General features: G+C 45.7%; 165 protein-coding genes (2 of these 165 cut by a window edge). 37 read left to right on the top strand and 128 right to left on the bottom strand.

Translation table 11 applies throughout. The annotated features are described in order from the left end of the window. The 24 genes from AC58QM_RS12055 to AC58QM_RS11940 form a co-directional block, all read right to left on the bottom strand. On the bottom strand, positions 1–1,370 hold the 5' portion of the coding sequence (locus AC58QM_RS12055; protein ID WP_497284172.1) for an MATE family efflux transporter. It extends 37 nt beyond the left edge of the window; the window shows 1,370 of its 1,407 coding nt (coding positions 1–1,370); the start codon lies at positions 1,368–1,370; its stop codon lies off the left edge, out of view. 186 nt (positions 1,371–1,556) lie between these two features. Then, a complete protein-coding gene (gene hisD / locus AC58QM_RS12050; RefSeq protein WP_497284170.1) occupies positions 1,557–2,843 on the bottom strand; it encodes a histidinol dehydrogenase in 1,287 nt (428 codons plus the stop codon). Between the two features lie 45 nt (positions 2,844–2,888). After that, positions 2,889–3,836: an aldo/keto reductase gene (locus tag AC58QM_RS12045; RefSeq protein WP_497284168.1), complete on the bottom strand. Its 948-nt coding sequence runs from the start codon at positions 3,834–3,836 to the stop codon at positions 2,889–2,891. Between the two features lie 33 nt (positions 3,837–3,869). Next, complete coding sequence (locus AC58QM_RS12040) at positions 3,870–4,661, bottom strand: phytanoyl-CoA dioxygenase family protein (protein ID WP_497284166.1); 792 nt, start codon at positions 4,659–4,661, stop codon at positions 3,870–3,872. 42 nt (positions 4,662–4,703) lie between these two features. Further along, positions 4,704–5,723: a Gfo/Idh/MocA family protein gene (locus AC58QM_RS12035; RefSeq protein WP_497284164.1), complete on the bottom strand. Its 1,020-nt coding sequence runs from the start codon at positions 5,721–5,723 to the stop codon at positions 4,704–4,706. A 30-nt stretch (positions 5,724–5,753) separates the two neighbouring features. After that, a complete protein-coding gene (locus tag AC58QM_RS12030) occupies positions 5,754–6,584 on the bottom strand; it encodes a carbohydrate ABC transporter permease (RefSeq protein ID WP_497284162.1) in 831 nt (276 codons plus the stop codon). Between the two features lie 16 nt (positions 6,585–6,600). Further along, positions 6,601–7,488, bottom strand: coding sequence for a carbohydrate ABC transporter permease (locus AC58QM_RS12025; RefSeq protein ID WP_497284160.1), 888 nt, complete (start codon positions 7,486–7,488; stop codon positions 6,601–6,603). Positions 7,489–7,568: 80 nt separating this feature from the next. Beyond that, positions 7,569–9,008, bottom strand: coding sequence for an extracellular solute-binding protein (locus tag AC58QM_RS12020; RefSeq protein ID WP_497284158.1), 1,440 nt, complete (start codon positions 9,006–9,008; stop codon positions 7,569–7,571). Between the two features lie 173 nt (positions 9,009–9,181). Beyond that, positions 9,182–10,027 (bottom strand): PIG-L deacetylase family protein, encoded by an 846-nt coding sequence (locus AC58QM_RS12015; RefSeq protein ID WP_497284156.1) that lies wholly within the window; start codon positions 10,025–10,027, stop codon positions 9,182–9,184. Positions 10,028–10,193: 166 nt separating this feature from the next. Then, positions 10,194–12,437 carry a helix-turn-helix domain-containing protein gene (locus AC58QM_RS12010; RefSeq protein ID WP_497284154.1) on the bottom strand — a complete coding sequence of 748 codons (2,244 nt, stop codon included), beginning with the start codon at positions 12,435–12,437 and terminating at the stop codon, positions 10,194–10,196. Between the two features lie 71 nt (positions 12,438–12,508). After that, positions 12,509–13,300, bottom strand: a complete 792-nt coding sequence (locus AC58QM_RS12005) for an SDR family NAD(P)-dependent oxidoreductase (protein WP_497284153.1) — start codon at positions 13,298–13,300, stop codon at positions 12,509–12,511. A gap of 37 nt (positions 13,301–13,337) precedes the next feature. Then, on the bottom strand, positions 13,338–14,129 hold the full coding sequence (locus tag AC58QM_RS12000; protein WP_497284151.1) for an SDR family oxidoreductase: 792 nt from the start codon (positions 14,127–14,129) through the stop codon (positions 13,338–13,340). A 12-nt stretch (positions 14,130–14,141) separates the two neighbouring features. Continuing rightward, on the bottom strand, positions 14,142–14,969 hold the full coding sequence (locus AC58QM_RS11995) for an HpcH/HpaI aldolase family protein (protein ID WP_497284149.1): 828 nt from the start codon (positions 14,967–14,969) through the stop codon (positions 14,142–14,144). 49 nt (positions 14,970–15,018) lie between these two features. After that, positions 15,019–15,960, bottom strand: a complete 942-nt coding sequence (locus AC58QM_RS11990) for a Gfo/Idh/MocA family oxidoreductase (RefSeq protein ID WP_497284148.1) — start codon at positions 15,958–15,960, stop codon at positions 15,019–15,021. Between the two features lie 18 nt (positions 15,961–15,978). Further along, a complete protein-coding gene (locus AC58QM_RS11985; protein WP_497284146.1) occupies positions 15,979–16,767 on the bottom strand; it encodes an IclR family transcriptional regulator in 789 nt (262 codons plus the stop codon). 21 nt (positions 16,768–16,788) lie between these two features. Further along, positions 16,789–17,547, bottom strand: a complete 759-nt coding sequence (locus tag AC58QM_RS11980) for an SDR family NAD(P)-dependent oxidoreductase (RefSeq protein ID WP_497284144.1) — start codon at positions 17,545–17,547, stop codon at positions 16,789–16,791. Positions 17,548–17,560: 13 nt separating this feature from the next. After that, the gene (locus AC58QM_RS11975) at positions 17,561–18,874 is read right to left on the bottom strand and encodes an aspartate aminotransferase family protein (protein WP_497284142.1); all 1,314 of its coding nucleotides are present in this window, start codon (positions 18,872–18,874) and stop codon (positions 17,561–17,563) included. A gap of 73 nt (positions 18,875–18,947) precedes the next feature. After that, a complete protein-coding gene (locus tag AC58QM_RS11970; protein WP_497284140.1) occupies positions 18,948–20,444 on the bottom strand; it encodes a M81 family metallopeptidase in 1,497 nt (498 codons plus the stop codon). 1 nt (position 20,445) lies between these two features. Further along, positions 20,446–20,841: a RidA family protein gene (locus AC58QM_RS11965; protein WP_497284139.1), complete on the bottom strand. Its 396-nt coding sequence runs from the start codon at positions 20,839–20,841 to the stop codon at positions 20,446–20,448. 40 nt (positions 20,842–20,881) lie between these two features. Continuing rightward, positions 20,882–21,991 carry an alanine racemase gene (locus tag AC58QM_RS11960; protein ID WP_497284137.1) on the bottom strand — a complete coding sequence of 370 codons (1,110 nt, stop codon included), beginning with the start codon at positions 21,989–21,991 and terminating at the stop codon, positions 20,882–20,884. Between the two features lie 23 nt (positions 21,992–22,014). Further along, positions 22,015–23,169 (bottom strand): N-acetylglucosamine-6-phosphate deacetylase, encoded by a 1,155-nt coding sequence (gene nagA, locus AC58QM_RS11955; RefSeq protein WP_497284135.1) that lies wholly within the window; start codon positions 23,167–23,169, stop codon positions 22,015–22,017. A 639-nt stretch (positions 23,170–23,808) separates the two neighbouring features. Further along, entirely contained in the window at positions 23,809–25,638 is a 1,830-nt protein-coding gene (locus tag AC58QM_RS11950) for a cache domain-containing sensor histidine kinase (protein WP_497284133.1), read from the bottom strand. Between the two features lie 58 nt (positions 25,639–25,696). Next, entirely contained in the window at positions 25,697–27,202 is a 1,506-nt protein-coding gene (locus AC58QM_RS11945; RefSeq protein ID WP_497284131.1) for an extracellular solute-binding protein, read from the bottom strand. Positions 27,203–27,239: 37 nt separating this feature from the next. After that, on the bottom strand, positions 27,240–28,343 hold the full coding sequence (locus tag AC58QM_RS11940; protein WP_497284129.1) for an SGNH/GDSL hydrolase family protein: 1,104 nt from the start codon (positions 28,341–28,343) through the stop codon (positions 27,240–27,242). 249 nt (positions 28,344–28,592) lie between these two features. On the opposite strand from AC58QM_RS11940, the gene AC58QM_RS11935 reads away from it, so the two are divergent. Genes AC58QM_RS11935 through AC58QM_RS11925 form a run of 3 tightly spaced genes read left to right on the top strand, consistent with a single transcriptional unit; the run spans position 28,593 to position 34,447 of the window. Beyond that, entirely contained in the window at positions 28,593–30,164 is a 1,572-nt protein-coding gene (locus tag AC58QM_RS11935; protein ID WP_497284467.1) for an FAD-dependent oxidoreductase, read from the top strand. Positions 30,165–30,196: 32 nt separating this feature from the next. Next, positions 30,197–31,255, top strand: coding sequence for a Gfo/Idh/MocA family protein (locus AC58QM_RS11930; protein ID WP_497284127.1), 1,059 nt, complete (start codon positions 30,197–30,199; stop codon positions 31,253–31,255). Positions 31,256–31,264: 9 nt separating this feature from the next. After that, on the top strand, positions 31,265–34,447 hold the full coding sequence (locus tag AC58QM_RS11925) for an Ig-like domain-containing protein (RefSeq protein ID WP_497284125.1): 3,183 nt from the start codon (positions 31,265–31,267) through the stop codon (positions 34,445–34,447). An 883-nt stretch (positions 34,448–35,330) separates the two neighbouring features. Here the strand turns inward: AC58QM_RS11925 and AC58QM_RS11920 are convergent. The 6 genes from AC58QM_RS11920 to AC58QM_RS11895 all read right to left on the bottom strand — a co-directional run bounded on the left by AC58QM_RS11920 (position 35,331) and on the right by AC58QM_RS11895 (position 43,237). Next, a complete protein-coding gene (locus tag AC58QM_RS11920; protein ID WP_497284123.1) occupies positions 35,331–36,167 on the bottom strand; it encodes a Gfo/Idh/MocA family oxidoreductase in 837 nt (278 codons plus the stop codon). A gap of 60 nt (positions 36,168–36,227) precedes the next feature. Then, positions 36,228–37,763, bottom strand: a complete 1,536-nt coding sequence (locus AC58QM_RS11915; RefSeq protein WP_497284121.1) for a type 2 periplasmic-binding domain-containing protein — start codon at positions 37,761–37,763, stop codon at positions 36,228–36,230. Between the two features lie 111 nt (positions 37,764–37,874). Then, complete coding sequence (locus AC58QM_RS11910; protein WP_497284465.1) at positions 37,875–38,789, bottom strand: carbohydrate ABC transporter permease; 915 nt, start codon at positions 38,787–38,789, stop codon at positions 37,875–37,877. 63 nt (positions 38,790–38,852) lie between these two features. Continuing rightward, positions 38,853–39,758: an ABC transporter permease gene (locus AC58QM_RS11905; protein ID WP_497284463.1), complete on the bottom strand. Its 906-nt coding sequence runs from the start codon at positions 39,756–39,758 to the stop codon at positions 38,853–38,855. A 236-nt stretch (positions 39,759–39,994) separates the two neighbouring features. Then, entirely contained in the window at positions 39,995–41,593 is a 1,599-nt protein-coding gene (locus AC58QM_RS11900; protein WP_497284120.1) for a response regulator, read from the bottom strand. Positions 41,594–41,614: 21 nt separating this feature from the next. Beyond that, positions 41,615–43,237, bottom strand: a complete 1,623-nt coding sequence (locus AC58QM_RS11895; protein WP_497284119.1) for a glycoside hydrolase family 10-like protein — start codon at positions 43,235–43,237, stop codon at positions 41,615–41,617. A gap of 212 nt (positions 43,238–43,449) precedes the next feature. Here AC58QM_RS11895 and mgrA point away from each other — a divergent pair, with 212 nt between their 5' ends. Continuing rightward, the gene (gene mgrA / locus AC58QM_RS11890) at positions 43,450–44,442 is read left to right on the top strand and encodes an L-glyceraldehyde 3-phosphate reductase (RefSeq protein WP_497284117.1); all 993 of its coding nucleotides are present in this window, start codon (positions 43,450–43,452) and stop codon (positions 44,440–44,442) included. Positions 44,443–44,458: 16 nt separating this feature from the next. On the opposite strand, the gene AC58QM_RS11885 is transcribed toward mgrA, so the two are convergent. From AC58QM_RS11885 to AC58QM_RS11835, 11 genes are all read right to left on the bottom strand, one after another. Next, positions 44,459–45,301: an AraC family ligand binding domain-containing protein gene (locus AC58QM_RS11885; protein WP_497284116.1), complete on the bottom strand. Its 843-nt coding sequence runs from the start codon at positions 45,299–45,301 to the stop codon at positions 44,459–44,461. Between the two features lie 51 nt (positions 45,302–45,352). Next, positions 45,353–45,958, bottom strand: coding sequence for a pentapeptide repeat-containing protein (locus tag AC58QM_RS11880; protein WP_497284114.1), 606 nt, complete (start codon positions 45,956–45,958; stop codon positions 45,353–45,355). Between the two features lie 169 nt (positions 45,959–46,127). Then, positions 46,128–48,557, bottom strand: a complete 2,430-nt coding sequence (helD, locus tag AC58QM_RS11875) for an RNA polymerase recycling motor HelD (protein WP_497284112.1) — start codon at positions 48,555–48,557, stop codon at positions 46,128–46,130. Between the two features lie 238 nt (positions 48,558–48,795). Beyond that, on the bottom strand, positions 48,796–50,043 hold the full coding sequence (locus tag AC58QM_RS11870; RefSeq protein WP_497284111.1) for a DUF4153 domain-containing protein: 1,248 nt from the start codon (positions 50,041–50,043) through the stop codon (positions 48,796–48,798). A gap of 184 nt (positions 50,044–50,227) precedes the next feature. Further along, complete coding sequence (locus AC58QM_RS11865; RefSeq protein ID WP_497284109.1) at positions 50,228–50,755, bottom strand: DinB family protein; 528 nt, start codon at positions 50,753–50,755, stop codon at positions 50,228–50,230. A gap of 90 nt (positions 50,756–50,845) precedes the next feature. Then, positions 50,846–51,304: a hypothetical protein gene (locus AC58QM_RS11860; RefSeq protein ID WP_497284108.1), complete on the bottom strand. Its 459-nt coding sequence runs from the start codon at positions 51,302–51,304 to the stop codon at positions 50,846–50,848. Positions 51,305–51,395: 91 nt separating this feature from the next. Then, positions 51,396–53,270, bottom strand: coding sequence for a hypothetical protein (locus AC58QM_RS11855; protein WP_497284106.1), 1,875 nt, complete (start codon positions 53,268–53,270; stop codon positions 51,396–51,398). 122 nt (positions 53,271–53,392) lie between these two features. After that, positions 53,393–54,298, bottom strand: a complete 906-nt coding sequence (locus AC58QM_RS11850) for a zinc metalloprotease (RefSeq protein WP_497284104.1) — start codon at positions 54,296–54,298, stop codon at positions 53,393–53,395. 132 nt (positions 54,299–54,430) lie between these two features. Then, entirely contained in the window at positions 54,431–55,528 is a 1,098-nt protein-coding gene (locus AC58QM_RS11845; protein ID WP_497284102.1) for a mandelate racemase/muconate lactonizing enzyme family protein, read from the bottom strand. A gap of 33 nt (positions 55,529–55,561) precedes the next feature. After that, complete coding sequence (locus tag AC58QM_RS11840; RefSeq protein WP_497284100.1) at positions 55,562–56,227, bottom strand: GntR family transcriptional regulator; 666 nt, start codon at positions 56,225–56,227, stop codon at positions 55,562–55,564. An 87-nt stretch (positions 56,228–56,314) separates the two neighbouring features. Continuing rightward, a complete protein-coding gene (locus tag AC58QM_RS11835; RefSeq protein ID WP_497284098.1) occupies positions 56,315–57,178 on the bottom strand; it encodes an AraC family transcriptional regulator in 864 nt (287 codons plus the stop codon). 139 nt (positions 57,179–57,317) lie between these two features. Between AC58QM_RS11835 and AC58QM_RS11830 the strand changes: the two genes are divergently transcribed. Continuing rightward, complete coding sequence (locus AC58QM_RS11830; RefSeq protein WP_497284096.1) at positions 57,318–58,889, top strand: HEAT repeat domain-containing protein; 1,572 nt, start codon at positions 57,318–57,320, stop codon at positions 58,887–58,889. 81 nt (positions 58,890–58,970) lie between these two features. On the opposite strand, the gene AC58QM_RS11825 is transcribed toward AC58QM_RS11830, so the two are convergent. Further along, positions 58,971–60,104 carry a glycoside hydrolase family 88 protein gene (locus tag AC58QM_RS11825; RefSeq protein ID WP_497284094.1) on the bottom strand — a complete coding sequence of 378 codons (1,134 nt, stop codon included), beginning with the start codon at positions 60,102–60,104 and terminating at the stop codon, positions 58,971–58,973. A gap of 164 nt (positions 60,105–60,268) precedes the next feature. On the opposite strand from AC58QM_RS11825, the gene AC58QM_RS11820 reads away from it, so the two are divergent. Next, positions 60,269–61,105 (top strand): helix-turn-helix domain-containing protein, encoded by an 837-nt coding sequence (locus AC58QM_RS11820; RefSeq protein WP_497284092.1) that lies wholly within the window; start codon positions 60,269–60,271, stop codon positions 61,103–61,105. Positions 61,106–61,450: 345 nt separating this feature from the next. Here AC58QM_RS11820 and AC58QM_RS11815 read toward each other — a convergent pair whose 3' ends face one another. The 9 genes from AC58QM_RS11815 to AC58QM_RS11775 form a co-directional block, all read right to left on the bottom strand. Continuing rightward, positions 61,451–62,044 carry an ankyrin repeat domain-containing protein gene (locus AC58QM_RS11815; protein ID WP_497284090.1) on the bottom strand — a complete coding sequence of 198 codons (594 nt, stop codon included), beginning with the start codon at positions 62,042–62,044 and terminating at the stop codon, positions 61,451–61,453. Between the two features lie 88 nt (positions 62,045–62,132). Beyond that, positions 62,133–64,334: an alpha-galactosidase gene (locus AC58QM_RS11810; RefSeq protein ID WP_497284088.1), complete on the bottom strand. Its 2,202-nt coding sequence runs from the start codon at positions 64,332–64,334 to the stop codon at positions 62,133–62,135. A gap of 74 nt (positions 64,335–64,408) precedes the next feature. Beyond that, positions 64,409–66,130, bottom strand: coding sequence for an extracellular solute-binding protein (locus tag AC58QM_RS11805; RefSeq protein ID WP_497284086.1), 1,722 nt, complete (start codon positions 66,128–66,130; stop codon positions 64,409–64,411). Between the two features lie 52 nt (positions 66,131–66,182). After that, the gene (locus AC58QM_RS11800; protein WP_497284085.1) at positions 66,183–67,073 is read right to left on the bottom strand and encodes a carbohydrate ABC transporter permease; all 891 of its coding nucleotides are present in this window, start codon (positions 67,071–67,073) and stop codon (positions 66,183–66,185) included. A 22-nt stretch (positions 67,074–67,095) separates the two neighbouring features. After that, positions 67,096–68,058, bottom strand: a complete 963-nt coding sequence (locus AC58QM_RS11795; protein WP_497284083.1) for an ABC transporter permease — start codon at positions 68,056–68,058, stop codon at positions 67,096–67,098. 137 nt (positions 68,059–68,195) lie between these two features. Next, positions 68,196–69,776 carry a response regulator gene (locus AC58QM_RS11790; protein WP_497284081.1) on the bottom strand — a complete coding sequence of 527 codons (1,581 nt, stop codon included), beginning with the start codon at positions 69,774–69,776 and terminating at the stop codon, positions 68,196–68,198. Between the two features lie 6 nt (positions 69,777–69,782). After that, positions 69,783–71,561, bottom strand: a complete 1,779-nt coding sequence (locus AC58QM_RS11785; RefSeq protein WP_497284080.1) for a sensor histidine kinase — start codon at positions 71,559–71,561, stop codon at positions 69,783–69,785. Positions 71,562–71,608: 47 nt separating this feature from the next. Continuing rightward, on the bottom strand, positions 71,609–73,834 hold the full coding sequence (locus AC58QM_RS11780) for an alpha-galactosidase (RefSeq protein WP_497284079.1): 2,226 nt from the start codon (positions 73,832–73,834) through the stop codon (positions 71,609–71,611). Between the two features lie 219 nt (positions 73,835–74,053). After that, complete coding sequence (locus AC58QM_RS11775) at positions 74,054–74,890, bottom strand: phytanoyl-CoA dioxygenase family protein (RefSeq protein ID WP_497284078.1); 837 nt, start codon at positions 74,888–74,890, stop codon at positions 74,054–74,056. 121 nt (positions 74,891–75,011) lie between these two features. On the opposite strand from AC58QM_RS11775, the gene AC58QM_RS11770 reads away from it, so the two are divergent. Then, entirely contained in the window at positions 75,012–75,887 is an 876-nt protein-coding gene (locus AC58QM_RS11770) for an AraC family transcriptional regulator (RefSeq protein ID WP_497284077.1), read from the top strand. Positions 75,888–76,232: 345 nt separating this feature from the next. Here the strand turns inward: AC58QM_RS11770 and AC58QM_RS11765 are convergent, their stop codons facing one another. The 9 genes from AC58QM_RS11765 to AC58QM_RS11725 all read right to left on the bottom strand — a co-directional run bounded on the left by AC58QM_RS11765 (position 76,233) and on the right by AC58QM_RS11725 (position 92,932). Next, the gene (locus AC58QM_RS11765) at positions 76,233–77,822 is read right to left on the bottom strand and encodes a discoidin domain-containing protein (RefSeq protein WP_497284076.1); all 1,590 of its coding nucleotides are present in this window, start codon (positions 77,820–77,822) and stop codon (positions 76,233–76,235) included. Between the two features lie 151 nt (positions 77,823–77,973). Next, positions 77,974–81,795 (bottom strand): CBM96 family carbohydrate-binding protein, encoded by a 3,822-nt coding sequence (locus AC58QM_RS11760; protein WP_497284074.1) that lies wholly within the window; start codon positions 81,793–81,795, stop codon positions 77,974–77,976. Positions 81,796–81,885: 90 nt separating this feature from the next. Continuing rightward, positions 81,886–83,502 carry a type 2 periplasmic-binding domain-containing protein gene (locus AC58QM_RS11755; RefSeq protein WP_497284072.1) on the bottom strand — a complete coding sequence of 539 codons (1,617 nt, stop codon included), beginning with the start codon at positions 83,500–83,502 and terminating at the stop codon, positions 81,886–81,888. A gap of 100 nt (positions 83,503–83,602) precedes the next feature. Continuing rightward, complete coding sequence (locus AC58QM_RS11750) at positions 83,603–84,478, bottom strand: carbohydrate ABC transporter permease (protein WP_497284070.1); 876 nt, start codon at positions 84,476–84,478, stop codon at positions 83,603–83,605. Between the two features lie 10 nt (positions 84,479–84,488). After that, a complete protein-coding gene (locus AC58QM_RS11745; RefSeq protein ID WP_497284068.1) occupies positions 84,489–85,448 on the bottom strand; it encodes an ABC transporter permease in 960 nt (319 codons plus the stop codon). Positions 85,449–85,703: 255 nt separating this feature from the next. Next, positions 85,704–88,001 carry a helix-turn-helix domain-containing protein gene (locus AC58QM_RS11740; protein WP_497284066.1) on the bottom strand — a complete coding sequence of 766 codons (2,298 nt, stop codon included), beginning with the start codon at positions 87,999–88,001 and terminating at the stop codon, positions 85,704–85,706. Between the two features lie 207 nt (positions 88,002–88,208). Beyond that, entirely contained in the window at positions 88,209–89,375 is a 1,167-nt protein-coding gene (locus AC58QM_RS11735; RefSeq protein ID WP_497284064.1) for a serine hydrolase domain-containing protein, read from the bottom strand. 106 nt (positions 89,376–89,481) lie between these two features. Continuing rightward, a complete protein-coding gene (locus tag AC58QM_RS11730; protein WP_497284063.1) occupies positions 89,482–91,104 on the bottom strand; it encodes a response regulator in 1,623 nt (540 codons plus the stop codon). Next, positions 91,076–92,932, bottom strand: a complete 1,857-nt coding sequence (locus AC58QM_RS11725) for a cache domain-containing sensor histidine kinase (RefSeq protein WP_497284061.1) — start codon at positions 92,930–92,932, stop codon at positions 91,076–91,078. Before AC58QM_RS11725 ends, AC58QM_RS11730 begins: the two co-directional genes overlap by 29 nt. 68 nt (positions 92,933–93,000) lie before the next feature. Here AC58QM_RS11725 and AC58QM_RS11720 point away from each other — a divergent pair, with 68 nt between their 5' ends. The 8 genes from AC58QM_RS11720 (at position 93,001) to AC58QM_RS11685 (ending at position 108,562) form a co-directional block, all read left to right on the top strand. After that, positions 93,001–94,410 (top strand): ABC transporter substrate-binding protein, encoded by a 1,410-nt coding sequence (locus AC58QM_RS11720; RefSeq protein ID WP_497284059.1) that lies wholly within the window; start codon positions 93,001–93,003, stop codon positions 94,408–94,410. A 122-nt stretch (positions 94,411–94,532) separates the two neighbouring features. Further along, positions 94,533–96,053, top strand: coding sequence for an ABC transporter substrate-binding protein (locus AC58QM_RS11715; RefSeq protein ID WP_497284057.1), 1,521 nt, complete (start codon positions 94,533–94,535; stop codon positions 96,051–96,053). A gap of 38 nt (positions 96,054–96,091) precedes the next feature. Then, positions 96,092–97,078, top strand: coding sequence for an ABC transporter permease (locus AC58QM_RS11710; RefSeq protein ID WP_497284056.1), 987 nt, complete (start codon positions 96,092–96,094; stop codon positions 97,076–97,078). Between the two features lie 12 nt (positions 97,079–97,090). Further along, entirely contained in the window at positions 97,091–98,047 is a 957-nt protein-coding gene (locus tag AC58QM_RS11705) for a carbohydrate ABC transporter permease (protein ID WP_497284055.1), read from the top strand. 58 nt (positions 98,048–98,105) lie between these two features. Then, positions 98,106–101,018 carry an FAD-dependent oxidoreductase gene (locus tag AC58QM_RS11700; protein ID WP_497284053.1) on the top strand — a complete coding sequence of 971 codons (2,913 nt, stop codon included), beginning with the start codon at positions 98,106–98,108 and terminating at the stop codon, positions 101,016–101,018. Between the two features lie 46 nt (positions 101,019–101,064). Then, entirely contained in the window at positions 101,065–102,951 is a 1,887-nt protein-coding gene (locus AC58QM_RS11695) for a glycoside hydrolase family 97 protein (protein ID WP_497284051.1), read from the top strand. 65 nt (positions 102,952–103,016) lie between these two features. Next, positions 103,017–103,844 (top strand): sugar phosphate isomerase/epimerase family protein, encoded by an 828-nt coding sequence (locus AC58QM_RS11690; RefSeq protein WP_497284050.1) that lies wholly within the window; start codon positions 103,017–103,019, stop codon positions 103,842–103,844. Positions 103,845–104,065: 221 nt separating this feature from the next. Further along, positions 104,066–108,562 (top strand): golvesin C-terminal-like domain-containing protein, encoded by a 4,497-nt coding sequence (locus AC58QM_RS11685; protein WP_497284048.1) that lies wholly within the window; start codon positions 104,066–104,068, stop codon positions 108,560–108,562. A 261-nt stretch (positions 108,563–108,823) separates the two neighbouring features. Here AC58QM_RS11685 and AC58QM_RS11680 read toward each other — a convergent pair whose 3' ends face one another. From AC58QM_RS11680 to AC58QM_RS11660, 5 genes are all read right to left on the bottom strand, one after another. After that, a complete protein-coding gene (locus tag AC58QM_RS11680; RefSeq protein WP_497284047.1) occupies positions 108,824–110,710 on the bottom strand; it encodes an FAD-dependent oxidoreductase in 1,887 nt (628 codons plus the stop codon). After that, positions 110,707–111,417, bottom strand: coding sequence for a hypothetical protein (locus AC58QM_RS11675; RefSeq protein ID WP_497284045.1), 711 nt, complete (start codon positions 111,415–111,417; stop codon positions 110,707–110,709). Before AC58QM_RS11675 ends, AC58QM_RS11680 begins: the two co-directional genes overlap by 4 nt. Positions 111,418–111,649: 232 nt before the next feature. Continuing rightward, positions 111,650–117,514, bottom strand: a complete 5,865-nt coding sequence (locus AC58QM_RS11670; protein ID WP_497284043.1) for a cadherin-like beta sandwich domain-containing protein — start codon at positions 117,512–117,514, stop codon at positions 111,650–111,652. Positions 117,515–117,690: 176 nt separating this feature from the next. Then, on the bottom strand, positions 117,691–118,437 hold the full coding sequence (locus AC58QM_RS11665) for a LamG domain-containing protein (protein WP_497284041.1): 747 nt from the start codon (positions 118,435–118,437) through the stop codon (positions 117,691–117,693). A 136-nt stretch (positions 118,438–118,573) separates the two neighbouring features. Beyond that, complete coding sequence (locus AC58QM_RS11660) at positions 118,574–120,349, bottom strand: hypothetical protein (protein ID WP_497284039.1); 1,776 nt, start codon at positions 120,347–120,349, stop codon at positions 118,574–118,576. 364 nt (positions 120,350–120,713) lie between these two features. Between AC58QM_RS11660 and AC58QM_RS11655 the strand changes: the two genes are divergently transcribed. The 7 genes from AC58QM_RS11655 to AC58QM_RS11625 all read left to right on the top strand — a co-directional run bounded on the left by AC58QM_RS11655 (position 120,714) and on the right by AC58QM_RS11625 (position 130,839). Next, positions 120,714–122,495: a sensor histidine kinase gene (locus AC58QM_RS11655; protein WP_497284037.1), complete on the top strand. Its 1,782-nt coding sequence runs from the start codon at positions 120,714–120,716 to the stop codon at positions 122,493–122,495. Next, a complete protein-coding gene (locus AC58QM_RS11650) occupies positions 122,467–124,080 on the top strand; it encodes a response regulator (RefSeq protein ID WP_497284035.1) in 1,614 nt (537 codons plus the stop codon). Before AC58QM_RS11655 ends, AC58QM_RS11650 begins: the two co-directional genes overlap by 29 nt. Positions 124,081–124,240: 160 nt before the next feature. Next, positions 124,241–125,641 carry an ABC transporter substrate-binding protein gene (locus AC58QM_RS11645; RefSeq protein WP_497284034.1) on the top strand — a complete coding sequence of 467 codons (1,401 nt, stop codon included), beginning with the start codon at positions 124,241–124,243 and terminating at the stop codon, positions 125,639–125,641. A gap of 231 nt (positions 125,642–125,872) precedes the next feature. After that, positions 125,873–126,754 carry a carbohydrate ABC transporter permease gene (locus AC58QM_RS11640; protein WP_497284032.1) on the top strand — a complete coding sequence of 294 codons (882 nt, stop codon included), beginning with the start codon at positions 125,873–125,875 and terminating at the stop codon, positions 126,752–126,754. A gap of 18 nt (positions 126,755–126,772) precedes the next feature. Continuing rightward, positions 126,773–127,651 carry a carbohydrate ABC transporter permease gene (locus tag AC58QM_RS11635; protein WP_497284031.1) on the top strand — a complete coding sequence of 293 codons (879 nt, stop codon included), beginning with the start codon at positions 126,773–126,775 and terminating at the stop codon, positions 127,649–127,651. A gap of 52 nt (positions 127,652–127,703) precedes the next feature. Next, positions 127,704–128,624 carry a dihydrodipicolinate synthase family protein gene (locus AC58QM_RS11630; RefSeq protein WP_497284030.1) on the top strand — a complete coding sequence of 307 codons (921 nt, stop codon included), beginning with the start codon at positions 127,704–127,706 and terminating at the stop codon, positions 128,622–128,624. A 214-nt stretch (positions 128,625–128,838) separates the two neighbouring features. Continuing rightward, positions 128,839–130,839, top strand: a complete 2,001-nt coding sequence (locus AC58QM_RS11625) for an exo-alpha-sialidase (protein ID WP_497284028.1) — start codon at positions 128,839–128,841, stop codon at positions 130,837–130,839. A 213-nt stretch (positions 130,840–131,052) separates the two neighbouring features. Here the strand turns inward: AC58QM_RS11625 and AC58QM_RS11620 are convergent, their stop codons facing one another. From AC58QM_RS11620 to AC58QM_RS11545, 16 genes are all read right to left on the bottom strand, one after another. Next, positions 131,053–132,717 (bottom strand): MGH1-like glycoside hydrolase domain-containing protein, encoded by a 1,665-nt coding sequence (locus AC58QM_RS11620; RefSeq protein WP_497284027.1) that lies wholly within the window; start codon positions 132,715–132,717, stop codon positions 131,053–131,055. 29 nt (positions 132,718–132,746) lie between these two features. Continuing rightward, complete coding sequence (locus tag AC58QM_RS11615) at positions 132,747–133,424, bottom strand: SGNH/GDSL hydrolase family protein (protein WP_497284026.1); 678 nt, start codon at positions 133,422–133,424, stop codon at positions 132,747–132,749. A gap of 15 nt (positions 133,425–133,439) precedes the next feature. Next, positions 133,440–134,258, bottom strand: coding sequence for a carbohydrate ABC transporter permease (locus tag AC58QM_RS11610; protein WP_497284025.1), 819 nt, complete (start codon positions 134,256–134,258; stop codon positions 133,440–133,442). Between the two features lie 12 nt (positions 134,259–134,270). After that, positions 134,271–135,173 carry a carbohydrate ABC transporter permease gene (locus AC58QM_RS11605; RefSeq protein ID WP_497284023.1) on the bottom strand — a complete coding sequence of 301 codons (903 nt, stop codon included), beginning with the start codon at positions 135,171–135,173 and terminating at the stop codon, positions 134,271–134,273. A gap of 57 nt (positions 135,174–135,230) precedes the next feature. Then, entirely contained in the window at positions 135,231–136,586 is a 1,356-nt protein-coding gene (locus AC58QM_RS11600) for an ABC transporter substrate-binding protein (RefSeq protein WP_497284021.1), read from the bottom strand. Then, positions 136,583–137,941, bottom strand: a complete 1,359-nt coding sequence (locus tag AC58QM_RS11595; RefSeq protein ID WP_497284020.1) for a glycosyltransferase family 4 protein — start codon at positions 137,939–137,941, stop codon at positions 136,583–136,585. The genes AC58QM_RS11600 and AC58QM_RS11595 overlap by 4 nt, the downstream gene beginning before the upstream one ends. Continuing rightward, positions 137,938–139,101: a glycerate kinase gene (locus AC58QM_RS11590; protein ID WP_497284018.1), complete on the bottom strand. Its 1,164-nt coding sequence runs from the start codon at positions 139,099–139,101 to the stop codon at positions 137,938–137,940. The genes AC58QM_RS11595 and AC58QM_RS11590 overlap by 4 nt, the downstream gene beginning before the upstream one ends. Next, the gene (locus AC58QM_RS11585; protein WP_497284016.1) at positions 139,098–140,840 is read right to left on the bottom strand and encodes an alpha-amylase family glycosyl hydrolase; all 1,743 of its coding nucleotides are present in this window, start codon (positions 140,838–140,840) and stop codon (positions 139,098–139,100) included. Before AC58QM_RS11585 ends, AC58QM_RS11590 begins: the two co-directional genes overlap by 4 nt. Before the next feature lie 101 nt (positions 140,841–140,941). After that, positions 140,942–142,144, bottom strand: coding sequence for a CdaR family transcriptional regulator (locus tag AC58QM_RS11580; RefSeq protein ID WP_497284014.1), 1,203 nt, complete (start codon positions 142,142–142,144; stop codon positions 140,942–140,944). Positions 142,145–142,156: 12 nt separating this feature from the next. After that, a complete protein-coding gene (locus tag AC58QM_RS11575; protein ID WP_497284012.1) occupies positions 142,157–143,092 on the bottom strand; it encodes an ROK family protein in 936 nt (311 codons plus the stop codon). A 28-nt stretch (positions 143,093–143,120) separates the two neighbouring features. Beyond that, positions 143,121–144,863 carry a class I mannose-6-phosphate isomerase gene (locus AC58QM_RS11570; protein WP_497284010.1) on the bottom strand — a complete coding sequence of 581 codons (1,743 nt, stop codon included), beginning with the start codon at positions 144,861–144,863 and terminating at the stop codon, positions 143,121–143,123. Between the two features lie 119 nt (positions 144,864–144,982). Beyond that, complete coding sequence (locus tag AC58QM_RS11565) at positions 144,983–145,747, bottom strand: DeoR/GlpR family DNA-binding transcription regulator (RefSeq protein WP_497284008.1); 765 nt, start codon at positions 145,745–145,747, stop codon at positions 144,983–144,985. Between the two features lie 421 nt (positions 145,748–146,168). Next, a complete protein-coding gene (locus AC58QM_RS11560) occupies positions 146,169–147,488 on the bottom strand; it encodes an LLM class flavin-dependent oxidoreductase (protein ID WP_497284007.1) in 1,320 nt (439 codons plus the stop codon). After that, positions 147,485–148,486, bottom strand: a complete 1,002-nt coding sequence (locus AC58QM_RS11555; RefSeq protein WP_497284006.1) for an aldo/keto reductase — start codon at positions 148,484–148,486, stop codon at positions 147,485–147,487. The genes AC58QM_RS11560 and AC58QM_RS11555 overlap by 4 nt, the downstream gene beginning before the upstream one ends. Positions 148,487–148,545: 59 nt before the next feature. After that, positions 148,546–149,424, bottom strand: a complete 879-nt coding sequence (locus tag AC58QM_RS11550; RefSeq protein WP_497284004.1) for an ABC transporter permease — start codon at positions 149,422–149,424, stop codon at positions 148,546–148,548. Positions 149,425–149,452: 28 nt separating this feature from the next. Next, complete coding sequence (locus AC58QM_RS11545) at positions 149,453–150,232, bottom strand: ABC transporter ATP-binding protein (RefSeq protein ID WP_497284003.1); 780 nt, start codon at positions 150,230–150,232, stop codon at positions 149,453–149,455. A 404-nt stretch (positions 150,233–150,636) separates the two neighbouring features. On the opposite strand from AC58QM_RS11545, the gene AC58QM_RS11540 reads away from it, so the two are divergent. Genes AC58QM_RS11540 through AC58QM_RS11525 form a run of 4 tightly spaced genes read left to right on the top strand, consistent with a single transcriptional unit; the run spans position 150,637 to position 155,860 of the window. Then, the gene (locus AC58QM_RS11540; RefSeq protein WP_497284002.1) at positions 150,637–151,992 is read left to right on the top strand and encodes an LLM class flavin-dependent oxidoreductase; all 1,356 of its coding nucleotides are present in this window, start codon (positions 150,637–150,639) and stop codon (positions 151,990–151,992) included. 18 nt (positions 151,993–152,010) lie between these two features. Further along, positions 152,011–153,363, top strand: coding sequence for an LLM class flavin-dependent oxidoreductase (locus tag AC58QM_RS11535; protein ID WP_497284001.1), 1,353 nt, complete (start codon positions 152,011–152,013; stop codon positions 153,361–153,363). A 48-nt stretch (positions 153,364–153,411) separates the two neighbouring features. Beyond that, complete coding sequence (locus AC58QM_RS11530; protein ID WP_497283999.1) at positions 153,412–154,500, top strand: aliphatic sulfonate ABC transporter substrate-binding protein; 1,089 nt, start codon at positions 153,412–153,414, stop codon at positions 154,498–154,500. A gap of 13 nt (positions 154,501–154,513) precedes the next feature. Beyond that, the gene (locus AC58QM_RS11525) at positions 154,514–155,860 is read left to right on the top strand and encodes an LLM class flavin-dependent oxidoreductase (protein ID WP_497283997.1); all 1,347 of its coding nucleotides are present in this window, start codon (positions 154,514–154,516) and stop codon (positions 155,858–155,860) included. Between the two features lie 41 nt (positions 155,861–155,901). Here the strand turns inward: AC58QM_RS11525 and AC58QM_RS11520 are convergent, their stop codons facing one another. Both AC58QM_RS11520 and AC58QM_RS11515 read right to left on the bottom strand, forming a co-directional pair. Then, positions 155,902–156,681, bottom strand: coding sequence for a class I SAM-dependent methyltransferase (locus tag AC58QM_RS11520; protein WP_497283996.1), 780 nt, complete (start codon positions 156,679–156,681; stop codon positions 155,902–155,904). A gap of 445 nt (positions 156,682–157,126) precedes the next feature. Next, complete coding sequence (locus AC58QM_RS11515) at positions 157,127–157,780, bottom strand: lysoplasmalogenase (RefSeq protein ID WP_497283994.1); 654 nt, start codon at positions 157,778–157,780, stop codon at positions 157,127–157,129. A gap of 197 nt (positions 157,781–157,977) precedes the next feature. On the opposite strand from AC58QM_RS11515, the gene AC58QM_RS11510 reads away from it, so the two are divergent. Further along, entirely contained in the window at positions 157,978–158,946 is a 969-nt protein-coding gene (locus tag AC58QM_RS11510) for a glycosyltransferase (protein WP_497283992.1), read from the top strand. 75 nt (positions 158,947–159,021) lie between these two features. Here AC58QM_RS11510 and AC58QM_RS11505 read toward each other — a convergent pair whose 3' ends face one another. After that, on the bottom strand, positions 159,022–161,172 hold the full coding sequence (locus AC58QM_RS11505) for a glycosyltransferase (RefSeq protein WP_497283990.1): 2,151 nt from the start codon (positions 161,170–161,172) through the stop codon (positions 159,022–159,024). Between the two features lie 206 nt (positions 161,173–161,378). Here AC58QM_RS11505 and AC58QM_RS11500 point away from each other — a divergent pair, with 206 nt between their 5' ends. The 4 genes from AC58QM_RS11500 to AC58QM_RS11485 are packed head-to-tail and all read left to right on the top strand — an operon-like array spanning position 161,379 to position 164,248. Further along, complete coding sequence (locus AC58QM_RS11500; RefSeq protein WP_497283988.1) at positions 161,379–162,404, top strand: GHMP family kinase ATP-binding protein; 1,026 nt, start codon at positions 161,379–161,381, stop codon at positions 162,402–162,404. A 2-nt stretch (positions 162,405–162,406) separates the two neighbouring features. Beyond that, positions 162,407–162,991 carry a D-sedoheptulose-7-phosphate isomerase gene (locus AC58QM_RS11495; protein WP_497283986.1) on the top strand — a complete coding sequence of 195 codons (585 nt, stop codon included), beginning with the start codon at positions 162,407–162,409 and terminating at the stop codon, positions 162,989–162,991. 4 nt (positions 162,992–162,995) lie between these two features. Further along, positions 162,996–163,700, top strand: a complete 705-nt coding sequence (locus AC58QM_RS11490) for a nucleotidyltransferase family protein (protein WP_497283984.1) — start codon at positions 162,996–162,998, stop codon at positions 163,698–163,700. Then, positions 163,697–164,248, top strand: coding sequence for a D-glycero-alpha-D-manno-heptose-1,7-bisphosphate 7-phosphatase (locus AC58QM_RS11485; RefSeq protein ID WP_497283982.1), 552 nt, complete (start codon positions 163,697–163,699; stop codon positions 164,246–164,248). Before AC58QM_RS11490 ends, AC58QM_RS11485 begins: the two co-directional genes overlap by 4 nt. Before the next feature lie 81 nt (positions 164,249–164,329). Here AC58QM_RS11485 and AC58QM_RS11480 read toward each other — a convergent pair whose 3' ends face one another. The 32 genes from AC58QM_RS11480 to AC58QM_RS11325 all read right to left on the bottom strand — a co-directional run bounded on the left by AC58QM_RS11480 (position 164,330) and on the right by AC58QM_RS11325 (position 202,429). Then, positions 164,330–165,004 (bottom strand): MBL fold metallo-hydrolase, encoded by a 675-nt coding sequence (locus AC58QM_RS11480; RefSeq protein ID WP_497283980.1) that lies wholly within the window; start codon positions 165,002–165,004, stop codon positions 164,330–164,332. Between the two features lie 517 nt (positions 165,005–165,521). Next, a complete protein-coding gene (gene mdh / locus AC58QM_RS11475) occupies positions 165,522–166,463 on the bottom strand; it encodes a malate dehydrogenase (RefSeq protein ID WP_497283978.1) in 942 nt (313 codons plus the stop codon). A gap of 18 nt (positions 166,464–166,481) precedes the next feature. After that, complete coding sequence (locus AC58QM_RS11470; RefSeq protein ID WP_497283976.1) at positions 166,482–166,766, bottom strand: BMC domain-containing protein; 285 nt, start codon at positions 166,764–166,766, stop codon at positions 166,482–166,484. Positions 166,767–166,770: 4 nt separating this feature from the next. Further along, complete coding sequence (locus tag AC58QM_RS11465; protein WP_497283974.1) at positions 166,771–167,043, bottom strand: EutN/CcmL family microcompartment protein; 273 nt, start codon at positions 167,041–167,043, stop codon at positions 166,771–166,773. A 12-nt stretch (positions 167,044–167,055) separates the two neighbouring features. Continuing rightward, positions 167,056–167,733: a hypothetical protein gene (locus AC58QM_RS11460; RefSeq protein WP_497283972.1), complete on the bottom strand. Its 678-nt coding sequence runs from the start codon at positions 167,731–167,733 to the stop codon at positions 167,056–167,058. 2 nt (positions 167,734–167,735) lie between these two features. Beyond that, positions 167,736–168,392: a phosphate propanoyltransferase gene (gene pduL, locus AC58QM_RS11455; protein WP_497283971.1), complete on the bottom strand. Its 657-nt coding sequence runs from the start codon at positions 168,390–168,392 to the stop codon at positions 167,736–167,738. 42 nt (positions 168,393–168,434) lie between these two features. Continuing rightward, positions 168,435–168,728 carry a BMC domain-containing protein gene (locus tag AC58QM_RS11450; protein ID WP_430089281.1) on the bottom strand — a complete coding sequence of 98 codons (294 nt, stop codon included), beginning with the start codon at positions 168,726–168,728 and terminating at the stop codon, positions 168,435–168,437. A gap of 27 nt (positions 168,729–168,755) precedes the next feature. Then, positions 168,756–170,285, bottom strand: coding sequence for an acetaldehyde dehydrogenase (acetylating) (locus AC58QM_RS11445; protein WP_497283969.1), 1,530 nt, complete (start codon positions 170,283–170,285; stop codon positions 168,756–168,758). A gap of 42 nt (positions 170,286–170,327) precedes the next feature. Then, complete coding sequence (eutL, locus tag AC58QM_RS11440; protein ID WP_497283967.1) at positions 170,328–170,978, bottom strand: ethanolamine utilization microcompartment protein EutL; 651 nt, start codon at positions 170,976–170,978, stop codon at positions 170,328–170,330. Further along, on the bottom strand, positions 170,962–171,936 hold the full coding sequence (gene eutC / locus AC58QM_RS11435) for an ethanolamine ammonia-lyase subunit EutC (RefSeq protein ID WP_497283965.1): 975 nt from the start codon (positions 171,934–171,936) through the stop codon (positions 170,962–170,964). Before eutC ends, eutL begins: the two co-directional genes overlap by 17 nt. A 52-nt stretch (positions 171,937–171,988) precedes the next feature. Then, on the bottom strand, positions 171,989–173,353 hold the full coding sequence (locus AC58QM_RS11430) for an ethanolamine ammonia-lyase subunit EutB (RefSeq protein ID WP_497283963.1): 1,365 nt from the start codon (positions 173,351–173,353) through the stop codon (positions 171,989–171,991). A gap of 17 nt (positions 173,354–173,370) precedes the next feature. Then, a complete protein-coding gene (locus AC58QM_RS11425; RefSeq protein WP_497283961.1) occupies positions 173,371–173,877 on the bottom strand; it encodes a EutP/PduV family microcompartment system protein in 507 nt (168 codons plus the stop codon). Between the two features lie 15 nt (positions 173,878–173,892). Continuing rightward, positions 173,893–174,234, bottom strand: coding sequence for an ethanolamine utilization microcompartment protein EutS (gene eutS, locus AC58QM_RS11420; RefSeq protein ID WP_497283960.1), 342 nt, complete (start codon positions 174,232–174,234; stop codon positions 173,893–173,895). 232 nt (positions 174,235–174,466) lie between these two features. Continuing rightward, a complete protein-coding gene (locus tag AC58QM_RS11415) occupies positions 174,467–176,095 on the bottom strand; it encodes an extracellular solute-binding protein (RefSeq protein WP_497283958.1) in 1,629 nt (542 codons plus the stop codon). 27 nt (positions 176,096–176,122) lie between these two features. Then, positions 176,123–176,998 (bottom strand): carbohydrate ABC transporter permease, encoded by an 876-nt coding sequence (locus tag AC58QM_RS11410; RefSeq protein WP_497283956.1) that lies wholly within the window; start codon positions 176,996–176,998, stop codon positions 176,123–176,125. 27 nt (positions 176,999–177,025) lie between these two features. Next, positions 177,026–177,994 carry an ABC transporter permease gene (locus AC58QM_RS11405; protein WP_497283954.1) on the bottom strand — a complete coding sequence of 323 codons (969 nt, stop codon included), beginning with the start codon at positions 177,992–177,994 and terminating at the stop codon, positions 177,026–177,028. A 99-nt stretch (positions 177,995–178,093) separates the two neighbouring features. Further along, positions 178,094–179,872 (bottom strand): sensor histidine kinase, encoded by a 1,779-nt coding sequence (locus AC58QM_RS11400; protein WP_497283952.1) that lies wholly within the window; start codon positions 179,870–179,872, stop codon positions 178,094–178,096. After that, entirely contained in the window at positions 179,869–180,963 is a 1,095-nt protein-coding gene (locus tag AC58QM_RS11395) for a response regulator transcription factor (protein ID WP_497283950.1), read from the bottom strand. The genes AC58QM_RS11400 and AC58QM_RS11395 overlap by 4 nt, the downstream gene beginning before the upstream one ends. A gap of 144 nt (positions 180,964–181,107) precedes the next feature. Next, entirely contained in the window at positions 181,108–181,992 is an 885-nt protein-coding gene (locus tag AC58QM_RS11390; protein ID WP_497283948.1) for a helix-turn-helix domain-containing protein, read from the bottom strand. A gap of 36 nt (positions 181,993–182,028) precedes the next feature. After that, positions 182,029–182,166 (bottom strand): hypothetical protein, encoded by a 138-nt coding sequence (locus AC58QM_RS11385; RefSeq protein ID WP_497283946.1) that lies wholly within the window; start codon positions 182,164–182,166, stop codon positions 182,029–182,031. 96 nt (positions 182,167–182,262) lie between these two features. Beyond that, positions 182,263–183,273 carry a zinc-dependent alcohol dehydrogenase gene (locus AC58QM_RS11380; protein WP_497283944.1) on the bottom strand — a complete coding sequence of 337 codons (1,011 nt, stop codon included), beginning with the start codon at positions 183,271–183,273 and terminating at the stop codon, positions 182,263–182,265. 200 nt (positions 183,274–183,473) lie between these two features. Further along, complete coding sequence (locus tag AC58QM_RS11375; protein ID WP_497283942.1) at positions 183,474–185,189, bottom strand: sialate O-acetylesterase; 1,716 nt, start codon at positions 185,187–185,189, stop codon at positions 183,474–183,476. A 44-nt stretch (positions 185,190–185,233) separates the two neighbouring features. Continuing rightward, positions 185,234–186,283 (bottom strand): hypothetical protein, encoded by a 1,050-nt coding sequence (locus AC58QM_RS11370; protein ID WP_497283940.1) that lies wholly within the window; start codon positions 186,281–186,283, stop codon positions 185,234–185,236. 45 nt (positions 186,284–186,328) lie between these two features. Further along, on the bottom strand, positions 186,329–188,317 hold the full coding sequence (locus AC58QM_RS11365) for a DUF7594 domain-containing protein (protein ID WP_497283939.1): 1,989 nt from the start codon (positions 188,315–188,317) through the stop codon (positions 186,329–186,331). A gap of 647 nt (positions 188,318–188,964) precedes the next feature. Beyond that, positions 188,965–189,747 (bottom strand): alpha/beta hydrolase, encoded by a 783-nt coding sequence (locus AC58QM_RS11360; protein WP_497283937.1) that lies wholly within the window; start codon positions 189,745–189,747, stop codon positions 188,965–188,967. Between the two features lie 51 nt (positions 189,748–189,798). After that, a complete protein-coding gene (locus tag AC58QM_RS11355) occupies positions 189,799–192,123 on the bottom strand; it encodes a helix-turn-helix transcriptional regulator (RefSeq protein ID WP_497283935.1) in 2,325 nt (774 codons plus the stop codon). 40 nt (positions 192,124–192,163) lie between these two features. Beyond that, a complete protein-coding gene (locus tag AC58QM_RS11350; protein ID WP_497283933.1) occupies positions 192,164–193,798 on the bottom strand; it encodes an extracellular solute-binding protein in 1,635 nt (544 codons plus the stop codon). A gap of 59 nt (positions 193,799–193,857) precedes the next feature. Next, positions 193,858–194,733: a carbohydrate ABC transporter permease gene (locus tag AC58QM_RS11345; RefSeq protein ID WP_497283931.1), complete on the bottom strand. Its 876-nt coding sequence runs from the start codon at positions 194,731–194,733 to the stop codon at positions 193,858–193,860. Positions 194,734–194,748: 15 nt separating this feature from the next. Further along, positions 194,749–195,654, bottom strand: coding sequence for an ABC transporter permease (locus AC58QM_RS11340; protein ID WP_497283929.1), 906 nt, complete (start codon positions 195,652–195,654; stop codon positions 194,749–194,751). 239 nt (positions 195,655–195,893) lie between these two features. Further along, positions 195,894–196,949 (bottom strand): SGNH/GDSL hydrolase family protein, encoded by a 1,056-nt coding sequence (locus tag AC58QM_RS11335; protein WP_497283927.1) that lies wholly within the window; start codon positions 196,947–196,949, stop codon positions 195,894–195,896. A 27-nt stretch (positions 196,950–196,976) separates the two neighbouring features. Continuing rightward, positions 196,977–199,955, bottom strand: coding sequence for a polysaccharide lyase 8 family protein (locus AC58QM_RS11330; protein WP_497283925.1), 2,979 nt, complete (start codon positions 199,953–199,955; stop codon positions 196,977–196,979). Positions 199,956–200,128: 173 nt separating this feature from the next. Further along, positions 200,129–202,429, bottom strand: coding sequence for an AraC family transcriptional regulator (locus AC58QM_RS11325; protein WP_497284461.1), 2,301 nt, complete (start codon positions 202,427–202,429; stop codon positions 200,129–200,131). Between the two features lie 289 nt (positions 202,430–202,718). On the opposite strand from AC58QM_RS11325, the gene AC58QM_RS11320 reads away from it, so the two are divergent. From AC58QM_RS11320 to AC58QM_RS11305, 4 genes are all read left to right on the top strand, one after another. Next, positions 202,719–204,284, top strand: a complete 1,566-nt coding sequence (locus AC58QM_RS11320) for an extracellular solute-binding protein (RefSeq protein ID WP_497283923.1) — start codon at positions 202,719–202,721, stop codon at positions 204,282–204,284. An 80-nt stretch (positions 204,285–204,364) separates the two neighbouring features. Further along, complete coding sequence (locus AC58QM_RS11315) at positions 204,365–205,315, top strand: ABC transporter permease (RefSeq protein WP_497283921.1); 951 nt, start codon at positions 204,365–204,367, stop codon at positions 205,313–205,315. A gap of 1 nt (position 205,316) precedes the next feature. After that, the gene (locus tag AC58QM_RS11310) at positions 205,317–206,174 is read left to right on the top strand and encodes a carbohydrate ABC transporter permease (protein WP_497283919.1); all 858 of its coding nucleotides are present in this window, start codon (positions 205,317–205,319) and stop codon (positions 206,172–206,174) included. Positions 206,175–206,714: 540 nt separating this feature from the next. Continuing rightward, complete coding sequence (locus tag AC58QM_RS11305; RefSeq protein ID WP_497283918.1) at positions 206,715–208,163, top strand: PAS domain S-box protein; 1,449 nt, start codon at positions 206,715–206,717, stop codon at positions 208,161–208,163. A 324-nt stretch (positions 208,164–208,487) separates the two neighbouring features. On the opposite strand, the gene AC58QM_RS11300 is transcribed toward AC58QM_RS11305, so the two are convergent. Beyond that, positions 208,488–209,876: an aminotransferase-like domain-containing protein gene (locus AC58QM_RS11300; RefSeq protein ID WP_497284459.1), complete on the bottom strand. Its 1,389-nt coding sequence runs from the start codon at positions 209,874–209,876 to the stop codon at positions 208,488–208,490. A gap of 148 nt (positions 209,877–210,024) precedes the next feature. Between AC58QM_RS11300 and blaOXA the strand changes: the two genes are divergently transcribed. After that, the gene (blaOXA, locus tag AC58QM_RS11295) at positions 210,025–210,828 is read left to right on the top strand and encodes a class D beta-lactamase (RefSeq protein ID WP_497283916.1); all 804 of its coding nucleotides are present in this window, start codon (positions 210,025–210,027) and stop codon (positions 210,826–210,828) included. A gap of 87 nt (positions 210,829–210,915) precedes the next feature. Here the strand turns inward: blaOXA and AC58QM_RS11290 are convergent, their stop codons facing one another. The 9 genes from AC58QM_RS11290 to AC58QM_RS11250 form a co-directional block, all read right to left on the bottom strand. Next, positions 210,916–212,028, bottom strand: coding sequence for a glycoside hydrolase family 88 protein (locus AC58QM_RS11290; protein WP_497283914.1), 1,113 nt, complete (start codon positions 212,026–212,028; stop codon positions 210,916–210,918). 21 nt (positions 212,029–212,049) lie between these two features. Next, entirely contained in the window at positions 212,050–213,657 is a 1,608-nt protein-coding gene (locus AC58QM_RS11285) for a response regulator (RefSeq protein WP_497283912.1), read from the bottom strand. Positions 213,658–213,665: 8 nt separating this feature from the next. Next, complete coding sequence (locus AC58QM_RS11280; protein WP_497283910.1) at positions 213,666–215,393, bottom strand: sensor histidine kinase; 1,728 nt, start codon at positions 215,391–215,393, stop codon at positions 213,666–213,668. A gap of 117 nt (positions 215,394–215,510) precedes the next feature. Further along, positions 215,511–216,389, bottom strand: coding sequence for a carbohydrate ABC transporter permease (locus AC58QM_RS11275; RefSeq protein WP_497283908.1), 879 nt, complete (start codon positions 216,387–216,389; stop codon positions 215,511–215,513). Positions 216,390–216,401: 12 nt separating this feature from the next. Then, entirely contained in the window at positions 216,402–217,358 is a 957-nt protein-coding gene (locus AC58QM_RS11270) for an ABC transporter permease (protein WP_497283907.1), read from the bottom strand. Positions 217,359–217,461: 103 nt separating this feature from the next. Further along, on the bottom strand, positions 217,462–219,171 hold the full coding sequence (locus AC58QM_RS11265; protein WP_497283905.1) for an extracellular solute-binding protein: 1,710 nt from the start codon (positions 219,169–219,171) through the stop codon (positions 217,462–217,464). 101 nt (positions 219,172–219,272) lie between these two features. Beyond that, complete coding sequence (locus tag AC58QM_RS11260; protein WP_497283904.1) at positions 219,273–223,907, bottom strand: polysaccharide lyase family 8 super-sandwich domain-containing protein; 4,635 nt, start codon at positions 223,905–223,907, stop codon at positions 219,273–219,275. Between the two features lie 263 nt (positions 223,908–224,170). Continuing rightward, the gene (locus tag AC58QM_RS11255; protein ID WP_497283902.1) at positions 224,171–224,875 is read right to left on the bottom strand and encodes a GDSL-type esterase/lipase family protein; all 705 of its coding nucleotides are present in this window, start codon (positions 224,873–224,875) and stop codon (positions 224,171–224,173) included. A gap of 3 nt (positions 224,876–224,878) precedes the next feature. Beyond that, entirely contained in the window at positions 224,879–227,161 is a 2,283-nt protein-coding gene (locus tag AC58QM_RS11250) for a GH92 family glycosyl hydrolase (protein ID WP_497283901.1), read from the bottom strand. A 95-nt stretch (positions 227,162–227,256) separates the two neighbouring features. On the opposite strand from AC58QM_RS11250, the gene AC58QM_RS11245 reads away from it, so the two are divergent. Continuing rightward, complete coding sequence (locus AC58QM_RS11245; RefSeq protein ID WP_497283899.1) at positions 227,257–228,126, top strand: AraC family transcriptional regulator; 870 nt, start codon at positions 227,257–227,259, stop codon at positions 228,124–228,126. A 373-nt stretch (positions 228,127–228,499) separates the two neighbouring features. Here AC58QM_RS11245 and AC58QM_RS11240 read toward each other — a convergent pair whose 3' ends face one another. Further along, complete coding sequence (locus AC58QM_RS11240; protein ID WP_497283898.1) at positions 228,500–229,696, bottom strand: S-layer homology domain-containing protein; 1,197 nt, start codon at positions 229,694–229,696, stop codon at positions 228,500–228,502. Positions 229,697–229,854: 158 nt separating this feature from the next. Beyond that, a protein-coding gene (locus AC58QM_RS11235) for a glucosidase family protein (protein ID WP_497283897.1) crosses the window boundary here: on the bottom strand, positions 229,855–230,686 show its end. The gene runs 1,055 nt beyond the window's last position; the window shows 832 of its 1,887 coding nt (coding positions 1,056–1,887); its start codon lies off the right edge, out of view; its stop codon occupies positions 229,855–229,857.

Raw genomic sequence — 230,686 nt, 5'->3', positions numbered from 1 at the left:
CGATACCACTGATCCCCTTTGAAGCGTAATAGGAAGATAAGCCCACGAACACCCCATTCAATATTCATCGCTAACCATACACCAATAATCCCCATGTGAAACATGATGCCAAGCACATACCCCAGAACGATTCGGAACAACCACATGGACAGCATCGATGTCACGGATGTGAATTTGGAATCACCCGCAGCTCGAAGCGCTGCTGGCAAGAGAAAGCTGATTGGCCAGAGAGGCACTTGTGCAATCGCATTGATTAACACGATAATGAAAAGCTCCCTAATGATATCATCCGGTGGGTGAAATATGCTGATCAGCGGCTTGAACAACGGAATGAGGATCAATGCCATCACGAAGAGTGTAAATGACGCCAGCCAGAGAAACGATTTGGCAAATTTGCGGGCGTCTTTCACATTTTGTGCCCCCATACATTGCCCAATTACTGTTACCGTAGTCAGAGATAACGCGGCTGCCGGTATCTGCAACACACCTGCCAGTGTGCCGCCAATTGCATTCGTCGCCATGGCATGCGTGCCGAGACTAACGATAAATATTTGCGTTACAATTTTTCCGCCATTAAAGAACATCTGCTCCGCCGCAAAGGGAAGCCCGATAAACAATATTCTCTTCATCATCGCCATATTGACATGCAGTAAATCGTACAATCGCATTTTAAAATTCGTATCTAATTTTACGACATACAATACGGCTATGAATGCCGCCAGAAATCTAGACACATTCACAGCGATGATCAAGCCATGTACCCCCATATGTAAGAAATGGATACATATCACATTCAAAAGTACATACGATAGATTCATAATCAAAGAGAGTTTCAAGGAAGTTCGGGACTTTCCAATCCCTCTAAGTGCACCGCAGACAGCTTCTACAATGGCAATCCCCACATAAGATACACTGCTCCCTATCAGATAGGTCTTGGCATAAGCGAACACCTCGGGAGAAGCTGTGCCAAACAGGAGCGTTAAGACTGGACTATGAAACAGAATCATTAACAAGCTAATGCCAAGCGCAAAAGCCGAAACCAAGGAAACGGAGCTAGCTGCAGCTTTGGCTACCATCCCGTCATTTCCGCTTCCTTTATACTGGGCGACCACTACGGTTCCACCTGTTGAGACGGCTACGAACACGCTGATCAGAAATATATGGAGCGAATCAATCATACTTACTGCGCTCACTGCGGCAACACCTGACGAACTAATCATGGCAATGTTCACCAAGTTAAGGCCGACAAGGAAAGACTGATCAATCAGAATCGGTATGTATAAGCCAATAATCTGTTGATAATCCATCACTTTTCCGGAGAAATACTTATGCATAAAAGCTTTTCGTTTCAAGCTAAATGCAGTTCCCATCACATCATCTTCTTTTTCGTTATATTTATTTGTTAGGTAATCATTCTTCGACCTCGCTTGTACAATTCCTTTTTTTTCACTGGTGACTTCCTGACTTCCTTTAGACATTTGATGTAGATGAACAGGAAAAAAGCAAGTCTCCACCATCATGAATGGAAGAGCTTGCTTTGCTTGCGAAGCATTTTATTAAACAGATGACTTACTGCCATACCGCCGCACGCGCAGATCAGCTTGTTCCTTATGACCCATGAAATTCTCAATTTCACAGAGACGTGAAACATACTCTCCGACGATTGCGCTAGCGTCTTTCGTACATCGCTGATAGGTACAAGTTTTCAAAAATTTACCAACCCAGAGACCGCCCGTATACCTCGCAGCACCTTTGGTCGGAAGCGTATGATTCGTGCCAATTGCTTTATCTCCATAGGCCACATTCGTTTCAGGACCGAGAAACAATGCTCCGTAGTTCGACATGTTCGCCAAGAAGTAATTCGGATCCTCCGTCAGTACTTCGACATGCTCGTAAGCAAGTTTATCCGCTTCAATGAGGGCTTCCTCCAAGCTATCCACCACCAAAATAGTGCCATAATCACGCCAGGCGACGCCAGCAATATCAGCTGTCGGGAGAACCTTCAGCTGTTTTTCAATTTCAAGCAGCGTCTCCCTTGCCAATGCCTCGGAGGTTGTAATCAAGGCTGCCGGAGAAGTCGGCCCATGCTCGGCCTGACCTAACAAGTCAACAGCCACCATTTCAGCATCCGCTGTATGATCGGCAATGACCAACACTTCAGTCGGCCCGGCAATCAGGTCGATGCCCACCTTGCCGAATAGCTGCCGTTTGGCCTCAGCCACGTAGGCATTGCCAGGTCCGACCAGCATATCAACGGACTCGATCGTTTCCGTCCCGTGCGCCATCGCAGCCATCGCTTGAATACCGCCAAGCAAATAGATTTCATCCGCGCCTGCGAAGGCCATCGCACATACGGTCGCGGCTGGTATCTCCCCTTTAATCGGTGGCGTGCAGGCAATAACTTTTGGAACACCAGCCACTTTGGCTGTTAGGATGCTCATATGAGCCGAAGCTACCATAGGATAGCGCCCTCCAGGTATATAGCAGCCTACTCGCCCAACGGGAATATGTTTATGTCCCAGAAAAACACCCGGAAGGGTTTCAACTTCGAGGTCATGGATCGTTGCCAATTGCTTTTCGGCGAAATGGCGAATTTGCTGCTGAGCAAAACGAATGTCATCCTTCACACGATCGGGTACGCTGGCAATAATTTCTTGAATTTGAGCTTCGCTCAATCGGAAGCTTTCCGGCGACCAGTTATCGAATTTCTCCGAAATCTGACGGACCGCTGCATCCCCACGGCTAGCAATGGCTTGAATGACATCCTTAACGGTGTGATAGACCGTCTCTTCGCTAAGTGCAGATGATGATTGCGCATTACCTTGTTTGAGATAGGTGACCATGGTAATCTCCTCATTTTTCCGAATATTTGGATTGTCTGGCAATAATCAGACTGCCCACATGGAAGGCGAAATCACGAGTTCAGGTACTTCAGAGAATGCTGATTCCAATACTTGCAATGTCTTTTCGCTGATAGCAGGTGTGGCTAGAAGCGCTATATTATCTTGTACTTGCTTCGGCGTTTCAGCACCAAACACGATGCTTGCAATACCTGGCATATGGTGGATATAAGAAAAGGCTAATTCAGGTACAGACATCCCTTCTTGATCCGCACAAGAGCGTAATAAGGTAAGCCAATGATCAGCGACCTGCAGATTGCCCTTTAACTCGGTTGGCTGAAGGAAGAACAGGCCTTGGAGATAGATGCTTCTGGCAAACAGCTTCTTATTTGCGTTTCTAAGCATATCAAAGGTCCCATTCGCAAACATCCGACGATCCATGACGTTGATCGGTAATTGGATAATTTCGTAAAAATCATCCTGAAGTTCCTGCCAATTTGCCGCAAATTCCTGGGCTTCATAGGAAAGGAGCGACACCCCCATCGTGCCGATATTCCCTCTTTTCACCTGCTTACGCAGCAATTCAGTCACTTTGTCACCGAACACGCCTAATACATTCGGTCGATGCAGCAGCACGGCGGGAATACATGAGGTCTGCAAGCGTTCCAACGACCTTTGAACACTTGCTTCTATTTGTTCCTCCAAATGGGTAATCGTTGTTTCATGATCCACAGTCAAGTGGATTTTGGTTATGACATGGGCTGAGCGCTCTTGCTGTCCAAAATAAGTGCCTAGAACCTGCTCTGAGCTTCCATACACGCTAGCCGTATCTAGACAGGTAATGCCCCCCTCCATGGCAGCATCCAAGATACGTCCTGCCACACTCTCATCGGGCTGACCTAACTGATTCGCAATACCATAGGGCATCCCCAACTGCACAGTGCCGAGCGTTAAAGGGGAGATCGTAGATGTCCATAGTTTGTCGTAGCTTAACATAAAGAATCATCTCACTTTCTCTGACACATGCCATTATTCTCGCTTGCGAATACGCTTGGTATAAGGTGGGCGCCCAAACGGCTCTACAGGCACTTCACCCTGAGGATGGTAACCGAACTCATCTTTTCCTTTCATCATGAAAAGTTTGAAATCAGGGTAGATTTGCGGATCCCATCTCACCATCGTCTTGGAATAGCGAATCACAAATCCGATGCGCCAGCGCTCAGAGGTATTTGGACCGGAACCATGAATGAGGGAATCGACATGCATAGAAATGCCGCCTGATGGGATAATCATCGACACGGCATCCTTTTCGCTGAAAGTTCCTTGGTCCAGTTCGAAAGATAGAATGGCGTCCTCGCCTGCGATTTTATGTTGAATAAGACCCGCTTTATGTGTACCCGGAATAACCTTCATGGCACCGTTCGCTTCATCCACATCCGTGATAGCCAGCCAGACGGTAACCGTGTTATTCAGCGCAGTAGACCAATAATAGGAATCTTGATGCCAAGGGACAATCTTGTCTGAATGCGGCGATTTAGTAATAAACTCAGTAGCTGCCAAATAAAAATCATTGCCCAATACGCCTTCAACACAGCTGAGAATCTGCGGATGCGCGCAAATGTCATATAGAAAGCGGCTCGTCTTATGCCAGCCCATCATGTCAGATGGATTCTCATCCTGCTGCAACAAAGATATGAGCTGCTCATAGCCCCTTTGCATTTGCTTCGCTTCTTCACCTGGGAAAATAGCAGGTAGATCCAATAAATACCCCTGATCTTCAAAAAATTGTTGCTGCGCTGTCGTTAATTTGATCAATTCCATCATCAATCTCCCTTAGTCAAGATCGAATTGAGTGTCCTGCTTTCATTCAACAAGCACCTGCTCAGTGGTACCACCTCTTGCATAGGATTGGTTCAACACCTCCGCTACATATAGCGGGTAAATGCCATCTGCCAACGTACAAAGCGGTTCCACGCCCTCATCCAGGATGTGCACCAGGTGAGCGATCGCATTAACCATTGGGCTGGATTTGCCAAGATCATCTTTCTCTACTCGATCGAGCACAAGCTGACGCATGCCAGCTTGCACCGGATGAGGCTCGGTCCCATAGTATCGAATCTCAGTTCCACCTTGAACCATTTCGATCATGCCGCCTTCCAAGTACAGCACGAGTTCAAACAGATTGTAATTGCGGTCATCAAACGCCTCCGCGTACCCCGTAACCTGATTGTTTGCTACTGTAAACAAAAAGGAATAGGTCCAATCCTCTCTCTCATCCAAGTTGGTAGGCACACGCTCTACGACCTTTACCTGCTCGATGGTTCCTGCCACGTATCGCACCATATCGAATAGATGGGAACCGGTGTTAGAAATTCCACGACTATACCTTAAATGTATTTTCTTCAGCTTCCCATAGGTCTCGTTCTGGACTGCCCTACGGACCTGCATGGCTCCTTCACTCCATCTTCGTGATAAGTTAACGACGACGGTTCGTTCGCTATGCAGCTTGCATAAAGCGGTAATACGCTTCGCTTCTTCAAGCCCATTCGCTACAGGCTTTTCTAGAAAGATGAGCCTGGCCTTCGACTGCTCAAGCACGGTTTGAAGCAAGTCATACCTCACGGCAGGCGGCGTGCAAATACTGATGATATCCAGATGATGATCCCTTAGCATAGATGACAATTTCTGATCCCCATAGAATTGCGCCTCTGGTGCAATCACTGCCAGCTGTTCCGCCTGCTCTTGCCTTCTTCCGACGGCTGCAACCAACGCCACCTCTGGATGCAAATGATAGGCCATTGCATGGCTGTTTACTCTTCCTTTATAGGGAATATCAAAGGTTAAGCCGATCTTGCCAAGTCCGATTATCGCTGCGTGATACATGAAAGTCCCTTCTTTCATCGCACTGAAGAATTAACCTTTCAATGCACCTAAAGTAATGCCTTCCGTAAAGTATTTCTGAAAGTAGAGAAAAATAACTAATACAGGAAGCGTTGCGAACATTGCACCTGCCATGGCGATTCCATAGTTCGTTTCCAGTTCTGATATTTTTTGGGCAACTTTAATACCCACTGGTAAGGTATACGTCTTCTCTCCGCTTAACACGATGACTTGCCACACATAGTCATTCCACGTGTTAACAAATGTGAAGATCGCTAAGACGCCAAGACCCGGTTTGGCAAGCGGCAGGATGATGCGCCAGAAGGTTTGCCATTCTCCGCATCCATCGATTTTGGAGGCTTCTACCAGTTCACTTGGAAGCGTGCTCATGAACTGTTTTAACAGGAAAACACCGAAAGGCCAACCCACGACGGGCAATAGTACCCCCCATTTGGTATTAATGAGACCTAGCTCATTTAACAATTGAAAAAGAGGGATGAACAGCACCGTATGCGGAATCGTCATCGCTGCAATCATGAACGAGAACAGCCATTTAGAGCCTTTGAATGGAATTTTCGCTAAGGCATACGCGGACAACGAACTAACCGTGATCACCAGCACGGTGGCTATCAACGAGATAAACATGCTGTTATAAAACCAGGTGAACACAGGGCTATTTTTTATTAAGGACGTATAGTTATGAAATGTTGGGTGAATCGGTATCCATTCAGGTGGAATTTGCAGCGCAACCTTGAGGTTCTTGAGGGAACCGCTAACCATCCAGTAGAAGGGCCAGAGGAAGAACAAGGTTAATACCCATAGAAATAAATGGCCCCCCCATAGCGGTGACTTTTTATTCGGCATCCTCGTCCCACCTTCCTTAATATTCGTTATCTGATTTAAGCAGCTTAAATTGCACAAAGGCGATTAGGCTGATGATGACACATAAAACAATCCCCATCGCATTCGCAATTCCGAAGTTCATATTAACGAACGCCTGCTGGTAAATAAGCATCATGATTGTAGTGGTGCGATACGCCGGCCCGCCTCCCGTCATAATCATGATGATGGCGAATACTTGAAAAGCGCCGATCGTCCCCGTTACAACGACATATAATAGCGTCGGTTTTAACATCGGAAGTGTGATTCGAGCGAACATATGCCACGGTTTTGCTCCGTCCAGCGAGGCAGATTCGTAGAAATCCTTGGGTATTCCTCCAAGTGCCGCTGAAAAAACAACGACCGCAGAACCTACGGAAATGGTTAGCACAATAACCGACAAAGCCAGCGTGGCCGAGTTGACCCCCAACCAGTTAACGGCATTCATGCCCAATCGATCCAACACATAATTGCCAAGGCCGAACTGTCCGTTATAGATGTATTGCCAAACTAACGTTAGAGAAACAATCGATGTCACGCCTGGTATATAAAAGGCAGCTTTGAAAAAGGATTGCATTTTTTTCGGGTACGTATGAATCGTTACGGCGATCATCAAAGCAATAACCGTAATGGACGGCACTAGATATAAGACAAACTCCAGCGTATTACGAATCGACTTCCAGAACAGCGGGTCCGTGAAAATGGTGCGATAATTGTCAAGCCCTGACCAGTAGTACTTCGTATAATCAAAGCCATAGAAACTGCTTTTGATTGCTTTAAGAATGGGATACACGACGAACAGCACAAAAAACAACAACATCGGCAGGACGAATAACCAACCGCTGATTTCTCTACGTAAACGGATGCTGCTGATTTTCCCCTGTTTCATGGATTGCTCCTTCCTCTACCCGCTAATCTGTTATGGAAATGACGGCAGGAGACCACGGTCATCCTGCCGCCCAGTACCGATTATTTATTGTATTTGGCTATCGTGTCATTAAACTTTTTGGATATCGTATCAATCGTTTGCTTCGGCGTTGACATCCCGATGAACAACTTTTGAATCTCAGGGAACATCGCAGCTCTCATCTCAGGATAGCCTTTAATTCCCCAACCTGGGTCAATAACCGGCCATTCTTTCGTTTTCGTTGCTAACTTAGCAAGGAATTGAAGCTCTGGGTCACTTTCGGTCCAAGCAGGCGCTTTCCCAAGCGGATTAAAGGATTTCATAGCTGTTTGGAAAATCGTGTTATCTCTCATCGTCCAGTAAAGGAATTTCTTCGCCCATTCTTCTTTCACAGCATCCGAGTTCTTAAACACAACACCAAAGCCAACTTCAGACTTTAATGCCGCTTGACCAGGCGTTGTTGAAGGGAAGTTGACATACATATACTCATGCGGTCCACTTACACTTCCATCTTTCAAGCCGTTCTTGATAATATCGGAGTGAGATGCTGAAGCAACGACCATCCCGTTCTTCCGCTGCTTCCAGTAATCGAGTGCGTTCGTGGATGTCAATGTTTCAGGATGCGGCGTGACGAGCCCTTCATCGACGAGTGATTTGAAGAAGGTTAACGCCTTTTCCGATTCAGGGCTGTCACCTGCTGTATATTTCGTGTAATCAGCATTGAACAACTTCGCACCGTATCCGGAAATAATATTGTTATAGATTTGATCCCCTTGTTCATTCAATGCGAATAGTGTTAGTCCATAAACGCCTTTTTCTTTATTAGCTACAGCCTTCAAAGCTGCTTTGAACTGATCAGGCGTCCATGTCCGGAATTCATCCTGTGGAAGCAATTTCTCAGCTCCCGCTTCTTTCCATAAGGATTTATCAAGTATCAATCCGAGTTGGGTCGAATAATACGGCATCGTCACGACATTGCCGCCTACCGAGACCATTTTCATCATATCCGCACTTTTCTTCACTTGGGCCAAATCTTCAGCTGGAATAATATCCTCAAGCGAAGCCAGTGCTCCCATTTGTCCATACGCCAAAGTGCGCCCTGGATAGTCCAAAAATACGTTTGGAGCTGACTTGGAGGCGATGGCTGTTGTGACTTTCTCATTAATCCCATCAAAGGGGATAAGCTCAATGTTGACTTTGACATTCGGATGGAGCTTCGTCCATTCCGGCAGCAAATCTTCTTTAAACCAGTCACCAGCTTTTTGACCTGGTTTGTATGTGCCGTTCGGAGCCGCCCATACCGTCAGCTCGATCTTAGGATCTTCTTTTGGCGCTTGCGAGGCTGCCGCTGTCGGACTGGCGCTGCCCGCAGGTGCTGTACTAGGTGTAGGCTTACTAGCACCGTCGTCTGTGCTGCACCCTACCGTTGTCGCCATTAAGAGCGAAACACTAGTTGCCACAAAAAGTGATTTGAATGAACGTTTTTTCAAGTAAGAAATCATGCTCGTCTTCCTCCCTTTTCCTAATAAATATGAATGAGATGTGCAGAGTCTCTTCGCCTTGTTGGACTGCTCGAAAACGTTAACATTGTGAAGGTTGTATGCTCTTGCTGGAGAAGGGTAGGTAACATCATGTGAGTGGATTGGAAGATCGTAAAGAAGGGGAGGCCTACCAGTTACTCCGGCAGGGGAAACATCTCTCTTATACTCATTGTCGAGTAACTGAGGTGTCTCATGAGAAGATCACTTTCTTGCGCAGCTGCTGTCAGCGGCAGATGTTCATGGGTTTCGTTATAGACTCTGAAAAAGCCTTCGGCAAAATTAACACCAGCCGCTCGGCCATACTCGCCGTTATAGGATTCAAGCAGCTTACGGGCGAATAAGCCGCTGTAGCCTTGGCTTTTGAATTCGTCCATCGCTTTGATCTTCTCACCTACAACTGAACTGATATCAATAAATACATCATTACGAATGCCGTACAGACTTAATCCATCGATCGGACTTACCGGAAGGGAGGTTAAAAAGATTTGTTTGACTTGATACTCAGGCTGACCATCTAGATTTTTCAAATAAAGGGATACCTTGCTCAAGCCAGCAAAGGCCATTTGTGTTGCGATGGTATGGGGGTTGTGAAAGGCGGTATTCATGGGGTAATCACAGATGACGATGTCAGGCCGCTCCTTCGATACCTCTTCTGCAATTCGATTCACGATTTCTTCATTGACCGTTGAATAGTTGTCGTCGTAATCGAGCATGATCAGCTTGGCAATACCTATCGTCTGAGCTGCACGTTCCAATTCGCGTTTCTTATTCAACGCAATTTCTTCCAAGCCCGCCTGGAGGAGACTCGCATCGGGGTTTTCTTTGCGCCACTCCTCCGCATACTTGTTTGGATGAAGTCGTCCGCCGTGTGTCAAAATGAGCGCGACAACTTCATCCCCTCGTTTGGCATGAAGCGCGAGCGTCCCGCCGCAATTCGTAATTGTATTCGCGGGATGCGCGTAAATCGTCATAACTTTCATAGAACCCTCCTCGTTATCTCCGATTAATTGCGTAACCTACTTACAAGTTAGCATGTGCTCCTCGTTCTTGCGTAGGTGAAATTAATTAGATACACGTGGATTTCATTAGTCCTACAAGCAAATATAAAGAAATTGACCTATTTCTGATAATAACAAAGCTTCCTAATTAACTAATTTGCCCTAGAAGCTGCTTGCGAAATTGCGAAGGAGACAGTCCTGTATTCTCTTTGAACCAAATGCTAAAGTAATGCGGGTTCGTGAAGCCGATCTGCAATGCCACATCTTTGATTTTATTGGCAGGGTCCTCCAACAGACGTTTGGCATGTTCCATTCGCACTTGACCCACATAGTCTGTAAACCCAACGCCGACTTCTTTCTTAAATAATTGGCTGAAATAGTTCGCATTTAATCCAACCTGCTCAACAACGGAATCGATCCCAAGCCCAATATCGCTGTATTGCTCGTTAATAATCTGCAAGGATTTGAGAATATTCCGGCTATGCTTTTTCTCTTTCTGTTCATTCGCTCCTAAATGTTCCCTCAGAAGTGTAATGAATTGTCTGCCGTTCTTCTCAAGCGGTTGTGATAATAATTTCTCTTGCACATCACCGAACCATTTTTTGTCCATGACAGTGGACTGACCCGACTTGATTAACAACTTATACAAATGATTATAAAGTGCCGCCATGAAGGCATATAGAACATGCGGAACGAGATGACTAGCCCTCGCGTAAACGATTAGTTCTTCCATTACATCCGCACAATTGTCTATATCCCGTTCGTCCATATAATAGAGGAGCTTATTTTCAAAAGCTTCCGGATATTGTGACTTCCAAGAATCTCCGACAAAATAGATATTCGTTTGATCATCCATCTGCTCTCCGACGAGGTAATTGAGTAGCGCCTTCGCTTCTTCGAATGAGGTCTTAATCAGGTTAAAATGCTCGTAATGATTGCCAACAAACGCATAAATTTGTAGATCCTGCCGTTCTTTAAGTTCGCTGATCAACGCATGGATGTTCGGCAATTCCTCATCGTTCTCACCGTTAAATATCAGGCAATACTGTTCATTGGATAAATAGATGCTAATCATCTCATGCCTGTCTTCGAATTCGTGCATGATCGATTCCAACTTATCTAACTCTTCTTTCTCATAACTACTGTGCAAATGAAGCAGTACAACCCGAAAAGATGCCGCATCGAGCTGAAAGTTCAGTCGTTCTGTGAAATAGCTAGCTTCTGTTTCGGTCATTCTCCCTTCCAAAAGAGAGCGAACCAGCTTCTCCCTCATGAGTGGTTCACCTTCACGCACCTTATCGATCATATGATTGAAAGCCCGACCAAGATCTCCAAGCTCATCTTTAAACAAAGGCTGAAATTTCATATTCAGATTGCCATGCTCAACATTTCGGAGCATACGAATCATTTTACGGAGCGGCATAGAAATGGTTTTGGAAATATACACGGAGACAACGACCATCAGGATGAGAGATACGCCAAGAAAGGCTACCCATAAATTGTTGATATGTTTAAGATCCTTTAGCAATAAGCTCTGAGGGATCGTATGAACGAATGTCCATTGGGTCAAAGGGTGCTTCGAATAGGCTACGACATAGTCGTCAGATTCATTCGTATAATGACCTTTCGTCCCGGTTAATTGATCAATGTGAATAGGCGGAATACTTTCGCCGCTCCCTGCTGAGAAGATATAGCCGTTCGAATCAACGATGCTATTCGTGCCTTCATCCAGATTCGATGAAGCTAAGTAGTTGTTAAGTATCGTAGGGGAAATGGAAATGATGAGATATCCGAGGACTTGCAAATTATTTTTATCATAAATGGTCTTGAACATCACGATTGATGTTTGCTTATCACGCCACTTGATGAAGGACCATAACGAATTACTGCTTTTATTGTTTGCCATTTTGTCATACCAGCCCTGGCTGGTGAATTCATCACTGACCAAATAGCTAGGCGTGAAATTCATGCCAACTCCGCTGTCGTACACATTTTGAAACTTATCCACCAAATAAATGGCTTCGATCCCAATAAACCGAGCTGATAATTGCCTTAATTGATCATAGATGTAGTTGTAGGAAAGAATCCGTTCCATCCCATTCAAACTTGCGGCGTTCGCACTTAAAGGTTCTTGCACATTCTCATTGTAGACAAGCAATTGAGATGATTTCTCAATACTTTGGAAATAGCTGTCCATACTGCCTGTGAAATACTCAATCTTTTGCAGCATGGCATTGCCTTCTTGATCGGTCATCATTCGTTTGATGTACGTTGACGACAATAAGGCAAAGATGACGAGTGCTAGAAGTGTGACAAGCGAGAACGATAACCATAGCTTCTTCACCAATTTTAAATCGTGAAAAATTCTGAAACCATTCGAAAACATTCTCATACCCTTTCACCACCCCTTTTTCTTTCTTGTATAAAAAGAAAGCGGCATCACGCGTTGATGCCGCTTTCCCCTTACTTGGCTGTATAGCCGCCATCCACAGGCAAGTTAGTGCCCGTTACATACTGGGAGGCGTCCGATGCAAGAAATACAACCGGACCCCAAATATCATCCGCTTTGGCCATGCGGCCTAACATCGTTCTGTCATTGTAACGTTGGATAAATTCAGGGAGATTCTTCTCCGTCTGAAAACCGCCTGGTGAGATGCAGTTGCACCGAACCTGACTCGCACCATAATAACTGGCGATAAATCGGGTAAAGTTGATCATCCCGCCCTTATGGAAGAAATAGTCAGGGATCAGTCCATTTAACGGCAACCCCTCATACAGTGTAGGATCGGGTCCGACCATGCCTTGAATCGAACCGATGTTAATAATAGATCCGCCGCTCCCTTTCTCGGCCATCCAATCGCCAATCACCCGCGTTAACTCGAACAATCCTGTTGCGTTAACCGCCATGCTGCGCGCGAAGGTTTCCAGCGAATCGTTATAATGAGACATCGTACGGGCGACAGCATTGTTGATGAGGACATCACATTTGCCTTCTCGCGTTTCTAACTTCTCTCGAATGGAAGAGATCGATCCGAGATCTTCTTGGTCGAAAGGAATGGCGCGGACCGTAAATCCGTCTTTTCTAAAATTCTCTTCGATCTCCTCTAAACGAGCTTCATCACGAGATGTCACGTATATGTTGCCTCCTGCTTGCGCGCAGGCCCTTGCGATTTGTGTCCCATAAAGTCCGGCGCCTCCCGTAATGAGCACCGTCTTATCCCTTAGCGAGAAGCTATTCATTACATTCGTACTCACATCGATTTCCTCCTATCGAATGACACAACTACCCGCGTTACCATGCTGTCCATCCACCGTCCACCATGAGATTCGATCCGGTCATATAGCTGGAGGCATCGGATGCCAGCATAATGACAGCGCCTACCATTTCCTCGGGTTTGCCTACTCGGCCGAGCATGGTTTTGGCTTGCAGCTGCTGTAAGAAAGCTTCGTTTTGACCGATTGCCGCATTGGGGAAAGGTCCTGGCGATACACTGTTGCAACGAATCCCATACTTGGCCAAATGTGCCGCACAGTATCGGGTTAGTTGAACAACACCAGCCTTCCCAACGCCATAATTCGGCGGATTATTTGCACCGCTATCACCATAAATCGAAGGATCAGGCGAGACGACTCCGTACATCGAAGCGAAGTTAACGATCGACCCGCCGCCGCTTTCTCTCAGATAGGGGATGGCTTCTCGAATGCAACGGAAAGTTGTACCGAGAGCCCCATCTACACCTTTATGCCACACTTCATCTGTCATGAATTCAAGCTCGGCCTCTTGGCCATAACCAGCACCATATGTCGCACAGTTAACAACAACGTTTAATCGCCCGCTAGCTGTGTCATGTGACGCAAACATGTCTTTAATCGATGTTGTTTGGGAGACATCACAGACCACCTGCCGTAATCGGCCCTCTTGCAGGGCAGTTGCCAAGTTCGGGTTCGTTCGGAAAGTTAGGTCTGCTACGGTAACATCAGCGCCAAATGCGAGTAACGCTTCTGTAATTGCGGTTCCGAGATACCCAGAACCCCCTGTAAGAATGACACTTTTATCCCGCAATGAGAAAAGCTCCGTATACATGTCGTGGCCTCCCTAGCTTTTGGTTGAGCCGTAGACGGAATCCGTACCTGTTCCGGAGCTGCGGTTAATGCTAGATGCGATACCACTTAAATACTGACCAAAACCAACCACATCGGCTCCAACACTTACAAATTGGTAGCCCATCGCCGTTAAATCATCCAAATTACTCGGACTGCCAACGGTTCCTGCGTATTTCCCATGCTTTCTTGCCAGTCTAGCCACTGATTCCCTGGTTTCAATTAGCAGCGGATGATCCCACTTGCCTGGAGCTCCAATCCCTTGACTGAAGTCTCCGGGTCCGAAAAAAATCATGTCCAGACCAGGCAGCGCGATGATATCTTCCAGCTCACCAAGCGGCTCTGGATCTTCGATTTGCAGGACGTTAAAACGTTGATCATTCGCTTGCGATATATAGTCCTCCAACTCCAAATTGCAGAAAGCACCGTCCGAATTTCCGCCATCAAGCGGCCGTCGACCGATCGGGTAGAATTTGGTGTGATGAATAATTTGCTTTGCATCCGCTAAGCTCATTACGTGTGGAACCATGATCCCTGCCGCATCCATCTCTAACGGCCGAATCAGCTCACTGTAGCTTCCTCTTGCTACACGGACAAGCACATCCACATCATACGCTTTTGCCGCCCAAATCTGTCGTTCAATGACAGCCAAATCATTCGGGACATGCTCCATGTCCGTCCATAGGCAGTCTACGCCAGAAATTCTGGCGGCCATTTCTGTTATGCGTGGATCTGCAAGATTCAGCTTCAACGCGATTGCTGTTTCCCCTGCCCGCAGCTTACGTAAGACTCGACTTTGACGCATATGAAAGTTAGTAGCCATCCGTTTTCGTCCTCCTTAAGGTTATGTACGAAAAGCGTGCTTCACTGTGTTAGTTCGCAGTGATTTCCTCTAGCCTTACAACTCTTCCACCTTCGTCTCGGCTGCGAATGCCGGCAATGATCATGCGCATTAATTCTTCCGTTTCACTGAACGGGAAGGGTCTTTCTCCTGTTTTCAAAAAGTGTATGAAAGCTTCAAGCTGTGATTTGAAGGAATAGAACGTATCTTGAGCGGTAACCGTGACATTGGCTTGTGTCCCACATAGCTGTAGAATACCGTGCGAACCATACATGTCATCCATCGCAAGCACCATCACATCGCCATGCAGGCGATGCTTGAAGTGAACGATGTTACGATCTTGCGTTCCTACGTTTTGAGCGGAAATAAAACCGGGGCCTAGAATGGGGTAAATCGACTCCAATGCATGGATACCGTAACGTTCCCAGCTTTTGCAAGTCGTGATGCTTGTGTAACGAAGTTCTCCTAAGGAGTGAATTGACGTGCGATAAGGCATATATTCTTTACAATAGCGCATGCAGCTAGATGACATAATCGAGGCACCATCGCGCACCCACCTTCGGAACTGCGCAAGATCGGGCTCATTATCGACCAGAGGCTTATCGACGAATATGGGGAGACCAGCCTCAACAAACGGCCGACAGCGTTCCACATGCTCATGGCCTTTATCCGTTGTAATCATGACGGCATCTACGTGTCCGATAACATCCTCTGGTCTGGATACGACGTGCGGGATAAGCGAAGCCTTAGCCACATGTGCGGCATCTAGAGGATCATCCGTCCAAATATGGGTGACAGATGCTCCAGGTATTTGCAGCTTTTCTACGGGCTCTTTGGCTAAATAATTTGGTATTGCGGGATAAGGACACTCGGCCATCGTGTGCTTGTCATAGTTGTTGAACATTGCACTCCAGGAATATGGGTGCCCATTGCCTTCCACCATGCCTAGAACTGCTATTCGTAATGGTTGCATGAGGAACTCCCCTCTCCATTATGTAAACTGATAGCCTAGTTTCCGCGAGATCTGATTCGCAGCAAATTTGATACTTTCGGCCATATCGGGAAATAAATCAGGAGCAAACCGATGCATAGCCCCCGAAATGCTAACCGCACCCTCGATGTTCCCATACATGTTGAAGATCGGAGCAGCTACACAACGTGCACCCTCTACAATTTCTTGATCATCCATGGAAAATCCTTGTTGGTGTACAAGTTTTAATTCAGCAAAAAGTTGCTCGACCGAAGTAATCGTGTTAGGTGTGATAGCCGGCAAGCCGTGAAGTGTGATATAGGCTTTAACTTTATCCTCTGGCAGATAAGCGGACATGGCTTTGCCCATAGCAGTCGCGTGAAAGGGTGCTTTGGATCCTACGGTATCCGTCATTCGCAGTGGCTGTGTGCTCTCTATGATCTCAACATATAACACCTCACCTTCTAACATGACACCTAAGTTAATTGTGTCGCCGTAGAGCTCAGAGAGCCTCTTCATCTCATGCATCGCCGCGGTTCTTAGCTTATTTCGCTCTAACAATCCGCGTGTCAGCATCAACTGCTTATAGCCTAAGCAATATTTGCCATTGTCATCGTCTCTGCTGATGAATCCCCTATTTTCCAAGGTTAAAATGATTCGGTACGTCGACGATTTAGGCTGATCCAGCATCTCTGTCAATTCCAAAAGATTCAAGGAATCGTGCTCCGCCAAAAGTTCCAGTAAATCCAATGCTTTATCGATGGCTTGTATGGTGTAACGCTCTTGTTTCTCTCCTACATCCTTGCTCATTGTATAGTGGTTTCTCCTTTGTCAAGATAACTTAATAAGCTGCCCGCCATCTACGACTAAGCAATGCCCTGTCATATAACGTGAATCACTAGTTGCCATAAATAGTGCAGCGTCTGCAATTTCCTCCGGTACACCAGCTCGGCCCATAGGGATGGTTTCGAGGTAGGGGGCAAATGCGGCAGGATTATCAATCAAGGGTTTCGTCAGCCTCGTCTCAATAAAGCCCGGGCAAAGTGCGTTGACACGGATGCCTAGTGGCGCAAGCTCCAAAGCCATAGACATAGTGAGAAGATTAATACCGCCCTTCGTCGCATTATAATGCGCTTGATCTTTCTCCGCAGCTAAGCCATTCACACTGGACATATTGATGATAGATCCACTCTTGGCTTGCTGCACCATGCTTCTTGCCACCGCTTGCCCGACGAGAAACGTTCCTTTCAAATTAATCGCCATATGCCGGTCCCACTCTGATTCCTCGATCTCCAAAAAGGGGGCAGGGCTGCAGATACCGGCATTGTTCACTAACACATCAATCGTTCCCCAATTTCCCAGAACTGTATCCACCATGCGATTAACATCTGATTTCAGCTGTACATCCCCATCGATCCAGATGACTTCACCGCCTTGAGCTGCAATCTCCTCAGCAGTCACTTGCAGCGCAGCCTTCTCTCTGCCGGTAATAGCCACCTTTGCTCCTTCAGCAGCAAATCTTACAGCCGTTGCTTTACCTATGCCGGTTGAACCGCCCGTTATGAGCACGACCACATCTTTCATTCTCATCCGGAATGCCTCCTTATAAGTTGACTAGCGCTCGATCGACAGCCTTCAATGTTTCTTCAATTTCTTGAGCGCCATGCGTCGCTGACAAATACCATAATCCGTTGGAACGGATGAGCACGCCCTCTTCTAGCATCTTACCAGCAAAATCTGCATACTTTGCTCCGTCCCGCTTCGTAAAGGAAGCGAAATCTTCAACCACAGGCTCGTGAGTAAACATCATATGGAAGACAGGACCGACATGATTGACGATGCCTGGAATGCTGTGTTTGACGAGTAAGCTACGAATCCCTTTAACGAGCTGGGTTGTGTTCGTTTCCATTTCACGGTAAACTCTCCCATCCTCTTGGGACAGTTCCGCTATTGTTGCTAAGGCTGCTGATGTCGCAACGCAATTCCCGTTCAAAGTACCCAAATGGCTAACGGTTCCATTCTCAATCAGCGCCATAATGTCCTTGCGGCCAGCTACAGCACTTATGGCAACGCCTCCGCCTAATGCTTTGCCAATGGTAATTAGATCTGGCTTTAATCCAAATTTCCCATGCGCGCCGCTTAAGCCAAGCCGGAATCCGGTGATGACTTCATCCAAAATCATAACGATGTTGAGCTCACTAGTTAGATTCTGTATGAGCTCAAGATAGCCTGGTCTGGGCAGCACGCAACCGGAATTGCACATCACCGGCTCTGAAATCACAGCGGCGATGTCATCCTTATATTCCCGTAAGGTTGCCTCCAAGACATCGAAATCGTTCCACGGAAGCAAAATGATATCTTCCAAGGCTAGCTCACTCTGACCGCTCGTGCCTGGCAAAAGCCGTTGCTCCTGCGTAGCAGCAGTGGAACTGGACTGACGCATGTCTGAGCTAGGGAAGGCGGTAAATATCGCATCCGACCACCCATGGTAATGCCCATGAAACCGAACGATCTTCCGCTTGCCCGTAAAAGCGCGAGCTAATCGCAGAGCCAGCATCACTGCTTCTGTACCAGAACCGCTTAAGGCCACTTTATCCGCACAAGGTAATATCTCAGTCAAGCGCCGTGCCAGCTCAATTTCCCCTTCATGCTGCAACCCGAAAGTAACGCCACGCTTCATCGCTGCATGGACACTCTCCGTCGTTGCCTCATGCGCATGGCCCAATATTAAGGGTCCATAGGCAAGCAAATAATCTATATAGGTGTTACCATCCACATCTGTTATTCTTGGACCGGAACCCGATGCAGCGAATAAGGGCGTCGGCTTCATGGCGCTTCTTAACGAGCTCGCCACCCCGCCTGCCAAATAGGCTTGTGATTCCGTATATTTCTGTCTCGATTTCTCAACATGCTTCATGCATACATCCTCCCTAATTCGTACTTCCTTGGAGAGTGATTTCGTTATGCAGGCTCATAGATGATATAGAAGTTCAATCATAGGTTCCAAATCTCGGTTGCGGCAACGAATCCATGGGATACGTTGGACGAATAACGTGTTGATATTGAAAATGAGCAAGATTGGCATTACAGCATCCTGGTGAATCCACATTAATGACATGCTTGGCAAACGATCCGAAAGCTGTCTGCCAAGCCAGCGCTGATTTGGCCACGATCATGTGATAATCCCCGGGCCATAAACCGACGGATCGCACATGCCCGACATCCCATGGGGCCACCCGCTTCTCTGTCAGTACGAGCGTAAGCAGTCCGCATTCAACAACAGCTGTTAAGCCCATCTCCGCATGCTGGCCGGTCATATACGGACCCGCATGTCGGTAATGTCCGTCAAACAGTAACCGAATCTTCCCCTTCACCGCTACAGGCTTTCCGTGCAAGGAGTCGCTTTTACCTCCTACCATGCCTTCGAATAGGCCTCCGATTCCGTTCCGGTAAGCCGCTTCCACGGCTTCAGGATCGCGAATTACAATCAATGCTTTCTTCGGCACAGTAATTAATTCAGCAAGTAGATGCGTTGCATCAGCCGGAGCGCCTCCCCCTACATTGTCGGAACCTTCCGCCAAAATAATAGGTCCTTCCGGCTGCGCCAATGCCTCGGCTACGGCTTCACGCGGTGTCGCATAGCTGACATTGAACGTCTCCTTCCGGTCGATCGCCATCTGTGCGAGTTCTGCCGCACAACGTTCAGCTAAATCGGTGTCACCGTCTGTCGTGACTACAACGGACATTCCCGCATCGGGAACGTCACTGTAGGGAAAACCGCCGGCTACCGTCACGTTCAGCACACCCGGCATACGCTCCATATGGAAGGCATGATCCATTAGCAGTTTCATACTGCCTACACTCGTCAGCATACCTTGAGGAACAACCAGCATGCCCGTATGAACCATTGCCCGAACGGGGCGAATCTCACCGCGAATTGTACTAACGAGCAGGTCAAAAGCTTCAACCGCCCGCTCATACATATCCACATGCGGGTAGGTATCGTAACCAACGATCAGATCCGCATGGCGAACCATCGCTTGGCTGATATTGCCATGCAGATCAATTGTCATGGCAATAGGGAAATCGGGTCCTAGCTTCGCGCGAAGACGTCGGAGGCATTCCCCTTCGTAGTCGGCGTAATGCTCCGATACCATAGCGCCATGCATGATCAAAACTAGGCCATCTGACCTGCTGTCGATGGCCTCCACGAGGGCATCGATCAGCGTGTCGCCCGTTGCTGCCTCCACCATCCCGCTTGGTGTCGCTGCCACATACAAGCCTGGCAACAAGCTAACGCCTTGTGCAGCTGCAGCGGCGATCACGCCCCCCATCGTAGTGCGCGTCCCTGCGTAGCGCGCTGCAAAAGCATCACCGCCCATCGTCCACTGTTCCCGAAAATGCGCGATGTCTGTAATGCCAGGAGCGAACGTATTCGTTTCATGCAAAATACCGGCTACAGCAATCTGAAGCTGGTTATTCCTCATCTTAAAGGCTCTCTCCACGACGAGTAACTACATAAGCAATCGCATCAATCTCTACTAAATAGCTGCCGATGGAACAACCAATTGAAGTCCTCGTTGGAAAAGGTTGCTTCATCAAACTTTGATAAGCTTTATTGTAGCCAGGAAAATCCTCTTGTCTGGAGAGGAATGCGTTGATTTTTACAATATGATCGAGCGTGAGTCCAGCCTCTCCAAGAATGGTCTCGATGTTGCGCAAGCATTGGAGCGTCTGTTCTTCAATCGTTTCTCCAACAACTTCACGCGTTATAGGATCTACGCCGACTTGGCCAGACACATAAACGAAATCACCTGCGCGAAGGGCTTGCGAGAAAGGAAGTGGGAATTCAGGTGCCGCTGTAGAATGAATGGGCTGTGACATAAGTAATCGTCTCCTTTGTATGTACAATTTAGATTGCCTATTAAGTAACTTTGCCTCTGGCATCGACCGTAAGGATACGCTCGAGTTGCCCGCCACGTACGCCAAGGAGTCGATCATGGAGGTTGGTCACGGCGCAGCAATGATTAGGTATGATCTCCACGATGTCACCGATATGAAGTTCGGTGCCGTCAGGCACGGAGAGAATGCCATGCTCTTCGCTAAGCCGCTCAACGAAGATAGAAGGAAACTCCGGTATGAATCCGTATCCTTTGCGATGCGCGCTGCTATCGTTGGACAGCGTCTTTGAGCCTGCATCGATGATGACGGTTCCCTGCCTAGGCGTGCTGACGACCGTGGCATAGATGCGCATGGCACAGGCTTCTTCGCCGATTAGGCCTGTATACAGCTGGGAGCCATCACCGAAAACATAAGCCCCAGGCCGCATCTCCGTTACTCCTAAGCCGGCGAGAGCACCAATGAACTTAGATGTCGGTGTCGAGCCCACACTAATGTCCGGCACATCCACACCTAATCGCCGCAGCACACGTTGTGATTCCAGCAAAGCTTCTGCTTCAGCAAGGGCAACTTCCAGACAGTCGTCGGCACGACTCTTGCTGTAAGCCTGCCCCGCATGGGTCATCAACGCGGTCAGACGAATTCCTGGCAGCTTGGCAATTTCTACAGCCAATGCGGCTGTCTCCTCGCCTGGTTCTTTTCCACAGCGGTTCAACCCGCTATTCACATCTAAGTAGAGCGGTACGCGAAGTTTCAAATGCTCACCAAGATCGGACAATCCTTTGGCCACTTCATAACTGTCCACACTGACTGAGACTTGCGTCTGTTGTAACAGTCGTCCCAAACGCTCCAGCTTCAATCGGCCCACAAGCGGATAAGCGATTAGAATATCATCTATACCGCCAGCCGCCATGACTTCAGCCTCGCCAAGCTTTGCCACCGTAATGCCTGAAGCGCCATGTCGCAGCTGCTCTTGCGCGATCCAAATGCTCTTATGCGTCTTCGTATGTGGCCGTAATCGTACGTCTGCTTTCGCAGCCAATTCAGCGGTACTCTGCAGATTGGCATCCAATCGATCCAGATCGATGACGATCGCTGGTGTATCCATATCCGCTTGCCACGCTGCATCATTCATCTCATCACCCACCATCCTGCGTATTAGAAACTGACGCTTTGTCCTTGTAGAATCACATGTTTCACATGAATTTCTTCATCAATGAGTAGGAGATTGGCTAACTTCCCAGGCTCGATACTCCCCATCTGATCGTCCATATGTATGACTTTTGCTGGATTCAGCGAAGCCATACGGAATGCATCCACGAGCCCGATTGATGCATGGTTCATCATATTGTGAACAGCTCTGTCCATCGTTAAACAGCTGCCGGCCAAATGACCAAGATGATTCCAATTCACATCGGAACTGCTGCCATTATGAACACCTGCATCAGGCATAGCATCCGTAATAATGATGACACGGTCAGTACCCTTGGTCTTGTGAATAAGCTTCAGCATCAAGGGACGTACATGAATCCCCTCTGCATCAGGAATGACTTCGGCATAAATATCGTCATGAACGAGTACCGCCTCATCGACACCAACCTCACGAGTTCCCCCGTATCTGGACGGTGAAGGTGTTATGCCTGATGCATTCGTACAATGGCAGCCGATACGCAGTCCTTGCGGGACAAAGCGGAATATTTGCTCCGCAGTCGCTTCGGAATGTCCAACAGAGAATGAAATCTCATATTTCGCAGCTTCATTCACAAAGGCTTCCTGACCATCCAGCTCAGGTGCGAGTGTCCAAACTTTAATGTGCTTCCCAGCAGCTTGTAAAATTTCTTGGTATTCCATAGGGTCAACAGGACGAATAGGTGAAGTGATTGCGCCATATTTCTTATTAATGTAGGGGCCTTCCATATGAATGCCTACAATGGCCTGTGCGAAGGGTTTTTCGGAGTTCATGCTGGATAAAATGGTTTGAATGCCTGTCTTTACCTGCTCTCTGCTCTCGTTGTAGGTAAAGGTTGGAAGAATAGCTGTCGTCCCATGTTTCAAATGGGCAATTGCGAACTCATACGGATGCTCCCATGACCATACACCGCCACCGCCATGACAGTGGATATCAATGAAGCCTGGAGCTATGTAGGCGCCTTGTGCATCTAACACGGGATAACCCTGTGGTATTTGCACTTGTTCTGCTTCACCGACACTCACGATGAGACCGTTCTCGATAAGAACAACCCCATTAGGAATTAAGCGATCGGCTGCAATGATCGTGCCGTTTTGAATGACTAACGTACGCGTTGCCGGCATTCATTCACCTCTTTCACAAAAATGAAACCTTGGTTTTATTTTCAGTATAGCATGCCTTTCAGCACTGTAAAGATCCATTTACAAATTTTCTCAACCGACGTGGGTTGGGTTGGGTTGGGTTGGGTTGGGTTGGAGAAGGTCATGCTGGAAATTTTGGATTAACTGGAAAATGTACAGCTATTTATGTGTAATTTCCTCGAAAACTCAGTTTAACTGTAAAAAATGTAGTTAAAAATGCTGGTTTTATTCATTTATATAAAAATGTAATAAATTAACTGTATGTTATCCATCTATTCTTCAAATAATCGATATTCCCTAGAATTTAACTGGAAAAAATCCATCTATTTGCCTCGCCTTCCTCCATCCTTTGGCCAATTTCCTCAGAAAACAACGCTTTTAGAACACCGCCTGAAGTGATATACATCAATTACTCTCACTCCACTTCCACTATCCCTTTCACTCAGGATATACTTCCCTAACTAGCCCTCCACAACTGTTCTTCTGAGCCAAAGGGATAGTGAGGAGATAAATGGGGTGAACAATTAAGCGACTACGCTGGCTTACTAAGGCGGGAGTGTCACTATATAGAAAACCTCCGGAGCAGCTGCTTCCGGAGGTCTCTATCAGTGGGATGTTATTTTACCCTGCCCGCTCCTCTAAAGACGATTCACACATAGCTAGAGGAAGGCGTAGCGTAATTCGGGTTCCCATGTGAGAACCGCTCTCGAATAGGAACTGTGATTCATTGCCATAGTACATTTTCATTCGGGCAACGACGTTACGCAGGCCGAATAGATCCTTCTCCTTTTTCAAATCCGTAGATATGCCTTCCCCAGCTTGCTTAGAAGCCTCCTCCAATTTACCGCAAATATAGGTGAGTCGATCTGGACTGACACCTACTCCGTTGTCGCACACTTCAAGAACGAGATAGCTTCCATCCAGATAGGAGGAAATGGCGAGTTCACCGCCCCCACTCTGTTTCTCCAAACCATGCAGAACCGCATTTTCCACCAAAGGCTGCAGGAGAAGCTTCAGCACATGATAGTGCGCACTTTCCTCATCAATCTCGAAGCGAACCGTGAAATGATCAAGGAATCGTAACTGCTGCACTTTAATGTAGTATTTCAAATGCTCGATCGTTTCTTTTACCGGAAATGTCTCATTCCCCTTGTTAAGGCTTAGTCGGAAAAATTTCGACAGATTCAACACCATTTCACTGATTTCATCAGCCTCATAGTTTTTAGCTGTCCAATAAATCGAATCCAGCGTGTTGTAGAGGAAATGAGGATTAATTTGTGACTGCAAAAATTTCAATTCCATTTTGGACAATAACAATTGCTTCTCGTAGTGATCCCGGATTAGCGTTTTCTGATTCTCCGCCATCCGATTGAAAGATTCGATCACATAGCCCAATTCATCAATCCGTGTATCTTCAAGCTGAATGGTAAAATTACCGGTTCGGAGCTGCTTCATCCCATAGGCCAGCTTCCGCAATGGCGCGGAAATACCTCGATAAATGATCCAGGACGTCCAGATGGCAAGTACCAAGCTGACAACTAGAATGCCATAGGAGAAAATTTTTAACGAGTCGGTATGACTCCGAATTTCCCACAAAGGCTGCTCCATCATCAGCGTCCATCCGGATAGTTTCGACTTCACGCTGATCGTTACCATCTCCGTACCGGTCTGTGGTGATTTACGAATCGTCCTTACTTTATCCACCTTGCCCCACACTTGGGAATTCACACTTCCGCCCGTGCCGGTTATCGATCTTCCGTCATTATCAAATAGATAGATATTCGCATTTTTCGAAGGCAGCAGCGGTTTTGCAAGCTCGATTAGCGCACTCTTTTTTACCGAAAGGATAAGCAAGTTCGGATTCATCAACGTACGATTATAGGGGTCCATGGTCCGAATCAGATGCACACTATCGGCATCAAAATACGACTCACCTTGTTGCGGAGTAAAGAAAATCGTCCCCCCATTAGCTTCCATTAAATTTCGATACCATTCCTGATTCTCTGCCCCGCTAGGCAGCTTGCCTCCACCGAATTTCGTGGAAATGACGGTGCGTGATGGCATATGGATAATTGTAATTTGGTCGATTATGAGATTAACCGTCGTCATACTCGTGATCTGATCCATCACTTGAGCAAAATGAACGAATGACTGTTTCTCTGGTTCTTGACCGACAGACTGCAGCGTGGTATTGACATTCGTATCGAAAGCGATCAAAGAGGACAACTGCTCGATATTTTGCAAGGTCAGATCAATATAATCCGTCATGGTGTGCAGCGCGCCTTGTGTCCGCTCTCCCGTCTGTACCTCTACGATCGACTGCGATTTGGCAATGGCAAAAAGACTGAACCCTGCTAACGGAAGTAGAATAAGTAAAAAATACCAAGTTAACCGAACTTGGATGTAACCGGCAAGCAATTTTCGAATTTTGGGAAGTATTTCTTTGGTCATTTCGGCAACCTCCATTCATGACCGCTCACACTCCGACAGATTGCCGGAAACGCACTCCTTATTTGGTGGTTTCGCGCCACCACTCGTTTACTTCCCCGGTAATTTCATCACCGCCGGATTCCTTCCACTTTTTCACAAACGCATCAAATTCTTCTATCGGACTCAATCCCGCAATGATTCGTGTAAATGTCTCCTCTTGCAGCTTAGACAGCTTAACTTGGTGTTTACCCATAGCCGGTGTTGGCGGTCCATTGAACTGATCTTCCATTAAATTGTTCTCAATCCGCTGAATGTTGTCGTATAAATGAAACTGCTCACCGAGTGCCTCCAGTCGATCTTTCGTTACGATCGGATCTGCCATATCCGCTAATGCGCCATAAATGCCACGATAACCGTGCTTCGCATGTTCATCAAAACGAATAGATAATTTCCCGTTCACTCGGGTCCAAATTTCATTCTCAAAACCTAGCTTGAGGCTGGTTTGACCTGGGCCAGCGACGAAATCCAAAAATTTAACGACCGCTTCTGGCTTCTCACTTTTGATAGGAACCACATTGTAGGATCGGACGATTGAGGTGCTGTATACGCCATGCTTCCCGCCAGGACCGACCGGAAATTCTAGCGGAATCCATACGGCATTCGGATCTTTTTTACGATTGGCTGCAATATGGGCGCGCGTATCCGACCAAGCTGCCGAGAATAGGCCGACTCGTCCATTCGCAATCTTTTCACCCAGGACGTCAATTTTATTCAGCGGGAATTCCGGATCTAGTATACCCTCGTCGTACAAGCCACGAAGATACATCAGCGCCTCTTTCATTTCCGGAAGAATACCCGAGTATACCAGCTTTCCGTCCCGTTTGTACCACGCTTTCATTTGTACGCCAAAAGCGCCAAGAAAAGGCGACGTTCTGCGAAGACGCTCTAGAATCGATACGCCATAGGTATCATTTTTTCCATTACCATCTGGATCTCTTTGAGCAAAAGCCCTCATCACCGTCGTATATTCTTCAATCGTCTTCGGGGGCTGTAGACCGAGCTTATCGAGCCAGTCTTTGCGGGCATACATGATTTCGGTTCCCTTTACTTCGTTCAAGCTTGGTATGGCATAGATCTTGCCGTTCACAGTGACATTATCCCAAGCTTCTTTTGGAATTTTGGCTTTTAAATTAGCCCCATATTTATCAATGTAATCATTTAATGGGGTAAGCGCCTTTTGATTAACAAAATGAATAAACCACGATGGATCACTGGTATTCAACAAATCAGGCGGCTCGCCGGATGCCATGATAACGTTTAACTTTTCATCATAACCATTCAGTGGAGGAAGCGTGACATTGACCTGAACGCCAATATTCTTTTCAATATAGCTTAGATAGGGATTATGATTCTCATCCATGTTTTCTGGAAAGTTCATACCTAGGCTATTCGCCACGATTCGTATCGTGGGTTCGTTAGCGGTATCCCCTCTATTTTCTTCATTCATATCCAATTTCGGAATGCCACAGCCAGCTGTTAAACAGCCTAAGAGAATGACCAGCAAGGTTGTTTGCAATCTTTTCATCGAACCATCACCCCTTCAGACTTAGCCAAACAAGCAATCAAGAAGTTAGTATCTTCTTCAGTAACGGTGTCAGTCCATCTGCCATCCGCATAAACCCGAGATCCGTCGGATGAACACCATCGACTGTACATTCGTGAGCATTTTCACCAAGCAATTGAGCGCCCTCGTAATAATAAATGTTAGCGTCACCATTTTCTTGCAGCTGTTCAACCGTTCGCATCTGGACTTGCTTGCGCTTCTCTTTCTCCTGCCGCAACTGTGTTTGAAAGCGTTCCTTTGCGTATGAAATGCTTGAGATCACGAGTATTGGCGTCAGCGCATGTTGGTTGCGGTAAATACGAATAAATTCAGGCAATGTCTGTTGTAGTCTTTCTGACGAAACGCAATTTGCCTCATAGTCCAACACGAGACACGCTGGGTCTGGTATTTCTGCTACAAGATGCGCAAGCTCTGGCTCTCCTTTGCCATTCCCTGAGAAACCTAAGTTCAGGAATTCTCTATTAATACGCCTTGATAATATATTGGTATACGCCATGCCAGGTCGTGAAGCACAACCTCCCTGCGTGATAGATGTACCATAAAAAATGATTTTCTCCTTGTTATCATAGGCAACAGGAGGTGTGATTTGAGCAGCTTGGTCTACACCGACCCAAACTTCTACTACGCCTTGATAGAGTGGAAAATTCAACGTAATACTTCGATATTCTGGCTCCATATCCGCAAACAATACACTTTCGAATTCCGTAAGCTTGGCATCATAAAGGGTTGTGCTGTAATAAAACTGTTCCCCCGGAGCGCCTATGTAGCAGTCGAAACCGCACTGTCCCGTTGCTGGCATATGGTACATATTCGCAGCCCCTGCCAGTTTCACTTGGATAGCTAACGAAGTTGCATTCGTCGTGAAGCGAATTTGTCCGCCAGCCGTGCAATTTGCCAAGCTATTCACTGCTTCCGGGAGTTCCCACGCTGGGTGTGTTGGCAACCTGCGATAAAGCCTCTCCTCGTTCAGCCAGCCAAAGCCTGCTACGTGAAATGGCTGCTCGAGTGGTGAAAACCAATGATACGTATCGTCCACCAATTGTTGAATCCGCATATTCGAATCCAAGTGCAAGGGGTTACTTGGTTGTTGTTGATTCGCCATCTTGCATATCCTCCTCTACTTTCGCTTACCGTCTATTCCTCTACTTGCTTGTTATGAAACTTCGCCTTCTAGAAGGCAATCCCTTTTTTTTCATAGCCAATGGGTTATTAAAGTACCAAAAGAAGTCATGGTCCTCCGCTGTGGCTCTTTACCAGCTGTAATACAATAGGGATAACCTGTGAATGACTACAGGCGAATTGGTAAAAGGAGGGACTATCTGCATTGGTGACCACAAACAACACACCTATTATGCATGAATACCATGCTGATATCGTCGTAATCGGCGGTGGTACCGGCGGCTGCACTGCAGCTCTCGCCGCTGCCAAGTCAGGGAAACAAGTCATCATGACCGAGGAAACGGACTGGATTGGCGGCCAATTAACGAGTCAGGCTGTTCCGCCAGATGAACATCCGTGGATCGAACAATTTGGCTGCACACGCACCTATCGGCAGTTTCGGGAAGGGGTGCGTGACTATTATCGCCGCCATTTCCCGCTTACTGCAGAGGCACGTACACGAGCGCTGCTTAATCCCGGTAATGGCGGCGTTTCACGCCTATGTCACGAGCCGCGTGCTGCTTTAGCCGTCTTGCAGGATATGCTTGCTCCCTACGTAAATAGTGGGAGGCTGCAAATTCTAACTCGCCATCGCATCGAATCCGTCTCTGTCGAGGGCGATGATGTCCGCTCTATCACGGTTCGCAATTTGATGAGTGGCGATCAGGTGTTGTTAACTGCCGCCTATTTCCTTGACGCCACAGAGTGTGGCGATGTGCTGCCGCTAGCTGGCGCGGAATACGTGACAGGAGCCGAGTCCAAAAGCGAGACTGGCGAGCCCCATGCGGTAGATGGCGAAGCATTGCCACAGGACATGCAGGGCTTTACTTACTGCTTCGCCATGGATTATATCGAAGGTGAAGATCACACCATTGCACGTCCTGAGCGCTACGATTTCTGGAAGGAATACAAAGCGGAATTCTGGCCTGATCGTTTGCTCAGCTGGTCCGGTGTTCGCCCTCAAACGCTAGAGCCTGTTTCCTATGAACTATTTGAAGGCACTGAAAAGTACTCCCTATTTTTCTACCGACGCATTATTGATAGCAAGAACTTTCAGGATGGCTTTTATCCTGGCGACATCACCCTCGTCAACTGGCCGCAGAATGACTACTGGTTAGGTTCGATTATCGATGTCAACGAGGAGGACAGAGAGCGAAGCCTCTGGGATGCCAAACAGCTTAGTCTATCGCTGCTTTATTGGCTTCAAACAGAAGCGCCACGACCTGACGGTGGGCAAGGCTACCCCGGCCTTCGACTGCGCAAAGATATCGTCGGGACCGAGGACGGACTGGCTATGTATCCCTACATACGAGAGTCGCGCAGAATTAAAGCGGAATTCACCGTCTTGGAGCAGCATGTAAGCACTGCTTGCCGGCCTGATGGGAAAGCGGAGATTTTCCCTGATTCCGTGGGTATCGGCTGTTATCGCATAGACCTTCACCCGAGCACGGGCAATCGTCATTATATAGATATTTCTTCCTTACCGTTCCAGATTCCACTGGGCAGCTTGATTCCCATTCGTATGAACAATTTACTTCCAGCATGTAAGAATCTAGGCGTTACCCACATTACGAACGGCTGCTATCGTCTACATCCTGTCGAATGGAACATTGGCGAAGCCGCTGGATTTCTAGCAAGTCACTCCATCGATCGCGGAATGATCCCCCGTGAGGTACGTAATACGGAATCTGAGCTTCACATTTTCCAACGTAAGCTTGAAAGCTACGGCATCGAGCTGTCTTGGCCCACGATTCGTCCCGTTTAAGCTTGACTATTCTAATGAAGAGGTGTTCGTAGATGAGTAAAATACGTATTGGCGTTATTGGCGCAGGCTCCATTTCTGAAATGCATTTGAAATCCTATCACAATAATCCGGATGCAGAGCTTTATGCGATTTGTGATTTGAATGAGGAGCGCGCAAAAGCAAAAGCTGAGAAATACGGAATTCCACACATTTACACAGACTATAAGGAGCTGCTCGCCAATGAGGCTGTAGATGCAATTAGCATCTGTACGTGGAACAATAGTCATGCTCAAATCTCCATTGCTGCCTTAGAGGCTGGTAAAAACGTACTCACCGAAAAACCGCTCTGTACCTCGGTAAACGAAGCGCTTGCTGTAGAGGATGCTGTTCGACGTACGGGTAAAACGCTTCAGGTCGGCTTCGTGCGCCGATATGCTTCGAATACCCGCATCATCAAATCGTTCCTCGATAACAATGAGCTCGGCGAAATATACTATGCAAAAGCTTCTTGTATTCGTCGTCTCGGCAATCCAGGTGGCTGGTTTTCCGATGTTGAACGTTCTGGCGGCGGCCCATTGATTGATGTTGGGGTACATGTCATTGACCTTTGTTGGTATTTGATGGGTCGACCTAAAGTGAAATCCATCTCTGGCAATACGTACAAGAAACTTGGCAACCGTGCCAACGTGAAAAATCTCGCTTTTTACAAAGCAGCTGATTATGACCCTACGCATAATACGGTCGAAGACTTGGCGAATGCCTTAATTCGCTTTGAAAACGGTGCTTCCATTCTTGTAGATGTCAGCTTTACACTTCATGCTAAGGAAGATGAATTGACAGTGAAGCTCTATGGGGAAAAAGGCGGAGCCGAGTTGGAGCCGCAGCTATCCATCATTACGGAGAAGTACGATACGATTTTGAACCTCACACCACAGATCAATAACTTGAGCTTTGATTTTGTTGCCGGTTTTCAGGATGAAATCAATTACTTTATTGAAGTGTGTCAAGGTAAAAAGGAAACCCTTTCTCCTGTACAGGATGGGGTCGAAATGATGAAAATACTTTGCGGTGTCTATGAATCTAGCGAAAAAGGTGAAGAAATCCGCTTCTAGGGAAGGAACGTGAAACCAGTGAAACAATCGAAATGGCTAATCATGACCTTATTGATTACATTACTCGCTTCTTCTTGGTCCATAACCGCATCTGCGGCAATCAGTCCCACCGATTTTATTGAAGTTGAAGCTGCGCCTGTCGATATCACCATTGATATTGAAGGTCCGCGCAAGCAAATTAATGCCGTTGACACCGATATGAGTCGAATCACCGATTATGTTGCTTTGTACACGACGGAATTTGCAACATCCGTTACCGTTGGCACCACTTCTGTCGGTGTTGTCGTCGATGCGACGAATCACGTGACACGGGTTGTTAACCCTTCCATCAACGGAGCTGTGCCCGTCTGGACAGGACCTACAACCCTTGTGATCCCGCAAGGCGGCTACATCCTCGTAGCCAACGATGACAGTTGGGCGAATAAAACCTTTAAACAGTACCTCGCCAAAAATTTCAAGGTCGGCGACCTCATTAAGCTGCGCAAAAATGGTGAAGTCGTTCCCGTCACTGCACTCATGACAGGCCAAGGACCACAAGCACGTCTTAAACTGGACAATGACGATTGGTTTACAGTAACCACACCGAAAACGACGGTTTCCGGCAAGCTTGAAAACGTAGAATCCGGCGTCACTTATGGGCTCCGCATCAACCAACAAACAGTTACTTTACAGACTAACGGCACCTTCCAAGGTGAAATTAACCTTACTGAGGGGGTTAATTATTTAGATGTCGTCGCCTCCAAGAACGGCGTAGAAAACGATCGTAAGACGTTAGTCGCGTTTTATAAGAAACAAACGAGCACGGCTAAGGAAGTCGTCCTCTGGGTTGACCAAGGTACTAATATTTTCAAATTGCAGACCCCCGAGAACATTCGCGATATGCTAACCAAAGCGAATGATGCTGGCGTAACAGCCGTTGCGCTTGATGTCAAAGGCGTCGAAGGCTTCGCCAACTATAAGAAGAACGATTTGACTGGCCGTCCGCATATCTCAAAGATGACCGCACCGACGCGTGCGGGTGCGAATCCGAATCTGGATATGCTGGAGGAGTTTATCAAGTACGGGCATCAGCTAGGGATTAAAATCCACGCAGCCTTCAACGTTTTTGCCGAAGGTTCGCCTGCGCACAACGAGTATGCACTGCTGAACCAGCATCTAGATTGGGAAGAGCAAGTGTATCGCCCTGAGGATAATGGACAAATTTTGCGGCTGCGTGAAAGCAAATACTATACATCGGGCAAATCTCTCGTTGCTTTTGTAAACCCAGCCAATGATGATGTTCGAGCGTTTGAGTTAAAGAACATGGAAGAAGTAATCAAGAACTATGATGTAGATGGCGTTGTTCTCGATCGCACCCGTTATGACAATGAGACAGCCGACTTTAGCCCGTTGACACGAGCTAAGTTTGAGACGTTCCTCGCTGCACGGGGCAAATCGTTAACGAATTGGCCTGCCGATGTGTTTAGCTATGTGAACAACGTGCGCCAAGCGGGGCCACTCATCAATGACTGGTGGGAGTTCCGCTCACAAACGATCAAGACATTTACGGATGATGTCCGTTTACTCACCGATCGTTACACCGCTTTGAAAGGTCATAAGGTCTATTCCTCTGCTTATGTGGGTTCCTGGTTCGAGTCCTACTACTTGAACGGCGTCCACTGGGGCAGCCCGAATTTCAAATATGACCGCCGTTTGCAATTACCGGACGATAGCCTTTATACAGATTCGTATGCACAGACTGGCTATGCAGGTAACATCGATTTCCTTATGATTGGTACGTATCAAACAACACAAAAAGAAATCGAACATCATATTACCTTGGGCAATATCGTAACAAACGGTGAAGTTCCCATGTACGCGAGTATCGCTCTGGCGAACATCCAGGATCCTCCACTGCAGCGTTCGGTGTTCCAAGCTGGCCTATCGCAATCGAACGGACTTATGCTCTTTGATCTTTCACAAGTCAACTGGTCCGTAGTGAAGGCATCGCTCCATGATGTGCCATATGTAAAGGATTATCAAATCGGCTCCAGCATCCCAGGCAGCCCTGAGTCTTTCCTTGAAGCGGATCTATTTAATGTGAGTCGAAACGAGAATAATCTTAACATTTATTCGAATGACTTCGGTCAAACAACAGCTACCAGTACATTCGGCGTGGAGGCCATTGTAGACAGCGCAGGTAAAGTCACGAAGGTTGTAAACCAACAACAGGCCCTTAACTGGAACTGGGCTACCATGTCTCCGAATAACAGCGTGATCCCACAAGGCGGCTTCGTTATCTCTGCTCTTGATGCTTCTGGCGTAAGAACGAGAAGGCAGCTAGTCGCTAGAACCTACAAGGTCGGTGATGACGTACGCTCGGCTGTGCTTCAGGGGTATCTAGATGATGCGAACACGAGTACAGCACTGCCTAATCTGGAGATGAAAGGCGAGGTTGACGTCATTGGACCAGGGACAGCACGTGTTCTTTTGAATGGTGTACCTGCAACAGTCGCAAGTAATGGCGAATTTGTTGGCACTGTCCCGCTTGCTATAGGTAACAATGCCGTACAAATCTCCGTTTATGTTGACGGTCGCAAAACGAATGAAAAAACAATTAACGTCACACGCACAGCTCCCATCCTCACCGGTATCGAGCTTGATTCAACTGCCTATCGACTTGTTGCTGGTGACAAACATGCATCGGTTACGACCGCTGTCTACTCAGATCAAACTAAAGCCGTTGTAGCTGGGGCTTCTTACACATCTAGTAATCCGTCGGTAGCCTCCGTTTCAGCTGATGGAATCGTAACTGCCTTGAAAGCTGGTACAGCTGAAATCACGGCTACGTTTGAGGGCAAAACCGCTACATCCACAGTAACTGTCGTAGCGGTGACAAAACTTAGTTTTGACGAAAACAAACACAGCCTTGTCAAAGGTGAAACCTACCAAGCACCACTCAAAGTAACTTATTCCGATGGCGTAGAGAGCTATCTCACTCAAGATGTAACCTACGGTTCCTCGCACGATAAAGTGGCATCCATTGCGGCTGACGGCACGATCACAGCTGTAAAACCTGGATCTGCCACCATCACAGCCACCTATCTTGGCATGCAGGCGGACATCAAGATTAAAGTGTTCAATAGCCACAAGGAAAAGAGTGAAGCAAGCGTGACGGATGCTGATCAGGATCTTAGTGAAGAGCTTGAGTAACTAGGCGACTCCGCACTCATTACCGCTGATGCGCAGGAGATAGTCGGTTAAACCGGCTATCTCTTTTCTATTTGCCGCTTCCACCCATACATTCCCCATTCCCCCATTAGTTCGAAATTACCGAACTAATTCCACCACTCGCATCCCAAATCCTCAATTAGTCCGAATTAATACACCTCAATGCCCCAAACAACCCACACACGCGAAAACGGGCACTGAGTGCCGAGACTGCCACTTTCGACCGCTCAGAGTGCTTTCGGTGCTGATAGGTTACTGAGACTGCATTTATCGACCGCTCAAGAAGCGATTCACATCATTTCACACTAGTTGGAGTGCCGAGAGTGCCACTTTCGACGGCTCAGAGTGCGGTCGGTGCTGGAAGGCTGCTGAGACTGCAATTATCGACCGCTCAAGAAGCGATTCACGTCATTTCAGACTAGTTGGAGTGCCGAGAGTGCCACTTTCGACGGCTCAGAGTACTGTCGGTGCTGAACGGCTACTGAGACTGCAATTATCGACCGCTCAAGAAGCGATTCACGTCATTTCAGACTAGTTGGAGTGCCGAGAGTGCCACTTTCGACCGCTCAGAGTGCGGTCGGTGCTGGAAGGCTGCTGAGACTGCAATTATCGACCGTTCAAGAAGCGATTCACGTCATTTCAGACTAGTTGGAGTGCCGAGAGTGCCACTTTCGACCGCTCAGAGTACAATCGGTGATGTTAGGCAGCTGAGACTGCATTTATCGACCGCTCAAGAAGGGATTCACGTCTTTTCAGACTAGTTTGAGCGATGAGACTGCCACTTCCGACATCCCCACCCACCCATGCCGTTCCTAACGCAAAAAAAGATCCGGCCACTCCCACCAGGAGAAGCCAGATCTTTCATTTACTTTAACGTCAGCCACTGATACGGCGTCTTCGCAGCTTGCATACCCACATCTAGAATCGTAGCAATAGTAATTGTCTCCTCTGAGGAGACAGGTGGTTTACCTGACTCGAAAAACCCCACTAATTTCTTAATAAAAGACCCAAAGAAATCCGACTCAATTGTCATAAACTTCGACGTTCCCGCTTCATAACTGAGTGCCATGTTGAATGGACATTCCCAGCCATAAAGGTTGATTGTCGCTTGGCGTTCGTCTGCATAACCGATAAGAAGAGAAGGCGTCTTGTCGGTTCCCGTCCACATCACCCGTCTGACATCCGTTCCCATTAAGGAAACGATCGGCTCCACTTGATGGATGGCATAATTTTCAAACTTTCCAGGCCCTAAACTGTTAATAGATTCAATTCCCGCATTATCGATCCCTGCATACTCCGCTGCAAATCTTAACGCCGAGGTTGAAAACATAGGGGTTCCGTGCTTCTCAGCTAGCTCAAACATTCGTAACGCCGCAGCTCGATCAGGAGCAAACGTTTTGTCAATATAGGTAGGCTTCCCCGATTGCAATGCCAGACTGGATAGCTCCTCGTGAAACTCGGGATGATCCGGTGATAGAACGACCAAATAGTCACTCTTCTCTACGACCTCTTCAATGGAGTGAAGCAGCTGGATCCCCTTCTTCTCACTCCACGCATCATTACTAAGCTTCCCTTCCATGTTGGTCTTCCCATAAGCATACGCAACCTGCATACGGCCATCCGTCGCTTTGTCGATCCAACCTGGGTATTTCTCCGCGTGCCATTCATCTAGAAAATAATCGATAAATCCGATCTTAGGCATCTCAAACTCCACTCCCTCTAGGAAATAACCCCCCACGGCATAACCGCAGGGGGCACATGACTATTTTTTATTTGCTGCGTACCATTCGTTAGCTGCTTTGGTCATTTCGTCGCCGCCTTCTGTTTTCCATTGAGCAACGAACTTGTCATAGTTTTCAATCGGTTCTGCACCCGTGATGTACTTCAAGAACGTATCTTCCATCAGCTTTTGCAACTTCAAGTTGTATTTACCGATCGCTTCGAGCGGTGGTGCAAAAGCAAGTGGATCAAGAACAATGTTCCCTTTAGCCGCTTCTTGAATTTTTGTAAAAGACTCCGTTAAGATCGGATCTTTCCGTACGCGAGCTTGCCAGTAGATCGGATAATTTTTCTCATCCACACCTGTTAAGAAGGTTGAAGCATTGTTGTATTCATCATTGAATTTCGGCAGAATTGGGAAGTAATTGCCGTTTTCCATCTTATAATGAACGCCTTCTTTACCAATCGCCGCTTCTTTGAAAATATCTTTATCCAGCTTCAGATCTAGATATTTAATAATATCTTCTTTGTTATCTGCCCATTTCGGTATGCCCACATAGAAGCTGATTCCTGCGCTGCCCATAACTTGAACTTTGCCATCATCCCCTTTGAGGTAAGGGAAACTGCCGATTTTCGCGTTTGGAGAGTTTTTCAATAAGGCATTTTGTACAGTTGGTGCGTTAAAATAAGCATTTGAAATGATCGCCGCTTTACCACTTGTGAAATTCTCGATTACTTTATTCGCTTGGTTCAGCGACCATTCCTGATCGATCAATTTCTCCGTGTACAGCTTTTTCATAAATTCCACATATTTTTTCATATTCGGATTCTCAATCGCATTCACTAGCTTGCCATTAACATCTTGCCAGCCAGTTGTTGCGTTTGATTGCACCATCGGTATGCCGAATGTCGGAAGAACCTCAGGGAGAAGCGGACTTTTCCCTCCAGATAACCCCATCACATTTTTCTTTTCTTTCAGCGTTTTCAAAACGGTATACAATTCATCACGCGTCGTAGGTGCTTTTAATCCAAGTTCATCCATCCAATCCTGACGAACGATAAGCTGTGTATTAACAATGGTTCCAGATCCCGTTTGCGGAATGCCGAAAATTTTACCGTTCAGCTTCGCGCCGTTCCAGGAAGTTTGTGAGATCACATTTTTCATATTCGTGCCATATTTATTTACCAACTCATCAATCGGCTCAAGCGCCCCAGAGGCAGCAAGCTTCGAATATTGCGGGCCGCTAAGAAGCATGTAGGCATACTTTTCTTTGTTAGCCATGAGCAAATTAAGCTTATCATCCGGATTTTCGACTGGCAGCATATCGTAGGTAACCTTGTAGCCCGTTTTTTCATTCAGGAACTTGGCCACAACTTCTGTATTCGGATCAAATCGTGCATATTGCAGCAATGCTTTGAATTCTGGTTTCGGCTTATTTGCTTCTACGGTCGCTACAGGAGCTGTTGAAACTGCTGGCGTAGTGGAACTGCTAGTCGTTGTTTGAGTACTTCCGCCACAAGCCGTAATCGCCGCTGCCATCGTTGTGATGGACATGAGAACTAACATCTTTTTAACCATGTAAGAGCCTCCCTATTTTTCCCTTTGAGTATGGATAGCGCAATATACCAAATATCATGGAACCATTGTAGAGCCGGCCCACCACCACCCTTCAAAAAATTGTTTCCAGATTCAACCCTTTACAGAGCCTACAAGAACACCTTTAACAAAATATTTTTGTAGAAATGGATACACACAAATAATGGGAAGTGTAGCTAAAATGATCGATGCCGCCTGAATGGACTGCGGTGAAACATTGAGTGACGCGTCAACATTAGTGCGCATAAACGTGTCCGTTGATGATACGAACAATTCTTTCAAATATAACTGCAGAGGTTTCAACTCTGCCGAGTTAATATAGATTAGTGAAGTAAAGTAATCGTTCCAGAACGTAACCGCATAAAACAAGGCGATAGTCGCTAGTACCGGCATGGAAAGGGGTAAAATAATACGAGCAAGAATCGTCATGTTGCTGGCCCCATCCATTTTCGCCGATTCCTCAAGGCTGTCTGGCAGACTTTCGAAATAGTTTTTGACAATGAGCATGTTGTACACATTGATCATATATGGCAGGAATAGCACAGGCAGCTTATTAATTAGATGAAGCTTGTGCATGAGCAGATACGTCGGGATCAACCCACCGCTAAACAACATCGTAAATAAAAACAGCAGGATGAAAAACTTGCGTCCTCTCAGTCTAGGCTTAGAGAGCGGGTAAGCGGCAAGCGTGGTCATACTTAGCGAGATGATGGATCCAACCAAGGTGACTGTAATCGAAATCATGAACGCACTTAGAAACATCGAATTACTAGCTACATACGTATAAGTTCCTATTTGAAAGTCGATTGGAATGAGATTAACCATTCCCGCTACGACTGCCGCCTCACTGCTCAGCGATTTCGCGATGAGATTAATAAATGGAAAAATCGTCGATAAGCCAAGAAGTATAAAGAATAGGTGGTTAAGGACTGTAAAAATCTTCTCGCCGAGCGATGATGGGATGCCTGAAGACCTTCTGGCTGATTTGGGTTTCAGCATGCTTTGCATATTCATCTTCCATGCCTCCTAAAAGCTTTGCTAGTGCAAACCTCGCATTGTAAGCAGAAGCACTTACCAAATGCCTCGTCCAAAAAACTTTCGAGCCAGACCATTGCCCGATAGAATCAAAATAAACGCGACGACGGATTCGAATACTCCTACAGCAGTTGAAAAGCTATAATCTTGTTCGCCGAGACCAATTCGATACACATACGTACCAATTACGTCTGCGACGTTGTATACACTAGGATTGTACATGACGAGAATTTGTTCCGTTCCAGCCTCCAGCACGTAGCCGAGCCGCAGAATGAACATAAGTAAAATGATCGGAATTAAACCTGGCAAAGTGATATGTACGATTTGTTTCCATTTATTCGCACCATCTATCTTCGCTGCTTCATACAGGCCGGGATCAATACTTGCTAAGGCAGCTAGATAAATAATCGTATTCCATCCCGTTTCCTTCCAGCCTGCCGACCCTATGAGTACAGAGCGGAAAATTTGACTGTCTAGGAAAAATCGGATAGGTTCACCGCCCATAGCAACGATGATTTTGTTGACCATTCCCCCGTTCGTGGAGAGCAGATCGATGAATAGTCCGCTGACGATAACCCACGATAAGAAGTGAGGCAAGTAGACGACGGTTTGCACGCTTCGCTTAAACGCGATGTTTTTTAATTCATTAAGTAAAATAGCAATTACGATGGGGAGTGGAAAGAGAAACAAGATTTTATAAACGGAAATCAACAACGTATTCTGAAATACTTGCAAGAAGCTTGCAGAGGAAATCAGTTTATCGAAATGCTTCATGCCGACCCATGGACTTGCTGCCATCCCATCGAAAATATTAAAATCCTTGAACGCAATAATAATTCCGTACATCGGCGTGTACTTGAACAGCAAGAGGAATGCGATGCCAGGAATAAGTGCAAGGTATAAATCCCAATCTTTCCTAACATCGATCCACAATTGCTGCATATATCTCTTATTAACATTTTTTTTCAAAGATAGGACAGTTTCCTTTGTAGTGTTCGTTTCTCTCAAGGTGCCTCCTCCTTCGTACTGTCTTTCTAAACTTAGTGTATCATCCTCCGTTTTTTTGCGAATTAGAGGAATATTACTTGTTTTGGTACTTTGATAACTTCTCGACTGTAAAAATGAAAAAACCTTCCCGATGATGATCGAGAAGGCTGATAAAACGGTATCTATACGATTTAATTACGAATCTCCCCAGGCGTGACACCCCAGTATTTACGAAATACTCTTGTAAAATAACTCACATCCCTGTACCCAACGCCAGATGCGGCATCGTACACACGTGAGCCCTCCTGCAGAATAGCTTTGGCCCGCTCCATTTTTCTTTCCAGTACATAGGTCGAAAAGGCTTTCCCTGTTTCTTGCTTGAAAAGGCGGCTCAGATAGGACGAATTGACATACATTCTATCTGCGACAGCATGTAACGTCATTTCTTGGTCAATCTCATTTTCCACTAGGCTTAAAATGGTCTTGATCATGCCATGACTCGTCGATTTCCGCCTATGGCCGGCATAATCCAAATACGCTCTTATCATACGCTGCAGCCAAAAAAGGATTTGTTCCTTCGATGCGAGCTCTGAATGGTTATGAAAATACACATAATCCTCGCCAGCTACTTCCCTCACCGGCCAACCCTGCTTTTGGATCATGCTGATAAATAGACAGGTGAAATAGAGAATATGCTCACGAATATCATCAACGGTTTCCGCTTTGGCCATCCCGCTGTTCCAAAGTCCCGTTAACGTTTCCATTGCCTTCTCACAATCCCCTGTTTCGAGCGCAATTTCCAGTGTTTTTTCAAGGTTAGGCTGAAACGTCAGCTCTGGCTCTCTCCCCTGTTCAGCACGATACGGGATTGCCAAATCATGGCCAAGCACAATTCGATCCTGCAACGCGCGTACCGCTTGAACATATAGCTTATTCATATCTGCTATGCTGCCGGTCATACCGCTGATCCCTGCACTCGCACTTAGCTTGAGGCAGCTTTTCACTGTGAATAGCAGCTTTTCAGTTAAAGCATTAATTTTCTGCAGAGCAATTCTAGGCTCCTCTTCACTTGCAAGTTGAAAAATGATAACCGTACAGCCCGCAAAATTGGTGGACACCCAGCTCTGTGTATTCGAAAGTGCTTCCTTCACGATACTGCCGAGTGAAAATTGAAGCAGTGACATATCTTTTCTGCTAAATCGTTGTTCAGTCTCCGAAATCGGATCCATATCGACGATAGCTATAGCGTATGAAGCTTCTTTTGGCAAATCCAATTGTAAATCCTTGCACTTCTGCTCAATCTCCCAAGCTTCGAATTTCCCATTAAACAACCCTTGAAAGAATTCATTAACCAATTGCGGAAGGTGCAGCTTCCACTTCATTTTTAGCTCATCTTCGTTATGACGCTGCTCAAGCTCGCTCTGCAACCTCTCCGCTGCTTCTAGCACCGTCTCCAAAATCTCCTCATCGCCGGCTGGCTTCAACAAATATTTCATAACGCCAAGACCCAGCGCCTGTTGGGCATACGTGAAATCATCATGTCCACTAAGCACAATGATCTTTAACAAAGGATCGACTTGACGCAGGTGCCTTGCTAAGGTTAACCCATCCATTTCTGGCATTTGCAAATCCAACAGGATAATATCAGGCTTTTTGCGATCGATGATTCGAAGTGCTTCCGCTCCGTTACCAGCTTGACCTACGACCTCAATCCCATGTTTATCCCACGGAATATTGTTGGCTAGTGCGTTTCTGAGACGGATTTCATCTTCCACAATTAATAAATTCATAATGGGGACCCCCGCTCGATTTTACTTCACTTGCTTGATCTCGGAGTAACATAGAATCTCTTGCACTTCTGTTAACGTGTTCATCAACTGTTGCACGACAGAGGCGTGAATCGTCTCCTCTTCGCTCGCTTTCAACAGCAATTGCTTGCACGCTTCAATCTTCTCATCTAGCAGGGCATACAATTCTTCTACTTCATGCCTTTGCAAAATAGAAAGGAGGGAGTCCACTCTGCCTACAAGATCATTCGCCATTTTCTCATGAACCGCTTGGCGTGGAAGGTAAACTTGCTCTACGTCTGTTTTCACCGCGTTTAATGCCGCTTGAACAGCACCCAGCGGATACATGCCTGTCGATATGGCATCGATTCGCCAAGGTCCTTGTCGCAAAGCGCGTATCGTTTCATCCGTCGCTTGCCCGAAAGCAAATATGACGGTTCCGCAGTCAATCTCACGTGCAGCAAGCAGCTGCTCTACCGTTTCATGCGCTCCCAATTTGGCGTACATCGGATAGATCCCGCTATATACAAGATTGCCTGGGAGCAGCTCGTTTTTGTGCAGCTGAACAGATGCACGAACTAGTGTTGCTTTTTCATAGTAAGCCTGAGGAATAACGACATCAACATGCTGCGACCAATTGCCAATTTTATCAGACTCCGCACCTGGTTCTGGCGCAGCCGATACTATTATTTTCGGGCTGATCTGCTTAATCTCCTTGTACAGCTCCTCTACAAAATCATCCTCGATCTGCTCGACCCACTTCGTCCATGTTGCCCAGAGTTCCGTCTGCTCGTCTGCATGAATCTCAAGTGGATTCCTGCCATATTCCCGTTGAAAAGTTTCACGGGCATGTGGGCTGAAGCAGTAGCCGTCCTGCCAGTCGTCATTCACATGCGGAAACCGCATGAAATCTAGGTTAATACCCGCAACGCCATATCTCGTAATGATCTCTTTCACAATGGCCAGTAAATACTGACGCACAGCAGGATTCGTTATATCGAGCCAAAAGTAACCAGTCCCCCGCTGTGGCATTGGCTTCTCGGCATCCGCTTGTCTTCGTGAGCGCGCAGACCATTCGGGATAGGCACGCAGTACAGGGCCACCCGTTGGGTCGATACCGACCATGAACCCATCCAACCAAGCGTGTACCGCGATCCCTCGTTTTTCACCTTCATGAACGAAAGCCTCCAGTGGATCCCACCCGCGAAAAGCAGGATGCTGCTCTTCAATCTGTTTCTCCACTGCAATTCGGCTTGGATAAATCGTATAGCCCCAGAGCCAAGTCTCGAGATACAACTCATTAAAGCCTGCCGCTTTCATCCGATCTAACGTGAGGATTACTTCCTCAAAGCTATGCTCGGTAGGGCGATACCAGACGCCACGAGCTTCCGCTGCTCTACTTGGCAAAGCACACAAATAGCCTTCCATAGCTACCATGGATGCAAGATTAGCTTTGCTCAAGCTTTCTTCTGCATCCCCAGCCTGACGTGCCTCTTCCAGCAGCCGTTCTGCTTTTTTCACATGTTCTCTTGCCGAATCAAAAGGAGCGTTGATGTAACTTTCCCAATTCTCCTCTAGTATTTTTTTCGCATAGGTTATCTTCTTTTCAGCCTCTTCCAAACAATGGGCGATTGCCTGTTCTGCCATAGGTAACACCCCTTCATGTGTTTGGTATAGAAAATATCATATCCATGATGAGCTTCATAGGGGAGAGTGATTACTTTCTTTGGTAGATTGATGCGGAATAATCGAGACTTTCAAATCTGACATTAGGACATAAACAACATCCTTATGAACATTGTCTTCTGGTTCAAATCTCTCTAGAATGTAACTTATTCACATGATTAGGAGGTTCAAAAATGACTTATTCAGCTAGTTCATCCAGATATGAAGCCATGACTTATAACCGGAGTGGTCGTAGCGGCCTGAAGCTGCCAGCCATTTCATTAGGCCTGTGGCATAATTTTGGCGGTATTGACACGTTCGAGAACGGCAGAACAATGCTCAAGAGAGCTTTCGATTTAGGGATCACGCATTTCGATTTAGCGAACAATTATGGGCCGCCGCCTGGTTCTGCGGAAGAAATGTTCGGGAAGATGCTCAAAGGAGATTTCGCTGCTTATCGAGACGAGATGATCATTTCGACGAAAGCAGGTTACTATATGTGGCCAGGTCCTTATGGGGAGTGGGGTTCTAAGAAGAATCTAATTGCCAGCTTGGATCAAAGCTTGAAACGTATGCAAGTAGACTATGTCGACATCTTCTATCATCACCGTCCAGATCCGAATACGCCACTGGAAGAAACAATGGCTGCCTTGCACCAAATCGTTCAACAAGGTAAAGCGCTCTACGTTGGTCTTTCCAACTATAAGCCTGAGGAGACGAAAGAAGCCTCCCGCATTCTGAAACAATTAGGGACGCCTTGTGTCATTCATCAACCAAGTTATTCCATGATGAACCGCTGGATTGAAGACGGTCTTCAGGATGTATTGGATGAAGAAGGTATCGGCTCAATTGCTTTTTCACCGCTATTTAAGGGAATTCTTACGGATCGTTATCTGAACGGCATTGCCCCGGATTCCAGAGCTGCTAGTTCAAGCGTCTTCCTCAAAGAAGAAGATATTAATGAAGAGCGAATTTCGAAGGTGAGACAATTAAATGCACTTGCGAATGAGCGTGGTCAAAAAATGTCTCAAATGGCGCTAGCTTGGGTGCTGCGAGGCGGTCGTGTGACTTCAGCCTTAATCGGCGCGAGTAAAGTCAGCCAAATTGAAGATGCCGTTGAAGCATTAAAAGCTCCTGCGTTTACGAAAGAGGAGCTATCCACAATTGATGGGATTTTAAATGCCTAACAGCTCTGCTATTTGATCATCCTGCGCTAATGTAGTTCATATTCCGATATTGTTTAGGTGATACACCCTTTACACGTTTGAACATTTTGGAGAAAATCAGTTGATCCTGGTAGCCGACGGAGTTGGCAATTTCTCCTATGGCATAGTTGCTCTTCTCCAGCAATTCACTTGCTTTATTCATCCGATATTGCAGGAGATATTGTTGGGGAGGCAGCCCTGTCGCTTCTTTGAAAATAGCCGAAAAGTATTTACGATCCAGCTTAAGAAACGCTGCAATCCCTTCAATAGAAATCGGCTCATTATAGTGAGCATGTATGAATTCCATACTTTGAATGATATAACTATCCCATTTCGTAGGCAGTACATCTCCACTTGAAGAGGCAGGAGCCACATCAAGAAGCGCCGTCATAAACGCAAATAAGTGAGCTTTGAGCTGTAAATCGGCACTATTTGGATGGGTATTCGCCTCTGTTAATTGCTCATACATCGTCGGCATTACCTTGAGATCCATCGGAAAAACCGCATATTCTGGTGATAATCGTGTACGTGATACGATCGATTCCACCTGCGCCCCTTGAAAACCAATCCACGAATACGTCCATGGCTCCAACTGGTCCGCTTCATAATAGCTAATCACATGAGGAAAGATAAGAAATCCTTGACCCGGATTGAGTTGATGCGTCACATTTCCGATACGAACAAGCCCTTTCCCTTTATGGATAAGGTGTATCTTGTACATATCACGAACACCAGGCCCAACAGCATGGCCAGGCTTACAATCCTCTTTGCCCCAATGCAGCAAATGTAAATCCGGATCCTTGCGAAATAATCGTTCCTGATTGTAATGAAAGATTGCCATCCGTACCTCTCTCCTCCTCTTTTGCACAGACATTATACCATAAACAAGACATCAATCTACCTTGGCACCATGTGAAAGTGAAAATAAGACCGTTTGCTCTCGATCCATTCGCATACCTGCTATGGTGAACGTTTTGAAATCTATGCCTGCCATTTTGGCCCCTCTTACATCTACTCCTTGTAACTTAGCTTTTGCTAGAATCGCCATTGTCAAATCACTATCTCTTAAATCAGCCCTTTCCAAATCTGCTCCTGAGAAGTCTGCTTCATGAAATTTAACGCCTCGCAAGTCCTGTCGTCCTAATCTGCTATGTCTTAAATTGGTATATGACCAATCCCCACGATAAATCGTCAAGCCATCCAAACTCGCACTCGAAAAGTCCGATCCCATCATTTTACAATGTTCAAATTTCGAAACAAACAGATTGGCTCCGTTAAACGTACAATTTTCAAAAGCAGATTCTTTATGAATGGATCCGTTTAGCGAAGCTCCACGAAAATCACACGCAATAAATCGGCAGTTCGTTGTCGTGATTTCCTCTAGGGATCCGTTTGCAAACAAACAACTATCAAAGGTGCAGCTTATTAGCTCACCATATCTTAAATCTTGCGTACCAAAGTTTACGCCGGTATATGTCTGATTCATTTGCTGGAACATGAGTAGCCTCCTAAGGTTAGTTATTTTAATATAGCACACGGCTGTCAAGTACCTGCATAAACGCAATTGCAAATCAAGCACTTTTTTTATTAGACTTAAAAAAGCGTGAACAAGGAGCCACGCTACAGTAAGCAGCCGGCTCCATTTTCTTCATCGAGCAATGCTCGATTTATTGCTCTAGTTCATATAAGGAAGGATCCATCGCTTGGATAAATGGCGTCCACTCCCCTGTCGCGTAAAGCACAAGCCGGTGCATCGCACGCGTACATGCGGTATAGAAGAGCTTGCGTTCACTTTCCCTATCATAGGTTTGCGAAGAGGCATCGTAGATCAGAACTGCGTCGAACTCGACCCCCTTCGCCAGATAAGAAGGAATCACCATAGCTCCCTTCTCGAACGTGAGCGTCTCCTTCGTAATAAGTCGCAGAGCTTCGCAGCCCTGCGATTTCAAGGCTTCATGCGCCTGACGGCTTTCGTCTGCCGTTTTCGTAATAACGGCGATCGAGTCGAAGCCTTCCGCCTGAAGCGCCGCGATGTCGGCTATCATGCGTTCGGCCCTCTTCTCGCTACTGCTAACGTTGACGAGGTAGGGCTTCCGGCCACTCCTCTCAAAAGGCACAATCTCTTCGTTCGGCAATAGCGACTTCGTAAACGTCACAATCTCGCGGGTGGAGCGATAGCTTCGGACAAGCCGTATTAGGTTAGTTTCGCCTTCACCGTAAAGCTTGGTCAATGGCGAATCCAGCTCGTGCAAATTCGTCGCCTGCGGGAAGATCGCTTGACTGAAATCTCCCAGCACCGTCATGCGAGCGCGAGGAAAAAGCTTCTTAAGGAAGTAGAATTGGAACGGCGAATAATCCTGACCCTCATCCACGAATAGATGCCGCACCTCCGTATTCGTCCGATTGCCTTCGACAAGCTCTTTCAAGAAGAGGAAGGGAGCCGCATCCTCGTAAAACAACTCAGACTGACTCAACTTCTCCTTCGTTTGCTTGCCTATCTCCGGCCAATGCATAGGCATATCCATCTCGTTGGTCATTTCCTGATAAGCAGCCGCGTCACCGAACAAACGAGCATATAGTCCGGTCATATCGATGAACTTTAGCCGTTTTACCTGCTGCCTCAGTGGTTTAAACCATGCTTTCACGATCATCTGGCGCAGCAGCTCTTCTTCCTGCATCGCATAATCAAAGTCAAAGTCTTCTGCCTCACCCAGCCCTTCTTCCGCATCACCATAAATACCCACATATTCTTCGTTAAAATGAATGACAGTCCCCTCTTGCTTATATCTCCGGACTAGCTCCTTGTAGGCATCTGCGTATTGTTCGTTGTCGAGATAGTTGAGTTCATCTTGAACCCATTGAGCCCTGCGCTCCTTACGTTCAAGTACGGATAGTTTTTTCAGCAGCCATTCCTGTAAAAGAGCGACCCGATTAGCTAAGCGAATAGAGCTGTCATAGCTGTAAAATTGGGCTTCCATCTGCTCCGCGGATACCAACTCGCCATCACGGAAAGGGATGCTTCGGAATAACATTCCTTCCTTACGCAACCATAGCGCATACTGCTGAAGCGCCTGTAGATAAGCTTCTGATGCTTTATAATGAATGCCGCTCAGCCGTGCTTCATACCCATCTGAATTCGTTGCAGAAAGTACGTATTCAATCTGATCAAAAGGGTTTTCGAGTTGGAACGTGGAGGCTAGCCAATATGCCAGATACTCCTGCATCGTCGTTTGCTGCAAGTTCTCCTCACCGAGCTCTGGCAGAACCGTAGATACATAACTATTAAACATCGGATTCGGTGAAAAGAGCACAATTTGATCCGCTTTTAGCTTATCGCGGTGCTTATACAGCAGGTAGGCTGCGCGTTGCAATGCCGCGGAAGTTTTTCCACTGCCCGCTGCTCCCTGCACGATGAGCATAGCACTTGTATCATCCCGAATAATCGCATTCTGCTCCCTTTGGATGGTTGCCACAATGCTCTTCATTTGTGTATCCGCACCTTTGCCAAGCACCTGCTGAAGCAATTCATCGCCAATCGTTACACTGGTGTCGAACACCGTGTGAAGCTGACCGCCGCTAATTTGATACTGACGCTTCAATCTCATGTCCCCCGCAACACGTCCTCCTGGCGTATCGTAAGTCGCCGCCCCCGGCGAGTAGTCATAGTACATGCTTGCGATAGGAGTTCGCCAGTCGTAGACAAGAAAGTCTATACCATCTCGATCAACGAAAGATGACACACCGATATATATGTGCTCGCTGCGGCTGCTTCCCTCCTCTTGAAAATCGATGCGCCCGAAATAAGGAGACGTAAGTAGCCGTTTCATACTTTTCAAACGCTGCATCCGCTGTCTGTGACTGCGCTCCCGTTCAGTCAATAATGCTTCTTGCTGCTTCATACTGTAAAATGTTTCTTCGAAATCTTCGGCGTTGCTTGTATTGATTGTTACTTCCTCCCAGAACCGCTTGCGAATGTCCGTCACCTGATCACGCAGCCCGGATACCTCTGGTTCCAATTCGGTAATGGTTGCACACAATTTATCCATAACCATAGTTAACCGCTCTTGTTCTTGCTGCCAATCCTTCGCGTGTATCATCTTTACGAACACTCTCCTTCGTGGACTTATGGGAAAAACAAAAAATGTTTGACAAACGGTAAGTCATCATGCTAAAATTTAAGTATAGATAAGATGCATTAACTTTATATTTTTTACATTTAAAAACGGAAATGACTTTTCGATTTTACCATATAGCTCACCCACATGTAAATGATTTATTCACAAAGAAGAACCGGCATTTTTTGCCGGTTCTTCTTTGTGTTTCCTTATACTTCCGCTACTTAAAAATGATAGGAAAAGTAAACGCAACGACTGCCGCCCACACCCCATACACGGGCAAGTACTTCGTAACAGCATCTTGGATCGCTGAAGGACCTGTTTGATTTCGTAGAAACCGTAGATAAGCAATCATAATCCAAATGAGATTAGCCCAGATTAGCAAGTTTACACCAAGAACTGCAAGTCTGTTCGGTGAAATCCCGTAAGAGGAAAGCCTGAACACGATGGCGGATAAAGCTACACTATCAACGATTAGCGCAAGAACAATGAGGCCTAAATTAATATAATCAGATAGGTTCTTTCTCTCGTCTGTGCCGCTTTCCGTAATAGAAAAAATAGTGACAGCCAAAACACTAAGGAGCACACCGTTGAAGGATAGCAAGAAATCTCGGTCCATGAATGGATTTTTCCCGACCCAGATAACGGTGATCAGATAAACCAATAAGGTTGCCAATACGAGTGGACTAAAAATTTTCGCTATATAGGGTGCAATATTCTTAGCAATTTTAAGATTCCGTGCTACGAGATGAGTACCAACAATGGAAAGCGCGGCTGCACCAAATAATACGACATTCTTGAAGTAGAAATCGCCAATATCCATACCAACAAAGCGAAATAGCTGCATCGTTAGCCCTGTTAATAGCATGCCGCTAATGGCCATGATCGCATAGAGTATGCCGAATTCCCCATTAAACTTCAGATAAGCTAGCCTAGTACTGCCTTTACGATAGTCATTTCCTGTAAAAGCTAACCCCACGACTACCCATAAGAATATGGGAAGATGAATATAGGCTAAGATCATACTGTCCGTTTGCTCTAGAGGCAGTATATTCAGATAGACGCAAGAGATTAGGAATAATGCACCAAGCGTGTATAGCACATTTCGGTTAGGACGATTATTCGTTACAAAATAGATCGCCATGATGGGAAGAATACCAAATGCCAAGTTAATTGGGGCAATTGTTTCTTGTTCCACAAATTGAAAAATGATTCTTGTGACGATCCCCGCCAATATGGCTAAGATGCCCATGAAGATAAAATTTTTCTGAAACAAGGAAGCTTTCTCTGCATGTACACTCTCCTTGTAATGCAATCTTTCGTGCCAAACGGCAAGCACCTCCGAATGAGGGTTTTGTTGCCAAGCGGCTGTGAAAGATTGTTTAAAAGCATCGGGATCATGTCTAAACATTCTCTCTAGCTCATGCGGATTCGTCATATGTTCGATTATTCGATTGTTGTTGTCCATGATTTTACCTCCCTCTCATCTTTGTCATCGTAACAATGGAATGTTCATCTCACTTTCGTCAATTTGATATTAACCCACAATTTATCGTTTTGCAATATATAATTGCCGAATATAACTATATAATTGTTGTTATGTAAATAGAAAAGGCAGCAGACCCACTTGGGTCAACTGCCTTCTGATGTTATTATCCTTGTGTTCGTTTCTTAATCAAGCTGATCTGTCCTCTATGGTTGATTTCATCTTCCATGACGTGAAACCACATAAAATAATGATTAGCTTGCTTTTTATACCAGAACTCTTCTTCTTGATATAGCCACTCATCATCCACTGTCTTAAACAACTCAAACGTACGATTCCTGATCTCATGTAAGGTATTCACGTAATAATCGATCGCATTCCCTTTAATCTTCTCCCGACCTTCCTCACCCAGATGGATCGCGGCTCCCCAGATGAGCATCTCTTCTTCATTTAAATCTCGTTTTTCAAACGTTTCAACTTGATAGGCGTATTCGACTGCTGCACAATGTGATAATAAGGCACCGATGGAATTGCTCTTCGCATCTAACAAAAAATCCAGTTGCTGCACAGTTAAATTTTTCGTCATTTCTAAGGTTACATATCTGGCGTAGTTCATCATCGATAGCAACCGACTAATTTGAGGCGTATAACCAGGTATATCTGTAATGAGATAAATATTGTTCATGTTGATCATGATTTCCTCCGGCATAGTAGTTTATCAGAAAGGTAGTATCGCCCGTCTTTGAGTAATTCGCGAACGGATTCTACGATCCTGCTTTCTATCTTACCGAGGTTCGTCTAGATTTAATTCAGGACGAAATAGCTTATTTTTCTTTAAAAAACTCTTTAATTTGTCGTCTCTCACATGAACAGCAAAGAAGCCATTTTCTCTCGTAAATGCGAGTAACGTTGGGGAATACGTTTGGGATGAACTAATAAACATCACGACTTCGGTCACAGTTCCGGTTATCCACTCCGTATGAACCTTGTACGGTGGCATCATAGGGATCTTGATAGCTATGCCATCACTTGGTTCAATTTTAAAGGAACTTACCGTTCCCTGCGCAGAGGACAACCACGCTTTCACCTGATCCTGCAAAGAATTAGAGTTCTCCAATGTAAGGATGATCTCCCCTTTTTTTATATCAAACACTTCTGCTCCATCGGCTGCTCCAACTGCTGAGGCTATCCCTACACTTATTGCACACGCAAGCGCTACTAGACTAACTATGAATTTGATCAACTTTTTCAACCTCCATTTGAAGGTATATTCCCCCATTTAAAAGAAAATATGAACCTCGCTTTGGGCAGGAAGAATCGGATGAACATCCACGTTAATTTTCTATCTTTCCTTCCTCGAAGACTTGAATAGACAGTAATTTCCCATCTGTCTTATTTTCCTCAAACGTTATTGGCACTACGCTGTTCGGAAAAGGCACCTCTAACCGCTGAACACGAATCTTTTCACTGCTTTGGTCAGAGAGTTCCTTGCTTTCAAAACCTCCCTGAATGCCAGCTTTAGACAGCAGTTCCAGGGTCTTCTGAACATCGGTACCTTGATATCGGTTACGCAAGTTGTCGGTCCAAGTCTCGTCATTCCAAGCTGGCGCTTTCACATTCATGCCAGATCTCCGCATCGTGTCTAGCACCATGTTGACCATGTGACCGTCACCTTCCTGCATCGCACAAGCAAGCATGAGGTAAGCGCGATTCATAGTACCTATAACATTAAACTCGTTTTTGGCGGTTAGTAATTTGAATAGATTCTCTTCACTTCGATCTGCCGTGAACCAATACGCATGAAAATCCATAGGATTTACTGGACTTGTTGCCGGGATCAAATAGTTCCCATCCTTCGATACGCGGAATACCTTGGAGACATCAAATCGTGTCGGGTATTGCAAGACAAATACATGCTCTCCGTTCTCACTTGCCATGATTTGTACGGACAATGGATCCCGAGGCCGCGCCTCACCTGGAAGGATCGCGGAAGAACCATGTAAACTAGAATAGTAGTTGCTGCCGTCAGCAGCGGTCTCCCTAACAAGGCGATACATCAAACGACTCTTCTTAACATTCGACTGAGCAGTTTCATATACCGAGTTTCCATTCTTGATACGGACTTCCTCATTGATTTGCCACGTGATGTCGGCTATCCCTCGCAGTTCATCAGGCTTCGATTTCGATAAGTCCGGCAGTTTTATTTCCATATGGTAACCGTTGTTCTGCCACTCATAAGCGGTATATTGTTGTTGGGATGCGTAGAAGACGTCGGAGAAGCTATTCATATAAGAGACACCTTCTAGCCGCTCTTTACTCCCCCAATCAAACGCACTTATATGCCTGCCAACAGCAGTCAAGCTACCTGCTGCAAGAAGTACCGGCACGAGCAGTACAACGATAATATTTACAATTTTACGTGTTTGGACCTCTTCAAATGGCAGTTCTGAAGCCGCTTGGCGGTCTAGACTCAGTTTGACAGACAGTTGACTCATAAACGAGCCAATCAACCAAGTTCCTATGCATGCGTACGCTATTAAGGGTACCACGAATCCCCAAGGGGCAGCCCATGTCTGCAAGGAGCTGATTAATAACGTGCACAGCATCGCTAACAACGCTAGCGGCAGCAAGGAGGTAAAATAGCGCCTAAATATCCGAGGTGCTTTCCCTAATGCCTCATGAAAAGGAATATCTTGAAGAACAATCAGATACGGGGTAAGCGAGTACAACATGCTTATAATTATCAAGACGAGACCCACAGGAAAGAATGCTGTAGCAAGAACCAAAGTCAACACGCTAATTACGCCTTGAAATATTGACCAAGTGATCATATCGCCGAAGTACCTGCGTCCACAAGCAAACAGTGGGACTTTTGTATGGTTCAGAACCCATCCTTTCAAACCACCAAGGTACATCCCTCGGACAAAACTTTGTACTCCCATGACAGCCAATGAAACCAGAATGGCTGTAATTCCCCATACGTTTGTCCCTGCCTGAAGATACGTATATGGGATTTTCAGGTCCTTAAGCGAGGGCATATATAAGGGAATCGTTGCGTTAAATCCGACGGCTCCCATTGCAGCCGTTGTCGATACCGGTGACGGAGAATAGGGAAACACAGAAAATCCCCAATAGATGCCAAGACCAACGAGTGCCGAGATCAGTACTTCAAACACTATCACCACAACAATCAAACGTGTGTAGGCCATCGTTACCTCCTCATTGTATGATCAAAGCTGTGTACTACTAATCAAATCATATAGGAAATTAATGGGAAATCAAGTGCCTATTTACATAGAAAAGGCTGCCCCTCCCTGGGCAGCCTCTCCTATTAATGATGGTCATTACATTTACATTTGCAATGCTTAAATGGATCATACGGAGGTTTAAACTTAGGATTAATCTTATCTGGACCAATTTCTTTAATCAGCTTGTTTATGGCTTTATTGATCCTTCTCTCTCTCTCAGATTCATGTGGAGGATGAGGTCGGTCACAACACGGACAAGCAGGTACCTTCTCCATGTTATGAGTAGGAGAATGACTGATGCTTGCTGTTTGCCCGGAAGCACTTAAACTTACGGTAGCCATTTGGATCAACGAGTTCTCCAGCAGTAATCGGCTCTGACCTGCCACCGTACACTGTGCTTCATTAATGAAAGGAGCGCTTGCTGGGACAAAGCCGTTCATCAGATTTTGCGGATTATCATTATGATCATTCCCTGGGTTCGATGGATCGTTGATTGTAAAGCTGTTGGAGCTATTGCTTGTAAACCGACCGAAAAGCACGTGTCCTGCTTCATGCGCTAATAAATACGAATCGGCTGCATTGTCCGATAAGACTGCCTGTCCATAAACGCCATAATTATTTGTGTTATTAAAATTTATTATCTGAGGTCCACCATTTCCTACCGCACCAGAGCTTAAATTCCCCCCGCTTACGTAAACAACATAAAGCGCTGTCGCATTGTTGTTTACCGTCCTTGCTTGCATAATCAGCGATTGAACCCTTTCATCATTCACGTTTGCAACCGTATTCGATGGGATCGTCACATCTGAAATATAATACTCTCTCAAGGATACAAAGTTTATATTACAACGAACGCCTGGAAAAAATCCGCTCCCCCAAGCCTCAGTCGCACGAGTGAGATCGCTTTGTACTCTAGCACGGCGCAATTCAGGCGTATCGCTAGATCTTGCTCCCCTAGTAAAAATGCTAACAACAGAAACAGTTGCCATTATCTATCTCCTCCTAGTATCTAGTAGCTCTATCTACTATAGGAGATGCATAACAATAGATAATCGTGTGGACAAATTAAACGGGAGATTCGCTTATTTTTGCCCTCTACTCTAGCAGTTGGCGAAATAAAGTTATCTTACTCGATATTGCTCAAAATAGGTTGGAAGAATCGTAGTCGAAGCTCCTGGCATTTGCGGCAACACATAGTGTCCATCTATCACCGTAGCAGGTTCCTCAAAGATATGTCGAATCCATGGAATGTACTCCAACATGATGGCACTCGGTGTCGCAGCTACAAGATGCTGATGAATTTGTCCCATATCGCCTACGTGCGGACAGATCGGCACATCATAGGATGCTGCTAAGCCCGCTACCTGTAACCACTCCGTAATCCCACCTACGCGGGTAACGTCAACTTGACAATATTCGATCGCACCTTGATGAATGTAATCACGGAACGCATATTTATTATACACATGCTCGCCAAGTGCAATGGGAACATTGAGCTCGTCTGCGAGCTTCTTATGCCCCATAATATCATCCGGATTCAATGGCTCTTCTAGCCAGAAGAGATCGAATTCTTCTAGTTTTTTGCCCCAAGTCATCGCCGTATTGATATCCCATTGTTGATTCACATCGATCATGAAAATAACCTCTTCACCGATCGCTTTTCTGACCGCTTTACAGCGAAGATAATCCTCGCGCGGATCGGGCTTACCGACCTTGATTTTGACACCCGTAAAACCTGATTCTACGATCTCCGTTACATCCTTGAGCAATCGATCTTGCGACCAGTTTAACCAGCCGCCATTGGTATTATAGGCTTTAATCGGTTTCGTCTTCGCTCCCCCAAGATACTGCCAAAGCGGTTTATTGGAGGCTTTCGCCATGATGTCCCACAGGGCAATATCCACAGCAGCAAGCGCCATGTGTGTCACGCCTGCTCGACCGATCCAGTGCATCTTGCCAAAACGCATCTCCTCCCATAGTGCTCTGACCATGAAAGGATCTTTGCCAATCAAAAGAGGGGCATAGTAGTTATCAATTGTATCCACGATCATCCCATCACCATGGGCACAAGTCCCTGTATAACCATAGCCAACAAAGCCTTCATCTGTATAAATCCGAACGCCTGCTAATCCCCAATGAGTAGCTATGTTAATTGCATCTGTTATCGGGGGTGTTATCGGTACATGCAAAACAAAACTCTCAACTTTCGTAATTTTCATGGCATCCATCTCCTTTGTTGTAACTATCCTACCTTAGCGAATAAAACCTCGGGTTCGTTGATGTGAATGGGTTAAGTGCTGTAGTAAAGCATCTTCTGCCATCACAGTATCCCTTGCCATTAAGCCTTGAACGACGAGCATGTGTTCATTCCACTCATCCTGCAATAGTTGCTGTTCCATTCCCTTCTGGAAGAGTGATGAATAACGTTGGATGCGATCAATATACACATGAATTAGGTTTCTTAATGCCAAGTTGTCACAATATTCAAGTATCAAACCGTGCAAGCTCTGGTTCATCTCTGCAATTAAGGCAACTTTGTCCTCATCCTCAGCAGGATGACTTTTTGACCATATTTTCATTTGCTGATCTAAATTAGCAATCTTCTCATCCGGAATTTGCGGCAGCGCTTTGCGAATCGCTAATGATTCCAGCTCCTTACGGATTTCATACATATCATCCAACTCTTGCATTGAAATCTGAGCTACATACATCCCCTTGAAAGGCACCGTATACACCAATTCTTCCGCCATTAACCGTGAGAGTGCTTCACGAATCGGAATATTGCTCACTTCAAGATCACGGGCCAACTGATCAATATTAATCTTTTCACCGGATGGGATGTCATGCTGAAGGATTTGTGCCTTTAATAACGTATAGATTTCATCGGTCAAAACATAACGGTTTAAGCCTTTTTTCATCGTAGCCACCTTTTCTTTTACCTCATATCATAAATCATACACGATTTATGATTCGAAATAAACAGTTAATTTCAACACCAATTCCAATTATCGATTCTGATCTCGGAATGCCCTTGGTGATTGACCGTGCAACTTGTCGAATAATTTTGAAAAGTAATGCAGGGATGAAAATCCGTGCTTCTCTGCAATTTCCGTAACCGTCAAACTTGAAAAAAGGAGATCTTCCTTAGCCCGATTAACTCGGTACTGTGTAACATATTGTGTCGGTGTCATTCCCGTAGCCTGTTTAAATAGGTCAAAAAAATAACCGCGACTTATACTTAACTCTCTATAGTAATTTTCAAAAGGTTGCAGTTTCCCTTGTACCAGATCCTGATCCAATCGCTCGAGCAATTTAGACATGTAAAGATTCGGGATGTGTTCCTTTTTCAAGGCAAACGTCAAATAAAACTCGATAAACTGTTGGAAATTACTCTGTATTTGCAAATTACGCATGTATGTCCGATCATTGGCATACTGATTGTCCGTGTAAAACTTCTCGAAGAAATCCACCCACACCCGAAGCTTTTCCACGTTCAAATGGACGGGCAAAACATAAGGAAATTCTGGTCCAATTAAATGAGAAATTAACGTCTCCGAATGAAAACAAATTTTGGCTGGATAAGAGAAGTCCGTTTGTCGATCTATATAGGCCCAATCAAAATAACAGCAGACGTGGACCATGGGGTCATCCCGATCAGCAATCCAATGGTGAAGCTGCCCCGCCGGTACGTATACGAGAGAACCCACTCCCGTTTCATAGGTTCGGCCGCCTGTGTGAAGGGTCCCCTTCCCTTCACTTATCAGGTAAAGTGAAGCCACATAACTAACCCGATTGTTACTTGACTGAGCCTTGGAGAACGGATACCGAGTAGCATAGTAGACGTATGGATGGATATCTGCAAAGTTCAAGCTTGATCACCGTCCCATCCTTCATGTAAATGAATTTCATATGACGATTGTACAAATATTTGACGATCTTGCAAATACAAAACACACCGAACCTTGTAATGTTTATCGTATAAAGAACGATTTACAAGGAGGATGTACGATGATAGACAGCAACTACTTATTGACTGATGAACAAATGCTCCAGTTTATTACCAAGGGCTATTTAGTCCTGCAAAACGACTTACCCGATCAACTTCATCCTAACATCATGAAGCAGATTCATTATGTTTTGCATAATGAGGGGAATCCAGGAAATAACATACTCCCGCGTGTGCCAGATATTCAGAAGCTATTTGAGACACCAATTGTTAAAGGGGCCTTGAGCAGCGTTCTCGGTCCTGACTACTACATGCATCCTCATCGCCACTGTCATTACAACCGACCGGGGAGTGAAATGCCTGGTGGTGGACAATGGCATAAAGATGGGTATTGGTCCGCCATGCGCAGCCATCGACCTTGGTGGGCTATGGTCTTCTATTACACGCAAGACGTTACGGAGGAGCTTGGACCGACTGCCATCATGCCTGGCAGCCAATACTACGAGAAATTCCTTGGTGAACGAGGCGAGACCTACTTGCCCACAGGTAAGGCAGGTACGATGGTTTTAGTCCATTTTGACTTGTGGCATAAAGCATCCCTAAATATCTCGAACTTAGATCGTTACATGCTCAAATTCCAATTCCTCAGACTGCAGGCACCTACGTCGCCAAGCTGGAATCATCAACAGAAAGAGCTGCTTATTCCGGAGGGCTTACCCGCTGTCCATAAGACGTTGTGGCAGGATGTGTGGCAATGGCTGCGTGGAAAAGATGCGTCTAAGCAAGTTCATCTAGTAGCTTCTGAGGAGCGACTAGTTGCCTTACAACAACAGCTCGAAGACGCAGACCCCTTAGATCGTGGGCGTGCAGCCGATGAATTAGGGCTTCTGGGTGTGGAGGCCGCTTCCAGCGCATCATCCCTAACCAAGCTAGTAAACGATCATATGGAAACGACAGCTCTGAATGCAGCTTATGCGCTCGGACAACTTGGCACTCCAGGTGTGGAAGCATTAATACAGCAGATGACAGTGGGCTCGAACCTAGCAGCGGAACGTGCCGCATACGGGCTGCAAGGAGCAGGCGCGCAAGCAATTCCGATGCTGCTCCGCATGTTGCATCATGAAGATCAACATCGTAGAGCATTGGCGGTTTTCGTGCTCGGCATGATTGGTTCATCAGAAGGCGAATTGGTATCTTCGTTGATCTCTAGCCTCCAGGATGAGAGTGAATCGGTACGTCGACATGCCATTGAAGCATTAGGATTACTCAAACATCCTGGTGAACATGCCGTCTCCGCTATTGCAAAAGTATTGCTGGCTTCTTTACGAGATGAGCTAAATGCTGACACGCTTCATAAGGAGTCCACTAAGCCTAACGCCAACTTCCAACCTTACATTACGAATAAAATCGGCTATGCCGCAGCACTTTCCCTCCTGCGCATTGGCCAAACTGGGCAAGTGGATGAGACTGTTCACGCTCTTGAACAAGCACTGCGCAGTAAGGATCGCTATGTTAGAGCCTATGCCATGGAAGCACTATCGCATCTGCGAACGGAGGAAGCGGTCGATATCTTAATTCGATCTATCCGCTCTGCTCGCTGGTGTCCAGATACAAGCAAAGCGAGTACGTTCTAGGTCGTCCAAACACAAAGAAGATCTCTGTACAAGACAGAGATCTTCTTTGTTAGCTGTAAGATGACTAACACAACGAAAGACTTATAAGAGTTCCTTCAGCTTACTTATCGCTTCGATATAATAATAATCACCATAGATGAGCGCACCATTCTCAACCGCTGTACGCTTGTTGTTACCGGGATGGAAGGCTGCTGTCGCGTTGGTCAGGATACACTCATCCGAAAGATCCCAGATCGCACATTTTTCATCGAGTGCTTTAAGAATTAATATGGCTGATTGAAGATACAGCGCCTTTTCTGCTTCTGGCACAGCCTTGGCAATTTCAATTAAGCCGCAAGCGGTAATGGCTCCTGCACTGCTATCTAGCAGCGGAGATTCTACTGGCTGTCTATAATCACACAATGGCACGTACCCTGTGAGTGGTAGGCACGCTAACACATAATGTGCAATTCGTTTGGCTGCGTGCAGATACTCAGGTTTCTGTGTCCAATTGAACGTTTGAGCGAAGCCGTATATTGCCCAGCTCTGACCTCGCGACCAAGACGAACCGCTCTCATAGCCTTGTCCTCTTGGGTTATCCAGGACTTCGCCTGTCTCCTTGTCAAAGCTAACAATATGATTCACCGAGCCATCTTCTCGGATAAAGTCCTTTATTGTCTTGTCTGCATGTTGAATACCAATATGCTTAAACCGATCATCCTTGCTTTGTTCACTAGCCCAGAACAACAGCGGAATATTCATCATGCAATCGATAATAGCCCAGCCTTCTGTGCCTTCTCCATTCCAAGCACGGATGTAGCCGCCTGCTAGATTGTACCTGGCCGAAAGTACATTGGCTGCAAGCATAGCGCGTTGTCTCGCTTGTTGATCACCAGTAAGATCGTAGTTCAGTACGGAGGTTAGCAACCACATAAAGCCTACATCATGATGCAACTCATCATAACTGTGGAGAACCTGATCTAATTTCTTCTCAATACTTTGCGCATATTGCTTGTACACGTCGGTATTCGAGTCTTTGTACAGCTGCCATAGAATGCCAGCCCAGAATGAATTCGTCCACCAAGAAAGTTCATCATGCCAATCATCATAGACCCCGTCATTCGTCGTGTGCGGGAACCCGTCTTGAATGCGTGTTGAGGTCTTGGCTATTTTGGCTGTAATTCGATCCCATGTCCCTTGAATGTACGCTTTATTCTCTTGTAAAATCGCTTTCATCTTCTCTTGCCTCCCTGAACAAATCTGTTTGAATATCCTAAGTATAGCGAGAATTGAAGTTCCTACCTATGGTAGACCTTGCGCGATACATTGCAAAAGTTGCTTTTTCATTTTGCCTTTTATGATATAGTTAAAATATTAACTCTTAGCCAACGAGGGCCGCTATGAATGAAATTCTTACCACCATCAGCTTGCTAAATAACGCATTTAGCTACATCCATTCCATTACGCAAAGTCCTCATGACAACCAACACCACACGTATACGTTGGATTGCTACGAAATTTATTATTTAATCTCTGGTAATGTCGATTATCAAGTTGAAGAGATGACGTACTCCCTTAATCCAGGAGATCTATTAATTATTAATAATAGGGAAATGCATCGTCCTTATTTCACGAGTGATGCTAGCTATGAACGCATTATCATTTTTTTCACGCCGGAATTCTGCCAACATTATCAGCAGATGAACTATCCGATTTTGCAATATTTTGAACGCAAAAAGCCCGGAAGCTTTAACCGCATCCCGAGCAAGCTAATAGAACAACTAAGCGGCTATTTCACGGAGATTGAAGAACATATTCGTAATCAGCAACCAGCGAGTCAAGTGCTCATTGAATTAACGTTTATCCGACTCCTCATTCATCTCAATGAGCTGATCGCCACACATCTGCATACGTTTGAGCTTGAGGGCAACTACAATGCCAAAATCGAACATATCGTCACTTACATTCATCACCACCTTTATCGGCAACTGACACTCCAGCACATCGAGGATGTCTTCTATATTAATCGCTATTACTTCTCTCATCTCTTCAAAAAAGTAACAGGGTATAGCTTCAAACAATACATTATTCATAAACGCATTGCGAAGGCTATTGAATTACTAAAACTATCCATTCCACCAGCAGAAGTATGTAAAATGACAGGCTTCGAGGACTACTCCAATTTCTATAAGGCGTTCAAGAAAATTACAGGTGTTTCGCCAGCGGGATATACATAAAAAGAGAGGATGTCCCGAAAGTCAATTTCGACTTTTGGAAACAGCCTCTTCTTTCGTTAATGATCTAGGAGTAATGAATGTACTTCCTCTGCTTCTTCTGCTTCCCGTAATCTAACTGGATTTTCTCCATCTATTTGAAGCGGATTTCTCGATTCCGAAAGGATAACTGTATTTCCTGTAGTTAAATTCCTTCGATTTGCTCGTATCTTCAAATTTTATATAAAATAGATGTGTTTTTTCCATCTAATCATGAAAACAGGTCAAGTTCGAGCAAATTAGATGTAATTTATACATCTAAACACGAATTGGTAGTCACCCTCGTATCAAAAGAGAACGTAGCTGCGCCTACTTCGCTCCTGCAAGTCTTAGTATCTGTTCAATTTCAGTAAATCTATTTCGTTTCGCATGCTGAAGTGCGGTAACGCCGTCCCTATCGGCTATATGTACGTTTGCACCATGTTCAATGAGAAGTCGGGTGATGTCTTGATACTTGGGTCCGCCATTGGTGAGAATAGCAACTTCAAGCAACGCGGTCCAACCCAAATTGTTAATATGGTTGACATCCACATCTGTCGTTGTAAGCAGTACTCTCACATTTTCCAAATGTCCTTTTTCTGCAGCAGGGATGAGCGCATTCCCCCCGTAACGGTTCGTCAGCTTCGTATCGGCCCCAGCTTCGATTAGGAGCTTTAAAATAGAAAGAAGTCCTTCTGCTCCTGCGTATAGGAAAGGATTATCCTGCATGGCATCCTTGATATGGATATCGGCCCCAGCTTCAATTAATAGCTTTACAATCGCAGGATTGTTGGCATGGGTTGCTGCCATAATGGCCGTTCTGCCTCTGCTATCCTGCTCATTCAAGTTAACACCCTTGCTCAGGAGTTGCTCTACTTGCTCAATGTCACCACGCTCAACAGCAACAATCAATGATTGACTCATCTACTTATCTACCTCCCTTTCAAAAATGTCCAGCCATTCTATTATGCCATAACTAGAAGTGTTCGACATACACCAAAAAGCCCGCGATTTACGCGGACTTCATCCCTTTCCGTTGCAGCTTCCAGGAACAACTGGCATAGTCCCCTGTTAAAACAGGAACATTTAATCCAGCATACATCAGCATTTCTCCAGAATAACTAGCATCGCTGCCTATGATTTCATAATCCATTCCAGGCTCAAGCCCCTTCAGATAAATGCGAGAAAGAGGTTCATTATACCGGGCTAATACTTTGGTATACACGATAAATGCCTCTTGTTTATCCTCAGAAACGAACATCCAAGCTGAATCATTGTGTTCAAAAGGACTTCTTAGCCGGTACATATCGCCGAACTGAACCAGTTTCCTTATTTCTTTATATTCGGCAATCTGACTTGTGGCTGTTTCCTGTTCTTGCTCTGTCAGCTTTGTCAAATCAAGCTGGTAGCCGAAATTACCAGACATCGCGACATGTCCTCTTGTTTCAAAGGAAGCGCTACGGTACAATACGTGACTCGGCGCCTTCGAGACATGCGCTCCCATCGTGATAGCTGGATAGATCATACTGAAGCCATATTGAATTTTGATTCGCTCGACTGCGTCACTGCAATCACTTGCCCATGTTTGTGGCATATAGTACAACATGCCAGGATCGAATCTTCCGCCGCCGCTAGAACAGCTCTCAAATAGAACATCCGGAAAAGCGGTAGTCAGCGCTCCCATCACCTTGTATAAGCCAAGAACATACCGATGAGCCGTTTCCCGTTGCCGCTCCGGCGGCAACAGCGCTGAACCGATCTCGGTCAGATGGCGGTTGCAATCCCACTTCACATAGGATATCGGCGCACTGGCCATAACTCTCGTGATCATGCCAATAACGGCGTCGCACACATCCCCTCTAGATAAATCAAGGACGAGCTGATATCTCGATAGCGTTCGTGCCCGATCCGGCACATGAATACACCAGTCGGGGTGAGCCCTGTATAAGTCGCTATCCGGAGATACCATCTCCGGCTCAAACCACAGCCCGAACTTCATGCCGTTCCCTTCCACGCGTTTCGCCAAACCCTTCAAACCATCTGGAAGCTTTACCTTATGCTCAACCCAATCTCCTAGAGAGGAGGTCGAATCATCTCTTTTCCCAAACCATCCATCATCTAAAACAAACATATCAAATCCAAGCTGGTGTCCAACTTCAACAATTTGATTAATTTTTTCCGCTGTAAAGTTGAAAAAAGTCGCTTCCCAATTGTTTATGATCACCGGTCTTTCCCTATCTCGGTACGCCCCTCTGCACAATCGCTTCCGATACAAGTGATGGAAAGTTCGCGACATTTCTCCTAATCCATTTGAAGAATAAACCATCACCGCTTCTGGGGTTTGAAAATGCTCTCCCGGCTGCAGCAACCAATCAAAATCGAATGGATTGATGCCCATATAAGCTCTCGTTCCATTGTATTGATCCACTTCTGCGCCGGCAGCGAAACTCCCACTATAGACGAGGCTAAAAGCAAATACATCCCCCTGATTTTCATTGACTCCCGGTCTAAGCAATGCAAAGAACGGATTATGCTGCGGCGAGCTGCTCCCTCTGCGGCTTTCAATAGATTGAATCCCTTGTACCAGCTTTCGCTTGGCGACATCAGCCTCTCTCCCCCATGCACCATTCAACTGCATCATGGTGAAATCACTGTCATGAAAATCGACACTCATGCTTAAAGCCTTGCCCAGCTTCAAGCTCCTCACGCCATCATTTACAAAACGGACATGCCTCGTTATTACATTTTGATACTCAAAAGCCGTATAAGAAAGGATAACTAACAGACCTGACAAATCGTCTCTCAAGGTGATTTCTAGCGTTTCTGCCTCGTCGCTGGTTTCCACATATGTGGCTGGTAATCCATCCAGTTCAGGTTTACCTTTACTAATCGAATGGGAGTGATAAGCTAATTCAGTAAGCGTGGAACCATTGTCTAATTGCACTGAAAAAGCGGGACTTCTGAAATCTGAATTTCCGTATGCCGGGTATTCCAATGGGACTGTATCCAGCGAATAGCTCTTGTCCTCTAGATCATGATAAGGTGAAAACTGTCGAAAGGTTGGTCTTAATAAATAGTTGAAATCGCTGCTTTGGATCCTTCTTCCCCAGTAGAGGTGTGTCAAATGTTTTCCTTTATACAGTTGAAAAGCATACGACATACGACCGGCCTGCACATGAAATATTTTCTTTTCTGCAATAAAAACGATACCCATAGCTCCTATCCGGCCTCCTTATACACATAGTGAAATCTCATGCCTAACCGAATAGGCATGAGATCATGAAGCTCTTATTTCATAAACTTATTGGTATTATCCACAAATTCTTTCCACGCTTTAGCTGAAGATGTAACGACTTTCGCTAGTCCTGCATCGTTTATCTGTTTCACATAATCGTCCCATGCTTTGTTTAACTCATCGTCCGTCTTCGCATAAATAATCTTCGGTGCTTCTTTCAAAAAGATGGATTGTGTCTTCGCATTTTCTGCTTTCACATCGTCTGGTACAGGCATTGATCCTAAGTAAGCAGGGATAAATTCGATTGGCGGCAAGAAGTCGGCCCATACCGTTTTTCCATATTTGCTAAGCGTTTCCTTGGACACAGGATCCAGATTGTTGATGATCGAGTCTTTCGTCAGTGTAGTTGCATAATCGCCATCAGCCAATTTGGTTCCATCGCCATAACCAAAGGTAGCACCGGCAAACGGCAATTGTTTTTCACTCCAGCTGACATTTGGATCTGCCGTTAATTTGGCTTGATAATCTGCTTTCACCTGGCGCTTGCCATTTACAACTTCATAGTGTCTGCCCTCGAGTCCCCACCCGAGCAATTTCTGGCCTTCATCGGACATCATATAATCGTAGAGCTGAATCACACGTTCCGGATGCTTCGACTTGCTCGAAACAACCCAGCTCCAACCATTTCTTGTTGAAGGTGCTGTGTTTACATGCATTTCCTTTTGGTTTTCGTCAAATGTAACTGGGAATGGCGCGTACATCATATCGTACTTGCCCGTCGCTTTGATAGCATTATTACTTTCTTGTAAATACCAGTTTGGAAAGAATCCGCCCAGAATGCGGTTTTCCGCTAGTTTTGCTTTTGTTCTATCCGCAGTGAGGGTGAAATATTCCGGGTCAAGCATGCCATTATTTTTGACTTTATTCAGAAATTGATAGTACCGCTTCAAATCGGGATGAATTAAATTACTGGATACAACACCATTATCGAGACGTAATCCGATTCCGTTATTCCCATTTTCCACGTTACCAGCTGCCACAACAGACGGAGCATTCAACAGCAATGTGCTCTCGTAACCGCCAATTCCTGACCAAGGAACGGTAGGCTTGCCATTGCTTTGTGGATGTGCTTTATAAAACTTTTCAATAATGCTGTAAAGTTGATCTAACGTCTTAATTTGCGGGTAACCCGCTTCCTTCAGCACATCTTCTCGCACAACGAATGAGCCTTGTGCATTGGGAGGCGTTTCCGTCAGAGGATTGTTAGAGTAAATGGAATAAATATGCCCATCCTTCGGATCTTTCAGCAAGTTCAAGTTTTTACCGAACGCTTTTTTGATATTTTGTCCGTATTTCTCGATCAAATCATCCAGTGGAACGATGGCACCTGCGTCTCGATATTTGGTAAGCTGGGTCTGTGTATTAATTACGAAACCGTCTTCCGGATAGCTTTTCGATGCCAGCCACAGATCGTACTTTTGATTGCGGTCGCCAATGACAGGATCCTCGACGACCATTTTCACACCGGTTCTCTTCTCAACTTCTTTCCAGACTGGATTGTCTTGGACAAACGTTGCATAAAGTCCCGTCAATTTAAGTGTGATCGGCGATTTGTCAGTAGTAGGCACGGCTGTGGATGAGGATGGTGCCGTTGTACCACTTGCAGCAGTAGGACTTGCTGAAGGTTTATTATCAGCTCCGTTGTCTTTGCTGCATCCAGAAATCGCCACAATCGCCATAGCCGTAAGACTGAGTATGTAAAAAGCTTTTTTCATCGTAACACCCTTCCCTTTTTGTTTATTTATCAACGGATATGATCCGATTGATTTAACCTTTTACCGACCCGACCGTAAAGCCCTTAATAAAGAAGCGCTGCATAAAGGGATACACGAACAGGATTGGTACGGTGACGATGATAATCAGCGAAGCTCGGATCGATTGCGGCGATACTAGCTTCGACTCACCTTCATTTAAACTGAGGATGTTAGATCGATTTACACTCTCTGAGGATTGGGTCAATATTTTTTGTAACTGGTATTGCAGTGTCGTCAAGTTCACATTGTTATTGAACAAATAACTGTCAAACCAAGCATTCCACTGCACAACAGAAACGAACAATGTAATGGTCGCGAGGACCGGCAAACTGACAAACACCACAATACGGAATAAGATTTGAAAGTCGGTGGCTCCATCTAGTTGTGCTGATTCTGTCAGCGCTTCGGGGACTTGATCGAAATAACTGCGAATGATAATAACATTGAAGGCATTTACCAGAAGTGGAAAAATATATACGAGGAAGTTGTTAGATAGATGCAAATTCATAATGAGCACATAATAAGGGATTAATCCGCCCTGTACATACAAGCTGACGACGAGAATCGTGTTGATGACTTTACGTAAGACGAACTCGCGACGACTGAGTGCATAGGCAAGCATCGAGGTCACAAAGAGCGAACATGCCGTGCCGATTAACGTCCGTGAGATCGAAATGAGAGTCGCTCGTACCAGCGTTTTATCGCGAAAAATCGTCTCATAGTTATACAACGAAAATTTGCGTGGGAATAAATAGATACCGCCCCGTACTGCATCACTCGAATCATTGAACGATATAGCAAGTAAATTCAAAAACGGATAGAGCGTAGCCGCTGCCAGCAGGAGCAAAAACACGTAATTGCTAATCGTAAATATCAAATCTCCCATACGGATTGATTTTTTCACTATGATCCTCCTGCAAGCCTTATTAAATGACTCGGGACTGACCGAGCCGCTTGGATATCATATTGACGGTCAAGACAAGTGTAATGCTGACAACCGATTGGAAAATGCTAATCGCGACACCATACGAATACTCGCTAAGCTTGAAGGAATAGTTCAGCGCATAGATCTGCAGCACTTGCGAATAATCGATGACTACGTTGTTGCCGAGCAAGAACTGCATTTCAAATCCGCTGTTTATAATCGTTCCCGTTGCCAAAATGAGCAAGATTGTCGCGGTGGGCATCATGCCAGGAATTGATATGTGCCACATTTTACTGAATCTTCCTGCCCCATCGACATCGGCAGCCTCATACAATTCAGGATTGAGACTAGCTAAAACTGCAAGGTATATGATTGTGCTCCAACCAAGCTCCTTCCAAAGCTGAACGAGCGTATTAATGACCCAAAACCATGAACCTTTGGAGAGGAAAAAGATTGGCTCCTCGATAAAGCCAAGACCAATCAGTAATTGATTCAGCAGTCCGCGATCAGGAGACAATATAATCGTTGAGATGCTGACTATAACCACAACTGACACAAAGTGAGGAATATAGGTAATAGTTTGCACCACGCGTTTGAAGGCCGTGAACCGAACTTCGTTCAGCAACAGCGCTAGAATGATCGCGCATACAAATCCAGTGATTAGACTCATCGTGCTCATCGCCAGCGTGTTCCGTAACGATTGATAGAACTCATCGTCGCTGAACAGCCGTTTAAACTGGTCTAATCCAACCCAAGGACTTCCCCATATTCCTTTCACGATCGTGTATTGCTTAAACGCCATGAGCCAACCCCATAAAGGTCCGTAAGAAAAAACAAGCACGAATAAGGTAGGCAATGCCATCAACAATAGCTGATATTGTTTTTTCCATAGCATCCATTTGCTCTTGCCAGGCTTTGTTCGAATGCGTTTCGTACGTACTACAGCTTCGGCATCTGTTGCCACTTCCGCACCTCCTGGTCCTTCGATTAGCTTACTAATAGGAAACTCTCTCTTCTTCCATTATAAAAACTTGTCAGACGGTCAACCACAGGATGAATTATAGATAATAGCACGTGTAATTTCAGGAACTCCCGCTTCCCTTATTCATAATCCATCCGATATTCACTTGTACTGGTGCCTGTGTATTGTTTGAATTTTTTATAAAACCAGTTCAAATCGCAATAGCCGACAGCTAATGCCACCTCGTAAACTCTCATCGATGTTGATGCCAATAGTTCCTTGGCTTTCTCCATGCGAATCTTCATCAAATAGTCGTTGAAAGATATCCCTTCGGATGTCTTAAACAATTGCCCCAAGTAAGCGGCGTTGATGTAGAGCTGTTCGGAAATTGATTTCAGGCTAATATTATTCATGTATTGTTCGTTAACTTGTTTTTTGAGCAATTTGATGGACGGCTCCGTTTGCGACTGCTTGTAGGGTTGAAGCTGGCGGGCGATCATTAAGCACTTCTGTCCGGTATAGGCAAACAATTCATTCAAGGATCTTGCTTCTAAGATCGTTCTATACTCTCTAATACGGAGTGTGCACATCGAATCATACTCCGGGATTGTTTCTTTACTTACTTTGTATAAATCGATAACTAGTTCGATGGTCCACGATTTGATGACATGATCGGGTATAGATTTGCTGCAGAACATGTCTTCGATTTCCCTCAGCATGGCGTCGAGCCGATTTTCATTTCCTATGCGAATGGCTTGGATCAGATCTTGTGTCAGGTACGCATATTCATTCAGCAAAGTATGACTAGGTGTGGTCAGCCCTACAGGCAGCATCGCTTCAGCGCCGAAAATAAAAATGGTATTTAGCATCATCTCCGCCGTTCGAAATGATGCTGCCATTTCGGAAACGCGATCGACAACAGGATTGCCTATGCCAATCGCAGCTTGCACACGGGCATCCTGCTGGATAGCATTAGTTATTTTTTCCGACAAAAGATTAGCCGTCATCACCATGTCTACTGCCGTATCGGATAGAAGTACAACGCCAAATCGTTCGTCCGACTCTTCAAAAACATACCCGCTATGCTGTACGTGATCCTCTATGATCGTACGCACGGCATAGCGCTGGATGCCAATTTCTGATTCGGTCAAACGAGAATCAAGTAAATGCGGGAACTCCATTTCGATTATGAGCGGACAAAACACATTGGTTTCGCTTGGCAACATGTCAAGCAGTTCGAGCTGCCTTGTTACCTCGTCCTGTTCCGCGTAACCGTGCAGCCATCTTTTTAGTAATTGCTCCCTTATCGCCGGGATGCCGATTTGTAACTTCTTTTGCATAATCAGCTCTTGCTCGATTTCCTGCTTGATCGAATCCAGAATGGGCTCTACCTCCTCTGCGCCAACCGGTTTGAGCAAATAATTTTTGACACCGAAGCGCAGCGCTTCTTTGGCATATTCAAAATCATCGTATCCACTCATAATGATGACCGGAATGTTAGAGAACATACGTATTTGAGCGATCAGTTCAAGTCCGCTTAAACCAGGCATGCGAATATCCGTGATAAGCAGTGCGAATTCACCTGATTTTAACAACTCCAGCGCTTGAATGCCGTTCTCTGCTTCGCCTCCAATGCTAAAACCGTGCTTTTGCCAGTTCAGCAAATACTTCATCGTTTTGATCGCGCCGGGTTCGTCATCAATAAGCAATACCTTATACATGAACCTTCACTCCCCCTCAATACTCGGTAAACGCATTGAAACGATGGTTCCTTGTCCTTCCACACTTTCGATCTGCAAGCCGTATCCCTTACCGTATTTGAGGATGAGCCGCTGATGAACATTGCGTAAGCCGATTTGCTTGGATTCATTCATATCAATCGGATTTTCCAAGTTTTCACGAATGCGATCGAGATTAGCTGCCGAAATGCCAGGGCCGTCATCCTCTACGGAAATGCTATAAGTCTCGTTATCTACGATATAGGCCCGAATGCGAATATGGGTATGGCCGACTTTCTGCTCAACCCCATGAACGATCGTATTTTCCATTAGTGTTTGCAAAGAAAGGCGCGGAATTTTGAACACTTTGAACGAATCCGGAATGTCGATGTCATACGAAAGCTTATTGGAATAACGGAACGCCTGTATACGTAAAAAAGGAACAACAATCTCCAATTCATCGCGCAAAAGAATAATCTGTCCTCCTTTGCTTAAAATATTTCGATAAGACAAGGAGAGCAGCCGAATAATGCTAGCATTTTCTTCATCGCCACGCTCCAATAAATTGCCGCGAATCGCATTAAGTGTGTTAAATAAATAATGCGGATGAATTTGCGACTGCAGCGCATACAGCTCGGATTCTTTCGTCTTAATGGCTAGTTCCTTTCGATTTAGCTCTGAATCATATACTTCGCTGATCAAGCGTTGAATACGATTGACCATTTCGTTAAACACATGCCCGAGTTGACTGACCTCGTCGCGCCCGCGAATGATAGAAATAGGCTGTAGGCGGTCCAAATCCATGCGTCGCATGATTGACGCAAGCCCCATTAACCTTCTGGTTAGGCCAAGTGAAAGGCCATAGTTGAGTATAACCGACACCGAAAGCGCGGCAATGAGCATGAAAATAACGATTTGGCGGAGCTCGGTTGTTTTGGCCAACAGCTCTTCAAGCGGTATGACGGAAATCACTTTAATTCCCATGCTGCTGCTTCGCGTTTTCAATGTGTCGTAAGTAAGTAAAAAGCTCCGGCCGTTTACTTTCCGAATACTGTTGCCGGATTGACTATTCGCAATGGAGGAATAAAATTCGTAATCTGTTGACTTCAATCCATAAGAATGGAGTTGGTAACTGTCGATAATTACGTCTCCATTAGGTAGAAGCAAAATGAACTGATGGCGGGTATTTTCCTTATCAAACAGATTTTTTAATAACGCGGTATCGATATCTAAAGTGAGGTAAAGATTGGCATTGGGGTATTGGTTGTTTAAATGCTGGGTCAAACGAAGACGTTCCATTCTGTTCAAGGGGTCTAACCCTTCCACGGACCATGTTTTAGGGGCAATCTCACCCGTATTGGTACGCTGATTTACATACCATTTGGCTTGGTACAAATCATCAGTAAGATACTTAATATCTCCGAAATGGAAAGAGGGGTTGTCGGTATAAATCGATAAATTGACGATTTCTTTGGAGTTGCGCATCGACGCTAGCAGAGGTCCGAAATAATCCGTATACATCTGCAGCGCCGCAAGCGAGTTGTTGTATGTGCTAACTAATCTCTCTTGAAAATAACCGTTCGTGTAAAAGAAATCAGAGATTTGCTCATAGGATTGCAGCAATTGATCGACGTTCTGCGAGAGCTGTGACACCGAATAGCCAGCAGATTCCTTCATTTGTCCAAAAATGATCGAACTGCTGGATCTATCCATCACATACGTTAATGAACCCAGTAAAAGAATAACTACGATCGTGTGGGCAAGAAACAGTTTGGTCCGAATTTTCATCCGCTGGGCTTTCTCCCTCCCTGCAAGGATATACGATTACGCCGTATTCAGCTCTCGAAAGTACTAGCCACAAGACGGATAAGTAGGCTTTGGTAATCTCCTTTGAGAGCTGGTAACACATACCCGACTCGCTGCAGATAATCACCACCGTAGACGTCTTCCTGTCCACAACCCCCGATATGTCCCCCACTTAAAAGTCGGTAATTGAACTTTTCGTCCAACCCGTTAAGCCGCAGTCTTTTTATTTGACCCGCAACAGCAGCCTGTATCTGGAAATAGAACACTACCGCTTCCTTCCGATCCTCTGTAACAAACATCCACGCAGCTTCCCCTATTTCAAAGGGGGTTAACAAGCGATAAAAGTCGCCAAATTGCACGATACCTCTGATTTCTTTGTAGAGGGCGACTTGTTCACGAATAGCCGCCTTCTCCTCTTCATTCAGCTTTGTTAAATCGAGTTGATACCCGAAGGATCCTGACATCGCAACGTAGCCGCGGGTCTGCAAGGGGGTCATTCGGCCAATTTGATGATTTGGCACTGCTGACACATTCGCCCCCATGGTCACGGGTGGATAGACCAAACTAGTCCCGTATTGGATTTGCAGACGGCTTACCGCGTCAGAGTTGTCACTTGCCCATGTTTGCTGCATGTAATAGAGCATACCTGGATCGAAGCGACCACCGCCACCTGCACAGCTTTCGAATAAGATATGGGGAAACTTGGATGTGATCCGCTCGAGCGCCTGATACAAACCGAGCATATAGCGATGTGCCGTCTCACGCTGCCGCTCTTTCGGCAGAAGCTTGGAGCCGATCTCTGTGAAATTCCGATTGAGATCCCACTTCACATAAGCAATTGGTGCGCTTTCCAGCACACGGCACACTGCCTCTACTACGTACTCAACAACGTCGTTTCGAGATAGATCCAGAACCAATTGGCTTCGACTTTCCGTACGGCGCCGATCAGGTACATATAAGCACCAGTCGGGGTGTTTACGATAGAGGTCGCTGTCCGGTGAAACCATCTCCGGCTCGAACCAAAGCCCCAGCTGCATACCTTGCCTCGCAATACGATCAGCGAGATCCTGCAGCCCATCTGGCAGTTTGCTCGGATTCACAACCCAGTCACCAAGTGACACGTTGTCGTTGTTGCGTTTGCCGAACCAACCGTCATCTAACACGAACAACTCCATGCCAAGACTTGAACCTTCTTTGGCAATGTGCTCCAGTTTATCGGCATCGAAGTCGAAATACGTGGCTTCCCAGTTGTTGATAAGAATCGGTCGTTCCTTGTGTCGGTATGAGCCACGGCAAAGTCTATCTCGATAAAGACGATGGTAGATACGCGACATACCCCCCAATCCTCGATCAGAGAATACTAACACCACCTCTGGTGTTTGAAAGAATTCCCCTGGCGAGAGCAGCCAGATGAAATCAAATGGATTGACCCCCATCTGTACTCTCGTTGTAAAGAACTGATCCACTTCCGCGTGCGCAAGGAAGCTGCCGCTATAAACGAGACTAAATCCATAAACTTCTCCTTGCTCTTCATCCGTCCCTTTGGATAGAAGCGCTACGAAAGGATTCTGCTGATGACCGCTCACACCGCGTCTGCTTTCTACCGTATGACCACCTGGCGTGAGTGGCCGACGATATATGGCCCTCTCCCGGAGATGGGCACCCGACAATTGCAGGAAATCAAAGTCAGAATGGGGCAAATCAATACTCATTGTCAGCGCGCGCTGAAGTCTCAGCGTTTCCTGGCCATTATGGACAAACCTTGCTGAACGAGTGATGGCATCATAGGAGGTATAAACGGTGTAGGTCAAAAACACAGATAATCCGATCTGTGCATCATAGAGCTCGATCTCCAGCGTCTGCGCTTCCTCCTCCGCTTCCACATAGGTTGCAGGCAATCCCTCCAACGTAGGTTTCCCTTGCATAATGCGATGCGATCGGTAGGTCAAATCGGTTACGGAAGTGCCATTTGCAAGCAGCACTTCAAAGGCTGGAGCCCGGAAATCGCCAGCGCCGTAGGCAGGAAATTCCTGCGGTATGGTATCTGGAGAGTACGCAGGTTCCGAGGGGTCGGGACGAGGCGAGACGGTACTGCGAGCGCGAAGTTCTAAATTCCTGTGAAGGTTATCTGTGCGTACCTTTTTTCCCCAATATGTATGTGCAAGCAGTCCCCATTTGGTCACTTGAAATGCATAACTTGTCTGCGCAGTCATGAGATGGAACAACTGATGGGCTTCATCGTACAGAATAGGCATACCAACACCTCGCAAGTAAGAAGTCATTATCCCAACAAAGTATCACGTTTCCTTGACTTAGAAATAGGTTAAATTTGTAAGGATACGGGTCTTTTCCTATGCTGATACGGAAAAACTGTGCATTTTAACTATATTCTAAGAAAAATGATTGTTTAGACGCCAAAGAACCTGCTTCATGGAGAAGCAGGTTCTACTTTAATTTTATTTCTCCCAACGTTTCTACCGCTTAAATAACGTCGGAAAATACACATTATCGAAAGGCTGTCCATGATAAGGACGCGGTCCGAGCAATCGAATGTTGGGATGATGTTGGATACCCGAAAGGTACGACGTGCCTCCAGGCATGACGTGTGCAACTATGGATAGGCGAGCCTCGTTCGTTTGATTGGCACCTGATCCATGGAACGTGAGTCCGTGATGGAAACTCGCTTGCCCTGCTTTCAAAATACACGGCTCCTCCACCCATTCACGCCCACCAGCGTACTTCTCTTTTAGCTCATCCATATTCTGATTAAAGAAGGTATTGCTGTCAGGAATGAGTCCCCATTTGTGAGACCCCAGGATGGTCATCATACCGCCATTCGTCAAATCCGTATCCTGCAGCGCTATCCAGACCGTAATCATTTCACTAGTACTGCTGCACTGCCAATAGCCATAATCTTGATGCCAACCCACATTTCCTGAACTCGTTTCTTTGTTCCCTACACCTGGCTTCAAGATAACTTGATCATGCCAAAGTCGTGTCTCATCAACTTGAAGCAGATCGGCCACAAGTTCTCCAATGAAAGGATCCGTAACGGTTTCCCGAATGTCGTCGTTAATCCACCACCCATTATCCAGCTTCCGTAGGGCATCGGGATTAGCAGAAGGTCGATATGGATTCATTGGCATCCCATCTCCATCATAATCACCGGACCAGACGCGATCATGCGCTTTGCGAAGTCTTTCAATTTGGAAGTCATCCAAAATTTTTGGACTGATCCAATAACCGTCTCTCTCAAATGTCGCCTTATCCGCTTCCGTTATTTTATACGTTTTCTGAGCTTGAATGGCCATATTCATCCTCCCTTTCATCTTCAGATATATTATATATCGCTTGAACTTGTCTTGACGTTCTTCTCCTTGCAGAGTAGTATCAGAAACAATTGGACCATATTCTGTACAAAGGGATGATGTCATGGCCCCTGCCGCCAAGCACCGTTGGACGTATAATCGAGAGCATCAAGAGCCAATTGAGGCTGTTCCTGAGTTGCTTCTTTTCGGATTTGATGAAATTAACAGTGCACTTCGACTCGGCTACCATGAACATCTTGGTTACGAGTTTGTTTTTATTGAACGCGGGAAAGCAAGCTGGGAGCTAGCTAATCGAACCTACGAAACGAAAGCTGGTGAAGTGTTTCATACACGGCCTGGTGAAATTCACCGAGGTGGTTTCAATGTCATTGAACCTAGTCGCTTCTGGTGGTTTATCCTCTCCCCTCCGTCGCATGAAGATTGGCTTTGCTTACCTAAGCATGAGATTACCACCATTCGAACAAAGCTAGATCAGTTGCAGCGGATTGTACATACGGGCATTCAACCCCTAGCTGCCTTACAACGGTTAAAAGATGCACTTCAAGCCTCCAGTCCTTTACGTTCCACGGCTATCCGTCAAGCAATCGTTGAATTGCTGCTTCAGATTCTCCAACCCTCCCAAGAGAGTGGTTCGCTATCTGCTGATCTAATTTATGCTTTCGACTCCATGATCAGAAAAGTGAATGAAGAACCTGATTGGCGGCCAACAATTGAGGAAATGGCAGAATTCGCTTCTATTAGTCCTTCTCACTTCATGCGAACGTTTAGACAATATACTGGCAATACGCCGATGGCTTTTCTGGAACGACAAAGGATTAAACAAGCGTGTGTTTTTCTCTCTCATACCGACGATTCCGTACTTACCATATCGACGAATCTGGGGTACGCGTCCAGCCAACATTTTGCTACCGTGTTCAAAAGAATAACGGGCGTTACGCCGCTGTATTGGCGCAAAACAAACAGTCCCTTGGGTATGTAACCCAGGGACTGTTTCGTTGTGTCATCCGCTGATTATCGATTGTGCCGATTAACTGGAAAAAGTACATCTAATTTGCTCGAATCTGACCTATTTTCATGATTAGATGGAAAAAATACAGCTAATTTATATAAAATTTGAAGAAACGAGCAAATTGAAGGAATTTAACTACAGGAAATACAGTTAACCTTTCGGATTCGAGAAATCCACTTCAAATAGATGGAGATAATCCAGTTAGATTGCGTGAAACAGAGCAAGCAGGTTCATTACTCCTAGGTCATTAGCGAAAGAAGAGGCTGTTACCAAAAGTCTAAATTGACTTTTGGCACAGCTTCTTTCTTCCCTCACTTAGTTCCCCCAAATCGAGTTCAAATACGTATCATTTGGCATAGGTGGCATGGTCGGATTCGTAGCGGACAAGCTCGTATCAACTGTCCAAGCACCGCTGGCTGGCTGCTGGGAGGCTTGATAAGCATAGCTGGTTTTCGTATTGGTTGCGGAAGTCCATGATGCCGAGCCCATTCCACCAATAATGACCGAGTCTAGCGCTACAAAGTTCGTACCGTTGCCATTGAATGCTGCTGTCCCAGCTTCCGTAGATCCTCCGGCAAGGAAAGGATAGCGGCTTCGAGCTACGCTCCCTGCTGCAAGATAGCTATGCTCGAGGACTAGCCCGTTCAAACTGCCTGTTTGAATGGAGCAATTGTTACTGGAGAAGATAGCGGAATCACGGATTGTCATATTCGTATAGGCCCCTGAACCAGCGAATTGCATAGTATCCGTATGCGGTTTCGGTGTAGTAGCTGGATTAAAGAAATGAGGCGCAAGATAGATGCCGTCGAAGCGCCACCCGTCAATAGGGCCGGAAGACACAGAATAGAAATCGGAGGCATCACCATCGACGACTTGAGAATCAGGCATAACAACTTCACTGAATTCTACCATGGATGTTGTTTGGTTCGCGATACCGTACCCTGCCAACCAACGGGTCACTTTGGTCCAAGCCAAGGCTGAGCGGTCGCAGCCTTCCAGCTTGATCTGGTCAGCGATCAGTCCGGCGAAGGCCACACTTCGCACATTCTTAATCAAAGCTCCTCCCGTAATGGTCACCGTTCCATAACCGTCACGAGGTGCCACTGTAATACGTTTCGTCCACGATGAAGAACCAAGATTTTGTAGAACTGGTGTATTGCCTGAACCGGCCCCGTTGCCTGTCAATGTGCCAGGAGCGACTCGGATCAGAACCCCTGCTGCCGCCTGTTCAGGCGTCACGGCCGCGATCGCCGTGCTGATTGCCGACCAAGAGTTGCTGACATCGATAATGTTCGTTACCGTGGTGTCGTACATAAAAGGCGTGGGAATCAGAGATGGCCAGTGTGTACCATTCGGTCCAAAAGATGCATCGCGATCAGGCTCTTCACCTGGGTCAGGACCAGGATCCGTCGTTCCAGACGGTGCATAAACCTCTAATTCATAGATGGAATAACCATACGTCGTCGCAGGCGTAATCCCCTGCACGCGCACATATCTGGCTGAGGCTGCTGCTGCAAGTGTAATGGCGTCAACTCCACCATCACCACTGGTAGTTGAATACGCATCCGTCCAGGTGGAGGCATCGCTGGATAACTGGATTTTAAAGGCCGTAGCGTAGGATGATCCCCACTGAATAGTCACGCTGCCTACATTTTGCGATGAGCCCAGATCCACATACATCCATTCGCTGCTTGAATAGTTCGAGCCCCAGCGGGTAGTGGTGCTGTCACCGTCCGTAGCTTTGCTGGCGGCTAAGGAGCTATTCTTCACAGAACTCGCGACAGCTGTTTTACCTAATGCCAAATTACTAGACGCATAAGCAGGTGTTTCCCATCCCGGAAGTAAACAAGCCAGTGTAAACAAAACAACCAGACAGAAAGCGAACATAGACATATTCTTCTTCATCAAGTCATCTCCTCATACGCTGTCCTTTACAGACTAGCGTCTATTATCAAAGATTGTGACTGCCGTCTTTTGTCCTGAATAAATCAACCCGGCATGAACCAGAGAAGCTGCTCGACATAAGTCGTTCCCGCCTTCAGTCGCTTCACGGCTTTTAGGGCTTTGTTACTTTGACAATCATCGTATCACTGGATGTAGCACCCGCATCGTTCACAAGTTCACCACGATACTCATACGTACCTTTTGCTTTATTCGTTAAGAATGCCACAGCGGATTGAGCATTTGGTGTATTCACAGTCAACGCTTGCGAATAAACAAGTACCCCATTTTCATAAAGGTTATACGTCGTACCATTGGTTCCCCACCACATGTTCATGTTAACGTTGAAATTGCCGTCACCATCCCAATTATCGTTAGCGAGAACTGGTTTAGCAGGAGCTGCATGTTTGACGATAACGGTTATATCTTGGCTTTTGCTCGTACCGAACTTATTCGTGAGCTCAGCATGGTACTTATAGGTACCATTGGGCTTGTTCTTTATGGAAGTTACTGCAGATTGCGCGTTCGGCGATTTGTCCGTAAGAACTTGTGTATCCATTAACACATCATTCTCATAGAGCTTGTAAAGTGTGCCATTATCGCCATACCACATATTCATTGTAACTTTGTACTGACCATCCAATAGACCTGTATCCTGCCCATTGTCGTCTGAAAGCACGATAGTACCTGGTTTTGCAACAGCTAAGCCTTGAGGCTCAAGTTCTACTACCCGCAATGGAATCAGTGAGGGCTGGCTAATCACATTCTCCCATAGTTCCTTCAGCCAATCGTAACCTACATTAGCATCTGCGGTGAATTCATCCCGAATGCCAAGTGACTTCCCTTTCGCATAACCGGAATACCCATTTACCGCTTTATAGATGAGATCAGTACTCCCAATTGCATATCGAGATTGGATCAATGCAAGATCTTCTGGCGAACCCGATGAAGCAACACCATAATAATAAGCCTCCAGCAAACTAAGAATGCTGTTATTCCAGCCCCTTGTCACATAATCGAGGTCGCTTCGAATCCCATTGGCATCCACCGAGTCAAATTCCTGTGCCATTCCCATCACGCCTACATTCGGCAATCCTTCTGGATTAAGAACAAAAGCACGAACAGTATCGTTGCTGGATAACTGTGCTTTTACTGTTTTGTTGTACATAATCAAGGCGCGGTCTTTCATCCATTCGAAGGGTTGATCCAACGTGTGGCCTCTAAACGTAAATTCATTCTTTACCGCTGCCTCGAGCGCAGATTTGCCTGTTTGACGGAAAGTCCAAGCAATGCTGGAAAGTCCTGCTGCCTGAAGCTTGCTCATAAAGTTGTCATAATCGAAACTGAGCAAGAAGTCATTCGCATTGTCTGCCCCGCCTAAATAACGAACCGTAGCTAGCGCACTGGCAATAGCGCCTTCCACATAATTGGGATTCCATCCTTTGTTGAAATTGCCCAACTGATCGATACCCGTCGAGAAATTATTGTCATCATCATGTCCCCAATGCGCCGCTACCAGATGCGCTTGCATGATGAGATTGATTTTGACTTTCTCCTCCGAAGTCAGCTCGTTCCAGACTGCAGGAATCGTCGAAGCGAGATCAAGTGCTTGAATTGCGAGTGATGTCGCTGAGGTATCCAGTGAACCGGACGCGCCAGGCTCCCGCTTGCTTCCGGGAACTAGCATATTGCGAATATGTGCTAGAATCCGATTCTTAATCATCGTACCGTCGCTGCCCTTATAGGAAGGGTCATATAAAGCAGCTGTCGTCAGATACATCAGGGCGGTACCGCTTCGCAGACTGTGCGACGTCCACTCCAGACTTAGTTGATATTGCAGCAGCGGCTCACGGAGCGCGCTGTCGATCATTTTGTGACTGAACGGGAACGTATGCAGGTCTTGTTCCAGAGTGGTTGTAGTCACGATGGCGCTTGGCTCCGAAACCTTATTGGATACGTCGGTTGCCGTCACGTAATAGCTGTATGCGCTTAGCGGTGTCAACCCCTCATCCACATAAGCAGTGAGGTTCGTCGTGCCAAGCAACTCGCCATTCCGATAGACAGAATAAAGCTTAATGCCCGAATCGTCTGTGGAAGCTGTCCACGATAAGCGAATAGCCTTCGAGGATTGTGCCTCCGCTGTGAACTGTCCTGGCGAGCTTGGCGGCAGCAGATCGATCAACTCTGTTCCGTATACGTTCATTTCAGAAAGCGTGACGCGATCGTTGGCACTCGCGAAGCCTACACGGCCAGTCGTATACTGAGATTCCTCCGCTTCACCGATATAATCACCGTCCAGATACACACGGATGATCGAACCTAGCCGGTCAATCCTTAGTTCCTGCGCCGTGCCAGGCTTTAGCAGGCCAATGTTAAAATCCTTGAGTTGAACAAGCGAATTGTTCACGACACGGAAAATACCGTTGGTCGCGTCGTCATTGCTTTTATTTAAGGAAACAAAGCAGTAGTTCTTCTCATCTACGTAGTTGAACACAACAGCTAGATCGTCCCAATCGCTGCGCGGTGTGACCATTACTTTACCGGTCCAGACGAAGTCACCTATGAACGGCGTTGGATGAACAATCACATTCCGGAGCGGATCAGACCCTGCGCTTGCATATGTCGTTAAAGCGAGATTGCCACTTGACGTCTCCCACACGCCTTTGCCATCTGAATTCACAGCCACAGTCCAAGCAGCCAGATTGAAGGCACCGCTCGCAATCGCAGTTACCTGTGGCAACGCCGGTGGACTCAGTTCAGTCACAACGCTCAACGCCGGACCTGGCGACCAATTCCCTTCACTGTCCCCAGCTTCGATACGGAAGTGATACGATGTCGAAGGTGTTAATCCTGTGAGCGAAAGCGACAATGTATCACCGCTCACAGTACGTATGAGATTCTCCCCGTCAAACAATCGATAGCCAGTCACATCCTCATTATCTAAGGCTTGGGTCCAAGTTAAAATTGTCTTCGTCTTAGACGTACCTGTCGCTGTAAGCGTACTTCCGACAGGCCACGTAGGGATATTCACCCCAGATGGCGGGCGAACTTCTACGTTGAAATGGGTTGTTTGACCTTCGGCAGTCAAGCTAATTTGCTGCGATGCGGCTGGCGCGCTGCTATCAAAGCCGCTCACTGCGTAAGCGGTCAAAGGCGTCACCGAGCCATCTTCATAATGACCACTCACGACCAGACCCGTCAGATCCAGCTTATCACCCGGATAATAGACCGTTTTCAGCGGCGGATTGACGACTTCAATGGAGGTCAGAGGCGATTGAGTCGTCCTCAGGACAAGCCGCGGTTCTTTGCCCACGCCTGCTGCATTCTGCTCCTTAGAGGCAAAAGTGATCTGCTGGCCGTGCACCTGTCCTAAGAAAGCAAAGGACAAGGCTTCATCCTGCCAATGGGACTTTACATAAGCTGTCACATCGAAATCATAGAACTTGGTTGCCGGTCCTACCGTGACGACAGTTAGCGGATCTGCAACATTGGCAGGCGCATTATTCCACGTAATGCCTAGCTCCTGCCAGGAATTATCATTGACCGGGTACACACCTACGCCGCCGGTTGTTCCCGTCGTATCTGTTCGATAAACTTGGAGCGTGACGCTGATAACCTTCTGAGGATCCCGGATGCCCAGGTCCGCCAGCGCGAACCTCGTATATATTTTGCGGTTTGTATTGCTGTTGTTATCCCTTTTCAGAACAAGTAAATCCCAACTACCATAATTGGTGTCTGCCCTTGAGTTCAGGGTATAGGCATCAGCTGAAGGCTTTATCACTACCTCTTTGTACACGCTTTCATTAATACTAGTAGTGACACTGCTGTGCGTACTAGCATCGCCTTCACTTGCAGCATACGATATAGAACCGAACCCAGGTGAAAGCAATCCAAGAATCATAACCCATACAAGACTTATTGCAATTGTCCTTCTCATCCTCATTTTCCCCCCAATGCTCATTTTTGGTGGCGTTTATCGTACAACCGGGCTGCCACAAGATGCACAGCCCGGAAATAAGTTGATCGATCAGCCTTTTTTATAGCGCAAGTATGCCTCATTCTTAATTTTTAATACTTCGTCAATTCCCAGTGTTTTGAGTTGTTTGACGAAATCGTTGTATTTGGCTTCGGCGGATTCAGCACCCAACAACCACTTCTGCCCCGTCTCCACACGATACGTTTCAATTTGCCCTTCCAACTCTTTCAAGCGCTCTTGTTCTTTCACTGTAAAGTTTAGATTCGGCACGCTGACTTTCTTAATATACTTCGCGTTATACTCATCGATGGAAGACAGCACACCTTCTGGCGTATATTGCTTCTCATAATCAAAATTCTGATAGAAGCCGATTTCTTGTTGAGCCCCCATCTTTTGCAGATTGAGCAACACATTACCAGTGTCCAGCAGCGACTTCTTGAAGACCGGTTTGCCGTTTACCATGTCATAGGTTTGACCTTCCAGACCGTAATTCGCCATTTGGCGTCCTTCCTCACTGAACCAGAAATCCATGTACTTGATTGTTTCTAATTGATTCTTGTTGGAACTGGCAATTCCCCAGCCGGATGGACTTACTGTAGCACGGTAATCGAACCAGGACACATCCCCTGTAACACTTGCTACAGGCGGGATTGGCGCAAGATTCACATTAGGTACTTTATCCTTGGCTTTCACATTGTAACCATACGTACTTGCAAACCAGTCATGCGTAGAACCGCCGAGGTTATCTGATAGCATTACCAGCCTAGTGTCGCCTTTACGAGTGAAAATTTCTTTGTCGATTAGCCCTTCCGAATACCACTTGGCGAGGTTCGTCATCCCCGTTTTGTAAGTAGGGTTGATCGGATCATAGACAACGGTATCCGTTTTCGGGTCTACTTTGTAGCCCGTACCGGCATCCCATAGGTTAAGCAGCGAGTACACGCCAAAGGATTGACGATTAAAATAAGGAATCTCATCTTTCTTCCCGTTTCCATTCGGATCGTTATCTCGGAAAGCCTTCAAAACGCTGTAGTACTCATCTGCCGTAGTCGGCTTTTTGAGTCCCAGTTTATCGAGCCAATCCTGGCGAATAAACCACCCTGTGGAGGCTGCTCCGTCTGGGACAAAGGAGACATAATAGATTTTGCCATCTGCGGAAGTCAAATATTTACGAACATCCGGACGACTGTCCAAGAACTTCTTGATGTTAGGCGCATTTTTATCAATTAAATCGTTAAGTGCAACAAGGCCGCCCTCTCCCCCAAGCTTGTTGGCATCTTCTTTCTTACTAAAATGAATAATATCGGATAACGTTCCTGACGCCAGCATCAAATTGTAAGCTTCAGCACTGTTGGTCAGTGTTTTGGAAGCGGTTCCCTTTAAGGTAACATTCGTTAGCTCCGCCGCTTTTTTGAAGACTGGCCACTCGTCATTAAATACCTTATCCCCGCCACCGCCATTCCCATAGTGCATATGAATGCTTAAAGTAATCGGTTTAGAGCTGGCTTTTGAGGATTGCGGACTTGCAGGAGCAGCCGATGCAGATTGCGGTGATGCCTGTGTAGAAGGAGAAGCTTGTGTTTGTTCCTTATCTGATGAGCAACCTGTAATCATACTGACTGATAGTGCAGCTGCAGCTGCTGCGGTCTTCCATGCTTTGCGTTTCATTGACATGCAACCTCCCTAGGATTGTACAAAATGATATTGATTTATTTTCTCTACGATTCGTGCCTATCGAGGAGGCACCACCTCCCTTATCTTTCTCTATTTACCCCTTCACGGAGCCTACCATAGCGCCGGCGGTGAAATATTTTTGAATAAAAGGGTACACCACAATTACTGGAAGGATGGCAATGACAATGGTGGCGTAAATAACGGTTTCTTGAGAAAACAACACGGTTGTATCGGTTGTAGCCATCATGCCTTCAGTTGGATTCATAGATACGACTAGTCTGCGTAAAAGCACTTGCAAAGGAATCTTGCTCTCATCTTGTATTAACACCATAGCCCAGAAATAGGAGTTCCAAGTGCCTACTGCATAGAAGAGTGAAATGGTTGCCAGCGCAGGTTTGGATACAGGTAAATAGATGCGTGTCAAAATTTGAAAGTCTGAAGCGCCGTCCACCTTAGCCGCCTCTTCCATCTCTTCCGGTACGGACTGGAAGTTCGTTCGCAGCAAGATGACCAGAAAGGTCGTTACAGCAAAAGGTATCAATAGTCCCCACCTGCTGTTCAACATACCGAGCTCTTTGATCGTCAAATAGAAAGGAATCATGCCTGCATTGAATAGCATCGTAAATGCGATGAAGAAACTGATCGGGGTCCTGCCCATGAATCTTTTTTTGGATAATGGATATGCGCCCATAATGGTGAAGGCCATCTGTATACAGGTTGCAGCTACCGTATAAAATACCGTATTACCATATGCTAGCCAAATGCCCTGCTCTGTCAAAACTTGCCTGAAAGCCTGCAGCGTTAACTCTTTGGGAAACAGCACCACATCTCCAGATAACACGGCATTTGATGAGCTTAAGGAGGCTGAGACTACATACAGAAATGGATACAACGTGGCTGCAGCCAAAAGGCCTAGAAAAATGTAGTTACACAATGAAAAAATCTTTTCTCCAGGTGTCAGGAATTTCATAGGTCATCTCCTACCATAAACCGCTTTCGGTATATTTTTTACTTAATTTGTTTGCACAGATTACCAACACCAGACCAACAACTGAATTGAACAAACCTACGGCGGTGCCGATATCATAACGTCCATCTTGTAATCCCGTCCGGTACACATACGTGCTGATGACATCGGAAACCTCATACGTAGAGGGCTGATACAATAAAATGATGGCCTCATATCCGACATCCAACAAATTTCCGATTTTTAAAATCAGCATAATCATGATCGTAGGCATAATACCTGGCAGGGTTACGTGCAGCACTCGCTTCCATTTGTTAGCCCCGTCAATGACAGCGGCTTCATGAAGTTCTGGATGAATGGCAGAGAGTGCAGCGATGTAGATGATGGATCCAAATCCTACTTCACGCCATATATTCATGGAGATGAAGATGGTTCGAAAATATTCCGGTACCACCAGAAAGTACAGTTTTTCTAGACCCAATTTCGCTAGCAGCAAGTTTACAATGCCATTGGTTGGAGATAAAAAATTAGTAACAAATCCCGCTACAATGACAATGGAGATAAAATGCGGCAAGTAAGTGAGCGTCTGTACGGTACGTTTAAACAGCATGTTCTTCACTTCATTCAACAGCAATGCCAATATAATAGGTGCCGGAAAAGCGAAAATCAAACTGTATAAACTGATCAAGATCGTATTTTTCAACGTTCTTAAGAAGTAGGGACCTTTAAAAAAAGTTACAAAATTATCAAAACCTACCCAAGGACTTCCAGATAGTCCCTTGTATATACTGTATTTTTTGAAAGCCATTTGCAACCCCAGCATAGGATAATACTGAAAGACAAGGTACCAGGCGATAAAAGGAACAATAAGCAAGTAAAGAAAGCGGTCTCTTTTTAAGTTGCGCAAAATTCTGTGCCCTGTACTCGCTCTCGCATGTGCTCCTGGTTCCCATATTGTTGTTTTCATACTCATGGACAATTCCCACTCCTTCTCTTACTCTTGCTGCTTGGTTCTCACGGTTGAAGTGTAGCATCGGCTTCCTTTCTCCGTAAATCCTTATTATTTTACTGCATGTCGATAATTTTGATGGATAGGCAATATTGATTATTTTGATCATCACGACTTCGTTGATAACGCTTACATTATTGTAAGCATCTAGTGCTAACAATATAAAAGCCCACGGCATGTGCCGGGGCTTGGTTTCAATAACTGCTTTTCGATGTAGGTTCATTCATTTCGCTTGGCATACTGGCCAGGAGATACACCTTCGTACTTTTTGAAAATACGGATGAACGTATTGACGTTGTTGCAGCCTACTTTGCCTGCCACATCATTGATACTGTATACTTCCTCGGCATTTAGATATTCCTTCGCCTTGGTTACTCGGTATTGGTTCAAGTACTCCTTGAAATTCTCCCCGGTGAACTTTTTGAACAATAGACTGATATAGCCCAGTGAGAGGTTAAATTGCTCAGCAATATCAGACAATGAAATATCCTCATTGAAATGTGCATGAATGTGCGCAAGAAGTTGCTCCGCTACGGTATGGTCCTGCTTCTCACTGCGGTTCGCCATACTCGCCATAATGACCGCAAACACGTCATATATTCTTTCCCGCACCCGTTTCCGGTTCCCGGTCTGCTTCAGCTCGTCATAGAGTGAGTCTTGACCAAATAACTCCCTATAGCTTTTATTCATCTGATTTAGAATCCGATGCACCGTTACATCGACAGCAAGCACAAAACGGGCAAGCTTCTCCCCGCCTATATAACTTTCCTCCATGTGCTCATTCAGAATACGAGATAGAATAGCCTGTACTTGGTCTGTCTTCCCTTGTAGGACAAAGGTAATCAGTTCACGCTCGAGCTCTAGTGGATAGGTGTACATATCTGATCTTTGCAGCACCACATCATTCACGGTAATGACTGTATTCTTTTCTAGCGAGAAACGTCGCTCCAGCAAACGTACTGCATCTTGATAAGACTCTGCACTGTTGCCTAATGAAATAACTGGACGGCCAATGGCAGCAACCACCCGAATCTCCGTGTCGGCTTCAATGCCGGATAAAATATGGGTGAAAATCCGTTTCATCCGATCGATCTGCTGCTCTTTGACGATGAGAACATGCCGTTTGTGCTCCAGTTCTACTTGTTCATAGTCAAATTCTTTCTCGACCGCCTCTAGGATCATCCTGAATATCCCCGCTTTAATCTCTACCACCGTCTCAACCGGGAACTGCGCATCTAAGTCGTGAGCATCCACGAGCTCCATCACGACAACGGTAACATCATGCTGCACGTGCTCCAACCCATATTTATCCGCATTGTTCCTGACCTCCGCCTCGCCGGTAATCCCATAAAGCATATTGCGTAAAAAATGATCACGCAGGGACAACCGATTATTCTGGATGGTTTCCTTCAGGCTGTCATTCATGCGAGAGATGTTCACAGCGGTTGCCGTAATAAAGGACATGTCATCGGTACTCTCTACTGCTTCTTCACCGACACCTCTTCTGCCCTGATCCAATCCCTTGAAAATCGTCAGCACATTATGAATGGGTCGATAAATATTCCGTGAAGCCAAGAAAGCCACGCCAGCACCGATCACAAGCAGCAGCCCGAACAACAATAATGAATGAAACAACAGGCCTGACAACTGCGGCTGCCAAGCATACCCTGTAAGCATGAACAAATATCTGACATTCGGCAGCACAGAAGAACTAACAAGATGCGCCTGATCGTCGCCGTATTGTTCGACATAAGGAGCTCTCCGCTCCTTCACCTGAGCCAGCACCTCATCTGGAATTTCGCCATTAGCCCCATTTTCTTTGACATCCACTAACTGGTCACCAGAAAGCACGCCGATACGGTTCACCTGGGTATCTAATTTGAGCAAATCCGGGTAAAACCCACCTTTGAAAAAGGAAATTACAAACATGAGGTCATTCCTGCCGGTAAGCTCTTTTTTCACAAAAGAGATCGTATCGTAACCGTAATTCTCCATCTCGGACAATCGTTGTTGGACTAGAACAACATTGGAGTACTTCGAATCTTTGATGTACCCATCGATCTGCTCAATGTCCGCGCTTTTCAGCGCCATTTCCTTATAGTACTTGTCCTTATCAATGGTACCAAATGTCGTAATGACCAAATTGTCATCAGGCTTCATCACATCGATCCGGTAGCCATAGTTCTCAAAAGCTTCCCTGTTTTTCTTAAGTTGTTCCAACACCAACGTAATGTTGGCGTAATTGCGCGTGGAATCGTTGCTGTAATTCAGAAAATGCTCCGTTCGCTTCAATTGGTATACCAAATTAAAGGCTACCTGCAGCCGAATGTCCATCTGTTCCCGCATCTGTTCCACAGATCTTGTGGCATTGGCATCCCACTTCTGGTTGAGGGACTCCATATTTTTATAGACCAGAAAACCAACAGCAATACTGGCGTATAAAAAAACAATTAAGATGCATACGAGATACACTTTGGTGAAGAACTTCTTTTTTTGCACATCCGCCGTTCTTAACATCCACTTTATCCCTCCCCGCCCGCTGGATGTTGCTTCCAAGTAACCGCTATCATATTACTATTCTCTACATCCTAAGCTAACTCTGAGCGGCTGTAAAGAGTATCCTCCTATTTCACTTCATATTTGGAATAAATAGGTCTACCTCCATAAGGTGAGGCTATACAAACAAAAATGACCCAGCCAATAAGGCCAGGTCTACAGTTTCGGTTAGTCTAATGCCCCATAAATAGCATTCCGAAGTCGCGGATGTATGATGGGCTCCTGGCTTGGAACCAACTGCTGCATGTACACAACGGACAGCTCTTCCTTCGGATCGATCAACATGTATGACCCTGCTAGACCCGCCCAACCGAATTCACCGATGGAACTGTTAATGCCACCAGCAGCTGGATCCATCATGACGCGAACGCCTAAACCATAGCCGTAACCACGCAATTGCTGCCAATTGAAATCACCCAGCTGCTGCGGATTTAAATGATTAGTCGCCATCAATTGAATCGTCTTCGGACTAAGAATCCGCACCCCTTCATGCTCCCCGCCTTTCGCGAGCATCTGCGCATACCGGCTGTAATCCCCAAGCGTCGAAAGCAGGCCAGCTCCGCCACTTTCATATCGGCTTTGGGGTTGATAGCTAGCGTCCATCTTTGTATTCGGTGTCAGCGCCCCGCCCTCTGGACGATCATAGATGGTGCATAGACGATCCCTCTTGTCTTCCGTTATCCGGAAAGAGGTGTCGATCATCCCTAACGGATCGAAAATTTCCTTCTGGAGAAACGCTCCAAACGTTTGCCCTGTCAGCACTTCGATCAATGCGGTCAGAACATCGTGGCTGAAACCATACTTCCAGCGCGTGCCAGGCTCAAATTCCAACGGAATGGATGCCAGTCCATTGGACAATGTCTGCATGTCCATCGTCTCTCTTTTAGCGCTCTCCAACATGGTACGGGTGAGCCTTTCGGTTTCCGTGCCATCTCCACCGTAGGTTAACCCTGAGGTCATTGTGAACAAATCCTTGATCAGGATCGGACTGGTCACAGGAGAGGAAGACTTCGTACCATTTTCGTTGTGTTGAAAGGCCTGTTGATTTTTGAAAGCGGGCAGGTATTTCTCTAATGGATCGTTGAGCAGATAAAGTCCTTTCTCATACAGCATAAGCGCCGCTGTGCAAGTGATGACCTTCGTCATCGAATAGATCCGATAGATCGTATCCAGTGTGATCTCCTTCTGTTTCTCTACATCCGCATATCCTAGGGTTTCCTCATAAAGAACTTCTCCCCGTCGCACTACCGTACATGCACAGCCAGCCGGTCCATTTTCCATCATACGCTTCAGCAGTGGAGTCACTCGTTCATTTAAGCGCTTACTTACGTTCATTTCCAATCCCCTCCCAGAAATGTTTTCCTCGCCAATTATAGCATAATGTTCCATTTGTATAGGAAATATTTCTCAATTTAGCTTAAAGTCTCCCCTCCCTATTGACTTACTCTTTGTGATAGAGAGACCGAAATTTCTGAGGATGCAAACCCGTGTACTTCTTAAATACAGTACTGAAATAAGTGGCATTTACGTAACCTACCATCTCTGAAATATCCAGAATTTTTAAGTCTTGGTCCTGCAATAGCTCCTTCGCTGCCTCTATACGCACCTTAGTCACATACTCCGTTATGCTTTCCCCTGTCTCCTTTTTGAAGACCAGACTAATGTAATTAGGAGACAAAAAAATCTCCTCTGAAATCTGTGCAACTGAAAGATTCTCCATATATTTAGCTGCGATGATATCCTTTATTTTATTAATCGTTGTACTATTTTTACTTTTGTGCCGGTTCGACATATATCGCGTCAGTGTCTCCATGTACTGCTGGGTGATATCCATTAATTCTTGAGCGCTTTCTTGCAGGTAAATTTCCTGAATCATTTCCGTTAAAGGCAGGCCAGCGACCTCCAGCTCTTCTCCGAGTTCCAAATACCCCTTGGATGCCTGCGTAATCAGTCCTGCACACGTGTTCTGAACGTAGCGAATAGGTGTAGATCTGCTAGCGCATAGTAGCGATAAGATCTCTTGCACTTTGACCTGTACACCTTCCGAATCTCCTAATTTCATCAGCTGAATCGTCTTCAATTGGCTGTCAAATAGGGCGTTCAGATCCAGTTCCATGCGACTGTCACTGATGTCTCTAATGTCGATCACGGAATTTTTACCAGAAAAAAACTTGTACTCTACTGCTGCACGTGCTTCCTTATAGGAAAGTTGAAGTTCCGTTAAGGTATGTACTTTATTACCGACACCAGCGGACATCGGAATTTTCAGATACCTATGGATCGATTGAACGATCTTGTGGCAGACGTCCATAATCTGTCTATCTCTGAAGCCAGAACACGGAAAGAGTACCGCATACTCATCTTCCTTGATGGTTACCGCCATCCCGTGCTCGGTATGAACCAGAATGTCATCGATAATATTTCGAATGGAGAAGGCCAACAGATTCCGATATTGCTCACTGAAGAATTCGACAGCCTCTTCATAGTCATCCAGTTTAAACAACGCCACCTTCCATGAGGTGGTATCCTCCAGAACAATCTGATAGGCATCAAGTTTTCTTCTAATTTCCTCCATATCCTTAAAGATCCCAGCGAGCACGTCAACCATGAACTTTTCCTTGACCACCGGCATCGATTCCTTAAGATTTTGTTGGAGCCTTTCCATTTGCTGGTTACGACTTTGTTCCTGCTCTAAGGAGGTAACGACCTGACTAACCGTCTCCGTTAATTCATCAAGCTTAATCGGCTTCAAGATGTATCCGTCTGCTTCCAGCTTGAGCGCCGTCTTCACATAATTAAAATCTTGAATACCACTAATGATAACGATGCGCATCAGCGGCTCTTCCTCTCTTAACTTGGAAGCAACCTCCAATCCATCAAGCATTGGCATGCGAATATCCGTCAGTAAGATATCTGGTTTATGCGCGATGCACATGTCATAGGCTTCTTTCCCATTCGCAGCCATCCCAATGACTTCAATCCCTAGTTCCTGCCAATTTACGACCTCTTTCAGTCCTTGGCGTACATTCAACTCGTCATCTGCGATAATCATTTTCCATTTCATGCTTATAATCCTCCATTTCAAGTCGGAATGGGAATGAAACGGTCACGGTAACCCCACAATCCTCATTAGCAGCAAAGTGCAGTCCGGCTTCACTGCCGAACGCTTGTTTAATTCGCTGGTTTACATTGTTTAAACCGAAGGACACACTGCCTTCTTCATTGGCACTCCCCAGCATCGCATTCAGGAACTCGACATCCGCACCAACACCGTTATCGATAACCTGAATTCGAACCCACTCATTTTCGAGCTTCGCGGTAATGTGAATTTCGCCAGGGCCAAGCCGCCGATCAATACCATGCAAGAGAGCGTTCTCGACCAACGGCTGCAATATTAATTTGATTGTGTAGCAATCATACACCTCTGGCTCCACCTGAATGGTATAAGAGAGTCGTTCCTGAAACCGGATCTGCTGAATCGCTAGGTAACTTTCCACCTGCTTCAATTCATCCCTTACATGAATGATGGAATTCCCTTTATTCAAACTGTACCGGAAGAAATCGGACAGTGAAGTTACCATTTTGCTAATATCGGGAACTTGGTGTCGTAAGGCAATCCAATTAATGGAATCCAATGTATTATATAAAAAATGAGGGTTAATTTGAGCTTGAAGTGCTTTAAACTCAGCGTCCCTTTTTTGAACTTCACTGATCGTGAGTTTACCGAACAATTCTTTGATCTGCCGAATCATTTTATTGTATTGATTAACTAAATGTGAGAACTCATCCTTGGACTCGTACGTCACTTCCATATCAAAATTACCGTTCTTAGCATAGGACATCGAGCGAATCACCTTAATAATTGGGCGGGTAATACTATTGGAGAGCAACACCGCTATGAGGATAGCAAGTGCCATACAGACCGCTAGCACGACATACATCACATTTCGAAAAGCAATCAGTTTGCCATTCAAATCATTGACTGGCGAAACGCTGACAACAGTCCATCCAAGCTCCTTCATGCTGCGGTAAGTAACCAAGGAAGGCTTGTTCAAAAAATCAGTTTCAAATGAATCGGTCATGCGTCCAGCCTGTTGGAGCCTCATCGATTTGACAAATGGATTGTCCGACATATTCGTATTGAGCTGTGCAAGCTCAGGTGTCATGATGACTTTACCAGATTCATCTAGAACAAAAATCGAGCTATTTCGTGATGGTTTTAAACGAGAAAGCATCTGATTGAATTCTTGGAGATCGACTTCAAGCGTTAATAGTCCGGAATAAGGAAGGGCAATATTGTTAAGACCAAAGAGTCGTTTGCCTAGCATAATGGAATAATTCGTATCTCGGGGTCCATGATTCTCTCTCAGACCGATAAATTGAAATCGTGCTTTAGGTTCAAGTTTTGTATACCATTGGTCATTCTCAATGAGTTTCAAAGAAGATACATATTGGGAGAAATTGTACTGTATATATTCGGGTCGATCCAGCATGTACAATTTGGGGGAATATTCGTTGCTGACACTGTTATGTAACACATATCCAGCAATAAGCTTATCAAGGTCGGCCAATTCATTAACAATGCCAACCTCATCTACCGGTCTATCTGCTGAAAGCTTCGCCGTCATTTGCGGGTTTAAATAAATAGAATCCATCAGGGTATTCATTTCTTCAAACTTCTGAATCAGTAAGCTCTCCACCATAGATAAATTTTTCTGAACAGAGGTGCTGATATTCTCTTTGATGGTCTGATTAGAGTTCATGTAGATCGTAACGGAAATAATAGAAGTAGGCATGATTACTAAAATCAAAAAATAAAGAAGCAACCTATTTCTTAGACTTGCATGATAATATAGAACATAATTGAAAATCTTGCTTACTGAAGCAACCATGCTCTTCCGCCTCCATTTGGGCACTGCAGGATGAATTCAAATTTCATTATACTGAAGGAGCTGTTATTTTGAAATTGCAATTTTCGATTCGCTCTGCCTTATTATTATCTGCGATCGCTGTAACGCTTACAGTATCATTCGGTTGCAGCAATAACGATCCCAACAGTCAAATTCTCGAGGAGGCCGATGCATCAGCAGAGAAACCACCGATCATCCGATTGGCCGTTCAGTCCTCTGTTCATACACAGAACCTTGATTACATGATCGAGCATTTCAATGCCAAGCATACTGGCTATAAAGTAGAAATCATCAGTCTGCCTCGCGAAAGATACGATGAAACGCTGAACATGCTGCTGACTTCCGGTCAAACACCTGATTTGTTTCAGGCTTCATCTGGGTGGCTCAGCACCTACATTTACAAGAACTGGCTAATGGACCTCTCCAAAATAGCCAAGCCAGAGGTGCTGCAGGAGTACCCGAAATGGGCGTTGGATTACACCAGAGAAAATAGTCATTTTTTTGCACTGCCTACGGAATTTGTACCCTTACGGCTCGTTTATAATAAAAATATGTTCAAACAAGCGGGTCTGGACCCCGAACAACCTCCTCGTACCTTGCAAGACTTGAAGACAAAGGCCAATCTGCTCTCTCAATCAGGCATTGGTTATGGACTATTCGGCTTTGCACTCCCCGCTGGAGATATTGAAACCTATCGGTTAGCTCTAGAAATGGCCAGCACATCTAGCGGAGATTACTATTTTGACTTTGCCAAGGGTAAGTATGATTTTATGGTCTATCAGTCTTGGTTCGATACCATGCTTCAAATGAAAAAGGAAGGCGGACTCTTTCCCGGGGAAACAGCTCTCATGCGGGAAACAGCGCTGGCCCAATTTAAACAAGGGAATGTGGGTATGATGTATATGACAAACAGGGAGTTTTCGGAACTTCACCGCAATTCCAAGCTGAATTTCACGCCTGGTGTAGCCCTGCCCCCACTTAATAACGCAAGCTCGCAAAAAGGCGCGTTGATGGTTTCCCTACAGCACCCCATTGTAATCTCTTCTGCTACACCTTACAAGAATGAAGTTGCCGAGTTATGGAACTATCTGCACGCCAGCGAATTTTTGGACAGCATGTATGAGCGTGGTGATCTCATACCCATCCCACAAAGTGTGAGACAACTCGACAACAAAGCTCCCGTTTGGCTAAAAGACTTCCTGCCTGGCAAATCCGAGTCCCCTTATCCACGAGAACCCAAATTTATTTTACCTTGGACATCTGGCGACACCATTCGAATGACGGCCTACACAGAAATTATGCGAGGCCAACAAAAGCCGTCCACCTCTTTGATGCAATTAACTGAACAGCACGCGAAGTATCTATCCGATATTATTTATCGGAATTATATTAATATTGACGACTATACGGAAGATGACTTCAATCCTCTATCCCCCATGAAAAACTATAACACACAATAATACTTCTACTGCTGCACAATACTCATTAGATTTTCAAATGCCGCAGTAGATTTGTTTATTCATTTCGAATTTGAGCAATTCTATAATGAAACCGTACTCAATATTAAATACGGAGGGTTACTATGAAACAACTGAAGCTGACATCATCATTATTGGCACTTGTTCTGCCTATGGGAATGGCATTAGCAGGCTGCAGCAATGGAAACTCGGGCACAGCAGAGAAAGCAAATCCCGTCACCTCGTCTGCTGCCCCTGCACCAACGATTAAAGTAGCTGACTTAAAACCGGTGGAGCTCTCATTCTATTATTCCGGAGGTTCCGAGCAAAAGGATCAGGCAATTGTTGAAGCGGAATTAAACAAGCTTTTAAAGGATAAGATCAATGCCACTGTTAAATTATTTCCAGTCGATTACGGAAGCTGGGCGCAAAAAATCAATCTGATGGTAGCCGGCAATGAGCCCTTCGACCTTATTTTTAGTACCGGAACTGATGGCTTCAGCGCCAAAGTAGCTGCCGGGAATTTCGCGCCAATGAATGAGTTAATTGATAAATATGGTCAGGACATGAAGAAAACAATTGATCCTCTGCTGCTGGATGGCAACAAAATCGATGGAAAAATATACGCCATTCCTGTACAGAAGGAGATCGCAGCTCATCAGGGTATCGTTTTAAATAAACCGATGATAGACAAATATGGTTTTGATATTACGAAGATCAAAACACTCAAAGATTTAGAACCTATGTTGCAAACGATTAAAGATAAAGAGCCGTCCACAGTCGTTCCATTCTGGGCTACAGGTAATGTCCCTGTATTTGCACCTTTTGAGTTTATTGGTTCCAGACAAGTACCTGGCGCGATCACCATTGGTAAAGATACGAAAGTGTTCAACCAATGGGAAACACCAGAAGTCAAAGAAATATTCAACTTGATGAGATCTTGGAATCAAAAAGGCTTTTTCCAAAAAGATCCGACAACGCAGAAAGACGCTGCAGCTTATAATAAAGCAGGCACCCTATTTGCCCAATGGCAAAGTCTCAAACCAGGCAAAGACAAAGAAATGAGCGCAGGTAAAACATACGAATATGTACAAGTAAATATAACAACACCTTATATCGCAGCAAATGGTCTTACAGGCGCCATGACTTCCATCTCCAGAACGTCCAAAAATCCTGAGCGCGCTATGATGCTTCTGAACCTGTTACACACAGACAAACAAATTCTTAACACACTGGTACAAGGCGTAGAAGGTGTCCACTATACCAAAGTGAATGACACTGTCATCAAAAAGACGGACAAATCGGCCAATTACGCACCAGGCATCAACTGGAAAATCGGTAACCAATTCTTGAACTATCTGTGGGATAACGAAGATCCGAACAAATGGGCACAATTCAAAGATTACAACAAGAATGCCAAAGTATCCCCTCTGCTAGGTTTCTCCTATGATGCTACGAACGTGAAAAATGAAGAATCCGCTATTGTTAATATTTACAACGCCTATAACGATGGGCTGGGAACCGGCGTGATGGATCCGGATAAGGATTTGGCTGAGTATAACCAGAAGTTGAAGAAAGCGGGCATGGACAAAGTACTTGCAGAGAAACAGAAACAAATTGATGAGTTCTTGAAAACAAAAAAATAGAGTACTAGATATCTGCACTTGTCAGGAATGAGAATGCGATGCAGCACCTCATTCCTGATCTTGTCAGACATCACGGAGAAGGAGTTGAAGAGCGCTTGTTGATGTCCCATACCTTCCAATTTTTACGTAATATAGTCAAATTTAGAGCACTCTATATCATGATGATTCCGGCAGCGGCCATCTTGATCTTTAATAATTACATTCCCATGTTTGGCGTCATTGTGGCATTTAAGGATTATGCCTATGCGAAAGGCATTTTCGGAAGTCCTTGGAATGGCCTTGATAACTTTATCTATTTGTTTAAAACCGATACTGCACTTGTCGCAACGAAAAATACAGTGCTATATAATATTGTGTTCATTGTGACTAGCACCGTCATCTCCATTCTCTTAGCCATTGGTTTGAACGAAGTATTAAATCGTCGATTAGCCAAAATTTATCAAAGTAGTTTATTGTTCCCCCATTTCCTCTCCTACGTTGTCGTTAGTTATCTGGTCTATGCGTTTCTAGGCGGTTCTGGCTATATTAATACCAACATTCTAGAGCCTTTGGGCATTAAACCTCTCTCTTGGTATAGCAACGCGCATGTATGGATTTACATTTTGCCTATTGTTTATTTGTGGAAAAGCGTCGGTTACTCGATCGTAGTCTACTTGGCTTCACTCGTTTCAATTGATCATGAATATTACGAAGCGTCGATTATTGATGGAGCAAGCAAATGGCAGCAAATCAGACATATTACAATTCCGCTCATGTTCCCAGTCATCACGATTCTGTTTATTTTAGATGTAGGCAAAATATTTAATGCAGACTTCGGCCTCTTCTATCAAGTCCCTTTAAACAGCGGTCCTATTCAAGAGACAACCAATGTCATCGACACCTTCGTGTACCGTTCCTTCCTGCTTAATGGCAATGTAGGCATGTCTGCGGCAGCTGGTTTCTATCAAGCTGTTGTAGGACTTATTCTTGTACTAACGGCAAACGCGATTGTTAGAAAAATAAATTCAGAGAACGCTTTGTTTTAGGAGATGTGACAAATGGCCAAAACTCTATCAAGTCCTGTAATAAGCGAGAAGGTCATGGTAACCAAACGAAAAAAATTCTATGACGCCAACGCTGTAACAATGCCAGTGAATATTACTCTAAACATCATCTTTATCGTACTTACAATTGCCTGCTTCTTTCCTCTCTTGCTAGTCATCGCTGTTTCTTTTACTGGAGAAAAAGAAATTCTCGAATATGGATATAATTTCATTCCGAAAGATTTTACACTCGCTTCCTATAAATACCTATTTCAAGACGCAGATAAAATATTTAAAGGGTATGGTGTTTCCATATTCGTCACTGTCGTAGGAACCGTCCTGAGTTTGCTAATATCCTCTATGTTTTCTTATCCACTATCTCGTAGAGAACTACCCTATCGCAACATCATCGCCTTCTTCGTCTTCTTCACAATGTTATTTCATGGCGGTTTGGTGCCTTGGTATCTGCTTTACACAAGTGTCGGATTAAAGAATACGTTGTGGGCACTCATTATTCCAGGATTGATTTCGCCTTTCAACCTTATTATCATGCGGATTTTCTTTACCAATACGATTCCGCCGGCGCTTATTGAATCCGCCAAAATCGATGGTTCATCTGAATTCAGAATATACACACAAATTATTCTTCCATTGTCACTACCTGTCATGGCAACAATCGGTTTATTTCAAACTCTTCGATACTGGAATGACTGGTTTACTAGCATGATATTTATCAGTAACAATGATCTCATCACGCTGCAGTTTCTTATGTATAAGGTCATTTCACAAGTGCAATATTTAAATTCCGGAATGGTTGATTCCACTGTCGCCAATCTGGAGCTGGATCGAATTCCCACAGAAACTGTACGTATGGCCATGGCCATCATCGGAATTGGACCTATTATTCTTGTGTATCCTTTTCTTCAAAAGTATTTCGTTAAAGGGTTAACAATCGGCTCTGTGAAAGGTTAAAAAAATAGAAACCAAGGCTGCTTCACGGCAGCCTATTTGGTTATGGGGAGAGACTTAGATGAAAAAGGTTGATCTCGTCGTGATCGGCGGAGGAATATCGGGATGTATGGCTGCGATCCAGGCAGCTCAGAGCGGCTTGAATGTTGTGCTAGCCGAGAAGCGTGAGTATCCTGGAAGGGAAATTGCTGCTTATAATCATACATTTATTAGTCCTGAAGGACATGAACGGATGAATCTAACTTGTCCGCAATGGCTTGCCCGTCTGTTTACAATGCGTAATGACCGGGAAGCCCAGGCTCCTGCTGGTTTAACCCGCCAATGGCTGATCGATGAATTAGAAAATGTTGGCGTGACCGTCCTGTATGCAGCGGTAGCTGTTGGTGTGACTCGTGACCGTACTGGTCTCTCCGGAGTGACATTGGCTACGCCGTTTGGCGTTATGCATATTGCAACGCGTAAGGCTTTGGATGCGACAGAAAGATTTAACCTTATTCGCATTTTACAAAATAGACCTTATGCCCATGGTGAAATTAGGGTGAATGCGACATTTGATATGGAGAATATCGACTTGTTATCTTTGGCAATTCCAATAGATATGAGTCAAGCGGAACACGAACTGGATCTAGTGAAAGGCAGCCTCCGGTTGCATCCTTCCACTCGTAAAGACACAACCGTTATCGAATTCGCTTATTTGGATGAAGCCGATAGTCTGTATGCGTCACGCAGTAAATTGGAAACCAGACGGGTGTCTAAGAGTTGGCAACTCTCTTCGTATCTCACTGAGAAGGTCGCCGGTTTCGAGCAAGCACATACGAATCACTTGGCCTATGATGCTCTACTTACAGGGGATGAGACTGATCTAGTTAGTAAGTTGGAAGGTCTGCGACCTCTTACTTCGCTGCCCTGGAATTTCACACTAGGCCATGTGGCAGATGCATGGGCTCAGGCTTCTGCAGCTGTGGAATGGGCTGTTGCATATCCATCTGAACCTGATCGTAGTGGAGAAGAGCTCCTACTCCTGCGCGAGGGAAGTCAACCTTTTGATCGAAATAAGCTTATTCCCTATGAGGATGACGGCATGACGGTTCAGTTAAATCGTATCCCCGAGAATCTTTATGTGAAGTTATTATCACAACCTATTAAAGTCGATGTCTGTGTGATTGGTATTGGCGTGGGCGGTGGCATGGCAATGCTTGCTGCTGCAGAATCTAAGAAGCAAGTAGCTGCAATCGAGATTCACTCCCTATTTGGCGGCACACATACGCTAGGCAGAGTAATTGATTATTACGATGGTTATCGCAAGGGTATGAGTAAGCAGACTGGCGAGCGCTCTAATGCTTTTACGCACAAGAAACGAGATATGAAAGAACAAGGCGGCATTCCCTACGCTACCTTTCTCAATAACTGTGTAGAGACGCACGGTGTTGCGATCTTTTCGGGGACAGTCGCCTGTGGAGCGCTTATGGATGGAAATCGTGTAAAGGGTGTCATCGCTGCGAATGAGGACGGACTATTTGCCATCAAAGCCGAAGTCACCATTGATTCCACAGGAAATGCAGATATGATTGAGTTCGCTGGTGCCGGCTACGAAATTGGCGATTCAGACACAGGCATGGTGCAAAGTTACAGTTTATGGGGGATGGAACTCTATCCTTTCCCAAGTTATTTGATGCATCGTTACTATAATGATCGCGGTATCTGCCACCCTAATCATTACTCCGAGCGACTGCGTGCTGTTCGTGACGGACATTACAAGAATTCTCCGCATCATATTTCTCCGATGGTGACAGTCAGAGAGTCTCGCCGGCTTCAAGGAGAACATTATTTGACCGTCCGAGATATTCTGGATGACAAGTTATATGACGACGTCATTGCCGTTGCCAATACAAGAGCTGACAGTCATGCGTTCACCTCCTCCCCTTTTGCTAGATTAGGTGGACTTGGTGCCGGCAAAGAAATTCGATTACGCATACCTTATGGAAGCTTCATTCCTAAAGGTAAAGAAGGTTTGCTCATAGCTGCAAAAGCCATGTCAGGGGAACGCGATGCAACGAGCTTTTGTCGGATGAATGCGGACATTAAGAACGCTGGGTATGCCATTGGTCTTGCAGCTTCGATGGCCGTAGATATGAATTGTGGTGTCAGGGACATCGATCTTGATACACTGCAGGATAAATTAATTGAAATGGAGATATTACCGGACTGGGCATTCTCCGCAGCGGAACCGCCAGATATTACCGTGCTGGCGACACGAGTAGCTGACGGAGATGAAGAGGCTCTCCTCGCCTTGTTGCGTCGTCCAGCAGAGACTGCACTTCCGCTGCTCGAGAATAATTATCATGGGGGCAAGCGAGGGTTAACCGCCCATGCTTTGGCTTGGTTTGGCTCTGCGCTAGGCGGCGACGAGATCGCCAACCTCCTGGCTGCTGCCATTGCTCAGGGTAGACACAAAACCTTGCCTATGCAACAAATTTACAGCGGTCAATTCCGTTGGGGACATCATTATGGCGATGACTTTACCTACATCAATCGTTTGATTATGTTCGCAGGACGTTCCACGCATCCCGCGCCAGTGGAGCCATTAGCTCGTCTCATTGCCGAAACCGAAGGATACGGCCCCGAACATCCTTGGATGTTTATCTATGATCAAGAGCGTGAGGATATGGTTCAATATCCATTTTTCAAACGGATTACGAACATTGCTGCAGCGGCTGCCGAACGTGCGGATAGCCGTCTATCTCAGGCGATGGATACTTTATTATCCAGAGATGGCCTTACAGGTTACGCGATGAAGCTCCATACGATCGGACATTCCAATTATATGATGGCTCACGCGGAGATCAGTCTTGCCAGAGCCGCCGTACGCTGCCATAGTGCCAAGGGTAGAGAGATTATGTCTCACTTCCTGCAAGACAAACATACCTTCTTCCGGCGCACAGCACGGTGCGAATTAGGACTTGAAGCGAAATAAGTGAACTATAATATAGCTTTATTATGACTCGACGGAGGAATTAAGAATGGATCAACAGCACATTTATTCACCGGATGGACGCCTTCAACTGACGATGTTATTGGAGAGTGGAAGTCTGTCTTATCAAGTAACTGCGGGCGAGCGAACCGTTATCGCGCGCACCCCTCTTGGGCTCGATACAAGCATTGGTGATTTCACACAAGGGCTGATAGCTGTAGGAACAGAGTCTAAGACGATAGAGGAAACGTTTATTATCCCTGCTTTCAAAAAGCCTGAATGCCACACCCACGCCAACTGCCTGACTTGGATTCTGAAAAAGAATAATCGTGTCTTTCATGCGGAAGCATGGGTCAGCAATGACGGCGCTGCGGTAAGGCTCATTCTGCCATCTGACACCCCCATAACTGTCTATCGAGAAGCCACTGGTTTCCGTGTTCCCGAGGATACTGTGAATCTATACGCGCAGAAGCTATTATTTTCTTACGAAGATTTCTACCATCCTGTCCCCCTTGAAGATGTCTATCAGAATGCTTGGGGCTTTCCACTTTTGTTGGAGCTCGGTCGCTCGCTGTGGGCGTTATATACAGAAGCAGCTGTATTCGGCGGTGATTATGGCGGCTCGCACCTTATCTCTAGCCAGGAAGATCCGCTTCTTTTAACTATCCAGCGTGCCTCTGATCAGTTGAGCTTTACGGTCAGCGAGCAAACGTTGGTAACACCATGGCGAACAGTCATTATCGGCAGTCTCGATACCATAGTGAATTCCAATGTGCTGGAGAGCCTGAATCCACCTTCCATTGTTAGCGATCGTTCATTTATTAAGCCAGGGCGTGTTCTCTGGAGCTGGATGTCCGATAAAGGCGCACATTTAGATCAATTACGCATGCAGGAATACGTGGATGCAGCGGCTGCCATGAGCTATGAGTACTCCCTTGTTGACGGTGGCTGGTCCGGGAACGTTGACATTCCTGCCTTAGTTCAGTACGCTGCTGCCAAAAACGTAGGAATCTGGATCTGGGCACATACGCAAGATTTACGCGATCGGAAGATTGCCGAGGAGAAAATGACGTTGTGGGCTGAGTGGGGGGTTGCCGGACTCAAACTTGATTTCTTCGAATCCGATTCTCAGGAACGCATTCGTCAATACAACATGTTAGCTGAGCTTGCTGCTTCCAAAAGTCTGATGCTCAACCTTCACGGCACTACCAAGCCAAGCGGAGCCAGTCGAACATGGCCCCATGTTCTGACTTACGAAGGCGTCATGGGAAGCGAATTCTATCAGGGCTACAGCAACTTTTCCTTAGCAGGCCCCGACGCTGCGCACAACTGTACATTACCTTTCACTCGTAATGCGGTTGGACCCATGGATTATACACCGGTGGTTTACTCGTCATTCAAAACATGCACATCCGATGCACATCAGACAGCCCTCACAGTCATATTTACCAGTTATACCCTTCATCTTGCGGAAAAGGCTTCTGTCTTGCTTAATCATCCCTGCCGCAAGTTTCTCGAACAAGTACCTGTCGTCTGGGACGATACACGCTTGTTGGAAGGAAAGCCAGCCAGTTATGTGACTATGGCTCGGCGACAGGGCGAGCTTTGGTTTATTGGGGGCATCTGTGCAAGACGTCCAAGAATTGCGGAAGTTCATCTGGATTTTTTAGCAGAAGGCAACTATGAGGCCACTTTGTATAGTGATGACTTGTCCAACATGCTGCCTTTTGATGCAGCTCTTGGCGCTGTTCCTCCTGCGGACGAAGACGTTATCCGCTTTCTGGACAGCAAGAGAGTGCGTCCTTCCTTGCATGAGCATAACATGCGAGCATTGAAAACAACCTTTTTCACGGTACGCAGTGGAGAGCGAATTTCTATTCCGATGGCTGTAAACGGAGGGTTCGCTTTGGAATTAAGACCTCTTCCTAAATCTTAATATAACTAAGCGCATAGGTATCCTAACGCTTTCATATGGGCTTGATACAAAAGGAGCGAAATCATTTGTTTACCTTATCTGCCTTTGCCGATGAAATATCCCATGATCCTCAGCATCAAATCCACGAGCTCTTATCGGAGAACATCCAATGGATGGAACTCCGGAGTATGTGGGGAATTAATGTGCTGCAATTCAGTGAACAGCAGTTGATGGACGCAAAGCAAATCTTAGCTTTTAACGGGGTAAAAGTAAGTGCCATCGGATCACCAATTGGTAAAATTCAAATTACAGATCCATTCGAACCGCATCTCATTGAATTTGAGAAAGCCATTGCTGCAGCGCATACATTGGATGCTCCTTATATCCGTATTTTCTCTTTCTTTCACCCAAAGGAAGCAGCACCAGAAATGTACAGAGCGCAGGTCATGGAACGCTTAAATATCCTGTGTGAAATAGCACAACGAGAAAAGGTCATCCTCTTACATGAAAATGAACACCATATCTATGGCAGCACACCAGAGCGCTGCCATGATATTTTCGAAACGATAGGCTCCCCTTGGTTGCGCAGCGCATTCGATCCTGGCAATTTCGTCAAGGAAGGTGTTCGACCAATGACGGATGCCTACCCGCTCCTCAAGGATTATGTGGATTATATCCATATTAAAGATGCCAGAATGGACACCGGCCATGTTGTGCCAGCAGGTGAGGGAGACGGTGAATTGCCAGAGCTTCTTGCTACTCTGAAAGACACCGGTTTTCATGGATTCCTTTCCTTAGAACCGCACTTGCGTTGGGCACCTATGTATAAAGAAAAGGAACCGGAAGAAGTGTTCACCCTTGCGTCGAAAGCTTTGAAAAAACTGCTTACTAACATCCAAGCTGAGTTTAAGTAGGCGAATGTGCTTATCCAACAGCCTTGCCTGCCGGGAATCACCGGCGGCAGGGCTGTTTTGTTCATTTCTTCCCTATTAATAAGGAACTCAGTAGAAAAATTAAAGTGACAATAGTTTTATTTATGTTCTCTTCATTGGGCAAATTGTATGATGTAATCGCTATCATTAAGGAGGAAAGGAGATTATTGGGATCACATACAACTTATTAAGAGGAGGACTTTATGTATAACCTTACGTCTCGTTGGTTTATATCTTTCCTCATCATGACCATGCTCACTGTCTGTATGCCTGCCACGCTAAGCTATGCTGCAACTGCGGAGAATCCAGACTATACACTTCTGTCTGGAGATCTAGTCATTGACAACAGTGATACCGGTCAAGTTACACAAACGGGCGCCTGGTCCGCAAGCACTGCCGCCGGCTGTTATGGCGCAAATGCACTCTACACAGCTCCATCCAGTAGTAAGGATCGCGCTGTGACCTATACGCCTAATGCACTGGCAGCAGGTCATTATAATGTCTACATTTCCTATACTTCAGCTAACAACCGTGCGAGTAATGTACCTGTGGACATCTATCACGATGGTGAACTTTCCACGGTTAGCGTTGACCAAAAGGTTAATGGTTTTCAATGGGTATCCGTGGGTACATACTATTTCTCTGCTGACGGGACCGATTTCGTACGAATTAAAAATGCGGGAACGCCAACTTCGGGGGATGGCTATGTCATCGCAGATGCCGTTCGCTTCTCTCCCAATACAACCGTATCCCCTCCGACTGCATCCTCTCCTCAGTACGGAATCATCACGGGTGATAAAATTATTGATAATTCCGATGCGTCAGGCGTGAGTCGCATTGGCTTCTGGTCAACCAGTACGGCAGCAGGTCGTTACGGCGCCAACTCTTTGTACACGGCCCCTGGCGACAGTAAAGACCGATACGTGGAATACGAGCCACAAGGGCTAGCTGCCGGGAATTACAATGTTTATGTGTCTTATGTGTCTGGTACGAACCGAGCCAGCAATGTACCGATAGAAATTACACATAATGACGAGATTCAGACCGTGATGGTCAATCAGCAAATCAATGGATTTCGCTGGTTTAGGGTCGGTACTTACTATTTTACAGGCAATGGTAATGAAGTTGTCCGCATCAAGAATGCAGGAACACCCTCTTCCGGTAATGGCTATGTGATCGCAGATGCCGTCCGCTTCTCACCTAATAGTGTCGTCCCGGTACCGCCTCCCAAGCCGGATATGAAGCTGAGCAACCTCACCGTAAGTAAAGGGAAATTAGGACCTGTCTTTGATCCCGACACAATGACATACACCTTAAATGTGCCTAATACCGTCAGTAGTCTTGCCCTCACTGCAATAACAGCAAGCTCCTCAAGTGAAGTAGGGTTAAGCATCAATGGAACCTCAGCTACCTCCGGCACCGCTAAGACCCTTTCACTTACAGCAGGCGCAAATAATGTGCCGATTGTAGTCACAGCGCTTAACCAGCCCGCCTCCAAAACATATACACTCACAATTAACCGTGCTTCAACGACAAGCTCAGATGCATCGCTTAGCAGTCTAAAGCTGAACAAAGGCAGCCTTTCGCCTGTTTTCCATCCGAATATCACTTCGTATAGCGTAGCTGCCGGTTATAGCCTGTCATCTGTGACGATTACACCGTTCGCTAATGCTGATAGCTACCAAAGTATTACTGTTAATGGTGTAACTGTAGCCTCTGGCGCCTCAAGTAGCGTCAACCTCACTACAGGCGTTAACACGGTTACTATCGTTGTCAAAGCAGAAAACAACACAACTAAGACGTATACGCTGACGATCACAAGAGCTGCATCTACGAGCAACGACTCCGCGTTAAGCAGGCTTGCGCTAAGTGAAGGCAATCTACTTTTCCAATCTGCTGTAACCAGTTATCAAATAAAGGTAAGCAGTCTCGTTGATAATCTTCTTGTCACGCCTGAGGCTCGCTCTCCCTTCTCTTCCTCTGTGAAAGTGAATGGCACCACGGTAGCTGCCGGGACAGGGAAGGAAATAACACTGGCTACCGGCGTCAATACCGTAACGATCGAGGTAACAGCTGAGAACGGCACATCGAAAACCACGTATACGGTTCAAGTCGAACGCAATGCATCCGCAGGAGAAACCGTAGGGCAAGCCGGCATTACCCGTGAGCCTATTGCCACAAGGATTAGTCAAGCGGTGATGATGTTCGCCGGTAATCGTGAGGGCTATATTCAAAATGTGCGCAGAGCTATCGATTTGAATAATGATTTAGTTAAGCCTTTCTTGCAGGGGAATCTCATCTACGTTCCGCTCAAATATACAGCAGAAGGCTTAGGTGCAACTTCCACAGCAGCGAGTCCGGTCACCATGACGGTAACCCGAAACAGCAACGTGTATGTTTTTACAGCGGGAAGCTCCCAAATTAGTGTAAATGGTCAGAACACCGCTATCCCTGCCCCTGTTATCGCTCAGGCTGGACAGTTGTTTGTCTCTGCTGAGACCATCACTCAAGTGACAGGAAACTACGCCTTTCAGGATAGCAGCGGCCTCGTCATCTTTAGTTCTACAGCGGCTATTTTTCAGTTGCCTGGCGAACAAAATCTGGTTCAATACATCATTGACGGTTTTCGCTATCAATGGGGAAATGTCGAAATTTATCCCGGCGGATTCGTTACTGGCATGGTCATTCACCCTACTGTAGCTGACCTTAAATATGTGCGAACAGATGTAGGCGGTGCCTATCGTTGGAATTCCGTCAGCCAGCAATGGGTCCCACTCATGGAAAACTTCGGAACCAATGAATTAAACCTACAAGGCATAGATGGCCTTGCTATCTCTCGCACCAATCCGGATATTGTCTATGTCGCAGCGGGTATGTACGGCAATAAACCAACAGAGCCTCATGATGTGCTGAAATCTACCGATCGAGGGCAAACTTGGCAGCGTACGAATCTGAATAAACGTTTTTATGGCAATAGTACCGGAAGCGCTGGAGATCAAAGATTGGATGGGGAGCGCATCGCCGTTGACCCTTATAACGCCAATATTGTGTACGTAGGTACGCGGTATGATGGGCTTTGGGTAACAACCGATGGTGCACAAACATGGAGCAAAGTGACCGCTATTCCTTCTGGAAACTCACCAGCCGGCGTAACCAACGTTGAGATCGATTACAGTGCAGGCTCGGTGAGTGGGAAAGCAAGTACGCTTTATGTAGGTGTAGAAGGTAGTGGTGTGTATAAAAGTGTAAATGGTGGGGTGACATGGACCTCCACGATGTCTTCACTCACTTCTGGACCTGTATTCCCTCGTCGTATGTCACTTTCTGGTGATGGAAATCTCTATGTCACCTCCATAACCGGACTAAATCGAGAGAATTTAGCAGTAGCCACAGCGCCAACCAACGGTGTGTTTAAATACAATGGATCGACATGGACGGATGTGACACCATCGGCAAGTACAGGAAAACCATTTGGTCCTATCGCTGTTAAGCCTGGTTCGCCTGGCACACTCGTAGCCGTAGAAGGGTATTACGAATCATCCAAAGTTTACCTTTCCACGAACAGCGGTGCATCATGGACTTATAAAGGTGATTCCTACGGAGCTAGTTCACAGTTCCTCTTCGATCCGCATCACACGGAAGATCTGTACGATTTACACGGGTCTGGTATTCATAAAACGCAGAACATTACGACTCAGGCTATCAGTTGGATCGAAGCTGGTAATGGGATTGAAGAGCTATGCGCCCTTAAGCTGCTGTCGCTTCCTAATGGCAGATTAATTATGGGTACTTTGGACCGAGGCGGTTTCTCCACAACCGACATCAGTACACCAGCTACTCGTTTGACCGGTCCAACTACTAGCGAGAATACGGCTATCGATTTCTCCGAAGTTGATCCCAACTACGTGTTCCGACTGGCTAGCAGTCAACTAGGTGAGACTCCTCGTGCATCTTATTCCACCAACGGCGGACAAACATGGACGGAAGTCACCTATCCTTATGGCTTTGGCGGCAGTGTTGCGGTCTCTTCACAGAAACAGGCTAACGGCCTGCCACTTGTTGTCATTTTCACAAATGATCACACACCTAAGCTCTCCAAAGATTTCGGTCAGACATGGGAAGATACCGTTTTCTACGGTGTTCCAGCTCCTGTGTATACCGGCAATATCTATAACTCCCGGCGTTATAGCTTGGAAGCTGACAGAGTGAACGGCAATGCCTTTTATCTGTACGATACGGTAGTAGGTACATTTTATAGCAGCAAGGATGGGAAGAATTGGACGCTTCAATCTAACGCCCAATTGCCAAGCAACGGCTCTTCCGATATTGCTGGCGTACGAGCAGCCCCTTACCTTGCAGGCGAAGTGTGGGCTAGTGCAGGCAATAGCGGCTTGTTCCGCTCCTCTGATGACGGCCGCAATTTCACCAAAGTGGCTGCTGTACAGGAAGCGCTTCTCTTTTCTTTTGGCAAGAATGCCACGGGCAGCAGCGTGCCGAGCGCCTACGTTTATGGCAGAATAGACAACCAGGACGGTATCTTCCGTTCCGATGATCTTGGTGTCACTTGGACGCGCGTTAATCATGATGCCTACCAGATTGGGGATGATCCCAAGTCGTTGGTCGGTGATCGGAACCAATATGGTACGGTCTACGTCGGCACCGGAGGAAGAGGCATTTATTACGGCCGTCTCCTTCCTTAGCACAAAAAGCAGGGACCCCAGTGTATGAACTAGGGGCCCTGTTTTTTATTTATGAATGAGAACTTGCTGGAGATACTCGAATTTTTCGAGTATCTCCTTGCCTTTCGGCCGGGCTCGCTCCCGTTACTCGAATTTTCCGAGTATCTCCTTGCTTTGCGGGCCCGGCGCGCTCCCGTTACTCGAATTTATCGAGTATCTCCTCGCCTTGCACAATCAAAAAGCAGGAACCCTCGTTTCTGCACAAGGGTCCCTGCTTTATTTTTACGAATGAATACTTGCCTCTGTTACTTGTGCTGAACCACAATAAGTAAGCACATAATTCCGGATATTCTCGACTGATTCATATTCGAATGTCAGCTTCGGCATCGTCGTAATATGCAGTAGATGACGATCATCTTTAAAGCTATCCAACAGACTTGTTTTCACCGAATCTTCCAGCTCAGGATGACTCGTCGCAATTTTAATTAAAGAAACTGCAGCATGCGAAATCACTTGATAGTACAATTCGTTAAAGTTTTTACTCGTGTTAAACTTATAATTAACTTCTTTTATGACATGGTATAAATCCTTATCAAATTCTGTCACATTACACAAAATTTCTTGCAGCATCGGCACGCACGTTTTATCTCCTAACTTGCCCAGAAGATAAAGCGCAATGGCTGTGCGAAACTGATTCGTTCGACGGCAATCCTTGTAATAGTAAGCATCTCGTTTGCGAACGATCTCATGTAACACAGGAATTGCCGATTCTTCACCAATAATCCCCAGGCTTATTGCAGCTCCCCAACGAAGCCAATGATCCTCGGCAGCCAACCATTCTTTCAAGTGCGGCGTGATCTTCTCACCCAGCAATTTACAAGAATAGATCGCGATACCTGGCATTTCAGTCGCAAGATCTGCCTTGATAGCCGCTGGATCCGTCATCCAATGAATCTGCTCCTTGCGGAAGGAATCATCAAACCAAATCCCCTGATCATGATCGTCAGCGAGACAACCGCTCCTCTCAAGAATGTCCTTAATCTCCCCATAGGGCACACGATCTGTTTCCACCCCATGCTTAGCTGCCAAAGCTGCTACAACGCCTGCGCTCTCGCCGCACTTCTGCATATCTCTCTGCATACGCAATAAACTGGCCACATCATGATCCATACCCAGATGGCGTCCGGCTGCTAAAATGCCTTTAAACCCTTTAGGTGTCAATGAGCGAAGTGAAACGGGAACAGAAAAACATGCTGTACTCAAATTAGCTGCCACATAAAGATCCTGTAAAGCTTCTGTCTCTAGCATATTGTCTTTGCCGTGCTTATCAAAATCACAGTATCCGTAGAATAAAGGCTCATCCTCTTTCTCGCAAATGATGACCTCTTCCATTGTAATATTTTTTTCTGCGTCTATGACTCTGCCTTCTCGAATGCCTATGAAAGGAGCAAAGAACATAACGCGCTTCTCGTCATCGCTAAACTCCTCCAACAGTTGACTAGCGTGAGCCTGCAAGATCCCCTGAGTCAATTCGAAAGGATCATAATGATTGACATATCCACAATCGTGATTAGTTCGAGTAATCGTTCCTTTATGATGTAACCATACTTTTACACTGGTAAAAGGTCTACTCATCCCGTCGGATTCCCGCCCTTGATGCGTTGCACATCCTGCCAATATACACACTTCTGAATTGGCAGTCGCATCAATCACTACGTTGCAAGCAACATTCCATTGCCGACCATCAGAGAACAAGGATACACCTTTTACTGTATTATCCTCTACAAATACCCCAGTCACCGTGGTTTCAAGTGAAAGTTTCGCACCAAGCTCCGTGATTCTGTTTTCTAAGAAATATTTCTTTGGTTCTACTCTGTCCAAAAAATGAGCTCGACCTAAACGCTGCGCCTCATCATCAATATTGATATGCATGCCTCCAGCCAGACCATAGTAATAGCCTGACACATACCCCATTGTGCCCATCCCGCCAATGCCCATAAGGCGATCTACACCAAGAACGGATGCCCCCTGAGCTGCTGCAGAAATAACCGCAAGCGCACCAGCTGTACCTACACCTGCTACCAGTACATCTACTTGTTGATCAAACGTTGTATGAGTAGCAGGCGTTTCGATCATTGCACCATTAAGTTTACGGCGATAGATCATCATGATACCAGACTCCTTCCCAGTTGGACGCCAGCATTTATGCTTTCATCCAGTTCTGTATAGCAAGCTGCGGGCCATACAAAGTACCCCTCATCCTCTTTACGCTCGCCACTCGCCACCCGATCCTCGAAACAGAAAGCAATTGCCGCTACTTTCCAATTACTCAACTGTGTAGGTCGAGCAAGCCAGTGCTCTATTAACTTGTGCCGCGCTTCTGCGACAGTCCATTCCAATTCAGCATCTAATTTTAAAATCGCTGTGCTATACGTTTGGTTATGGTCCTCCCCCACAATCGTGATGCCTGGCCAATCCACCTGAGGGACAGCATCTCCTTCTTGCTGGATAATCAGTGCATTCAACGATTTCCCCAACATCTCGGTCTCTCTCTCTGTTGTCGTATCGACAAGTAGCTGCGTTTCCACTTTATGGAATCCAGCTGTATTGAGAATTTCCAGTTCATAGCCACCATTATCTTGTTTCGTGATGGAAACGACTTCTGTACCTAGAAGAATATCTGTGTTCAGATCTCTAAATTCCTTATAAAAGGACGCGCCATTCGCATAAATTTCTGGTTTTTTATAGGCATTAACAAAATCATACGCCACCATTTCCGTTTTGTTGATAATGAGTGCTTTGAGGCTAGACTGCACCGTCTTCGCCAGTCCTAGTGCGGTAGTTGTCGCCCCGATAATGATCAGATCGTACTGCATCCCTTCTCCTCCTTCATACTGTTAAGCTTGCATTGTTTGTATGTTCAAAAACTTTTTTATCTTCTACCCATTTATACCAAATTGCTTAACAAGATGAATTAACAAATCAACGATGACTTACGTAATTCTACTGACATTTTGGCAATTCATATGTATCAGCCAAGTTATTCAAAAATTAGGAACAGTTACGCCTCCGCAGCATCGTAGCTGCAGAGGCGCTTTGGACATCTGTTTACTTGTCTTTATCTTTATCTTTATCTTTATCTTTGTCCTTATCCTTATCCTTATCCTTATCCTTATCCTTATCCTTATCCTTATCTTTATCCTTATCCTTGTCCTTGTCTTTACCCTTATCCACTGCCACTTCTCGCAGGATCGTCAAGATATAGCTCTTTACCGTTATTTCATCTTGAGCAGTCACCGCTATTGCAACGGTATTCAACCCTTCATCTAGGTTTACAGTCATTGTACCGCCTGATCCCACCGGCTGACCGTTTACAGAAAGCAATTTATACACACTAGATGTTACAGTTGGCGTAATCGTCAGATGCTGCACAGCATGACTCACCGTCACCGCATATTCCGTAACTTGCGGTTGAAAGATGATACTGCCAGCGCTTAGAACAATACTACTCAGGGAGGCATCATCACTGAGAATGATTTCTGGTTCCGGTGCAACGACCAGCTCTAATTGACCGAAGCCTGCTGGATTCTTGTAGTTATCCATTGTCCCGTTCCAGGCAATAATGGACTCCCTGTTGCCATTGGCGTTGTTGCCATCGTTGTCAATATTATCAACATCAAATCCGATAATCTTCCCTAATGCGGCAGTTGTATTTAGATTGGCCCATGGAATTAATATCTCCATCGTATAGCCCTCTTCCGTAATCTGCCGGGCAAACTGAATGCCCGTACTGCTCTTATTCCCGCCTACCTTGACAATGTTCCAATCCATTCCGAACATAAGTTGCTTGTCATAGGTACCGTACGTGTTATTTCTGTTGTCATCCGGACTGACATAGACCTCCAAGGAATCACCTTGATACACGGTTGTTGGATGATGGACCAGCTGTTGATCTTTCACCTTAAATCCTACATAGAGATTATTCTCATCCCACATCGTGCCAAAATACGTTATATTATTGGGTCTGTTTAAAAGCGGTTTCCCCATCAAATGAGGAAGGGACCAATTCTCTTCAGATAACACTCCATCTACGGTTACTGTGCTGTCCGTGAAAGGAGCTTGTATCTTCGGTATAATCGTTTCTTCAGGCAGAGTATACTGAATCGCGACATCCTTTGGCATCGCCTCGTTGCCTGCCTCATCCACTGCCTCAACGCGATAGGTCGTTAAGCCTGGCTGCAAAAACAGCAAGCGCTCAAACGTCCGATCGGGATTCAAATCGACAGGGTCGCCATCGATGAAGACGGTTGCTTTTTCGCTCACAGCACCCTGAAGTAAGTAATAATCATGATCTGCTGTAACGGTCTGCGCAGCCAAATTAATGACCGGAGACACACTGTCTAGTGTCAGTTGGAAGGTAATCGGCTCAGCAGATTGATTTGCACTGTTGACAGCTGTTACTTCAATAGGCGTTATCACGCCTTCTTGCAGGTTAATCTCCTTACTAAAAGTCAACTCCGGTCCAAGCGTTGCTAGCTGTCCGTTCACGCGAACAACCGCAGACGTATTCGTTATGCCTTTCACGGTATAAACGGCTTGATTGGTATACGTTGGCGACGCATCCAGTGAAATACCAACATAAGTAGCATCATAACGAACGTTAATGATGATGGGGACTGACGCGTTGCCTGCGCTGTCCACGGCTTTTACGGAAATCGCGTTATCTCCCGGTGCTAGCTGGATGGTTTGACTAAACGTCCCCTTCAGCATTGCTGGATAAGCCAAGTCATTCACATACAGCGTGGCATCCTCACTGAGTGTACCAGAAACTGTATAGAGCGCATTCCGCACCGCATAATTAGCATCTTTGACTACAGAAGTGCCAGATTGGTCAACTGTCAGCTTTGGCGGGACATCGTCCGTTTCAAGTAGATGACCATAGTAAATTCCACGTCCGCCTGTTCCAATGTAGACTTTGCCATATACTTTACGATCACCCACCATCGACTTAGGATCGTCGGCTATCTGATAGGCATCATGATTGATCCGCGTCCAGGTTGCTCCCATATCGTCGGAGCGGAATACCCCAGTGGCATTATTAATCCGCCCGTACACGTAAGCAGAAGGATTCGTCTGACCTGGCTTGTTTTTACCGAATGAGAAAAGTCTTGCTTCCTGAACATTACTGAGTTTGGTGAAGTTCTTTCCATAATCACTGGAACGATAGAGACCGCCTTTATTCGCACTAGCCCATACTTCACCTGCTACGTAAGGTGCGGCTTTCACACCCGCAATAGTTGAAGCATCATTTTTGGCAAGAATGGCCGTGGATTCCAGCTTCCAGTTCTTCCCGTTCGTGCTGGTATACAATTTGCCCGCTACGGTATCAAACAAATAGAACGTATCACCCGTTACTCGATCTGCCTCTAACCCATATCTGCGAGAAGTAAAAGTAGTTCCTGTGTATTTAGGTGCAGTAACACCTTCGAATACAGTATCCTCCCAAGTAAGACCAAAATCTCGGGACAGTTTTGGTGTGTTGTTATTCGTCCAGGCTACGACCAAAGGCTTGCCATTCGCCTGTTTGGTTGAAGATACGGCTACACTGCCCCCGATACCGTACGCAAACGGAGTTGCAGGCTCGTTCCACGTCATGCCGCCATCTGTCGAATATGCCGCCCTTGCTGTCGCACCAGCTGAGGAGCTCATGAGCCTAAATACATAGTTCGGGTCGCCTTCAGAGAAATCTAACGCTGTATTCTCACTAGATTCAGGTGTTAACCGTATTGCCGGAACTGTTATATCCGTCGAAGTAAATCCTCCGCGATCCAGCGTTCCCATGATTAGTGTACCGTTAGGCAGAGAAAGCATCTTTGTCGCACATAATTCTTCAATACCGTTACCTGCTTCGATCCAAGAAATGGATTGCGTAGCAATATTCATCGTCTTGTGAATTCCGGATCCGTGAAGATCGTACAATGCCTCTGGATGATGCGGATCAAACAGAAATTGTGAGCTCGCTCCCACAGAATTGCCTCTCTGAACCCAGCTGGATCCTCCATCCGTAGAAACATAAACTTTGGAAGAACGGTAATACCCTTCAACAGATACCACGAGATTGGGATTCGCTGGATTGACGGCTACCGGACCAAAAGGCAGATTTTTGCTAGCCGCAGGCGTGACGTTAGACCATACCCCAGCTTGATATTTAAACACGCCATTCGTAGGTGCTGAAGTCACATTAAGATCACCGCGATTCAAGCCTGTAATCGAAGTAACATACACAGCCCCATCGCTTGCAATGGCCATTCGCCGTGGATATACAGCGCCAGAGGTCAGATCGGTGATCGTAGCTTCCCAGTCTTGCCCCCCATTGATACTCTTAAATACGCCTTTCCCTTCGACACCAATGTAGATCACCTTTGCTCGGCCATCGATCATCCCTGCACTGTAATCAAATTCTACGTTGGTGACACCTGCTGGTGCTGTACCAAAAGGAATAGCTCCTACTTGCTCCCAATTAGCCCCGCCATTTAATGAACGCCATAATCCGTCGTAACGTGTCCCGACATAGACAATTTGGCTATTATAAGGATCCACTTGAATTCGTTCACCATCAAGACGTTGATCTCCTGAGCTGCCTGTGCTATTGCCGAAAAAGCGTTTATTGAGCCCCGTTCTGTGCCAAGTTTGGCCGCGGTCTGTCGATTTAAGCACATCATGAGGTTCCGTTGTTTTGGTGCCGTACATCCCTGCTGCTACATAAACAATGTCTGAATCGGTCCGGGACACCGCGATACCGTCAACCCCAATCAGATTTAGTTCATCTAATCCAAAGCTTTCCATAAGAGGCACCCAGGTCTGACTTTCAGGATTCCATCGGTAGGCACCACCTACATCCGTTCGTACATATTTCAATTCTGGCTCCACGGGGTGAAATACCATGCCAGTTACAAAACCGCCAGGATATATTTTCACATTTCCCCATTCATACAAAAAGCCATTGACCAATTCATCCACCAATCCAGCTTCCAAAGGTAATTGGAATAATTGAGGGGTGTTGCTAATGATCACTAATCCCCTGCTGTCCTGAAATAAGGATTTTTGGAATACATCCGCCACAGTCTCCGCTGTAACAAAGAGTTGACCTTCATTCAAAAGCACTTCAGCAGGGATCGCTCTCGATTGGCCGTTCACTACAACCTGATTGCTTCCTCCCATAAAGACAGCGCTCACTCCGTTATAGTTCGCAGTAAGGGTATTGGCGCCTTGAGCCCAAGATACTTGCGCCCCTATCCCTCGTGCCACATACCCAAGTGGCACATATAGATGACCCGCTTCTCGGAAAGGCTTGATCAGACTATTATTCAAATCAATTGCCGTGCGAACATTATTCGTATAGGCTTCGTTCTGACCTGCAAACAACGCAACAGCCTGACTAAGCTTCAGCGCAATTTGCCCGTTGGCAACTCCCGTTTGGCCAACAATTTCCCCGGTCGTCGTGGCCCTCGTAATCCGCAGCGTATAGGTTTTTGTCGACACCATATCTTCCGCTGTGACTTGAATGGATACGACATTGAGTCCTTGCGAGAGAACAGCCGAGTAGGGATTACCTGAAACGGCGGCAACACCGTTCACCGTCATACTTTTATAAGTGGAACGAGCTATAGGTGTAATCTCGATATTTTGGATCATACTACTGACAGACACATTGTAATCTGTTAGTTCTGGCTGAAAGGACATGGAGCCTGCGCTGATCCACAGTGCGCTAAGCGCCGCATCATTGCTGGACGAAGCGACACGGGTCACCTGCAGCAGATAGGTCGTTGTCGAATCATTCTCTGCAGTTACTGTAATCGCAATGGGATTGATTCCGACGTTCAGTGGTACCGAATATGTGCTGCCCGATACCGTGTTACTACCGTTTACTGTCAAGCTTTTATAAACAGAGGAACTGACCGTTGGGGTAACATCAATTGTTGATACTAGATTGCCTACACTTACTTGATACTCAAGCACATTGGCTTGAAATATCGGATCAAGCGTACCGGGATTAATGGATAAAGCTAGTAATTGACTGTCACTGCTTACTTCCTCCGTGCGTGTAACCTGAATAGTATATGTCTTAGTAGATAATGGGTTGGTTACTGACGTCACTGTAATGGAAACCGAATTGGCTCCAGGATTCAAAGCAATGGAAGTGGGTTGTCCGGAAGTGGTGGAAACACCATTAAGTGTTAAAGCTACACCTGCAGAATCCGCAGCGATTGGCGTGATGTCCACCGAAGTGACGCTCGAACCAACAGTGACGGAGTAGCTAGTAACGGAAGACTGAAATCCCGGCGATAACAGACCAGAAGATAACTGAACATCGCTTAATTTCAGATTAGGGGGAGCTGTAATACTCGTATTCGGGGAAAAACGAATAGCATCGGCAATCGTAAAGCCGGTTGCGGTAGTGCCGTCACCGTTCTTTCGAATTTTGACAAACTCCGTGCCATCGCCTGTAAAATAATAACTTCCTACTTTAAACCAATTCTCATTTCCGTTTTCTTGCTGATTAACGGTAACCGTATGGGTTTCCTCATTGTGAAAAACATCAACCAGGACATTATTAGCCCATGCAGAGGAGCGCTTGTAGGACATATATACATCATAACCGCCTGGTGTCAGTGCTTTGACTCCCTTCGGGGTGTATTTCACAAAACCTCCATCCGTAGTCGATTTCGGTGCAGATAATGCAGTCGTTCCATAAACGATATTCCCTTGCGTGCTTACAGCATTCCAAGGGCTCCCGCTTCTGGTGACATACGTAGTGCCTGCATTGTCATCAATGACAATATCGTTCTGATTTAATTGCTGATTCAAATTATCATCATACACACCTGCATAGGCGATTCCTGCAAGGGTTCCATTCGTAATTCCCCCCAGGAACAGCACTACAATCATAAGACGGCATAGCCAAACTTTCATAATTACGCATCTCTCCTTTTGGATTCTCAGACTGTTAGCGTTTTCATTATAGCCGATTGATGCGTAATTAAAATAAACATATCTATGCTTACTTTAGAAAATCTAAGGATCTCACGCCAAAAAACCAGACCACTGTTCTAAACAGCTGTCTGGTTTTCCCATTATTCTAGTCATGCTTACTTCGATAACAATAATATTTCCTCGTCTGTTAACGCTTTGTTATACACAGCCAAACCACCTAACAAGCCAGCAAAGAAATTCCCCATCTCCCCAGACCGATGAACAGCACCAACCGTAAAGTCAGCGCCAGTGGCTCCACCATCAAACAAGCCTTTCTCGTACAAGTAAGGGTTGTATGCTTCTCGTCTGTCGAGAACCCCGTCCATATATACTTTGGCATAAGTGCCATCGTAGGTGAAAGCAAGTGCGTACCACTTTTCATTCAAAAGAGGCGTTTCCCCAATAGCTGTCGACATACACCATGGATGACCTGGCGTTGGTCCCCCTTCGGCGGAGACATGTCCACCTACTTGATTGCTACTTTGCCAAATTCGCAAATCAAGAAACATCGCATATTGGCGCTTCTTCTCAGTTTCATTCCACATACCAGCAATAGCTTGACACTGTTGATTTACACGATTGTCACGTTTGAGCCAAGCCAAGATCGTTAGCTCCGCTCCTGATCCGTGAAAATCAAGCTCTGCACAATCTTTTCTCGCCAAATTGAACCATTGACCAAACGCCAGTTTAGCCGAATACTCCCCAAAGACCCCTTCTTCTACCCGCTCAATTGGGCCTTCCATTTCCTGAAGTGCATAGGTAAATGGCCCTTTAGCAACTCGCGCCTCACCCGCTGCTTCTTGAAAATCCCAAAAACTAACCAAGGATTCCTGTTGCAAAATCAGTTCCGCTTTCTTCGACATGCGCTGCATCTCCATTCACGCCACCTTCGATCGCAATTTGAACACGCTTTAATAGGATTACTTAACACCCAATTCTATCCTTTTCTTCGTGTTCGTCAATACCCTATGATTTCGTAAGGCCTTGTATTAACGCTTTTTATGAGAATTTAATTTTCCATATAATTTCCATATGACTGCCTAATTCTTTCTTATCCAGCTCTGTTGCCCATACTGATTTCGTTTGTAACGGGCCATGCGATGTATGATACAGAGGATCCTCAACCACATTCTCGGTGGAAACAAACGCCAGTCCTGTTACCTCGAATTCGGCAACAGCCCCGGAACCGAAACGGATGCTGTTCGCATGAACCTCGGGTTCACTTGAAAAGGTAGCGAACTCCATGACAATTCGTTTCGGCAACTCTCCACCTGTGAACGTGAAGGTGTCCTTGCGCGTAATGGATTTCTCCCCAAAGGTGTACGTACTGACAGAGCGTATGCCTGCATCAAGCTGAAGTATCTCCTTCTCCGTTACTTGACCGAGAATATCTTGTTCATAGCGTATAGTATACGTACCCGTGTTTGTATCCTCCGCTGTCTCCACTTTCCTGGCAAAAGCAACAGGTGCAGCAAGGCGACCATCCGCCCATTCCAAAGTAGGGATGAGCTGCGGGTGACAAGTATTGGGCGGAGCTTCAAGCACACGTGGCTGAAAAGGAATCGGCAAATACGGCGTATACACCCATTTCCCCCATACCTCATTCACGATCGGAAGCGAGTAGACGTTGCCATGCTTACGGATAATAGCCATCGCTCGCGTAAATTCACCTTCTGCGAAGGTTACGAAAGTATGTTGCGGTTGACGGTTTAGCAGCTCTTGGTACCTCTCCTCGGATACTTGCTTGTCCTGGTAGCCAAGCTCATTCCATTGCTCAGAGAGCCGAATGATGCCGATGTATCCCTCCAAATTCGCCATCAGAATCCGATGCTTATGCCGATAACTATCCGTTCGACGACCTTTCTCCCATAGATTGACCGAATTCATCTCAGAGTCATGCCAGTAATGAATGAGTTTCTCAGCATATTTAATATGATACGCATAGGCAAGTTCTGTTTCTTCTTCCGATAGCCATCCCAACTTAGCAGCTGTCAACAAGCAGTGAACGCCTTTATCTCCATAGAAACCGATGCTCCTCCCATAGGTGAAGCCATCTCCGTGTTCATTCGCAAGCCTTAGATAAATGGAAGTAACACTTTTCATCATCTGTTGAACTTGTTCCGATACTTCCAACCCCAACTCAATAAGTGTTTCATAGATTTCAAAAGGGATTGCCATCGTATAGATATCGAATCTGCCATGGCCATTCGATTCATCCATATAACTGTGATCCCCTGAGTAGGAGGAAATATGATGCATTAACTTCTTAAGTAATTCATCTGCAAAAACGGGGGATTCCCAGCCCAGCTTCTCTCGCAATACGGCAATTCGAAAAGCAACGCCATAATAATTCGTAGGATAATTGCTATGTAATTGCAAACCATCCTCGACGACAAAGGTGCGCCAGTCCATCTTTTCTTTCAGATACACCATCATCTCGGGAGGAACGACCGCTTCCAAAAGACCCTGTTCTTGCAAGGCATGCAATCCTTGTAGATAGAACAGAATTCCCCATGTCTTGGCAGGCAGCTCTGAACTATACCGGATCAGCCCTGGGATCGCAGCCAATAACGCTGCAAATGAGTCATGTTTTCGCTCCAACCGTTCTAACACAAATACTGCCGAAAGCACAGCGGAACCGGAAACAAAGCCCTCTTTGTCATCAAAAACATCCATACCATCCAACTTCATATCTTGTTGTTCGTTGCACATTTGCTCCACATAAGCCTGTAATCTTGGCAATGCGTATTGCTTGGCTAGCTGATTAAGAGTCATCCTATTCCGTCTCCTTCTTTTCGAAAATTAGAATGTCATGCTCACGTTAACTATCGTATCATTAATGAAGTGTACTGCAACAACGTTTTTCTTTGGTCTTCTCTCTCCATCCACAACTAATAAATAAGTGAACATTTCTCCAAAAATAGTGAATCAAGCTTGAAAATGCTCAAAATAATGAACAGTTCCATCGCAAAACAGTATTGAATCCACTCTTTTTATTTAGTTTACTTAGAGCAGGAACTATATTTGGGAACCTACTAGGGAAATTGCAAAATCTGTCGAATTTAGCAGTATCGTTATCCTCCCTCCGTAGGAAGGAATAAACAGCCTGCTTTTTGTCATATGAATTCGGAGGTCATCCATGAAACTCCAGACCAAAATTATGTTTTCTGTTGTCTTATTCCTGATCATTCCATTCTGCTTTACTTTCTACTTAATCGATAAACCCATGGAAAAAACGATTGAACAAAAAATCGGTAAATCGAATCAAGAAGCGCTTCACATTACGCAATTAAACCTACAGGAAGCTGTGGGAGAAATGATGTCTTCGACGACATCCATTTCACTGGATGAGTCATTAATCCGCATATTAAAACAACCTGACCAGTTTAGCGTCTACGAAAGACTGCGTGCAGCTGACCAAACGCTTTCCAAAATGTTTAGCATTTATCTGCATCGCTGGGAGTACTCGATATCCATCCTAGATGAACAGGGCCATCTGTACTCCTCCCTAAACAATCAGAAGACTTCAGATGCCTGGCTCTCCTTCTACGACAACTATACCCGAACGGAAGGAACGCGAGACCGTTTTCAATGGGTCTACCATGAGAATCCCTGGTTTGCACCATCCAAAGGCCCGTTTATTTCACTGGTCAAAACTATCAATGATTTTGAAATGAATCGACGCGTCGGCGTGGTTGTCATGACCGCTAGCAGCAGTGAATTTCTTCATCTTTTTAGCGAGCTGGAAGGAGAAGTTCTGATTCTTGATGACCAAGGCAAAGTCCTTGTACATCCAGACCGAGCCATGCTTGGCAAAGATTTATCGAGTGAAAGCTACGTCCAGCAGATTCTCAGCGGTACAAACGGACAGTTGGTAGATGAAACAGCGGAGAATAATGAAAGAATGATTATCAGTTATGCAACCGTTTCCAAGACGGGTTGGAAGCTCATCCAGCGCATCCCTTATAATTCCGTTTTCAAAGAAATTTTCAAACTGAGAGAAATTAACATAAGCATTGTTGGGGTCATTTTTGTTGTGTTTCTATTGATTACCTATTCGATTGCCTATGGGGTAACGAGACCTTTAAAACTGCTCCGAAGAAAGATGCTTCACATCGAAAAAGGAAGTCTGAACTCCCCCATTCAAGTACGAGGCTCCGATGAAGTCGCGGCGTTAATGATGTCCTACAATCAGATGATTGTACAGATCAAAGAACTAATTGAAAATGTAAAATACGAACATCAGCAGAAGGAGCATCTCAGGTTCAAAGCGCTGCAGGCGCAAATCAAGCCGCACTTTGTCCTGAACACGCTCAACAATATTAAATGGATGGCCTACATGCGGCAGGACCATGAAGTTGGTGAAATGATCTCCGATTTGGCGTTGATGATGGAAGCCAGTATCGGTCGAGGTGAAGATCAGATACCGCTAAGTATGGAATTGGGCTATATTCAGAGCTATGTGCACCTGCAGAAGATTAAATATAACGAGAAAGTATCGCTGGTGATCGATGTGCCGGAAAAGTTGCTGAGTGTTTCCATAATTAAATTTTCTTTGCAGCCCCTAGTGGAAAATAGTATCTACCATGGTATCGAGCCTCTCGAAGGAAAAGGTCTTATTGAAGTTAAAGCTTGGGCTGAGCATCAACAGCTGTTCATCCAGGTGGCCGACACCGGAATTGGCATAAAGACTGAGAAACTTCTTAAGCTCCAAGAAGCCTTGCAATTGCCCGATCCGCCAGCAGATTCGTTGCATGTTGGCTTGCTCAATGTCCATCACAGAATCAGGCATCAATTCGGCGCTGCTTATGGCCTTTCACTGACCAGCTCGGAAAATGAAGGAACAAGAATTCTCATTACGATTCCATACGCCAAAGAGGAGGCAGAGCTGGATGCTGAAAGTATTAATCGTCGACGATGAGATGCTCGTAAGAGTGGGGATGAAATCCTTGATCTCCTGGGAGAATCATGGTTTTGAAATTATTGGGGATGCTGGCGATGGCGAGAAAGCGCTTGAGATCATGGATAAACATCTGCCCGACATCGTCCTTACAGATATTCTAATGCCCAATATGAATGGTCTGGAGCTCATTGGCAGAGTTAAAAAGCGCTCTGAGCATATTCGGGTCGTTGTCCTCAGCAGTCATAGTGACTATGACTATGTCCGTGAGGCGATGAAACTCGGTGCAGATGATTATATTCTCAAAGCATCCGTGAAACCAACAGAGTTACTATCGCTGCTACAAGAGCTTGCCGAGTCCATTCATCAGGAGCGCAAGCTGATCTTGAATCGATTGGAATCCACGACAGATTCCAGAAGCGGCGCACTGGATGATCGGAGCCAATCGTATCTTCGGCTCCTTTGTGAGAGTAGTTTGACCGACGAACAGTTAGCCGATTATCGCAATCGATTGCACTGGGAGGAAGCTTCCGGCTCTCAGATGGCGCTATTGCTAAGAATTCATCAGGTCGATGCCTTCAACAAGGATCAGGATCAGCTGCTCAAATCGCTGACTTATCTGGCCGAGCAACAACTGTTACCGCTAGGCCGTATCGATTCCGTACGTTATAAGAATAATGAGCTAGCTTTATTTATGTTAGATATGGATATACATCGAGAACCACTAATCGAGGAGCATGTGCAGGATTTGATTATTGCAGCCAAACGATTCCTGAATATCACAATCAGTGCAGGACGAAGCCGTTTGTTTCAAGGGATTGGTGGTCTTTTAACAGCATTCATCGAGGCTAAGGAAGCGTCCAAATATAGTTTTTATCAGGACATCGGTGGTAATTACAGCTATCAGAATAATTTCTTCAGCAGCCGCTCCACTACGGGGTTCCCCTACGCTATCAAAGTCGGCGTTGATTTGGAGCAGACGATCCAGAGGTGTGATACCGACAAACTAGATCAGTGGCTGTCTGGTTTATTCGTGGACCTGCAAACAAAGCGATATGAAATAAGCATCGTCCTCGATATATACATGGATGTCTATCATCAGTTAAAAACGATCGCCAGCGGACTGGAGCTCGATTGGTCCGCAATTGATACAACCCACTCCCCCCTATTTGAGCAGGTTCTTCACCTGGAGACGCTTCAGGATATGGAAGTACGCGTCAGACAGCTAGCTATTACACTCATTGAGGCTTCCGAACGCAAGAGAAAAGGTACGTACCGTGAAGAAATTCATTACCTTATCGACTATATGCACCAGCATTACGCAGGCAATATAACCTTAAGCAGTGCCGCCAAATTGGTCAACATGAGCGAGAGTTACATCAGTCATTTATTTAAAAAAGAGACGGATATCTCCTTCATTGAATTTTTAACCACTGTACGAATGAATAAAGCAGCCGAATATTTGCAAACGACGCATTTGCCTAGTTATTTGATCGCGGAGAAGGTCGGCTATGATAATATTAACTATTTTGGCCGAGCTTTCAAAAAGGTCATGGGCGTAAGTCCGAGCGAATATCGGGAGCATGGCGCTAGAACCTTCGAATAAAAGTGAATACGATTACCCGAAAAAATGAATACGAGAAAAAAGACCAAATTTAGTGAATCAACACCATAATAATAGTCATTCTGGTCCATTTGGCCCCCCTTTATAATGGGAATAGAAAGAAGCAAAGCCAGTTTGCCTATCAACCATGGAGGTGCCATTCATGAAAAAGATTACAAGAGGGTCAAGCATCACTTCACTAGTACTTGCTACAATGATGATTGCAGGCTGCAGCTCATCTGGAAGCACAGGAAATTCGCAGACTTCTAGCCAACCGGAAGCTGCAAAATCGGCTGCACCAGCAGCGACGACAGCCGCACCATCTGCGGCCGATAAAGCTGCGAAAATATCATGGTGGGGAGCATGGAACGAGGATCAAGGTCCTGGTGATATGATCAAAGAATTCAACAAAAAGTTCCCCAACATAAAAGTGGAATACGTTAAATTCGCGAACACCGATGAGGGGAATGTCAAAGTCGATACCTCGCTGATTGCAGGTCAAGAAATGGATGTTTTCTTCAATTATGGTGTGCCACGGGTGGAAGCTCGTGCGAAGAAAAAGCTGCTGCAAGACTTAACGGAATTTATCAGTAAAGATAAATTTGATGTAGAGGCTGAGCTGGGCAAGGAAATTTACAAGCAGGATGGCAAATATTTCGGACTGCCCGTCAGCTCGTTAACGGACTCCGTTTTTATTAACAAAAAATTGCTCGATGAAGCTGGTTTACCCGTACCGAAAAGTTGGTCTTTGGACGAATACAAAGAGTATGCGAAGAAGCTGACGAAGGGCGATGGTCCTGCGAGAGTTTATGGCACAAGCGATTTCCATTCCTTGTACTACTGGACAATGCCGGTTCGAAGTGTGTTGGGAACAAATGCCTGGTATAACAAGGACGGAGCTTCGAATTTTGACTATGCCGGCTACAAGAAAGCGCTAGAATTCAAATTCGCGATGGAAAATGTGGATAAAATTCAATATCCGTACACCGAGATTAAATCAACCAAAGCACAGGTTTTCGATTTATTTATGCAAAAGAAAACCGCCATGGCCGTAGCTTCCAATGCCATTTCTCGCTTTATCGGTGATACAACTCAGTATCCGAGGGACTTTGTCACAACCGTTGCCCCGCTTCCGACTCTAGAGAAGGATCAGAAGCAAAATCTCAATAACGGCCTGCATTATTTTGGCTACTTATCTATGAATCCGAATACGAAAGAGAAAGAAGCTTCCTGGCAGTTTATGAAATGGCTGGCAACCGAAGGTTCCATTCATCTAGCCAAAGTTGGACATATCCCAACGTGGAAGAAGACGAATAAGGATGCGCTTGTGAAGATCATGTTTGGCGAGGACGCCGACAAAAAGATTGATTTGGAAGCATTTAAGCGAGTTGTGCTCGATTATGACTCGGTTTCTTATAATGATACGATCTTTACAGGTTATGCTGAGCTCAATAAACTCCTGCAGGATGAAGCAGAAAAAGCACTCTTTGGTGTACAAAAGATTGATGAAGCCCTTGCCAATATGAAGAAGAAATCAGACGAAGCTATCAAAAATAGCAAATAAACTCAAATGACCCGCTGACAAAGCGGGTTATTTGTCATTCGCTTGTGTGCTGTCCCAGCATGAAGTTCGTGAGGCTAAAAACAAAATATTGAACAGCCTTTCAAAAAATGTGAACAGCCTCAAAAGGGCATGGAATAGTGAAGAAAGCCGATAAGATAGTTGATTCTGGCCAAGCCTCGTTTCTTTTACAATAAAATCATCCTCAACACAACATTAGAGAAGGTGAGAATCTTGAACTCCAAACGAGAGTTAACAACTGGCTATTTATTTTTACTGCCGAGCTTGCTTGGTTATGTGGTATTTCTGTTGTTTCCTATTCTGTTTTCCTTATGGCTGGCCTTCAGTGAATGGGATCTGATTTCGGGCTTAGACCATATTCAGTTTGTCGGACTACGTAATTTTATCGACATGTGGCATGATGAGCTATTTCTAAAATCGTTGAAAAACAATGTGATTTATTCCATTGTCGTCGTCCCGGTAACGTTAGCCGTCTCTTTATGTGTCGCGCTGATATTAAACCAAATGGTGTATGCTCGTAATTTTCTTCGGCTGCTGTATTTCCTCCCTTATATTACGACGATTGTCGCAGTTGCTATCGTCTGGATGCAGCTCTATCATCCGACCCAGGGTCCGATCAATCAGCTGCTCATGACGCTTGGCATCGATAACCCGCCCAAATGGCTCGGCAGTACCGAATGGGCGCTCCCTTCCCTCATGATCATGATGGTTTGGGTCGGTCTCGGCTATGACCTGATCATTTACATGGCAGGACTGCAAGGCGTTCCGAAGGAGCTGTACGAAGCTGCTGAAATGGATGGCGCAGGACGGTTTCGCCAGTTTCTAAACGTGACCATTCCTATGTTGTCACCTACCACCTTCTTCTTGTTCATCACACGGATTATTCACTCGTTTGAAGTATTCGCCCCCGTCAACATCATGACCGATGGTGGACCAGGTGATTCGACCTCTGTCCTTGTTTATTACATTTATGAACTCTCTTTTAAATTTTACAAGTTTGGCTATGGCTCTGCAGTCGCTTGGGTGCTGTTCGCGATCATCTTCATCATTACACTCATACAATGGAACCGCCAAAAAAAATGGGTTACCTACTAGAAATGGAGGTCTTGCACGATGGAGCAAGCAGCAGTTATCACTAAGCCTTCCCGTCCAACCAAAATGTCGTTCCGCTTGGATGTTCCTAAGCTCATCATCACTCTCCTTATGCTGCTGTTCGGCTTATTAATGATGATGCCTTTTGCCTGGATGATTTCAGCCTCACTTAAGAAACCAATCGAAGTCTTTCAATATCCGATTCAATGGATACCTCATGAGCTGCAATTCAGCAACTATAGTAAGGTTTGGTTTAATAAAACGTATCCCTTCTATTTGTTCTACTGGAACTCCATTAAAGTCGCTATCCTGACGATTAGCGGTACCGTGTTGATTAGCGCTACGGCCGCGTATGCGTTTGCCCGCATGGATTTTAGAGGGAAGAATATCGTATTCATGTTGTATCTGTCTACGCTGATGATTCCTCCTCACGTTACGCTAGTGCCGCGATTTATTTTGTTTCACTGGATAGGTGTCTACAATACGCACTGGGCGCTGATCCTACCGGGAATGTTTAATGTCATCGGCATCTTCATGCTGCGGCAGTTCTTCATCAGTATTCCAAAGGAAATATCGGAAGCTGCGCATATCGATGGGGCCCATCATTTCAAAATATTTTATAAAATCATCATGCCTCTCTCCATTCCCGGCGTCATTTCGCTGGTCATCTTGTCCTTTGTTTGGAACTGGAACAGCTACATGGATCCGCTGATATTTATTACAAGTAAGTCTCTCTATACGATTCCACTTGGACTTCAGACCTTGAATGATGCCGAAGGCGCTCAATACAACTTGGTTATGGCCGGGGCTACTTGTGCAATTATCCCTATTATTGCGGTGTTTCTTGCTGGTCAGAAGTATTTTATACAAGGCATTGCTTCAAGCGGGGTTAAGGGTTAACCCTATAAATGGAATAACACACTATACGATATGTAGAAATGAGGTCATTTTCATGTTACAAACTAAAAAACTATCCGGTGTCATCCCTCCTATCATCACACCATTAAACGCAGATCGAACCGTGGATACGGCGGCGCTTCAAGGATTGGCTCGCTATATGATGGATTGCGGTGTTAACGGCATTTTCGCTATGGGCACTGCTGCAGAATCTCCGATGTTGACAAGGACACAGCGTGAACAAGCGCTCGTCGCTTTATCGGAAACGTGTAAAGGCAAGATCCCTTTACTATTCGGTGTGATGGAGACCAGTACAGACCGTGTGCTTGAGCTTGTCAAAGAAGCCGAGGAGCTTGGCGCTGATGCCATCGTCGCTGTAACTCCCTACTATTTCCGCGTGAAGCAGCAGGAAATTGTTAAGCACTTTGCGGCAATACGTGAAGCTACCGATTTGCCTCTCATTATCTATAACGTTCCGGTTTATACGGGCAATCCAATCGAAGCAGAGACCGTTAAACAGATTGCGCAATTCCCGAATGTCATCGCCTTTAAAGATAGTTCGGGCAACATGCAGCAATTTCAAAAAACAATCCGCTTGATGGAATCGGACCCTACCTTCTCTGTTTTGCAGGGTGTTCAAGTGTTAAGCATCATCAGCTTGCAGATGGGCGCTAGCGGACTGATACCGGGAGTCGGCAATCTCATCCCCGACCAGCTCGTTTCCCTCTACAAGGCTGTACATAGCAATAACCTTGCGGAAGCTTACCGCATTCAGGATTTTATTGAGCAGTTGGAGGCTTCCTTCTCCATAGAGGGCTACTCCCTCCCTGTGCTCAAAGCGATGCCGCAGCTGCTCGGTTTTGGCCAAGGCATCCCACATTACCCGCTCTCTCCTTTATCCTCAGATGGGCTGGACCGTCTCAGAGCTGTGCTGCGGCAGGGCGGTGTATCGATGAAAGAGCTCCATTCCATCTAGATGACTTCTCAACAATGCTGCCTATACGGGCAGCATTGTTTTTAGCGTTAAAATAGAGCATAGCGTGAACTTAGGCTCATTACGTAAAAATTTGAATACGCCAGACATCTCATTAAAAAAATGAACATTTGTAACAAAATCGTTGCTTCTTGCCCACAATTAAAACGCTTACACTTAAAATGAATTCAACTAAATTGTGAAAGGGGCAATGGTTATGGATGTGAAAAGCATTCGAAAAGTGAGCTATCGGTTGATATTAAGCTTGCTTGCATGTTGGCTGACACTCAATTTATTTCCCGGGAAAAGTGAGGCAGCCTCACCCATTTTTACAACATCAACGATTTGGAACAGCGGGGAAGACAGCATTGCAGAGCATTTTGTGTACGGATTGACTGTTGCTGGGAATGGCGATGTGCTAGCTTTTACAGAAGGACGCATTACGACAGGTGATACCTCACCACATCATATTATGATGAAACGCAGCACAGACAATGGCGCTACTTGGAGTTCAACAAGTACGATCGTTACCAGCTCAAGCGGCGAATGCTATGCAAATCCTACGCCTGTCATTGATCGAACCACCGGCAAGATCTTCTTGTTTTATGCGCAAAATTACAGTAATAACTCGTCAGATGTTTATTATATTTCCAGTACGGACAATGGCACGAGCTGGTCCTCTCCTGTCAGCGTAACTTCTAAGTTCAGTGGTGATCCGGAAGCGAGAGAGTTTCACCTTCCAGGGCCAGGTCATGGTATTCAACTAAGTGGAGGACGGTTGCTGATGCAAGTATGGCATCGCCATCCAGTCAACCTATCGGTTAATCTGCGTGAATATGGCGTATCTGTTCTCTATAGCGACGACGGAGGCACAACTTGGAATGCCGGTGGCTACACACCAGTTAGCAGTGCTTACCCCGCTAACGAATCACGTCTTGTTGAGCTCGATAACGGCAAGATCATGATTAACGCGCGTTACGCCGCAGGCGGTACACAACAGCGGATTATCTCCACCAGCAGCGACAACGGGTTAACATGGTCAAGTCCTTCCTTCGATTCGGCCATGATTCCTTTTAGTGCCGTTGACGCCGGCATGGTGAAATTATCCTCAGCCTCAGGAGGAAATCCAGGTCGTATTCTGTTCAGCCGACCAGCGCATCCAACCTCGCGCGAGAACATGGTCGTCAGCCTCAGCTATGATGATACGAATTCATGGGCAACCAGCAAAACGATTACAACCGGCAGCGCCTCGTATTCCGACTTAACGGTGCTGCAGGACAACTCCGTCTTGCTGCTATATGGGGTAGGCACAACCGTTGTGAAAGCTGCCCGCTTTAATCTAGAATGGCTGACTGACAGCAAAGATACTTTTGCTGACGGTCCCTCTACGCTTCAACGCAAGTATGAAGCTGAAACGATGAGCGTAGCCGCTACGTCAGGCGATGTCATTGGCACCTATGCAGATACCGCTGCCAGCGGTGGCGCTGTATTAAAGTATTTAGGCACAGCCGTAGGTGATTATGTCTCACTGAATGCCGCCGTACCCTACGCGGTTAACGGCAATATCACCGTCCGTTCTCGTACGGCGGACAACCGCGCAACCGTTCAGCTGTCCATTGAGGGTACAGCACAAGGCGGCGTATTCGATCCATACAGCTCAGTGATCGGTTACCGAACCGATAACTTAGGGATCAAATCATTTACCACCGCTGGGACCAAAGTATTTAAATTTGCTGCAACTGGCAAAAATGCGAGCAGCACCGGGTACGGGATATTCCCGGATGCTATTACGCTAACACCGGAGCAAATCTACGAAGTTGAAGGACTACCGGTCAGCGCTTCATCCGGAGATACACGGAGCTTAACAAGTAACGAGGCTAGCGCCAGCAGCACAGCGCTTAGTCAATATGCCTCGAATGCCGTGAATGACTATGTAACCTTCAACGTGAATGTCAAATATCCGGGCACCTATCAGGTTAAAGTTCGAACGAAGAATTCAAGTACTACTGGTACTGTGCAGTTGAACATCGACGGCACCAATCTAGGTTCAGTATTCGATACGTACGCCGCTGCAGCTACTTATCAGGAATATACCCTTGGTACGCAAACCTTTAGTACTACTGGCAACAAAGCCTTCAAACTGACCGTAAGTGGGAAGAATGCTTCTAGCACCGGTTATGCTATGATGCTGGATTCGATTATTTTGATCCCGCAATAACAAAACAGTCACAAGGGTGTACCAGAAGCTAAATGGCTTGTGCGAGGAAGTGGATTAGGCGATTATTTCGACTTGCAGCATCCAGAAGCGCGCGAGGCACCATCCTTCGTAAAATAAAAGAAACCGTCCCTTCGTATGGTGGAAGTGCTACCCACCACATAACAAGGAGACGGTTTCTTTGTTTTTTCCAAATCCATGGATCAAAAAGTATTCCTATGGTTGAATCTTAATTTCAGATGTGCCGTTGATTTCTAGCTTGCTTTCATTAGCACCGCAGATAATCTTAAGCTGCACAGGTTTATCACTTGATACCGTGATGAGATAAGACCCATCCGCCTGCTCGTTTGCAACCAAATCCATCGTTTTACCTGCAAACCAGTATTGCTTACAGCCGATTGTCCCCATACCAGCTTGAAGACGCCAAGTTAATTCGTTCTTCACAGCATCCCCTTTGAGACCAATGGCATGCTCCAGCAGATACAGTGTCGATGCAATACCAGACCAGCCTACAAAATCTTTTTTGTCGGCATTCCCTGAGTCAACGGAATCAGGTGGATAATTTTCCCATATTGAACCCGTATCCTTAAACACTTGCACAACATTATCCAAGTGGTTGAGTGCGATTTCTCTGGCTAAATCCACATATCCGTATTTCTCCAAGCCGCGGATAACCATCGTATTCGTTGGAGCCCAGACAGAACCTCTCCAGTATCCGCCTTGAGGATCATATCCTGGTTCATCAGCAGCACACACCGGAACACGATGCACACGGTTGAAGGTGTTCGGATCGTTCAACCACTCGGCTAGCTTAGCAGCCTGAGACTCATTTGCAACTTCAGCGAGCAGCGCCCAATAAGCCGCAATTGTTTTGACGGGAGCACGTTGCCCGTCATTCTTAACATCGTAATAAAAGCCCGTTTCAGCATCCCACATGTAGGTGTTAATCGCTGTCGAAAACGTCACAGCATCTTGTTCGAATTGCGCGATTCGACTGGCAAGATCTTTGGCAGCCTCTTTGGAGCCCTCTTCTAATTTTTTATCAATCAGGATGCTCCCAATCTCAATCAAACTTCGAGCCACAAGCACCATTTCACAGCTAATATCAACCCCGCTGCCCAAATATTTGTTTCGCGGAGAATTATCCATACTCGCCCAATCTGTCACAAATAAACCATACTGATTATACAGGTGGTAATAAAGCGCATCGTAGTATCGCACAAGTGGTTCCCAAACTAGCTCGAGTCGCTCCCGATCTCCCGTGTGCTTATAGCTTTCCAACTCCGCCCAAGCAAGGATCGGGTGATTTAAGTTGTCCAGTCTAAAGTAAGGTGGGTTCTCAACCGTCCGCCCCAAATCTGGCTTGTACATCACATCAAAGTCAAGATCGTTAATTTGCGCGAGACCCCGGTGCTTATAGTGATTATGGAAGAAGGAATGCAATGGTTTGCGTTCGGCATTGACCCATTTATAGAACTCGATACCGGAATTCGTCACGTATTCACGAGCGATTTCTCCGTCGTCCAACTGTTTGCAATAAAAGTTATCTAGGGAGCGGATCCCTGGAATGTATGGATGAGCCAAATTACAAAACATCGTTATAAAAGCGGTATCCCATAAGAAAATTTTATCATTAAATGCAGCGTCAATGAAGTTACTTACAAATCCACTTTCCTTGGTAGGCACGAACGTATTTCGATAAGCAATTTCCCAGGTGCGCCAGTAACATTCGATATAATCAGGACGGCTTTCGAATATAGGTACTGGAAGAGATGAGCGCGCCTCCTCGAATGTCAGAAGCTGCGTATCCGCATAAGTCTTTTTATTAAAAAACAAGCCTCTTGTCCATAGTTCTGGTTGCGTATGATTAGTCGTTGGCATGAAGGTTTCTCCTACTCCGATGAACATGTTTATTTGATAATGTCGTAACGAATAATGGCTTCTGTTATTTCTTCGGCAATGAGCTCATAGGCGTATCGACTTGGATGAATATGGTCATTTTGGTCGATGAACCAACGAATCGGAATCCCAGAGCTCACCTTTTCGTTAACACGCTCAAACACATTGATATACGGTATATTTTCATTTTGCGCAAATTGGACTGCAGCTTGCAGGTACATCTCACTGTATCCAGCCCATTCCTGCCTTAAATCTTTGGCAACGTTCCGATAGGTCGGTACATGGTCCAAGAAATTTTCTTTATCAGGCGGTATCGTAATAAGAAATACCACCTGAGCTGGTGTTGTTGCTCTGATTTCGTCTAATAATTGGCGCAAAACATGATGATAGTTTTCAATGCGGTGTTTCCCATCCAGACGATGATTATAGGCGAATGATTCCACGACAACGAGATCGGGGCTAACCGAGGAAAGACACTTCTGTATGCCGGTTCCGGACGGGCTGGGGAAGTCATGGGAGACACGATAAATCCCATATTCCGCCCGAGTTCCGCTTACACCATAATTAAAGAGTTCAAAAGGCTGCTCTGGAAATTTACTTTCTAAGGAAGCCTTAAGCTCGGGCATTTCCGTCCCCCAAAATGCCGTCATGGAATCGCCTAGACAAGCGATTTTGTATTTGCGTTTCATATCGGTATCTCCTTCTTACCCTTTTACAGCCCCTGCCATCAATCCATTCACAAATTGCTTTTGAAGTACGAGGAACACGGCAAGCGCTGGGATTAATGACAGAACATTGGCCGCTAATATTTTGGACCAAGGAACGTTGTCAGAATTGCTTAGCATCATCGCCAGCTTTAACGGTAAAGTGAAATGAGATTCGCTTTGCAGAATGACGAGAGGCATTGTGAATGAGTTCCAATTTTGCACAAAATCAATAATGACGAGCGCCGTAATGGCAGGTCGGATCAATGGAATAATGATCTGGATGAATGTGCGGAAATCTCCTGCACCGTCCATTTTGGCTGCTTCAAGCATTTCATCTGGAATGTCATCGATATATTGCTTGGTGAAAAATATAGCAAAAACCGTGACGGAGAATGGCAAAATTAAACCTAGTAAGGAGTCAAACATGCCTAATTTCGTGATAATGAAGTAAATAGGCAGCATCAAGACGGTTGGTGGAATGATCATGGTCGCGATCAAACTAGAGAATAGGACATTCCTACCCATAAAGCGTTTCTTCGAAAACGCGTATCCAGCCATACTCGAGAACAACACCGTAAGTAGTACAGTAGGAACAGCCACGATGAGTGAGTTCGAAAAGGTCACGCCGAAATTGAGCTTACTCCAAATATCGGGATAATTACTCCATACTAATGTATCTGGGAAAAACGTTGGCGGAAATTTTACAATGTCCTCATCGCTTTTCAAGCTGGATACCAATACCCAGTAAATAGGTATCAGAAATACGATCCCAATTGCCCAAAGAGTGACTGTGGGCAGTACGTTTTTATTTTTCATTTTACGAACCCCCTAGCCTAATCTTCGATCTACAAGCTTTCTTTGAATAATCGCTACACCTACTACAAAAATGAACAACAAGTAAGACATCGCGGCAGCAGGACCGAACTCATAGTATTTAAACGCCCTGTTGTAAATAAGGAATGGAACCGTAATGGTTGAATCTCCCGGGCCGCCACCTGTCATGATAAATATTTCCTGGAACACATTTAATGAGTGAATTAACAGCAATATCATAACGACTAACGAGATTCTCCCTAGCAATGGCCAGGTAATCAATCGGAATTTTTGAAATTTATTTGCGCCTTCCACATCGGCTACTTCATAAAGATCTTTAGGGATATTTTGTAGTCCAGATAAGTAAATCAGCATATAGTAACCGATATTTCTCCAGCATGACATCAACACGATGACAGGCATCGCCCACGTAGCATTAGCAAGCCAATTTGGCCCTGTTAAACCGAACTTCAATAGCAACGCATTGACTAAACCTTTGTCCCCATTAAACAAAAACATGAAAATTAAACTACCGCTTACGATGGAAATAATATAAGGGATAAAGAAAATCGATCTGACAAAGTTAACACCTTTGAGTTTCTGATTCACAAGAATAGCTAGAAAAACAGCACCAAACATAGAAATCGGTATGAATAGAATACCGAAATAGGCTGTATTTACAATGGCTTTGAAAAATAACGGATTATGAATAGCCGCCGAATAATTATCAAAACCAACAAAAGTCCCCGGAATTTCGAAAAGACCTGCATTTTTGAGTGCAATCGGTTTAACGTTCTTAAAGCTGACGATGACCGACCAAATGATCGGATAGACTAAAAAGAGACCTAGAATGACGATAGAAGGTAATAAAAAAAGATATGCGTTGAGATCACCGAGCTTGCTTCTTAAAACCTTCACTGCGAGTCCCCCTTCAGAAATGGGAGCCCCCAGACGATCGAGGTGCTCCCCACTTGTTTACTTCGAATTCTTAATAATGGTATTCCCTTTTTCTTGAACTAATTTCAAAGCATCTGCTGCCGAAATTTTGCCGGATACAGCTTGATTTAAAGCACTTGTGTACACTTCATCACTGATTTGTGCCCACTGTGGAATTGGGAATAGGGCAACTGGATATTCGACACCCTTCATAAACGTATTAAATTCTGGGTGGTCTTTATAGAATTGCGTGTCGGCCATATCTTTACGAATTGGAATACGGAATGGATAGTATTTCCCATCTTCGGCTTTTTCACCCTTCATGACCATTTCCTGTGCTGGCTTAGAACTCAAGTATTTGATGAGCTTCTTGGATGCTGCAAGTTTATCCCCTTCAACGCCAGTTGGAACGGAAAGCAAGTAGGACGTTACTTCAGTCGCTTTACCAGCTGGACCTGATGGTACTTCAGCTACACCCGCTTCGAACTTACCGTTCGTTTTCCAAGCTTCGGCAACGCCCCAAGGACCCGACAATTCCATCGCAACGACTTGGTTTCTGAAATCCGTTTGAATCGCTGCGCCATCTTTATTCAATGAATCCGGTGGTGATGTTTCGGTCAACAACTTCGTGAAAAATTCTAATGCTTTAATCCCTTCGGGGGAATTAATAGCAACTTCGCTTTTCCCATCCTTCGTTGTAGCAAGCTTAGCTCCCGCTTGGCCTGCGAACAGACCATACTGCCAGCCCAAGTCTGCGCCCTGTTTACCTGATAACCCGATACCGAATTGATCCGGCTTGCCGTCTCCATTCGTATCAACAGTTAATTTCTTAGCTGCTGCATAGAATTCATCCCACGTTTTCGGTACTTCTTTGATGCCAGCCTTCTCAAACAGGTTCTTGTTATAAATAACTTGAATGGTGTGACCCAGCCATGGCATACCTGTCAGTTGGCCTTCATTCACAGCAAGTTCCCAAATTTGCGGCATGTAATTGCTTTTCTCAGCTCCGAAATCCTTCGACAAATCAACGAAAGCCCCTTGGACAGCCAATGGTTTAGCATCGCCGTAGGCAACTTGAAGTACCTCTGGTGATTTGCCGCTTAAAATTTGTGTAAGCAGCTTCTGACCCGTTTGCACGCCGCCTAGCAATTCAACTTTCACATCTTTATTTTCTTTCTCAAACTGGTCGAGCATTTCACGAATCGCTTTACCTCTGCCTGAATCACTTGCCCATGCAATTTGCATGCTTATGTTTGTTACTTTGCCATTGCTATTAGCTGGTGCTGTACTAGCAACGGGTGCCGCGGAAGATGTCTCGTTCGTATTCGTGTTGCCGCAAGCTGTCATGATCCCCATTAGACATGTCATCGATATTAGAGCTAACTTTTTGTTCATCTTGTGACCTCCTCAAGTAATGGTTCTAAAAGTAAATGAAGTGATTCATAGGAGAAATTCATTTTACCAATCTTGAAATTATGCTGAACCATCTGTGTATACGCTTCTTCATCGGTTAGCAGCTGTGCCATCTTGGCGGCCGCCGCTTTCACATGCTTGCTATTCACAATGGCCAACCCATTTGCTTCGATCTTATGCGTGTTACCTAAGGAAACGATATCAAATCCGAATTCCTTAATATCTTTCTCATAGACCGGATATTCATAGATCAGGAGCGGTTTCTGCGCGAACACAGCTTCGAGTAATTGATTGCCCCAGCCTTCAATCACGCTTGGAAAGGTGACAAAATCCGCGATAACATAGGCATCCCAGAGGGAATACCGTTTCTGTCCGTTAACATAAGAACGGGATTGATCAATCATGGGGTTGATAAACCGGATATCAATGCCAAGGTTTTCCGCTTTAATTCTTAGCTTTTCCGTATACTCGTAACTGGATTCCGGCATGCCTGCTAGGACATAAACGAGTCGGTTACGATCCGAAAGCGTTTTCCCATTATAGAGAGTGGTATTGCTTTGCTTTAACGATGTTAATTGGTCTTGCAGCTCCGCCACTGTATCGATGCCAAGCTCAATTGTCTTGCGCTCCGTTACCCGGGTAGCTTGCAAAATAACAATATCGTCTTCGGTGACGCCAATATCTCGACGCAACGAGGCATTACAATCATCTTTTTCCCAAACCTTCGCATTAAAGTCAAATACGTTGGGAATGATGGTGGAACGCAATTTGCGATGCTTGATGAGTTCAGCTTGATATAAGCGATTCGTGACCACATGGGTGATATTCGGCAGGTCTGGTGGAAACAGCGTTTCAAGCCATTTCGTCACCGTAGGACAGGTCGGATGTAAGTATCGATCTCTTTGCCAGTAGAAATTGTGATGAAGCGCCATGCAAGGAATCCCAGTTACTTTTAATGCATTAGCAAAAGCGATTCCAGCAGGTAAGCTCCAGCCTAACGAGAACAAGTTGTGGGTAATGAGCAAATCAATAGATTCCGATGTAATAAAATCGATGATCTTTTGCTCCATGATGTCTGCGAATGCTACCACGTCGTCCACAAATTCTTTTTCCGAATCATAATCAATCAGCTTGTCATAAGCGTTGTACACAAACTTCTCGTTCATTGGATGCTTATAATGAAGTTCAGCGATCACATGTGCACGAACTTGGCCTTCACTTCCGGCGAGCAGCAGCACATCATGCCCCATTTGCTTCAGTACTTGTTTCCACTTCTCTATCTCCAACGACACACCATCTGTTTCACCGACCCTAAAGTGGGCTAGTGCAATTCTCAACTTTCCACCCCCTTAGCCTTAAAGTGTCCCGCCAGTCGAATCGTTTCAAAAAACCGAATGACGGCTTTCTTCAACAGCTTCTCTCCCTGTTTCATGGAGTCTTCGAGTGTCATAACACGATCAATGATCGGAATCACCATTTGAATGCCTTCTCGTCTCATCGTTTGATCGTTGCCTTCCGCAATACCTGTGAATACGACAACCGGAACATTCAACGGTTTTGCTAAGCGAGAGATGCCGATCGGTGCTTTACCATAGAGCGATTGAGCATCAAACTTACCTTCACCTGTAATGACCAAGTCCGCGTCTTTCAATTGCTCCTTGTATCGGCTTAATTGAGCAATCAAGTCAAAGCCGCTCATCATCGTTAAATCGGAGAAGAAGGAAAGTAAGGCAAAGCCAAATCCGCCAGCAGCTCCTGCACCAGGCTGATCACGCATGTCACGTCCTGCCGTCTGAGTCACGAGTTCCGCAATCCGGCTCATCCGTTGTTCGAAAACGGCTAGCTCATGCGGCTGTAACCCTTTCTGAGGACCAAAGACATGAACAGCTCCTTCTGATCCCAATAACGGATTTTTGACATCGGACGCAACGACAAGTTCAACTTCATGGAGACGGGCATCCAATTGGCTGGCATCCATGCGAACAATGGCATCTATGCGAAAATTCTCACCGATGATCTCGTTATCGTTCCCATCAAAGCATTGAAGCCCTAACGCTTGTAGGCAACCAATGCCTGCATCGATGGTTGCGCTTCCTCCAAGCCCAATAATGATCTTCTTGGCACCACGTTCCAAGGCGTAACGAATGAGCTGACCTGTTCCATAGGTAGAGAGGCCTGCTGGCATACGCTCACTTTCCTTCAAAAGGGTTAACCCAGAAGCGGCTGCCGTCTCGATGACGGCCGTCCGATCCTTCTCAATCCAGCAGTAGCAAGCCTGAATGGCCCGATGACAGGGATCCATCACTTCGTGCCAGACCATTTCTCCTCCAGCAATGATCCGGTACGTTTCTGCCGTACCTTCCCCTCCATCAGCCATTGGAATTTTGATGGTTTGAGCGGAAGGGAACACAGACAGTATGCCAGCTTCGATCTGATTGGCGGCATCGACTGTGGACATCGACCCTTTAAAGGAGTCTGGAGAAATGATGATCTTCACTTGTCATTCCCCCCTTCAAGACGCCCAATCCACATCACTTGGTAAGGCGCTAAAGTGAGTTGCAGTGAATCTTCAATAGCGATATTTTGCTCAGAAATCAAGTCGAAAGCCGCTTGTCCGTGCTTCCAGCCTGTCTGTAGAGCTGCGAAGTTTTGCTGTACGGTTTCATTTGTAATATTCACGATGGCAATCAACTCTTGGTTTTGCGTCGATGTACGAAGCAATGCAAATAGTTTGCTGTCACTCGTCAGAATACGTTGTGAAGCGTTTGGATGAAAGCTTGGTTGCATAATCCGAATCCCAATGAGCTTTTTAAGTGCTTGGAAAACTTGCTCCCGTAGGGAACCTTCTGTATCCAGCTCCAGCTGCAATTGATTATGTTCAAGCTGCTCTCGGTTAATCGAGCGGTATCGCCCTGTAGCTTTCACACCCTCTTGATCGTTTTGAGATCCGAGCAAACTATGAACATAGATCGCTGGCATACCCATGAAAGACAAGAGAATGGCATGCGCCGCGACAACGCGTTTGACCTTAAGGGCAATAGCGTCATCCGGATGTGATAAAGCATTTAAGTAGTTAATATTTAACTCATAGGGACTCTTCGTTCCGTCACCATTGTTTTTGTAAGAAACAAATCCGCCATGATCCTGCACTTTTAAAGCCATCGTATTTACTTCTTCTTTGGTCAAGATGCCTTCCACTGGTCTTACGCCAATGCCATCGTGCGAAGCTAAGAAGTTGAAAAACGATGTCTCTTGCGTCGTCGATCCAAGCGAATCCGCCCATGCCTGAAGCTTAGTGCTGTTCCCTGTGTGCAGCGTATGCAAGGTAAGTGGCGGCAATGGGAATTGATATACCATGTGCGCTTCATTCGAGCCATTGCCGAAGTAACTGATATTGTCATGATGCGGCACGTTCGTCTCCGTAATAATCACAATGTCAGGTACCGCTTTTTCCAACACCTCACGAATGACCTGTACAATGGCATGCGTTTCCTCTAGATGCATACATGTTGTCCCAAGCTTCTTCCACATAAACCCGATCGCATCCAACCGCAGGTAACGAGCGCCGCGTGCTGCATACATCAGCAAAATTTCTACGATTTCAAGCATTACTTTCTCGCTGGCAAAATTCAAATCGATCTGATCATCGCTGAAGGTTGTCCATATGTGCTTCTCTCCTGCGGCTGTTTGGAACTTGGTCAGGAGTGGCAAAGCACGCGGGCGTGTAACACTGCTGTAATCCGCATCTGGATCCGCTTCAACGAAGTAATTCGCATAGTCTGGATTGCCGAGCAGATATTGTTGGAACCACTCACTGTGCTGTGAGATATGGTTGATGACGCCGTCGAACATTAAATCAAAGTTATGTGACAATGCCGTTACATCATCCCAATTACCCAGTTCTGGGTTCACTTCACGATAATCGATTACTGAAAATCCATCGTCGGAAGAATAGGGATAGAACGGAAGAATATGAACAGATGACAAGATGTCTTGGCAATTTCGAAGCAAGAACTTGCGAAGTGACTGCAGCGGAGCCTCTTCTTCGCTTCGGATGGAATCACCATAAGTGATGAGCATGACATCCTTTTCCGATACCCAACGCTTTTCCTTCGGCTTCCCTACTGCATATCTGTCTAGCATTTGTTTGATTTGTTCAAGAATAGCAGGCGCCTTCTCATTGCCATATATAATGTTAAGTTTCTCTAGTAGTGCATGGGATTGGTCAATTGCCATTCGTTGTTGAACCACCTTTACTCTCTGGTATACCTAAATCGTAACAGGTTCTGAAAGCGCATAACATATTACACGTACCAATCATTCGCACTATATTTGCTCTAATTATTGTTACCTGTACCAAGCCCAATAGCAGGAGAAGTGGCATTATTGGCTGGATGAAAATAGATGGCCAAATAAAGCAACACGGCTTCTTCAAAAACACGGGGATCGTACCCGGTTATTTCTTTGATCTTGATTAATCGATATTGAAGCGTGTTCTTATGAATAAACAGCTTATCGGCCGTCTTATTAATCGATTGATTGCAAGCAAAAAATATACTCAGCGTTTCAATGATTTCTTTGGGATCGGAAAATGCCGCTGCATTCAACGTTTTCCGCACAAAATCATGGCTGCTTTCCACGGGCACACTATCTAACAGCATTTCCAGCCGGAGATCGTCATAAAATAAAAGGCTCCATTCATCCGATGATCTCGCGTAAGATTCAGCCTTCTCTGATTCCAAATAGGAAATCGGTATCCCTCGGATGAAATCATAATATCCCCCGACACCTACTTTAATCGTGTAATTCTCGGATTTAGGAAACTGTCTCAGAATATATTGGATTTTATGAGAGACGACATCTTTTCTAGTTTCTTCACTGGAACCTTGACAGGTCAGGAGCAGAGCAAATTTCATGAACCCAACTGGGATGATGACATCTTGGTCATTAAATTTTACGGCTTCTTGCAAATAGCCTTTATAGCGATTTTGCTCTTTTTGCAGATCGTAAGACGTCCCCCCTTTTTGAATATCAATGTTGTAATGAATATGGACAGTGATGACGACGCGCGGCAAATTAACGTTAAGTCCGATCATCCACCCCCTAGAGGAGAGGACTTTATCTTCTTTCCATCTCCCCTCCAACCAATCACGAATAAAGACCTCTTTCGACTGATTAATGATCTCGTTCTGCTCATCGATGAGTTGTTCCTTGATCAAAATCTCTGTCATCTTGCGGATAATCTCAGCCATCTTCAATACTTCTGGTTCCGTAGCCGTAATGCCAATGACACCAATAACACGATTCTCAAAATAAACAGGCAAATTGATGCCCGCTTTGGATCCCGCAAATTGATTATCTTTCACCAATAGCTTTTTTTTCGTTTTTAAAACGACCAGAGCTCCCTCATGAACTAAACCGATACGAGATTGATCCGTACTCGCGATAATAATCCCTTCATCATTCATGAAGTTAATATTTCGGTCTATAATTTTGGAAAGCTCTTTCACGATATATTGCGACTTTTCACTCGAGATCATTGGAATCAGCTCCTAATGCTCTTGCAACATATGATAAATGCCCATGAGCGTACTCCGTAAGGTATCATGACTAACGACCACAGAGGCGTGTATCTCTTTATGAATGAATTGACGACAAAAGCTCGGGATAAAAAGCTCACCACTTTTGGAAATTTGACCACCTAGCACAATAATGTCAGGGTTAAAAGTGTTCAATACGCTTGCTAATGCCTCAGCCATTCGCTCTCCAAACACGTCGAACAGTTGCTGAGTTGAAGCCTCTCCAGCACGTGCGGACACGGCTAATTCCTTGACATCCCGGCCAGCCAAGTTAATTCCTAATTCTGATGCCAGTGCTAGCAACCCGCGCCGCGAGATATAATCATCTGCGATGCTGGAGCGGTAGGGGATCGCATACACCCATCCGCCTGCTGGAACATCCTCGCGCTGTGTAATCAACTTACCTGACTCCACAAACCCCGATCCAATACCAGTTCCAAGGGTAAGACAAACGGCTTTCTTAAAGGTAGCCGCTTGCCCGAAATGGGCCTCTCCCATTGCAAACATCGAAGCATCATTCTCAAAACGGAGCAAGAAATGGGATCGAATTCGATCCTTTAAGCGCGCGTCCAACATCATCTTTTTCTGTAGCTGTTCGCCAACCTGCATCCCGTATAACGCATCGAATTTATTCAAGCCTTGAATATAGCTAATTCCCTGCTCATAATCGAACGGGCCGGGAAAGGCATAACCGATCCCAGCAATTCGTTCTTGACCATCAGGATCTGCTAATTCCAGCAAGTCTACAACCATTTGTACAAAATGTTCAAAGATGTTGTCAGCAGACTCGTTCGCTTTGGACGGATACTCCGAAATCGTGTGTGGAATAATCCGTCCCGAGCTATCTATGGCTCCTGCTTTAATGGAAGTGCCACCAACATCGAAAGCTAAATAAATCCCTGCCTTCATACTATTTCCCTCCATCTGAACCTGTATGTCATCCTTTGACAAAAGCCTTGATCGTTGCGATTGTCTTACCGAGACTTGGGCCAGCAGGTTTAATGACGTATTGCTTAACCGATGCCGGAATAATAAACGTCTCCGCATAATGAATAAGGAAAGGATCAAACAAACCTTCCGGACTTTCCACGACAGCCTCTTCGCCCTCAACAAGATTAAGCATATGAACACTGCCATTGCCCTCATGAAGCACAGGCTCTGAGAACCAGTGGCGGCGTGTTTCAATAAATTCGAACTCATGAAGTCCTGTACGCTCTTCGCGCCAGCCTTCTCCCTCAGCAACTGGTTCCACTCTACCTACTAATTCTTGTTCGGTCCAAGCTGTCTTACGGTCCCATTGAATCACTTTGGACCCATGATCAATATGAACAGGACGCGGCTTACCATCTAGACCTACACGATCCCAATCCCATAGTTTAAACGTGAAGATGTAAGGTGTCGCACTAATTTCGAGCACCATGCAATCACTGCCTGAGCAATGCACCGTACCGGCAGGAATCAAGAAATGATCATGCTTCGCAGCTGGAAAAATATTGACATATTGTTCAGCAGGGAAAGGCACGCCTTGCTCTGCTTTACGTAAGTCATCGATCATTTCCTCGGGCATCACATCATCTTTGAGGCCCAAATAAACTTCAGCACCAGGCTTAGCATCCAAAATGTAATAGCTCTCATCTTGTGTATAGTTCATTCCGAATTGATTACGAATATAATCGGTTGTTGGGTGTACTTGTAAGCTCAAATGTTGACCACCAACCGTATCGAGAAAGTCGAATCGGATCGGAAACTCCGCGCCGAATCTGGCATATACCCGCTCTCCAAGCAGTGACTTCGGTTGTAAGAATACGAGGTTAATCGCTGGGACATCCAATTGAATGGAACCGAAGTCCAGACACAAGCTATTTTCTTCTGGCACGCCATCGAAGCCCCAAGCGTATGGATGCTCTTTGGGCTCCAAAGACATCTTCTCCACCAACCAAGTGCCGCCCCAAACACCAGGATCAAAATAAGGGACAAGTCTGAAAGGTCTACGAGCGATTTGCTCCATGCCATCAAGCAAGGATTCCCATGAAACAAGCTTCGGATCGTCTTTCACATTCGTGTCGAGATAGAAGTCAATGTGTTCAAACAGCGACCGCTTCAAGCGATCCGCCATGCGCCATTCGTAGAAGTATCCCCGCTTGTATTTACGCAGCATATCTTCATTTTCGTTATGAGCAAGCCAGTTACCAAATTCCTTCGAACGGTAGCGAAGCTGAATTTCCCAACGTGTAATATCTGCATACACAAGCAAATCGCCTTTGGAAACAAGCGAGGCTCCGAAACCAATCAGGATAACAGTCCCTTCTGACACGGCATCCACTTGTTCTTTCAGTTTTGCCAATTTTAATGCGTCATACAAATCTTCGATATGAAAAGGAGACATATATCCGAATACCCGGTCATCCGTTAGATAACGTTCCAACATGCTCTCCATCTCAGCAGCGTCCATAGCGGCTGCTTCCACATCGATGATGACAGAGGGCTGAAGGTAAGGCTGAAGCCCTTCTAGAATCTCTTGCTTACGAACACCTGGATAACATTCGATAACAAGTACTTCTTTCTGCTTTTTGTGCAAACGAGCATTTAGAACCCCACCAATATCCGTGTAACCTCGTCGTGCCTCTTGATCGTGACCTTGAATACGAATCGCTGGTTTCTTGTTGTATGTAATACTCATGAATGATTACCTCCATAAAGTTTATCAATATATAACATAAGATAACATAAACTAACACATTCGACCACAAAAAAATCTCCTTGCAGCTAATTTGCTACAAAGAGATCGATGTTAACCTGTTAAACTACATGTAATTCTACGTTAGCTAACTCACACGCTTCACGTACTTGATCGTTCACTCCGCTATCTGTAATCAACACCGAAACCTCATTTAATTGAGCTACCGTAGCGAACGATCGACTACCGATTTTGGAGGAATCCAGCAGCATGATTGTTCTTGACGCCGATTGGATCATGGTTTTTTTGACTTGTGTATCCATCATGTTCGGATCTGTAAACCCTGCTTCGACTGTAAAACTAAGAGACGACAGAAACGCTGTGCGTGCATGATACTGTGAGAAAAAAGCTTCTGCAACAGGACCCACAAATGTGCCTGAAGGTTCTCGCAATACACCGCCACAACATAAGACCGTATGCGTTCCTGCTACTTCCCTTAACTGCTGGAGGGCATCCATTCCGTTGGTCATCAGTGTCAAATGAGCGTGCTTAAGATACGCGGCCATTCTGGAAACCGTCGTCCCGCCTTCCACAATAAGGACATCCCCATCGGATACAAACCGCTCTGCAGCATAGGCTGCGAGCCTTTCCTTCACTTCAGGATTCCGCGATTGCTTATCCGGCAGCGCAGGCTCTCCAATCAGTTTATCTACGTATATCGCTCCACCATGAGACCGCGCGACCAACCCTTGTTGCTCTAATAACTCAAAGTCCCGCCGAATGGTCATCTCAGAAACGCCATATTGGGTACTTAACTCCTTAATCGTAGCGCCTCCATGGTTAGCCAAATATTCGCTGATAACTTGCCTTCTTTGGATAGGTAACACGATCGAACACCTCATTGAATAAATTGTGTATAATTATCACATAACATAACACAAAATAGGAAAGGCGTAAAATGCTCAATCTTCGAAAATGAAATAGAGGATGCCCCTTGCCAATTTCATGGCTTTTGGGACATCCTCTGATATTCTGGCTATTTGGATTCAGTGATTTGCGTATTTACATGAGTGCTTTTGGCGAGATAGTTAGGCGTAACTCGAATTTTTCGAGTTACGTTGGTGTTTTTGGCTTGATTGCTGCGCATAAGTCGAATTTTTCGAGTTACGTGTGTGCTTTTCGCTTGATCGCTGCGCGTAACTCGAATTTTTCGAGTTACGGTGCTGCTTTTGGCCTGATCGCTGCGGGTAACTCGAATTTTTCGAGTTACGCACCTCCCTCTTGCCTTAGCCGCTTCGCATCACTTGTTCACGCACCTGAAACCACACGGCGCACATTCTCTGGGCGCACCAGCCCCAGATTCTCTCGAAGGGTTCTTCCTTCGTAAGCCGTGCGAAATATCCCTCGATTCTGCAGCTCTGGAATGACTTTGTTCACAAAAGCCTCCAACCCGCCGGGAAACGTCTGCGGCAAAATATTAAACCCATCGGATGCGCCGTCACGGAACCATTTCTCGATGAAATCGGCAACCTGCAGCGTCGATCCCGTGAAGGTAATATGTCCATGGCCCCCAGCATGGCGGTAGATCAACTGCCGGATCGTCATCCCCTCACGCCGAGCCGCATCGAGAATGACTTCCTGACGGCTGCGTATTCCGTTAAACGCTTCAGCCGTTTTGGCTTTGTCGAGCGGCACTGGACCGTCCAGCGGATATGCCGCCAAATCGACATCGAAGCGCTCTGACATCGCCCGCAGCGCTTTCGGCAGATCCATTAACCCATTTAGCTCAGCCTCAATGTCACGAGCTTCCGCTTCAGTGTCCGCCACGATGGGACTGAACCCTGGCAGAATATGTAGCTCATCGGCTGACCTACCGTACTTCTTTAGTCTAGCTTTGACATCTGCGTAGAACTCCTGTCCTGCGCCCAATGTCTGCTGTGCAGTGAAGATTACCTCCGCTGTACGCGCAGCCAGCTCCCTGCCTTGCTCAGAAGAGCCCGCTTGTACAAGTACAGGATAGCCTTGCGGTGGACGAGGAATGTTGAGCGGTCCTTTGACGGCATACACATTGCCCTTAAAGTTAATCTCTCGCACTTTCTCTTCAGCTATGAAAATACCAGCCTGCTTATCATAGACGAGCGCGTCATCTTCCCAGCTATCCCATAGCTGCTTGACGACTTCAACGAATTCTTCTGCGCTAATATAGCGCTCGGTAAGTTCAGGATGCGCGGATCGGCCGAAGTTCTGTGAAGCATCGCCAGCACCCGTCACGATATTCCATCCTGCTCGCCCTCCACTAATGTGATCTAACGAAGCAAACTGTCTTGCGACATGGAAAGGCTCATTGTAGACGGTTCCTACCGTAGCAATTAATCCGATATGGCGGGTAACCGCAGCCAAGGCGGCTAATTGGGTAAACGGCTCGAGTTTGGCCGTTCGCCCCGCATAGCCATCGGCAAGAAAAACCGAATCCATCAAACCGCCCTCGGCGATCAGCGCCATTTTCGCTAAATAATGAATATCGAGATCCCCTTCGGGATGCACCTCTGGATGTCGCCACGCTGCTTCATGATGGCCGGCGGCACGCAAAAACACGTTTAAATGCAGCTTCCGCTTCGATTCACTCATCGCGTGATCAACTCCAATTGTGTCCCGCTTGTGATTGCGTCAATCTGTTTAAGCTCCTCACGATCCAGCTTCTCGCCTAGAGCTGGTAGTGCTTCCGTGATATGCTGCGGCTTGGAGACGCCTAGAATAGCTGATGTAATCGCTGGTTGACTAAGCACCCAGTTCAGCGCCAGCTGACCTAATGTCCAGCCTCTTCGCTCAGCGATTGGCTTCAATTGTTCCACGATGCGGAAATTGCGTTCCTGTTCTAGCAGCACCTTCAGACGCTGCTCGCCAGCTGCTCCACGCGTTCCAACCGGCGGCTGTCCGCCATAACTGTACTTGCCTGTCAGCAGGCCGCGTCCAAGCGGACTATATACAATGACACCTACGCCTTCAGAAGCCGCCAATGGAAGAATCTCCTGCTCGATACCACGCGCAATGAGGCTATATTCCGGCTGAATACTTTCGTAACGTTCCAGTCCAAGCCGAGCTGAGATGCCGTGCGCTTTGGCGATCTGCCAAGCGGCATAATTCGAAGCACCGATATAGCGTACTTTTCCTTTTCGCACAAGGTCGTCCAACGCTCGCAATGTTTCTTCCAACGGCGTCTCCTCGTCGAAGCGATGCACCTGATAGAGATCAATATAGTCTGTCTTCAGCCTTCTTAAACTATGATCTATCGCGCGTTCAATGTGATATCTACTTTGACCTGCATCATTAGGACCAAGTCCCACTCTACCGTGCACTTTGGTGGCAAGTACGATTTCATGCCTACGCGCTCCAAGGAGATTCCCTAGAATCGTTTCCGATTCGCCAGTTTCGAGCGGGTTGCCTTTATCCATGCCTGAGCCATACACATCTGCTGTGTCAATGAGTGTAATCCCTGATGCTAACGCAGTATCGAGTACTTCTGCCGACGCCTTCTCATCAATCCAACGACCGAAAGCCATCGTTCCGAGACTGACTTCCGATACTTTTAACCCTGTTCGACCTAGACGTCTTTGCCCAATACTCATCCCAACAACTCCTCATCCATATGTTTATCTACCTTCTGTTCTCCGTTCCATCACTTACTTTATCCATTAAAGCTATCTCGCCATTTCAGCAGCTTTTTCTCTAATATCCGCACCAGTGAATCTGAACCTTTTCCAACAAAAGCAAAAATTAATATACCGACAAATACAACCGCCGTCTGCGAAAACTGTCTGGCATCCATGATTAAATAGCCAACGCCTTCGCTTGAGCCCATAATTTCAGCCACAACTAAACCGAGCCAAGCCACCCCAATCGATAAACGCAAGCCTAGTAAAATATTGGGCAACGCTGCCGGAAGCACCAGCTTCGTAATCTGTTTGAACCGATTAAATTCCAGCACGCGCGCTACGTCGAACAATTTGGAATCCACGTTACGAATGCCAAGAAACGTCTGTACATAGAGCGGAAAAAAAGCGCCTTTGGCAATGAGCAATATTTTTGAAAACTCCCCAAAGCCGAACCATAAAATGAATAACGGGGTAATCGCTAGATGCGGAATTGTCCGCAGCATTTGGACCGAAGGATCAACCGATTGCTCAAATTTGCGGAATAGACCGACTAAAAGACCAAATAACAGCCCCAAGCTTCCCCCCACCAAAAATCCAACGGCTGCGCGCCAAATACTAATTTTCAAATGCTTAAACAGCTCCCCCGTAATTAACAGGTCATAAAAAGCAACCGCAATTTCAGCAGGCGTCGGCAACAACGTTTTGGAAATAATACCTAGCGATCCGACGATTTGCCAAATAATTAGTACAGTTAGCGGCAAAATTGTTCCTCTTACGATGAGCAGCCATTTAGGATCCTTTTTAGCTGCTTTCAGTGTGCTTTGACTTTGCTGAGGAGCTTGCGTTTCTTTGGGTGACTTAGCTTGAACAAGTCCCTTGCTAACTCCAGTTACCACTTCAGCTTGACTCATACGAATTCACCTCTTCTCTCATTTTTGATTAAATCCCTGAGCTATCAATAAGTTCGAGTTCCTCGACGCGTTCGAATTCACTCATGACCACTTTACGAAATTCCTGAAATGAAACCGATGCTTTCTTTCTCGGATGGGGCAGATCAACCGGAATAATATTACGGATCGTACCCGGTCTTGCATTCATCACCACAACACGGTTCGCCAGAAAGACTGCCTCATCTATATCATGGGTAACCAGCACCATCGTCGTGCGCTTCGCTTCCCAAATATTCAGAGCCACCTCCTGCAGATGTGATCTTGTAAAAGCATCCAACGCTCCGAATGGTTCATCCAGCAGCAGTACTTTAGGATCTCGCAGCAGCGCTCTCGCAATCGCCACACGTTGGGACATGCCCCCAGACAATTCACGTGGGTAAGCTTTTTCGAAGCCCTGCAATTTGACTAATTCAATCAATTCATCGACTCTTTTGCGCACCACAGGATCTTTCAAGGAAAGATCGGCGGCTATATTTTTCTCAACAGTTAACCACGGGAATAAGCGATGCTCCTGAAAAATAAATCCTTTATCAATACCAGGTTTCTCCACCTGCTGTCCATCTAGCAGCACATGTCCCTCGTGATCCGTATCTAGTCCAGCAATTATCTTCAAAAGTGTGCTTTTACCGCATCCACTAGGTCCGATAATTGTAATAAATTCACCTTGTTTAATCGTTAGATGAATGTTGTTTAGAGCCTCAATACGAGTACCCTGCGGTGTGTGAAACCATTTGTGCGGCAGATCAATCTCTAATATAGTTACACTCATTGGGCACTCCTCCTTACTTGCTTCTGCGATTGAATAATGGGCATAACAGATCACTCCTTCAGGAATCTTAGAAACACAAAGACTCCCGACCCGATTCTATACAAGAATCGAATTGGAAGCCTCCAGTTGTCCGGTGGACTTATTAATATGAGATACTGCCACACTAAAACTGTATAAATTTTGGATATAAACCGATCTTAACACCGCCTTATCATCGGGTCAATCATTATTTCTCATAAAACCCACTTGTATAATCGGATTAAACCTGATAACATAACTCCAACATCACATATCGCCCATTGGTCATCCAAAGGCTCCCTAACTGACAGCGTCTACGACGTTGAACAGCTTATGGAGTCTTTTTTAGTTTATTAAAATTGATTGCACGAATTGGAGGCACAATGATGAGTCATTACAATCAGCGACACATGCATCTTGGCGCATTTTTATTTCAGGTTGGCCACCATGTAGCCGCCTGGCGACATCCAGAAGCAGAAGCGCACGGCATTCTGGATCATACCTTCTATGAAAACTTCGCACAGCTGGCTGAGCGTGGAAAATTCGATATGATTTTTCTCGCGGATACATTGGCTGTTGTAGATCGCGGTCAAACGGGCATTAAGCATACCGTTTCGGTTAGACCTGAACCCTTAACCCTCCTTGCTTATTTATCCGGCGTGACGAAGCACATTGGACTAGCGGCTACAGTCTCAACAACGTATAACGAGCCTTACAATTTAGCGCGTGAATTCTCAACACTCGATCATCTCAGTGGCGGTCGCTCCGCTTGGAATGTCGTGACATCAGGTCGCGATGAAGAAGCGCAAAATTTCAACCTCGCTGCACATCCTGGACATGAGGAACGATACGAACGAGCGCGCGAATTCGTCGATATCGCCAATGCACTCTGGGATAGCTGGGAAGATGACGCGATCATCGGGGATAAACAAAGCGGGCAATTCGCTGATCCCGACAAGGTACACGAGCTTCACCACCGAGGTCAGGCCTTCTCGGTCCGCGGTCCGCTGAACCTTCCCCGTTCCCCGCAAGGCAGACCCGTAATCATTCAAGCTGGCGCTTCAGAAACGGGTCGACGGCTTGCTGCCGAGACGGCAGAGGTCGTCTTCACCGCTTGGCAGACGTTAGAAGAAGCGCAGCGTTTTTACCGTGAAGTGAAGTCACTTGCCGTGGCAAATGGTCGCTCGCCGGAGGATATCAAGATCATGCCCGGCATCTTTGCTGTCATTGGGGCAACCGAGGAGGAAGCTCGGGCTAAAGAGGCATTCCTCCAGGAACAGGTGCTGCCAGCCGTTGGACTTTCCATGCTGTCCGCTTCACTGAATGTCGATTTGACAGGTTATCCACTGGATGGTCCCCTGCCGGATCTCCCTGAGCTTGCTGCCATTAATGGCGGCAAAAGCCGATTCCAGCTCGTCTCCGAGATGGCAAGGAGAGATGGCTTGACGATTCGCCAGCTCATCTATCGCGTAACTGGCGCTCGCGGGCACCGCACAATTGCCGGCACGCCAAGTCAGATCGCTGACCAGCTCGAAGAGTGGTTCACGCAAGGCGCTTGCGATGGCTTTAACATTATGCCGCCAACGCTTCCTGGCGGCCTGGAGGAATTTGTTGAGCACGTCATTCCCGAGCTTCAACGAAGAGGATTATTCCGTACCGAATACACAGGAACAACTTTGCGCGAACATCTCGGGCTCGTTCGTCCTGTGAGCCAATATGCTAACAGCTCAACTGCAATTTAAATAAAGGAGGCATCCATTATGGGGAATACAAAAAAACAGCTTCATCTTGGGGCATTTATTTTCGGTGTTGGCCATCACGTCGCCGCTTGGCGTCATCCGCACACGGATACGAAAGGTCTTCTCACGTTGGATTTCTATCGAAAGTTTGCACAAATCGCCGAACGAGGCAAATTCGATATGATTTTCGTCGAGGATATCCCTACATTGCCAGAACGTTTGGACACTGCTGTTCGGCATACCGTGCCCGTTCGGGCAGAGCCGCTTACGCTGCTCTCTGCGCTGGCATCCGTCACCAAGCATATTGGCCTTGCAGGTACCGTATCGACAACCTACAGCGAACCTTACCATGTAGCCCGTAAGTTCGCTTCTCTCGATCATCTTAGTGGTGGCCGAGCCGCATGGAACGTTGTGACGACTAGTATGGAAATCACCGCGCAGAACTTTGGCCGAGATCATCACTTGGACCATTCGCTTCGCTATGAGCGAGCTAAGGAATTCGTTGATGTGGTCACTGCGCTCTGGGATAGCTGGGAAGAGGACGCGCTTATTATTGACAAAGCTTCCGGCATTTTCGCTGATCCAGATAAGGTGCATACCACCGCCCATCAAGGCACACACTTCTCCGTCCGCGGACCGTTGAACGTCCCACGCACACCGCAAGGAAGACCAGTTATTGTTCAAGCTGGTTCATCCACAACAGGTCAAGCATTTGCAGCGCAAACCGCTGAAGTCGTGTTCACGGCATGGCAAACCCTTGCGGAGGCACAAGGCTTCTATAGTAGCTTGAAAGGGCAATTGCCTGCATACGGCCGATCACCAGATGAGTTAAAAATAATGCCAGGCGTCCTTCCGATCATCGGAACTACCGAAGAGGAAGCGCGCGAGAAGGAAGCTGCTCTACAGGAACTCGTCCACCCTACCGTTGGGCTCTCCATGGTATCTGGTGTACTAAGGCATGATCTTTCCACATATCCGCTAGACGGTCCACTGCCTGATCTGCCAGACTCAACCGAGATTAACGGAGGCAAGAGCCGCTATCAGCTTATTCTGGATATGGCAAGACGGGAGCAATTAACCATTCGTCAACTTATCGCCAGAGTAACTGGCGCACGCGGACATCGTACGATTGCAGGAACGCCGGTCCAAATCGCCGACATGCTCGAAGAGTGGTTTCTCAAGGAAGCATGCGATGGCTTTAATATCATGCCGCCTTTTTTACCCGAAGGATTAGAACAATTCGTTGACCTTGTTATACCTGAGCTGCAGCGACGCGGATTGTATCGCACAGCTTATACGGGGCGAACCTTGCGCGAGCATCTCGGGCTTGCCCAACCGAAGAATCGGTATACGAAGTCAGCCATTTCATTATGAGATTCGATAAGATCTAACAACCATCATATATAAAGGAGTTTTTAAACTATGTCTATTAAAAGAGGGTCATTCAAGCACTTATCCGTCTTCCTATTTCTGATTTTTGCACTTACATTAACAGCTTGCGGTCAAGGAAGCAGTACGCCTGCATCAGGATCTAATGCCGCAACGCCTGCTACCGCTGCTTCCCCTGGAGCTACAGCTGCCTCTGAGACAGCCAAACCAAAGGAAAAAGTGAAGGTGAACATCGGTGTACAAGGCAAAACAGGTATCCTAGTCTACGCTCGTGAGAATAACTTCTTCGAAAAAGCATTCGCTGCCGCAGGTGCAGAAGTGACATGGAACGAGTTCGCCAGTGGTCCTCCCCACTTTGAAGCGTTGGCTTCAGGCAGACTCGATTTTGGAAGCGTCGGCGGAACACCGGTCGTCTCCGGTCAAGTTGGCGGCATCGACTTCAAAGCTATCGGCGTCACGAGTGATGGCAAGAAAGGTAATATGATTGTCATTCCAAAAGGCAGCCCAATCAAAGAGCTGAAAGATCTGAAAGGTAAAAAAATAGCTGTTGCCAAAGGGAGCAGCGCTTATAACTTCCTCTATATGGCGATTGCTAAAGCGGGGTTAAAAGACGATGATATCAAGGTTATTCAACTGCAGCCAGATGATGCCAGACCAGCGCTGGACAGCGGTGCTATCGACGCTTGGTCCATTTGGGATCCCTATGCAACCATCGCTGTGTTCCAAGCAGGCGCCAAAGTGTTAGTCTCTGGTGAGGATCTGAATATTAATGCCCCAGGCTTCCTGATTGCCAGAACCAAATTCACACAAGAACACCCAGATCTCACTGTGCTGTTCCTCAAAACCTATGAGCAAGCTCGCAAATATTACTTAGACCATCAAGATGAAGTAGCTGATGGTTTTGTCAAAACACAAAAACTAGACAAACCAATTATTGAGACTGTGCTTAAAAACTCATTCCCATTGCTATCCCCTATTACGCCGGAATTCGCCAAAGCCCATCAGGAGCAAGCTGATTTCCTTTTTGCCCAAGGAGCTATCAATAAAAAATTAGACACTTCTCAAGTGTTAGAAAGTAAATTCGTGGAACAAGCACTTAAGGAATTAAGCGCCCAGAAGTAAGGAGAAGATGACAATGACAGAAACCAAACGACAAATGCGACTTGGCGCATTTCTTAGTGGAGCAGGACATCATCTGGCCGCATGGCGGTATCCAGGAGCTAATGAGCAAGGGATTCTAGACTTCCAACACTATAAATATTTGGCACAGTTAGCTGAACGCGGGAAATTCGATATGATTTTCTTCGCTGACATTCTAGCCGTCTCGGAGAATTTCGATACAGCTATTACACGAATGGCGGCTATTCGACCAGAGCCTGTTACCCTGTTATCCGCACTTTCTGTAGTCACTGAACGCATTGGCTTGACAGGAACATTGTCCTCAACCTTCAGTGAGCCCTATAACGTAGCCCGACAATTCGCTATGTTGGATCATTTGAGTAACGGACGTGCCGCTTGGAATGTAGTTACAACGTCCAATCAGGGAGCGGCGGGTAACTTCGGCGAATCACCTCATATGGAACATCATCTGCGCTATGAACGGGCCAAAGAATTTCTCGACGTCGTATCCAAGCTATGGGATAGCTGGGAAGATGACGCGCTGATACTCGACAAAGAGAACGGCTTATTCGCCGATAAAGACAAAGTTCATGCGGCTAATCACCATGGCACCTGGTTTTCCGTGAGAGGACCGCTGAATATGCCGCGTTCACCGCAAGGCCGCCCTGTCGTCATTCAAGCGGGTTCCTCAGCGGATGGCAGGGATTTTGCAGCGCAGACTGCCGAAGTTATTTTCACAGCCTGGCAAACGCTGGAAGAAGCACGCGCTTTTTACCAAGATGTGAAAAGTCGAGCCGTTCAGTACGGACGTTCTGAAGGCGACCTCCTCATCATGCCGGGCGTTCTTCCAATCATCGGCGAGACCGACGATGAAGCGCTACGGAAATATGAGCATTTCCAAAGCCTCATACATCCGGAAGCGGCAATAACCCTGCTCTCTGGCATGATCGGTCACGATCTCAGTTCCTATGATCCGAATGACCCATTCCCCGATCTTCCGGAAATCTCCAATGGGGTGAAGGGCAGGCTGCACTTAATCAAAGATATTGCCAAACGAGATCAACTCAGCATTCTAGAAGTAAGCCGCAGAATCGCTGGTGCTCGGGGGCACTGGACCATCTTTGGCACCCCTTCCTCCATTGCTGATCAGCTTGAAGCGTGGTTTGTCGGGGGAGGCTGCGACGGCTTCAATATTATGGCGCCTTATTTCCCAGGCGGACTTGAGGAGTTTGTCGATCTCGTGCTGCCTGAATTGAGGAAGCGCGGTCTGTTCCGCAACGAGTACGAGGGCACAACACTTCGTGAGAATCTCGGCTTATCGAGGCCGGCGAATCGATATGCGAAAGAAGCCACGACTATTTAAAGAAAGAAGCCATCTTCCCACTCTGGGGAAATGGCTTTTTGTTACTTTTTAACAGCTAACCACACGGTCCATGCATCTTTTTCAACAATAGGAAGTGCTTTACCTTCGAGCTTACTTTTAATGAACACGACCAACTCGTGAAGTTCACGATCCGTTAATTCATGAAGAATTGATCGTCCTGTTCGGTGCAACACATCCTGTGCGAATGTGTCTAAATCAGGATAAACTCGCCTTGTTTCCCAAAGCTGAACCTCTTTGCGTAATTCAAACCCACTTGCTTCCAGAGTAGCTCGTACTTGTTCAGAAGAATGTCTTCTAGCAGCTTCTTTATCCTTCAATTTCGGAAACTTTTCAAAAAAATAGCCTCGCAGATGATGTCTATCACCTGGCAGTAAACAATCTTGCAAGGTTCGATCTTGGATGATGAATGTACCATTTATTTTCAAGATTCGATTAGCTTCCCTGAAACAAGTGTGAAGATCATTCACATGATGAATGAGAGCTCTTTCTAGCACGACATCATACTGGTTCGGAGTCAGATTAGTATGCGAAGCTTCACCTATCACGAACGATACATTCACACAATTCTTACAGTTTTCCATTGCGCCCTTTAACATTTCCTCTGAAAAATCAACAGCAGTTACACGACTTGCCCCCATCTCAACAAAGGCCTTTGTGTAAATGCCTCCGCCGCAACCGATATCTGCAACTTCTTTCGTAGATACATTTGTATGTTCCTTTATAAATCTCAACCATGTTTCATCAGCGATCCTTGTTGTATAGGCGGCCCTGTTTTTTTCATCATGAAAATTTATTGGCATAATGACTCCTCCCACTAACAAATGTTTCATCAAATGAAATCGAGTTTCATTTTATAACTTCATCATACAATGTCAACCTAGTTTTTTCCATATATTTCTTGCGAATCACAGAAGGATTGCGATTACGCATTCTTCTATACGAGTAGGTTCATCACTTCCGAACAGATGCGATTATGCATCCTTTTAGCTAGTTCCCCCTCTAAAATCGCAAATTGATGCAAATATGCACCTTTTTTAGCCTTATTTATCCATTTGTGATCCAATTTCATTGAAAACCTGTACCTTTGCAGTTTTGCCTCCTATTTCACAAAAAAGCTCCGCGAAAAGATGCATATTTGCAGCTATTGGGAGCTTTGGAAGATGATAAAAGACAGCCATCCACATTGGACGACTGCCTTATCAGATGACTATCTTCATTTTTCAGTACAACAATACCTTTCCCCTCTTACATCGCAACCCCCGCCGATACCCGTGACGACTTTCCTATACTATACGCCAATAGGAATTGAGCCGCATAATAGGACGTCATAATCAACGGACCTGAGTAGGTGACATCGGAGATAAACATGTTCCACGAGAGAATCGAATCGGAGACGACGAAGAGCAGACTTCCAAGGATCGCCCATGGATGTCCTGTCATTATCGCAGAGAATGCCATGAAAGAAATAACAATTAAATAGAGTATTACGGGGACAATTAAGCCCTCTTTACCATCGCTAACTAAGGCATGAACAAGCTCTCGCCCCATCATTAAGCCATACAGCGTGAGTGGAATAATGACTGCAAAGCGCAGCTTCGAGAAACTCCACCTGCTTAGGAAGCTTGCCGTATAGAACACATGTCCAATTAGAAAAGCCGATAGACCGATAACGAACATACTTAATAGGCCGTCACCTAGCATGCAAAAAAACAGCCCAATGAGGATGTACATATGGTAACGCTGTCTTTGAATTGGAATCTGCAGATACGCATACCACATAATAAGCCACATCGGAATAAGTTTAAATAGGAGTTTGACTGGCACTGGATTCGATGGAATGAAGAAAATGTAAAGCAAGCACATCCCAACAATGAATACTGGCAACCCGAATTTTCTCATAAAATAATCCCCTAACGAGTCATGTTATACACTCTATTCGACAACCTCCCTTACAATCCTTTGCCACTCAAATACGCACATGTAGTTATCCGTCCATTCAGGGCTCGAACTGCTTGAATATACTAACTTGGATTATCGGAACGGCAATGTACAGGTGATGCTGAATCGTTTCAAATTTTGCACCAAGGAGGTCATCAATGAAAAAAGTTCTCCTGCTAGCACTTAGGAAGGCCCCTCAAACGAAACGGAAAAGCAAGATATTAAAAAGAAGTCGCAGTAAACATGTCACCAGTAGGAAACGAACGCGGAGAACAGTACCTTTGCGCAAGACTGGGCTGCAACTCGTCAAAAAACGTACAAGAAGATCATCTATACGATCGACTCGTCTGGTGAAGCGACTGCGTCGACCTATCATTCCCTTTCCATTAGCGCCGGAACCGGTGGCTGCTTCACACACGCCGTTAATCGAGCCCAAGCCAACGCTTTCCGTCATCGTACCCATCTTGAATGCGGAACACGTTCTCCCATTGTTTCTCGAAAGTGTCGCTTCCTATGCAGATGAAATTCTGATCGTGGATGGAGGAAGTACAGACGCAAGTGTACGTATCATGAATTCGTGGAAAAACCGTGCCAACCTTCGGTTGTTCCAACCTAAGCAGACTGGCCCGAATGTTTGGAACGAGTCTGCCGCAAGGAATTTCCTCCTCGATCAAGCCGTCGGCGATTGGATTATGGCAATCGATGTGGATGAAATTATGGACGATGGATTCCATGAGGCATTGCCTGAGCTTATGGCCCAGAAGGATGCAGATACCATCGCATTCCCTAGGGTACAATTCTGGATGAATCCCGATACGATTCGAATACGTGCAGCAAATGACATCCACGCGTCTGGCGATAGATACCTCATGTGGCGCAATCACATTGGCATACGTTACGACGACGCTAAGAATGATAGTAAACTCCAGCTGTACGGACGCTACATGTGGGAAATTCCCAGTCGGGTTGAGCCTATTTCAGTCTTTCAATACCATGATGCAATCAGTCCCCAATCCAGTTTACGGCATGAACCTGGCGTGTTGACGAAAGCTTATTCGGGGAAACATCCGGCTGTTATGGACAGATACTTGGCTGAAAGATCGAGAAAGCGAAACGTTAACGGTTAGACGTCCATCTTCGCAACTAGAAAAAGTGACTGAAAGTCGAAACTTTCAGTCACTTTTTCTCATGTATATACAGCGCTATAAAGCTGACTGTATACACGCCAAAGCTTTTGATTTGGAAAAGTACGTTTCCACATACTGCTTGCTTTGTTCCGCCTTTTGGTCTAATAGACGGCTATCATTATATAACCGAATAATTTCCTCGGCGAATGCTTGAGGCGTATTCTTAGGTTCAATCGTTGGCCGTATATTTTGCAGTCCTTCAATCCCTGTACTGGTCGCAACCAACGGCATCTGATGGCACATGGCTTCCACGGTTTTGCCTTTCACACCTGCGCCGTAACGCAGCGGGATAACGGCCATTTTCGTCGAACTATACAGCTCCCGAAGCTCCTGATCGGAGACGAAACCTTTTACAATGACCCGATCTGATTGTAAGCCTACTACCTCCGGTGACGGGTTTGAGCCAGCGATGAACAACTGTATTTCAGGAATCGATTGCTGAACAATAGGCAAGATTTCGCGACAGAACCATACAATCCCGTCGGTATTCGGACTATGGCCGAAACCGCCAACAAAGAGCAGACCGTTGCGTTGTTCCCATGTTTTATCTCTCGGTATCGTTCGCTCAAAGAAATAAGCTGGAAGCAATACCGCATTTTTATTAGGAAAATGGCCATCGATAATTCGTTTTTCGGATTCGCTGCAGGTCAAGACGACATCCGCTTTGGTAAACATGTCGAACTCCAGCCTTTTAAAGTAATGAGAAGAAAGAAGCAGCTCGCGATTATTCTCCAATCCGAACCGTTTCAGCTCACGGACGTAATGCAAGTCGTGGCCATAATACAAAATTTTAGCACGGGTATGGGCTTTGATGAGATCGATATACTTATGAGAAATGTTAGGCCGGTTCAACAGAACATAATCCAAGTAATCCTTGTGCTGAATAATCCATTGTTCGTAATAACTGTGATTCTGCGGTCCGTGTATGATCTCGATGCCAAGTTGTTCGAGCTCCGAGCTATAAGGTTCCGGTTTAACCAAGTTATCTGGTATAAACTTGACATTAAAGCCCATATCCACAAATAGTTTCAAATACATATATGTCGTTCGACTGCCCGCATCTTTGTCATAACTTGGAACACCGTGATCAATGATGACAATGGTCTTTTTATCCTTGGAGCGTTCCCTTGACCAATAGAGATGTTCACCGACAGGAAGATGATTCCGTTGGAGGACTTCTGCCCATTTCTCTTTAAATTTCTGGTGATTAATCACTTGATACTGCTTAACGCCAGTTTTGACGTCTGTCCCATGGGACACACCCTCGTAGTGCACAACAACCGATTTGGGTTGATAGATGACTTTGAATCCAAGTTGTCTTACTTTGAATGCTATATCTACATCCTCCGAATATGCGGGTGCAAACCGTTCATCAAAGCCACCTACATGCTGCCAGATATCTTTACGAATCATGAGCGATGCCCCGGAGATATAATCCACTTCTTTGACATAGTTGTATTCATGTTTGTCCGGGCTATCTAATCGACCGTAATTCCATGCATAGCCGTTATTAAAGACAATGCCACCGGCTTCCTGGAGTTTTCCGTCGGGATAGATCAATTTAGAGCCAATGATCCCAATGGTTGAGTCTCTTTCAGCCGATACGACTAAATGCGCCAACCAACCAGGTGTCACTTGGGTATCGTTATTTAAAAACAAGACATACTTTCCTTTGGATACGGCTGCCCCATGATTGCAGTTCCGCAGAAACCCCCTCTTCACCTGATTGCGGATGACCGTGATAGGGTTAACGAACTGTCCAATTCGGACAGTTCGATCATTAGAAAGATCATCCACCACAATGATTTCATAAGGGATGTCATGGGTATGTTTCACAATGGATACTAAACATCGATAGGTATAATCCCATTTGTTGTAAACCGGGATAATAATGCTGACAAGCGGATGTTCCCAAACCGGTACCGTCAGCTTGCCAACAGGGCGCACTCCTCTGTGAATCCGTCGACGTTTCAATCTTAGCGAACGTTTACGTTTATTTACCTTCGTAAGAGATCGTTTATTCCGCTTCTTCCAACGGGCATGTACGTTTTTTCCACGTTTAAGTATGAGTCGCCGTCCTGCAGCTGTTCGTCTCTGCTTTCGAAGCTTACGAATGTGTACAGATGTGACTTTTCTTACCTTCTTTCTTCGAACCTTCAGCTTCACCCCTACACCCCCGTGCCGGAAATCAATTTCACATAGCTATACTATTCCTTTGGCAATAGGGATGAATGGGACAATCGTTTATTTTCAGAAAGCATCCGATCATGGAATTTTTCACGGTGTATAATCCGTCCATACAAGTCGTCCTACTCGCACATATGCTGAAATGGTTACGCATATTTTGGACATCAAATGAACGGAGGAAGCACATGATCATTCGATCAAAAGCCCCTTTAAGGCTGGGACTAGCCGGAGGCGGTACGGATGTGTCGCCCTACTGCGACGTATATGGAGGATGCGTACTCAATGCAACGATTGATTTGTACGCTTATTGTACGATTGAAGTCGTCGATGACGGTACCCTTACCTTTGTCGCTGCGGATCTTAATGAGAACTTCCATTCAAGTGCTCTTCCGGAGCTTGCGTTGGACGGCTGTTTGAGCTTGCATAAAGGCGTGTATAACCGGATTATCCGGCAGTTTATGCATAATCAACCGCTCTCTTTTCGGATGACCACCTATTCGGACGCTCCCGCCGGTTCTGGTCTCGGCTCATCTTCCACAATGGTTGTCGCTATGCTGAAAGCTTTCGTAGAATGGCTTAATCTACCGCTCGGCGAATATGAAATTGCTCAACTTGCTTATGAAATCGAGCGGATTGATGTCGGCTGGGGCGGTGGAAGGCAGGATCAATATGCAGCCACTTTCGGCGGGTTTAACTTTATTGAGTTTTACGAAAACAATCGTGTTATTGTGAACCCGCTTCGGGTGAAAAACTGGATTATCAGTGAATTGGAAAGTTCTATGATTTTATATTACACGGGAGCATCAAGGGAATCTTCCCGAATTATCGACGAACAAGTTCGCAATACGATAGACAAAAAACAGTCTGCCCTGAAAGCGACCCATATGGTAAAAGCGGAGGCTTATGCCATCAAGGAATGTATTTTGAAGGGAGATATTACCAAGTTCGCTGAGCATTTAGGGAATTCATGGATAGCCAAAAAGAAGATGGCCGCCTCGATCACGAACAACCGAATCGACTTCATCTATGAAACGGCGATTCAAGCTGGTGCCTTAGCAGGCAAGGTATCTGGCGCAGGTGGCGGCGGGTTCATGATGTTCATTGTGGATCCCGTCAAACGCATACAGGTCACCCATCGCTTGAACGAATTAGGAGGTAAAGTGTATCAAGTCCATTTCACAAAAAACGGTACGCTAGGATGGAGGATATAAGTGTGAAGGCCTATATTACCAGCGAAATATTACGAGCAATGGAGATTAAACGGCTGATGACGTCGGATCGAGCTATATTAAATGTCATCGAACGCACAGCTAGAAAAATGATCGAGGTATACCGCAACGGGAATAAAATCATGATTGGCGGCAATGGCGGGAGTGCGGCAGATGCTCAGCATATTGCGGGGGAATTGGTCAGCCGGTTTTATTTCGATCGCCCTGGCTTGCCTTGCATCGCACTTACCACGGATACCTCTGTGCTTACGGCAATTGGAAACGACTACGGATATGAACAGTTATTTGCACGGCAAATTCAAGCGAGCGGCCGTTCCGGGGACTTATTTATTGCCATTTCAACTTCTGGAAACTCCCCCAATGTGATAAAAGGGTTAGAAATGTGCCGTGCCATGGGGATTACAACCATTGGTCTCACTGGTGAAATGGGCGGTCGAATGGCTGCTTTATGTGATATGTGCATTTGTATCCCCTCCCACGAAACCCCGAGAATTCAAGAAGCACACATCATGGTTGGTCATATTTTGTGCGCGATCGTTGAAGAATCCCTATTTGGGAAGGGATTTTAATCCTATGGAAGCTATCATTTTAGCTGGTGGATTGGGAACGAGATTGCGCGAAGTTATTCGGGATGTACCGAAACCGATGGCTCCTATTCAGGGTAGGCCCTTCCTAAGTTACATTCTTGAACGCTTGGAACTGCAAGGCATTCGGAGGGTTGTACTCGCGGTAGGATACAAAAATGAAATCATACGCTCCTATTTCGGAAATCGCTGGGGAGCCTTACAAATCGCCTATTCCGTAGAAGAAGAACCGCTGGGTACCGGGGGTGCCTTTAAAAAGGCGATGGCTCAAATCTCCGACGAGCAAGTACTGTTGCTAAATGGAGACACGATGTTCCACGTCGATATCCCACAGTTGGTGCACTATCATCAAGACTGTGCTGCCGACTTAACGCTTTCGCTTAAACCGATGAAACAATTTGACCGATACGGTACCGTTACGCTAAGTTCAGACCATCGAGTCACAAGCTTCCAGGAGAAACAGAAGTGCGAATCCGGTTTTATTAATGGTGGTGTCTACGTCGCTCGTACCGACATATGGCTTCCATTTGAGGTGACTGCTCCTTTTTCGTTTGAGCAATTTTTACAAAATCCTGGCGTGCAGGCGCTTAACATGTATGGCTTCCCTAGCGAAAGTTATTTTATCGATATTGGTATTCCGGATGACTATGAACTAGCGAAAAACAAGCTTGGCTCCAGAGGTGGCGACAAATGAGACCAAAAGCGCTTTTGCTAGACAGGGACGGCGTCATAAACATTGATAAAACGTATGTGTACAAAGTGGAGGATTTCGAGTTTAAAGAGGGGATCTTCGAGAGTTTACTGCGATTTCAGCAAGCAGGTTTTTTACTCATCATCGTGACCAATCAAGCAGGTATCGGACGGGGATACTACACGGAAATTGACTTTTGGGCATTAACAGCATGGATGGTGAGGCAGTTCAAAGCTCACGGTATCCATATAGACAAAGTGTATTATTGTCCCTATCACCCCGTACACGGCATCGGTGCTTACAAACGAGAGGCATCGTGCCGAAAGCCAAATCCAGGTATGATCCTACAAGCCATAGAAGAGTTCCAGCTAGATCCCGCTTCATCGGTCATCATAGGGGATCACGAGAGTGATATTGAAGCCGGTTTGAGAGCTGGAATCGGGACCACAATCTTACTAAATGACAGTGACAGAGAAACAAGTGCTGCCTCAGCGGCTACTTTTACTGTAAGAAATGTGAGTGAGGCAGTTGAGCATTATTTGGGGACATAAAAGTTTACTAGCATTCCGAGGATCATTGGCATCCTCGGAATTTTTGTTAACAACCAGCTTTGCTAGTAGCCTTTGCGCATGTTACCCTTGACCCTTCGCAATTTCAGCGAGACGTTCTTTAATATTGGCTGTACATACGCCGCCATGAAATGTAATGACAGTTTCAATATCATAGTCCAGGAGTTTGCCTACCGATTCAAGCGCTAACGGCATATCCGGGGTGAATTGGGGATTCGGAGGCATCAACACGCCGTCATGCGACGTTAGCGCGTCTCCGGTAATTAATGTTCGGCTGTTCAAGTGATACAAACTGATATGATCTGGTGTATGTCCAGGAGTGAAAATGACTTGAATGCCTCCACAATAAGGGAGAATATCGCCATCTTGCAGCGTTACATCCACTTTCGTCGGTGGAGCCAATATCTGGCGTTTAACTGTAGGTACTTCACCTTGAATATAAGGCTTGCCTAGTTCGTGCGCCAACACTTCGATCCGTCCTTCTGAAGCCTTGACCAGCTCAGGCAAACTGCCGATATGATCCATGTCATGGTGAGTGATAATGATTTTGGTCAACTTGTCAAAAGGAAAGGAAGCTGCAGCAAGTTGCTCGCGTATAAGTCCTAACTGACCTGGGATACCCGTATCCACGAGAATGACTTCCTGCTCGTCCCAAAGCAATGCCGCGTGTACGATGAAGGAGTTCCCATTAACATTCATATCCAAAATTAAGGGTTGAATTCCTGCTTGATTTGCCATTACTACACCTCCAGAAAAGTTAGAAAGCCTATACTTATATTGTAAGGGTTGGTGTCGGCAAGAGCAATTTTTGCCCAGATAATGCGGATTCTGCGTAAGTTAGTTTGTAGAACAATTAGATGTGATTGCTGACGATTACAGTTGTGAGACCCGCTGCAAATATCAATATTCCTATTGGGGTCGCTATGCGCTTAGCTGACAGCCTGCTCTTTCCAATAAGGTAATTCGCAAGGCCGACACTCAAAGCAAAGATAATAGCTTTCAAATATAGATTGGATACCCAACTCATCAGGAATTTATCTGAAATAATAGACAGCAAACAGATTGCAGCGAAAAATAATGGAAAGTGTAGTTTCATGAGTCCCCCTCAGCTGATAGTGCAATTAGCATAATTTCACTATTTTACCATGAAATGATTGTTACGTCCTTTAAGGAGTAAGCAAATATTTGCACATTGTTACTGAAAAGCAAAAAAGCCCTAAAAGATAAGGCTTCGCGTTTGGTTATGGGTAGCATTTCACTTATTCATATGAGCTAACACCTGACGAACGGAATCGGCAGATCTATCTAGATCACGTTTTTCTTGTTCCGATAGTTGCACTTCCAGTATTTTCTCAACACCGTCTCCACCGATAACTGTTGGAACGCCAAGATAGATGTCTTGATAACCATACTCCCCTTCTAAATATGCAACGGACGGGAGCACACGCTTCTTATCCTTCAGAATGGCTTCTGCCATTTGCACCAAAGCGGCGGCTGGCGCATAATAGGCACTTCCATTCCCTAGTAGACTTACGATTTCGCCGCCGCCTTTACGGGTTCTTTGAACAATAACCTCCAAGCGATCTGGAGGAATAAGTTTATCAATCGGAATACCGCCAACACTTGAATACCGAATTAACGGAACCATATCATCACCATGACCGCCAAGTACAAATCCTGTGATGTCATCTACGGATACTTGCAATTCCATGGCAACAAACGTATTAAACCTAGCTGTATCCAACACGCCCGATTGACCAATGACACGATTTTTGGGGAAGCCGGTCGTTTTGTAACAGACATACGTCATGGCATCTACGGGATTGCTCAGAACGAGTATGTAACTGTTTGGCGCATATTTGGCTACATTTTCAGAAACGGACTTCATAATAGCTGCATTGGTATGAACTAAATCATCACGGCTCATGCCAGGCTTTCGAGCCATTCCTGCCGTAATGATCACCATATCGGCGTCATGCATATCTTCATAACGGGATGTACCCGCAATTTGACTGTTAAAACCTTGCACAGGCCCGGCTTCCAGCATGTCCAGCGCTTTGCCTTTGGTCGCGTTTTCTAAATTCGGAATATCGATCAATAGGATATCACCCAGCTCTTTTTGCGCCAGCATTAGCGCAGTCGTCGCACCGGTAAACCCAGCCCCGATCACAGCAATTTTCTTTCGTTTAAACACCAATTCCCTCACCTCTACAACCTATTCAAGTACATCCCTTTTAGTAAGAATGTGATTGACTTCATCATCTGGTCGAGCGATCATATGCGCTGCAACCAATATGCCGACTCGCTTCGCTGCTTCTTTCCCTGCATCAAGCGCAGCTTGGACAGCGCCAACATCCCCTGCCACTAGGATTGTCATCAGTCCGGCATCAACGCTCTCCTGCCTAATCAATGTGACATTCGCTGATTTAATCATAGCATCGGCAGCCACTACGGAAGCAATGTAACCTCTCGTTTCAATCATGCCCAGCGCTTGTGACATCCGCTCACCTGCTTTCTACATCTATGGAATCTACAATACCGATAATGACAGCATCAATCGGCAATTCTTTATCCTTGATGACAAGTCGGGCTGCACTGCCTTTGGTCACCATGACGCGATCTCCAATGCCTGCACCAATGCGATCCAAAGCGACCAATGGCGTATCAATAGGTGACCCGTTAGGCGCTTCCGGCTGAACGAACAAAAACTTAAGTCCCGTAAGTTCATCCTCTTTTCGAGTCGCCCATACATTTCCGATGACTGTACCAACTTGCATAGATTCACCGCCTCATGATTGTTTGAAAATAATCGTAATCCCTTTATCTTTTGCCACATCGCGCGCTAACGGGGTAATGATGGTGTGCCTAGATACAGTAATCGTCGATACATCCAACTCCTGTATATCGCGCTGTGTGAGTAATCTTTGCTCAACAAGCTGCACATTTCCCTTGTAACCTTCCAATTCATCCTGCTTGGCAAATATCACGCCAAAAGCGCTTAGCATCTCTTTGTGCTTAAGGATGTGGCCGCGATAACGTCTAGCTGATTCAGGCAGTCGCTCATCCCCATCTGCAGGTTGAAGGATCCATGCTAATGAAGGTGCTGGGACCAAAGTCACTGGTTTTCCTCTAAGCAAAAGTGTTGCCAATAGCTCATTTGGAGCCGAGTCAGTGAATCCTAATGCTCCCTTGATTAGCACATCCTGATTGATATCCAACAGAACAACATGGCTGCTGCCGATTGCTGATGCCATAAGATCTTGTGCGTGAAACGTTAGGGTACATACCTGCCATTTCGCCTGTAAGGCCACAGCGATCTTCTCAATTCCCCCTTCTTCACGGTTGTCTTCATGAACAAGGAGTAAACTTGGTTTCTGTTCCACAATTCCCGTTCCTTTAGCTTGCAAACTTAAGATCACTTCGCGCACAATCTGCTCGATTACCGCTTTATCCCGATGTAATGTCATGATCAGCCTTTACAAGCAGATGCGTATAGGATCATTCCGGTATCTCCGGTTACAAGCCATGCGGCATTCGCCTCATCTGTATCAATGTGCATCTCTAGTTGGTATCGTTCAGACACCCGAATTCGTACCTTGTCATACACAATTGATCTTGGCCCAGCTATTTGGACTAAAATATCTTCACCATGCTTGACGCCGTACATCTTCGCATCTTGAGGCGACATATGAATATGACGCTGCGCGATAATTAAGCCCTCCGTCAAATATAAGCTGCCTTTCGGGCCTACGATTGTAACGGGTGAAGAGCCCTGAACATCCCCTGACTCTCGGAGAGGCGGCTGATATCCGAGCTTCACAGCATCGGTCCTGCTTATCTCTACTTGGGTCGCTCCACGAGCAGGTCCAAGGATTCTAACGTTTTCTATGCTGCCTTTCGGTCCGACAATGAGCACTGTTTCATTAGCGGCAAATTGACCCGGTTGAGATAAGCTCACCTTTTTTGTTAACTCATACCCGATACCAAATAAGGCCTCCAGATGTTCTACGGACACATGCACATGCCGTGCTGAGACGCCAATAGGTATCCCTGGTGTTGTTTGGCCAGCCTGATTGAGTTGAAGTAAGACCTCTTCTACAATGGACTGTACGATTTGCGGATCCATGATGAATCACCTCAGCTTCCCTTAGGCATGATGTGCGAACACTTATTTTTCTTGCTCAAATTTAGGCAAAATGCTTTCCAGTTCATTGTGCGGACGCGCAATGACATGGACGGATAGCAGCTCACCAACACGTTGTGCTGCCGCTGCACCTGCATCCGTTGCCGCTTTGACAGCACCAACATCTCCACGAACAAGCACCGTTACAAGGCCGCCTCCAGCATGAACCTTCCCAACGATATGAACGTTTGCCGCTTTGACCATCGCATCTGCTGCTTCAATGGACGCAACCAACCCTTTTGTTTCAATCATACCTAACGCTGTAAGTTCTCTGGACATATGAAATTCCTCCTAATTTTATTGGGATTAGATGTGGGCAATGACTTGTTGCACTAGTTTGATCACGGTGGCCTTATCTACATGGCCTGTAGCCCCCACTTTAGCTAGCACAAGATTCACCACTTCAGCGATTTGCTCTTCTTGGGTAGGCTGTCCCGCAGACTTTGAAGGCGGGTTTGTTCGGATTGCGGGCTTAGGGACATCTACTTGTTTGATCCCGTAGGCTAGACGCTTCACAGTCATGAGATGATGGGCCGTCAGATTATCAGATGTAATATTGCCGCCAAATGAACCGCAACCTAACGTAAATGAAGGCTTGAGTCCCGTCGTTCCGCCAACCGCACCGAGTGCCGAAGGGGTGTTCACCACAATTCGTGAAACAGGCATTCGCAAAGCGAAGGTTCGTGCGATTTCGTCATCCGTCGTATGAAGAGCTAACGTATGCCCTCTTCCTCCTAAATCCAACAGCTGCTCGCATATCACAGCCGCCGCCTCCCAACCAGCAGCTGTGTATAGAGCAAAAACGGGAGCCAACTTTTCGATGGAGAAGGGAATATCCTTTCCAATATGCACTTCTTCTGCGATCAGCAGCCGCGTCTCAGAAGGAACGTGGATATCTGCCATCTCGGCGATCACCTTTGCGCTTCGACCAACAATCTTTGGATTGAGCTTTCCAAGAGCTGGGGAAATGATGGGTTCCAGCCTCTTCTTCTCTTCTGCATTTAAGAAATACGCACCTTGATTCTTAAATTCACGTATGACTAACTCACGAATATTCCGATCTACAACGACAGCTTGTTCTGAAGCACAAATCGTTCCATAATCAAATGTTTTGCTATCGACAATACGTTGTACAGCTTTGGATATTTCAGCGGATTTCTCAATGTATACCGGAACGTTGCCGGGCCCTACTCCGTACGCCGGTTTACCCGAACTGTAAGCTGCTTTCACCAAAGCACTCCCGCCAGTAGCCAAAATCAGCTGAATATCCGCATGCTTCATTAAGCCTTCTGTGGCTTCCATCGTCGGCTGTGAGATCCACCCGATAATGCCTTCCGGCGCACCCGCTGCTACGGCTGCTTGCGAACAAATCCGGGCAGCTTCAACCGTGCACTTCGCCGCAGAAGGATGGGGACTAAATACAATGGCATTCCGCGCTTTCAATGCAATCAAGCTTTTAAAAATAGCCGTGGACGTTGGGTTCGTTGTTGGAACAATACCTGCAATGACACCGAAGGGTGCAGCCATCTCGATGATTTTCTTGTCTCGAAATTCGTTAATGACACCGACCGTCTTCTGATCGCGAATAGACTCGTACACGTCTCGGGAAGCTACTTGGTTCTTAATCGTTTTGTGCGCAACAACGCCAAGTCCCGTTTCCTCGACGGCTAGTGAAGCTAACTCGAAAGCTTTCTCAAATGCTGCATCTGCCATAGCTTTGACGATGCGATCTACGTCTTGTTGCGAGAATGCTTGAAACTGCCATTGAGCTGCCTTCGCCCGCTTAACGGCATCTCTCATTTCTTGCATGGCTTGCAAATCTTTGTCCAGCTGCATCGTTCCCCTTCTCCTTTCTATCCAAACTTCTCCTCGGGCAAATTAGTAGGAAAGCGGCTTATTAGCGATTTCAATAATACTCGACCTAAAAGCATCCGCTGCAGCTTGACAAGCAGCTTGCTTGCCTGTCAACAATCCACCGCCAAAGTTCGTCTCCGAGGGCGGGCCAAAAAACTTCATAAGCTGCACATCAGCGGCTTTCAAAGCCGCGTCGAGCCCATACATTGCTTCGAGTGGCGGAGCAATTAAATACGCGATTGGCTCTCCCTCGTTAATGCCAGCCAACTTGGAGAGATAACTCCCCGTTCTTGCTACCACGTGTGCATACAAAGCATGACTCTGATTCTCATTTAGCGACTCAAAAAAAGCATCATAGCGAATGGTGTGCGCAATCGCTTCAAGCCCGCTTCTGACCTCATCTGGATTCGGTCCCGCAATAACTCCGATGAATTCGCCCGATAACGGCCCAGAGGCATGGCTTGCGCCTGCATAAAAGGAGCGTGCATACACAACCTCAACATCCGCTTGTTTCGTTGCTTCATCCAGTGCTGTATAGCCGACATCATCAATTGTCGTTGTCAGCAAACCCAAGCTTCGATAACCCGGTTTTAACTGATATTCGATCGCTAACGACTCGTCTACGTTTGGAATGATACGAACCGCTAATAATTCAGCCCTAACCTTTTCCAGCATGACGGGCTGACGCCTCCTTCTGTACCAACGATATCCCACTCGCTTGATAGGCAAGAATTTTGGCGATGACATCCCCCAAGTAAGCCCCTGCCTCCACAGGAGGAATGCCACCTGAATGAATGTTGGAAACGACCATCCGTTCCGCTTCAATCATGCCTCTTCGAGGTCGATAGCACAGGTAAGCACTTAAGGATTCGGCACTTAGCAAGCCAGGACGTTCCCCGATAAGGAGGATGATCACTTCCGGTTGCAGCACTTCTCCGACTTCATCCATGACCGCTACCCGACCCTTTTCAATGTAAAACGACGTGCCATATGCAATCCCCAATTTGGTTAATGACTGCTGAAGTGATAACAGCACATCTGCCGCGTTTCGCTCAATTGCTTGCGAGCTGAGTCCATCGGATACAATCATTTGTACTTTGGGCCCATGAAAGCATCGTTCGGAAATGACCCGAATGGCCTCAGCTGACAACCGCCTTCCCAGATCCGGACGAAGGATATATTCCTCTTTATCCGAAACTTGCGTCTGCACCGCAAATAAGTCGAGTCTTTTCAGCAATTCCGGCGAAACTTCCCCGTATACAGCATCCACAGCTGCAGCATGATCGAGTCGAAACTTTAACCAAGCTTCCGTTTTGGGTCGCAAACCAGCTCTACCCACACCAATTCTGGCAGGGGTTGTAAGGGTTAGTGCTGACAAATCATCCTTATTATGAGCATCGTCTATACCCACTCGTGTCTGTAGTTCCTGCAGAACGTCATCCAACTGATCGCTTGAACGAACAGAACCTGTTGCAATGGATACTGCCGTCTTAGGCAAATGATCCCACACCTTCACCATACCGTCCGTATGTTGAGGCCTTTCCTCATTCACGTCACTCTTAAAAACGTCCTGATGGGTAGTCATTTTATCCAATACCAATCTGGTAATGGATTCAATGAGCTCATGATTCATCCTGTGTTCACCTCCTCAGCAACCTGCATGAACCGCTTCTCAGCAATCATGCCTAACGAGAAAAAATAGAGGGATCCCCTGCCCTGCGGCTTAATTTGCCGCCTTCCATAATCCCCATCTTCTCTAGCCAGGCTTCAAACAGCGGGGATGGCTTCCTATTCATTGTTTGACGCAATGTGGCGACATCGTGATAACTCATCGATTGGTAATTGAGCATACAGTCATCCCCCATTGGCGTTGCGATAATAAAATTGACCCCTGCGGCTGTAAGCAGAACACCTAAATCTTCCATATCATTTTGATCCGCTTTAATATGGTTGGTGTAGCAAATGTCCACACCCATAGAGATGCCGTGCATTTTGCCCATAAAGTGATCTTCAAGTCCTGCCCGTTTCACTTGCTTACTGTCGTACAAATATTCAGGGCCAATAAAGCCCACAACAGTGTTCAAAATATACGGATTATAACGGCGGGCGAAGCCATAGTTCCTCGCCTCCATCGTAAGTTGATCAATGCCATAATGAGCTTCTGCCGACAATTCGGATCCTTGTCCCGTTTCAAAATATAATCGCTCTGGGCCCGTCCCCGTCCCAAGCGTCCGAGCCATATCATTCGCTTCCTCCAGCAAAGCTGCATTAATGCCGAATGAGCGATTCGCTGCCTCCGTGCCTGCGATACTCTGAAAAATCATATCCGCAGGCGCACCTTGCTCGATGGCCTTCATTTGTGTAATCACATGTGCCAATACACAGTTCTGCGTAGGAATTCCCCAGACGTTCATGAAATCATGCGACGCATGCAACAGCCGTTTCACGCTCTCTACAGAATCCTCAACGGGATTGATGCCAATAACGGCATCCCCCATCCCATAAGATAAACCTTCTTTCAAGGAAGCCAGCATACCCTCCACATCATCCGTAGGATGATTGGGTTGAAGCCGGGAAGCCAGAACCCCTTTTTGCCCAATCGCAATATTGCATTTGGTTATTATTTCCAATTTATTTGCACTATGTATCAAATCAAGATTGGACATCAACTTCGCCACAGCCGCAATCATTTCACTGGTAAGTCCTCTGCTGATCCGCTTTAAATCCTCGCCTGACGTGCGATCATCCAGTATGTACTCGCGCAATTCAGAGACAGACCACCTCTCTATGCGCTTATAAATAGGTTCATTGACTTGCTCCTCAATAATGCGGGAAACTTCGTCTTCTTCTGCGGGGAGCAAGGGATTATTGCGAATATCTCGAAGCAATAGTGCGCCAAGCACTTGCTTCGCCGCAATTCGCTCCTGCACCGTTTCAGCGGCAAGCCCGGCAAGTCGATCGCCGGATTTTTCCTCGTTTGCTTTCGCAAACACTTCTTTCAAAGTTTTGAACGTATACACGTGACCCATGAGATTTGCTTTCAGCTTCATTGTCTGGCCTCCTTTCGCTAAGCGTGAAAGATCAAATGACGTACATCCGTTCGTGTACAATATGTCTTCATTTCCTCAAATGTTGCACATTGTTGCACCAAATCTTTAATCTCCTGAATGCCTTGCCCTGTAAAAGAAGAGGAAATGACAATAGCGCCTCTGGGCATTGCTTGTCTTACTAAGTTTACAGCGCGATCAACTTGCGCTAGCGTAGCATCCGCTTTGGATACAATGCCAATCGGCAATTTGTTAAATCCACTGGCAAAGTTGGGAGGGAAAATTGTCTTGGAATGGGTGGCATCTTGAAGAAATAGGACGTGAGTGACTTCCTGTGCGGTGGCCATGATACTTTTGTAAAAAAACGGATTTTCCGTGTATTCACCGGGTGTATCCACAAGCCAATCCGCAAAGATTAACGCTTGCGTTTTGAGTACCTTGACCTGACGACCAAGTAAAGCATCAATCAGGGTAGATTTTCCTGCACCAATAGATCCGATCAGCATCGCTCGATGATTGGCGTTCAATGCATGCACGTCCTTTTAAGATTTAGTGATGCGGGATGCCGTGTAACCTAGTTGTTCAGAAAGAAACGTATTAATTTGCCCCATCGCCACATCAATTTCCGATACACTCCCTACTAATACGAGACTTCCTGTAAACCGATCAAGAAATCCGATAGAGACATTTGCAGCTTTCGTTGCCAAATCGGCAGCGATAATGACCGTTTCACTAGGGGTCAGTGTCAGAATACCAATAGCTCCCGACTCTAAAATGCCTAATTTCTGGAACAATTCCAGATCTGGATTCGCAATAAGATGACTTAGCGTGACTTGCTTGCCTGGTACAAACTCTTGAATAAATCTTTTCTTTTCTTCTTGCATGATGTCAGACTCCATTCAGTAGATTACGATTTGGTAGACATGCGCAAGCATGCCTGAATGAATTCGCTGGTAAACGGAATCATGAAGCATGTCTACTGTTATGTTTATGCCGTCTGCCTCCAAATCATAACGGATAACATTTCCAAGAATTATCCCAATTCATTAAAAAAAATCCGGATCGGTTAATAATCAACCGTCCGGATTCTAAGACACCTAAAGTGTTTGTATGATTCTATTTCTTACTCAACTTATCATAAATACCTTTGCCTTCTTTCGTAAACCAATCCTGTGATGCCTTGATCACGTCTTGTCGTCCAGCTGCATCTGCTTTCTTGAAATAGTCATCCAAAGCGGTAATTGGTAACGCACCGTTAATGATTTTGGCCACATATTCATTTCTCAGATCGATTAACGCTCTACCTTTTGCAAGTTCGGCATCCGTCTGAGGTCTGTATTGGTTAATATTGAATGCAGTTAGCTGTGGACCTGCTTGGGCAAAGCTTTTCATTGCTTGTTCATAACCGCCGAGCAGTGCGTTCGGAAGCCAGATCTCAGGCGTATTCCACATTCTGTAATAGAGCTTGTAAATGATCTGATCGTAAGCAGGTTTCTTCGGAGTGAGCTTATTATCAACCATATCGTAGTGAACGCCTTCTTTTCCGAAATTCACATACTTCTGCAAATCCTTATCTTTCAGGTACGTATTTAGTAAATCAACCGCTTCATTTGCATTTTTGGCATTCTTGGGGATGATATAGAAGTTGGAGACAGGAGCAGGCATTGGATATCCTTTCACTCCATCCTTCCCTTCAACCGTTGGGAGGAAGCTCAGTTTTGCGTTAGCATCCGTTTTCGTTAACCCTGCTAGGAAACTTGCTGGGTCCCAATACCCCGCATATGCAGCTGCTGCTTTCCCTGATGACATTTTTTCAGACACCTGTTGTGTTTTGTTAAATAAGTACTCGTTATCAATCAAACCTTCTTTGAACAGTTTATTCAAATAGGTCAGCATATCTTTAAAATAAACATCTTGTGCGTCAACTAGCTTGCCATCTTTTACGATGAAAGGAACGGCAAGGTTACTAATACCGGATAACCCAAATGCAGATGTAATCACATCTAGTCCGTCTAGTGGATTGCCATTGTTGCCAGCAGCCGCAACATAAGGAATCGTTCCTTTACCACTTGGATCCTTATCCTTGATGGTTTTTAAGAACGTATATAGTTCATCGAGATTTTTGGGAGCTGTAAGCCCCAACTTATCCATCCAGTCCTGTCTAGCCAAGAAGCCGGAGCCCAAGTCTACATTCTCGAACTTTTGGTAAGGAGGTACTGGAATCGCATATTTTTTCCCATCCAACGTAACTGCCGTCCATGCGTTATCCGTGACTAGTTTACCAATTTCACTGCCGAATTGCTTAATCGTATCCTCCAAAGGCAGGAGAGCCCCTTGTGCACTAAAACGTTTGTAGATATTCAAATCCGACGTGTAAATAAGGTCATAGACATCACCAGATGCGAACATCAAGTTGTACGTCTCTAATTGATTTGCAGCCGGAATGACGTTCCATTCTATATTGGTATATCCTGTCTTTTCCTTGATAGCGTTCAGAAATTGGTTATCATTCGCGCTTGCTCCTTGTTCATAGCCTTTGACCCCCGCATTATCAGGTACAGCGATTCGGATCTTCGCTGCTTTATTCAGTTTCGGACCTTGTGCAGGCGTCTGGGATGCCGCTGTTGTTTCTTTGCTCCCTTGCGTCGTGTTCTCTTCTTGTTTACTACAACCAGCCAGCGTTAAACTAATCGAAAGCGCTACCAAAACGAAGGATGTCGACCATCTTTTTAATCTAATTTTCATTTTCTTGTCCCCTTCCTTTATTTACAACTATTGTTTAACAGCACCAAGCGTCAATCCTGTGACAAAATACTTTTGCAAAAACGGATATACAAGCAGAATCGGAAGTGCCGAAACGAAGATAGCTGCTGCCCGGAAAGTCTCGGAAGCGATATTAGCCAATTGCTCGGGATTTTCCATCCCATTCTTATTCGCTGCAGCTACAACGCTTTGCAAGAACAAGGGCAATACTTGAACCTCTTTTTTCGTTAAATATAAAAGGGGTTCCATATAGTTGTTCCAAATACCTACCGCACTGAAAATCGCGATTGTCGCCAATAGAGGCTTGGAAATCGGAAGCATGATCCGAAATAAGACCGTAAGATTGCTAGCCCCATCGATTCGAGCCGATTCCTCTAGGCTGTGAGGCAGTGATTCGAAATAATTTCGAACCAGAATCAGATTGAATGCGCTCACCATTCCTGGAATAACGAGCACCCATAAATGATTGATTAAACCTGTTTCTTTGATGACTAGATAGGTTGGAATCATGCCGCCATTGAACAGCATCGTGAACACATAAAGAATATTAATCGCTTTACGACCGGGCAAATCCCGCTTGGCTATGGCATAACCCACACATGCTGTAAAAAATACTTGGATGGCGGTTCCTACTACAGCAACGACTATACTGTTCTTGAATGCGTTGCGAAAATCAGCGCCTGAGAGCAGTACCTCATAGGCTTTCAGTTGAAAGCCCTTCGGCCATAAACCGACCTGACCGCTAACGACATAGGCTTCTTCGCTAACCGACTTAGCTAATAGTGTGATAAACGGCAGGACGCAAATGAGAGCTACTATGATTAATAATGTGTAATTAAAAACGGTAAATAATTTCTCCCCGGTTGTCATTCGTTTGTCGAACAAAGCTGTTTGCTCCTCTCCACTGTTTATTTACCAGATGCCCCTATCTGAATATCTTCGACTTACTTTATTCGCGATGATCATCAAGGTAAATCCGATCGTAGAGATAAACAGACCCACTGCGGTTGTATAACTGTAACTCCCGTTCTGAATCCCTTCGCGATACACATAGGTGCCAATAATATCCCCCACGCCATACACTAGCGGATTGTATAGCAATAGGACTTGTTCCGTATCACTGCCCAATAAGGTTGACACCCTTAGAATAATAATGAATACAATCGTGCTGGATATTCCTGGCAAGGTAATATGCCATGTTTGTTTGAGTTTACCCGCTCCGTCGACACTCGCTGCCGCATAGAGGTCAGGATCTACAGCGGTTAAAGCTGCGAGATAAATGATAGCGCTCCACCCCGTTTCCTTCCAGGCAGTCGATGCAACTAGAACGCTCCGGAAGTAGCTGTCATCTCCAAGAAAAGCAATTGGCGATACCCCAAAAGCTTTTAGCATTGCATTGATAATGCCCGTGCTAGGCGACAGAATGTCGACAAAAATGCCGGCAATAACAACCCAAGAAAGAAAATGCGGAAGATAAGTAAGCGTTTGCGTCATGCGCTTTACAATGCTGTGTCTGACTTCATTGAGAAGCAGCGCCAGTATAATGGGCAATGGAAATTGAAACACAAATTTGAAGAGATTGATCAGCAAGGTATTACCTAAAACACTCAAAAATTTAGGATCCATGATCAACGTTTGAAAGTGTGCTAACCCTACCCATTTACTAGCCAAAATGCCATCGAATACCCGATAGTTCTTAAATGCAATGACGATCCCCAGCATTGGGACATAACTGTAAATCAAAAGCACCAGTAAAGGTATCGAGATAATCAAATAGATATCCAGATTATGTACGATTCTTGCCTTTAGGCGATTTTTACTCTTGGGGATCACACCTGCATCCTGTGACTTGAGCGCGTGGGACGGTGTAATCTTGGCCATTTCATCACCTCAACTCCTTGTTATTTACTTATATTTTACGTAAATGTACCGATAGATCACAACAGGACAGAAGTAAGATATCTCTGACAAAAAGATGTATTATAGGGTAACTGAAGCTTTCAACTTTGCAACCGCACGGCATCCACTACCCGGTTCGCTGTAGAACGCCAAACCACATTCTGCACCATAGTAGACTTGAATGCGCTGATGTACATTTTTAACGCCATACCCTCTGCTTTCCATCTCGAACATGTGCTGAATTCTATCCAATGACATACCCACACCATCATCGATGACCTCTAGATACATATACGAATCTTCCCGATAAGCCCGGACGATAATCGTTCCCGATTTTCCTTTTTTATGTCGAATACCATGCACAACGGCATTTTCAACGAGTGGTTGCAGGATCATTTTGATCATCATCCGCTCATTCATGCCTGCTTCAATGTCCGTAATAAACTGGATTGCACCACGATAGCGATAATTAATAATGTGCATATAATTACGTACCTCAAGCACCTCTTCCGCTACGCTGATATTCTCCTTGCCTTCATTCAGACTTAAACGTAAAAATTTGGCAAGCGACTCCGTGAGTTCTGCGATTTCCTTCGCGTCAATACGTAAGGCACTCCATTGAATAATATCCAGTGTGTTATAGACAAAGTGTGGATTAATCTGTGCGTAGAGCAGCTTCATTTCCGCTTCTTGCTTACTGATTTGCGCCTGGTACACCTCTTCGATAAGTGCTTTGATTCGCGTACTCATCTTGTTGAAAGAGCGCTGCAGCCGTGCATATTCATCATTCCCTCGAATGTTGTCTTCGGTTTCAAAGTTCCCTTTCTCGGCGTGCTTAATCAACTGCACGAGTTTTTTCAATCTCTTCGTAATGCTGCCCGAAATAAAAAAGGCGGTAATGATCGCGATAATTGAAACGATTCCTGCTAAAGCCAACATGAAGTTCTGAATCCATCTGCTATTCATCCCTAGGTGATTCTCCGTCATCAGCAGCGCGATGCTCCAATCCAACGCTGTCGCCTTGCTAAAGACAGTATAGTTAGCCCTGTCAGGTTTTCCGAAGCTGGCAATGCCCTCATCTTCAATTGGTAGATCCCGCATGTACACATTGCTTAAACCGCCATCCCCAGAGGCTAATTGAGCTAACCCAATTCGCTTATGCGGGGTCATTACAACCTTTTCTGCTCCAGCTGGAAGCTTGATATCCCCAAGAATATTCCATATAAACTTCGCATCAAGCTCCACCATGATATAACCTAACACCTGCTGGAATTTGTTAATGTCCTTGATTTCCTTAATGAAAATGACTTCATCCGCTTGAACCAGGCTTAGATGTTCGACATCACTGCCATAGAGCCACGTTTCCCTCGTTTCACCGTTTAAAAGTGCTTGAAGACCTGCTTCTTTTCCAAGCTGATCGACAGTAAAAAAATTCGGGCTAGCGGAAACGAAAGCCGGATTCCCTTTCATGTAATAGTTAACCTTAAGCACATTGTTCTTCCCCACATGATTGCTCACGTTCTTGTTTAGCAGATTGAAAAAATCGATAACCTCAGCCGATGTTAGCGGGCGCTCAGCTATCGTTCTTAGAATTTGCTGAATTTCGTAATTGCTTTGGGTCAGGTCAGCGATACTGTAAGCGGATTCAATTCCAAAAGCAATATTTTTCTCTGCCTGCTTTAAGGTTTCCAAATAAGCTTTTCCCGTCTGTTCCACCACCGATTTATGAATCGTCACGTAGGAGAAATAGACTAGAACAACGACCGGAATAATGATTAAAATTAAATACGATATAACCAGCTTGGTCCGCAAATTGATATTATAGTACACGCTGCTGAGCTTGTTGATCACTTTCCTCATCGCGTATTCTCCCGATACTCCATGGGATTAACCCCCACCACTTTTTTAAATATTTTTGTAAAATAGTACGTATCCTGGTAGCCGACCTGATTGGCTACTTCATATATTTTGATGGAGGCATCTTTGAGCAGCAACTGCGCCTTTTCTAACCGTACTTGAGTAATATAATCGTTAATTGTTTGCCCCATCTCTTTTTTAAATAACGTCTGAAGATGCCCTGGAGACATGAATACTTCCGTCGCTAGCTGTCCAATCGTCAAATTCTGGTCGTACATCCTGCGGATAATGTCCTCTACTTCCCTAATAATTCTGCGAGATTTACTATTTCGCAATTCATTTGATGCCATCTCTAAGTAGGTCAGCTTTTCGATCACAAACATCTCGATTTGCTGAGGACTTTGCATCGTTCTGAATTGATGCAAGGATTCTTTCACCTCTTGGGCAATGGCAGATTCGATATGTGTGGCTGAACTTCGAATCGCTTTAATAAGAAGCTCACTACAGATCGTCGTTAGGAACAGCATGCTTTCCATTTTCAATTGCCGGATCGTAAGGAATAGCTGTTGAACCTCCGTTGTTAATGCTTCTGTTTTCCCTGTGCTGCATAATCCTATGATCTTCTCCACAGACTCCACAATCACCGGCAGTCCTGTTGAGGAAATACTGCCTGAATAGTATTGGCTAACGTCGTCCTTTAATCGCTTCTCTGCTCTTTCTTTATCCAGCTTAGCGACAACTTTGCCTACAACTTGCTTTAATTCCTCCCGATTGAAGGGCTTTAATATGTAATCAATCGCATCCAATTTAATGGATGCCTTCACATACTGAATGTCTTGATGAGCACTGATCATAATTACCATGACCGCAGGCTGCTCCTGTTTCAACTTGTCAACAAATTGAATGCCATCCAATACAGGCATCACGACATCGGTAATGACAATTTCCGGTCTTAGGTCACGGGCAACGAGCAATGCTTCCGCTCCATCTTCTGCTTCACCAGTAATCTCGATACCCAGACGATCCCAGTCAATGAGATCTCGCAAGCCTTCCCTTGAAATATAATCGTCATCAACAAGCATCATTGTATACATTGGCAGAGACCCCCTTGGCAAATTGAGCGCGTTCACTTACTTGTATCTTACTCCCCTAGATTTGCTCAATCAATGCTCCTTTGCATAAAATAAAAGATTCGGGAGATTTGGTGTAATAGAACCAATCTCCCGAAGTGTGGACAGCTATTCGATTTTCATGACAATATTGGAATTCATCGCCATAAACTGGCTGGGCATAATTCCGACCGTAGCCTTGAAAGATCGGCTGAATAAATAAATACTTGAAAAACCCACTAGCTCAGCAATAGCGGTTAAGGTTTGAGTCCCTTCAATCATGCGTATTTTCGACTGCTCAATTCGAATATGGGTCAAATATTTATGAATCGTAATGCCAAGCTGGTCTTTAAATAAAAACGATAAATGATTGGTCGATATGCCAACATGCTCACTTATCGTATGATTATCCAGATCTGGGTCCCAATATCTTTCATTAATAAATGTAATGGTGTTTTCAATGAACACCCAGCCCTTCGTCAGCTTGCCTTCTCTCGTGTTATGACCCACTTGTCCCTTCATGAAAAGGACTAATAACTCTAAACAAATCCCTTTGAGGATCAACGAATAACCTGATCTCCGATCCAGAAACTCCTTCTGCATGATCAAAAATCTTTTCTTCAATTCGATCTGGTCCGGCAATTGCAAGTGGGAAATGGGACTTGTAGATGCAAACTGCATCTCTTTATCGGTGATGGCTTTACGCTCTTCTGTGATCGCTTGGTCTTCCCAAGTGCTTCGTTGTTCGTCATAATACAAATCAAAATGAATGATATATTGGATCAGTGGCACCTCTGACGTAGAGCGAATTATATGCGCCATGAAGGGTGGCATGAGAAGAATGTCGCCTTCCTTCACCTGATACTTAACCCCATCCAAGAAGAACTCAGCTTCCCCTTGTTCAATATAGGTAAACACATGGTCATAATCCATCCATTCACCTGCCAGAGAGAAGGATTTGTGTATTTTGACCACTCTGACGAAAGGTGTTATGCTGTTCATCCAATTCTCCATGTTCATCCCTCCAGCAGAATGATTGATGAATCACTCTCAATATTTAACCTTAATCCGTGCTCCCTTAGACGCCGACTTTGCAATCATATCCAACAGCATTTGATTTCGATAACCATCTCGAAACTCGGTGATGCCGCATACATCATTTTCCAAGTATAACTGAAGCGTATTCATATTTTCCATATCCCTACGAAGAGAACCTTTGGAACCATCACCCTTAGCTTGTTCTGCAATACCCTACCATACCTATACGAACTTTTCTCCTGGTACTCATGTCAGGCTCCAATCTAATAATACACCGCTGTACTGATCCTTATTCACCCGAAGCCCCTCATACGCTTCCTTCGCTTGCTCCGGCTTCAGTACATGGCTGATGAGAGGTTCAACCTGCAACCGTTTCTGCTTCATCAGTTCAAAAACGATGCGCGTGTTTCTTACTAACGAGTGTTTGATAAATTCATTAGGTTCTACCGGATAACGCCATTCATGTGCTCCCTTGAACGTAATGCAACCCCTGCCAAAGAGATGACAATAATTCAGAATATCCGTCACATCCGTGTTATATTCTCCACGCGGGCTGCCTAACAAAATGAGTTCGCCTAATTTCGCGATATATGGAAGACTCTGGATCGCTACTTGCGGGACACCCGTTGCCTCAATATGGGTAGAAACACCTTTGCCATGGGTGATCTCGGCAATTTGTTCCTGTACGCTGCCTCGTCCTCCATGAAGGTTATGCAATAATCCGCATTGCTTAGCAATACGGATTCGTTCTTCCGATAAATCGATACCAATCACAGTCGCACCTTGGGTATGAGCTAGTTGAGCAGCCATATTCCCGATCAGTCCAAGCCCAGTAACGCTGACATAATCACCAAACTCGATATGCGAGACGCGAATGGCTGTCGATGCCACAGTAGCCATCCGAGCGAATGGCACCCACTTCAAATCCAAGTTCTCCGGTACTTTTAAAAATGCCCCCTTAATGGAAACAACCTCATACTTCGCGTGACTCCCATAATGAAAAACGATATCACCAGCAATAAAACCCGTCACACCTTCGCCAACTTCCAAGATCTCACTTACAGCTGCATAACCTGGAACGCCAGGCATCTGGAACCAATTTTCGCTCCCGGACAACATCGCTAATTCAGTTCCTGGACTGATTAAAGTGTACAACTTCTTAACCAAAACTTCTTCGTACCAAATTGGACACGAGAAGTTCTCTTCTACCATTTCAACTTGCCATGGATGTAGAAATACGATTTTTTTGTTGATCATCGCGTCGAAACACTCCTTCATAGTCATTTCATTTTCAATATAAATGTTTTACAGAAGTGCGTCTTTGACAGAAAGAATGATTTTTTATCGAAAACAACGATGTGAGTTGAGATACGCTCCTCTTCCAGCATCCTTCAAAAAAAACGGCCCCCTATTACCCAAGGGGGGCCGTTTTCTTCAAAAAGCCTTTAACTATCGACCTACGGATTCAAAATTTCATCCGCATACCGCTGACCCAACAGCCGTTGGCTAGATGCATTAAAGTGCGATCCATCACCGATAGAGACTGTGCCCGCATTAGAAACCCAAAATGAATCGGCAATGTACTGCGGTATCGTCGTAATCATTTGATTAAAGTCCGTGCTTTTGGTCGGCAGCAGTTGACCCGCGACGAAAGGAACGGAAGGACTGACCAAATCGGCTCTCAAATCACCGACTAGCTGCTGTAGACTGCTCATGTAGGTGGTGTTCGCCTTTGACTGATCCGATTCCCCCTGATGCCAGATGATCCCTTTCAATGTTCCCGTCTTCATCGCTTCTTTCGTCCTTCTCACTGCTTCTTCGTACAGACCCGTTCCGGCTCCTTTTTGCCATTCTGCGATACTAGTCCCGCCTCTTGCATTGGAAATAATGCCGACCGTTAGCTGCGGGTTGCTCAGCGTAATCGCTTTGGCAAAGCTGCTAGCGACATTCAAACCATTCACTTTCGTGCTCTCTTCAACAGAAGAATAACGGTTAAACCCTTGCGTCGTCGTCAGGGAAGTGCGGTTAGTCACGAGACCTGGCTTCGCTTCCTCCCATTGATTCAAACCATTAAACAAGTAGGCTCGGCTGATCGCCGGCAAATCCTGTGATTCCACCGGCGCCCGGCCGGACATATTCGATTGTCCGATGAACAGGTACAAGTGGAAGTCTGCTTTGGCCGCTGTGATGGTTTGAGCCGCTCCCCCATACAATCCTGCATGCACAATCATGCTGCCGTTCGGACTAGATGGCGGACTCGCAGCGTTGTACACCTCCAGTTCATAAAGACCGAACGCATAGACCGCATTAGGAACTGTAATCCGAATATAACGAGCGGCCAAATTGTCTACGGCAATCGTCGTCACACGGTTGGTCGTACCTGTATTAGTAAACGTATGTGTATAAACTTGATTCCAATCCGTTTGATTATCTGACATGTCTACGATCATCTGGACCGCTTTTTGCTTATATTCGGTCAACACGAGCGTATTGAACAGCTGTTGGCTGCCCAGATCCAGCGTCACTTGCGCCGATAAGGACGCTGGACTGCCATCTGCATAGGTTCTCCACATCGTGGCGGCATCACCGTCCGTTATGTTGGCAGCCACATTGGTGCTGAAAGTGCCTCCCTGATTAATCGTGACCGTTTTGCCCAGCGCTAAATTACCACCATAAACTTCAAGCTCATAAATACCGAATGCATAAACAGCACTAGGTGCTGTAATTCGGACATACCTCGCCGTCTGATTAGTCAGCTGCATGTCGGTGACTCGGTTGGTCGAACCCGTCGCGGTGAACGTGTTCGTATACACTTGCGTCCACTGCGTATTGTCGATCGATACGTCAACCGCCAGTTGAACGGCTTTTTGCTTGTACTCGGTCAGCACAACCTTGTTGAACGACTGTACGCTACCTAGGTCCAACGTCACCTGAGCTGAAAGAGTGGCTGGCGTTCCAACGTCATAGGTTCTCCACATCGTGGCGGAGTCTCCATCGGTCATCATGCTGGCTGTAGTACTGCCCAGTGTGCCGCCTTGGTTGATCGTGACAGATTTGCCTATTGCCAGATTCACCCCCGCCGCTTGCGCTTGCCCAGAGAGTCCGGGAGCGAGCGGGAGTATCCCTAAACCTAAGATAACAATCCATACAGCACGTAAAAGCTTTCTGATCATTCGTCCCTCCGTTCCGAAGTGGTACATTCACTTCCTTGAACCTGTCATTCTGCCACGTTAAAACTCTGATAATTCCTTTGATTCAGCTCGACCTTCGCTTGCTTTGTTAACTGCTCAATCTGCTGATTAAACGCTTGGTCGGTCCATTGGCGAAGCATGGCTTCTTTAACCTGATCGAATGGAAAATACTGATTACTCGTTTTACTAATTAGCTGAATAACAGAGGTATACTTGGCAAAATCTACGCGAATCGCTTCCCCTTCTTGCAACAACAACGCCGCCTGTAAGAGGCGTTCCTCCGCTTCGGCCCGATCCTCCGATCCGGTTCCTCCCAATAGGATGCCCTCCCCATCCGCGCGACGGTTCATCACAAACGGCGATAGCTCGCTCCTCACTTGTGAGAACAGAAAGCCACTGGCTAGCTTAGACACCGCTTCCTCTGCTCGATTCCCGTCACCATTAGAAAAGGACATCACATTCACCTTAACTTCGTCTGATATCCGGTAAAGGTCATCTTTTTGTGCCTCATATACCTTGTGCAGCTCTTCATCCGTGACGACCGTGCTGCTTGCCAGCAGCTTTTCCTTCAGCTTGATCACCATGTTGGAATGTACATAATCATAAAAGCCCCATTCGCTATACTGGGTAGGGCCGTAGATCGGGCTTCCAGTTTGCAGCAGCGCCTTTCGCCGCTCGTTCTCCTCCCGCAGGCGCTGCAGAAATTGTCCGTAATCTGCCGATACATCCAGTCCATTGCTTTGTGCAAGAAGCTGTTGAACCCGATATTCAGTCAGCTGGTCCAGCGCTGCTTGCTTGGCATATTCTGCCGGTGTCACGCCCTCATAGGCCGTCTTCCAAAATGTTTCGTTAACGGGTGCGTTATACTTTTTCTTATAGAATTGGACGGTCTGCGATCGCTGCTGGGATAGAAGCAAGGCAAACTCTCTGCGGTCTACCAGCGCATCGTTGATACGGCCTAGACTATCGTCCTGAAAGCCAGTCAACACAGCCGCTGTCACTGTTCCTCCCATAAGCAGTGCAATGGCCAAGAGCCAGCCTGCAAACTGCTTTTTTACCCGTTGTTTACCTTTCATCGCTTTCTTCTCCCTCTTTAACCGCATATCGTCCAGAATCATTCATTACTGTAACGTAAGCACAACATAGTCAAATGATAGAATATAGTCTGAACTGGCTGCATTTTTACCCGTTACGGTAAACTTTAACCCTTTATCTCCAGCTTGGTTGTAAGTGACATTGCCGATATTCAGCTCCACAATGGAAGAAGTCGCTGCGTACAGATCCTGCTCCGTACCAATGGGGCTCCCCGCACCGGATAACTGAAATTTGCCGCGATCGTTCAGCTTCTTCACGCCTACCTTCACGTTATAGGTGCCAGGCTGTGGGATATTGACGCGGTAAATTACATTGTCGCCCACCCCATCAGACGAAAATTTGGTGCATCGCCCTCCGCTGCAAGCCGCATCCGCAAACGAAATATGTCTCTCACCTGAACTGCCGGACAGCAGCAGATCTTCGGTTTGACGGGTAAAACCAGTGTACGTCACCCCAGCTCCCCCGTAAGCTCCGCGATTAGGTGCAGCACTCGACGATACGGTATTCCCCCAGTAATCTTTTCCTCCGTTGCCAGAAATCACTTTACCGCTGCCAATCGCCGGCGAACCGGCTAGCAATTTGTAGCCATCCACGCCAGTGAGACCAATACCTCCCGTACCAGGCCCTACAAGCATTGGATCCGAAGTGAGTTTATGCGTATCCACCGTTGATGAAGGTTCACTCGCCGGATGCTGTCCATAGAACGTATTTGAGTCAAGTGAGCGCGTCGTCCCGCTGGATGCAAATACATAGCCAGCCGTGGAGCTATTGTTATAAATGATGTTATTGTCAAAAGAATACGTGTGCGCGTTAGCTGGATTTTCCCTAATAATCTTAGGAGAGAGTCCCGAGCCGATGAAAAACGTGTTGTTATAAATAGAAGCTCCCGTAAACGCATAGTTGATGTAGACCAGATTACCCTTGTCATTCTGGCTGATGTTGTACCGAACAATCAGACCACTGTCCTCTGGATCGGTGCAGAACCAAATCAATCCATGGTTGTTATCATGGCTATAGCTGTACTGCCACACCGTGCCTGGGCTTCTCAGATCGGGATCGTACATGTTGCCGTCAACTCCCGGACTCCTGTTCAAGTAGCCTTCATTGTATTGAAGCACCGTATTTCTGGAACTCCTTGTAAACATCGTATTCCCCGTCGTCCCTGTCGCCGTATCGTGAGCGACGTTGTACTCGACGACACCCCCATCTGCAAGCCGGACAATCATCGCATTCTTGGAAATGTTGTAGATTGTATTGCTGCGAATAGCCAGATTCGAATATTTGACATTATTCCAACCGGATTCGCCCGGGTAATACTCGTCTGCGCTGAAGTCGATAGCCGAGTTATTCGTCACGATGCCTTGATTCTTTACGTCGTGGATGACATTATTCTCGATCACGATATCATTAAACTGCGTCATCTCCGATTGGCCCTCGAAATAGATGGCAGCCGTCTTCTTGTTGGTGAGTGTGCCACCGACTGAACCCTCAATGTCGTGAATGAGATTATTCCGGATATAAAAATGGTTAATCGTCCCAGGGGTATCTGCTATGATTTCAATCCCTCTGCGATCTCCCTCTGCCAACGCGTCATTGGTAATTTCTAGATTATTAATTTCCCAATATTGTTGATTGGAGAAAAAGACAACCCCCTGCCCCGTCATTCCGTTGCCGTCGATAATTGGAATGTTCCCTGTGCCGTACATGTCGATCTCAATCGCGCCACCAGCTGAGCTTCCTGATCCCCCTGGATGCAGTTGACCCGTCCAGATACCGCCAGCTTTGAACAAGATTTTATCGCCTGGCTGGAAAGTGACGCTGTTGACTTTCGTCAGTGACTTCCAAGCCGTTGCCGTGCTTGTGCCACTCCCGCTGTCATCGGGCATGGATGCATCAACGTAAAAGGTCGTACCTGCCGCTTCGGCGGGCTTAGGAATGGATAAGGCGCCTGCCAGTGAAACGAAAGATAAGGATAGGCTGAGTACCACTTGTGTCCATAAACGGTGTTTGAACATGAACAAATAACCTCCTCTAAACGAGTATTAAAACCATCTTGCTCCATCTACCCACGAGATGATAGCGCTATCAAAACTAAGTGTGATCCACCACCTCCTCTAACTTCCGGGGAACGAACGCGTCTTATGCTCCACTTTTTACCGCACGCGCCCGGTTAGCCCCATCATAGCGATAGCAGGAATCTTATGTAAATCTTCAATTTTTTGGCGGCATTGTTTTCTTGCAATCGTTGCTGCAGCCGCTTCTGTGCAAATTTACAAAACCTTTCAAAAATATAGAGACGCGGCGGTTTGAGACTTGCGAACGCTTAGAGACTACGATTTCATGAATAGATGTATAAACTACAGCTAATTTCCTCGAATCTGACGTGTTTTCATGAATAGATGGAGAAAGTACATTTAATTTGTATGCAATTGAAATAATCGAGCAAATCGAAGGAAATTAACTACAGAAAATACAGTTAACCTTTCGAGTTCAAGGATTTCGCTTCAAATAGACGGAGAAAATCCAGTTAGATTGCGGTAAGTAGGTTGATTACTCACAGGTCATTAACGAAAATAGAGGCAGTCTCCAAAGTCAAAAGTGACTTTGGAGACTGCCTCTAAAAGTTTACTCGAGCTTATCGATTAACCAGCCTGCCAGTCCCTCAGCCTAGCGCAAACTCATGTTGAAGGAAAGCCAGAATCGACTGTATGGACCGCTGCTGCGCATCCGATGTAATGCCATAGCTGAAGCCGTGCTTCACGCCCGGCAGAGCAATCACCTCTGCGCGTGAGCCTGCCTCAAGCAGCTTCTCGGCAAAAGCGCGAACTTCCGCCAGAGGCGTCGTATGATCTTCATCCCCATTCAGGATAAGGAATGAAGGTTCCCCTCCCGATATCCGGTCAATAGGCGAGCCTTCGAGATACCGCTCGGGCGCGTCCGATTCGGGGACAGCCATAAACTTCAAGACGAACTCCCTGTCCACATGCAGCGTCGTCACCGGACAGTAGAGGGCTACCGCGTTCGGACGTGTATCCGTCATAACCAACTCTGCCGTTTGTCCAAGCTTATCGTCCGGCTGGATCAACGCCAGCATGGCAGCCAAGTAGCCGCCAGCCGATGATCCGGCTGATGCTATCTTCGCCGAATTGAAGCCTAATTCGTCTGCGTGGACGCGCATATACTGCATAGCCAGCCTCGCGTCCTCCAAGGCGGCGGGATACGGCTTCTCTGTGCTCAGTCGGTATTTCATCGACGCGCACACAAAGCCGTGCTCCGCAAACCAAGCTGCGACATCGCGGAACTGCCCCTTGTCTCCCTTGGCCCATCCGCCGCCATGAATGAACAGAATAGCGGCGCCATTCTTGACCCCATCCGGTAAGAATAAATCCAAAACACGTGTCTCCGGCATCTCTGTGCAATAACTAACATCAAAGTGTACTGGCATAACCTTTCACCTCTGTTCAACTTATTTCATTTATTAGTAACGCCTAACCAACTAAACAAGCATTCGAAATTTCCCTGGCGTGATGCCTTCGTACTTCTTGAACGTCGTAATGAACGAGGTTGCGGAAATAAACCCGACTCGCCCCGCAACCTCCTCCATGTTCAACTCGGTTTCCTTCAGCAGCTCTTTCGCTTTATTCAACCTAACCCTGGCGACATAATCGACGAACTTCTCCGATGTATAGTCCTTGAAGATACGGCTAAAATGGCCCATGGACATGCCGAGCTGGCGCGCGAACTGCTCGAGCCCGAGATTCTCCGCGTAGTGCTCGTGGATATACGAGGTGACCTGCTCCAGCAGCAACGATCGTTCTTCCTTGCTCTCCGCTTCAGCCAGCATCGTTCCGCAAGCTTCTGAGAAGACGAGCTTGAACTCCTCCAGTTCCACACACATGGACAACTGTTCCAGCAGCGCAGGATACGTCTCCAAATTGACCTCGACGCTAGCTGCCATGCTCCCTTCTCGGATAAAAGCGTTGAGCATATCCCGTGCGAGCTCCTTCGTCTCCTTCAGTGAATACTGCTTCCGGACGCTTTCGTCCAGCAGCTCACAGCAATATCGGACAAGTCCAGGACGATCCATGGTCTTGACCAGATTCGTGATCCGGCTTAGCTCTTGTTGGGTCAGACAGCCGTCAAAAGAGCTTCGCTCATGCTTCAAGCCTTCACCCGTCAAGATATGTTCCAGCTGTGATACCGGCTTATTCTCTAACAGATCTGCCGCTTGGCAGTACGATTCGTACAACTGCTGCGGCTGGTGCGCGACAGCCCCAAGCGAGATGACGCTTCGGAAATAGACCGCGAACGGCTGTAAGATCTCCTGAATGAGCAGCGCATCCTCTGTGCCGCTTCCCCCTTCCGGCATCAGCCGAATAACGCAGACAAGCTGCGTTTCCGTCGGCTGCGTGAACCAGATACGCCCGGGCAAAGCGGTTGCGATTTTGCTGCGCAGCTCTGTGCTATGCAGCGTCTTCTCGCTAACGCTCGTCGTACGATGCGTATTCACATCATAGAGCAGCTCAATAATCAGCACGCATTTAGGTACGTTTTCGTACAAATTAAAGCCAATCTCTTTCGCGTACTGCTGAACTAGATAGGGATTTCGCCACTCTCCGGTCACAATTTTCCCGACAAAATGTTCATGAATAATCGGCTCCACCGCCCGCAGCGTGACCTCCATCTCACTACTACGATTCAGTAGATGATTAGACCATTTCGAGATCATATGCAGCTCATCTTGCGCTCCATCCGGTGCGTCTTGCTTGTATTCGGGCATGAGCTCAAATTTCGATTTGATACGGTAAATGGGCGACGCCATCCGGCGGCTTAAGAATCCGGAGACCACCAGCCCAATCACCGTGAAGCCAAACAAAAACCAGATCGAGGCCGTCCGCATCAGATTCGCGGACTTGCGCAGCTCAGCTAGCTCCGTTAGCGTCACGTAGTACCAATTGTTCAACCTTGAGCTGACGTAAGAGACGTGAACCTTTGTTCCGCCTAGCTCCACAATGCCAGAGCCACGTCCGTTCGCAGCGACCAGATTCTCTACCTGCAGGACGCTCATCTCCGAATAACCTGGTGTCATCGCGATAACGGAATGATTGGCCACGTCCAGAATCGCCGTTTCTTTGCCAAGATCAGCCTCCAGCGTAATATCGGACTGCAACGACTGTCCTTGAAGATCTGCAACCAAATACACCTCCGGCGTGTCGGAAGCGATCGGATAACTCATCAGCAGACTGACGCCCGGAGACGAGGCTACCACCTCTCTGTTCAAAATATCATACCGCTGAATATTCAGCTTAGGGGTGAACGTCATCCGGTGTTTACCGGTGAACAACTTGGTCAGCTCCGCTGCGGACAACCCCTTGTACACATGGCGATAAGTGAAAAACGTGTCCTTAGGAGACACGCCGTTCTTATCAATGACAAGCTGTTGTTCTGGAAAATATAGAAAAGCATGGCTGAGCTGATAGGCGTTCTCGATTGTAGCCAGCTCCCGGTAGATTTCTTTGATCGTATCCACCCGCTCCACCTGATCAACCGATTGCGGACTTGCTCCGTATTCGCTGAACTTGCTGACGAAATAGGAGCCTGCCAGCTGAACCATATCTTCTCGCAGGTTGAACAGCATTTTGTCCGTGCTCTGCGAGAAGCTTTGCAGCATAAGGAGGTCCGACTTCTCGACCTCGCTGTCCATCATGCTTACCATGTACGTATAGATTAGGAAACACGCGGAAATGGCAGGCAGTAAGATCAAAATGATGTAGCTCGAGAAATATTTCCAGAATATCCGGCCTTTTCTCATTTTCCACATGTTCCGGGTTCCTTTCGTTCCTAGACACCTAATAAAGTGCCTATTTCTTCACTGCTCTTAGCAGCTGCTCATTATACATCTTGATCAGATCATCACTTCCGAGCTTTTTGCACTGAGCGATAAAATCGGTCAAAGCAGCGTCCGTAATTGGCGTTTTGCCCATAACGAACTCAGTCAGCTTCTGCTCAATATACTTCTCAAGGCTCGGAAGCTTCGACTTCTCAAGGCTCAGCTCGGCTTCTGTCGCGACCACGGAAGGAGAAGGATCGATCGCCGACTTAGCGTTCATCGCTTCGAGCTCTTGTAGTTTCTTCGTCATCGGAGGCTCCGCATCTCTGCCTTTGTTGACATAATTCATCATTGGGAAGTTGTTATAGCGAACCCCAAATTCCGTTTTCAATTTGGATTGAATGGCCGTCGGAATCGTTCCAAATGCCGGCAAATACTGTGCTTTACCGTTAACCTTCTCATAAGTAACGCCCTCTGCACCCAGCATGTAAATATCCGATCCTTCATCACTGTAAAGATAATCGAAGAACTGTACAGCAATTTCCGGATTCTTAATATTAGCGGATAGCGCGACAGATACGGGAGCATTCACTTTCGCTTTTATCAGTTGGAAGGGTCTCATGCCAGGTGCCGCCACAGGCGTCATGCCAACCATGTTGTATTTCGCGTTCGGGTCAGCCTTCACGGCTGCGTCAGTAAAGATATCAATTCGGCCTTTATTGTAATAGGTCATGAAGGAAGTGCCTGACTGCACCCGTTGCTCCCAGTTCTGCGTTTTCATAATGGCAAATTCCTGATCGAGCAGCCCTTCTGTATACAGCTTGTTTAAGTACGTCAGCATGCTTTTGTACTGTGGATGGCTTGGAGCAAATTCGTATTTCTTATTATAAGGATTATAGCCCAGCGCAGACGTCGTTTCTGTAAACATCGTTGTAAACACGTTAAACAAACTTGGCACGTTGGAGCCGGCTGCCGCAGCATTCTGTGTAATAAGTGGGAATGATTTCGGATATTTCTCCTTCATCGCCTTCAGCATGCGATACAGTTCGTCCGTATCCTTCGGCGCCTGCAGGCCAAGTTCCTTCATAATATCGTCGCGTATCATCCAGGAATAGCTCAGCCAATTCGGCTCACTCAAGCCTGGCAACGAATAAATGCCGCCATCCCCTGCCGTCGTCACAGCTGTAATATCCGGAATTTCGGACATCAGCTTTTTCACATTGGGCATCAATCCTTTGTCGATATACGGCTTCAAATTCAGAAACACTTTATCAGGACCTGCTTTGAGCGCATCCGTCTCGTTCACTAAGGAAAAGTCAGGCACGTTATTGGTCGCGATAAGCAGCTTCTTTTTCTCTTCGTAGCCCGTCGATGGGACAGGTTCAAACTGAATGTTTACGTTTGTTTTCTTAGCTAGCTCCTTCAGAACGAGCCAGTCATTCTTGACGGGAATATCCGCCACCTCGCGAATCAGGAATTTGTACGTCACCGGCGTACTGCTAAGAGGTAAATTCAGTCCCCCAGTACGAGGATTGCTCTGCGCATTCGGAGTCGCTGCAGCCTCTTTCTTCGGTGTCGCTTCCTTTGTGTCTGTACAACCTGCGATCAGTGTAACGGTTGCGGCAACGGCGGTGACGCCGGCCAGCCATTTGATTGCTTTGCCCATTTTTACATAGACCTCCCCTAATCAATTATATGCTAATTTAAGCCCCGCTTCAGTAGTTTCTACCCTTTAATGCCGCCGATCATGCTTCCTTGTACGAAATATTTCTGGATAAAAGGATACACAAGTAAAATCGGCAGCGTCGCGAAAATGATCGTGGAGTACTTTATAGTCTCCAAAATGTACACATCGGCATCCTGGTTGCTTGACACCTGCGATGCTGCGGAGCTGGAAATGACGATATTGCGCAGATGAATCTGCAAGGGATACATTTGTTTATCAGACAAATAGATAAGTGCTTCGAAGAATGAGTTCCACTGGCCAACTGCCGTGAATAAGGCAACAGTCGCCATAATTGGTGCAGACAAAGGAAGGACAACCCGGAACAACACACCCAGCGCACTGCAGCCGTCCATTGTAGCCGCATCCTCCAGCTCATCTGGAATTCCCTCGAAGAACGTTCGCATCAGAAATAAGTACCACGTACTGATTAAAGATGGAATAATTAGAGCCCATGTTGTGTTAATCAAACTGAGCTGCTTCACCACAAGGAACGTTGGTATGAGTCCCCCGTTGAACAGCATCGTGAAGGCGATAAGCAGCATAATCGTGCGCCGGCCAAGCAGTCTTTTTTTAGCTAGCGGATAGGCTAGCATGGCCGTGAAGATAAGCGTAAGCAGCGTCTGCAGTACCGTATATTTAATCGTGTTGTAATAGCTGATCCAGATATAAGGATCCTTAGCGACGAGCCGATACGCTTCCAGCGTGATTTGCTTGGGGAACATGATTACTTCCCCTTTGACGACTAAACTTGGATTGCTGATGGAAGCCGAAAACACGTAGAGAAACGGGTATACCATCAAAATCATTAATGCAATCATTACGAGCACATTACATACATCAAAAAGTTTAGATCCAAAGCTCGTCTTCATTCTCATTGGTTCACCCCTCCGCTACCATAAGCTTGTCTCCGAATATTTCCGTGCCAGCCGGTTAAAAGCGACCACCAGAATCAGCCCAATGACCGATTGGAACAGGCTGACTGCCGATGCGAAGCTGTAATCAGCGTCTAGCAGCCCTCTTCGGTACACAAAAGTGCTGATGACATCTGCTTTATCGTAGACGAGAGGGTTGTAGAGTAGAATAATTTTCTGAACGCCCAGTTCGAGAATGTGACCAATTTTAATAATGAATAAAATAATCATCACTGGAATCATTCCGACAAGCGTCACATGGCGAATTTGCTGCCAACGGTTCGCTCCGTCTATCTTAGCCGCTTCGTATAGCGTAGGATTTACCCCAGCGATAGCCGCCAAATAAATAATCGTGTCCCAGCCGGCCTTCTGCCATAACTCGGATGCGATATAGATGGGACGGAACCATTGCGATTCCCCGAGAAACATAATCGGCTTGATTCCAAGCGCCTGAAGCAGATGATTAACGATGCCGGTAGACGGTGACAAGAAATTAACGATAATGCCGCAGATGACGACAGTTGAAATAAAATGCGGCAAATAGCTTATCGTCTGTGCCAGCCTTTTAAATAGAGCGAAGCGAAGCTCATGGAACAGAACAGCCAGCAGGATAGGCGCCGGAAAGACAACCAGCAGCTCTAGCGCATTCAAAACGAGTGTATTGCGAATGAGCAACGCTGCATCCGGGGAATCGAAGAACGCCCGAAAGTGCTCAAACCCCACCCACTTGCTTTCCCAAACCCCCTTAGAGATGGAATAGTTTTGGAAAGCCATCAACAAGCCATACATTGGCACATACTTGAATATCAAATAAAACAGCAGCCCAGGAATCATCATGATATATAGCACACGATCCCGGACGATCGTACGGAAGACCAGCTTCATCTCCACTATCTCCTTATTTCTTTTTATCATGCGTTGGTCACTCCCCGATCGGATAGCCCTATCATAGCGGGTTGCCGAAAAGGATGTAAATCTTCGATATTTTCGTGGTTTTGTTTTTTTGCATAGCGGATCGAGCGCCATACGGCGCAAAAAAACGTGATCAGCAAAAAAGAAAAGCACCTTTATCGCACAGTATGCTGTGGGATAAAGGTGCTTTGTCTATCGGTCTACTTCGTCATCTACAAGCGACTTTGCATTTCCTCAGCTAATCGTTGACCCATCAGAATATGACCATAATCCGATGGATGAATGAGATCTCCTGCCAATGCGGAGAAATCCGTCAATATCGTTTCCCCTTCTAACAAATGAACGTTCGGCAGATGGAGATGCTGATGAATGCTTCGTAGCGCCTCTCGGAATTCGCGGTTTGCTACTGTCAACGGATGAGAGGCATCATGTAAAAAGTCTGAGCTATTCGGAAACATATTTAGCAGGAAGATCGGTTTACCAGGATGATTGACCGCTATTTGTTCGACAAGATAACGCGCTCTCCCCGTAAATTCCTCGACCGTAAAATGTCCCCTCATATTAACGCCTAATTCCAGCGTGGCGATTTCCCAACCATTATGAGCCGCTAGAAAATCGGCCGCTTCCGGCTCACATATACAGGCTCCACCTAATCCTTTATTCAGTACATCAATGCCCAGCCTTCTAGCCGCCTGTTGAATATAAGCCTGATGGTGCAGCGTAGCGCCTGATCCTTGCGTAATGGAAGACCCATAGGCAAGCCATCTACGAGCTGGGATTTCGTTGGTAAGTGGCGGTCGGTGTCCATGCCCAAATGTATCCAGTTCATGAAACGCCACCTGGAATCCAGGCCCGCCTAGATAGTTGCGGCTGACGAATATCCGCCACACGTCTGGTGAGAAGCGCCCCTCTTGACGCAGCGCTTCGGGGCGCACGCCAGCAAACTCTGCGGGCACTTCCAGGTGGAGCGTTTTCGGTACGCCCGGCTCAAGCTGGTGCACAGAGTTGACATAATCGCCGTTGTACACGACGATATCTCCTCCTGTGATGGGTGCGGATAAGGTAATCCGAATAACCGGTGCTTCGGTGACAAACCGGATTTCGCAGCCTGTTGACATGGCTGCGATGAAACGGCCTCTTTGGTCGCCAGAACGTCCAAGCCGGTGGCGTACTTCCTTCGGATAACGCTGCAAGATGTGCCCTGAGAAGGTAGCGGATGGTTCCAGCTCTTCTACATTATGAAATTGGATCTGTTCAAATACGACCATATCGTCTTTCTCCCTTTTCCCCGATTTCTATTTATCAAATAAGGCTTTGAACGTTTTGCCTTTTGCCCCGCTGACATTCACTGTGACTTTAATCGTCGGACTTAACTGAGTGACGGTAACAGCAGCATCACTGGATATAAGACTGCTTGCACTTCGATTGATTTCGAGCTGAATTGTTCCTGTATTCGCTTGCGTCGGGTCAGAGACCGAAAGCTCGATATCGTTAGCTGATTCTACAGTAAGAACGGATGCTTTCTTGTTGCTGCTCACAAACGCGGAACCATCGACATTAATAGTTGCAGCCGTATCCGTCCAGAAGTTAGCACCTACCGCATTCAGGCTTGTTTCTTTTATCGCCTGAGCGCTGGTTGAATTTTCAAGCACCGTGATGTCGGGACTTGCGGCATAGCTGCTCACCTGTGTACTGGTTTTGTTCGGAAGCAGCACATAGGCATAGTTTGCGTTTGCCGGATTGGTGCTGTGATCCATCCATAAGGTTAGGAAGTTCCGGGTCAGCGATGTATTGTCAATGCTTTTGGCATACGTATTCATGCTTGCCCACGTGCCAGTTCGCGCTTCACGTAAGCCTTTAACCGTTGTTGAAACAGGGAAATAATAACCGATATCAGAATTAGATACATTGCCGGCAAGATGCATCCAATTGACCCCGGTCATTGTTTCAGACCAAAATAGCGAAGTTGATTTCGCTGTACTATTAACAGTTAAAGCATTATTTCCCGTGCTGTTAATCTTACGGTTTTCAATCGTTGTTTCTATCGTCCTGTTGTCTGTACTCGTGATTCCGGCCCCCAACGAGACGATCTCATCGTCAAACATAAACCATGATTTTTTGGCTGTAAGTGTATTGTTATAACTATCCAGCTCCATACCTGAAACGCCATAAGAACCGTTCGTCGTCCCGCCAACCCAATTTTTGCTGCTTGTATAGCCTTGCCCGGAGGAATTTGTTCTGGTCTGTGTGTCTACTGTTGTTCCTGGAAGCCGATATTTGTTCACAAGCCCCCAATATTCATCACTGTACTGTCCAAGATCATGATTATATAAATAAGTCATGCCGTCCCCTGTGTACCAGCCTTTAAGGTTCTCACTATTAATGGATTCGTAGTTTTTAATGCGACTAGAGGACATGGCTAAAGCAAAACCGAACCCGGGGCGCAGATGCACCGCTCGGTCCATGGACGCGAAGATCTTGGTCGTAATCAGTTCCGCTCTTGCAGTGACACCGGTGTCATTCACAATTTCCTTGGCTTTGCTAATATGATAAATGGAGCCAGCGTTGGCATAATAATTGTGGTATGTATCTTGCTGTATCCAATACTTCACCATGCTTTTATACTTAGCCGCATCAAGGGATGGAGCGAATTGAGACAGCTGCAGGATAGCGCTAATCGCTTCATTACCTACAACATGGTCCTGGGTTTCGCGCCTCGAAATGCCACGCCCTCTGGCCATATCCATCATAGCGCCTTTATAAATAATAGGCTCAAACGAGTCATATACCCATTTGTACAAGTTCTGTGAATTCGTGCTGTTTACGGCCCATGTCGAGCCATCCAGTACATACATGAAGGGAACGATTTCCCGCAATAGTGAATTGCCATAGCCACCTGTGTAGGCAAATCCTGTATGCTGAATGAACGAACCATCTGTATAAAAACCGTCACCGCTCGTTACATAGTCGAACACTTGCGTAAGCGCATCACGTCCAGCCGCGATTTTGGTGCTGCTATCGACAAGAAAACCCCGAATGCCAACAACCTTGGCTTTCCACACCCGATTGGCCCCAGTGGCCGTTCCGCCATTAGCGGTTGTCGCGCTTGGCGAAAACTGATTCACCGCATTCATATAGTTCGTAATTTGCGTGGAACTAAGTTGATCGTACAGAAGTGTCGTCGTGTTGTTAAGTGTCAGTGGAGTTCCGATCTCCCAATCGAACCAATTCCCTGTTTTGGTCTTGGTTTCATTGTATTTGTTGGCATACAGCCAATCGAGACCTCCGATGATATCCGCTAGTAGTCCGCTATTGTGATATAGACTAGAGCCGAACGAAGAATAGGCCAAGGCCATCGCTTCTAAGCGCTCGTAGGATAACGTCATATAACTTGACTGCGTATTGGCCACAGAAGTCGTGCCATCATCTAGATCGGCCCACAAATATGTGCGGCCTGTTGAGGTATTCATTGTAGATTGATAGTTGGATGCCGTAGTCGTCAAAACTGTCAATTGCGCCGCAATATCAGAATCCGTAGTCGAATAAACCCCTCCTGTCAGAAAACTCCGCCATTTGTTCCTTAAGTCCTCATACTCACTGGAAGGTGCAGAAACCGCATCGGCGGAAATATTATCCCAGTACACAGTTCCGGATTGTGCGGTAGCCGTGGAAACTTTGACGTCCGTCAGAGAGCTTACAGCATTTTTCAAGCTTTGGTTAGCGCTTTTCAGTACGCCATCGATATACAAGTCAAAGGTATCGTCACTGGTTCGGGCTACGATTTTGACATGGTACCACGTATTCGCTGCATAAGCTTGTATGGTTGTCTTAGTCGCACCATAATACGTGTACACTTGACCGGTTTCGTCAAATGCAACCGTCACAGCCTGCAGCCCAGCATTGCCACTCAGGTAGAAAGCACTGAGCATGTTTGTTTGCGCTGACATTACATCAAATTCGACCGTATAGATATCGCCGGATACGGAAAAAGACTTGGCTGCTTCAATCTTTTGTGACGTACTGGTATCCGTTAATTTCAAGCTTTTATTCGTACTGTCCGGTATGTTGGCAACAAGCGCAGTGCCGCCAGTTCCCGTAAGGGTCCAGCCAGATGGTGCGGCACCCGTCGTCCCAGCATTGAAGTTTTCATTGATGGCTGCGGCGAAAGCTGTACGTGAACCCGCGAAAGCGCTGCCAACACTTAGTAACATGACGGCCCCTACCATAAGACTAATTGTTCTTTTGGATACAATCTCATGCATGTTAAATGTCATGAACAAGCCTCCTCTTTTTTACTTAAAGGTAATCTCGTAGTGAACCCACTTAATTGGAAATCAACTCCTTTTACAACAGAGGTAACACTCCTAAGATAAAAAAAAGAGACTGTAGAAACAATAGTCAGATCCACGAATGAATCCTCTAATCGTCCAATCTCTTTAAATCGGCTTTATTGTATATACGTTGATGAATCGGAGGATTGCTGTTTTCTGGCCATTTCCCTGAATTGCCCTGGTGTAATGCTGCGATGTTTTCTGAAAGCGCGGATGAGACTATTCTCATTTTGATAACCGACCTTAACGGCGATATCCGCTATTTTCAAATCAGTTCTTTCCAATTGAGCTTCAATCTCATGCATACGCAATTCGGTCAAATAATCATATAAGGTCCGGTTCATTTCCTGTTTGAATATGCTGTTGACCGAAGACTTGCTCAGCCCCACAGAATCCGCAATTTCCGAAACACCAATATTTTCATGAAGATGCTGCTTCATATAATGAACCATTTGTTGGACAACCAGAAAATCCCGGCTGTTCGAGCGCTGCTCAGATAACTGTGAGGATTCCTGATAGACTTGAATAAAAACTTGGATAATATCATCGAGATGCATCGTCTTAAACCAAAAACTATTATATCTTCGCAGGATACTGAGCTTGGCAAGACCTTGTTCGCCGTAATGCGAAACGAGACCATCCATCAATTGCTGAAAAAAAGAAATAGCTTCCGCTGGGGACACGAGCGATTCTTTCATAAATTGTTTCAAAGCATCCAACAGCTTGAAGGCAATTTCTTCGTTCCCCCCTTCTAGGCAGGTCAACAAATCCTTTTTCCATAAAGGGTCAATCGTTTTATTGTCCGCAGGTTCCTCCAGTTCACTGAAGAGAGTAATACTGGAATACCCGCTATAAAGCCGGTAGGTCAACGCCAACTCCGCTTGGAAACAACTATTGCGCAAGTTTACATAATCGCCAAATTCATTCCCCACCGCTGCCGAGACTTCCACATGGATCAGCTTATGAATCGTATCCGCTAAATGGGACAAGTCCTCCCGCAGCATTTGAATATGTTGTCTTTCATCCGTTTTTTGCACAATTAAAAGCAAGTTCAAATCACGCTCAACGAGGGCAATCCTCCAGTGGGTGCTCATTATTTCCTCTGTTACATTTTTAATGGCAAACCAAAGCAAGTTCTGGTCTTCCTCGTTGTAAGAGCTAGTCCATTGATAATACTTATCGATGGATATAAGGACGGTGAACAACGATTGATCCGTCCAATCTGTAAAATGGCGATGCCAACGATCCTTCATCTCCCAAGAACTCATTCGACCAGCGATCAAATCATGCATATATTTGGCGTGCAGCTCACTGCGATTGTGCTTGACTAAGCTCGACACATTGGACAAATCCGTCGTCAACTTCACCAAGTAATCCTCCAGATCACGATTTTCCAAATTCGTAGGATGTGTTTGACCTGCCAAAAGCAAATGCCTAATTCTGCGGACTGGTTTGAATGTAATATAGTGCGTAATAATGATGCCGATCATTCCCGCAATAATGGAAATAATCGATAATCCGAACACGGCATTCCGAATGGTGCTGACCTTCTGCAATAGTCGCTGCTGGGTAATCATAGAGACGAATTTCCATCCTGTTATATCCGAAGACACCTGGGAAATGAGATAGGTTTCCTTGTCATCGGAGAAATCAAAATACATTTTATTATTTTGCGAAATAGCCGAAGCGATCTGATCTTGTGATAGAATTCGATTGTTGGTCTCATAAATAATATGATTGTTGCTATCGATAACAAATCGGGATGCGTCCGTTTGTGAAGTGTAATTTTCAAATATTTTATCAAAAAGCTTCTTCTTATTAATATTGACCATGATTACTCCGACGATGGCATCCTCGCGTACCACCGGTCTGAACAAGGTAATGGTTTCTATTTTTTGCTCCGTGCCGAATTGACTGCTTTTCGTCCTGTCAACGATCGTGAAGCGGCTGGGATTTAAATCAGCAATATAACTTTGCCAACCCGTGTCAAACAGATTGGACAGCTGCGAACTATAGCCATAAGGGGTACTGCCGACAATTCGTTGACGTACAAGATCATAAATCATGACAGCCTCAACCGCTGGAGACACGGTAAGATTGTCTAGATACTCGACCAAGTGGGCAATTTCCGTTTGCTGCATATCCGATACGGGATTCAGAAACTGATAGGTCAACTTCGATAATAAAATATTAACGCCGATTTGATCTGCTGTATTGATCGAGTTATTGACGGCTTCCATTCCGAGGCGGAGCAGGTGAATCTGTGGCTCACTGACTTCACCCTGCAACACAGACTTACTGCTTACATAGGAGGTCGAACCTGCTGTCGTAATGATAATGAACATGCCTATCGTTAATAGAAGGATGAGTCGTGAACTTCGGTTAGAATGAAAGTAGTCATACCAGCTTTTCATCATCTTCAACAGGCCGTTCCCCCTTTCTAGATGCCTCAACTTATCGTCAAATCAACATTGCTATCGTTACATGAAACCTCTAGTTACATTATAAGTATTCTTCATTAAATATACAGCCGTCATGAGGTCTACGAGCAATATTCCATTCCAACAGCGGATATGCATAAACAATAATTGGCGTCTGGTTTGGCGAATTGGCCTATATTTAAGCGTTTTCAACTATTGATAGCATCGTTCCAATAATCTTATGATACAGGTGTATCGAGCAAAAGAACAGAAGAGGGGTTGACGTATGAAGCAATCACGTTGGAGAAGTTGGGCAAGTTCCGGAACACTAGTTGTCATTGCGACATCGCTAGTTATAGGATGCAGCAATAATGCTCCTGCACCAACAAATAGCACTGCAGTTGCAAAAAAGGTGGAAAAAATAAGGGTATTCCGCGGGCCGATTGATCCACCTATGCCTGATACTAACAATAAATATACACAGTATTTCATTAAGCAGCTCGGGATCGAGCCTGTTTATGAAACCGCACCTTGGGGCGGTGGAGCGGATTATGCCCAAAAGCTCCAGACAATGATTGCATCCGGTGATCTGCCGGACATTATCAGACCGATGAACGGTGTTGAGCAAACGCTAATCACACAAGGCGGTGCTCTAGCGCTCGATGATTTGCTGCCCAAATATGCGCCAAACTTATGGAAGTACTTCCCTAAGGAAATCTGGGATATCGTTCGATCCACTTCCCCAGACGGCAAGATTTATTACATTCCTTCCCTGCAAAATACGAATAACCGTGGTTTGATTTTACGTACGGACTGGTTGAAGAACGTCGGACTGGGTCTCCCTGAGACACAGGAGCAATTTGTTGAAATGCTTCGAGCTTTCCGGGATAAAGATCCTAACGGCAACGGGAAAAAGGATGAAATTCCAACTAGCGGACGCGAACAAGGCCGATGGATGGATCATATTTTTGCCATGTATGGGGTGGCGATGTGGGAAGGTTATCCAGAATGGGATTTAATCGACGGTAAGCTTCAATATTCAGGGATTCAGCCTAATATGAAAGAAGCGATTAAGTTCGCTCGAGATCTGTACAAGGAAAAGCTGCTGGATAACGAAACGTTCCTCAATAAACAAGAGGTCTGGACCGGTAAGATCCTGAACGATACGGTAGGTGCCTTCTATCATATCGTAGATAGTACCATCACAGTCGGAGGCTACGAGGGCTTAAGAAAGAAAAATCCAAATGCAGATTTCACCATGGTGCCCGTTCCTAAAGTTAATGGCTATAACGGCTTCTATTCGCTGAAAAGGTTCGGATTCGTGGAATGGGTCATTCCAAAAAAAGCGGAAGCTAAAGCAGCTTCGGTATTGAAATATCTCGACTTTTACTACACGCCGGAGGGTGTTGATTTTAACTCTTACGGACTTGAGAACGACAGCTTCGTGATGGAAAACGGTAAAAAGAAATATTTACCGGAAAAAGATACAACGGAAAATTGGACACAGCGCAAAACGATTTTCTCCGCATCCGTCAGCACATTTGATTACAAATCCAAAGTAGCCGAGCTTACGATTAAATATCCAACCCGCTATAAAGACATGATCGAGATGTACGACCGGATTAACAAAACGACCAAAGTTCTTGCAGGTGATGGCATGCCGATCAGTGTTTATGACGGTTTCGCGGATATCAAGACCCATAAGTTGTTCCAGCAATACATGGCAAACATTATTATCGGTGAATGGCCGATTGAGAAGTTCGATGAGTTAGTCAAAAAATGGAATGAATCCGGCGGAACGGAGGTAACCAAACGTGCTAATGAGTGGTATCAGAAAGTGAGCAAGAAGTAAGTTAGAGCGGGAGAGGTTTCTAGCAGGAGCCCTTCCCCTTCCTATCAAGCCCTGTGATTAGTGAATGAGAAGGAGGCACCATGTACGAGAACCATATGGAAGTAAGAGTAAGCCAACGAAGAACACTATCCCAGAAAGCCTTTCGTACATTTCGAGCCCAATGGATGTTGTATACGATGGTTTTACCTGGATTGCTCTTTTTTATTGTATTCAAATATGTTCCACTCCTCGGATCGGTTATCGCTTTTCAAGACTTTCAAATTCTAAACGGCATATTGAAAAGCCCGTGGGTCGGCCTTAAGCATTTTGAATTTATGTTTACGTATCCCAACATTGTCGTTGTGCTCAAGAATACGCTAGTGCTCGGCACGTACCAGCTCGTGTTCGGATTTCCTGCCCCCATCATTCTAGCCCTCTTATTAAATGAGGTACGCGTGATGTTCCTGAAAAAGACGATTCAAACGTTCTTCTATTTACCTCACTTTTTATCCTGGGTTATTGTGGGCGGTCTAATCTTTGAATTACTCTCCTTAGGCGGATTCGTCAATTCGCTTCGAACCTGGTTTGGAGCGGAGCCTGTCTTATACATGCAGCGAGAAAGCTTTTTCCGTACCATTGTTGTACTTTCTTCCGTTTGGAAGGAGATTGGTTGGGGAGCTATTATTTATTTGGCGGCTATCGCGGGCATCAACCCGAGTTTGTATGAAGCGGCCAGAGTTGACGGGGCCAATAGATTCTTGCAAATCTGGTTCATCACATTACCTTCGCTGCTGCCGACGATTATTATTTTATTGCTGCTGAAAATAGGGAATTTCCTTGAGCTTGGGTTTGATCACATTTATGTGCTTCTTACACCGTCTACCACAGCTGTTGGAGATATTATCGATACGTATGTATACCGAACAGGCATATTGGAAGGGCAATATAGTTTCACTACGGCAGTAGGATTGTTCAAATCCATTGTGGGCTTCGTTCTGCTGTATGGCTGTAATATCATTTCCAAAAAAACAACACAACAGGGGTTGTTCTAATATGAAGTCCAGTCTGGGAGAAACTAGCTTTCGCATGATCAATTATATCGTGCTGCTCCTCCTGTCCGTCACGATGATTCTACCTATTATTCACGTATTTGCGATCTCGCTGAGCGATCCAGCAGCCGTAGATGCCCATCAGGTACAATTTTTACCCGTTGAGATCACCAGCTCCGCTTGGACGCATATTCTAGCAAAAGTAGATCTGTGGCGCTCGTTGGGTGTCAATATCTTTGTTACCGTGGTCGGTACGCTGCTTAGCCTACTATTTACATCCTTATTGGCTTACCCGCTAGCGCGAAAAGACTTCCGCATTCGCAATACGATTATGGTCGGCATTGTGTTTACAATGATTTTCCAAGCACCAATGATCCCCTACTTCTTGACGATCAAGTCTCTCGGCTTGCTTGACAGCATTTGGGTATTGATCCTTCCTTCCACGATCAGCGCATTCAATCTAATCATTCTGCGTACCTTTTTTCAGCAGTTGCCGTATGAGCTAGAGGAATCTGCCCGTATAGACGGGTGTACCGATTACGGCATTTTATTCCGTGTGGTCATCCCCCTCTCCAAACCGGCACTGGCAACAATGGGGTTATTCTACGCCGTCATTTATTGGAACATGTTCTATCATGCTATTTTATTTATCCGTAATCCCAACCTATATCCGCTGCAGCTCAAACTGCGGGAAACGATGGTGAACACGGATCTGGCCGCTAACTTGAATGCGATGGCCTATAATTCTCAAACTCTACAAGCTGCTACGATCATTTTCGTGACGCTGCCGATTCTTCTGGTGTATCCATTTATACAAAAATATTTTGTTCAAGGAGCCACACTTGGAGCAGTTAAGGAATAAAAAACGGCGGTCAAGGATATAAGATTATCCTTGACCGCCCGTTTTTTCAAGGCATCATTTCATTGAAATAGGTTCAACTATCTGAACCAAATCCAATAGACCAAAAATAGACTAAACACGATAACAAACAGGATATTCAACACAAGTAATCCGTTTAAATTCTTTACCGTACTTTTGGTATAATTATCGTTTGTTTCTTGATTTCTCCTCGAAAATCCTACGTATAACGTCGCAACCAAAGAAATCAAACATATGATCCCCGTTGACCAGTAGTAGAACATAGTAATCCTCCCTTTCTCTCTCTACGTTTCTGCTTGTTCGAAAATCTCTTACCTACTCTCTCCATAGTGTAACTCTTTATACATGAATGAGCAGTGATTCAAATCACATGCCCGAACAAAAAACCTTGAACGAATCTGCAGGATAGGCAGATGTTCAAGGTTTATTACTTTTTTAATAACATATATTCAATTGAATTAAATTTACTGTTATAATGCCCTTGTCAGGTTAATTATGTAGCTTCGTTAAAGGGAGAATCGGATGTTATCTTATTTCAACGACCATAGTCTTCTCTTACGTTCATTTGAAAAATCTCCAATTGGAGTGGCATTTATATCTTTAGATGGAAGCCTTTTTAAGGTAAATCCCTCTTTTTGCAAAATGTTAGGATATAGCGAAAGTGAATTAGTAGATCTCGGTGTCCCAGCTGTCACACATCCTGAAGATTTACAAGCAGATCTGGCATTGTGGAATAAAGTGGTGCAAGGTGAAATTGAAGGTTATCAATTAGAAAAAAGATATATACATAAATCTGGTGCCATTATGTGGGGGCTACTAAATGTTACTTTAGTAAGGAACCAGCAGGGACTCACTGGTAGTGGCATATCCATCTCTCAAATTGTTGATATTACAAAACAAAAAAATAATGAAGAAGAGTTTAAAAAGATTGAAGAACTGCACACGATTATTTCCGACCATTCACAGGACGTTATTTTGCGTTTAACGCCAGACGGAATCATCTCATATGTCTCCCCAGCTGTTCGTAATCAGCTCGGATATGAGCCAGATGAGCTCATAGGAACATCGGCCTATGATTATTGGCATCCAGACGATTTGAACTCAGACTGGGCAAAGCACGGTTATTATACGAACTCTGATAGCCGAATATTTGTTTATCGTGTTCGGCATAAAAACGGTCAGTATATTTGGCAAGAAGCACACTCTAAAAGAATAAGAAATACGGCAGGCGAGATTCAACACGTTATCAGTATGGGTCGTGACATTACAGAACGGATGCAATCTGAAGAATTAATCCGTAGATCTGAGAAACTTTCCTTAGTTGGCGAACTTGCAGCTGGCATTGCCCATGAAATTAGAAATCCATTGACTAGTTTACGAGGATTTATGCAATTGTATGTCAAAGAGGATATTGACGGTACAAACAAATTACGTAATGAAGTCATGTTATCCGAAATTGATCGAATCAATGAAATTGTCAGTGAGCTTTTAGTGTTAGCTAAACCTTCCAATGAGGCCTATGAGTTAAGGAACGTAGTCCATGAATTAATTCACGTCATCACATTATTTGAAGGACAAGCCAACCTTTTTAACGTTCAAATAAAGAAAGAGTTTGATGCCGAATTATCTTTAATTCGGTGTCAACGCAGTATCAATCAGGTTTTTGTCAATGTTCTAAAAAATGCGATTGAATCCATGCCTAAAGGCGGGGAAGTGGTCATCCAAGCCAAGCAAATCAACGGTGACATACACATTCGCATTCAAGACTCCGGGTATGGAATCCCACAACATGAAATAAATAAGATTGGAAGTCCTTTTTTTACTACGAAAGAAACAGGAACAGGATTAGGCTTAATGGTTTCCATGAGGATCATCCAGAATCATAAGGGGACTATGCGTTTCGAAAGTGAAGTTGGGAAAGGCACTATGGTTGAAGTTATACTGCCAATCGTTACTCTTTCTGAATCATAAGTGAATGAGGATATGAGGCTGTCTCAAAAAAGTTGATCTAGACTTTTTGGAAACAGCCTCTTTTTCGTTCATGACCTTTGAGTCATGAACCTGCTTGAACCTGCTTCCTTTGCATCCCGCAATTTAACTGGATATTCTCCATCTATTTGAAGAGGACTCCTAGAATTCAAAAGGTTAACTGTATTTCCTGTAGTTAATTCCCTTCAATTTGCTCATATCTTCAAACTTCATGCTAATTAGCTGTAGTTTTTCCATCTAATCGTGTAAACAGGTCAAATTCGGATAAATTAGCTGTAGTTTATACATCTAAACACGTAGTGGCAGCTAGGAAGAATACCCAGACACAAACCTGACTTCCGACCGCTGTCGAAGCAGCTCTTGAATTCCGTCACCGATGGCTCGAATGCCGGGCTCGATAAGTCTGTCCTCCACTTGTGAGACGCTCAACCGGAGGACACCCTCCTGTCGAAACTCCGGCAGGTACATCCGCTGGGCAGGATCAACCCGGACCCCGTGCTCCACCAGATAGTCGGCCGCAGCCTGTGCTCGGAGAGGTGCCGGCAGTCCGATCGTGCTGTAGAAGCCAGAGGTTGAACAGCTGTAAGCAGTTCCCTGTGGCAAATATTTGCCGTAGGCTTCTTGCAGCAGCACCGCTTTGCGGCGGTAAATCTCTCGCATCCGACCAATGTGGGCGGCGAACATGCCGCTCTCGAGGTACACCTCCAGAGCCCCTTGCGTCAGCAGGGGTGAATGCACGTCAGCTGCGGCTTTCGCCTGCAAGAAAACCTCCCGCAGTCCATCGGGTAAGACAGCCAGCCCGAGACGCAATCCGGGAAGCATGACTTTGGAAAAGCTTTTTACATAGATAACCCGTCCGGACGGATCGTAAGCGAACATCGGATCGTTCCTCGAATCTCCATCCAAGTCCCCCATGTAATCATCCTCGATAATATACACATCATACCTCTGAGCCAGCTCAACCATACGTTTGCGGGCTTCGTTCGTGTGGCTGTACCCCGTTGGGTTGTGAAATCGCGAAACGGTGTAAAAGAACTTGATGTCCCCTTCCCGAAACAACGTCTCCAACCGCTCCAAATCCATACCGCCTTCCCCGTACGAGATGCCGTGCACTTCGCCATCGTATCCCCGCAGCGATTCCATCATACCAGGATGTACGGGCTGTTCCACAACGATGTCCCTCTTGCCGTTCGGAAAAGGAAGCCCCACCAGCACATTCAGCGCTTGCTGCGAGCCTGTCACCACATAAATACGCTCTGGAACAGTGAATACTTGCAGATCCCTTAGATGCCGACCTAGCTGGAATCGCAGCGATGCGAGACCCTGCCCCTCTGAATACGTGAACATGTCTTCGCGATATCTCTCGATAGCTTCATTCATACAGTGCTGAAAATCCCTGTACGGCATGGCGCTTCGGTCAGGCCCCGCCCATTCAAAATCGATAATCCCCTGCGATCCCGCTGAGCTTTTTGTCTCCTCCCCACCTTGGTGGCGATGCGCGACATAATAGCCGCTCTGTGGCACGGCATAGATCCGGTGACTTTGCTCGAGCTCTCTGTACGCCCGAATTACTGTATTTCGACTGCAGCCGAACGTATCTGCCCCTTCTCGGATCGACGGCAGCCTGTCTCCCGGCAGTCTTTTCCCGGCTTTCATCTCGTGCAAAAACTGTTCCACAATCGCTTCATACAGCATCTCCATTTGTACGCCTCCCAACTAACTGTATGGGTACAATCACCGCAAACGTCGGTGCAGCCCAGCCGTATATTGCTCTATACTCAGTGTTGTCGACACGAGCCTCTCTGATATTCCATTATGAAGAAGCCGAAGGAGGAATTCAATTTTGCTTACTTGGAAAAACAAAAACAAAGTCGGCCTGGCACTCGCCACCTTACTTTTCGCCGGTAGCGCGGCCATTGCCGCACTTCCTGCACATGCTGCACCGAAAGAGTCAAAGCTCCCTTGCCAAGAGCTGTTCCATGATGTGCAAGGCACCATCGTCATTAAAAACCTGAAGACAGACCGTACCTTCGTCTGCAATCCCGAACGTAGTCAGCAGCGGTTCACACCAGAGTCGTCATTTAAGGTACCGAATGCGCTCATCGGTCTCGAAGTGGCTGCGGTTCAGGATGAATACGATGTGAAGAGGTGGGACGGCGTCGTCAGGCCATTCGAAGTTTGGAACCGAGACCATTCTCTGGCTTCGGCTATGCGGGCATCCGCAATCTGGTATTACCAAGCAATGGCCCGGGACATCGGCGACGAGCGGATGAAGAGTTATGTCGATCGTATACATTATGGCAATATGGATATTAGCGGAGGGATCGATGCCTTTTGGCTGAACAGCTCGCTGAGAATCTCGGCAGAGGAGCAGGTCGGCTTTATGGAAGATCTGGTAGAAGAGACGCTCCCCTTTCAGGAGCAGACGATGAAGACCGTCAAGCGTATCATGATCGATAACGACCAAGACGACTATACGGTACATGGCAAAACGGGGACTCGGCTGTCCGACATGGGACTCGGTTGGTATGTAGGTTATGTCGAGCGTGGAAAAACCGACTGGGTTTTCGCCACCAATGTAGACAGCAGTGGGACGACCGCCAAGATGGTCACGTTGGATGCCTTGAAGCGCCTCGGCATTTTATAAGCAGCGAATATCCTCAGATAATTGGATCAATCGGATCGTATCCTCAACCATTGAAAGGCTGCCGTAACGAAACGGCAGCCTTTCCCCCTACAACTTTACCTTCTTCAACTTCAATAGCGCCTCAATAAAATAATAATCCCCATAGATCAGCGAAGTATCTACAAATATATCTTGCATGAAATATCCCGTCGCATGCAGAATAACTCCCTCGGACTCTCCCTGCCAATCCGCATAGTTATGTGTTAGCTCAAAGAGGATCTCCTCTGCTGCTTGCTGATACAATAATCCGTCATCTTCATTCATGAGAGAGGCTATTTCCAGAAGTCCAGAAGCCGCAATAGCAGCAGCTGATGAATCGCGTGGCGCATCTTGGGTCTGCTGCTCAGGCAGACGGAAATCCCAATAAGGTACCTTATCCTCCGGCAAATGGTCCAGGAAGAAGTGCGCTACACGCTTTGCAACAGCTAAATATGTCTCTTTGCCTGTATATTGATAGCTCAGTGCAAATCCATAAAGTGCCCAAGCCGCTCCTCTTGACCAGGCAGAATCTGCGGCATAGCCTTGACCCGCCAGCGCTCCCACACGCGCACCTGTCTCAGGATCGAAAGCCACAATATGATGGACCGATCCATCTTCTTGCATAAAATGATTGAGCACCATATCGGCATGTAGCTCTGCCATATGACGATAACGTGGATCGGCAATCGTTTCCGAAGCCCAATATAACAGAGGCAAATTCATCAAACAATCGATAATTGCCCAGCCGCTGTGATCTTCGCCACCCCAATTTGGCCATGCGCGAATGAAGGAACCCACAGGATTAAATCTTCCTGCAAGCAGATTGGCCGCCATCAAGGCGTGTCGTTTTGCATCCTCATCAGCCAAAAACTCATACTGCTTCATACTACTTAGACCGAACATAAAACCCACGTCATGATGTAAATGCTCATATTCCCATAAGGTTTGACTAATTTGCTTTTCGCAGTCTACAGCCAACGCTTTTAACCGTTCATTGTTCGTTTCACCATAAACCAACCAGAGTATTCCCGGCCAAAAACCTGCTACCCAATCATGGGCTGGCGAAGTGACGTAACGGCCATTCTCGGTTCCATTCGGAAACGATGCACCCAAGATGTGACTTGTTTTTTCAATTTTATCAACAACCCGTTCCCAAGCCTTCTCTACCCATGTGTTGTCCATGTGACACTCCCCTCGCGCTTGTTATTGCTTCCGAAAGCTGTCCGGCGTCACACCGTAATAATGTTTAAATCGCCGAATAAAATGCTGTGGGCTTTGGTATCCGACTTTTTCTGTAATCTCATATATTTTAAAGGAGGTCTTTTCAAGCAGTCTCTTCGCTTCCTCCATCCGTGCATGCAAAATGTATTCGCTCAAATTTAAGCCGGTAATCTCTTTGTATATTTTCGATAAGTAGACGGCATGTAAATAGACATGTTCACTAATCGATTGCAAGGTAACATCCTTGGATAGATTTTGCTCAATATACGCATGAATTTTATTGACGAGCTGGAGATGATTCTCATCATCAACGGGCGAATCTTCCTCTATGAGCGCTTCCAGAATGAGGCTACACCATGCTTTCAATTGCTTCGCGGAATGAATCACACTGTGTTCTTTATGAACGGAGCCAATTCCGATAATATCTTCCAAGACTTTGCCTTTCTTATGGGCCAAAAAGGTAAAGCAGCTCAACACATGCAAGTAGGCTTCTCGCAGATGAGCGCGGGAATCCGCTTGTTTCTGCTCTAATTCTTGAAAAATGGCATGCAATTTCTCATTTAACTTATCGAGATTGTTGCTATCCATCAGTTGAATCAGCATCGGGGCTTGATACAAGATTCGCAAAGGTTCCACTCCGCGGCTAATGACATTTTGCCTACTTAAGATAAAAACTCCGTGTCGCTCTGAAGAACTCATAGCCGAAGAGATAACCGAAGTATAGCAAGCCTGGACTTCATCAGGAAATTGAGCCGGTGTAGAGAGGTAGATCGCTACCTTGCCTTTGAGATACCGATTTACCTGCTCCAACAACAGGTTGGCAATCGACAGCAGCCCTTCCTCGTGCCAAGCAGCACCTTCGGCATGTATCGGCTTGAGCATCAGGGTAATATTTTCTTGCGGTGCTCTCCTTGTCCACAGACTGAAATGACTTTGGAGCAATTCCTCTGCTATATTCGAAACCGCATACTCTAATAAATGCATATCTGAGAGATTATAAGATTCATAGAAATGAGGATCGAATTGAATCACCATGAATCGAATCTCATCGCCACAGGCAAATGGAATTTGATACATCTCCACTTTCTCTGTCAGTTGCTTAGAAGAGATTTTTGCGCCTTGCAAAAGATCATGCAATAAATTCTCTTTTAGGAGTGGTAAATTTTGATGCAGGATAGCATTAGCCTGTTCAAAAGCTTGCGAATGTTGTAACTCATTCTGACGCTTGCTGATGATGCGGCTTACAGCGTCGATGAGCAATTGATCGCGCACAGGTTTAATCAGGTACTCCAGCGCATGCAGCTCGATCGCCTTCTTCGCATACTCGAATTCGGCATACCCTGTCAACAGAATGGCATCAATCTTCCGGTTGGACTCGTTAATGCGTTCTAATAACTCCAGACCACTCATGCCAGGCATACGAATATCTGTGATGACAATATCAATGGGATATGTCTCCAGAATAGCCAGCGCCCCTTGGCCTTCATAGGCTTTATGAATCATGGTTATCCCTAGCTCTTCCCAGGGTAATGTAACTGCTAACGTATCAACTTGATGCTTATGATCATCTACAATCAGTAATGAAAACATCTTTGAGCTCACTCCCCTGCTGCTTTCTCCCAGATCAACTCAATCCGCAATCCGCCTAACGCCGAATTATCCAAACGCATTCGGGACCGCTGTCCAAAATAATAGTGGAAACGGTGATAGACATTCCAAACCCCTTTTTGCGGGGAATCATTGTGCTCATCTTCCGTCTTAAGCCTTAACTTAGTCAAAGCTTCGGCCGACAAGCCTGGCCCGTTATCCTCAATAATCAGCCGGTAGAGCGGACCGTCATCAAGACCAACAATGGTGATAAGACCGTTCATCGAAATTTCCTCGAGTCCGTGTACGATCGCATTTTCAATGATAGGTTGAATGATTAGTTTGGGAATTTTCATCGCTTTCATCGTCTCTGGGACGGAAACAATATACCGAAATTTATCCAGTTGCTGATTCATAATATTCATATAATTAACAGCCAGCTCCAGCTCAGTGCCGAGCGTGGTCTCCAACGTCTCATTCCGGGTCGTATATTTATAGTAATCTCCCAAATTATGAGCCATCGCAATAACCGACTGAGGCTTGTTCATTTTTGCCATATTTACGATATACGCTAGGCAATTATACAGAAAATGAGGATTAATTTGCGATTGAAGCTGCTTCATCACGGCTTCTCTAGAGCGAATCTCTTCTACGTACACGCGTTTAATCAGTTCATCTATTTCCTTCGCCATATCGTTAAATGAATCAAACAATTGTTTAAATTCATCCTTCCGCAAGCTTTGGATGCGATACGAGAAATTTTTGTTTTTGATATGCTCCGAGCTGCGGATTAAGATGCGAATCGGTACCTGGATATAAAAATACAAGAAATAAGCAGCCACCATACCGAGTAATAACAACAAAAACAGAATGAGATAAAATAAATTGCGACTATGATTCACCGGGTTGAGAATTTCCTCCAGGGGCTCAATATCCACCAAGCTCCAGTTTAACTTCTCAGATGGAAGCACATAGAGAATATATTTCTTTCCGCTCAACTCGACGACCGTTGAACTCTTCTTCAACCCTTTTCCATCCTGAAAGGGAGACTTCTGCATCAACTGTTGAATGAGCGTCATATTCGCCGTACTGTTATACACAATTTGATCGAAACTGCCATAGAAAAAGGCGTCACCGTTGCCGGCGATTTTAAACTCATCCAGTAAATTCGCAATATTTTTCGTGAAAAAATCAACACGTATAATGAAATCTGATTTCATGATATCCGTTGCTTCTGCCTGATACGGCGATATGAAAAACCGTGAAAACGCATCCGTTTTGACACCACTTATATCGACTTTCGTTAATTTCCAATTGGCTGTGTAATCCTTTAAGATCTCCACTTGATTCAGTCCTGTTGAAGGTACCGTAGACAAAGCAAGGTCAATTTTCGGAAAATAGAGCGTAATAATGTTCATAATTTGATTGGTCATACTAAATAGGTTGAGCTTGCTTTCAATCGATTGAACCACACTTACGCGATCATAACTGGCAGGGGGCAATTCGCCGTAGGCGACTTTTTTAATTTCTGGATCTTTGGTGACGAGCGTGGCGTAGATCATGTTCTGATCCAATAAGCTTTCAATTCGGTTGAGAAAGTACGATAGCTTCTCTTCATTCCGTGTATTAATTTGATTTTCAATGACATGTACACTCTGTTTATAGGAATAGGCGTAAAGGGCAAGAATGACGATTAAACTCATCACGATAAGAAGGATTACTCTCTTGATTAGATTCATTAGCCGGTGCTCCCTATCTTCCGTTTGCTCTATTATACCAATTGAAAGCTTATGGTTGTAAAAATCATACAGTGAAAACAGCTCCTAGGATTGCCCTAACAGCCATTTCACTTTGATTTATTCTTTTACCGACCCCAATGTCATCCCCTGTACGAAGTACTTTTGCAGAAAAGGATACACAAGCAAGATCGGGACTGTACCGATAAAGATCAGTGCTGATTTTAAAGAACGCTCCGATAATTTATTCAAATCCTCTGGATTAAGACCAATTTTCGTAAAATCAAAGCTAGCAATTAAAGCTTGTAAAAAGGTAGCTAATGGAAAAAGCTCTGCTTTGTTCATATAAATCATACCGTCAAACCAAGCATTCCAATGAAAAACCATCGTAAATAAGGACAATGTGGCAATAGATGGTAAAGAAATTGGCATGAATATCGTGAATAGAATTCGGAAATGTCCTGCTCCATCCATCATCGCTGCTTCTTGCAATTCCTTTGGTATTCCTCGGAAAAAATTCATCATTAGGACGACGTTGAAGACATTGACAGCCGAAGGCAAGATTAGTGCTAGAAGGGAATTAGTTAGCCCTATTTTCTGTACCACCAGATATGTTGGAATGAGTCCGCCGTGGAAGAGCATCGTAAAGACAAAGAACCAAGCATACAGCGTTCTTCCTCTGAAAATCTGATCTTCTTTGGACATCGAATACGCTGCGAGCATTGTTAAAAACATCGTAAGTGCCGTTCCAAGTACCGTCCTAAACACACTGACTTTGAATGCAATCAGAAAGTTGTTACTGTTCAACGCCTTCTCATATGCCGTGAAATTAAAGCCGACAGGCCAAAATTTAACTAAGTAAGCTGTCGTCGCATAATCTGAACTAAACGATACAGCCAAGACATGCACCATGGGGAGAATACAGAGAAAAGCGGCAAGTGATAGGAAAATATAATTCGAGAATTGAAACATTTTCGTGGAGAACGATAATTTAATCATGGCTATATCCCCTCAGAAAATCCTGTAATTTGCATATTTAGATGCTAATTTGTAAGTCGTAGCAATGAGAATAAATCCAATGATGGACTTAAAAAATCCAACTGCAGTTGCAAAACTGTATGACCCTTGCTGTAGACCAATCCGGTAAACATAGGTGTCAATAATATCGCCTTTCGGATATACAAGCGGATTATAAGTATTAAATACCTGATCAAATCCAGCATTCAGAATGTTGCCTAACGATAAAGTAACAATAACAATGGCTATAGGAATCACTGCTGGAATGGTAATGTGAATCGTTTTCTGCCAATTATTTGCACCGTCAATATCTGCAGCTTCATACATATTCGGGTTAATGCCTGCCATAGCAGCTAAGTAGATGATCGTACCGAATCCAAAATCCTTCCAAACATCACTGACGACAAGGGTAAAGCGATACCAGTTTCCACTTCCCAGAAAGAAGATCTTATCCAAGCCTATCCCGACGAGAAGTTGATTAATCATCCCATTCGTAGACAGCAGATCCGTAAGGATGCCACCGAGAATGACCCAGGAGATAAAATGAGGCAAGTAAACCAGCGATTGAATAACTCGCTTAAAGATGACGGCACGAACTTCATTCAGTAGTAAGGCGAAAATGAAAGGTGCTAAGGAGCCTGCAATAATTTTGAGAACCGCAATGATCAGCGTATTCCAAATGACTTGCAAAGCCGTTGGATCATGAAACATAAATTTAAAATGCTTCCATCCTACAAAAGGTGAACCAAAAAGTCCTAACCATGGTTTGAAGTCTTGGAAGCCAATTGCGAACCCGACCATCGGCGTATAGCTGAAAATGAGCAATAACACAACGGAAGGCAATAGGAACACATGTAGTGGCCACGTTTGTCTTAGATTGAAGAAGCCTTTTCTGTTTTTAAGGGGAATTGCCCTCTCTTGCAAAGCGTATTGTATCGTTTCCGATTTCATCCGATTCGTCTCCTATCGATCGTTAGGACTTCTCTATAAAAAGAAAATGCGGAGAACCCAAGTTACACCAGCACTCCGCATTTCTTATCACATCGTGGAACAATTACTTCAGGCTAGCTGTATACTCATTCACTTCTTTCGTAATTTGTGCCCCGCCTTGATCATTCCATTGCTTCACAAAGGTATCAAAATAGTCCGTTTTTTGTTTACCGTAAATGATTTGCAGGAAGGTTTGCTCCTCCAGGGCAATGAGCTGTTCCCATTTTTCTTTCATCGTTGGCGTGTTCGCCCCAAAGAATCCACTCTGCACATCTTTATTTAACTGTTGAAACGCAACTGCAAAGCCGTCAATCGTTAATTGGCCATTCTCGGCAGCTAGTTTCTGCTCAAAAATATTGTCTTTCTTCCCTGCTGCGACACGTTGGTAAATGTTAGGTCCAGACATGACATTCGTTGGAGCTGTTCCGGATCCTGGTGACATCAGCAGATAGGCATTTAAGCTCAATGTACCTTCGGGAATGTTCTTCCAATCCGGCTTTCCATCTTTTATCACATAGTCATAGCCTTCTCCCTTACCGTTTGCAAATGGACACTGCGCATCCTCAACCGAGCAACCGTACATCGTATCCCAATATTTAAAGATGGCTTCCATATTCTTAAATCCTTCACGGAAAACATAATTCCCATAAGACGGCGGTGATGCCTGCCTTCCCACCTCACCTTTGATTCCTGCAGGAATCGGATATGGTTTGAAATCTAAGGCTAGATTTTTGGTTTTGGCTTCATTTACTGCCGTCCCTACTGGCCAGCCGCCAGCCCATCCTGGTGCAAAAGCAATTCCAGCTTTACCTGAAGTAAAGTCTGCCATGGCTTTCGCTGCGTCTTGCGTACCGAAGTCAGGACTGATATACCCCTTACTAAACCATTCTTGTAATTTGCCTAAAGCATCCTTCACACTTGGCTTCGTTGAGCCGTATTGCAGTTTGCCATCTGTCCCTTGCAACCATTGGTAAGGCTGATCTTGACCAAAAATAAACGAAGCATCCGACATGAAGTTCATCGTTGGTTTATGGTAGCCGGTGTTTGCCCCAAAGGCCATGCCATACGTATCTTTTTTCCCATTGCCATCAGGATCCTTGTTTGTAAACGCATCCATGACAGCTTCATATTCTTGCACATTCGTTGGTGCTTTGAGGTTGAGCTTCTTGAGCCAATCCTCTCGAATCCACATCACGGTGTTACCTACAATCCCATTGGACAGGGTAGGCAACCCATACAGTTTTCCGTTTCGTTTGACCAAATTCCACACTTCCGGATTTTTCTGATAGGATTCTTTCACCCTTGGCGTTGCATACTTCTCAAAGGCCTCATCAATGGATTGAATTTTCTTGGAGGCAACAAGATCTTCAAACACGGTACCAGAGGCAGTGAGCACATCAGGCAATGCTTCGCCGCTTGTTAATGCTAAACGAACTTTCGTTTCCAGCGCACTCGCATCCGTGACCACCCATTGATATTTTGTTACAATTCCCAGCGTGTCTTTGAACCAACGGGAGATTGGATTATTCTCAGGCGTGTCGCCATTGCGAAGCTTATCGGACGGTTTTAGGGCAATCGCTGCCGTGATCGTAACAGGCGGATCAAACTTCGTTCGATCATTCTCTTTCGCGACAGCCGCCACGCTCTTCGTCGCTGCTGGACTTGCAGCAGGTGAAGTTGCTGGACTATCCGCTGCGCTGCTACAACCTGCCAAAACGCTCATACTAAGTAAGATGCTTACTACTGCTTTTTTTGATGTGAACTTACGCTTCATGTTATTTGTATGCCCCCTTGTAAACTAACTATCTTACACTTTTATTATGGCATCCGACCAAAAGGAATGAAATGATCGAGATTTAAGATCATGAACTTTCGTTAATCATTCACTTCACTGAAAAACTCGACCTTGCCAATCTGTGGATTCCACACGTTGGCCGTATGCTGTTTGTAAACAATTTTTAAATACTTCGTTCCTGTCGGTAAGTTCCCGCTGTAGGTTCTCTTCAGCCATCTAACCAACAAATCGGTTTTCACAGGAGAAATCAGCGTATAGGTCACATTATCAGGTGAACTATACAATTCAAAATCCGCCGATGGCTCATAGGTCCAGAACCACGTATCGATCGCGTAGGATTTCATATCCATCTCGGGTGCAGCCTTATAGACAATAGATTCGTCTGTATTCGTATTTCGTGCTAACCGGGAACCATCTCCTCCAAATGCGACGGCATTTGAGGTGTCAAAATACAAATGACTGGAATGATCGTACATCTTGCTGAAATTATACACATCATCAGTAACTGTAGCACTTGTAGGCGTCGGCACTTTACTCGTCAGAGTTACTTTACCAATCTGAGCATTCCAAGCATTTGCTGAGTGCTGTTTATAAATGATTTTCAAATACTGCGTCCCTCTAGGCAAGGTACCGCTGTAGGTCACTTTATTCCAGGTACCTGTGACGGTTGCTTTAGCCGGCGTATAAACCGTATAAGTCACATTATCTGGAGATACGGCAAACTCAAAATCTGTGGAGGTCTCGTAAGGCCAGAACCACGTATCCGCGCTAAAATTCCGCAGTTCCATGTCCGTTACCGCTTTATACACGACATACTCGTCGCTGTTCGTAAGTCTGACTAATCGCGTAGCATCATCGCCAAATGCTTGAGGATTAGATCCGCTGATACTAAAGTTTGCGCTTCGTGCAAACATCTGGGTATAGTCGTACACATTGTCAACGACCGTAATGCTCGTAGGAGGAGGCAATTTACTCGTCAATGTGACTTCAGCAAGCTGCGGGTTCCATACATTGCTCGTATTGTGCATGTAAACAATTTTAAGATACTGCGTTCCCGTCGGCAGCAACCCGCTGTAATTCACTTCTTTCCAGCCATTTGCGCCAACTACTTTAGCTGGAGCGAAAGCTGTATAAGTGACATTATCCGGCGAGCTGTAAAACGCAAAGTCAGTTATAGCTTCATTCGCCCAGAACCATGCCTTTGCTGCAAATTCAGTGATATCTTTATTCGGCAATGCTTTGTAAATGATATATTCATTCGTGTTTTTGGTTCTAATTAACCGTGAGGTATCACCATTAAATGCTTCGGCTTGCCCGCGATCAAAACTTAAATTTGCACTGTGTGCAAAGGTTTGCGTAAAGTCATCCAACACATCCACAATGGTATCTGGAACTGGATCAACGGTATGCGTTGGAGGTGCTGTTGGTGTTGGCAAAGGCGTCGTAACGGACGTGTTAACTTGTAGTTTTATTTTGTGCGATTTGCCATCTTTAGCTTGGGTATTTACTTCGAACTTTATGGTAGGACTCAACTGTAGGACGGTTATACTTGGGTCTTTTTCAATCACAGATAGCCCAGCTTTATGAATTTCGTAGGTAACCTTCGCTTGCAAGTGTGTAGGGTCTGAAACAGCGATATCTAGGACACTGCCTTGATCCTTTAACATGATGGAGGAAGGATTCGATGCCGTCAGATAACTGAAAGTACTTGGTGACCAAAAATTAGCCCCCAGGATTCCCTGTGTTTTCTCCTTCACTGCTTGCACGTTCGTATTGTTAACCAGGATTTCAATATTAGGGTTCGAGCTGTAACTCGCAGTTTCCGCAGCTGTTTTATTTGGCAGTAACACGTAGGCGTAATTCTGATAGAACGGATTCGTTCCATGATCTAACCAGAGTGTTAGATAATTTTTACTTAATACGGTCGTAGGGCCGCCTTTATTGAGCTGTGACCAGCTGCCTTGCGAGACATTTCTCGACCCTTTCAAGGAAGTAGGTTGCGGGAAGTAGTAACCGCCAGTTCCTTCCAGATACGCATAAGACACATTACTCATCGTTTCTGTCCATCCTAATCCAGCAGGTTTCGTTACGCCATTCACAACGAGCTGCTCATCCCCTTTGACTTTTTTCGTCGCATGCAGAGGATCCAACACAGACCCTGAAGCATCTGGGGCATACATTTGAATTTCGGAGACATGATTGGACAGATCTACGTCATTTCCATGGAAAATGAATTTGATATATCTGGCTGTTGTATCCACGATATCATAGGCTGTAATCTCCGATGATAGTATTGTGTTTTGGCCGCTGTAACTAGGTGTCCATGTCGTGCCATCCACAGATGTTTGGATCTCAAAGGCATAATGCTTCTCCGTACCTTGCTCGAAGCTGATCCCTACGTGTCCTACTGCTGTAGGGCTGCCTAAGTCAACTTGCAGCCACTGACCATCTCCAGTCGCCGACCAGAACGTACGAATATCATTGTCATTCACTTGTGGAACATCGCTTGAACCTACGCTACTCGTCACCCCATTCACATTCAATGCCGCAACAGTAGGAAGGATAAGAAGATTGCCCGCTGTACATGGCGCATAGATTTGCACTTCCGTGATACTGTTCCACGGCCCTGTTGAGTTTTGATGACCGATAATTTTAACATATCTGCCTTGGGTATCCGGAAAATCAACGATTTGTAACTGTGTATCGCTCACGATGCTAGAAGTTCCGTTGAAGACTTGAGCCCACGCCTGACCATCCTCGGAAACCAAGACTTCATAATTCGTCGTTCTTGCGGATTGAAGCATAAAGCTTATCCCTATATATCCAATGGATTGTATTTTACCAAGATCATATTGAATCCATTGGCCATCGCCACTGGAGGACCATCTCGAACCAAAGTTATTGTCAAACGTATTTTCCGGCACATTGCCATCGTTCACACTATCTGTCACCACATAAACTTTATGACGCAAGGGTTCGCTTCCAATAGGTGTGGATGGTGGTGAAGCCTGATCGATGCCTTGTGTAACCTGTGTCTTCGTGAGCATTCTATTTTCAACGGTTGTCTCGATGGTGCGGTTGTCGGTGCTTGTTATTCCTGTCCCAAGCGCCACCACTTCATCGTCAAACATAAACCAGGATTTCTTGGCTTTTAACGTGCTTCCATATCCTTTCAAGTCCATACCGGCTGTTGCAAATTGACCTAGTAATTCTGTCCCCCCTGCCCATGTTTTGGGACTCAGATACCCTGCGCCTTCCTCATCCGCTCTTGGCATCGTATCCACTGTCGTTCCCGGGAGTCGGTACTTATTTACAGTCGGCCAGTAGTCGGTAAACTGAAGCGGATCCTTGTTATAGAGATACGTCATGCCAGCACCTGTGTACCAGCCTTTCAAATTCTCACCATTGGTCGCTTCATATGTGCCAATGCGATGCGATGACATACTGACACCGAATCCAAACCCTGGACGCAGATGAACCACCTGATCCATGCCAGCATAGACCTTGGTTTGCACCTTTTCTCCTCTAGGCACAATGCTGTTATCATTCATGATCGCCTTGGCCAGGACCGTCGTACTTAAGTTAGCATCCTTGTAGAAATTAAATTGGGTATCCGCACCAATCCACGCTTTCACCATCGCTTTCATTCGCTGTGCATCAGCTGTAGGGGCACTCTGAGCTAAGCGGATGATCGAAGCTATTACATTATGGCCAACAACATGATCTTGCTCATAATTTCTGGAGATGGCTCTCCCTCTCGTCATATCCATCATGGCACCGTTATAGATAAGCGGTTCATACGAGTCATAGATCCATTTGTAAACATTTGCTCCACCTGCATAGGTAGGTTGCCATGGAGAACTATTCAGTAAAAGCAGCAAATTCGTTAGCTCTTGCAGCAAACTTACACCATAGCTTCCCGTGTAAGCGTAAACATTATGTTGGATAAAAGATCCATCCTTATAGAAGCCATCCCCCGATGTCACATAATCAAATACCGGATTTAATGCATCCCTTGCTGACGTCAGCTTCGTCGCGGATTTTAGAATCACACCTCGCAAAGCAACCACTTGGCATTTCCAAACTAAATTTGCCCCTGTAGGCACATATTGCGCGTTGTTCACTTTGTTCGGATCAGGGGAGAACTTCTCAATCCCTTGCATGTAGTTGGTTATTTTTAACGGTGTACTGATGAGATCATCATACATGAGTACAACAATATCATTAATATGTAGCGGTGTACCTATCTCCCAGTCCCACCAATTCCCATAAGCTGATTTCGTTTCATTATATCGATTGGTATACATCCAATCCATCGCATCAATTATGTCAGCCTTTAGATCCTGATTTCCGTATAAACTGGAACCAATCGTGCTGTACGCTAGCGCCATTCCCTTTATTCGAAGGTAGCTCCCTGTAATATGGGAGGAATCGACCAAACTGTTCAAATCGCTCCACAAGTAATTCTGATTAGGATTAATTTGCATCGTACTCCAGCTGGTTTGACTTATACTGTTCAGCTTAGACGCTATATCCGGATCTGATGTGTCTAACGAGGCTCCTCCTGTCAAATAATTCTTCCACCTGATCCGCATCGTATCATAATCATCATCTGTCGCATGCACCTGTGTAGCACTGAACAGTCCTACAAACGCAAAGATTACAACCGTCATCACTAATAAGAACACCTTCAATCCACTTTGTCTTGCCAGCATTACTCCACCACCATCTTTCCTTAGAATAGAAACGGGTTCGTTTCCCCATCATTATTCCACCCACAGCTAGCTATTGGATATGATCACTTCTAAAGATCATGAACTTTCATTAATGGAAAATGAGAAAGAGGCTATCTCAAAAGTCTATGTAGACTTATTGAAACGCCTCTTTTTCATCATGGACCGAGCACATTAGCTGTAGTTTTTACATCTAAATGCGATTCGAGAGCGGGACCGCCCCAGAGTTAATGCATCTTGTATACTTAGATTTCTATGCCTTTACGTCCTAATTCTTCACGTAAAACATCTGCCATAATGTTATAGCCAAGTACATGCGGGTGAAGTCCATCGTCTGCAAGCCCATCGCGCAACTCGTTGCCTTCTTCTCTGATCATTTGTGAATGGTAATCGACATAAATAACTTCGTGTTTAGTGGCTACTTTTTGAAGTTGCTCGTTTACACGGCAAATACTCCCGTTTCGCAGCGCATTATTTCCCGATTGTGGCATATTCGTTGGCAGAATAGAACAGATCACTGGGATAATCCCGTGTGCTTTCGCCTTTACTACCATGTCCTGAATATCATGAACAAGTGCTGGTATGATTTGCTCCGCAGTTCTCTTATGCTCGATTATCGCACCATCCAACGCCCAGAAATTGTTCACGCCAATTTTAATCACCACAACCTTCGGTTTCAATTGAATGACATCGGCTTCAAATCTTCTTAACACATGGCTGCTAATATCTCCACCAATTCCTCGGTTTACAATAAAACGACCGCCACGTCCAAAATAAGCATTCAGCTCCCACATATGCGTAATTGAATCGCCAATAAATACAAAATCAACAGGTACTTTGTGCGCGATCAAGACCTCGTTACCTAAATCAAATTCTCCTCTGCGGCTATCCGCTGCAGCAGCCGTTGCAAAGAAACCTGGTTTCACTATTGCCTCACGTTGTATTGTCATGTTTCATTTCCCTTCTGGTTGTACTTCGAGTGACATTGAGTAAGGCAAATGCTTATTCTCTACCTGTGTATTCGTCGGTGTGTCCGACATGGCAAACTGGATGACAGCACCATTCATAAGTTGATCATGTGAAAAAAATAAAGGCTGATGCGGTTGATGGTTGACATGCACACGTTCTACATAACGGTGACTTTGCGCAATATGATCAGCTTCTATCACAATCTGTTTACCGTTCTCCAAGTGAAGTGTCATTCGCTCAAACATCGGACTCCCAATTACATACTCAGGCACACCGGGACATAACGGATACATCCCCATGCAGGCAAAAATGTACCAAGCGCACAAACTCCCGTTGTCTTCATCACCGGGTAAGCCATCAGGTGCAGAACTAAACAGCTCTTCTGCCGTTTTTCTAACCCAGAATTGCGTGCCAGCAGGCGAGCCTGCCGCTGCAAAAAGGTAAGGGATATGAAAGCTGGGTTGATTGCTGATCGCAAATTGACCGAAGTTAATCGAGGACATTTCCGACATTTCATGGATTTCAAAACCATAGCTGCCTACTTTAAACAAGGGCGGAGTCGTCATTAACGCCTCTATCTGAGCCAAGAAAACGTCTTTTCCTCCCATTGACTCGGCTAATCCAGCGATATCATGTTGAACAGCCCAACTGCACTGCCAAGCGCCGCCTTCACAATAAGCACCACCCCATTCAAATGGGTCGAAGGGTTCCACCCAACTGCCATCTGCGTTTCTCCCTCTCATAAAACCTACGGAAGGGTCCAATAATTGGGCATAATTCCTTGCCCTATTCATTAGAAGCGTGTAGTCCTCATCTTTTCCAAGACTTTTCGCCAGCTGCGCAATACAAAAATCGCCATATACATAATCCAATGTATTGCTCACACTCTCGTGAAACTGATCTGCTGGCAAATACCCATATTCTTGGTAGGCACGAACGCCTTTCCTGCCAAAATGAGCATCTTCCGCCGCCTGACAGGCATGCTTCAGCAAGCCTTCATAAGCCGACTGCACGTCATACCCTGCTATCCCTTTGATCGTAGCATCTGCAAAGACTGCATCAATTAACGTTCCTGGCATTGCACTTCGTTCGCCAGGTGAAGACCACTTCGGCATCCAACCGCCTTCCTTATAGGCGTTCACGTAAGATTCTAAGATTTCCCCCAACCGAGATGGACATAACAGACTGAACAAAGGATAAGAGGTACGATACGTATCCCAAAATCCATTATCACAGTACATCGGTCCCTGAACGATTTGACCGTTATAGGGACTGTAATGCACCTTATCCCCCTTATCAGTAAACTCATGCCACATCCTAGGAAATAAGCAAACTCGGTATAAGCAGGTATAAAACGTGCTTAATTTATCTTCATCTGGATCTTCCACTTGTATGCGATTCAGCGTTTCTTCCCACGCTTGGGCTGCCTCCTCACGCACCAAATCGAATGACTTTGAACCAATTTCCTGTGAAAGGCTGCTTATCGCTTGCTCCAAACTTATAAAGGAAGTGCCGATCCGAAGATTAACCTCTCCTGAATCTGGGATATTCAGTCCAATAAATGCACCTGTACGATTACCTACTTCATGTAAGTGTATGGATGCCTTACCATCCTGATCCCAAGTACCACTCGCCTGCACATCCAAATCACAGTCAAATTCAATCACATAATACATCGCCAAATTCTCAGGAACACCACCCGAATTCGCACGCGTATATCCCGTTAACCTGCGACCGTTAGGGTCGATGGTGATGGATGACTCTCCCGAAAATGGCGCCACAAGTACCCTCGCCTCTTGCGGGTCCTCAAACGTTATTCGCATGCTTGCACAACGTTCTGTTGGGCTCAGTTCGAATAACGTGTTGTAGCGTTGGAGCCTTACACTGAAATAATCGGGTCTAACCGTCATCTCTTCCCTTCGAAAAGAGGACGATCGCTTGGCAGCCGTCAGGGCAAGTGGACCGGTTTGCGGCATGATCGTTAAATGTCCATAGTCCCCGATCCATGGGCTTGGCTGATGCGTCAGTCGAATCCCTTCCAAATGACGATGAGTGGGATGGAAAAACCAGCCGCCGCCTCCTTCATCGGTTTGAGGACTCCATGCCGCCATTCCGAAAGGTCGTGCAACTAGCGGAAGCGTATTCCCATTGGAGAAACGAAAGGTAGAAGCTGTCCCCTGCAAGGGATTTACATAGTGCAAAACATCCATTTTCATACCAACCTTCCTCTTGCATATGTTTTCTTCATTGTAATCACTCTTCGCCATCACTTCTTATCAATATTATGGAAAGTATCTCATTTTTTAAGATTTTAGATTATGATAGCAGTAACTGAATTTCTTTAAAGGGCGTGATTCCTTCCGTGATTCCTTTTAACCTGCCTGGAGACCAAGAACTGCACGAAGCCTTTCCCTATACATTTAAAATTCATAAACTAACCGCCGATATCCCTCCACATACGCATAATTTTCTTGAATATACCTACGCCTTTTACGGCAGTGGCATAGAAATTATTAATGGGATCGAACGTCCCATTCAACCTGGTACCTTCACGCTGTTGCTTCCGCATCAAGTGCATCAAATCCGAATATCGCGAGGTCAAGAACTGCATTTATATGTTGGAGCCATTGGACTGCAAGCTATCTATGGTTCTGATGAGTCTACAGCCGCTTTTAGCGATTTACTGCTTCGTGCAGGCACAGAAGGTGAGCCTTCCTACCAGCTGGAGGATGAACTTTCCAAACAGCTTCTTCCTATTTTCGAGAGCATGCATCAGGAAATACTTAGTCATCAACCTTTAAGCCAACTCATGTTCAAAACGAAACTAACCGAAGCTTTCATCTTATTAGAACGCAGATGCTTTACACACCAAGACACACCAACACAAAGAACCCCTAAACATAGAAAGGGGAAAATGTGGGAAATTATTCTCTTTGTCTATCAACATTTCCGGGAAGACATTAAACTGGAATCGTTGGCTGAGCGCTTTTATTTAAGCGTCCCTCATATTAGCACATCGTTTAAATCAATAATTGGCGACAACTTTCACAATTTTCTAGAAAAAATACGCATATCGCACGCTTGCAGTTTGCTAATTTCTAGCAATATCCCCGTAACCTCTGTTTGTTTTGAGGTCGGATTTACATCATACTCCACCTTTTCGCGCGTATTTAAAGAGCGGCTTACCATGTCCCCTTCTGATTATCGAAAGCTTAATCATGGTTCGAACTAACATAGGATTACACAAGTCCCTAACGTTTCATCAAAGGAGAAGTCTGCAGCTAAACGCGCGTATTTCAAAATGCGCCGTGTTAACTGGAAAATATACAGCTATTTAAGCGGAATTCCCTTGAAAAATAGAAATAAATGGAAAATATGATGTTAATTATCTCTCTGCTGCTCTGATCGGGTAATATGGACAAAATTAACTGTAGGTTATCCATTTATTCTGTATTTGCACAGAAAATCGATACATTTAACTGTAGGAAATCCATCTATTCGCTAATAGAATAGATGATCTCCAAATAGCATCCAGCAACCGATGGGTAAATAAAAGGTAATGTGCATCGGCAAGCAAAAAGACGCTTCCAGACCCATCTTTCATCTTAATCCTCTCTACGTGGATTTGAGGCAAAAGCATGCGTGGATACAAATATAAATCTGACCTTCTGAGTTGTCTCTTCAAACGTAAATGAAATCACATACGCATTGTTAAAATCTACAATTTGTGAGCGAGATGGCCGAGGTACTAATTCGTCACCGACTTTTTCATAGTAATATTCAGCTATTCCATCTCCGCCGTACCCATCCGTTCCATACGTTTGGAGCACATCGAGCAACGTATTTTCATTAAGTATAATCCGCTGATTCGTCTGGAAATGAGACGGTAGGAGGGAAGAATCATCAATCGACCAAGCGTCCATGCCGCCATTCTTATCAAAATGAACAGAAAGCTGCCCGTACATCTCCATATTGACTACATTTTTTTGCTTAGAAACCCCATATTTTGTGTCAAAAAATGATTTAGGGGTTCCAAATGGAATCACAGCTTTTTCTTGTTTATCTATCAAATTCAAATCTTCTTTCAACATGGGAACCGTTACGAAGTCTACAAGATTTGCTTTGTCTCCAGAGTTCAGAGGTGGCAAGAGCTTAGGATCTGAGGGAGCCATTGGCCTTTGGTTAATGGTACGTATGCCCTTCAATTTAATTGTTCGAATCCATTGTACAGCCTCTGCTCTCGTTAGAACATCGTTGCCAGAGAAGCCTTCTAGGGTAGGTGATGTCTTACCGGACGCAAGCCCCATGCCAAGCAAATATGTAATGGCCTCATCGCCTTGATAATTGACGCCCTGCGCAGCAGCAATAATTTCAGCTGCGTGCCCTCTTGTAATTGGTGTAATCCTTAATGCTTTATCGCTAGCACCTTGTACAGGGTGTTTCCACGTGGAGGCTAGTCGATAAGGACCGTCCATCCAATCTTCCCCTTTACTCACGGGGAGCGCTGCTCCAAACGCTTTATAGAATGTTTTCAAAAATTCAGCCTCGTTTATCGAACGGTCAGGCTGATAGCTTCCATCTGAGTAACCATCGATCATCCTGTGGATGATTGCCCATTGAAACACACTTTCCGCCCAATGATTCTTCACGTCAGAGGGATTTAAGTGAAAATCAATCCATCTAAATTTCACCTGTTCAGCAATCTCACTTGAATTATTTGAAGTGGCCAACGATACCGTGTTCACCATCAACATCGTGAGTGTTATTCCGCAAATCATAAAAACAATATGTTTTGGAACCAATTTGTCTTCCTCCTTTTTACAATGAACTAAGTTAGATTACCACTAATTCCCTATTATTGTATATATTTGACCGTTGCATGACAAAAAATCGAATTAAACAGTTGAACGGTTGCAAATAAAAAAGATGATGTTTACATAAGTAAACATCATCTAATCATTTAACCCTCTTTCAATATACAAGGCACGAATATTTCTTCACCAGCTGCAACAACGAAGGATCTGCAACTATTACCAGGAAATAATGCTGAAAGATCAACCTCAAAGACTCGATCCGACTTGGATAAATTGGTCAAACTAAACCCGGATGAAGTGTACTCATAAGCGATTTGAAAGTGGGATTGCTGCAATTCAACTCGCCCATAGCTTCGCAGTTTGGGTTCTATTCTCAAATCCGCCTCCAAAGAGAACCGTATACCTACATACTCATGAATGAATACCCAAGAGTAGACACAAGGGTATTCATAATAATGGGCAGCGCCATGCCAATCCTTCCCATCTACATAGTAAACATAATCCATATCATAGCGTTCCCCCATGATATAGCCTTCTTTGGCTGCCTGCTCCGAAACACGCTGCAATTGTCCAGCTAGCATGTCCCGATCTTTTTGCCAGGACCAGAAGGCTGCATCCCAGCACCAATAGCGTCCGGCTGCACATAAGTCGTAAGGTCCGCCATCGCCAAGCTCGGTGTCCGTATACTGGTCGATTTCGGCAGCTACGAAGCTAGGAAAACGCTGAAACTCTGCGCGTTTGGCATCCATCAGAGCCATGACCGCCTTTTCCTGTTCTGCCGTAGCATAGCTGAACATAACCGGCAATTCATTTGCCAATAGATGAATATGATCATGCACTTCGCCATGGCGGTCAATCCAATCGACAAATCGGCGACTAGCGGGATCCCAGTAACCGTTAGGCAGAGGTTCAACCATAACCTCGGACAAACGTGATGCTATTTTAGCATAACATTCAGCTTTATCTTCATGTTGTAAG

The organism is Paenibacillus sp. J22P165 (assembly GCF_059692015.1).
Note: the sequence above shows the minus strand (reverse complement) of the source record. Positions and strands in the feature narration are given on the sequence as shown.

Bases quoted from the DNA above. Each gene is read 5' to 3' on its own strand.
- AC58QM_RS11770 (WP_497284077.1), top strand. From the start codon at position 75,012: ATGGCCCCTGCCGCCAAGCACCGTTGGACGTATAATCGAGAGCATCAA.
- AC58QM_RS11810 (WP_497284088.1), bottom strand. From the start codon at position 64,334: ATGGGTATCGTTTTTATTGCAGAAAAGAAAATATTTCATGTGCAGGCC.
- AC58QM_RS11570 (WP_497284010.1), bottom strand. From the start codon at position 144,863: ATGAGTATTACATACAACAAGAAACCAGCGATTCGTATTCAAGGTCAC.
- AC58QM_RS11705 (WP_497284055.1), top strand. From the start codon at position 97,091: ATGGCCAAAACTCTATCAAGTCCTGTAATAAGCGAGAAGGTCATGGTA.
- AC58QM_RS11480 (WP_497283980.1), bottom strand. From the start codon at position 165,004: ATGGCAAATCAAGCAGGAATTCAACCCTTAATTTTGGATATGAATGTT.
- AC58QM_RS11260 (WP_497283904.1), bottom strand. From the start codon at position 223,907: ATGCTGGCAAGACAAAGTGGATTGAAGGTGTTCTTATTAGTGATGACG.
- AC58QM_RS11665 (WP_497284041.1), bottom strand. From the start codon at position 118,437: ATGTCGAAGAAAGCGGAACTGATTTTGCAACAGGAATCCTTGGTTAGT.
- AC58QM_RS11620 (WP_497284027.1), bottom strand. From the start codon at position 132,717: ATGCCAACGACTAATCATACGCAACCAGAACTATGGACAAGAGGCTTG.
- AC58QM_RS11710 (WP_497284056.1), top strand. From the start codon at position 96,092: ATGCAGCACCTCATTCCTGATCTTGTCAGACATCACGGAGAAGGAGTT.
- AC58QM_RS11555 (WP_497284006.1), bottom strand. From the start codon at position 148,486: ATGAGTATTGGGCAAAGACGTCTAGGTCGAACAGGGTTAAAAGTATCG.
- AC58QM_RS11750 (WP_497284070.1), bottom strand. From the start codon at position 84,478: ATGAAATTCCTGACACCTGGAGAAAAGATTTTTTCATTGTGTAACTAC.
- AC58QM_RS11265 (WP_497283905.1), bottom strand. From the start codon at position 219,171: ATGAAGCGTAAGTTCACATCAAAAAAAGCAGTAGTAAGCATCTTACTT.
- AC58QM_RS12025 (WP_497284160.1), bottom strand. From the start codon at position 7,488: ATGAAACAGGGGAAAATCAGCAGCATCCGTTTACGTAGAGAAATCAGC.
- AC58QM_RS11360 (WP_497283937.1), bottom strand. From the start codon at position 189,747: ATGCCAGTACACTTTGATGTTAGTTATTGCACAGAGATGCCGGAGACA.
- AC58QM_RS11380 (WP_497283944.1), bottom strand. From the start codon at position 183,273: ATGATCAACAAAAAAATCGTATTTCTACATCCATGGCAAGTTGAAATG.
- AC58QM_RS11355 (WP_497283935.1), bottom strand. From the start codon at position 192,123: ATGTGGAAAATGAGAAAAGGCCGGATATTCTGGAAATATTTCTCGAGC.
- AC58QM_RS11935 (WP_497284467.1), top strand. From the start codon at position 28,593: ATGCATGAATACCATGCTGATATCGTCGTAATCGGCGGTGGTACCGGC.
- AC58QM_RS11385 (WP_497283946.1), bottom strand. From the start codon at position 182,166: ATGAATACGCTTCAGTTATACTTGGAAAATGATGTATGCGGCATCACC.
- AC58QM_RS11460 (WP_497283972.1), bottom strand. From the start codon at position 167,733: ATGACATTACATCGGGATAAAGCGGTAATCGAGCAGATTGTGCGCGAA.
- AC58QM_RS11270 (WP_497283907.1), bottom strand. From the start codon at position 217,358: ATGAAATCGGAAACGATACAATACGCTTTGCAAGAGAGGGCAATTCCC.
- AC58QM_RS11905 (WP_497284463.1), bottom strand. From the start codon at position 39,758: ATGCAGCAATTGTGGATCGATGTTAGGAAAGATTGGGATTTATACCTT.
- AC58QM_RS11760 (WP_497284074.1), bottom strand. From the start codon at position 81,795: ATGAGAAGGACAATTGCAATAAGTCTTGTATGGGTTATGATTCTTGGA.
- AC58QM_RS11335 (WP_497283927.1), bottom strand. From the start codon at position 196,949: ATGGTCGTATTTGAACAGATCCAATTTCATAATGTAGAAGAGCTGGAA.
- AC58QM_RS11610 (WP_497284025.1), bottom strand. From the start codon at position 134,258: ATGAAAAATAAAAACGTACTGCCCACAGTCACTCTTTGGGCAATTGGG.
- AC58QM_RS11255 (WP_497283902.1), bottom strand. From the start codon at position 224,875: ATGACAATACAACGTGAGGCAATAGTGAAACCAGGTTTCTTTGCAACG.
- AC58QM_RS11470 (WP_497283976.1), bottom strand. From the start codon at position 166,766: ATGTCACAAGCGCTGGGCATGATTGAAACGAGAGGTTACATTGCTTCC.
- AC58QM_RS11575 (WP_497284012.1), bottom strand. From the start codon at position 143,092: ATGAAGGCAGGGATTTATTTAGCTTTCGATGTTGGTGGCACTTCCATT.
- helD (WP_497284112.1), bottom strand. From the start codon at position 48,557: ATGATACACGCGAAGGATTGGCAGCAAGAACAAGAGCGGTTAACTATG.
- AC58QM_RS11305 (WP_497283918.1), top strand. From the start codon at position 206,715: ATGTTATCTTATTTCAACGACCATAGTCTTCTCTTACGTTCATTTGAA.
- AC58QM_RS11615 (WP_497284026.1), bottom strand. From the start codon at position 133,424: ATGAAACGCAAATACAAAATCGCTTGTCTAGGCGATTCCATGACGGCA.
- AC58QM_RS11320 (WP_497283923.1), top strand. From the start codon at position 202,719: ATGAAGCAATCACGTTGGAGAAGTTGGGCAAGTTCCGGAACACTAGTT.
- AC58QM_RS11805 (WP_497284086.1), bottom strand. From the start codon at position 66,130: ATGAAAAAAGCTTTTTACATACTCAGTCTTACGGCTATGGCGATTGTG.
- AC58QM_RS11630 (WP_497284030.1), top strand. From the start codon at position 127,704: ATGTTACAAACTAAAAAACTATCCGGTGTCATCCCTCCTATCATCACA.
- AC58QM_RS11735 (WP_497284064.1), bottom strand. From the start codon at position 89,375: ATGAACGTAAGTAAGCGCTTAAATGAACGAGTGACTCCACTGCTGAAG.
- AC58QM_RS11825 (WP_497284094.1), bottom strand. From the start codon at position 60,104: ATGAAAGCGATTTTACAAGAGAATAAAGCGTACATTCAAGGGACATGG.
- AC58QM_RS12000 (WP_497284151.1), bottom strand. From the start codon at position 14,129: ATGTATACGGAGCTTTTCTCATTGCGGGATAAAAGTGTCATTCTTACA.
- AC58QM_RS11500 (WP_497283988.1), top strand. From the start codon at position 161,379: ATGATCATTCGATCAAAAGCCCCTTTAAGGCTGGGACTAGCCGGAGGC.
- AC58QM_RS11930 (WP_497284127.1), top strand. From the start codon at position 30,197: ATGAGTAAAATACGTATTGGCGTTATTGGCGCAGGCTCCATTTCTGAA.
- AC58QM_RS11885 (WP_497284116.1), bottom strand. From the start codon at position 45,301: ATGGCAATCTTTCATTACAATCAGGAACGATTATTTCGCAAGGATCCG.
- AC58QM_RS11970 (WP_497284140.1), bottom strand. From the start codon at position 20,444: ATGAGGAATAACCAGCTTCAGATTGCTGTAGCCGGTATTTTGCATGAA.
- AC58QM_RS11680 (WP_497284047.1), bottom strand. From the start codon at position 110,710: ATGATGATCTATCGCCGTAAACTTAATGGTGCAATGATCGAAACGCCT.
- AC58QM_RS11655 (WP_497284037.1), top strand. From the start codon at position 120,714: ATGAAACTCCAGACCAAAATTATGTTTTCTGTTGTCTTATTCCTGATC.
- hisD (WP_497284170.1), bottom strand. From the start codon at position 2,843: ATGGTCACCTATCTCAAACAAGGTAATGCGCAATCATCATCTGCACTT.
- AC58QM_RS11785 (WP_497284080.1), bottom strand. From the start codon at position 71,561: ATGAAAATTCGGACCAAACTGTTTCTTGCCCACACGATCGTAGTTATT.
- AC58QM_RS11415 (WP_497283958.1), bottom strand. From the start codon at position 176,095: ATGAAAATTAGATTAAAAAGATGGTCGACATCCTTCGTTTTGGTAGCG.
- AC58QM_RS11950 (WP_497284133.1), bottom strand. From the start codon at position 25,638: ATGACCAAAGAAATACTTCCCAAAATTCGAAAATTGCTTGCCGGTTAC.
- AC58QM_RS12015 (WP_497284156.1), bottom strand. From the start codon at position 10,027: ATGAAAGTTATGACGATTTACGCGCATCCCGCGAATACAATTACGAAT.
- AC58QM_RS11450 (WP_430089281.1), bottom strand. From the start codon at position 168,728: ATGTCCAGAGAACTTACAGCGTTAGGTATGATTGAAACAAAAGGGTTG.
- AC58QM_RS11405 (WP_497283954.1), bottom strand. From the start codon at position 177,994: ATGGCCAAGATTACACCGTCCCACGCGCTCAAGTCACAGGATGCAGGT.
- AC58QM_RS11715 (WP_497284057.1), top strand. From the start codon at position 94,533: ATGAAACAACTGAAGCTGACATCATCATTATTGGCACTTGTTCTGCCT.
- AC58QM_RS11960 (WP_497284137.1), bottom strand. From the start codon at position 21,991: ATGAATGATGCAGCGTGGCAAGCGGATATGGATACACCAGCGATCGTC.
- AC58QM_RS11325 (WP_497284461.1), bottom strand. From the start codon at position 202,429: ATGATGAAAAGCTGGTATGACTACTTTCATTCTAACCGAAGTTCACGA.
- AC58QM_RS11765 (WP_497284076.1), bottom strand. From the start codon at position 77,822: ATGAAGAAGAATATGTCTATGTTCGCTTTCTGTCTGGTTGTTTTGTTT.
- AC58QM_RS11685 (WP_497284048.1), top strand. From the start codon at position 104,066: ATGTATAACCTTACGTCTCGTTGGTTTATATCTTTCCTCATCATGACC.
- AC58QM_RS11520 (WP_497283996.1), bottom strand. From the start codon at position 156,681: ATGCCAATAAATTTTCATGATGAAAAAAACAGGGCCGCCTATACAACA.
- AC58QM_RS11445 (WP_497283969.1), bottom strand. From the start codon at position 170,285: ATGCAGCTGGACAAAGATTTGCAAGCCATGCAAGAAATGAGAGATGCC.
- AC58QM_RS11490 (WP_497283984.1), top strand. From the start codon at position 162,996: ATGGAAGCTATCATTTTAGCTGGTGGATTGGGAACGAGATTGCGCGAA.
- AC58QM_RS11695 (WP_497284051.1), top strand. From the start codon at position 101,065: ATGGATCAACAGCACATTTATTCACCGGATGGACGCCTTCAACTGACG.
- AC58QM_RS11465 (WP_497283974.1), bottom strand. From the start codon at position 167,043: ATGCAAGTTGGTACAGTCATCGGAAATGTATGGGCGACTCGAAAAGAG.
- AC58QM_RS11820 (WP_497284092.1), top strand. From the start codon at position 60,269: ATGAATGAAATTCTTACCACCATCAGCTTGCTAAATAACGCATTTAGC.
- AC58QM_RS11900 (WP_497284120.1), bottom strand. From the start codon at position 41,593: ATGAATTTATTAATTGTGGAAGATGAAATCCGTCTCAGAAACGCACTA.
- AC58QM_RS11840 (WP_497284100.1), bottom strand. From the start codon at position 56,227: ATGAAAAAAGGCTTAAACCGTTATGTTTTGACCGATGAAATCTATACG.
- AC58QM_RS11780 (WP_497284079.1), bottom strand. From the start codon at position 73,834: ATGCCTATTCTGTACGATGAAGCCCATCAGTTGTTCCATCTCATGACT.
- AC58QM_RS11375 (WP_497283942.1), bottom strand. From the start codon at position 185,189: ATGATCAGAAAGCTTTTACGTGCTGTATGGATTGTTATCTTAGGTTTA.
- AC58QM_RS11645 (WP_497284034.1), top strand. From the start codon at position 124,241: ATGAAAAAGATTACAAGAGGGTCAAGCATCACTTCACTAGTACTTGCT.
- AC58QM_RS11580 (WP_497284014.1), bottom strand. From the start codon at position 142,144: ATGATCTCGAGTGAAAAGTCGCAATATATCGTGAAAGAGCTTTCCAAA.
- AC58QM_RS12030 (WP_497284162.1), bottom strand. From the start codon at position 6,584: ATGCCGAATAAAAAGTCACCGCTATGGGGGGGCCATTTATTTCTATGG.
- AC58QM_RS11995 (WP_497284149.1), bottom strand. From the start codon at position 14,969: ATGGCTACTAACTTTCATATGCGTCAAAGTCGAGTCTTACGTAAGCTG.
- AC58QM_RS11985 (WP_497284146.1), bottom strand. From the start codon at position 16,767: ATGAGCAAGGATGTAGGAGAGAAACAAGAGCGTTACACCATACAAGCC.
- AC58QM_RS11285 (WP_497283912.1), bottom strand. From the start codon at position 213,657: ATGTTTTCATTACTGATTGTAGATGATCATAAGCATCAAGTTGATACG.
- AC58QM_RS11670 (WP_497284043.1), bottom strand. From the start codon at position 117,514: ATGAAAGTTTGGCTATGCCGTCTTATGATTGTAGTGCTGTTCCTGGGG.
- eutC (WP_497283965.1), bottom strand. From the start codon at position 171,936: ATGAATCATGAGCTCATTGAATCCATTACCAGATTGGTATTGGATAAA.
- eutL (WP_497283967.1), bottom strand. From the start codon at position 170,978: ATGCTGGAAAAGGTTAGGGCTGAATTATTAGCGGTTCGTATCATTCCA.
- AC58QM_RS11330 (WP_497283925.1), bottom strand. From the start codon at position 199,955: ATGACATTTAACATGCATGAGATTGTATCCAAAAGAACAATTAGTCTT.
- AC58QM_RS11635 (WP_497284031.1), top strand. From the start codon at position 126,773: ATGGAGCAAGCAGCAGTTATCACTAAGCCTTCCCGTCCAACCAAAATG.
- AC58QM_RS11550 (WP_497284004.1), bottom strand. From the start codon at position 149,424: ATGAGTCAAGCTGAAGTGGTAACTGGAGTTAGCAAGGGACTTGTTCAA.
- AC58QM_RS11430 (WP_497283963.1), bottom strand. From the start codon at position 173,353: ATGAAGCTGAAAGCAAATCTCATGGGTCACGTGTATACGTTCAAAACT.
- nagA (WP_497284135.1), bottom strand. From the start codon at position 23,169: ATGCCGGCAACGCGTACGTTAGTCATTCAAAACGGCACGATCATTGCA.
- AC58QM_RS11850 (WP_497284104.1), bottom strand. From the start codon at position 54,298: ATGGCAACTGTTTCTGTTGTTAGCATTTTTACTAGGGGAGCAAGATCT.
- AC58QM_RS11745 (WP_497284068.1), bottom strand. From the start codon at position 85,448: ATGAGTATGAAAACAACAATATGGGAACCAGGAGCACATGCGAGAGCG.
- mgrA (WP_497284117.1), top strand. From the start codon at position 43,450: ATGACTTATTCAGCTAGTTCATCCAGATATGAAGCCATGACTTATAAC.
- AC58QM_RS11920 (WP_497284123.1), bottom strand. From the start codon at position 36,167: ATGCCTAAGATCGGATTTATCGATTATTTTCTAGATGAATGGCACGCG.
- AC58QM_RS11910 (WP_497284465.1), bottom strand. From the start codon at position 38,789: ATGCAAAGCATGCTGAAACCCAAATCAGCCAGAAGGTCTTCAGGCATC.
- AC58QM_RS11730 (WP_497284063.1), bottom strand. From the start codon at position 91,104: ATGAAATGGAAAATGATTATCGCAGATGACGAGTTGAATGTACGCCAA.
- AC58QM_RS11940 (WP_497284129.1), bottom strand. From the start codon at position 28,343: ATGGCGAATCAACAACAACCAAGTAACCCCTTGCACTTGGATTCGAAT.
- AC58QM_RS11990 (WP_497284148.1), bottom strand. From the start codon at position 15,960: ATGCAACCATTACGAATAGCAGTTCTAGGCATGGTGGAAGGCAATGGG.
- AC58QM_RS11485 (WP_497283982.1), top strand. From the start codon at position 163,697: ATGAGACCAAAAGCGCTTTTGCTAGACAGGGACGGCGTCATAAACATT.
- AC58QM_RS11975 (WP_497284142.1), bottom strand. From the start codon at position 18,874: ATGAAGCATGTTGAGAAATCGAGACAGAAATATACGGAATCACAAGCC.
- AC58QM_RS11865 (WP_497284109.1), bottom strand. From the start codon at position 50,755: ATGATCAACATGAACAATATTTATCTCATTACAGATATACCTGGTTAT.
- AC58QM_RS11625 (WP_497284028.1), top strand. From the start codon at position 128,839: ATGGATGTGAAAAGCATTCGAAAAGTGAGCTATCGGTTGATATTAAGC.
- AC58QM_RS11275 (WP_497283908.1), bottom strand. From the start codon at position 216,389: ATGATTAAATTATCGTTCTCCACGAAAATGTTTCAATTCTCGAATTAT.
- eutS (WP_497283960.1), bottom strand. From the start codon at position 174,234: ATGCAAGAAGAAAAGAAAAGATTTATTCAAGAGTTTGTACCAGGCAAG.
- AC58QM_RS11545 (WP_497284003.1), bottom strand. From the start codon at position 150,232: ATGAGTGTAACTATATTAGAGATTGATCTGCCGCACAAATGGTTTCAC.
- AC58QM_RS11815 (WP_497284090.1), bottom strand. From the start codon at position 62,044: ATGAGTCAATCATTGATTGTTGCTGTTGAGCGTGGTGACATTGAGCAA.
- AC58QM_RS11945 (WP_497284131.1), bottom strand. From the start codon at position 27,202: ATGAAAAGATTGCAAACAACCTTGCTGGTCATTCTCTTAGGCTGTTTA.
- AC58QM_RS11280 (WP_497283910.1), bottom strand. From the start codon at position 215,393: ATGAATCTAATCAAGAGAGTAATCCTTCTTATCGTGATGAGTTTAATC.
- AC58QM_RS12020 (WP_497284158.1), bottom strand. From the start codon at position 9,008: ATGATTTCTTACTTGAAAAAACGTTCATTCAAATCACTTTTTGTGGCA.
- AC58QM_RS12010 (WP_497284154.1), bottom strand. From the start codon at position 12,437: ATGAGAATGTTTTCGAATGGTTTCAGAATTTTTCACGATTTAAAATTG.
- AC58QM_RS11350 (WP_497283933.1), bottom strand. From the start codon at position 193,798: ATGGGCAAAGCAATCAAATGGCTGGCCGGCGTCACCGCCGTTGCCGCA.
- AC58QM_RS11300 (WP_497284459.1), bottom strand. From the start codon at position 209,876: ATGCTGTATGAAGCGATTGTGGAACAGTTTTTGCACGAGATGAAAGCC.
- AC58QM_RS12040 (WP_497284166.1), bottom strand. From the start codon at position 4,661: ATGGAATTGATCAAATTAACGACAGCGCAGCAACAATTTTTTGAAGAT.
- AC58QM_RS11895 (WP_497284119.1), bottom strand. From the start codon at position 43,237: ATGGCAGAACAGGCAATCGCCCATTGTTTGGAAGAGGCTGAAAAGAAG.
- AC58QM_RS11600 (WP_497284021.1), bottom strand. From the start codon at position 136,586: ATGAACAAAAAGTTAGCTCTAATATCGATGACATGTCTAATGGGGATC.
- AC58QM_RS11560 (WP_497284007.1), bottom strand. From the start codon at position 147,488: ATGAGTGAATCGAAGCGGAAGCTGCATTTAAACGTGTTTTTGCGTGCC.
- AC58QM_RS11585 (WP_497284016.1), bottom strand. From the start codon at position 140,840: ATGGCAATTGACCAATCCCATGCACTACTAGAGAAACTTAACATTATA.
- AC58QM_RS11855 (WP_497284106.1), bottom strand. From the start codon at position 53,270: ATGGCCTACACACGTTTGATTGTTGTGGTGATAGTGTTTGAAGTACTG.
- AC58QM_RS11775 (WP_497284078.1), bottom strand. From the start codon at position 74,890: ATGGCCATTCAAGCTCAGAAAACGTATAAAATAACGGAAGCGGATAAG.
- AC58QM_RS11290 (WP_497283914.1), bottom strand. From the start codon at position 212,028: ATGGACAACACATGGGTAGAGAAGGCTTGGGAACGGGTTGTTGATAAA.
- AC58QM_RS11830 (WP_497284096.1), top strand. From the start codon at position 57,318: ATGATAGACAGCAACTACTTATTGACTGATGAACAAATGCTCCAGTTT.
- AC58QM_RS11660 (WP_497284039.1), bottom strand. From the start codon at position 120,349: ATGACTCTTAATCAGCTAGCCAAGCAATACGCATTGCCAAGATTACAG.
- AC58QM_RS11790 (WP_497284081.1), bottom strand. From the start codon at position 69,776: ATGTATAAGGTATTGCTTATTGATGACGAACCCGGCGCGATCAAAACG.
- AC58QM_RS11535 (WP_497284001.1), top strand. From the start codon at position 152,011: ATGGGGAATACAAAAAAACAGCTTCATCTTGGGGCATTTATTTTCGGT.
- AC58QM_RS11880 (WP_497284114.1), bottom strand. From the start codon at position 45,958: ATGTTCCAGCAAATGAATCAGACATATACCGGCGTAAACTTTGGTACG.
- AC58QM_RS11650 (WP_497284035.1), top strand. From the start codon at position 122,467: ATGCTGAAAGTATTAATCGTCGACGATGAGATGCTCGTAAGAGTGGGG.
- AC58QM_RS11525 (WP_497283997.1), top strand. From the start codon at position 154,514: ATGACAGAAACCAAACGACAAATGCGACTTGGCGCATTTCTTAGTGGA.
- AC58QM_RS11400 (WP_497283952.1), bottom strand. From the start codon at position 179,872: ATGAGGAAAGTGATCAACAAGCTCAGCAGCGTGTACTATAATATCAAT.
- AC58QM_RS11340 (WP_497283929.1), bottom strand. From the start codon at position 195,654: ATGAAGCTGGTCTTCCGTACGATCGTCCGGGATCGTGTGCTATATATC.
- AC58QM_RS11365 (WP_497283939.1), bottom strand. From the start codon at position 188,317: ATGTTCAAACACCGTTTATGGACACAAGTGGTACTCAGCCTATCCTTA.
- AC58QM_RS11725 (WP_497284061.1), bottom strand. From the start codon at position 92,932: ATGGTTGCTTCAGTAAGCAAGATTTTCAATTATGTTCTATATTATCAT.
- AC58QM_RS11740 (WP_497284066.1), bottom strand. From the start codon at position 88,001: ATGTTAAGAACGGCGGATGTGCAAAAAAAGAAGTTCTTCACCAAAGTG.
- AC58QM_RS11345 (WP_497283931.1), bottom strand. From the start codon at position 194,733: ATGAGAATGAAGACGAGCTTTGGATCTAAACTTTTTGATGTATGTAAT.
- AC58QM_RS11540 (WP_497284002.1), top strand. From the start codon at position 150,637: ATGAGTCATTACAATCAGCGACACATGCATCTTGGCGCATTTTTATTT.
- AC58QM_RS11390 (WP_497283948.1), bottom strand. From the start codon at position 181,992: ATGGAGAATTGGATGAACAGCATAACACCTTTCGTCAGAGTGGTCAAA.
- AC58QM_RS11700 (WP_497284053.1), top strand. From the start codon at position 98,106: ATGAAAAAGGTTGATCTCGTCGTGATCGGCGGAGGAATATCGGGATGT.
- AC58QM_RS11870 (WP_497284111.1), bottom strand. From the start codon at position 50,043: ATGGACAACAACAATCGAATAATCGAACATATGACGAATCCGCATGAG.
- AC58QM_RS11755 (WP_497284072.1), bottom strand. From the start codon at position 83,502: ATGAAACGCAAAGCATGGAAGACCGCAGCAGCTGCAGCTGCACTATCA.
- AC58QM_RS11845 (WP_497284102.1), bottom strand. From the start codon at position 55,528: ATGAAAATTACGAAAGTTGAGAGTTTTGTTTTGCATGTACCGATAACA.
- pduL (WP_497283971.1), bottom strand. From the start codon at position 168,392: ATGGATCCGCAAATCGTACAGTCCATTGTAGAAGAGGTCTTACTTCAA.
- AC58QM_RS11915 (WP_497284121.1), bottom strand. From the start codon at position 37,763: ATGGTTAAAAAGATGTTAGTTCTCATGTCCATCACAACGATGGCAGCG.
- AC58QM_RS11395 (WP_497283950.1), bottom strand. From the start codon at position 180,963: ATGTATACAATGATGCTTGTTGATGACGATTATATTTCAAGGGAAGGC.
- AC58QM_RS11510 (WP_497283992.1), top strand. From the start codon at position 157,978: ATGAAAAAAGTTCTCCTGCTAGCACTTAGGAAGGCCCCTCAAACGAAA.
- AC58QM_RS11675 (WP_497284045.1), bottom strand. From the start codon at position 111,417: ATGCAGTACGATCTGATCATTATCGGGGCGACAACTACCGCACTAGGA.
- AC58QM_RS11965 (WP_497284139.1), bottom strand. From the start codon at position 20,841: ATGTCACAGCCCATTCATTCTACAGCGGCACCTGAATTCCCACTTCCT.
- AC58QM_RS11530 (WP_497283999.1), top strand. From the start codon at position 153,412: ATGTCTATTAAAAGAGGGTCATTCAAGCACTTATCCGTCTTCCTATTT.
- AC58QM_RS12045 (WP_497284168.1), bottom strand. From the start codon at position 3,836: ATGTTAAGCTACGACAAACTATGGACATCTACGATCTCCCCTTTAACG.
- AC58QM_RS11315 (WP_497283921.1), top strand. From the start codon at position 204,365: ATGTACGAGAACCATATGGAAGTAAGAGTAAGCCAACGAAGAACACTA.
- AC58QM_RS11250 (WP_497283901.1), bottom strand. From the start codon at position 227,161: ATGGCGAAGAGTGATTACAATGAAGAAAACATATGCAAGAGGAAGGTT.
- AC58QM_RS11370 (WP_497283940.1), bottom strand. From the start codon at position 186,283: ATGAAAGGTAAACAACGGGTAAAAAAGCAGTTTGCAGGCTGGCTCTTG.
- AC58QM_RS11980 (WP_497284144.1), bottom strand. From the start codon at position 17,547: ATGAGAATGAAAGATGTGGTCGTGCTCATAACGGGCGGTTCAACCGGC.
- AC58QM_RS11310 (WP_497283919.1), top strand. From the start codon at position 205,317: ATGAAGTCCAGTCTGGGAGAAACTAGCTTTCGCATGATCAATTATATC.
- AC58QM_RS12035 (WP_497284164.1), bottom strand. From the start codon at position 5,723: ATGTATCACGCAGCGATAATCGGACTTGGCAAGATCGGCTTAACCTTT.
- AC58QM_RS11515 (WP_497283994.1), bottom strand. From the start codon at position 157,780: ATGAGAAAATTCGGGTTGCCAGTATTCATTGTTGGGATGTGCTTGCTT.